187 protein-coding genes, 2 tRNA genes, 1 pseudogene and 1 riboswitch are annotated in these 168,525 nt (G+C 64.2%); of the genes and pseudogenes, 115 read left to right on the top strand and 75 right to left on the bottom strand.

Annotation, left to right across the window (positions count from 1 at the left end; all coding sequences use genetic code 11):
- The 4 genes from RMN73_RS05530 to RMN73_RS05515 form a co-directional block, all read left to right on the top strand.
- Nucleotides 1-1,984 (top strand): helicase-related protein (locus tag RMN73_RS05530; protein WP_309602308.1); only part of this gene is annotated, 1,984 nt, incomplete at its 5' end.
- Between the two features lies 1 nt (nucleotide 1,985).
- Nucleotides 1,986-2,252 (top strand): S4 domain-containing protein, encoded by a 267-nt coding sequence (locus tag RMN73_RS05525; RefSeq protein ID WP_309602307.1) that lies wholly within the window; start codon nucleotides 1,986-1,988, stop codon nucleotides 2,250-2,252.
- A gap of 33 nt (nucleotides 2,253-2,285) precedes the next feature.
- On the top strand, nucleotides 2,286-2,624 hold the full coding sequence (gene fdxA, locus RMN73_RS05520) for a ferredoxin FdxA (RefSeq protein ID WP_309602306.1): 339 nt from the start codon (nucleotides 2,286-2,288) through the stop codon (nucleotides 2,622-2,624).
- A gap of 88 nt (nucleotides 2,625-2,712) precedes the next feature.
- Complete coding sequence (locus RMN73_RS05515) at nucleotides 2,713-3,552, top strand: MipA/OmpV family protein (RefSeq protein ID WP_309602305.1); 840 nt, start codon at nucleotides 2,713-2,715, stop codon at nucleotides 3,550-3,552.
- Here the strand turns inward: RMN73_RS05515 and RMN73_RS05510 are convergent.
- Nucleotides 3,549-3,719, bottom strand: a complete 171-nt coding sequence (locus tag RMN73_RS05510) for a hypothetical protein (RefSeq protein WP_309602304.1) — start codon at nucleotides 3,717-3,719, stop codon at nucleotides 3,549-3,551. The two genes, RMN73_RS05515 and RMN73_RS05510, sit on opposite strands and share 4 nt — an antisense overlap.
- Before the next feature lie 131 nt (nucleotides 3,720-3,850).
- On the opposite strand from RMN73_RS05510, the gene RMN73_RS05505 reads away from it, so the two are divergent.
- Both RMN73_RS05505 and RMN73_RS05500 read left to right on the top strand, forming a co-directional pair.
- Entirely contained in the window at nucleotides 3,851-4,321 is a 471-nt protein-coding gene (locus RMN73_RS05505; RefSeq protein WP_309602303.1) for an EF-hand domain-containing protein, read from the top strand.
- A 32-nt stretch (nucleotides 4,322-4,353) separates the two neighbouring features.
- Entirely contained in the window at nucleotides 4,354-4,851 is a 498-nt protein-coding gene (locus RMN73_RS05500) for an EF-hand domain-containing protein (RefSeq protein ID WP_309602302.1), read from the top strand.
- A gap of 72 nt (nucleotides 4,852-4,923) precedes the next feature.
- Here RMN73_RS05500 and RMN73_RS05495 read toward each other — a convergent pair whose 3' ends face one another.
- The gene (locus RMN73_RS05495) at nucleotides 4,924-5,874 is read right to left on the bottom strand and encodes a hypothetical protein (RefSeq protein ID WP_309602301.1); all 951 of its coding nucleotides are present in this window, start codon (nucleotides 5,872-5,874) and stop codon (nucleotides 4,924-4,926) included.
- A gap of 105 nt (nucleotides 5,875-5,979) precedes the next feature.
- A riboswitch (TPP riboswitch) is annotated at nucleotides 5,980-6,107 on the top strand.
- A 39-nt stretch (nucleotides 6,108-6,146) separates the two neighbouring features.
- On the opposite strand from RMN73_RS05495, the gene thiC reads away from it, so the two are divergent.
- The 4 genes from thiC (at nucleotide 6,147) to RMN73_RS05475 (ending at nucleotide 9,213) form a co-directional block, all read left to right on the top strand.
- A complete protein-coding gene (thiC, locus tag RMN73_RS05490; RefSeq protein ID WP_309602300.1) occupies nucleotides 6,147-8,012 on the top strand; it encodes a phosphomethylpyrimidine synthase ThiC in 1,866 nt (621 codons plus the stop codon).
- The gene (locus tag RMN73_RS05485; RefSeq protein WP_309602299.1) at nucleotides 8,012-8,188 is read left to right on the top strand and encodes a hypothetical protein; all 177 of its coding nucleotides are present in this window, start codon (nucleotides 8,012-8,014) and stop codon (nucleotides 8,186-8,188) included. The genes thiC and RMN73_RS05485 overlap by 1 nt, the downstream gene beginning before the upstream one ends.
- 63 nt (nucleotides 8,189-8,251) lie before the next feature.
- On the top strand, nucleotides 8,252-8,551 hold the full coding sequence (locus tag RMN73_RS05480) for an antibiotic biosynthesis monooxygenase (RefSeq protein ID WP_309602298.1): 300 nt from the start codon (nucleotides 8,252-8,254) through the stop codon (nucleotides 8,549-8,551).
- Nucleotides 8,552-8,664: 113 nt separating this feature from the next.
- Nucleotides 8,665-9,213 carry a carboxymuconolactone decarboxylase family protein gene (locus tag RMN73_RS05475; RefSeq protein WP_309602297.1) on the top strand — a complete coding sequence of 183 codons (549 nt, stop codon included), beginning with the start codon at nucleotides 8,665-8,667 and terminating at the stop codon, nucleotides 9,211-9,213.
- A gap of 149 nt (nucleotides 9,214-9,362) precedes the next feature.
- On the opposite strand, the gene RMN73_RS05470 is transcribed toward RMN73_RS05475, so the two are convergent.
- The 12 genes from RMN73_RS05470 to RMN73_RS05415 all read right to left on the bottom strand — a co-directional run bounded on the left by RMN73_RS05470 (nucleotide 9,363) and on the right by RMN73_RS05415 (nucleotide 15,829).
- Nucleotides 9,363-10,019: a DUF2726 domain-containing protein gene (locus RMN73_RS05470; protein ID WP_309602296.1), complete on the bottom strand. Its 657-nt coding sequence runs from the start codon at nucleotides 10,017-10,019 to the stop codon at nucleotides 9,363-9,365.
- Between the two features lie 9 nt (nucleotides 10,020-10,028).
- Nucleotides 10,029-10,505: a YaiI/YqxD family protein gene (locus RMN73_RS05465; RefSeq protein ID WP_309602321.1), complete on the bottom strand. Its 477-nt coding sequence runs from the start codon at nucleotides 10,503-10,505 to the stop codon at nucleotides 10,029-10,031.
- Between the two features lie 25 nt (nucleotides 10,506-10,530).
- Nucleotides 10,531-10,863 carry a zf-TFIIB domain-containing protein gene (locus RMN73_RS05460; RefSeq protein ID WP_309602295.1) on the bottom strand — a complete coding sequence of 111 codons (333 nt, stop codon included), beginning with the start codon at nucleotides 10,861-10,863 and terminating at the stop codon, nucleotides 10,531-10,533.
- Nucleotides 10,864-10,959: 96 nt separating this feature from the next.
- Nucleotides 10,960-11,085: a hypothetical protein gene (locus tag RMN73_RS05455; RefSeq protein WP_309602294.1), complete on the bottom strand. Its 126-nt coding sequence runs from the start codon at nucleotides 11,083-11,085 to the stop codon at nucleotides 10,960-10,962.
- Nucleotides 11,086-11,234: 149 nt separating this feature from the next.
- Nucleotides 11,235-12,113: a hypothetical protein gene (locus RMN73_RS05450; protein ID WP_309602293.1), complete on the bottom strand. Its 879-nt coding sequence runs from the start codon at nucleotides 12,111-12,113 to the stop codon at nucleotides 11,235-11,237.
- Between the two features lie 105 nt (nucleotides 12,114-12,218).
- Nucleotides 12,219-12,722, bottom strand: a complete 504-nt coding sequence (locus RMN73_RS05445) for a hypothetical protein (protein WP_309602292.1) — start codon at nucleotides 12,720-12,722, stop codon at nucleotides 12,219-12,221.
- 71 nt (nucleotides 12,723-12,793) lie between these two features.
- Nucleotides 12,794-13,312 (bottom strand): peroxiredoxin, encoded by a 519-nt coding sequence (locus tag RMN73_RS05440; protein ID WP_309602291.1) that lies wholly within the window; start codon nucleotides 13,310-13,312, stop codon nucleotides 12,794-12,796.
- 33 nt (nucleotides 13,313-13,345) lie between these two features.
- The gene (locus tag RMN73_RS05435; RefSeq protein WP_309602290.1) at nucleotides 13,346-14,071 is read right to left on the bottom strand and encodes a transglutaminase-like cysteine peptidase; all 726 of its coding nucleotides are present in this window, start codon (nucleotides 14,069-14,071) and stop codon (nucleotides 13,346-13,348) included.
- 134 nt (nucleotides 14,072-14,205) lie between these two features.
- Nucleotides 14,206-14,358 (bottom strand): hypothetical protein, encoded by a 153-nt coding sequence (locus RMN73_RS05430; RefSeq protein WP_309602289.1) that lies wholly within the window; start codon nucleotides 14,356-14,358, stop codon nucleotides 14,206-14,208.
- 74 nt (nucleotides 14,359-14,432) lie between these two features.
- Nucleotides 14,433-14,618, bottom strand: a complete 186-nt coding sequence (locus RMN73_RS05425; RefSeq protein ID WP_309602288.1) for a PspC domain-containing protein — start codon at nucleotides 14,616-14,618, stop codon at nucleotides 14,433-14,435.
- A gap of 292 nt (nucleotides 14,619-14,910) precedes the next feature.
- Nucleotides 14,911-15,486 (bottom strand): 1-acyl-sn-glycerol-3-phosphate acyltransferase, encoded by a 576-nt coding sequence (locus RMN73_RS05420; RefSeq protein ID WP_309602287.1) that lies wholly within the window; start codon nucleotides 15,484-15,486, stop codon nucleotides 14,911-14,913.
- 94 nt (nucleotides 15,487-15,580) lie between these two features.
- The gene (locus tag RMN73_RS05415) at nucleotides 15,581-15,829 is read right to left on the bottom strand and encodes a hypothetical protein (RefSeq protein WP_309602286.1); all 249 of its coding nucleotides are present in this window, start codon (nucleotides 15,827-15,829) and stop codon (nucleotides 15,581-15,583) included.
- A 107-nt stretch (nucleotides 15,830-15,936) separates the two neighbouring features.
- Between RMN73_RS05415 and RMN73_RS05410 the strand changes: the two genes are divergently transcribed.
- Genes RMN73_RS05410 through RMN73_RS05400 form a run of 3 tightly spaced genes read left to right on the top strand, consistent with a single transcriptional unit; the run spans nucleotide 15,937 to nucleotide 19,929 of the window.
- The gene (locus RMN73_RS05410) at nucleotides 15,937-17,754 is read left to right on the top strand and encodes an ABC transporter ATP-binding protein/permease (protein WP_309602285.1); all 1,818 of its coding nucleotides are present in this window, start codon (nucleotides 15,937-15,939) and stop codon (nucleotides 17,752-17,754) included.
- On the top strand, nucleotides 17,751-19,532 hold the full coding sequence (gene recQ, locus RMN73_RS05405) for a DNA helicase RecQ (protein ID WP_309602284.1): 1,782 nt from the start codon (nucleotides 17,751-17,753) through the stop codon (nucleotides 19,530-19,532). Before RMN73_RS05410 ends, recQ begins: the two co-directional genes overlap by 4 nt.
- Nucleotides 19,516-19,929 carry a TIGR01244 family sulfur transferase gene (locus tag RMN73_RS05400; protein ID WP_309602283.1) on the top strand — a complete coding sequence of 138 codons (414 nt, stop codon included), beginning with the start codon at nucleotides 19,516-19,518 and terminating at the stop codon, nucleotides 19,927-19,929. The genes recQ and RMN73_RS05400 overlap by 17 nt, the downstream gene beginning before the upstream one ends.
- Here the strand turns inward: RMN73_RS05400 and RMN73_RS05395 are convergent.
- The 5 genes from RMN73_RS05395 to RMN73_RS05375 form a co-directional block, all read right to left on the bottom strand.
- Nucleotides 19,926-20,129: a DUF2007 domain-containing protein gene (locus RMN73_RS05395; RefSeq protein WP_309602282.1), complete on the bottom strand. Its 204-nt coding sequence runs from the start codon at nucleotides 20,127-20,129 to the stop codon at nucleotides 19,926-19,928. The two genes, RMN73_RS05400 and RMN73_RS05395, sit on opposite strands and share 4 nt — an antisense overlap.
- Nucleotides 20,126-21,544, bottom strand: a complete 1,419-nt coding sequence (gene tldD / locus RMN73_RS05390; protein ID WP_309602281.1) for a metalloprotease TldD — start codon at nucleotides 21,542-21,544, stop codon at nucleotides 20,126-20,128. The genes RMN73_RS05395 and tldD overlap by 4 nt, the downstream gene beginning before the upstream one ends.
- Nucleotides 21,541-21,732, bottom strand: a complete 192-nt coding sequence (locus RMN73_RS05385) for a zinc-finger domain-containing protein (RefSeq protein ID WP_309602280.1) — start codon at nucleotides 21,730-21,732, stop codon at nucleotides 21,541-21,543. The genes tldD and RMN73_RS05385 overlap by 4 nt, the downstream gene beginning before the upstream one ends.
- A gap of 65 nt (nucleotides 21,733-21,797) precedes the next feature.
- Nucleotides 21,798-22,328 (bottom strand): DUF4402 domain-containing protein, encoded by a 531-nt coding sequence (locus RMN73_RS05380; RefSeq protein WP_309602279.1) that lies wholly within the window; start codon nucleotides 22,326-22,328, stop codon nucleotides 21,798-21,800.
- Nucleotides 22,329-22,480: 152 nt separating this feature from the next.
- On the bottom strand, nucleotides 22,481-23,002 hold the full coding sequence (locus RMN73_RS05375) for a DUF4402 domain-containing protein (RefSeq protein ID WP_309602278.1): 522 nt from the start codon (nucleotides 23,000-23,002) through the stop codon (nucleotides 22,481-22,483).
- Between the two features lie 97 nt (nucleotides 23,003-23,099).
- Here RMN73_RS05375 and RMN73_RS05370 point away from each other — a divergent pair, with 97 nt between their 5' ends.
- From RMN73_RS05370 to RMN73_RS05360, 3 genes are all read left to right on the top strand, one after another.
- Nucleotides 23,100-24,029, top strand: coding sequence for an ABC transporter ATP-binding protein (locus tag RMN73_RS05370; protein ID WP_309602277.1), 930 nt, complete (start codon nucleotides 23,100-23,102; stop codon nucleotides 24,027-24,029).
- Nucleotides 24,029-25,609, top strand: a complete 1,581-nt coding sequence (nadB, locus tag RMN73_RS05365) for an L-aspartate oxidase (RefSeq protein ID WP_309602320.1) — start codon at nucleotides 24,029-24,031, stop codon at nucleotides 25,607-25,609. Before RMN73_RS05370 ends, nadB begins: the two co-directional genes overlap by 1 nt.
- A gap of 164 nt (nucleotides 25,610-25,773) precedes the next feature.
- Nucleotides 25,774-26,277, top strand: coding sequence for a DUF3833 domain-containing protein (locus RMN73_RS05360; protein ID WP_309602276.1), 504 nt, complete (start codon nucleotides 25,774-25,776; stop codon nucleotides 26,275-26,277).
- A gap of 21 nt (nucleotides 26,278-26,298) precedes the next feature.
- Here RMN73_RS05360 and RMN73_RS05355 read toward each other — a convergent pair whose 3' ends face one another.
- Nucleotides 26,299-26,478: a hypothetical protein gene (locus RMN73_RS05355; RefSeq protein WP_309602275.1), complete on the bottom strand. Its 180-nt coding sequence runs from the start codon at nucleotides 26,476-26,478 to the stop codon at nucleotides 26,299-26,301.
- 59 nt (nucleotides 26,479-26,537) lie between these two features.
- Between RMN73_RS05355 and RMN73_RS05350 the strand changes: the two genes are divergently transcribed.
- The gene (locus RMN73_RS05350) at nucleotides 26,538-27,242 is read left to right on the top strand and encodes a Crp/Fnr family transcriptional regulator (protein ID WP_309602274.1); all 705 of its coding nucleotides are present in this window, start codon (nucleotides 26,538-26,540) and stop codon (nucleotides 27,240-27,242) included.
- Here the strand turns inward: RMN73_RS05350 and RMN73_RS05345 are convergent.
- A complete protein-coding gene (locus RMN73_RS05345) occupies nucleotides 27,239-27,673 on the bottom strand; it encodes a hypothetical protein (RefSeq protein ID WP_309602273.1) in 435 nt (144 codons plus the stop codon). The genes RMN73_RS05350 and RMN73_RS05345 overlap by 4 nt on opposite strands.
- 109 nt (nucleotides 27,674-27,782) lie before the next feature.
- On the opposite strand from RMN73_RS05345, the gene polA reads away from it, so the two are divergent.
- Complete coding sequence (gene polA / locus RMN73_RS05340) at nucleotides 27,783-30,587, top strand: DNA polymerase I (RefSeq protein WP_309602272.1); 2,805 nt, start codon at nucleotides 27,783-27,785, stop codon at nucleotides 30,585-30,587.
- Entirely contained in the window at nucleotides 30,584-32,137 is a 1,554-nt protein-coding gene (locus tag RMN73_RS05335; RefSeq protein ID WP_309602271.1) for a lipopolysaccharide biosynthesis protein, read from the top strand. The genes polA and RMN73_RS05335 overlap by 4 nt, the downstream gene beginning before the upstream one ends.
- On the opposite strand, the gene purH is transcribed toward RMN73_RS05335, so the two are convergent.
- The 4 genes from purH to RMN73_RS05315 are packed head-to-tail and all read right to left on the bottom strand — an operon-like array spanning nucleotide 32,138 to nucleotide 37,348.
- Entirely contained in the window at nucleotides 32,138-33,724 is a 1,587-nt protein-coding gene (gene purH, locus RMN73_RS05330) for a bifunctional phosphoribosylaminoimidazolecarboxamide formyltransferase/IMP cyclohydrolase (RefSeq protein ID WP_309602270.1), read from the bottom strand.
- A 9-nt stretch (nucleotides 33,725-33,733) separates the two neighbouring features.
- Complete coding sequence (locus RMN73_RS05325) at nucleotides 33,734-35,380, bottom strand: heparinase II/III family protein (protein ID WP_309602269.1); 1,647 nt, start codon at nucleotides 35,378-35,380, stop codon at nucleotides 33,734-33,736.
- On the bottom strand, nucleotides 35,377-36,039 hold the full coding sequence (gene rpe / locus RMN73_RS05320; protein WP_309602268.1) for a ribulose-phosphate 3-epimerase: 663 nt from the start codon (nucleotides 36,037-36,039) through the stop codon (nucleotides 35,377-35,379). Before rpe ends, RMN73_RS05325 begins: the two co-directional genes overlap by 4 nt.
- 16 nt (nucleotides 36,040-36,055) lie before the next feature.
- Complete coding sequence (locus RMN73_RS05315) at nucleotides 36,056-37,348, bottom strand: RsmB/NOP family class I SAM-dependent RNA methyltransferase (RefSeq protein ID WP_309602267.1); 1,293 nt, start codon at nucleotides 37,346-37,348, stop codon at nucleotides 36,056-36,058.
- Between the two features lie 29 nt (nucleotides 37,349-37,377).
- Here RMN73_RS05315 and RMN73_RS05310 point away from each other — a divergent pair, with 29 nt between their 5' ends.
- Complete coding sequence (locus RMN73_RS05310) at nucleotides 37,378-37,527, top strand: DUF1674 domain-containing protein (protein WP_309602266.1); 150 nt, start codon at nucleotides 37,378-37,380, stop codon at nucleotides 37,525-37,527.
- Here RMN73_RS05310 and RMN73_RS05305 read toward each other — a convergent pair.
- Nucleotides 37,524-38,513: an NAD(P)H-dependent glycerol-3-phosphate dehydrogenase gene (locus tag RMN73_RS05305; protein ID WP_309602265.1), complete on the bottom strand. Its 990-nt coding sequence runs from the start codon at nucleotides 38,511-38,513 to the stop codon at nucleotides 37,524-37,526. The two genes, RMN73_RS05310 and RMN73_RS05305, sit on opposite strands and share 4 nt — an antisense overlap.
- Nucleotides 38,510-39,541, bottom strand: a complete 1,032-nt coding sequence (gene tsaD, locus RMN73_RS05300; protein WP_309602264.1) for a tRNA (adenosine(37)-N6)-threonylcarbamoyltransferase complex transferase subunit TsaD — start codon at nucleotides 39,539-39,541, stop codon at nucleotides 38,510-38,512. The genes RMN73_RS05305 and tsaD overlap by 4 nt, the downstream gene beginning before the upstream one ends.
- Before the next feature lie 48 nt (nucleotides 39,542-39,589).
- On the opposite strand from tsaD, the gene hemC reads away from it, so the two are divergent.
- The 5 genes from hemC (at nucleotide 39,590) to RMN73_RS05275 (ending at nucleotide 43,635) form a co-directional block, all read left to right on the top strand.
- Nucleotides 39,590-40,495: a hydroxymethylbilane synthase gene (hemC, locus tag RMN73_RS05295; RefSeq protein ID WP_309602263.1), complete on the top strand. Its 906-nt coding sequence runs from the start codon at nucleotides 39,590-39,592 to the stop codon at nucleotides 40,493-40,495.
- Nucleotides 40,492-41,142, top strand: coding sequence for a uroporphyrinogen-III synthase (locus RMN73_RS05290; protein WP_309602262.1), 651 nt, complete (start codon nucleotides 40,492-40,494; stop codon nucleotides 41,140-41,142). The genes hemC and RMN73_RS05290 overlap by 4 nt, the downstream gene beginning before the upstream one ends.
- Nucleotides 41,142-41,930, top strand: a complete 789-nt coding sequence (locus RMN73_RS05285) for a hypothetical protein (RefSeq protein ID WP_309602261.1) — start codon at nucleotides 41,142-41,144, stop codon at nucleotides 41,928-41,930. Before RMN73_RS05290 ends, RMN73_RS05285 begins: the two co-directional genes overlap by 1 nt.
- Before the next feature lie 123 nt (nucleotides 41,931-42,053).
- Nucleotides 42,054-43,154, top strand: coding sequence for a serine hydrolase (locus tag RMN73_RS05280; protein ID WP_309602260.1), 1,101 nt, complete (start codon nucleotides 42,054-42,056; stop codon nucleotides 43,152-43,154).
- A 70-nt stretch (nucleotides 43,155-43,224) separates the two neighbouring features.
- Complete coding sequence (locus tag RMN73_RS05275; RefSeq protein ID WP_309602259.1) at nucleotides 43,225-43,635, top strand: DUF6491 family protein; 411 nt, start codon at nucleotides 43,225-43,227, stop codon at nucleotides 43,633-43,635.
- An 8-nt stretch (nucleotides 43,636-43,643) separates the two neighbouring features.
- Here RMN73_RS05275 and RMN73_RS05270 read toward each other — a convergent pair.
- Nucleotides 43,644-43,718: transfer RNA gene (locus tag RMN73_RS05270), tRNA-Gly, on the bottom strand.
- Nucleotides 43,719-43,875: 157 nt separating this feature from the next.
- Here RMN73_RS05270 and RMN73_RS05265 point away from each other — a divergent pair.
- Nucleotides 43,876-44,781, top strand: a complete 906-nt coding sequence (locus tag RMN73_RS05265) for a tetratricopeptide repeat protein (protein ID WP_309602258.1) — start codon at nucleotides 43,876-43,878, stop codon at nucleotides 44,779-44,781.
- A complete protein-coding gene (locus RMN73_RS05260; RefSeq protein WP_309602257.1) occupies nucleotides 44,778-45,401 on the top strand; it encodes an LON peptidase substrate-binding domain-containing protein in 624 nt (207 codons plus the stop codon). The genes RMN73_RS05265 and RMN73_RS05260 overlap by 4 nt, the downstream gene beginning before the upstream one ends.
- Here RMN73_RS05260 and RMN73_RS05255 read toward each other — a convergent pair whose 3' ends face one another.
- Nucleotides 45,402-46,622: an FAD-dependent monooxygenase gene (locus RMN73_RS05255; protein WP_309602256.1), complete on the bottom strand. Its 1,221-nt coding sequence runs from the start codon at nucleotides 46,620-46,622 to the stop codon at nucleotides 45,402-45,404. It abuts the gene before it with no gap.
- A gap of 125 nt (nucleotides 46,623-46,747) precedes the next feature.
- Between RMN73_RS05255 and RMN73_RS05250 the strand changes: the two genes are divergently transcribed.
- From RMN73_RS05250 to ribA, 4 genes are all read left to right on the top strand, one after another.
- Complete coding sequence (locus RMN73_RS05250) at nucleotides 46,748-49,081, top strand: DNA translocase FtsK 4TM domain-containing protein (RefSeq protein WP_405051533.1); 2,334 nt, start codon at nucleotides 46,748-46,750, stop codon at nucleotides 49,079-49,081.
- A gap of 116 nt (nucleotides 49,082-49,197) precedes the next feature.
- On the top strand, nucleotides 49,198-49,821 hold the full coding sequence (locus tag RMN73_RS05245; protein ID WP_309602255.1) for an outer membrane lipoprotein carrier protein LolA: 624 nt from the start codon (nucleotides 49,198-49,200) through the stop codon (nucleotides 49,819-49,821).
- A gap of 237 nt (nucleotides 49,822-50,058) precedes the next feature.
- Entirely contained in the window at nucleotides 50,059-50,841 is a 783-nt protein-coding gene (xth, locus tag RMN73_RS05240) for an exodeoxyribonuclease III (RefSeq protein ID WP_309602318.1), read from the top strand.
- Nucleotides 50,838-51,863, top strand: coding sequence for a GTP cyclohydrolase II (gene ribA / locus RMN73_RS05235; RefSeq protein ID WP_309602254.1), 1,026 nt, complete (start codon nucleotides 50,838-50,840; stop codon nucleotides 51,861-51,863). Before xth ends, ribA begins: the two co-directional genes overlap by 4 nt.
- On the opposite strand, the gene RMN73_RS05230 is transcribed toward ribA, so the two are convergent.
- Nucleotides 51,860-52,513, bottom strand: a complete 654-nt coding sequence (locus RMN73_RS05230) for a YggS family pyridoxal phosphate-dependent enzyme (RefSeq protein ID WP_309602253.1) — start codon at nucleotides 52,511-52,513, stop codon at nucleotides 51,860-51,862. The genes ribA and RMN73_RS05230 overlap by 4 nt on opposite strands.
- An 11-nt stretch (nucleotides 52,514-52,524) precedes the next feature.
- A complete protein-coding gene (locus RMN73_RS05225) occupies nucleotides 52,525-53,184 on the bottom strand; it encodes a hypothetical protein (RefSeq protein WP_309602252.1) in 660 nt (219 codons plus the stop codon).
- 259 nt (nucleotides 53,185-53,443) lie between these two features.
- Between RMN73_RS05225 and RMN73_RS05220 the strand changes: the two genes are divergently transcribed.
- From RMN73_RS05220 to holA, 4 genes are all read left to right on the top strand, one after another.
- Entirely contained in the window at nucleotides 53,444-53,875 is a 432-nt protein-coding gene (locus RMN73_RS05220; protein WP_309602251.1) for a DUF3576 domain-containing protein, read from the top strand.
- 87 nt (nucleotides 53,876-53,962) lie between these two features.
- Nucleotides 53,963-56,488, top strand: coding sequence for a leucine--tRNA ligase (leuS, locus tag RMN73_RS05215; protein WP_309602317.1), 2,526 nt, complete (start codon nucleotides 53,963-53,965; stop codon nucleotides 56,486-56,488).
- Nucleotides 56,485-56,985, top strand: a complete 501-nt coding sequence (lptE, locus tag RMN73_RS05210) for an LPS assembly lipoprotein LptE (RefSeq protein ID WP_309602250.1) — start codon at nucleotides 56,485-56,487, stop codon at nucleotides 56,983-56,985. The genes leuS and lptE overlap by 4 nt, the downstream gene beginning before the upstream one ends.
- 10 nt (nucleotides 56,986-56,995) lie before the next feature.
- Nucleotides 56,996-58,015: a DNA polymerase III subunit delta gene (gene holA, locus RMN73_RS05205; RefSeq protein ID WP_309602249.1), complete on the top strand. Its 1,020-nt coding sequence runs from the start codon at nucleotides 56,996-56,998 to the stop codon at nucleotides 58,013-58,015.
- Here the strand turns inward: holA and RMN73_RS05200 are convergent.
- From RMN73_RS05200 to hemE, 10 genes are all read right to left on the bottom strand, one after another.
- On the bottom strand, nucleotides 58,012-58,902 hold the full coding sequence (locus tag RMN73_RS05200; RefSeq protein ID WP_309602248.1) for a ParB/RepB/Spo0J family partition protein: 891 nt from the start codon (nucleotides 58,900-58,902) through the stop codon (nucleotides 58,012-58,014). The two genes, holA and RMN73_RS05200, sit on opposite strands and share 4 nt — an antisense overlap.
- Nucleotides 58,899-59,687, bottom strand: coding sequence for a ParA family protein (locus tag RMN73_RS05195; protein ID WP_309602247.1), 789 nt, complete (start codon nucleotides 59,685-59,687; stop codon nucleotides 58,899-58,901). Before RMN73_RS05195 ends, RMN73_RS05200 begins: the two co-directional genes overlap by 4 nt.
- Nucleotides 59,687-60,313, bottom strand: a complete 627-nt coding sequence (gene rsmG, locus RMN73_RS05190) for a 16S rRNA (guanine(527)-N(7))-methyltransferase RsmG (RefSeq protein WP_309602246.1) — start codon at nucleotides 60,311-60,313, stop codon at nucleotides 59,687-59,689. Before rsmG ends, RMN73_RS05195 begins: the two co-directional genes overlap by 1 nt.
- Nucleotides 60,310-61,986: a tRNA uridine-5-carboxymethylaminomethyl(34) synthesis enzyme MnmG gene (gene mnmG / locus RMN73_RS05185; RefSeq protein WP_309602245.1), complete on the bottom strand. Its 1,677-nt coding sequence runs from the start codon at nucleotides 61,984-61,986 to the stop codon at nucleotides 60,310-60,312. Before mnmG ends, rsmG begins: the two co-directional genes overlap by 4 nt.
- Before the next feature lie 54 nt (nucleotides 61,987-62,040).
- On the bottom strand, nucleotides 62,041-63,336 hold the full coding sequence (gene mnmE / locus RMN73_RS05180) for a tRNA uridine-5-carboxymethylaminomethyl(34) synthesis GTPase MnmE (protein ID WP_309602244.1): 1,296 nt from the start codon (nucleotides 63,334-63,336) through the stop codon (nucleotides 62,041-62,043).
- 3 nt (nucleotides 63,337-63,339) lie between these two features.
- Entirely contained in the window at nucleotides 63,340-64,062 is a 723-nt protein-coding gene (locus RMN73_RS05175) for a TerC family protein (protein WP_309602316.1), read from the bottom strand.
- A gap of 44 nt (nucleotides 64,063-64,106) precedes the next feature.
- Complete coding sequence (rho, locus tag RMN73_RS05170) at nucleotides 64,107-65,363, bottom strand: transcription termination factor Rho (RefSeq protein WP_309602243.1); 1,257 nt, start codon at nucleotides 65,361-65,363, stop codon at nucleotides 64,107-64,109.
- Between the two features lie 208 nt (nucleotides 65,364-65,571).
- A complete protein-coding gene (locus RMN73_RS05165) occupies nucleotides 65,572-65,967 on the bottom strand; it encodes a hypothetical protein (protein ID WP_309602242.1) in 396 nt (131 codons plus the stop codon).
- Nucleotides 65,968-66,420, bottom strand: a complete 453-nt coding sequence (locus RMN73_RS05160; RefSeq protein ID WP_309602241.1) for a CopD family protein — start codon at nucleotides 66,418-66,420, stop codon at nucleotides 65,968-65,970.
- Nucleotides 66,417-67,454, bottom strand: a complete 1,038-nt coding sequence (hemE, locus tag RMN73_RS05155; RefSeq protein WP_309602240.1) for a uroporphyrinogen decarboxylase — start codon at nucleotides 67,452-67,454, stop codon at nucleotides 66,417-66,419. The genes RMN73_RS05160 and hemE overlap by 4 nt, the downstream gene beginning before the upstream one ends.
- 325 nt (nucleotides 67,455-67,779) lie before the next feature.
- Between hemE and RMN73_RS05150 the strand changes: the two genes are divergently transcribed.
- The 10 genes from RMN73_RS05150 to RMN73_RS05105 all read left to right on the top strand — a co-directional run bounded on the left by RMN73_RS05150 (nucleotide 67,780) and on the right by RMN73_RS05105 (nucleotide 73,776).
- On the top strand, nucleotides 67,780-68,364 hold the full coding sequence (locus RMN73_RS05150) for a Maf family protein (RefSeq protein WP_309602239.1): 585 nt from the start codon (nucleotides 67,780-67,782) through the stop codon (nucleotides 68,362-68,364).
- Nucleotides 68,361-69,167 carry a shikimate dehydrogenase gene (locus RMN73_RS05145; protein ID WP_309602238.1) on the top strand — a complete coding sequence of 269 codons (807 nt, stop codon included), beginning with the start codon at nucleotides 68,361-68,363 and terminating at the stop codon, nucleotides 69,165-69,167. Before RMN73_RS05150 ends, RMN73_RS05145 begins: the two co-directional genes overlap by 4 nt.
- Complete coding sequence (coaE, locus tag RMN73_RS05140) at nucleotides 69,164-69,757, top strand: dephospho-CoA kinase (protein ID WP_309602237.1); 594 nt, start codon at nucleotides 69,164-69,166, stop codon at nucleotides 69,755-69,757. The genes RMN73_RS05145 and coaE overlap by 4 nt, the downstream gene beginning before the upstream one ends.
- A gap of 6 nt (nucleotides 69,758-69,763) precedes the next feature.
- A complete protein-coding gene (dnaQ, locus tag RMN73_RS05135) occupies nucleotides 69,764-70,459 on the top strand; it encodes a DNA polymerase III subunit epsilon (protein ID WP_309602236.1) in 696 nt (231 codons plus the stop codon).
- 38 nt (nucleotides 70,460-70,497) lie between these two features.
- Nucleotides 70,498-71,064 (top strand): ribosome hibernation-promoting factor, HPF/YfiA family, encoded by a 567-nt coding sequence (hpf, locus tag RMN73_RS05130; RefSeq protein ID WP_309602235.1) that lies wholly within the window; start codon nucleotides 70,498-70,500, stop codon nucleotides 71,062-71,064.
- A gap of 70 nt (nucleotides 71,065-71,134) precedes the next feature.
- Complete coding sequence (locus RMN73_RS05125; protein WP_309602234.1) at nucleotides 71,135-71,599, top strand: PTS sugar transporter subunit IIA; 465 nt, start codon at nucleotides 71,135-71,137, stop codon at nucleotides 71,597-71,599.
- Nucleotides 71,589-72,056 carry a PaaI family thioesterase gene (locus tag RMN73_RS05120; protein ID WP_309602233.1) on the top strand — a complete coding sequence of 156 codons (468 nt, stop codon included), beginning with the start codon at nucleotides 71,589-71,591 and terminating at the stop codon, nucleotides 72,054-72,056. The genes RMN73_RS05125 and RMN73_RS05120 overlap by 11 nt, the downstream gene beginning before the upstream one ends.
- On the top strand, nucleotides 72,053-72,394 hold the full coding sequence (locus tag RMN73_RS05115) for a DUF1491 family protein (protein WP_309602232.1): 342 nt from the start codon (nucleotides 72,053-72,055) through the stop codon (nucleotides 72,392-72,394). Before RMN73_RS05120 ends, RMN73_RS05115 begins: the two co-directional genes overlap by 4 nt.
- Nucleotides 72,395-72,616: 222 nt before the next feature.
- Complete coding sequence (locus RMN73_RS05110) at nucleotides 72,617-73,234, top strand: cell wall hydrolase (RefSeq protein ID WP_309602315.1); 618 nt, start codon at nucleotides 72,617-72,619, stop codon at nucleotides 73,232-73,234.
- Nucleotides 73,235-73,287: 53 nt separating this feature from the next.
- A complete protein-coding gene (locus RMN73_RS05105) occupies nucleotides 73,288-73,776 on the top strand; it encodes an MmcB family DNA repair protein (protein ID WP_309602231.1) in 489 nt (162 codons plus the stop codon).
- Nucleotides 73,777-73,787: 11 nt separating this feature from the next.
- On the opposite strand, the gene RMN73_RS05100 is transcribed toward RMN73_RS05105, so the two are convergent.
- Entirely contained in the window at nucleotides 73,788-74,387 is a 600-nt protein-coding gene (locus RMN73_RS05100) for an ankyrin repeat domain-containing protein (RefSeq protein WP_309602230.1), read from the bottom strand.
- A 59-nt stretch (nucleotides 74,388-74,446) separates the two neighbouring features.
- On the opposite strand from RMN73_RS05100, the gene RMN73_RS05095 reads away from it, so the two are divergent.
- Together RMN73_RS05095 and RMN73_RS05090 are read left to right on the top strand one after the other, a co-directional pair.
- On the top strand, nucleotides 74,447-74,884 hold the full coding sequence (locus RMN73_RS05095) for a YcgN family cysteine cluster protein (RefSeq protein WP_309602229.1): 438 nt from the start codon (nucleotides 74,447-74,449) through the stop codon (nucleotides 74,882-74,884).
- The gene (locus RMN73_RS05090) at nucleotides 74,841-75,581 is read left to right on the top strand and encodes a YgjP-like metallopeptidase domain-containing protein (RefSeq protein ID WP_309602228.1); all 741 of its coding nucleotides are present in this window, start codon (nucleotides 74,841-74,843) and stop codon (nucleotides 75,579-75,581) included. Before RMN73_RS05095 ends, RMN73_RS05090 begins: the two co-directional genes overlap by 44 nt.
- Here the strand turns inward: RMN73_RS05090 and RMN73_RS05085 are convergent.
- Both RMN73_RS05085 and msrB read right to left on the bottom strand, forming a co-directional pair.
- Nucleotides 75,528-77,609 (bottom strand): PBP1A family penicillin-binding protein, encoded by a 2,082-nt coding sequence (locus RMN73_RS05085; protein ID WP_309602227.1) that lies wholly within the window; start codon nucleotides 77,607-77,609, stop codon nucleotides 75,528-75,530. The genes RMN73_RS05090 and RMN73_RS05085 overlap by 54 nt on opposite strands.
- A 42-nt stretch (nucleotides 77,610-77,651) precedes the next feature.
- The gene (gene msrB / locus RMN73_RS05080) at nucleotides 77,652-78,098 is read right to left on the bottom strand and encodes a peptide-methionine (R)-S-oxide reductase MsrB (RefSeq protein WP_309602226.1); all 447 of its coding nucleotides are present in this window, start codon (nucleotides 78,096-78,098) and stop codon (nucleotides 77,652-77,654) included.
- A 41-nt stretch (nucleotides 78,099-78,139) separates the two neighbouring features.
- On the opposite strand from msrB, the gene RMN73_RS05075 reads away from it, so the two are divergent.
- The 5 genes from RMN73_RS05075 to RMN73_RS05055 all read left to right on the top strand — a co-directional run bounded on the left by RMN73_RS05075 (nucleotide 78,140) and on the right by RMN73_RS05055 (nucleotide 83,955).
- Nucleotides 78,140-78,700 (top strand): DUF4402 domain-containing protein, encoded by a 561-nt coding sequence (locus tag RMN73_RS05075; RefSeq protein ID WP_309602225.1) that lies wholly within the window; start codon nucleotides 78,140-78,142, stop codon nucleotides 78,698-78,700.
- A 164-nt stretch (nucleotides 78,701-78,864) separates the two neighbouring features.
- On the top strand, nucleotides 78,865-79,431 hold the full coding sequence (locus RMN73_RS05070) for a DUF4402 domain-containing protein (protein ID WP_309602224.1): 567 nt from the start codon (nucleotides 78,865-78,867) through the stop codon (nucleotides 79,429-79,431).
- Between the two features lie 222 nt (nucleotides 79,432-79,653).
- Nucleotides 79,654-80,163, top strand: coding sequence for a DUF4402 domain-containing protein (locus RMN73_RS05065; RefSeq protein WP_309602223.1), 510 nt, complete (start codon nucleotides 79,654-79,656; stop codon nucleotides 80,161-80,163).
- A gap of 232 nt (nucleotides 80,164-80,395) precedes the next feature.
- Nucleotides 80,396-81,202: a molecular chaperone gene (locus tag RMN73_RS05060; protein ID WP_309602222.1), complete on the top strand. Its 807-nt coding sequence runs from the start codon at nucleotides 80,396-80,398 to the stop codon at nucleotides 81,200-81,202.
- Nucleotides 81,203-81,228: 26 nt separating this feature from the next.
- Nucleotides 81,229-83,955 carry a hypothetical protein gene (locus RMN73_RS05055; protein ID WP_309602221.1) on the top strand — a complete coding sequence of 909 codons (2,727 nt, stop codon included), beginning with the start codon at nucleotides 81,229-81,231 and terminating at the stop codon, nucleotides 83,953-83,955.
- A gap of 79 nt (nucleotides 83,956-84,034) precedes the next feature.
- Here the strand turns inward: RMN73_RS05055 and RMN73_RS05050 are convergent.
- Nucleotides 84,035-84,121: transfer RNA gene (locus tag RMN73_RS05050), tRNA-Leu, on the bottom strand.
- A gap of 168 nt (nucleotides 84,122-84,289) precedes the next feature.
- Here RMN73_RS05050 and RMN73_RS05045 point away from each other — a divergent pair.
- Nucleotides 84,290-84,502, top strand: coding sequence for a hypothetical protein (locus RMN73_RS05045; protein ID WP_309602220.1), 213 nt, complete (start codon nucleotides 84,290-84,292; stop codon nucleotides 84,500-84,502).
- Nucleotides 84,503-84,512: 10 nt separating this feature from the next.
- Here RMN73_RS05045 and RMN73_RS05040 read toward each other — a convergent pair whose 3' ends face one another.
- A complete protein-coding gene (locus RMN73_RS05040) occupies nucleotides 84,513-85,346 on the bottom strand; it encodes a zinc-ribbon domain-containing protein (RefSeq protein ID WP_309602219.1) in 834 nt (277 codons plus the stop codon).
- Between the two features lie 131 nt (nucleotides 85,347-85,477).
- Here RMN73_RS05040 and ftsE point away from each other — a divergent pair, with 131 nt between their 5' ends.
- Genes ftsE through RMN73_RS05020 form a run of 4 tightly spaced genes read left to right on the top strand, consistent with a single transcriptional unit; the run spans nucleotide 85,478 to nucleotide 88,276 of the window.
- Entirely contained in the window at nucleotides 85,478-86,191 is a 714-nt protein-coding gene (gene ftsE, locus RMN73_RS05035; protein ID WP_309602314.1) for a cell division ATP-binding protein FtsE, read from the top strand.
- Complete coding sequence (locus RMN73_RS05030) at nucleotides 86,191-87,063, top strand: hypothetical protein (RefSeq protein WP_309602218.1); 873 nt, start codon at nucleotides 86,191-86,193, stop codon at nucleotides 87,061-87,063. Before ftsE ends, RMN73_RS05030 begins: the two co-directional genes overlap by 1 nt.
- Nucleotides 87,060-87,596, top strand: coding sequence for a YdcF family protein (locus RMN73_RS05025; RefSeq protein WP_309602217.1), 537 nt, complete (start codon nucleotides 87,060-87,062; stop codon nucleotides 87,594-87,596). Before RMN73_RS05030 ends, RMN73_RS05025 begins: the two co-directional genes overlap by 4 nt.
- Nucleotides 87,596-88,276 carry a lysophospholipid acyltransferase family protein gene (locus tag RMN73_RS05020; protein WP_309602216.1) on the top strand — a complete coding sequence of 227 codons (681 nt, stop codon included), beginning with the start codon at nucleotides 87,596-87,598 and terminating at the stop codon, nucleotides 88,274-88,276. The genes RMN73_RS05025 and RMN73_RS05020 overlap by 1 nt, the downstream gene beginning before the upstream one ends.
- Here RMN73_RS05020 and pheT read toward each other — a convergent pair.
- From pheT to RMN73_RS05005, 3 genes are read right to left on the bottom strand one after another with little or no spacing between them, the layout of a single operon-like run.
- Nucleotides 88,273-90,642: a phenylalanine--tRNA ligase subunit beta gene (pheT, locus tag RMN73_RS05015; protein WP_309602215.1), complete on the bottom strand. Its 2,370-nt coding sequence runs from the start codon at nucleotides 90,640-90,642 to the stop codon at nucleotides 88,273-88,275. The genes RMN73_RS05020 and pheT overlap by 4 nt on opposite strands.
- The gene (gene pheS / locus RMN73_RS05010) at nucleotides 90,639-91,712 is read right to left on the bottom strand and encodes a phenylalanine--tRNA ligase subunit alpha (RefSeq protein ID WP_309602214.1); all 1,074 of its coding nucleotides are present in this window, start codon (nucleotides 91,710-91,712) and stop codon (nucleotides 90,639-90,641) included. The genes pheT and pheS overlap by 4 nt, the downstream gene beginning before the upstream one ends.
- A 41-nt stretch (nucleotides 91,713-91,753) precedes the next feature.
- On the bottom strand, nucleotides 91,754-93,160 hold the full coding sequence (locus RMN73_RS05005; protein ID WP_309602213.1) for a short-chain fatty acyl-CoA regulator family protein: 1,407 nt from the start codon (nucleotides 93,158-93,160) through the stop codon (nucleotides 91,754-91,756).
- 135 nt (nucleotides 93,161-93,295) lie between these two features.
- Between RMN73_RS05005 and aceA the strand changes: the two genes are divergently transcribed.
- From aceA to RMN73_RS04985, 4 genes are read left to right on the top strand one after another with little or no spacing between them, the layout of a single operon-like run.
- The gene (gene aceA / locus RMN73_RS05000) at nucleotides 93,296-94,576 is read left to right on the top strand and encodes an isocitrate lyase (protein ID WP_309602212.1); all 1,281 of its coding nucleotides are present in this window, start codon (nucleotides 93,296-93,298) and stop codon (nucleotides 94,574-94,576) included.
- Nucleotides 94,577-94,588: 12 nt separating this feature from the next.
- Nucleotides 94,589-94,783 carry a hypothetical protein gene (locus tag RMN73_RS04995; RefSeq protein WP_309602211.1) on the top strand — a complete coding sequence of 65 codons (195 nt, stop codon included), beginning with the start codon at nucleotides 94,589-94,591 and terminating at the stop codon, nucleotides 94,781-94,783.
- Complete coding sequence (gene aceB, locus RMN73_RS04990; RefSeq protein ID WP_309602210.1) at nucleotides 94,780-96,351, top strand: malate synthase A; 1,572 nt, start codon at nucleotides 94,780-94,782, stop codon at nucleotides 96,349-96,351. Before RMN73_RS04995 ends, aceB begins: the two co-directional genes overlap by 4 nt.
- Nucleotides 96,352-96,368: 17 nt before the next feature.
- Complete coding sequence (locus RMN73_RS04985; RefSeq protein ID WP_309602209.1) at nucleotides 96,369-97,295, top strand: DUF5996 family protein; 927 nt, start codon at nucleotides 96,369-96,371, stop codon at nucleotides 97,293-97,295.
- 59 nt (nucleotides 97,296-97,354) lie between these two features.
- Here RMN73_RS04985 and rplT read toward each other — a convergent pair whose 3' ends face one another.
- The 4 genes from rplT to RMN73_RS04965 form a co-directional block, all read right to left on the bottom strand.
- On the bottom strand, nucleotides 97,355-97,729 hold the full coding sequence (gene rplT / locus RMN73_RS04980; RefSeq protein WP_309602208.1) for a 50S ribosomal protein L20: 375 nt from the start codon (nucleotides 97,727-97,729) through the stop codon (nucleotides 97,355-97,357).
- Nucleotides 97,730-97,742: 13 nt separating this feature from the next.
- Complete coding sequence (gene rpmI, locus RMN73_RS04975; protein WP_309602207.1) at nucleotides 97,743-97,946, bottom strand: 50S ribosomal protein L35; 204 nt, start codon at nucleotides 97,944-97,946, stop codon at nucleotides 97,743-97,745.
- A 162-nt stretch (nucleotides 97,947-98,108) separates the two neighbouring features.
- On the bottom strand, nucleotides 98,109-98,762 hold the full coding sequence (locus RMN73_RS04970; protein ID WP_309602206.1) for an SDR family oxidoreductase: 654 nt from the start codon (nucleotides 98,760-98,762) through the stop codon (nucleotides 98,109-98,111).
- A 27-nt stretch (nucleotides 98,763-98,789) separates the two neighbouring features.
- Nucleotides 98,790-99,725: a ribose-phosphate pyrophosphokinase gene (locus RMN73_RS04965; protein ID WP_309602205.1), complete on the bottom strand. Its 936-nt coding sequence runs from the start codon at nucleotides 99,723-99,725 to the stop codon at nucleotides 98,790-98,792.
- Between the two features lie 91 nt (nucleotides 99,726-99,816).
- On the opposite strand from RMN73_RS04965, the gene RMN73_RS04960 reads away from it, so the two are divergent.
- Nucleotides 99,817-101,460 (top strand): NAD+ synthase, encoded by a 1,644-nt coding sequence (locus tag RMN73_RS04960; RefSeq protein ID WP_309602204.1) that lies wholly within the window; start codon nucleotides 99,817-99,819, stop codon nucleotides 101,458-101,460.
- A 6-nt stretch (nucleotides 101,461-101,466) separates the two neighbouring features.
- Here the strand turns inward: RMN73_RS04960 and RMN73_RS04955 are convergent, their stop codons facing one another.
- Nucleotides 101,467-102,288 (bottom strand): hypothetical protein, encoded by an 822-nt coding sequence (locus tag RMN73_RS04955; RefSeq protein ID WP_309602203.1) that lies wholly within the window; start codon nucleotides 102,286-102,288, stop codon nucleotides 101,467-101,469.
- Between the two features lie 74 nt (nucleotides 102,289-102,362).
- On the opposite strand from RMN73_RS04955, the gene RMN73_RS04950 reads away from it, so the two are divergent.
- From RMN73_RS04950 to ribH, 7 genes are all read left to right on the top strand, one after another.
- Complete coding sequence (locus RMN73_RS04950) at nucleotides 102,363-103,682, top strand: glutamate--tRNA ligase (RefSeq protein ID WP_309602202.1); 1,320 nt, start codon at nucleotides 102,363-102,365, stop codon at nucleotides 103,680-103,682.
- 75 nt (nucleotides 103,683-103,757) lie between these two features.
- On the top strand, nucleotides 103,758-104,417 hold the full coding sequence (locus tag RMN73_RS04945) for an energy transducer TonB (protein WP_309602201.1): 660 nt from the start codon (nucleotides 103,758-103,760) through the stop codon (nucleotides 104,415-104,417).
- 65 nt (nucleotides 104,418-104,482) lie between these two features.
- Nucleotides 104,483-104,809 carry a hypothetical protein gene (locus tag RMN73_RS04940; protein WP_309602200.1) on the top strand — a complete coding sequence of 109 codons (327 nt, stop codon included), beginning with the start codon at nucleotides 104,483-104,485 and terminating at the stop codon, nucleotides 104,807-104,809.
- Nucleotides 104,802-105,767: a bifunctional diaminohydroxyphosphoribosylaminopyrimidine deaminase/5-amino-6-(5-phosphoribosylamino)uracil reductase RibD gene (gene ribD, locus RMN73_RS04935; RefSeq protein ID WP_309602199.1), complete on the top strand. Its 966-nt coding sequence runs from the start codon at nucleotides 104,802-104,804 to the stop codon at nucleotides 105,765-105,767. Before RMN73_RS04940 ends, ribD begins: the two co-directional genes overlap by 8 nt.
- A 9-nt stretch (nucleotides 105,768-105,776) precedes the next feature.
- Nucleotides 105,777-106,379, top strand: a complete 603-nt coding sequence (locus RMN73_RS04930) for a riboflavin synthase (protein ID WP_309602198.1) — start codon at nucleotides 105,777-105,779, stop codon at nucleotides 106,377-106,379.
- Between the two features lie 58 nt (nucleotides 106,380-106,437).
- Nucleotides 106,438-107,727 (top strand): 3,4-dihydroxy-2-butanone-4-phosphate synthase, encoded by a 1,290-nt coding sequence (ribB, locus tag RMN73_RS04925; RefSeq protein ID WP_309602197.1) that lies wholly within the window; start codon nucleotides 106,438-106,440, stop codon nucleotides 107,725-107,727.
- Nucleotides 107,727-108,146, top strand: a complete 420-nt coding sequence (ribH, locus tag RMN73_RS04920) for a 6,7-dimethyl-8-ribityllumazine synthase (protein ID WP_309602313.1) — start codon at nucleotides 107,727-107,729, stop codon at nucleotides 108,144-108,146. The genes ribB and ribH overlap by 1 nt, the downstream gene beginning before the upstream one ends.
- On the opposite strand, the gene RMN73_RS04915 is transcribed toward ribH, so the two are convergent.
- On the bottom strand, nucleotides 108,143-108,778 hold the full coding sequence (locus RMN73_RS04915) for a heme-binding protein (protein WP_309602196.1): 636 nt from the start codon (nucleotides 108,776-108,778) through the stop codon (nucleotides 108,143-108,145). The genes ribH and RMN73_RS04915 overlap by 4 nt on opposite strands.
- A gap of 37 nt (nucleotides 108,779-108,815) precedes the next feature.
- Nucleotides 108,816-109,907 (bottom strand): alkene reductase, encoded by a 1,092-nt coding sequence (locus RMN73_RS04910; protein WP_309602312.1) that lies wholly within the window; start codon nucleotides 109,905-109,907, stop codon nucleotides 108,816-108,818.
- A 28-nt stretch (nucleotides 109,908-109,935) separates the two neighbouring features.
- Here RMN73_RS04910 and RMN73_RS04905 point away from each other — a divergent pair, with 28 nt between their 5' ends.
- The 7 genes from RMN73_RS04905 to RMN73_RS04875 all read left to right on the top strand — a co-directional run bounded on the left by RMN73_RS04905 (nucleotide 109,936) and on the right by RMN73_RS04875 (nucleotide 114,821).
- A complete protein-coding gene (locus tag RMN73_RS04905; protein ID WP_309602195.1) occupies nucleotides 109,936-110,862 on the top strand; it encodes a DMT family transporter in 927 nt (308 codons plus the stop codon).
- Nucleotides 110,859-111,515: a COQ9 family protein gene (locus tag RMN73_RS04900; protein WP_309602194.1), complete on the top strand. Its 657-nt coding sequence runs from the start codon at nucleotides 110,859-110,861 to the stop codon at nucleotides 111,513-111,515. The genes RMN73_RS04905 and RMN73_RS04900 overlap by 4 nt, the downstream gene beginning before the upstream one ends.
- 24 nt (nucleotides 111,516-111,539) lie before the next feature.
- On the top strand, nucleotides 111,540-111,806 hold the full coding sequence (locus tag RMN73_RS04895) for a FeoA family protein (RefSeq protein WP_309602193.1): 267 nt from the start codon (nucleotides 111,540-111,542) through the stop codon (nucleotides 111,804-111,806).
- Nucleotides 111,807-111,819: 13 nt separating this feature from the next.
- Nucleotides 111,820-113,670, top strand: coding sequence for a ferrous iron transporter B (locus tag RMN73_RS04890; protein WP_309602192.1), 1,851 nt, complete (start codon nucleotides 111,820-111,822; stop codon nucleotides 113,668-113,670).
- Nucleotides 113,671-113,697: 27 nt separating this feature from the next.
- Nucleotides 113,698-114,216: a single-stranded DNA-binding protein gene (gene ssb, locus RMN73_RS04885; protein ID WP_309602191.1), complete on the top strand. Its 519-nt coding sequence runs from the start codon at nucleotides 113,698-113,700 to the stop codon at nucleotides 114,214-114,216.
- Between the two features lie 72 nt (nucleotides 114,217-114,288).
- Nucleotides 114,289-114,558 (top strand): type II toxin-antitoxin system prevent-host-death family antitoxin, encoded by a 270-nt coding sequence (locus RMN73_RS04880; protein WP_309602190.1) that lies wholly within the window; start codon nucleotides 114,289-114,291, stop codon nucleotides 114,556-114,558.
- Nucleotides 114,555-114,821, top strand: coding sequence for a Txe/YoeB family addiction module toxin (locus tag RMN73_RS04875; RefSeq protein ID WP_309602189.1), 267 nt, complete (start codon nucleotides 114,555-114,557; stop codon nucleotides 114,819-114,821). The genes RMN73_RS04880 and RMN73_RS04875 overlap by 4 nt, the downstream gene beginning before the upstream one ends.
- Before the next feature lies 1 nt (nucleotide 114,822).
- On the opposite strand, the gene RMN73_RS04870 is transcribed toward RMN73_RS04875, so the two are convergent.
- Both RMN73_RS04870 and RMN73_RS04865 read right to left on the bottom strand, forming a co-directional pair.
- Nucleotides 114,823-115,347 carry a DUF177 domain-containing protein gene (locus tag RMN73_RS04870; RefSeq protein WP_309602188.1) on the bottom strand — a complete coding sequence of 175 codons (525 nt, stop codon included), beginning with the start codon at nucleotides 115,345-115,347 and terminating at the stop codon, nucleotides 114,823-114,825.
- Complete coding sequence (locus tag RMN73_RS04865) at nucleotides 115,344-115,853, bottom strand: ubiquinol-cytochrome C chaperone family protein (protein WP_309602187.1); 510 nt, start codon at nucleotides 115,851-115,853, stop codon at nucleotides 115,344-115,346. The genes RMN73_RS04870 and RMN73_RS04865 overlap by 4 nt, the downstream gene beginning before the upstream one ends.
- Nucleotides 115,854-115,982: 129 nt before the next feature.
- On the opposite strand from RMN73_RS04865, the gene RMN73_RS04860 reads away from it, so the two are divergent.
- The 7 genes from RMN73_RS04860 to dnaN all read left to right on the top strand — a co-directional run bounded on the left by RMN73_RS04860 (nucleotide 115,983) and on the right by dnaN (nucleotide 122,739).
- The gene (locus RMN73_RS04860) at nucleotides 115,983-116,447 is read left to right on the top strand and encodes an outer membrane protein assembly factor BamE (protein WP_309602186.1); all 465 of its coding nucleotides are present in this window, start codon (nucleotides 115,983-115,985) and stop codon (nucleotides 116,445-116,447) included.
- Between the two features lie 51 nt (nucleotides 116,448-116,498).
- Nucleotides 116,499-117,260 carry a tryptophan 2,3-dioxygenase family protein gene (locus tag RMN73_RS04855; protein WP_309602185.1) on the top strand — a complete coding sequence of 254 codons (762 nt, stop codon included), beginning with the start codon at nucleotides 116,499-116,501 and terminating at the stop codon, nucleotides 117,258-117,260.
- Nucleotides 117,257-118,402 (top strand): class V aminotransferase, encoded by a 1,146-nt coding sequence (locus RMN73_RS04850; protein WP_309602184.1) that lies wholly within the window; start codon nucleotides 117,257-117,259, stop codon nucleotides 118,400-118,402. Before RMN73_RS04855 ends, RMN73_RS04850 begins: the two co-directional genes overlap by 4 nt.
- A 56-nt stretch (nucleotides 118,403-118,458) precedes the next feature.
- A complete protein-coding gene (locus tag RMN73_RS04845) occupies nucleotides 118,459-119,733 on the top strand; it encodes a spinster family MFS transporter (protein ID WP_405051531.1) in 1,275 nt (424 codons plus the stop codon).
- Nucleotides 119,734-119,805: 72 nt separating this feature from the next.
- Complete coding sequence (locus RMN73_RS04840; RefSeq protein WP_309602182.1) at nucleotides 119,806-120,834, top strand: hypothetical protein; 1,029 nt, start codon at nucleotides 119,806-119,808, stop codon at nucleotides 120,832-120,834.
- A gap of 91 nt (nucleotides 120,835-120,925) precedes the next feature.
- The gene (locus RMN73_RS04835) at nucleotides 120,926-121,471 is read left to right on the top strand and encodes a fasciclin domain-containing protein (RefSeq protein WP_309602181.1); all 546 of its coding nucleotides are present in this window, start codon (nucleotides 120,926-120,928) and stop codon (nucleotides 121,469-121,471) included.
- Nucleotides 121,472-121,635: 164 nt separating this feature from the next.
- Entirely contained in the window at nucleotides 121,636-122,739 is a 1,104-nt protein-coding gene (gene dnaN, locus RMN73_RS04830; protein ID WP_309602180.1) for a DNA polymerase III subunit beta, read from the top strand.
- Between the two features lie 3 nt (nucleotides 122,740-122,742).
- Here the strand turns inward: dnaN and RMN73_RS04825 are convergent, their stop codons facing one another.
- Nucleotides 122,743-123,168, bottom strand: a complete 426-nt coding sequence (locus tag RMN73_RS04825) for a hypothetical protein (RefSeq protein ID WP_309602179.1) — start codon at nucleotides 123,166-123,168, stop codon at nucleotides 122,743-122,745.
- A gap of 75 nt (nucleotides 123,169-123,243) precedes the next feature.
- On the opposite strand from RMN73_RS04825, the gene recF reads away from it, so the two are divergent.
- The 4 genes from recF to RMN73_RS04805 all read left to right on the top strand — a co-directional run bounded on the left by recF (nucleotide 123,244) and on the right by RMN73_RS04805 (nucleotide 129,480).
- Nucleotides 123,244-124,308: a DNA replication/repair protein RecF gene (gene recF, locus RMN73_RS04820; RefSeq protein WP_309602178.1), complete on the top strand. Its 1,065-nt coding sequence runs from the start codon at nucleotides 123,244-123,246 to the stop codon at nucleotides 124,306-124,308.
- A 221-nt stretch (nucleotides 124,309-124,529) separates the two neighbouring features.
- Nucleotides 124,530-126,035 (top strand): DEAD/DEAH box helicase, encoded by a 1,506-nt coding sequence (locus RMN73_RS04815; protein WP_309602177.1) that lies wholly within the window; start codon nucleotides 124,530-124,532, stop codon nucleotides 126,033-126,035.
- A gap of 144 nt (nucleotides 126,036-126,179) precedes the next feature.
- Nucleotides 126,180-128,681 carry a DNA topoisomerase (ATP-hydrolyzing) subunit B gene (gene gyrB, locus RMN73_RS04810; RefSeq protein WP_309602176.1) on the top strand — a complete coding sequence of 834 codons (2,502 nt, stop codon included), beginning with the start codon at nucleotides 126,180-126,182 and terminating at the stop codon, nucleotides 128,679-128,681.
- Nucleotides 128,682-128,715: 34 nt separating this feature from the next.
- A complete protein-coding gene (locus tag RMN73_RS04805) occupies nucleotides 128,716-129,480 on the top strand; it encodes an endonuclease/exonuclease/phosphatase family protein (protein WP_309602175.1) in 765 nt (254 codons plus the stop codon).
- Here RMN73_RS04805 and rpoN read toward each other — a convergent pair.
- From rpoN to RMN73_RS04780, 5 genes are read right to left on the bottom strand one after another with little or no spacing between them, the layout of a single operon-like run.
- Nucleotides 129,477-130,916 carry an RNA polymerase factor sigma-54 gene (rpoN, locus tag RMN73_RS04800; protein ID WP_309602174.1) on the bottom strand — a complete coding sequence of 480 codons (1,440 nt, stop codon included), beginning with the start codon at nucleotides 130,914-130,916 and terminating at the stop codon, nucleotides 129,477-129,479. The two genes, RMN73_RS04805 and rpoN, sit on opposite strands and share 4 nt — an antisense overlap.
- Before the next feature lie 5 nt (nucleotides 130,917-130,921).
- Complete coding sequence (lptB, locus tag RMN73_RS04795; RefSeq protein WP_405051530.1) at nucleotides 130,922-131,689, bottom strand: LPS export ABC transporter ATP-binding protein; 768 nt, start codon at nucleotides 131,687-131,689, stop codon at nucleotides 130,922-130,924.
- Nucleotides 131,690-131,705: 16 nt separating this feature from the next.
- Nucleotides 131,706-132,239, bottom strand: coding sequence for an LptA/OstA family protein (locus RMN73_RS04790; protein ID WP_309602173.1), 534 nt, complete (start codon nucleotides 132,237-132,239; stop codon nucleotides 131,706-131,708).
- On the bottom strand, nucleotides 132,236-132,874 hold the full coding sequence (gene lptC / locus RMN73_RS04785) for an LPS export ABC transporter periplasmic protein LptC (RefSeq protein ID WP_309602172.1): 639 nt from the start codon (nucleotides 132,872-132,874) through the stop codon (nucleotides 132,236-132,238). Before lptC ends, RMN73_RS04790 begins: the two co-directional genes overlap by 4 nt.
- On the bottom strand, nucleotides 132,867-133,487 hold the full coding sequence (locus tag RMN73_RS04780) for a ribonuclease D (protein WP_309602171.1): 621 nt from the start codon (nucleotides 133,485-133,487) through the stop codon (nucleotides 132,867-132,869). The genes lptC and RMN73_RS04780 overlap by 8 nt, the downstream gene beginning before the upstream one ends.
- A gap of 255 nt (nucleotides 133,488-133,742) precedes the next feature.
- Here RMN73_RS04780 and RMN73_RS04775 point away from each other — a divergent pair, with 255 nt between their 5' ends.
- Entirely contained in the window at nucleotides 133,743-134,585 is an 843-nt protein-coding gene (locus tag RMN73_RS04775) for a cold-shock protein (protein ID WP_309602170.1), read from the top strand.
- A 64-nt stretch (nucleotides 134,586-134,649) separates the two neighbouring features.
- Here RMN73_RS04775 and RMN73_RS04770 read toward each other — a convergent pair whose 3' ends face one another.
- Nucleotides 134,650-136,263 carry a cisplatin damage response ATP-dependent DNA ligase gene (locus RMN73_RS04770; RefSeq protein WP_309602169.1) on the bottom strand — a complete coding sequence of 538 codons (1,614 nt, stop codon included), beginning with the start codon at nucleotides 136,261-136,263 and terminating at the stop codon, nucleotides 134,650-134,652.
- Nucleotides 136,264-136,297: 34 nt separating this feature from the next.
- On the bottom strand, nucleotides 136,298-136,609 hold the full coding sequence (locus RMN73_RS04765; RefSeq protein WP_309602168.1) for a hypothetical protein: 312 nt from the start codon (nucleotides 136,607-136,609) through the stop codon (nucleotides 136,298-136,300).
- Nucleotides 136,610-136,680: 71 nt separating this feature from the next.
- On the opposite strand from RMN73_RS04765, the gene RMN73_RS04760 reads away from it, so the two are divergent.
- Together RMN73_RS04760 and rpmG are read left to right on the top strand one after the other, a co-directional pair.
- Entirely contained in the window at nucleotides 136,681-137,484 is an 804-nt protein-coding gene (locus RMN73_RS04760; RefSeq protein WP_309602167.1) for a hypothetical protein, read from the top strand.
- An 85-nt stretch (nucleotides 137,485-137,569) separates the two neighbouring features.
- Complete coding sequence (gene rpmG / locus RMN73_RS04755; RefSeq protein WP_309602166.1) at nucleotides 137,570-137,737, top strand: 50S ribosomal protein L33; 168 nt, start codon at nucleotides 137,570-137,572, stop codon at nucleotides 137,735-137,737.
- A gap of 113 nt (nucleotides 137,738-137,850) precedes the next feature.
- On the opposite strand, the pseudogene RMN73_RS04750 reads toward rpmG, so the two are convergent.
- Nucleotides 137,851-138,198: pseudogene (locus RMN73_RS04750) on the bottom strand (response regulator); the annotation flags it as partial.
- 42 nt (nucleotides 138,199-138,240) lie between these two features.
- Here RMN73_RS04750 and RMN73_RS04745 point away from each other — a divergent pair.
- From RMN73_RS04745 to RMN73_RS04720, 6 genes are read left to right on the top strand one after another with little or no spacing between them, the layout of a single operon-like run.
- Nucleotides 138,241-138,519 carry a DUF3572 domain-containing protein gene (locus RMN73_RS04745; RefSeq protein ID WP_309602165.1) on the top strand — a complete coding sequence of 93 codons (279 nt, stop codon included), beginning with the start codon at nucleotides 138,241-138,243 and terminating at the stop codon, nucleotides 138,517-138,519.
- The gene (locus RMN73_RS04740) at nucleotides 138,516-139,145 is read left to right on the top strand and encodes an HAD family hydrolase (protein ID WP_309602164.1); all 630 of its coding nucleotides are present in this window, start codon (nucleotides 138,516-138,518) and stop codon (nucleotides 139,143-139,145) included. Before RMN73_RS04745 ends, RMN73_RS04740 begins: the two co-directional genes overlap by 4 nt.
- Nucleotides 139,142-139,879 (top strand): SDR family NAD(P)-dependent oxidoreductase, encoded by a 738-nt coding sequence (locus RMN73_RS04735; RefSeq protein ID WP_309602163.1) that lies wholly within the window; start codon nucleotides 139,142-139,144, stop codon nucleotides 139,877-139,879. Before RMN73_RS04740 ends, RMN73_RS04735 begins: the two co-directional genes overlap by 4 nt.
- A 32-nt stretch (nucleotides 139,880-139,911) precedes the next feature.
- Nucleotides 139,912-140,373: a RidA family protein gene (locus tag RMN73_RS04730; protein ID WP_309602162.1), complete on the top strand. Its 462-nt coding sequence runs from the start codon at nucleotides 139,912-139,914 to the stop codon at nucleotides 140,371-140,373.
- A complete protein-coding gene (locus tag RMN73_RS04725; RefSeq protein WP_309602161.1) occupies nucleotides 140,348-141,058 on the top strand; it encodes a glycerophosphodiester phosphodiesterase family protein in 711 nt (236 codons plus the stop codon). Before RMN73_RS04730 ends, RMN73_RS04725 begins: the two co-directional genes overlap by 26 nt.
- On the top strand, nucleotides 141,045-142,166 hold the full coding sequence (locus RMN73_RS04720; RefSeq protein WP_309602160.1) for a GNAT family N-acetyltransferase: 1,122 nt from the start codon (nucleotides 141,045-141,047) through the stop codon (nucleotides 142,164-142,166). Before RMN73_RS04725 ends, RMN73_RS04720 begins: the two co-directional genes overlap by 14 nt.
- Here RMN73_RS04720 and RMN73_RS04715 read toward each other — a convergent pair whose 3' ends face one another.
- Entirely contained in the window at nucleotides 142,167-143,075 is a 909-nt protein-coding gene (locus RMN73_RS04715; protein WP_309602159.1) for an isoaspartyl peptidase/L-asparaginase, read from the bottom strand.
- A gap of 91 nt (nucleotides 143,076-143,166) precedes the next feature.
- Between RMN73_RS04715 and RMN73_RS04710 the strand changes: the two genes are divergently transcribed.
- From RMN73_RS04710 to RMN73_RS04695, 4 genes are read left to right on the top strand one after another with little or no spacing between them, the layout of a single operon-like run.
- Entirely contained in the window at nucleotides 143,167-144,066 is a 900-nt protein-coding gene (locus RMN73_RS04710) for an SPFH domain-containing protein (RefSeq protein WP_309602158.1), read from the top strand.
- Nucleotides 144,067-144,073: 7 nt separating this feature from the next.
- Nucleotides 144,074-144,274 (top strand): toxin-antitoxin system HicB family antitoxin, encoded by a 201-nt coding sequence (locus RMN73_RS04705; RefSeq protein ID WP_405051529.1) that lies wholly within the window; start codon nucleotides 144,074-144,076, stop codon nucleotides 144,272-144,274.
- Nucleotides 144,271-144,510 carry a hypothetical protein gene (locus RMN73_RS04700; RefSeq protein WP_309602157.1) on the top strand — a complete coding sequence of 80 codons (240 nt, stop codon included), beginning with the start codon at nucleotides 144,271-144,273 and terminating at the stop codon, nucleotides 144,508-144,510. Before RMN73_RS04705 ends, RMN73_RS04700 begins: the two co-directional genes overlap by 4 nt.
- Complete coding sequence (locus RMN73_RS04695; protein ID WP_309602156.1) at nucleotides 144,510-145,451, top strand: alpha/beta hydrolase; 942 nt, start codon at nucleotides 144,510-144,512, stop codon at nucleotides 145,449-145,451. The genes RMN73_RS04700 and RMN73_RS04695 overlap by 1 nt, the downstream gene beginning before the upstream one ends.
- Here the strand turns inward: RMN73_RS04695 and RMN73_RS04690 are convergent.
- From RMN73_RS04690 to RMN73_RS04680, 3 genes are all read right to left on the bottom strand, one after another.
- Nucleotides 145,448-146,332 (bottom strand): S1/P1 nuclease, encoded by an 885-nt coding sequence (locus RMN73_RS04690; RefSeq protein ID WP_309602155.1) that lies wholly within the window; start codon nucleotides 146,330-146,332, stop codon nucleotides 145,448-145,450. The genes RMN73_RS04695 and RMN73_RS04690 overlap by 4 nt on opposite strands.
- 101 nt (nucleotides 146,333-146,433) lie before the next feature.
- A complete protein-coding gene (locus tag RMN73_RS04685) occupies nucleotides 146,434-147,000 on the bottom strand; it encodes a hypothetical protein (protein WP_309602154.1) in 567 nt (188 codons plus the stop codon).
- Nucleotides 147,001-147,024: 24 nt separating this feature from the next.
- A complete protein-coding gene (locus tag RMN73_RS04680; RefSeq protein ID WP_309602309.1) occupies nucleotides 147,025-149,154 on the bottom strand; it encodes a toll/interleukin-1 receptor domain-containing protein in 2,130 nt (709 codons plus the stop codon).
- A 117-nt stretch (nucleotides 149,155-149,271) separates the two neighbouring features.
- Between RMN73_RS04680 and ispG the strand changes: the two genes are divergently transcribed.
- From ispG to RMN73_RS04660, 4 genes are read left to right on the top strand one after another with little or no spacing between them, the layout of a single operon-like run.
- Nucleotides 149,272-150,411 carry a flavodoxin-dependent (E)-4-hydroxy-3-methylbut-2-enyl-diphosphate synthase gene (gene ispG / locus RMN73_RS04675; protein WP_309602153.1) on the top strand — a complete coding sequence of 380 codons (1,140 nt, stop codon included), beginning with the start codon at nucleotides 149,272-149,274 and terminating at the stop codon, nucleotides 150,409-150,411.
- Nucleotides 150,412-151,170, top strand: coding sequence for a hypothetical protein (locus RMN73_RS04670; protein ID WP_309602152.1), 759 nt, complete (start codon nucleotides 150,412-150,414; stop codon nucleotides 151,168-151,170).
- Between the two features lie 30 nt (nucleotides 151,171-151,200).
- Entirely contained in the window at nucleotides 151,201-151,767 is a 567-nt protein-coding gene (locus RMN73_RS04665; protein WP_309602151.1) for a TIGR02281 family clan AA aspartic protease, read from the top strand.
- A 38-nt stretch (nucleotides 151,768-151,805) separates the two neighbouring features.
- The gene (locus RMN73_RS04660; RefSeq protein ID WP_309602150.1) at nucleotides 151,806-152,708 is read left to right on the top strand and encodes a DMT family transporter; all 903 of its coding nucleotides are present in this window, start codon (nucleotides 151,806-151,808) and stop codon (nucleotides 152,706-152,708) included.
- Here the strand turns inward: RMN73_RS04660 and RMN73_RS04655 are convergent.
- Complete coding sequence (locus RMN73_RS04655) at nucleotides 152,705-153,349, bottom strand: DUF1345 domain-containing protein (protein ID WP_309602149.1); 645 nt, start codon at nucleotides 153,347-153,349, stop codon at nucleotides 152,705-152,707. The genes RMN73_RS04660 and RMN73_RS04655 overlap by 4 nt on opposite strands.
- A 44-nt stretch (nucleotides 153,350-153,393) precedes the next feature.
- Between RMN73_RS04655 and RMN73_RS04650 the strand changes: the two genes are divergently transcribed.
- Together RMN73_RS04650 and RMN73_RS04645 are read left to right on the top strand one after the other, a co-directional pair.
- The gene (locus RMN73_RS04650) at nucleotides 153,394-153,708 is read left to right on the top strand and encodes a multidrug efflux SMR transporter (RefSeq protein WP_309602148.1); all 315 of its coding nucleotides are present in this window, start codon (nucleotides 153,394-153,396) and stop codon (nucleotides 153,706-153,708) included.
- Nucleotides 153,709-153,772: 64 nt separating this feature from the next.
- Nucleotides 153,773-156,148: a TonB-dependent receptor plug domain-containing protein gene (locus tag RMN73_RS04645; RefSeq protein ID WP_309602147.1), complete on the top strand. Its 2,376-nt coding sequence runs from the start codon at nucleotides 153,773-153,775 to the stop codon at nucleotides 156,146-156,148.
- Here RMN73_RS04645 and ppa read toward each other — a convergent pair.
- Nucleotides 156,103-156,633 (bottom strand): inorganic diphosphatase, encoded by a 531-nt coding sequence (ppa, locus tag RMN73_RS04640; RefSeq protein ID WP_309602146.1) that lies wholly within the window; start codon nucleotides 156,631-156,633, stop codon nucleotides 156,103-156,105. The two genes, RMN73_RS04645 and ppa, sit on opposite strands and share 46 nt — an antisense overlap.
- A 63-nt stretch (nucleotides 156,634-156,696) precedes the next feature.
- Here ppa and hisS point away from each other — a divergent pair, with 63 nt between their 5' ends.
- The 8 genes from hisS (at nucleotide 156,697) to RMN73_RS04600 (ending at nucleotide 166,851) form a co-directional block, all read left to right on the top strand.
- On the top strand, nucleotides 156,697-158,004 hold the full coding sequence (gene hisS, locus RMN73_RS04635) for a histidine--tRNA ligase (protein ID WP_309602145.1): 1,308 nt from the start codon (nucleotides 156,697-156,699) through the stop codon (nucleotides 158,002-158,004).
- The gene (gene prfA / locus RMN73_RS04630) at nucleotides 158,001-159,080 is read left to right on the top strand and encodes a peptide chain release factor 1 (RefSeq protein WP_309602144.1); all 1,080 of its coding nucleotides are present in this window, start codon (nucleotides 158,001-158,003) and stop codon (nucleotides 159,078-159,080) included. Before hisS ends, prfA begins: the two co-directional genes overlap by 4 nt.
- 9 nt (nucleotides 159,081-159,089) lie before the next feature.
- Nucleotides 159,090-159,908, top strand: a complete 819-nt coding sequence (gene prmC, locus RMN73_RS04625) for a peptide chain release factor N(5)-glutamine methyltransferase (protein ID WP_309602143.1) — start codon at nucleotides 159,090-159,092, stop codon at nucleotides 159,906-159,908.
- A 170-nt stretch (nucleotides 159,909-160,078) separates the two neighbouring features.
- Entirely contained in the window at nucleotides 160,079-160,903 is an 825-nt protein-coding gene (locus tag RMN73_RS04620) for a DUF4167 domain-containing protein (protein ID WP_309602142.1), read from the top strand.
- A 164-nt stretch (nucleotides 160,904-161,067) separates the two neighbouring features.
- Complete coding sequence (locus tag RMN73_RS04615) at nucleotides 161,068-162,105, top strand: substrate-binding domain-containing protein (protein WP_309602141.1); 1,038 nt, start codon at nucleotides 161,068-161,070, stop codon at nucleotides 162,103-162,105.
- 86 nt (nucleotides 162,106-162,191) lie between these two features.
- Nucleotides 162,192-163,778 (top strand): porin, encoded by a 1,587-nt coding sequence (locus RMN73_RS04610; protein ID WP_309602140.1) that lies wholly within the window; start codon nucleotides 162,192-162,194, stop codon nucleotides 163,776-163,778.
- A 120-nt stretch (nucleotides 163,779-163,898) separates the two neighbouring features.
- Nucleotides 163,899-165,305, top strand: coding sequence for a DUF4139 domain-containing protein (locus RMN73_RS04605; protein ID WP_309602139.1), 1,407 nt, complete (start codon nucleotides 163,899-163,901; stop codon nucleotides 165,303-165,305).
- A 10-nt stretch (nucleotides 165,306-165,315) separates the two neighbouring features.
- Nucleotides 165,316-166,851: a hypothetical protein gene (locus tag RMN73_RS04600; RefSeq protein ID WP_309602138.1), complete on the top strand. Its 1,536-nt coding sequence runs from the start codon at nucleotides 165,316-165,318 to the stop codon at nucleotides 166,849-166,851.
- On the opposite strand, the gene RMN73_RS04595 is transcribed toward RMN73_RS04600, so the two are convergent.
- A complete protein-coding gene (locus RMN73_RS04595; protein WP_309602137.1) occupies nucleotides 166,848-167,225 on the bottom strand; it encodes an acyl-CoA thioesterase in 378 nt (125 codons plus the stop codon). The two genes, RMN73_RS04600 and RMN73_RS04595, sit on opposite strands and share 4 nt — an antisense overlap.
- Nucleotides 167,222-167,506, bottom strand: coding sequence for a hypothetical protein (locus RMN73_RS04590; protein ID WP_309602136.1), 285 nt, complete (start codon nucleotides 167,504-167,506; stop codon nucleotides 167,222-167,224). Before RMN73_RS04590 ends, RMN73_RS04595 begins: the two co-directional genes overlap by 4 nt.
- 64 nt (nucleotides 167,507-167,570) lie before the next feature.
- Here RMN73_RS04590 and RMN73_RS04585 point away from each other — a divergent pair, with 64 nt between their 5' ends.
- Nucleotides 167,571-168,002, top strand: coding sequence for a CBS domain-containing protein (locus tag RMN73_RS04585; RefSeq protein ID WP_309602135.1), 432 nt, complete (start codon nucleotides 167,571-167,573; stop codon nucleotides 168,000-168,002).
- Nucleotides 168,003-168,525 lie beyond the last annotated feature (523 nt).

Raw genomic sequence — 168,525 nt, 5'->3', positions numbered from 1 at the left:
GTTCAGCGCCGAGCAGGTTTATGCGATCGCCGAGATGCTGCGCCGCTTTAAGGGCGGGGCGGCAGTGGTGATGGGGGCATTGTCGCCCGCCACGCGCAATGCCCAGGTGGCGATGTTCCAGCGCGGCGAGGTCGATTACCTTGTCGCCACCGACGCCATCGGCATGGGCCTCAACATGGACGTCACCCATGTTGCCTTCGCCGGCCTCGACAAATTCGACGGCCACCGCGACCGGCGGCTGACAATCCCCGAAATGGCGCAGATCGCCGGTCGCGCCGGTCGGCACCAGAAGGACGGGACGTTCGGCACCCTTGGGCTTGGCGGTGACAATGGCCCGGCGTTCAGCGAGGCCGAGATCGCCGCGATCGAGGATCATCGCTTCCGCTCGCTGGACCATTTGTACTGGCGCAGTTCCGAGCTCGATTTCACCGATACCGGAGCGTTGATCGCCAGCCTGGAGGCCAAGAGCGACGACCCCTTATTGCGCTCGGCCCCGCTGGCGATCGACCTTGCCGTACTCAAGATGCTGGCCGAGGATCCGGCGATTGCGGCGCGGCGGGGGATAGCCGCGCGGCGACTGTGGGCGACCTGCGGCCTGCCAGATTTCCGCAAGGTCGGCCCAATGCACCACGCGCGAATGGTACGGCGCTTGTACAGCTACATCGGCGAAGGCGGGCATATCCCGCACGAATGGTTCGCCGCCGAGGTCGCGCGGCTCGACAATGTGAATGGCGATATCGAGGCGCTGGCCGACCGGCTCGCCGGGGTGCGCAGCTGGGCCTACATCGCGCAAAGATCGGACTGGCTGAAGGACCCGCCCAAATGGGCCGAGCGGACCCGGCAGGTCGAGGGGCGATTGTCCGATTCGCTCCACGCCGCCTTGACCCAGCGCTTCGTTGATCGCCGCACCGCCGTGCTGATCCGCGATATTGGTGCACGAGGGGCCGATGCCTTGCCAATCACCGTCGCCGCCGATGGCGAAGTCAGTGTCGGCCCTGAGCCGATCGGGCATCTCGCGGGGTTCGACTTCACCGTCGATCCGTCCGCGCGCCACGCCGACAAACGGATGCTGCTGGCGGCGGCCGAACGGCGGCTGGGCGATGAGCTCGACCGGCGCGCAAAGGCGTTGCTCGACGCGCCCGACGCTGCGTTTCATCTAATGGTCGAGGACAATGGCGGGCTGGCGATCGGGTGGGAGACTTATGTGCTCGCCCGCCTCGCCACCGGCCGCTCGTTGATCGAACCCGCCGTGCGCACCGTCCGCGCGCTCGACCGCCTGTCGGCCCCGCGCCGCGCCGAGCTTCGAGTGCGGCTAGAACGCTGGATCGAGGCCGAGCTCGACCGCCATGTCGGCGCGCTGAAACAGCTCGCCCGCGCCGCGTCGGACAAACAGGTTACCCCCGGGGTGCGTGCACTGGCGGCGATGATGACCGACGCCGGCGGACTGCTCCCGCGCCGCGCCATCGCCGGGCAGATTGCAGCGCTCGACAAGGCCGACCGCCAGTCGCTCCACCGCCACCACCTCAGGCTCGGTGCGCTCGATTTGTTCGTCCCCGCCTTGCTCAAGCCCAATGCGGTTCGCTGGCGCGCGGCGTTGCTCGCGATTCGTGGTGGTCAACCGATGCCGCGCCTGCCCAACCCCGGCGCGGCGACACTCGACGGAATCGCCGATCCGCGCGGGGCGGGCCTTGCTTATCGCCGCTTCGGCACGACCTGGCTGCGCGTCGACCTGGCCGACCGAATCGCTGCCCACGCTTATGCCGCGCGCCAGTCGGGTGCAGCTGACCTGATCGATCCAGCGCTGGTTACCAGCCTTGGCCTGGATCCGCCCACGGTGACCAAATTGATGGCCGAAATCGGTTTCATTCCGGCCGGCAGCGCCTGGAAGTGGCGCGGCACCCGACCCGCCCGCCGCTACCTTCCCGCCGAACCCCTGCGCCCCGGCAACGCCTTCGCCGCGCTGGCCGATCTCAAGCAGCGCTAGCTTGCGGATCGATCGCTTCCTGCACTGCATCCGGCTGGTCAAAAGCCGCACCTTGGCGCAGAGCCTGGTCGAGGCGGGGCACATCCGCATCGACGGCAAGCGCGCCCTCAAGCCGAGCGAGCCGGTCAAGCTCGGCAGCATCATCGCGCTACCCCTTCGCGGCGATGTCAGGATCATCGAGGTGATCGCCCATCCCGACCGCCGCGGCCCACCGTCGGAAGCGCGCTGCGCCTATCGGGAGATTGACGTTACCGGCGCGCCGACTTAGCCACTGGGCAAATCTTAGGGAGCTTGTTCGACCATGACTTATGTCGTCACCGACGCCTGTATCAAATGCAAATATATGGATTGCGTCGAGGTGTGCCCGGTCGACTGCTTCTACGAGGGCGAGAATATGCTCGTCATCAACCCTAACGAATGCATCGATTGCGGGGTATGCGAGCCCGAATGCCCGGCCGAGGCGATCCTCCCCGATACCGAGAACGGTCAGGAAAAATGGCTCGAGCTCAACACGTCGATGTCCGCCAACTGGCCCAACATCACGCGCAAGAAGGACAGTCCCGCCGACGCCGACGAGCATAAGGGCGAGGAGGGCAAGTTTGACAAATATTTCTCTCCCGATCCGGGCGAAGGCGACTGATCGCCAGCGTCGGCGCGCCGATCGATCGGCGGCTTGGCCTAAAAGCTGATTTGGGTTAAGCCCTCTATTGTTCAACAGGGGAAAACTTATGCTTCGCACCGCCACGGCGCTTATCGCGCTTATCGCCGCCATGCCAGCGCTCGCCCAGACTGCGGCCGATCCCACTTTGCCCAATCCCAACGATCAGTCGGACACCTTCACCATCGCCGCCGGCGGTGCCCTGGTTCCCGATTACGAAGGGTCGAACGATTATGAGTTCACCCCGTTCGGGGCGATCCGCGGGCGCGTCAGCGGGATGAGCTTCTTCAGCCGCGGCACCTATCTCTACCTCGACGTCGTCCGCCGCCCGACCAGCGGGATCGATTTCGATGCCGGGCCGATCGTCGGTGTACGGCGCGAGCGCATCAACCATACCAAGGATGATTTCGTCGACGCCTTGCCCAATCGCAAGACCGCGTTCGAGGTCGGCGGCTTCGCCGGGGTGACCTTCCACGGGCTGACCAACCCGTATGACGCGCTGAGCATCCGCCTCGATGTCGTCCACGACATTGGCAATGCGCATGAATCGACGATCGTCACTCCCAACATCGACTTTGGCACGCCCTTGTCGAAGCGGACCTATATCGGGGCGTCGCTGTCGGCCGATTTCGTCAGCAACCGCTATGCCGATTATTATTACGGAATTTCCCCGGCCGAGGGATTTATCGCGGGCCTTCCGGCCGACAATCCACATGGCGGAATGAAGAATTGGAAGCTCAGCACGCTGATCAACCAGTCGATCACCGGTGACCTGACCCACGGCCTGTCGATCTTCGGCGCGGGTAGTTACAGCCGGATCGTCGGCAGCATCGCCGACTCGCCGATCGTCGACGACCGCGGCTCGCGGTCGCAATGGCAGGCCGCGCTGGGGCTGGCCTACACCTTCTAAGGTCGACCATGACCGGACAGCGAACAGGACGACACCGCCGAGGTGCCGCCCTTGTTGAAGCCGTGACTGACACCGGCGGTGAACACCATATTGTCGCCGATTATCGCGCCGAGCATCAACGCGCCGGCATAAGCCCCGTCATAGGTCGCCCGCGTCAGGCGCCGCACGATTTGATACCTTCCCGAGTCGGCCATTCATGCCTGCGCAACATCGCCGCAGTCATGGAGCGATGCTATTCCCCACGGCGGCAAGCAGTGGCAAACTTGCGGAAATGTTGATTTACTTTAGGGAGCGCTGCGTGATCATTCGAACCGTCATTTCCGCTGCGATGCTTGCTGTTTCGCTCGGCAGCGCGGCGACCGCGCAAGGCAATGACAACGTCCCGCGTGCGACCTACATCACGACCATGGACCAGGAGTTCGGCAAGATGGATGCCGACAAGAATGGCAAGGTCACCCGCGCCGAGATCGAGGTTTTCGACCGTGCGCTGGCGCTTGCCAATGCGCGAGCCCGGGCGCAGGCGACCTTTACCCAGCTCGACGTCGACAAGAATGGCCAGATCAGCCCGACCGAATTCATGAAATTGGTCACCGGCACCGCGCCCGCCGATGGCCGGCCATTGATCGCCAAACTCGACGGCAACAAGGATGGCACGATCAGCCTGATCGAACATCGCGGCGGCAAGCTTGGCTATTTCGACCAGATCGACACCGACAAAGACGGCGTCGTCACCGTGGCTGAAATGAAAGCCGCCGGCGTCGTCCGATAATCAATCAATCAATCTTTTTTCGGAGAAATAATGTGTCCACTCGTTTCGCAATGATCCTGATGCTCAGTTCGGCCCCGCTGGCCCCGCTCGCCGCACAGGCCGCCCCCGCCGCCAATGCGCCACAACCGATCCCGCGCACGGCGTTTATGCAACGCGTCGATTCGGTGTTCGTCGCGGCCGACGCCAACAAGGACGGGTTTGCCGACCGCGTCGAGCTGGAAGCGGTCCAGGTAAGGGAATTCAACGCCCAGAAGTCGATCGTGCTCAAGCAACGCGAGGCCTTGTTCAAGCGGCTCGACAAGGACAATAATGGCGCATTGACCCTGGCCGAATTCAACGCCCCGGTCAGCGGCGCGCCGGTCAAGACCGATACCGCCGCCGTTCTCGGCCGGTTCGATACCAACAAGGATGGCAAGGTCAGCCTGGCCGAGAATCGCGCCCCCGCCATGTCGCAATTTGATCGCGCCGACGGCAATAAAGATGGCGTGCTGAGCGTCGCCGAACAGAAAGCGGCCGGCGCCCGACGCTAGAGGCTGTTTCAGTCAAACATTCGCCGATTTGAAAAACGGGCCGGGAGAGCGATCGTCCGGCCCTTTTTTGCGCTATTTCTTGTCTTTGTCGTCGCCCGCGCCGCGGCGGATCGCTTCGGCGATATTCTCGCGTTGTTGGGCGGCGGTGCGGTTATTCTCGCGCTGGGTGTAGAAACCCGTCAGCGCGCCCTTGTCGAACCGCGAGAAACCGCGCGGGGTAAGTGCGCCACCACCGCGGGGCTCGAACAGCGACAGGATCGATCCCGGATCGCGGGTCCCGGCGTCGACCTTGACGTCGAGCAGCAAATGCATCGTCGCCAGGTCGGCCAGTTGGCGAAGCGACTTGCCGATGGTCTGCTGCCGGTCGATCACCACGAACCCGGTCAGCATGTCCTCGCGGATGGTGGAATAGAGCCGGCTGGCCGAAGCCTGGCGGACGATCTTGGCGTCGGTGGGGACGCTTCCGCCCGCGCTCCCGGCAGTCATCGACCCCATGCTAGCCAGTTCCTGCCCGTCGCGGTCGCGGGTGTCGGTCACATGCCAGCTCGACACCGCGCGCGGGGCGGCGGTGAATTGGGCCAGTTCGCGCGGGGTCATGGTGAAGAATCCAGGCTCGGCCTCGGCCAGTGCCTTGATCAGTTCCAATGGCTGGTCGATGAAGATCACCACCGCATTCACGGTGCATTTGCGGCCGGCCTCGTTGCGGGCGACCTTGCCGCCAACCGCGACGATATTGGCGCGGATCATCCGGGTCATCACGGCAGTCCAGTCGCGCGGCATGCCAGCGACCAATGGGCAGACATCTTCCTCGAACCGCGCCAATTGCTCGGCCCCGCCCGACGGTTTGATCAGCTGGCGAAGCGCCTGCGCGAGCTCCTTCTTGCGGCCCTGGACGATGATCGCATCGTCGTTGTTCTGCGCCCCGGAAGGGGCAGCGGTCGATGCGCGTACCCCGATCTGGGCACCAACCGGGGTGGCGAGGGTCACCGCGGCGATCAAGGCGGACAGGCAAACTCGGGTCATGGCAAAACTCCCCTGTGGAAGGCCATTGATACGCCGCCAGCGGGTCCGCGTCGCCCGGATTTCGACCAATCGACAGAAGCCGTGCAATGGCCTAGACGAACGCCATCCCCGGGGGAGCGCTCGGGTTCCCATCAAACTAATATTTTGATGGGTTCCTTGGACGGCGCTTGAGAGGCTTGCACGAGCAAGCGACCCGTCGAACCTGATCCGGCTGACACCGGCGTAGGAAGGGAAGCGCGCGCCGCGTCCCTTCCGTATTGGAGAAGAGACTCATGGCCGATATCGATCCCCGCATTACCGCAGCACCGACGGTGACCACCGGCCCGATCCGGGGATCACGCAAGATCCATGTTGGTCCGTTGAAGGTGGCGATGCGCGCCATCGATCTCGAAGCGTCGGCGGGTGAGCCTCCACTCAACGTCTACGATCCGTCGGGCCCCTACACCGACCCGGCGATCACGATCGACATCAACGCCGGCCTCGCCGAGCTGCGCCGCGACTGGATCCGCGGGCGCGGCGATGTCGAGGAAATTGCCGCGAGAGAGTCCCGCCCCGAAGACAATGGCCAGCTCGGCCCGGACCGGTCGGGCGGGGTCGCCCCCTTCCCCAACGTCCGAAGACGCGTGCTTCGCGCCAAGGCCGGCGCCAACGTCAGCCAGATGCATTACGCCCGCCGCGGCATCATCACCCCCGAAATGGAATATGTCGCGACGCGCGAGAATATCGGGCGCGAGATGCTGCGCGACTATGTCCGCGATGGCGAGAGCTTCGGCGCCGCCATCCCCGATTTTGTCACGCCCGAATTCGTCCGCTCCGAAATCGCCCGCGGCCGCGCGATCATCCCCAACAACATCAACCATCCCGAATCCGAACCAATGGCGATCGGCCGCAACTTCCTGGTCAAGATCAACGCCAACATCGGCAACTCCGCCGTCGCGTCCGACGTCGCGGCCGAGGTCGACAAGATGGTCTGGTCGATCCGCTGGGGCGCGGACACCGTCATGGACTTGTCCACCGGCCGCAATATCCACGACACGCGCGAGTGGATCATCCGCAATTCGCCCGTGCCGATCGGCACCGTCCCCATTTATCAGGCGCTCGAGAAGGTCGGCGGCGTGGCCGAGGACCTCACCTGGGAAGTCTATCGCGACACCTTGATCGAACAGGCCGAGCAGGGCGTCGATTACTTCACCATCCACGCCGGGGTGCGCCTGCCCTACGTCCCGATGACCGCTAAGCGGGTCACCGGGATCGTGTCGCGCGGCGGATCGATCATGGCCAAATGGTGCCTCGCGCATCACCAGGAGAGCTTCCTCTACGAGCGGTTCGACGAAATCACCGAGATTATGAAGGCCTATGACATTGCCTACAGCCTCGGCGACGGCCTGCGCCCCGGCAGCATCGCCGACGCCAATGACGAGGCGCAATTCGCCGAGCTTTACACATTGGGCGAGCTGACCAAGCGCGCCTGGGCGAGCGATGTGCAGGTCATGATCGAAGGGCCGGGCCATGTCCCGATGCACAAGATAAAGGAGAATATGGAGAAGCAGCTCGCGGTGTGCGGCGAAGCGCCGTTCTACACCTTGGGGCCGCTGACGACCGACATCGCGCCCGGATATGACCATATCACCAGCGGCATCGGCGCGGCGATGATCGGTTGGTATGGCACCGCGATGCTTTGCTACGTCACGCCGAAGGAGCATCTCGGCCTGCCCGACCGCGACGACGTCAAGGTCGGGGTGGTGACGTACAAGCTCGCCGCCCACGCCGCCGATCTCGCCAAGGGCCACCCCGCCGCGAAACTGCGCGACGATGCGCTCAGCCGCGCCCGCTTCGACTTCCGCTGGCGCGACCAGTTCAACCTGTCGCTCGACCCCGACACCGCCGAACAATATCACGACCAGACACTGCCGGCGGAGGGCGCCAAGTCGGCCCACTTCTGCAGCATGTGCGGCCCGAAGTTCTGCAGCATGAAGATCAGCCAAGAGGTCAGGGATTTCGCGGCGAAGCAGAATGCCCCGATCGAGCAATCGATCGCGGTCGAGGAAGCCGAAGCCGGCATGGCCCAGATGTCCCAGCGCTACCGCGACGGCGGCAACGAGCTGTACATCGGCGCCGGCGGGCGCGAGCACGACTGATGGCCGACCTCTATCTCAAATCGCTCGAATCCGAACGCCGGACCTTGTGGGCGACCTGCCGCCTCAAGGGCCTGCCCAGCGTCTCGGCCGAGCGTCAGCGGATCGCCGAACTCGACCGCCAGATCGCCGCACATCTGGCCAAGAAGCCGGCGCCAAAGACGAGTACAACCGAATAACCCCCGCCGCATCGCGCCCATGACTAAAGTGTTCAACCGCGTACAGCCAAAGGACCAGCCGCCATGCCCGTCACCGTCATCGCCGAATTCCACGCTGCCCCGGGTAAGCTCGACGAGCTGACCGCCACGCTCAAGGCGGTGCTGCCCGACACCCGCGCCTATGACGGCTGCCTCGGCCTCGACTCGTGGCTCGATCCTGCCCGCGACACGATCATCCTGACCGAACAATGGGTCAGCCACGATCATTACGATCGCTACCTCGCCTGGCGCAGCGAGACCGGGGTGCTCGCTGCGGCGGCGGGGCTGCTCGAGGGCGGCGCGGCGGGCTTCGTCCCCCGCAAATGCGTCGCGGCGGGGGTTTAGCAAGCGGCGCTCCCCGCCCCCTCTGCCACCCCTCGCGGTTCGCCCCACCCCACATTTGCCCCGCGCCCGCGCGCCGCTTACGCTCCGTCGCTAGACCAGCCAGGAGGTGCCCCATGCGAGTCGCTTATGATCAGCCGCCGGGTGAGGCGATGCCCAATCTCGCCAGCCGTTACGCGCCCGACCTGCTTGCCGCCGCCGGGGCGTTTTCGGTCGCCACCTACCGCCACTCGATCCTGCCGCGGCGCTTGTTCGAGGCGGCTCGGATCGCGATTGCCGCGATCAATGGCTGCACCGTGTGCCGCGACTGGCGCACCGGGCGCGATTCCTATCTGCTCGGAATAAGCGCGGGCGAGGGGACGGCGGGCACCGACCCCGACGAGGATTTCTATCGCGCGGTGTTGGCCGACGATTTTTCAGTCCTCGATCCGCGCGAGGCGATCGCGGTGCGCTTTGTCCAGCGGATGAGCAACGACCCGCAAGGCCTCGCCGCCGATGAGCCATTATGGACCGAGCTCAAGGCCGCGCTCAGCGACGCCGAGATCGTCGACCTGACCTATTGCGCCGCCGGCTGGATCGGCTTCGGCCGCGCCACGCATGTGTTGGGGGTGGATGCGGCGTGCGCGCTGCCGGGGTTGGCTGAGGGGGCGAGTGTTACGGGATAGGGTGGGGGTGGCGGGGTGGGACCCCGGTAAGCCAGCAGTCGTCCGCCCACACACCCGCTCCCGCCGCGCCCATCCCGCCGCCTATCCTGAAAAGGGGCCGAGCGCAGCAGAGACCTGTCTGGGCCTACAAACAATTCGCCGGAATTCGGCTAGGTGCGATCCGTCCCAACCGGCACCAATTTATCTACCAGCGCTCTCAAGTCCTTGAGCGTCGTGTGCCCTGCGACGACCTCATGATAGCCAATGCCGGCCTTGCGTAATGCTTCCTTCTTGACCGCGTCCCGAGCTGCCGCGTCGGTCAAATAATGACCACCACCCTGATATTCGATCGCGTGCCGTGCGTTGCAATCGCCGTCGACTAACAGCAGGTCGACCCGCTTTGAATTGACACACGCGTAGGCGACCTTGTCCTTGGTCCGCAGGATCTCGCCCAGGCTGACTTGCGCCATGACCTGCCAATCCGGATGGCGCGCGATTACCAGCCGGTCGAGCTCCTTGAATAGCCTCACCTCGCTATTGTTGAGCAGCGGTTGGACCCCAAAGTCTGCACCGATCACAATTCGCAGTTGATCGGCGGAATCGAGTGTCTTGGCCGTAACCGGATTGACCTTCTGCGACCACGGCCCGGTCGCGGCGTCCCCGCCACGGCCCTTCGTGCGCCATCGATCCTTGTTTCTCGCCCGCCACGTGTCGCGGCGCTGGCGCGCGAGGAACCGTTCAATCGCAATCCCAGCTATCCCGCCGACAAGCAGCAGGAGAAACAAGGAAACGGGCTTGTCGAGCAAGGCGAGAATCTCGGGCGGCATTAAGGTAATTTAGCGCGTTGGGTGAGCCGAGTCGTTAACAGGCCCCCGTGCCAGCCTTACCAGCGCCTCGTCGAGCGCCTGGAGGAAGCGGCTTTTGTCGGCTTTAGTGAATGCCGCCGGGCCGCCGATCTGGTCGCCGCCGGCGCGCAAATCGGCCATGATCGCGCGGTTCGCGATCGCGCTGCCGATGCTGGCGGTGGTGAACATCTTGCCATTGCCGCCGATCACCGTCGCCCCGGCCTTGAGGCAGCGGTCGGCGAGCAGGATGTCGGCGGTGATCACCACGTCGCGCGAGGTGGCGGCCTCGGCGATCCAGTCGTCGGCGGCGTCGAACGCATCGCTTACCACTATCCGCTCGATCAAGGGATGATCGGGGATCCGCATCCGGGCGTTGGACACAATCCTAACCGGCACCGCGTGGCGAAACGCGACGCGGTACACCTCGTCCTTGACCGGGCAGGCATCCGCATCGACCAGGATGCGGATGGGGCTGAGCGGTGCTTCGCTCACCCTAGTCGAACAATTCCTCGAGGAAGCCCTTGCGGCGCTTGTACGGCTTTTGGCCATAGCCCTGCCCGCCATAAGGCTGCTGCGGCTGGCCCCACGGTTGCTGCTGCTGGTGCGGCGGCGGCGCATGCTGCTGCGGAGCTGACGGGGGCACGGCTGCCTGGGGCGCCGGGGCGCTGTCGGCGGCGTTGCGTTCGATGATCTTGTCGAGCTCGCCGCGATCGAGCCAAACCCCGCGGCAGGTTGGGCAATAGTCGATCTCGATCCCCGAGCGCTCGCTCATCACGAGCGTGGCGCCGTCGTTGGGGCAGGCCATCGGGCCGGAGGCATGGGACATAATGAGCGTCTCCTGTGGTGCGGGTCATCCAACATGGGATCGGCGGCGGCCGACGCAAGGGCCGCCGCGATCATTCGACCGCTCAACCAGCGCGGCTCAGTTCTTCAAATTCTCCAGCCCGCTCGATCCGGTCTTGGTCGACGGATTGGCGGCAATGGTCTTCTTTTTCTCGGCTTTCGGCTTGCGCGCTTCCTTGCTCGATTTCATCTGTCCCTTGGCCATATGCTCGCTCCTCATCTGCCGGGCGAAATGCCCTTGGTGCCAAGCCTATCGCGTTTCCGGCGCGCGGCCAAGACGACACCGCCGCCCCTCTTGCGAAGGACGGCGGTGCGGACTGGTACTGGCCTGCATCAGGCAGGCTCGCGGGAAGCTTATGCCGGCTGGAAGCGGCGGTTGAAGCCCATGCCCAGCGCGGGCGCCGTGCGAGTCGGCTGGTCGTCGCGGACGATCCGCTTGGGCAAGCCGGCCATCGGCGAGACCGGAACCGCGGTCCCGGCGGCCACCGCACGTTCGCGCTGGTCGAAGAAAGCGGCGCGCGACAAGCGCTTCTTGAGCGAGTTTGACGGATTGTCCGGCGTCGGCCCGCGCTTGGCGGCCTCGATCCGGCTCAGTCCGGTCGGTGCTGCCACTGGCGCCGCGACCGACGGCTTGTCACCCCAGGCAAAGGCCGAGATCGGCGCAGTGGCGATTGGCGCTTCAGCAACAAATTCCGGCTCGACCATCTTCTCTTCGACAACGACATCGTCATCGCGGCGGCGGCGACGCATCGCAAATCCTGCTCCGGCAAGCGCGAGAATGCCAAGCCCGGCAGCACCGGCAATCGGCAACATGTCGTTGCTGGTCATCGAGTCGACCGGCGCAATCGGTGCGGCGAGGACTGGCTCGGGCAACGGCGCAACCATCGCCGGATCGGCGGGGGCCTCAACCGGAGCCGGCGTTGCAGCGACCGGGGCTGCGATCGGCGTGACCGGCGCAGGGCGAGCGATGGTGCGAACCGGCGCAGTGCTGCGGGTTGCAGCGGTGGCTGGCCGGGTTGCCTTGGCGGTCCGCGTCGTGGCGGGGGCCACTGGCGCGGGGGCCAGCGTGTCGGCGGTTGCTTCCGGCGCGGGGGCTGGTTCGCTGGGCAGCGGGGCGTCAGCGACGATCGGCGCAGTTTCAGCAGCGACCGGTGTGGCGTCTTGCGCCAGCGCGGGGGTGGTAAAGAAGGCAGTGGCTGCGGCAATCGCGGCGAGGCCCGAACGATTTTTCAAGTGCATGTTCATCATGACCAACCAACCGGCCAGCCTCGATTGTGGTGCCTTCGTTTCCGATGAATCGAGGCGGATCCTGCGTTGAAGCGCTCAAATCAGGGGCTGTTAACGATGCTCCGAGTGACTTTTGGGGAAGAGTTGTTTGGCATTGGCCATCGTTGCCGCCATCATCGCCGGATAGGTTACGGTGATGTCGAAGCGGCGGCCATCGAGCGTCGAATCCACCGCTTCCTTCATCGTCACCAGATACATGTTCTTGAGCCCGGGAAGTTGCTTGAAGCGACCTTCGACGTCGCCATACTTGCCTTCGTTCGAGCCCTCGATCTCGACATTGACGCGGGTCCTGGCCTCGCCTTCGGGTTCGATCGTGGCGATGACTTTCATCACATTGCTGCCATTGGCCTTGATTTTCCACACGATCCTGGCCGGATCGGAGGAATCGATGATCGCGTCGGTATCGGCGCTGCTGCCGAAGACGTACATCGGCATTTCAACCGTGCGCAGCAGGTCGCGGACCTGGTCGAGCGGGCGGTCATAGACTTCGCCCTTCCCGCAAGCGGCAAGCAGCAATGTGGCAAGGCAAATCGAGCCGACCCGATCGAAACGCATGACAATCACTCCCCGCAGATCCCGGGGAAGGTAGCGTCGAACTGGTTAAAAAACCGCGACCGCGACCGCGATCAGCGCTTCAGCGCCCGCACGGCGGCGAGCGACTTGGTGACATGGTCCTTCCAGTCCATTTCGCTGTGGACCATTACGATCCGCCCGTCCTTGGCAATGACATAGCTGGTGCGGTTGGACAGGCCGACGACCGGGATCGCGACGTCATAGGCCTTGATCACCTTCTTATCGGCGGTCGCCACCGGAAAGGCGTTGCGGCAGGCTTCGACCGAGAATTTCTTGAGCGTCTCGAGATTGTCGGCACTCATCCCGATCACCCGTGCACCGGCCTTGGTGAAATCGGGGATTGCCACGCTGAACGCATGCGCCTCGAGCGTGCAGCCCGAAGTGAACGCCTTGGGATAAAAATACAGCACCACCGGGCCGTGGCGAAGCTGTTCGCTGAGGTCGAGTTTGAACGGTTTGCCGCCAATTGCGCCAATGGTCACGAAATTGGGCGCGCGTGCGCCGGGCTTGAGGGCGGCGGAAACAGGAGCGGCGACAAGCGCCAGGGTGAGTGCAGTCAGCAGCTTGCGCATGGTCGAACTTCCTTCGCGGTGAAGGATGGCAGACTAGCGTGCGCTGGCGTGAAGCGCCATGCCCCCGACGCGGCGGCCGTGAACCCAGCTTTTGCCTTGGCCGATGGTCAGCACCGGGGTGAACAAGCGGTTGCCCTGCGCCGACATTGGAACACCAAGGCGATCGTCAAGCATGGTGAAGCCGGCCGGGGTGCGGGCCAGCAACACGATATGCGCGCCGACCGGTTTCTGCCGACCGATGCTGATGTACAGATCGCGCGGATCGAATCCGGCGGCCTTGAGCACCTGCATCTCGACGATCGCAATATCTTCACTGTCGCCTGTGCCGCGGGCCAAGGTTTCGCCGGCATTGGACCAGAAGTCGGCAACCCGCATATTGTCGAGATCGTGCGACCATTTGACCCGGCGGAGCACTTCGCTCTGAACTGCGGCAAGTTGCGCGGCAGGATCAAGGCCGCGCACCATGTCGGCAATCGCCAGCACGCTGGCATCGTGCTTATCGGCGAGCGACACGCGGCGGAAGCGTGCGTCGTAGAAAGTAACCCCGGCGCCAACCGCTGCAGTGCCGAATACGTCGGGGCTGACAGGTGGGTTGGAAATGTAAGGCCGCGCTGCATAGTCGCGCAGGCGATTGAAGCGGTCGGGTGTAGAGGCCGCGCCGATCACGGTCTGGGCATGGATTGGGCTGACGAGGGCACAACAGGCCGAAAACGCGCAGCTAATCGCGAGCAAGACGCGGCGTGGCCTGGAAAATGTCATCTTGGCTCCCTGAGTTTCCCCTCAAGACGCCAAGGCTGGCCGCGCGTTCCCGTTAACGGAATAGGTTAACGTCGGTGTGCATTTTTTAAGCGATGGGTTGTTGCAAACCCGCAACTATCGACGCTGTTGGCCAATTAGCGCGTGGTCGAGCCGATGATCCAGACCAGCGACATCAAACCGACCACCAGCAACAAGGAGATACCGAGCACATAGCGGACGACATGCGGCTGCGATCCGCCACTGGCCTCGGTCTCGGTGACATGAACCTCGTCGCCCTGCCGCTCCATAACCATCTCCCTCAATCAGCCGATCGTTGGTCGATCATAACCGGCTTCCGGTCAGTCGGGTAGGGGCGATCCGGCTAGCGATCGGCGGCGAGCCAGCCGGTAAGGATATACAGCAGGATGACGACTGGGCCGGTGATGAGCGTCCCCACAATCAGCGCGAGGCGGAAAATCAGCACATCGATGCCCGTCCAGTCGGCGAGACCCGAGGCGACGCCCATGACCTTGCCCTGCTGGGGATTGAGAATGAAACGTCCGTTCATTGGAAAGTCCTTGGGTTGGAAAGGCGGTGGTTAGACGAGCGGCAACGGGCCGACGGCGGCGCTGACGAACAGCATGGCGCAGACGAAAGCGCCCGCGAACGAGACGGCGGCCTGGCGAACCGGAACGAGTGACATCAACATTTGACTTCTCCCTTTTTGACACCCGCGATGGGTGATGCATCAATCAATGCAGGGAGCGTGCCAATTGAAGAATGTGCAATGAAAACAGTGGAACACGGGACAATCTGGTAGATTGCGCCAGCGATATCACACCACAAATTGGTATAATTTGCTAAGCCGGGTCGTCGGGGAAGGCCGATCGCTCGGGATAACGCGGGCTGAGTGTACGGAAGAAAGCGAAGGCCGGGGCCATGTCGCGATCATAGTTCCCGGTCGGATGAATCACGGGACCAAAGATACCGCGCTTGTTCGGATAATCGGGGCCAGCGCAGATGATCGGCACCTTTGCCTTCAGAGCGATCTGGTAGAAGCCGGTTTTCCACTTGGTGGTGCGCGAACGGGTTCCTTCGGCGGCGACGATGAGCAGGAAGTCGTCACTTGCGGCGATCTGGTCGACAATCTGGCTGACGGTATCCTGCGGAATGCCGCGATTGACCGGAACCCCGCCGAGGGCGCGCATGAATCGTCCGACGGCCCCTTTGAACAGACTGCTCTTGCCGATAAACCGGGCTTGGCGCCCGACCGCATTGACGGTGCCCAGGAACACCGGAAAGTCCCAATTGCTGGTGTGTGGCGCACCCATGATGATCAGTTTGCGATCCGGCGGAATGGTGCCGATCGCTTTCCAGCCGGTGCGGACATACCATTGCAGGAGCAGCCAGAGCACGACCCGCGCGGGCCGGCTCATTACCGGCAAGTCGCCTGGTCTAATCAAATCCCGCATCGCGATGCCGAATGCGCCGCATGGAACATCGTGTCCAGTGCTGGAGAAGGGTGCGGCCTTAAGCGGCCGTAGCGTCAACCGGATTGCGCGGCGCTGTTTTCGCCGATGCCGGATGCGCACTCGACTTTTGGCATTGCGCCATCAGCATTGGGAAATCGAGATCGGCATTGGCGTCGAGTGCGCCATTGCGCGCCGCAGCGCATTGCGCCGCACTTTCGTAACGCGGAGCGAGGGTGGCAACCGTCTGGCATGACGCGCCGCCATCGGCACAGCCGAGGATTGCAATGACATAACCGATCGGACCCATTTCACTCTCCGTGATGATAAATGCGTAACCCGCGAAATTAACGCCCGGTTCCAATCGGTTCGTCGATTTCATTGCGGAGCCTCACGCGGCCCCCTACCTGTTGCATGATGGACACTTCCTTTGCCGCCACCGAAGAACTGCCCAAGGACAAGGGCAGCTTCGCGATCCTGTGGCGCTTCCTGCCGATGCTGTGGCCCAATGGCGAACCCGAGCTGAAGCTGCGGGTGGTGGTCGCGGTGGTGCTGGTGCTGGCGGGCAAGGCGATCTCGCTGATCATGCCGTTCGCGTACAAAGCCGTGGTCGACGCCATGTCGGGCGACACGGCGGTGTTCGCCGCAGTGGCGATGCTGGTGGTGGCTTATGCCTCCGCCCGGTTCGGGGCCGTGTTGGCCGACAATCTGCGCAATGCCATTTTCGAGAAAGTCGGGCAGGACGCGGCGCGGCGGCTGGCAGCGCGGGTGTTCCGCCACATCCATTCGCTCAGCCTTCGCTTCCACCTTGAGCGGCGCACCGGCAGCTTGAGCAAGATCGTCGAGCGCGGGACCAAAAGCATCGACATGATGCTGTATTTCCTGCTGTTCAACATTGCCCCGACGATCATCGAATTGATCGCGATCTGCGTCATTTTCTACATCAAGTTCGGGCCCGGGCTGGTGATCGCGACGCTGGCGATGGTCGCGATCTACATCGCCTTTACGCGCTGGGTGACCGACTGGCGCAATGCATTGCGGCGCGAGATGAACGAAGTCGACAATCAGGCGATCGGACGCGCGGTCGATAGCCTGCTCAATTACGAAACGGTCAAATATTTCGGCGCCGAAGAGCGCGAGGCGGGACGATACGACCAGGCAATCGGTGCTTTCACTCGCGCAGCCGTGCGCAACGAAACCAGCCTGGCGTGGCTCAATATCGGGCAGAGCCTGATCACCAATGTGATGATGGCGGGCGCGATGGGGTTCACCGTCTGGGGCTGGAGTGCCGGAAAATTCACCCCGGGTGACGTTGTGCTGGTCAACAGCCTGCTGATGCAGCTGTTCCGGCCACTCGACATGCTCGGCTGGGTCTATCGGTCGATCAAGCAGGGGCTGATCGACATGGAGCAGATGTTCATCCTGCTCGATACGCCGGCCGAGATCGTTGATGCACCGGGGGCGGGCGCGCTGCTGGTCAGCGACGGGCGGGTGCGGTTCGAGGATGTGGCGTTTGGCTATGAACCTGAACGGATCATCCTGAAAGGCGTTACGATCGACGTTCCGGCCGGGACCAGCTGCGCGGTGGTCGGGCCATCGGGGGCGGGCAAGTCGACGCTCGCGCGATTGCTCTACCGCTTTTACGATCCAACCGATGGCCGCATCATGATCGACGGGCAGGATATTGCAACGATCACGCAGGACAGCTTGCGCGGGGCGATCGGGATCGTGCCGCAGGACACCGTGCTGTTCAACGACACGATCGGGTACAACATTGCTTATGGCCGCGATGGATCGGGGCAGGATGAGGTCGAGGCCGCCGCCAAGGGCGCAGCGATCGACGGGTTCATCGCCGCATTACCCAATGGATATGAATCGATGGTCGGCGAGCGGGGGCTCAAATTGTCGGGCGGCGAGAAGCAGCGCGTGGCGATCGCGCGCACCCTGCTCAAGGATCCGCCAATCCTGATCCTCGACGAGGCAACCAGCGCGCTCGACAGCCGGACCGAGGAAGCGATCCAGGCGACGCTCGACGGCGCGACCAAGGGACGGACGACGATTGTCATCGCGCACCGATTGTCGACCATCGTCGGCGCCAACCAGATCGTGGTGCTCGACGAGGGCCAAGTGGCGGAACGCGGGACGCATGGCGAATTACTGGCGAAGGGCGGGCTCTATGCCGAACTGTGGATGCGGCAGGCGGCGGAGCGGGAAATGGAGGACATCGCCGAATGAGCCTTGAGGCGTTGCTCCACGAGCGGTTCGGTTTCTCGGCGTTTCGCGGCGTCCAGCGCGACGTGGTCGAGCGGGCGGTAGACGGACAACACACGCTGGCGGTGATGCCGACCGGCGCGGGCAAGTCGTTGACCTATCAGCTTGGCGCGCTGGCGCGGGCCGGAACCGGGATCGTCATCTCGCCATTGATCGCGTTGATGCATGACCAAGTGCGAAGCGCCGAGGCGTTCGGGATAAGGGCGGCGGCGCTGACCAGCCTGAGCGAGGATCCGCGCAAGATCCGCGATTCATTGCAGGATGGGCAGCTCGACTTGCTCTATGTCGCACCCGAGCGGGCGACGACCGGCGACTTCCAGCGCTTGCTCGAAGAGACCGAGATTGCCTTGTTCGCGATCGACGAGGCGCATTGCGTCAGCGAATGGGGGCATGACTTCCGCCCCGATTACCGCTTGCTGCTGCCGATGCTCGACCAGCATCGCGATGTGCCAAGACTGGCGCTGACCGCGACCGCCGACCGGCGGACGCGCGAGGATATATTGGTCCAGCTCGGCATTCCCGACGACGGCCTGATCGTCGCCGGGTTCGACCGGCCCAACATCCGCTATCATGTCCGTCCGCGCGACGGGATCGGCAGCCAGCTCAAGAATCTGCTCGCCGAGCATCCGGGGTCGGGCATCGTCTATGCCACCAGCCGCAACGCTACCGAGAAACTGGCCGAGCAATTGAGCAGCGGGAAGCGGCGCGCGCTTGCCTATCACGCCGGGCTCGACGGCGCCGTGCGCCAGCGCAACCAGGCGGCGTTCGTCGAATCCGAAGAGATGGTGATGGCGGCGACGGTGGCGTTCGGGATGGGGATCGACAAGCCCGACGTCAGGTTTGTCGCGCATGCCGGAATCCCCAAATCGATCGAGGCTTATTATCAGGAAACCGGCCGCGCCGGGCGCGACGGCGACCCGGCTGAGGCGTGGCTATATTGGAGGGCGGAGGATTTCGCCCGCGCACGGCGGCGAATCGAAACCGAGATCGAAGCCAAACGCCGGCCGGCCGAGCGCGACCGGTTGAATATGCTGGCCGCGTTCGTCGAGGCCGCAACCTGCCGCCGCGCGATCTTGCTGCGGCATTTTGGCGAGACCCCGCCCGCGACCTGCGGCAATTGCGACAATTGCATCGACCCGCCGGCGACGATCGACGTCACCGACGTGGCGCGCAAATTATTGAGCGCGGCGTTCCGCACCGAAATGCGGTTCGGGATCGCGCATCTGGCGGCGGTGCTGGGCGGCGATGGCAATGAGAAAGTGCGGCAATTCGGGCATCACAGTCTGTCGGTGTTCGGGATCATGACCGCCGACGAGCTGGCGCTGGTACGGCCGGTGGCGCGGAGCCTGCAGGCGCGCGATGCGCTTCGTGCCGACGATTATGGCGGATTGAGCTTTGGGCCAGCGGCGAAGGCAATCCTGAAAGGCGGCGAGTCGCTGATCATCGCGGTGCCGCCCAAGCGGGTGCGGCGGGTCAAGCGCGGCACCGAGCATCTGCCGCATGATCCATTATTCGAAGCATTGCGCGCGTGGCGGCGCGACCGGGCGAAGGAAATGGGGGTCCCGCCGTACGTCATTTTCCACGATTCGACGTTGCGCGCGGTGGCGGGTGCAAAACCGCCATCTTTGAAGGCGCTATCGGTGATCGACGGGATCGGCGATACCAAGCTGGAGAGACATGGCGAGTCGCTGCTCGGAGCACTTGCCCACTTTATGGAGACGGGCGATGCAACGGCAGCTTGATGACAAGACCTTCGTTTGCGGCCAGATCACCCCCGAAGAGATCAATGCGATCAAGGATCTGGGGGTGACGATGATCGTCAACAATCGCCCCGACAATGAAGATGAAGGCCAGCCAAGCAGCGCCGAAATCGAAGCCGCGACGACCGCAGCAGGGCTCGAGTATCGCCACATCCCGATCGTCCGTGGGATGGGTCCGGCCGATGTCGAGGCGATGCGCGAGGCGATTGGCGCAATCGGCGATGGCAAGATGGTGGCCTTTTGCCGCTCGGGCAATCGATCGGCGCTGGCGTGGGCGGTGGCACAAAGCGAGAATGGCGTTGCGCGCGACGAACTGGATCGCTGTGCCGACGGGGCGGGGTTCAGCTTGGCGCCGGTGGCGCATTTGTTGCGGGATTAACCCGAATGATCCTCGTCCAATATCGTTCTCGCTTCGCTTAAATCTTCCTCGATGACCAGCAAGCGGACGGGTGTCATCGCCCCGCCGAAGAAGTTGCTCATCTGTGTATCGAGGAGGAATGACTGAATGCCGTGGCTGTCGAGCAATAAGCGGGCGAGGTCGGCTTCCACCGGAGAATAATAACGCGCGACCTCGATCATGCAGTCGCGGTGCCGCCCACCGTCAGCCCATCGATCAGCAACGTCGGCTGTCCGACCCCCGCCGGGACCGACTGGCCGCCCTTGCCGCAAATGCCGATGCCCTCATCGAGCGCGAGGTCGTTGCCGATTCCGGTGACCCGGGTGAGCACGCTCGGGCCGTCGCCGATTAGGGTTGCGCCCTTGACCGGCTCGGCGATCTTGCCGTTCCGGATGCGATACGCCTCGGTGCAGGAGAAAACGAATTTGCCGTTGGTGATATCGACTTGCCCGCCGCCGAAGCTCTTGGCGTAAATGCCGTCCTTGACGCGGGTGACCAGTTCCTCCGGATCGTCCGCGCCGCCGAGCATGAAGGTGTTGGTCATGCGCGGCATTGGCGCATGGGCAAAGCTTTCGCGGCGGCCATTGCCGGTCGGTTGCATCCCCATCAACCGGGCGTTCAATCGGTCCTGCAAATAGCCCTTGAGAATGCCATCCTCGATCAGCATTGTGCGGCCGGTCGGGGTGCCTTCATCGTCGATCGTCAGCGACCCGCGCCGGCCCAGGATCGCGCCTTCGTCGATCACGGTGACGCCCGGTGCGGCAACCCGCTCCCCAAGCCGACCCGAGAACGCCGACGTGCCCTTGCGATTGAAATCGCCTTCGAGCCCATGACCGATCGCTTCGTGAAGCAGGATCCCGGGCCAACCGGGGCCGCACACGACCTGCATCTCGCCGGCCGGCGCAGGGACCGATTCTAGGTTCACCAGCGCCTGTGCGAGCGCCATGTCGATCCCTCTGTTCCACGTCGCGGGGTCGAACAATTGGCCGTACAGGTAGCGCCCGCCAATGCCGAACGAGCCGGTTTCGCGGCGGTCCCCATGCTTGGCGACGATCGAGATGTTGAGGCGCACCAGCGGGCGAACGTCGCTGGCGACGAAGCCGTCGGCGCGGACGATGTCGATCACGCTCCAGCTGGCCGCGAGCGACACGCTGACCTGGTCGACCCTGGGATCGCGCGCGCGCGCCGCAGCGTCAATCTCGGCGCAGAGGCGGACCTTGTCGGCGAACGGGATGGCGGACAGCGGATCGTCGGCGCCGTACATTGCCTGATTGGTACGCGGCGGCGGCGCGGATGGCGAGGTCGTAGCCGGATCGAGCAGACGCAGGGTGGCGGCGGCACGGTCGATCGCCGCCGCGCTAATCTCATTGGCGTGGGCGAAGGCGGTGGTTTCCCCGGTCACGCCGCGAAGTCCGAAACCCGACGCATTATTATAATCGGCGGTCTTCAACCGGCCATCGTCAAACCCGAACGCTTCGCTCAGGCTGTACTGGAGATAGAGTTCGCCATCGTCATGACGCGCGAGATGTTTCGCGGCGAGCGCCTGCGCGGCTTCCGGATCGAGCGTCCGGTACAGGAACGCGCGGGGATCGCTCACTTAACGGTATCGGCCGGGCCGCCTTCGAGCAGGAAGCGGCGGTCGCAATAGCCGCAATCGACATAGCCAAGGTCGGAATCGATATGGAGATAGACGCGCGGGTGGCCGAGCGCGGCGGGTACCTGGCCCGAGCCGTCGCAAGCGACGCGCTGATGGGGGGTGCGAATGACTTCGGGGGGCGGTTGCATGGCCTTAACCTAGCAACCGCCCCCCGCCACTTCAATAAGAGTGGGGTCTTATTAAACGAAACGCCTTATTGATAATCGGCGGTGAGGTTGAAATCCGCCTTGTAGAAGCCGTTCGGCTGATTGGCCGCAATGTCGAACGTTCCGCCGACTCCGACCTGGAAGAAACCGGTCGAGTCAATCGCCAGGCTGGTGGCATTGGCATTGGCGAGCACGAAATCGCTGATCACGACCGTGTCGGCCGGATTGGTGGTGCTGACGAGCACGCTGCCGGTCGGCGGCGACAAGGTCAGCGTGACCAGCTGGCCAGCGGTACCGGCACCGGCAAACAATGCGCGCTGGCCGTTGTTCGACGCGACCTGGGTCACGCCGCCGCTCGACGTGCGGTTGCCGGTATCGGCGTCAATCGTAACCTGGCCGAAGACAGTGCTGGCAAGGACGGTGCCGAAGTCGAGATCATCGACCTTGGTCAGCGTCAGTGGCTGAAGCACCAGCCCACGCGCTTCGGCAGTGGCCGATGCAGTGACGGACTGAGCGAAAGCGGGCGTTGCAAAGGCAGTAGTGGCGGCGAGGGCCGCGAGGCAAAATTTAAAGCGCATGTTCTGGTTCCCTACACGATGAAAGTGCAGGGCGGCTTATGACGAGCGCGGCTGAACACGCCTTCAAGGAATAGGGTTGGCGGAAAGTTTACCCTGTTTGTGGATCATCGAGCGGGCAAGCGACGGCCTCGACGCCTTCGCCGGGTCGCGGTTTAGAAATAATTTGCCGTCACCGTGAACGTTCCCAGGTAACTGCCATCGACCGCAGTCGAGGGCACTGACAGGGTCGCGCCGATGCCGATCGCGTAAGGGGTCGTGCCGACGATCCGCAGCACCCCGGCGCTGTCGATGGTGAAATTGCTGGCGATGAGCGTTTCGGTGCCGCCAACGCGGGTCAGCGTCACCGAACCGGCGGGATATTGGAGGAACACCAATGACAGGCGAGTCGCGGTGCCGGTAAACACGGCGCGGCTGGTCGGCGCGGCACCGGCGGCGGTGGCCCCGGCATAAACGGTTGCGCCGCCGTTGGGGTCGAGCCTGATCGTCCCGGTGCCCGTTGCAGGCGGGAATGAAGAGCCAAAATCCATGTCAGTGGTCTTGGCCAGCTGCAACGGCTTGAAGAGATTGAGATTGGCCGAGCCCGGCGCGGTCGCGGCAATTGCCGGCGTGGCGATGGCGAGCAATAGAGCAGCCGCAAGCACGCCAAATGCGGTACAAGGAAGTCGCTGGAACATCCCAATGGCACTAAGCGCGAAATGCTGATGCAAGGTTAACGGTGCGCTTACCACGCCGCGCCTTTGCGTGCGCCCGATGCGCGGCTATGTCGCCCCCATGTCCAACACCCAAGCCGCGATCCGCATTGATTCCCTGTCCAAAACCTATGCCGGGGGCAAGCTCGCGCTCGACGACGTATCGTTCGATGTCCCGCGCGGGCAGATCTTTGGGCTGCTCGGGCCCAATGGCGCGGGCAAGTCGACGTTGATCAACATCCTTGCCGGGATGGTGGTCAAGACCGGCGGCAGCGCGAACGTGTGGGGGTTCGACATCGATGAGCATCCGCGCAACGCCAAGCGCGCGATCGGGATCGTCCCGCAGGAGATTTTGTTCGACCCGTTCTTCACCCCGCGCGAGGCGCTGGAGATTCAGGCCGGAATGTATGGCATCAAGAAAGCCGACCGGATCACCGATCAGCTGCTCGCCGCAGTGCGCCTGACCGACAAGGCCGATGCGTATGCACGCACCCTTTCGGGGGGGATGAAACGGCGGCTGCTGGTGGCCAAGGCGATGGTCCATTCGCCCCCCGTGCTGGTGCTCGACGAGCCGACCGCGGGGGTCGACATCGAGCTTCGCCAGCAATTGTGGGATTATGTTCGCCAGCTCAACCAGCAGGGCGTGACGGTCGTGCTGACGACGCATTACCTCGAGGAAGCCGAGCAATTGTGCGACCGGATTGCGATCATCAATCATGGCAAATTGATCGCCAATGAGCCGACCAAGCAGTTGATCGCCAAGGCACAGGACAAAGCGGTGGTAGTCGAGGTTGATCGCGACATCGAGCATGTGCCGATCGCGCCATTCTTCGACCGTACCGAACTGACCGGGCCACGAACGATCGAGATCACGTATCGCAAGGACCAGGTCAATGCAGGCCAAGTGCTCGCGGCATTGCAAGCCGACGGGCTGGGGATCGTCGATGTCTCGACCCGCGATCCCGACTTGGAAGATGTGTTCCTCAGCCTGACCCGGGAGGCGAATGCGTGATCGAGACTGACGTCCTCATCATCGGCTCCGGCGCGGCGGGGCTGACCGCGGCGCTGACGCTGGCGCGTACGCGCAAGGTGGCGGTGCTGGCCAAGGGCAGATTGGGCGGCGGGGCGACCGAATGGGCGCAGGGCGGGATCGCCGCAGTGCTCGAGGAAGGCGACAGTTTCGACGCGCATGTCGAGGACACGATGATCGCCGGGGCGGGGCTCAACAATCGCGCGGTGGTCGAGCATGTCGTCGGCGGTGCGCCGGCCGCGATCGCACGGCTGGCCGAGCTTGGGGTTCCGTTCAACCTCGACGACGATGGTGACGGCTGGCATTTGACTCGCGAGGGCGGGCTTAGCCACCGGCGGATCGTGCATGTCGCCGACGCCACCGGCTGGGCGATCCAGCAGGCGCTCGAAGCCGCCGCCATCGCCAACCCCAACATCACCATCCTGCCCGATCATGTCGCGATCGATTTCGCCACCGGACGCCATGCTGACGAGTTTAGCACCTCGGGCGCGGTGCATGGGCTATACGCATTCAACCGGGTCAGCGGCGAAGTCGAAACCTTGACCGCGCGGGCGACGATCCTGGCCACCGGCGGGGCGGGCCGCGCCTATCTTTATTCAACCGCACCGCGCGGCGCGACGGGGGATGGGATCGCGATGGCGTGGCGCGCGGGCTGCCGCATCAGCAACATGGAATTCATGCAATTCCACCCGACCTGCCTGTATAATCTGGAGGTCAAGAATTTCCTCATCACCGAGGCGGTACGCGGCGAAGGAGGATTGCTCAAGCATCCCGAAACCGGCCACCGCTTCATGCCAGATTACGACGAGCGCGCCGAGCTTGCCCCGCGCGATATCGTGGCGCGGGCGATCGACCATGAGATCAAGCGCGACGGGCTCGACTTCGTCCACCTCGACATCAGCCACCAGCCGGCCGAGTTCGTGAAGGGGCATTTCCCCAATATTTACGAAAAATTGCTCGGCCTCGGCATCGACATCACCACCCAGCCGATCCCGGTTGTCCCGGCGCAGCATTATACCTGCGGCGGGGTGCTGGTCGATTTGGACGGGCGGACCGATGCACCCGGACTATATGCGGCTGGCGAAGTGACACAGTCGGGGTTGCACGGGGCCAACCGGCTGGCGTCCAACTCCTTGCTCGAATGCTTCGTGTTCGGCGAGGCGGCGGCGCGGCATATCCTCAGGTCTTGGGACGAATTGCCCGCGCCGCCGGCGATCCGCGCGTGGGACGCGAGCCGGGTGACCGACAGCGACGAGGAAGTGGTGATCCAGCAATGCTGGGGCGAAATCCGCCGCTTCATGTGGAATTTCGTCGGCATCGTCCGCAGCACCAAGCGATTGGAGCGCGCCAAGCACCGCATCGATTTGCTGCGCGAGGAAGTGAAGGATTATTACCGCAACTTCCGCGTGACGCCCGATCTGATCGAGCTGCGCAATTTGGTGGAGGTGGCCGATTTGATCATCCGCTCCGCGCTTGTCCGGCACGAGAGCCGCGGGCTGCATTATACGCTCGATTATCCCGACTTGGCGGCCGAGGCAGTGGACACGGTGCTGGTGCCGTAAAGCGTCAAAGGTCGCAAAAGACTTAACTTGACGACCATTTGGCCTGTTTTCGACGGCAGCCTTGTCTCGCGGTTCTTACGCCGGGAGTGATTGCCTCGCTTGCGAGTTCGCCAAAGCGGGCTGCGGGCTTAACAGTCGCGTTGCGGGCCGCTATCGCTGACAGAATGAAATCCACCGCTAATCGATCTTTCCTGATCGTTCTGGTCGGCGCTGCCCTCGCCGCTGGTCCGGCGAGCGCGGAAACTTCGGGCAATGCGCTGCGGTTTTTCGAGGGGCGGACTGAGAGCGTCGGGCTGGTCAAGGTGATCATGAAAGCGCCGTACAAGATGCGCAGCATCGGTCGTGGCAAAATCACGCCGTCCGGGATCCTCGAACTATTCCAGCGGGTCGAAGAGCAGGGCCAGCCGACCCACGATCGGCATTGGCGAATCCGCCAGGTCGGCCCCGGCCGCTTTGTCGGCACTATGTCCGAGGCGAAGGGGCCAGTGACGGTGGACGAGATTGCCGGGCGCTTCCGATTCCGCTTCAAGATGAAGGACAATTTGTCGGTCGAGCAATGGCTGGCGCCGCAGCCCGACTGGAAATCGGCGCGCAACTTGGTCACGGTGCGCAAGTTTGGAATTACCGTTGCCAGCTCCGACGGGACGATTACCAAGACCGACGACTGACCGACCGAAGCTATCTCTCAGCTACCGCAACTTGCTCACTTTCAGCCCGTCGGCCTTCGCCCGGGCCTGGATCGATTCCTCGCTTCGCGTCATCGCTTTCGAGATCGCCTTAAGACTCATCGCCTTGCCCGCGAGCAAATGGAGTTTCTGGATTTCGTCGTGGGTCCACGGCTGGCGGTGGCGCTGGAATTTTTCGGCCATGATCGTCTCCTGCTTGAACCGACATTGGTGTGGCGCGGCGGGGCTGCTAGAACAAGGGCATGCTGACACCAACCACCGACCGGCTGGACTGCGCCACCTGCGCGGTGCGCGAGCGTGCGGCGTGCGCGGCCTTGTCGGGCGCGGAACGCAGGGAGCTGGCGCGGATCGGGCGGCGGCGAACCTTGCGCAAGGGCGAGGCTATTTTCGCGGCCGGCGAGGACAATGGCAGCTGCGCGACATTGATCAGCGGGGCGTTAAAGATCGCTTCGTATGGCGCAGACGGGACCGAGCGGATCCTAAGCCTGGTCCACCCCGCCGGGTTCGTCGGGGAGATGTTCACCGCGATCGCGCATCATGATGTGGTGGCGCTGGCGGACAGCGAATTATGCCTGTTCAACCGCGACCAATATGAAGCCGCAGTCGACCGCTTCCCGGCGCTGGCCAAGGCATTGCTGCGCCGGTCGGGCGAGGATTTGTTCGAGGCGCGTTCGCTGGTCGAGTTGCAGGCGCGGCGCAGTTCCAAGGCGCGGGTGGCTGGGTTCCTGCTGGCGATGGCCGATGCGGCGAGCCATTCGCCCTGCCACCCAGCCGAGGCATTCGACCTGCCGTTGAGTCGGGGGGAGATGGCCGGCTTGCTCGGGCTGACGATCGAGACGGTAAGCCGCCAGCTGACCGCGCTGGAGCGGGACGGGGCGATCGTCCGCGACGGCGCGCGCGGCATCCGGATAAAGGACGCCGCGCGGCTTCGGGCGTTGGCGGACTAGACCGTCGCGGCGATCACGACCACGGCGATGCCCCACAAGAGTACCATTACCGGGAGCAGCAGGACCTGGGTCGCGGCGGCCCCTGCCCGGTTATGGCCGGTGTAGGTGTGGATGCCATGATCCCAGAAGGCGCGCAGCGTTAGCGGCGGAGTCGCGGTCTCGGGTTGCATCCGGGCCCACAGCGTCGGAACCCCGAACAGCATCGCGATGTAGACGGTGAAAATGACCATCGGCAGCAGCATATCACGGCTCTGGAAACCGACCGCCATGATCGCCAGAAAGGCGAGGTAAGATCCGATCGTCGCGACATAAAGCGCGGTCGGAAGTTCGAACCCGCGATCGGTGCAGGCGCGCGGCGTGGCTGGTGCGACCGGAGCGGCGACCAGATTTGCAGTCCGGGCCAGCATTTGTTTGTCGAGACGAGCGGTCATGGCGAAACTCCTTGTTGCTGGAGCTGTGGCTAGGCGCATCTGCCGCGATCCGCTTTGACATCGGTCAAACGCTGGAAATGACCGGCTGGCCTGCTAGAGCGGTCGGCTGATGACCGATCCTTCGCCACCCCAGCCCCACCTCTATCTGGTCGACGGGTCGAGCTATATCTTTCGGGCGTACCACCGGCTGCCGCCGCTGACCAATCGCCATGGCCAGCCGGCGGGGGCGGTTTATGGCTACACCGCGATGCTGTGGAAGCTGGCCGACGGGCTCAACAAGGCCGACGGGCCGACCCACATGGCGGTGATATTGGATGCGTCGAGCATCACCCACCGCAACCAGCTCTATGATCAGTATAAGGCCAACCGGCCGCCGCCGCCCGAAGATTTGGTCCCGCAATTCCCGATGATCCGCACAGCGACGCGCGCTTTCTCGATCCCGTGCATCGAGGAAGAGGGGCTCGAGGCCGACGACATCATCGCCTGCTACGTCACCGCCGCGCTGAAGCAGGGGTGGAAGGTGACGATCGTCAGCAGCGACAAGGATCTGATGCAGCTGATCGACGGGGACGGGCAGATCGACATGCTCGACACGATGAACGACCGGCGGATCGGGCGCGACCAGGTCATCGAGAAATTCGGCGTGCCGCCCGAACTGGTCGGCGATGTGCTGGCGCTGATGGGCGATGCGGTCGACAATATTCCGGGCATTCGCGGAATCGGGCCCAAGACCGCGACCAAATTGATCCAGGATCACGGGACGCTCGAAGGCGCGCTGGCCGCGGCGCCGACGATGAAGCCGTCAAAGATGCAGGCGAGCCTGATTGAGCAGGCCGACATGGCAAGGTTGAGCCGCGAGCTGGTGCGATTGGTGTGCGAGCATCCGTTGCCCGAGCCGCTCGAGGATCTGGTGCTGACCGGCATCCCGCCCGAGCCATTGCGCGAATTCCTCGAGGATCAGGGATTCAAGACGTTGCTCGCGCGGATGGTTGGCGGACAAAGTGGCGGGGCGAATGCCGGGAATGTGGCTGCCGTCATGACGTCACCGCCACCAGCGCCTGCCGGGGCGGAGAAGATTGTCGTCGACCGGACCAAGTATGAGACGGTGACGAGCGTCGACGCGCTCGACGCGTGGATCGTCGAGGCGCGGCATCAGGGGTTTGTCGCGATCGATACCGAGACCGACTGCATCGATTGCGTGGTGGCGCGGCTGGTCGGGATCAGCCTGGCGACCGCGCCAAACAAGGCGTGTTACATTCCGATCGGGCATGGGCTTGGCGGCGGGGACATGTTTTCCGAGGCGCCGACGCAGCTGGCGATGGCCGTGGTGCTGGCGAAGCTCAAACTGCTGCTGGAAGACCCGGCCGTCCTCAAGATCGCGCACAACCTCAAGTTCGATTGGGTGATGTTTGCCAAGCACGGCATCCAAATCGCGCCCTACGACGATACTCTGGTGATGAGTTTTGACCTTGATGCGGGCCGATCGGGGCATGGGCTCGACGAACTGGCCAAGACGCATTTCGGGCATGAATGTATTTCGTTCAAATCGGTGTGCGGCACCGGGCAAAAACAGATCAGTTTCGACAAGGTGCCGCTGGACGCCGCGACCGAATATGCCGCCGAGGATGCCGACATCTGTCTGCGCCTATGGCAGCGATTGAAGCCGCGGATGACGGCCGAGGGGGTTACCGGCGTCTACCAGATGGTCGACCGGCCATTGGTTCGGTCGGTGGCGCGGATGGAAATGCGCGGGATCAAGGTCGATCGCGCGTATCTGGCGAAGCTGTCGGGGACGTTCGCGGTCGAAATCGCCAAGCTGGAAGAGCAGGTTTACGAGGCGGCGCAAGGGACGTTCACGATCGGATCGCCGCAGCAATTGGGCGCGGTATTGTTCGACCGGCTGGGGCTGAAGGGCGGGCGCAAGGGCAAAAGCGGCCAATATTCGACCGACGTGACCGAGCTCGAGCGGCTCGCCGCCGAGGGCGTGCCGGTAGCGCAACTGGTGCTCGACTGGCGGCAATTGTCGAAGCTGAAATCGACCTACACCGACGCGTTGCAGGCGCAGATCAACCCCGACACCCACCGCGTCCACACCAGTTACAGCCTGTCGGGCGCGCAGACCGGTCGGCTAAGCTCGACCGAGCCGAACCTGCAAAACATCCCGATCCGCACCGAACTTGGGCGACAGATTCGCGATGCCTTCGTCGCCGAACCGGGGCATGTGCTGATGAGCGCGGATTACAGCCAGATCGAATTGCGGCTGGCGGCGCACATGGCCGACGTGCCGCAATTGAAGGCGGCATTCGCGGCCGGCGAGGATATTCACAACATGACCGCGCTCGAGCTGTTCGGGACGGTCGACCGCGACACGCGCGGGCGGGCGAAGACGGTCAATTTTGCCATCCTCTACGGCATTTCGGCATGGGGGCTGGCCGGGCGGCTGGGGGTCGAGCGCGACGAAGGCAAGGCGATCATCGCGCGTTACTTCGAGCGCTTTCCGGGTATCCAGAGCTACATCAACGATACGCTCAGCTTCGTTCGCGAGCATGGCTTCACCCAGACCCTGTTCGGGCGGCGGACGCACTTCCACAACATCCGCGCCAGCAACCCGACGTTCCGTGCCGGGGCCGAGCGCGCGGCGGTCAATGCGCCGATCCAGGGGACCAGCGCCGACCTCATCAAGCGAGCGATGAACCGGATGGATGCGGCGCTTGCCGAGGCGGGCCTGAGCGACGTGCGGATGCTGCTGCAAGTGCATGACGAACTGGTGTTCGAAGTGCCACTGGGCAAGGAAGAAGCCGCCGCCGCGGTGGTCCGCGCCGTGATGTCGGGCGCGGCCGAGCCAGCGCTCACGCTCAACGTCCCGCTCGACGTCGACGTCGGCTGGGGCGAACATTGGGGCGCGGCGCATTGAGCGAGACGGGGGGAACACAGGCAGCGATAGCGCCAGTAGCACCATCGGCTGACCTGGCGACGCTGGCGCGCGGCGGGCGGCTGAACTTCCTCGGCTTCGTCATGCGGCTGATCGCGCGCTTGCCATTCCTGTTCATCGCCGGGCAGATTTACGGTGCGTCGGCGCTCGGGCGGTTCGCTTATGCGGTGATCATCGTCGAATTGGCGGCGCAATTGGCCAGCCTGGGCTTGAAGCGCGGGCTTGCCCAGCAACTCGCCAAGAATGACCGGCCGCACGCCAACATCGTCGCCGACGCATTGATGACGGCGCTGGTCGGATCGACCATCGGGATGCTGATCCTGGGCAGCTTCCCCCAGGCAATGTTCCCCAACAGCGAAATTCACGGGCTGGAATGGTTGCTGCCGGTGACGGTGCTGGCGATTTCGTGGACCGACATTTCGCTCGCGGCGCTGGCCTATCACAACAATGTCGGGGCGACAGTGCGCGCGCGATCGGTGGTCGAGCCGTGGACGATCAGCATCATCGCCTTCGTCTGGTCATATTGGTCGCTGCGCGACGGCCTGATCATCGCTTATGTCATCTCGATGATCGCGGCGCTGATCGCGTCACTGGTGCCGCTGATCCGCCAGTTCGGGATTCCCCACGGCTGGCGGCCCGACTTGCCGGGCAGTTGGCGGACCGCGCGGCGCAACATGCCGCTCGCCGCCGCCGACGCGGTCGAATGGGGCTCGCGCCGGATCGACATTGCGGTGCTCGGCCTGTTCCTCAGCCCGCAATTCGTCGGGGTCTATTACGTTGCGCAGCAGGTCGCGTCGCTGCCGGCCAAGCTGAAGACCAGCTTCGAACCGGTGCTGGGGCCGGTAATCGCGCGCAACCTCGCCGCCGGCGACAAAGCGGCGGTCGGCCGGCAAGTGCGCCAGGTCGGCTTCTGGATCCTCGCTGCGCAGGCCGGGATTGCCCTGGCGTTGGCCCTTCCGGGGCATGCAGTGATGGCGCTGGTCGGCGCGGACTTCACCATCGGTACCGGGACGTTGGCCTTCCTGCTCGCCGCCGAGGTGGTGGCCGCAACCGCCGTGGTGAGCGAAGCGGCGCTGATCTATGTCGCGCGCCACCGCAACATGATCATCAGCCTGATGATGCTGGCACTGGAAGCAGCGCTGAGCGCAATGTTCATCATCGCGATGCGCGAGGTCGACTGGCCCGTGGCGTGGCAGGCGACCGGCCCGGCGGCGGCACTGTGCGTCGCGCTGGCATTCGCATCGATCGCCAAGTCGCGATTGCTGGGCCGCACCATCGGGCAGCGGGTGTCGGGCTGGCGCTGGGCGCTGATCCTGGCGATTGCGGCGGGGCTTGCTGTGGGCATTCCGGTGCGGCTGTATTTGACGCCGCTGGCGCAATTGCTGATCGGGATACCCTTGATCCTGGGGGTGTTCGGTTATGTCATCTGGACGCGTGGGTTCGGGCCCGAGGATCGCGAATTGTTCAAGATGCGCAAAGCCGACATCGACGATCTGGCAGCGTCGGCCGAGGCGGACAAGGATATCGCCTGATCAGTGCCTGAAGTGGCGCATGCCGGTGAAGACCATCGCCAATCCCGCTTCATCCGCAGCGGCAATAACCTCTTCGTCGCGCATCGAACCGCCGGGCTGGATGACGGCGGTGGCACCGGCTTCGGCGGCGGTGAGCAGGCCATCGGCGAACGGGAAGAAGGCGTCCGACGCGACCGCTGAACCGACTGTGCGCGGTTCGGACCAGCCGTATAATTCGGCCGCCTCACGCGCCTTGATCGCGGCGATGCGGGCCGAATCGCGACGGTTCATCTGGCCCGCGCCAATACCCGCCGTGACCCCGTCCCTGGCGTAGACGATGGCGTTGGACTTGACGTGCTTGGCGATGGTCCAGGCGAACAGGCAGTCGGCCATTTCGCTTGGCGTCAGCGCGCGCTTGGTGACCAGCTTGAGCTGGTCTTGGGTGACATGGCCATTATCGCGATCCTGCAGCAGCAGCCCGCCGGCGATGACCGCGACGCTCTGCCCGCCACGGTGCGGATCGGGCAAGCTGCCGGTGAGCAGGAGGCGCAAATTCTTTTTGCGCGCGAATGCCGCCTTGGCGTCATCATCGGCATCGGGGGCGACGACGACCTCGGTGAAAATCGCGCAGATTGCCTCAGCCGTCGCGCCGTCGAGCGGGCGGTTGACCGCGACAATCCCGCCGAACGCCGAGACGCTGTCGCACTGCAGGGCATTGGTCCACGCGTCGAGCAACGTCTCGCCGGTCGCGACCCCGCACGGGTTGGCGTGCTTGACGATCACCACAGTCGGCGGGCCATCGCGGAATTCGGCGACCAGTTCGATCGCGGCATTGGCGTCGTTGAGATTGTTGTAGCTGAGTTCCTTGCCCTGCACCTGCTGCGCCTGCGCGACGCCCGGGGTGGCGGGGCCCATCGGAAAATAGAGCGCGGCCTTTTGATGCGGATTTTCACCGTAGCGCAGGTCCATCGCCTTGGTGCCAACAATGAAGCGCGACGCCGGATAGGCCTGCCCCTGATCGGCGAAGGCGAACCAGCTGGCGATCATTGAATCATAAGCGGCGGTGCGGGCGTAGGCCTTGGCGGCAAGCGATTTGCGGAAGGCCAAAGTAGTGCCGCCAGCGTCGATCTGGGCAAGCAATTCGGGATAATCAGCCGGGTCAGTGACGATTGCGACAAAGGCGTGATTCTTGGCCGCCGAGCGGACCATCGACGGGCCGCCAATGTCGATATTCTCGATGATCGTGTCGCGGTCCGCGCCGCTCATCACGGTCTGCTCGAACGGGTAAAGATTGACCACTACGAGGTCGATCGCGCCGATATTATGTGAGTCCATCGCGGCCATATGCTCGGGATTATCGCGCACCGCGAGCAGACCGCCGTGGACCATCGGGTGCAAGGTCTTGACCCGGCCGTCCATCATTTCGGGGAAGCCGGTCAAATCGGCGACGTCGCGCACGTCATGGCCGAGCTCACGCAGCGCTTTGGCAGTGCCGCCGGTCGAGACCAGTTCGACCCCTGCGTTGGAGAGGCCAGCAGCGAGCGCGTCGAGGCCGGTCTTGTCAGACAGCGAGATGAGCGCGCGGCGGACGGGGACGAGGTCGGTCATTATGGTCCTTTAACTCGAGCGGCGGAATTGCCAGGCGATGGTCCCGCCCAATGCTGAAACCTCGCCGACCACGACCAGTTGCTGGGTCGTCAGCGGGACTCCGCGATGGTCAACATAGAGGCTTTCCTCAATCGCCAGCATCGCGCCGCGGCAGCGGAAGTTCCACGGCGGCGAACCGGCCGCGCGGAGGATCGCGCCCATGCCGTCGGCGGTCGGCGTGGCCTCGACCCCCGGCGCCAAGTGGAAGCGGATTGCATAAGGCACGTCAGCCTTGATCTTCTTGCGGCCCTTGGGGGTCAATTTGTCCTGGCCGCGAACTTCCTTGCCGTCATTGCCGAGGATCATCGAGCGTTCATGGAGCAGGCCGAAGCCGCGAACATAGCCGTCGTGCGACGCGTCGAGGCGGCTTGAATCATTGTCCTCAGCGCGGTTGATCACGACATCATCCACGCCCTTGCCCAAAGCGCCATCGTCGAGGATCGCGGTCGAATTGCTGTCATTCAAATTGAGTGTCGAATGCGCGCCGGTGGTCCGCAAGGCGAGGATCAGCTCGGCGGGAAGCTCGCTCGGGACCGGGCCGGGGCCGCCGCAATTGACCACCAGGCGCTGCGCCCCGTCGCTCAGTTCGAACGCCAGGGTCGAGGCGGTGCCGAGCGGCGCCATCCGCCCGGGCGGCGGCGGGGCGGCGTCGATGACGATGATCGTGCCGAGCGCGGACAGGCGCTGATAGCCCCAACCGCGCGCCGCCCGCAGCGGGCGGGCGCGGAGGCCGCAGCCTTCGACCAGAGCTGCGATGCGCGCGGGATCGCCGGCGTTGCCGCCCTGCCAGCTCGACAGCGCGCCATCGCCCATCGTCACCCCGTGGAGCGCGGCAAGCGCGGCGGCGGCGGCCGATTCGAGCGTGTCGGGAAGCGTCTGCTTGGCAGCGAAATAGGCCGCGCGGAGCAGGCCGAGGCGATCAACCAGCAGGATCTGGTCGTGGGGTGAGCGGCTCATCAGCCCGCCATCCTCGAACTGCGCGGCGGCGAGCGCGCGCATCAGTCCGGCCTCGGCGCGGGCCACGCGCGGTGCACCGCCCTGGATCAGCAAGGCGGCGGCAAGCGCCCCCGACCAGGCAGTAATGCGATCGAGTCCGGGCGCGGCGCGGTCGGCATTGGCGTCGAGGTGACGAGCGCCGCGCGCGAGGGTGTTGAGCAACGCCGAGCGATAGCCGGTGTCGCGGCTCGACAGCATGTAGGGCGCATAAGCGGTCCAGAACAGGATGCGCTCGCCCCACAAGGCCGGTGCCCAGGCTTCGTCGACGCGGGTGCCATGCGCGACCAGCCAACGGCCGGCCATCGCCTCGGCCAGCTTGGCCCCGCGGTCGCGCCCGGCGGCAGCAGCGAGATCGCGCAACCACGCAAAGCCCTGAAAAGCGGTGGCGAGCGGGCCGGTTGCACCGAGTGTGGCAAAGTCGAGATCGGCGAGCGAGATCATCTCGTCGCCGAGGATGAAACGGCCAGCGAGCAAGGCATCGCCCCGCGCGCGATCGCCGAGTACATGATCGCGCGGGACGGCGGTGAGGCGAAGTGGCTTTTTGCTTGAACCGGTCAGTCGCGACCAGATCGATCCGCGCGCGAGTTTGCCGACGATATCGCTCGGCTTGGCCGGACTCATCCCGCTCCTCGAAGCGCGGCGATGTTGGCGGCGTATTGGGCCGGGCCGTCGCGGAACACGGCGGTTCCGGCGACCAGCGCGGTGGCCCCGGCGGAGATCGCCAATGGCGCGGTTTCGCGGTCGATCCCGCCGTCCACCTCGATCACCACATCGAGCCCGCGCTTGGCGACCATCTGGGCAATCGATTCGATCTTTTTCAACTGGCTGGTGATGAACTTCTGCCCGCCGAAGCCGGGATTGACGCTCATCACGAGGACGAGGTCGACCTCCTCGATCAGATAATCGAGCATCTTCGCCGGGGTGCCGGGGTTGAGCGAGACGCCGGCTTTCTTGCCAAGCGACCGAATGTGCTGGAGCGAGCGGTGGATGTGCGGCCCGGCCTCAGGATGGACGGTGATCGTGTCGGCCCCGGCTTCGGCAAAGGCATCGAGGAAATGATCGACCGGCGAAATCATCAAATGAACGTCGAAATGCTTGGTCGTGTGCGGTCGGATCGCCTTAACGACGGCCGGGCCGATGGTAAGATTGGGAACATAATGGCCGTCCATCACGTCGATGTGGATCCAGTCGGCCCCGGCGGAATCGATGGCGCGTACTTCCTCCCCCAATTTGGCGAAATCGGCGGACAGGATCGACGGCGAGATGAACGGCATGGTCATGGCCGGTGATTTGCCTTCATTTGGCAGCGGCGACAAGGCGTTTGGCAGGTGCAAGAAGTCTGGCAACGAAGAAGCCGTCGAGCCCGCCGACATCGGTCAGCATGCCGGGGAGGATGCGGACCCGGCCGTCTGGCGATGACGTCACGGCGTCGGGGAGTTCGCCGGGTTGCGGCGGTGAGATTGCGAAGCCGGAGTTGGCCGCAAGGAACGCAGCGACGATCGCTTCGCCTTCCTGCAGCTCGAGGCTGCACACCGCATAGACGATGGTGCCGCCGGGGCGGACGAAGGTCGCCGCTTTGGCGAGCAGGTTGGTCTGGAGTTCGGTCAGCTCGGCGATCACCGACGGGCGCGCGCGGTAGAGAACTTCGGGATGGCGGCGGAAGGTGCCGGTCGACGAGCAAGGCGCGTCGAGCAGGACTGCGTCGAACGGTTCGGGAGGGGTGAAGTTGAGCGCGTCGGCGACGATTGTTTTCGCGGTCAGGCCGGTGCGCGCGAGATTGTCGGCCAGTCGTGCGAGACGACTTTTCGACTTGTCGAGCGCGGTGACATCATGACCGGCAGCGGCGAGCTGCATAGTCTTGCCGCCGGGCGCGGCGCACAGGTCGAGGACGCGGGTCGCGGTGGCGGGGATGAGCCGCGCGGGAAGCGAGGCGGCAAGATCCTGCACCCACCAGCTGCCATCGCCGAAGCCGGGGAGCGACTCGATTCGGCCCGCTGTGTCGAGGCGGCGGTGGCGCGGGGCGAGGCTGATGCCGAGTTCGTAGGCCGCGCAGACCTCGTTGCTGGCGAAGCTGAGATCGAGCGGCGGACGCTGGGCGATGGCAGCGCGCGCGGCGTGAACCACGGCGTCGCCCCAGGCGGCGGCCCAGCGCTGCTCGACCTCTGGCGGCAGGCGTGGCGGTTCAACCTCGCCGAGGCCGCGCCGGAGCAAGGTACCGAGGACTCCGTGGACCAGCCGACGCGGGCCGCCGTCGACGAGCGGCAGCGCGGTGGCGACGATCGCGTGGTCCGGCGTGTCGAGCCCGATCTTCTGGGCAAGCGAGAGGCGAAGCACCATCCGCGCCTTTGAATCGTCGGGCAGGCGCTGGCGCGTGGCACTATCGATCAACTCGTCGAGATCGGGCAGACGGCGAAGCGTTTCACCGGCGATTGCGCTGGCGTGGGCGGCGTCCGCTGACGGCAATCCGCGGGCGGCCGAAGCGGCGCTGTCAAGCGTCTGGCCCTTGCGCAGGACGGCATCGAGCATGACCAACGCGGCGCGGCGCGCGGCAAGGCCGTCGGGAAGATTGATCGGGTTGGGGCTTGGCATTGGCCCCCTTACGCATCATCTTGGACTTTGTGAAACGCCCGACCAAACTCGATCCGCCCGACTATCTCGCCCCATCGCCGCCAGTACCGGCGCCGAAGGAGGGGCTCGATGATCGCGGACCGCTCGACCCGACCCGCTATGGCGATTGGGAGAAAAAGGGAATCGCGTACGATTTCTAGTGGGCTTCGGCCCTTGGTGGCCGCGCCAGCAATGCTTCGAGTACCGCTTCGACACTCGCCTGACCTTTGAGCAACGCGTCGACCGCAGTGACGATCGGCATTTCGACCCCGGCGGCATCGGCGACGCGCTTGAGCACCGGGGCGGTGAATGCACCTTCGGCCACCGTCCGGCGATCCTCCATCAACGCGGCGGCGTCCTTGCCCACGCCGATCGCCTTGCCAAGCGAGAAATTGCGGCTTGCGGTCGAGGAGCAAGTGAGCACGAGGTCACCAAGGCCCGACAGGCCGGCGAGCGTCTCCCGCTTGGCCCCCATCGCCAGGCCGAAACGGGTCATTTCGGCGAACCCGCGCGCGATCAAAGCGGCGCGAGCATTCTGGCCGAGATTGCGGCCCTCGACCACGCCGCAAGCGATTGCGAGCACATTCTTGACCGCGCCCCCAACTTCGGCGCCGGCAACATCGTCGGTCAGATAGGTGCGAAACGTCGGCAACGCGATCCGGTCGCGCAATTTTTCGGCCAGCGAAAGATCATCGCAGGCGAGCGTGACCGCGGTCGGCAATCCGGCGGCGACTTCATGCGCAAAGGTCGGGCCCGACAGCACCGCGACCGGCGAGGTCGGGCAGACATCGCGCGCGACCAAATGGAGCATCTTGCCGCTGCTGTCCTCAATCCCCTTCGAGCACAGGATCAGCGGCATGTTGGGGCATGGGCTGCGCATCAGTACAGCGCGCATATGCTGCGCGGGGGTGACCACCAGCCAGGCATCGACGTTGGACAGATCGGAGAAATTGCTGGTCGCACGGATGTTCTTCGAGAGCTTGATGCCCTTCAGATAAACCGGATTCTCGTGGATCTTGTTGATCGCCGCCACGACGTCATCCTCGATCGCCCACAGCAAGGTTTCGCGACCACCCGCCGCAGCGACCTGCGCCAGCGCGGTGCCCCACGCGCCGCCGCCAATCACGGCTATTTTCTCAATACTCATGCCTTCGCTCCCGCGCCGCGAACTTTTTCTGCCATCTGGTCGAGCGGCCAACGCGCCCGCGCCGGAGCGTCGAGCCCGTCGATCATGCCCAACGCCAAGCGTTCAGCACCGGCCCAGCCGATCATCGCCGCATTGTCGGTGCACAGCCATGCCGGAGGAACGCTGAAGGCTCGGCCTTCCGCACTGGCCAAGTCGCCAAGTGCCGAGCGCAATGCGCCGTTGGCGGCGACCCCACCCGCGACGACCAAGGTCGGTGCGTCGGTCGCGGCCATCGCCACGCGGGTGCGGTCGACCATGCAGTCCATCACCGCTTGCTGGAAGCTGGCAGCGACATCGGCGGGGCGATGCTTGCCCCCCGCGACCTCGCGCTGGACCGCGCCTTTGAGTCCGGCGAAGGAGAAATGAGGCTCGCCGCTGCCGACCAAGGGACGCGGGAGCTTGACCGCTGTGGGGTCGCCGTCGCGGGCCAGCGCCTCGATCGCCGGTCCGCCTGGATACCCAAGGCCAAGCAGTTTTGCCGCCTTGTCGAACGCTTCGCCAGCGGCATCGTCGATGGTCGTCGCCAACCGCCGATAGTCACCGACCCCGCGCACTTCGAGCAATTGGCAATGGCCGCCGCTGGCGAGGAGCAACAAATAGGGGAAAGCCAGATCGCGATCGACGAGACGCGGCGACAGCGCATGGCCTTCGAGATGATTGACCGCGAGCAACGGCTTGCGCAGCGCGATCGACAGGCCCTTGCCGGCGAGCAAGGCGACCATCACCCCGCCGATCAGGCCGGGACCGGCGGTGGCGGCGATGGCGTCAACTTCACCGATGCCGACGTCAGCCTCGGCCAGCACCTGGCGGATCAGGCCGGGGAGGATGTCGACATGCGCGCGCGCGGCAATTTCTGGCACCACGCCGCCGAACGGGCGATGCGCGTCATCCTGCCCGACGACCGCCTGCGCAAGGATCTGCCGGTCACCGCTGACCAGCGCCACCGCGCTATCGTCGCACGACGATTCGAGTCCGAGGATGAGCGGCATGACCCTACCCCTTTGCCTTAACCGCTTGCCCTCGGCTAGTGCGGCGCGATGCAACGATTGATCACCCTTGGAACGCGCGGGTCACCACTGGCGCTGGCGCAGGCGCGCAGTGTCGCGGCAGCGCTTGAGACAGCGCATGGCTGGGCGACGGGGACGGTGGTCATCCGCGCCATCCGCACTAGCGGTGATAAGATCCAGGACCGGCCACTGGCCGACGTTGGCGGCAAAGCATTGTGGACCAAGGAGCTCGACCTGGCCTTGCTCAGCGGCGAAAGCGATTTGTCGGTCCATTCGATGAAGGATGTCGAAAGCGACCGGCCGGCAGCGTTGGTCATTGCGGCGATGATGGAGCGGGCCGATGTTCGTGATCGCCTGATCGGCGCGCGCTCGATCGAGGCGTTGCCCGAGGGCGCGACCGTCGGCACGTCGTCGCCGCGCCGCGCCGCGCAATTGCTCGCGCTACGCCCCGACCTCCATATCGAGCCGATCCGCGGCAATGTGCAGACCCGGCTCGACAAGATTTCGCGCGGCGAGGCCGATGCGACCATGCTCGCCGCCGCCGGGCTCGACCGGCTGGGGATCGAGGAAGGCGCGCCAGTGCCGATCGAAGCGATGTTGCCCGCGCCGGGTCAGGCGGCGATCGGGATCGAATGCCGCGCTGACGATACCGAAGTGCGCGCCTTTCTATCCGCGATCGATCATCGTGCGACTCACCGCGCGGTGTCGATCGAGCGGGCGTTTACCCGGGCGTTGGGCGGGACCTGTCATTCGCCGGTCGCCGCGCTGGCCGAGAATGGCGCCGACGGGGTGCGGCTGCGGGTCGAGATTTTGAGCGGCGACGGGAGCGAGCGGATCACCGAGGATCGGATTGTCGAGAGCGAGGATGACGCCGCCGCACTGGGCCGCGACTTGCTGGGCCGGGCGAGCGCTGCAACGCGGGCCTTGTTCGAATGAGCAAGGTCGTGGTGCTGCGGCCCGAGCCCGGCGCAAGCGCGACACTGGCGCGGGCCAAGGCAGTGGGGATCGACGCGGTTGCGATCCCGTTATTCGAGATTGCGCCGATGGCATGGGACATCCCCGAGGGGAGCGAATTCGATATGCTGCTGCTGACCAGCGCCAATGCAGTGCGGCACGGTGGCGCGGGGCTGACCAAGCTGCGCCACCTCCCGGCCTATTGCGTGGGCGAGACGACCGCCGAAGCAGCGCGCGATGCCGGGCTGACCGTGGCCGGGGTCGGGTTGGCCGGGGCCAATGCGCTGGCCACGCTGGTCCCCCAAAATGGTCGGCCGTTGCACCTCGCCGGGGTGGCGCATCGGGCTATAAGCGGGGTGCCCGCGGTGGCGGTCTATGACAGCCGCGCGATCGACCCGCCGCCGCCGCTCGCGGCGCTGCAGGGCGGGGTGGCAATGGTCCATAGCGCGCGCGCCGGGGCGCGGCTGGCCGAATTGGTGTCGGCACGAAGCAGCATCATGATCGCCGCGATCAGCCCGGCGGCAGCGGCCGCGTGTGGCGCGGGATGGGGCGGGATCGAAGCGGTCAAATCGCCGGAAGATGGCGCGTTGCTGGCCCTTGCCGGGGCGCTGTGGCAGAGTCGCGGCTGATGAATGCTCCGACCCCTGCACGAACGAATTGGGTGGCGACCTTGGCGTGGGTGATCCTGCTGCTGATGGTCGGCGCCGGGCTGAGCGTGTGGGGATTGTCGCGCTGGCAGGCCGGGGCGCGGTTCCTTGGCGTTGCGCCGACACCGCCCGCAGCATTGGCCTTGCAGCCAGTGGCGCGGGTTGCGGCACCAGTGGCGATCATCGCACCCGATCCAGCGGCCGCCGACCGATTCACGGCGCTGGAGACGCGGCTTCGCAATGTCGAAAATTCTACCCAGCGAACGGCCGGATCGGTCGGGCGTGCCGATGCCCTGCTGGTCGCCTTCGCCAGCCGTCGCGCGGTCGATCGCGGGGTCCAATTGGGCTATCTCGAGACATTGCTGGCCGAGCGCTTCGGCGGGCAAAGCCCGGTCGCGGTGGCGACGATCATTACTTCGTCGCGAAGCCCGGTGACGCTCGACGAACTAACCAATGATTATATCGCGCTCGAAGGCGAACTTCGCCGCGGCGCGCCCGACGAAGGACTGTGGCAGGGGTTCAAGCGCGAGCTCGGGTCGATTGTCGCGGTGCGGCGCGCCAATGCCCCGTCGCCCAAGCCCGAGGCGCGGTATGACCGGGCGCTGTCACGGCTCGAGCAGGGGCAGGTCGATGTCGCGCTGACGGAGACGATGCGGCTGCCCGGCGCAGCGCGCGCGGCACCGTGGATCGCCAAGGCAAGACGCTATGTTGCGGCCCATCGCGCGCTCGACGAAGTTGAAAGCTCGGCATTGCTGACCGGCGAGCGTTAAGCGACTGCTTCGATTCGTCGCTTTTGCGACTCGGCTCATCGCGTGAAGCTTTCGTTCAGCAAGCGAAGCGCATCATCATCATCGGATCAGGGTTTGAGGGGAAATGGGGTCATGACGTCAGTAATGCGTCGAGCATTGGTCGCGGTTGGAGCGATGGCTTGCGGCGCAGCGGCCGTGGCGCAACCCCGCGACCCGCTCGCCCCGCTTCCAGTGCAGCCACAAGATCAGCCGCAACCGCGCGCTGCGCCGCCACTGCCCCGACAATATCCGCCGAGCCTTGCGAACCGTCCCGCGCCCTACGGGCTGCGCGACACGGTCGACCGGCTGGGCCGAAGTTTCGACGGCCGGGCGGGGATTGCGATCATCAACTTGAGCGAAGGGTGGCAGATCGATTATAACGCCGGAACCCTGTTCCCGCAGCAAAGCTGTTCCAAATTGTGGGTTGCGATCACCACGCTCGATGCGGTCGACCGCGGGCTATTGAGCCTGAATGACCGGGTGACGCTGGACCGCGACGATCTGACCTTGTTCCACCAGCCGCTGGCCGCCAAGATTCGCGGCGGCGGACACACCACCACGCTTGGCGCCTTGATGTTCACCGCGATCACCGAGAGCGACAATACGGCCAACGACAAATTGATGCGCTCGGTCGGCGGGCCCGATGCGGTGCGATCGACGATCGAGCGCAAGGGGCTGGGCGCAATCCGCTTCTTCAATGGCGAGCGGTCGCTTCAGTCGAAGATCGCCGGGCTGACGTGGAGCCAGAGCTATTCAATCGGCGATGCCTTCTACAAGGCGCGCTCGGCCTTGCCGATGCCGATCCGCCGTGCGTCATTCGATCGCTATCTGTCCGATCCCTATGACGGCGCGGCGCCGCATGCCGTCGCAAGCGCGCTGGCCCGACTGAAGCGCGGTGAATTATTATCGCCCGCCTCGACCGCGCGAATGCTTAGCACGATGGGCCAGACCAAGACCGGCAAGGCACGGGTGCGCGCCGCGCTGGCGCCCGGCTGGAAGTGGAACCATAAGACCGGTACCGGGCAGGTGCTCAATGGCCGGATCGGCGGGATCAACGACATCGGCCTGCTCACCGCACCCGACGGAACGGTCTATGCAATGGCGCTGATGACCATTCCCAACCGATCGGGCGGCCAGGCGCAGGGGATGATGCAAGCGGTGACCAAGGCGGTGATCGCAGCGCATCAGCAGCAGCGTGGGGGATGAGGCCGGGCTTGCCGCAACTTGGGCTTGCGCCCATGCGTTGGGCAAGCTGGACGATCTAAGGACCAAGCCGATGAAGATGATCCTGCCATTGCTTGCGCTGCCGCTGATTGCCGGGTGCAATGCCTATGCCCAGACGCCGGGCGCGACAGGCGCGCAATCGACGGCGGCGGCGCGGCCGGGCGGGCAATGCTTTTACGCCAATAATGTCACCGGTTTTCGCCAGGGGCCGGGCGACACGATCATCGTCAACACCAATTCGCGCGATTATTATGAGCTCAAGACGCTGAGCTATTGCGCCGGGCGGCTCGATTTCGAGCATCAGATCACGCTTCGGGCGCGCGCCGGCGGGTTCATCTGCTCGGGCTATGATGCGGAAATCTACATTCCCGACGCGCTCGGCCCAACCTATTGCCCGGTCCGCGCCAACCGCAAGCTGACGCCCGACGAAGTTGCCACATTAAGGGCAACGCGCAAAAAATGATGAAGTGCTGGAGCGGGCGAAGGGATTCGAACCCTCGACCCCAACCTTGGCAAGGTTGTGCTCTACCCCTGAGCTACGCCCGCTCTGACGCTTGACCAGGCACATGTGCCGGTCGGGTGGAGCGGGCGCTTAGCATCCGCCCTGTAGGTCGGCAACCCGGTTTCGCCTTTCTTGGCCCGAACTCGACAAGCCACTGGCGAATGACCATATCGGCGATCAACGCCTGAGGAGATTTTAAGAGTGGCCAGTCTTGCCATGAGTGACGCCGAGCGCGAGGCGATCGCCGGGTTCGAGCGCGACATCATCACGCCGTCGATGACCGGGCTGGTGGTGCTTCAGTTCACTGCCACCTGGTGCGGGCCGTGCAAGCAATTGTCGCCGATCCTAGACAAGGTCGCCGCCGATTATGCCGCCAAGGGCGTGATCTTGAAGCGGATCGACGTCGACGAGGACAAGATCATCGCCGCGCAATTCAGAATCCAGTCGGTGCCGACGGTCTATGCCCTGTTCCAGGGCCAGCCGGTTGCCGATCTCACCCAGTTCCGAACCGAAGCGGCCATTGCCAAGGCGCTCGATCAATTGCTCGCCCAATTGCCGGTGAAGAGCGAGGCGCAAGACCTGAAAGCCGAGATCGAACCGTTGATCGCGATGGGCGAACAGGTGCTTGCCGAGGGCGATGCGACCCGCGCCGCTGGAATCTTCGCGCAAATCCATGACATGGATCCGGCCAATCCCGAGGTCATCGGCGGGCTAGTTCGCGCGGTGATCGCCGAGGGCAAGCCGGACGAGGCGCGGATCCTGCTCGACGCGATCGATCAGCAATCGACGGCGCATCCGGCGATCACCCGCGCCCGCGCGGCACTTGAAGTGGCAAGCGCGCCGGTGGCCGACATCGCCGCCGAGCAGGCGCGGATCGCGGCCGACCCCGACGATCATGACGCGCGGCTGGCGATTGCCAATGCGATGATGGCGTCGGGCAACCGCGATGGTGCGGCGGAGGAATTGCTGAATATCATCGGCCGCGATCCGGCATGGAACGAGGGCGCGGCCAAGGCGCGGTTGCTGCAGATGCTCGAGGCGGCGGGTTATGCCGACCCGTGGGGCCGCAGCATCCGGCGGCGGCTCAGTGCGTTGCTGTTTACATGAGCAAGCCGACCCGCATGCCGCTGTTTCCGCTGTCCGGGGCGATCCTGTTCCCGCGTTCGCATTTGCCGCTGCACATTTTCGAAGATCGCTATCGCACGATGGTCGAGGATGTGATGGCCGGGCCGGGCCGGATCGCAATGATCCAGCCAGCCGACGACAAGGCACCGCGCCTGTACCAGGTCGGCTGCGTCGGCGAATTGGTCGGGGTCGAGGAATTGGACGATGGCCGCTACAATATTATGCTGCTCGGCTCGCAGCGCTTCCGCCTGATCGCGGAGGCCGATAGCGGCACCCCCTATCGCCAGGCCGACATCGACACGTCCGCGTTCGACGATGACGACCCCGAGCCATTGTCGAGCATTCAGCGCGCCGAGGTCGAACGCGAGGCGCGGCGGTTCGGCGATTCGCTCAGCTTGGCGGTCGATTGGGACGCGGTCGGTCGGCTCGACGATGAAATGCTGGTCAACGCCATCGCCCAGGTCGCGCCGTTCGATGCCGGGGCCAAGCAGGCGTTGCTCGAAGAGGTCACACTCGCCGGACGCGCCGATCTGGTCGTGCAACTGATGCAGTTCCAGCGGTTGGCCCCGGGCGGCGCGGACATGACCCAGACGGTTCAGTAGCTAGATCGGCAATCCCCGCAGCAACAGGGGCAAGTCCCCAGTCGTCCCGCGCGCTTCGGCGGCCAGTCGGTCTCGCAACGGCGCGATCCGGTTGGTCACCGCCATCCCGAGGCGCCGCACCGCCGAGGGCAAGCGCCCCGGAATTCCGAACAAGCGCGAAAGCCCGTCTGTTGCCATCGCAACCATCATCATATCCAGCCCGCGCCAGCGTTCGTAACGGTCGAGCAATTGTCGGTCGCCAAGGTCGAGCCCCAATCGCGCGCCTTCTACAAGAACTTGCGCCAGCGCCGCAGCATCACGGAAGCCGAGGTTGAGGCCTTGGCCAGCGATCGGGTGAATGGCGTGCGCGCTGTCCCCGACCAAGGCCAACCGTCGATCGGTAATCCGCGCTGCATGGTGGAAACCGAGCGGGTAGGACGATCGCGGCGTGAGCATGCGCAGCGGGCCAAGAAAACCGCCCATCGCCGCTTTGGCTTCGGCGGCAAAATCCGCGTCGCTGAGCGACAGGAAACCAACCGCGTCGGCCTTGGACACCGACCACACGATGGCCGAACGGTGGCTGCCGTCGACATCGGCCATCGGCAGCAAGGCAAACGGCCCGCCGGGGTAAAAAATCTCCCACGCCACGCCGTCGTGCGGCAGCTCGTGGGCGAGGGTCGAGACGATTGCGGCATGATCATATTGCCACTTGGCAAGGCGGATCCCGGCGGCGTCGCGGGTCGCCGAATTGCGGCCCTCGGCGGAGACCAGCAACGGCGCGGTTATGGTTTCGCCACTGTCGCGCGTGACCGTGACGCCATGCTCGCCGCGATCGATCGACGTGACTTTGGACTGCCAGTGAAGGGTGACCAGTTTCGCCGCCTCGGCGCGGGCGCGAAGCGCTTGGCGCAAATTACGATTCTCGTGCATCCAGCCGAGCGGCTCGTCATCGCCTTCGGGCGGTTCGAACGACAGCGCGCCCGGCGCCAGCCCGTCGGCTACGCGGATCGAGCGGATCGGGCAGCCCGGCTCGAGCAGGAACGGCGCCAGGCCGATCGCATCGAACATCCGCCGCGACGAGGAAGAGACCGCGCTGGTCCGGCCATCGAAGCTGGCGTCTTTCCAGCTTTCAGGGTCGACCGGGTCGATGATGGTCGAGGAAAGTCCGCTCGAATCGAGCGCGGCGGCCAGCGCCAGGCCAACCAGGCCGCCACCAAGGATGATCACGTCGCTTCGGGTCATGGGCCACGCATTACTGGCAAGCGGGCCACACTGAAAGCCCCGTCGAGCGGCGCGCCGCCTGTTCTGCTTGACCCCCGACTCCCCGGCAAGGCATTGTGGCACCGACCAACACCCGGGGGACTGACATGGCGACCGCCGCCGAGCGGGCCCGCAAGCGCGACTTGGGGCCAGACTGGAGAGAAAAGCTCCGCGATTCGGTGCGCATGATGGCCATGCGGACGATCGGCGCGCTGCTGCTCGGCACCAGCATCGCCGAGGCAATTGCGCTCGCCACTCACGACAGCGTCGACCCGAGCTTTTCGACCGCCGCGGGGGGGCCGCCGGTCAATTGGCTGGGCAGCGTCGGGGCCTATTCGAGCGACCTGTTGCTGATGCTGTTCGGGATGGGCTGCGTGTTGTTGCTGCCGGTGATCGGGTTGGCCGGACTGCGGCTGATGCGCGGCGAGAGCGCAGGGCGGCTGGGCCGCGCCTTGTTGCTGTCGGTGCTGGGGATCGTGCTGGTCGGAATCGCACTGGGCCTGCTGCGCGGGTCGGCGGTGTCAGGGCTTCCGGCGGGCTGGGGCGGCGCGCTCGGGCTGGCGGGAGCGCGCGGGGTCGACAAGGCAATCGCGCTGATCGGCAATCCGGCGATCGAGGGCCCGCTGCATTTGACCATCCTCGCCTTGCTCGCGCTTGGCGGGCTGGCGTTGAGCTGGATCGCGCTGGGCCTTCGTGACGAGGAACGCGGCTGGTTCAGCGGATTGTTCGCGCGCGGTGAAAATCGCCCGGTCAAGCCGCCGCGCAAGACCGTCGAACGAGGCGACGCGCGCGATTCCGCCGCACTCCCGCCGCGATCGCGCCCAACCGTCGCGGTGACCGAGCCGTCGCGCGCGATCGCACCGGCGGTCAAGCCTAGCCCGCGCAAGGGCAAGGGTGGGCTCGGCCAGGCAAGCCTCGCGCTGGGCGATAATTATGCGCTTCCGTCGGTCGATTTGCTCAGCCCGCCACCGGCATCGGGCAAGAATGTGATCGATCGCGCCGGGCTGGAGCGCAATGCCCGCTTGCTCGAAAGCGTGCTCGAGGATTTCCACGTTCGCGGCGACATTGTCGAGGTTCGCCCCGGCCCTGTGGTGACGATGTACGAACTGGAACCCGCCAGCGGCATCAAGGCGAGCCGCGTGATCCAGCTGGCCGACGATATCGCGCGCAACATGTCAGCGCTGTCGGCGCGGGTTGCGACCATCCCCGGGCGCAGCGTGATCGGCATCGAGCTGCCCAACGTGAAGCGCGAATCGGTGGTGCTTCGCGAACTAATCGGGAGCCAGGCGTTCGAGGATCAGGCGATGAGCTTGCCGCTGATTCTGGGCAAGAATATCGCCGGCGACCCGGTCATCGCCGACCTCGCGCCAATGCCGCATCTGCTGGTTGCAGGGACCACCGGGTCGGGCAAGTCGGTCGGCCTTAACTGCATGATCCTGTCCTTGCTGTACCGCATGGGGCCCGACGAATGCCGGATGATCCTGATCGATCCCAAGATGCTCGAACTATCGGTCTACGAGGATATTCCGCACTTGCTCGCGCCGGTGGTGACCGAGCCCGGCAAGGCGATCCGCGCGCTCAAATGGACTGTCGAGCAGATGGAGGAGCGCTATCGGATGATGGCCAGCCTCGGCGTCCGCCAGCTGTCGAGCTTCAACCAGAAGGTGCGCGACGCCAAAGCCAAGGGCGCGCAGCTCGGGCGGCGGGTGCAGACCGGCTATAACGCCGACAGCGGCCAGCCGATCTACGAGACCGAAGAGCTGGAATATGACGTGCTGCCGCAGATTGTGGTGGTGGTCGACGAGCTCGCCGATCTGATGATGACCGCCGGCAAGGAGGTCGAATTCCTGATCCAGCGGCTGGCCCAAAAGGCGCGCGCGGCGGGGATCCACCTGATCATGGCCACCCAGCGCCCCTCGGTCGACGTCATCACCGGGGTGATCAAGGCCAATCTGCCGACCCGGATCAGCTTCCAGGTGACGAGCAAGATCGACAGCCGGACGATTCTTGGTGAGCAAGGCGCGGAGCAACTGCTCGGCAAGGGCGACATGCTGTACATGCCCGGCGGCAAGCAGATTTTGCGCATCCACGGCCCGTTCGTCAGCGACGACGAAGTCCGGCTGGTGGCCGAACATTGGCGCAAGCAGGGCGTCCCCGATTACATCCAGGCAGTGACCGAGGAACCCGAAGACGGCGGCTACATTTTCGACGGCCAGCCGGTCGGCGAGGAAGATGCCGAGACCCAGCTGTATCGCAAGGCGGTGCAGACCGTCGCCGAGAGCCAGAAAGCCTCGACCAGCTACATCCAGCGCCAATTGCGGATCGGCTATAACAGCGCGGCGCGGCTGATCGAGCGGATGGAGAAGGACGGACTGGTCGGCACCCCCGACCACGTCGGCCGCCGCGAAGTCCTGATCGACACCGAGGGGCATCCGATCTGAGGCGGGCGAATCGGGGTCGGCGGGCGATCTAAGCCTTAACCCCACGGAACAGTTGGGTTCACGCCGCATTCAAGGCTGCAACGCCAGTTAGGCGGCAACTTTCAGGAGAATATGTGATGACGTTTCCGACCCAGATCGCCCGTGCGCTTGCGCCGGTGGCCGCCGTGGCGATGCTCGCCGGGCCCGCCGCAGCGGCGACCAATGCCGATCTGGTCAAGGTCGAAGCGCATCTCGCCGCGACCCAGACCATGACCTCGAACTTCGTTCAAACCGATTCGAAGAACCGCTCGATCCGCGGCACGCTGCAGATCAAGCGGCCGGGGCGGATCCGCTTCGAATATGGCGGCGGCGCGAACATGCTGCTGGTCGGCAATGGCAAGACCCTGACCTTCATCGATTATGATGTCGGGCAAAAGTCGAGCTGGCCGGTCGACAAGTCGCCATTGTCGGTCTTGCTGTCGGGCAAGCCGGATTTGCAGCGCATTGCCACCGTCGTCGGGACAAAGGATCCGCGCGTGCTCCTGATCCGCGCGCGCGATGCCCGCCGCCCCGAATTCGGGACCATCCTGCTCGGCTTCGTGCGCAGTCCGGCGTCACCCGGCGGATTGCTGCTCGAAGGCTGGACCGCGATCGATGCGCAGAACAAACGCACCACGGTCAAGCTCGACAACCAACGCTACAATGTCGCGGTCGGCGAAGGCGCTTTCGCGTTTGTCGAACCCAAGAAGCGCGGTCGTTAAACCGCCGAAACGGGTAGCAAAGGAAAACCGTTCATCGCCGGGTCAGGCGCGGTCCACTAAGCCGGAGGCTGATCGCGGACATCCGCTTGGGGTTTCCCCCTGTTACCCAAAGCGTCCGTGATCACCTTGCGTGACGAACGCCAGGTTGGCCCTCGCTCCAATGCCCCCGGAGCGAGGGCCTTTCATTTTTTGGGCACACAGGCTCGAAGTTGGTCTAAGCCCCGCACCGTGACCCGCATCAAAATTGCCAGCTGGAACATCAACTCGGTCCGCGCGCGGCTGCCGATTGTCGAGCGATTCCTCAAGATCGAACAGCCCGATATCCTGTGCTTGCAGGAAACCAAGGCGATGGATTCGGTGTTCCCGGCCGAGCTGTTCCGCCGGCTCGGCTACGTCCACCACAAGCTCAACGGGCAAAAGATGCACCACGGGGTGGCGATCATCTCCAAGGTGCCGCTGCATGATGAGGGACGCCACGACTGGCAGGACAATGGCGAAGCGCGGCATGTCGGCGCGCGGCTCGATTGCGGGATCCGGCTCGAGAATGTCTATGTCCCCGCTGGCGGCGACGTACCCGACCGGACGGTCAACCCAAAGTTCGGGCAGAAGCTCGACTTCATCCAACGCATGACGCGCTGGTCGGAAAAACTGGCTGAACCAACCTTGATCGTCGGCGATTTTAACGTCGCGCCGCTGGAATGCGACGTGTGGAGCCACAAGGCACTGATCGACGTGGTCAGCCATACCCCGATCGAGATCGAGGCGCTGGGCCAATTGCAGGCAGCGCATGATTGGGTCGACCTTGGCCGGCAATTCGTGCCCGCGCCCGAGCGCTGCTTCACCTGGTGGAGCTACCGATCGCCCGATTTCACCAAGAATGATCGCGGCCGCCGACTCGACCATATGTGGGCCAGCCCGACACTTGCGGGTCAGGCGGTGGCGCATGTCGTGCATGAGCCGGTGCGGTCGTGGGAGCGGCCGTCGGACCATGTTCCGCTGGTGGTCGAGCTCGAGGTTTGAACCACCCCACGCTTGAGCAGGCGATCGCCGCTCTGGCCGGTGGACGACCGGTGCAGATCGGGGCGCTGACCTTGCTGTCGATCGAAACCGCCAAGGATGCGGCGCTTGATCGGAGTGAGCCGACGGCACTGATCGTCAGCGCGGGACGCGGCGCCGCGCTCGGGCTGGGTAACCGCCGCGACATGGTGCCGGGACAGCCGGTGCGGATCGAGCGGAGCGACTGGCTGGAACGCGATCTGGTTCGCACACTGGCCGACCCGGGCCGCGATTTCGATCGCATCATCCCGGGCCCTTTGACCGTGACGTCGTCCAATGATCCGCGGGCCGCCGCCGCCGGATTGCGGCTGGCGCGGCTGGCAGGGCTGGTCCCGGCGCTGTGGGAAGTCGCGCCAGACGACTCTGCACTGGCGATCGATCCCGACCTGATCAGCGCCCCCGCGACTGTCCACCTCGCCGCCCGCGCGAAACTCCCGATCGACGGCATCAGCGACACCCAGATCGTCGCCTTCCGCGAGGATGGCACCGGCGCCGAGCATGTCGCATTGCTGATCGGCGCGCCGGGGGGCAAACCGCCGCTTGTCCGCCTGCACAGCGAATGCCTGACCGGCGACGTGTTCGGCAGCCTGAAATGCGACTGCGGCCCGCAATTGCGCGAGGCATTGCGGCTGATCGAGCAAAGCGGCGGCGGAATCTTGCTCTACCTCCGCCAGGAAGGCCGCGGGATCGGGCTGGCCAACAAGATTCGCGCTTATGCGCTGCAGGATCGCGGGCTCGACACAGTCGATGCCAACCGCCGGCTGGGGTTTGCGGACGACGAGCGCGATTATGGCAGCGCGGCGGCGATGCTGCGCGCATTGGGCGCAAGCGAGGTGCGGCTGCTAACCAATAATCCGGCCAAGGTCGCGGGGCTTGAGGCAGCGGGGATCAAGGTTGCCGAGCGAGTGGCGCACCATTTGCCGACCAACCCGCATAATGCCAACTATATCGCGACCAAGCGCGACCGCAGCGGGCATCTGGCCTAGCTGAACAGTGCCGATCCCACCCGAACGTGGGTCGCGCCAAGCTTCACGGCGATCTCGTAATCCGCGCTCATCCCCATCGACAGGCCCCCAGAACTGCCGACGACGTCATGCCGCCGCGCCAACTCACTGAGAAAGGCGAAGAATGGCGCTGGCTCCAGCTCGGCCGGGGGAATGCACATCAGCCCGGCGAATGGCAGCGGCGAGGCGCGCACTGCGGTGATGAAGTCGCCGAGGTCGGCCGGGGCGACTCCGCCCTTCTGCTCCTCCTGCCCGACATTGACCTGAACGAAGCAAGCAGGAAAACGACCGGCCTTGGTTGCTGCCACCGACAACGCATCGAGCAATGACCGCCGATCGAGCGAGTGGATCATATCGAACAGCGCCACCGCGTCCGTCGCCTTGTTCGATTGTAGTTGGCCGATCATGTGCAGCCGCACGTCGGGATAGGCAGCGCGCAGAGCGGGCCACTTCTCGGCCGCCTCCTGCACTCGGTTTTCACCGAAATCGCGCTGCCCGGCGGCAATCAGCGACTCGATCTGCACAACACTGCGGGTCTTGGACACCGCGATCAGGGTGATTTCGGCCAGCGGGCGGCGCGCAAGCTTGGCCGACGCGGCGATATGATCGCGCACGGTGGCGAGGTCGTTCACCCGGTCAGCAGTTAGAATTTGAAGGCAGTGCCGACGTAAACCGCTTGGCTATCGCGACGGTCGTCCTTGAGCGCTGATTCGCGCTCGCGATCGACCTTGTAGCGAACGCCCCCGGTCAGCGCGACCGAGCGGCTCAGCGCATAGGCGCCGCCCACATCGAGCGCGAACGCCTTGTCACGGCCAAGCGCAGGAGCCTGGCTGCCATCGCTGCGCTCGGCGAGCGCGGCGACCCGGCCAGTGATCCGCTTGTTGAGCGAATAATTGAGCCCGACCACGGCTGATTCCTTGCCACCAGCGGCAAGGCCGATGGTGCGGACCCGGGCGACATCGCCCGTGACCGCGAACCGGCGCCAACCGACCGACATGCCGAGGTTGTAACTTGCCGGCGTGACCAGGCCGACGGTCGAGGCCAACGCATCGCCTTGGCGCGCATTAGGCTCGGCGCGGGCGCGGATCGCGACGCGGACTTGCGACGGACGTCCCTTGGGCGCGGCGGGGGTGAATTTGAAGTCGGCCAAGGCATTGCCGCGATTGGCAAACGCCGCCGCCAGCTTGGGATCGGCGGTGGCCGGCGTGAAACTTCCGACCCGATCGAATGACAACGAAATCGCCGGCGGGCGCTTGGCCTCGGGCCGGGTCGCGGCGACGGCGGGCAAGACGAGCAGAGCCACAGCGCTCAACGCGCCTGCCCACATCCCAATCTGCTTAACCCGATGCGCCACGTGAAAACGACTCCTTACCAGTGGGATATAGCTCTTTGCGGGCGATAGTTCCAATGGAGGGGCACACTTAACTTCCGTCTGTTGCGCTAAGGTTACAATGCTGTCGCGCAGATGAACGCCCGGTCAGGCTGTGCTTGGCGCTTGCGGAGGGGGCCGGAGCATCTATAACGCCGAGCTAACGACCCACCCCCAAACGCTAGGAAGCGCCATGTCCCGCTTGCCCGTCACCGCCGTTCTCATTGCATCGCTCGCGCTTGGCGCGTCGGCGTGTGCGCGCAACAAGGAACTTCCCAGCCGGATGGCACCGTCGCGGATGACGTCGATCGGGGTCAATGCCTATCTGTGGAAGGCAGCGATCGACACCGTATCGTTCGCGCCCCTGCTTCAGGCCGATTCGAACGGCGGGGTGATCGTCACCGACTGGTACGCCAGCCCGACTAACCCCGGGGAGCGGATCAAGCTGACCATTTCGATCCTCGACCAGGATTTGCGCGCCGATGCGCTTCGAGTCGCCGCCAGCCGCCAGATCAACCAGAATGGCACTTGGGTCGACGCCCCGGTCGCTGCAGCCACGGTGCAGAAACTGGAAGACATCATCTTGACCCGCGCCCGCGACCTGCGCCGCGCCAGCGTCGGCTAAGCAGTAGGATTTTCTAGTCCACCCCCCCTGTGCAGGCGCGTGGCGGTTGCTTAGGGACGGGGCATGGTGGACCACAACGATAAAGCATTGACCGACCGCTTCGACGCCGGGGCAGCCGACGTGCGCTGGCAGTCGGCATGGGATGCGGCGCAAAGTTTCGTCGCTGACAGCGCCAGCCCCAAGCCCAAAAGCTATGTGCTCGAAATGTTTCCCTACCCCTCGGGGCGGATTCACATGGGCCATGTCCGCAATTACACGATGGGCGACGTGCTCGCCCGGTTCCGCCGCATGCAGGGCTTCGAAGTGCTTCACCCGATGGGCTGGGACGCATTCGGCATGCCGGCCGAAAATGCGGCGATGGAGAAAAAGGTTCATCCCGGCGCGTGGACCCGCGAGAATATTGCGGCGATGCGCGGGCAATTGAAACGGATCGGCTTTGCGCTCGACTGGAGCCGTGAATTAGCCACCTGCGAGCCCGATTATTACGGCCATGAGCAGGCGCTGTTCCTCGATTTGATGTCGGCGGGGCTGGTTTACCGCAAGGAAAGCGAGGTCAATTGGGACCCGGTCGACATGACGGTGCTCGCCAATGAGCAGGTAATCGACGGCAAGGGCTGGCGATCGGGCGCGCCGGTGGTCCGCAAGAAACTCAGCCAGTGGTTCCTCAAAATCACCGACTTCGCCGAAGAATTGCTGCACGGGCTGAGCCACCTCGACGATTGGCCCGACAAGGTTCGGCTGATGCAGGAAAATTGGATCGGCAAGAGTCAGGGGCTGCAATTCTGCTTCCGTCTGGCGGGCGACGTGCCGGGCACCAATGCCTGCGATGTCGAGGTCTTCACCACCCGTCCTGACACGATCTTCGGCGCCAGCTTTGTTGCACTTTCGCCGGGACATCCAATCGCCGAAGCGCTGGCGGCGCAGGACCCAAAGGTTGCCGAGTTCCTGGTCAAGGCGCGCGCTGGGGGCACGACGGCGGCCGAGATCGAGACCGCCGAAAAGCTTGGCTATGACACCAAACTCGAAGTCATCCATCCGCTCGATCCGACGCGCAAATTGCCGGTTTGGATCGCCAATTTCGTGTTGATGGATTATGGTACCGGGGCGCTATTCGGGGTTCCCGCGCACGACGTCCGCGATTATGAATTCGCAACCAAATATAAATTGCCGATCCGCCGCGTGGTCGCCGCCGACGCCAGCGGGGCGGACTCGCCGTTGGTCGAGGCCGAGACTGGCGCGGGGGTCGCGGTCAATTCCGGCTTCCTCGATGGCCTGACCAGCGCCGACGCCTCCGCCGAGATCATCAAGCGCGCCGAAACCGCTGGCTGGGGCAAGGGCAAGACCCAATATCGCCTGCGCGACTGGGGCGTCAGCCGCCAGCGTTACTGGGGTACGCCGATCCCGATCATCCATTGCGACACCTGCGGCCCGGTCGGGGTGCCGCGCGATCAACTGCCGATCGTGCTGCCCGAGGATGTCAGCTTCGAATTGCCCGGCAACCCGCTCGATCGTCACGATTCATGGCGGCTGGTCGCTTGCCCAACGTGTGGCGGCAAAGCGCGGCGCGAGACCGACACGCTCGACACGTTTGTCGATTCCAGCTGGTATTTCATCCGCTTCGCCAGCCAGCCCAAGGACCGGCCGTTCGACCGCGCGGAGGCCGAGGCGTGGCTTCCGGTCGGCCAATATATCGGCGGGGTCGAGCATGCGATCCTCCACTTGCTCTACGCCCGCTTCTGGACCCGCGCGCTCGAACGGATCGGGATGCTGTCGGTCAAGGAACCGTTCGCCGGGCTGTTCACGCAAGGAATGGTCACCCACGAAACGTATCAGAGCGCCGACGGCCGCTGGCTCACGCCAAGCGAGATCAAGATTGGCGATGGAGGCGCGATTGTCGAGAGCGCGAGCGGTGGCGGGGTGACCCGCGGCCGGATCGAGAAAATGTCCAAGTCGAAGAAGAACACGATCGATCCCGAGCCGATCCTCGACCGCTATGGCGCCGACGCGGTGCGCTGGTTCATGCTCAGCGATTCGCCCCCCGAGCGCGATCTCGAATGGTCCGAAAGCGGGATCGAGGGCGCGGCGCGCTTCGTCCAGCGGGTGTGGCGCCTCGCCATTGCCCCGGCGGGCAATCAGGGCGAAGACGGCGCCCTCCAGCGCAAACTCCACCGCGCGATTTTCGCTGTTGGCGAAGCGATCGACGGGCTGCAGTTCAACAAATCGGTCGCCGCGCTCTACGAGCTGACCAGCGCGATCGAGAAGGCCAGGCCCTCCGCCACCCGCGACGAGGCGATCCGTACGTTGTTGCTGCTCGTCGCGCCGGGCGCGCCGCATCTCGCCGAGGAAGCCTGGGCCAAACGCGGCGAAAGCGGGATGATCGCCGACGCCGCCTGGCCAAGTCACGACCCCGCCTTGCTGGTCGACGAAACGGTGACGCTGGCGATCCAGGTCAACGGCAAATTGCGCGACACCGTGTCGGTCGCGCGCGGCATGGCCAAGGACGCGGTCGAGGCGCTCGCGCTTGCCTCGCCCAAGGTGCAGGCGCAACTGGCGGGTGCAAGCCCACGCAAGGTGATTGTAGTTCCCGACCGGCTGGTCAATATCGTCGCATGATCCGCACCCTGTTCCTCGCCTTTGGTCTCGCCACGCTCACCGCCTGCGGGCTCCAACCGATGTACGCCGGTGGGGCGAGCGGGACGGTCGCCACCTCGCTGCGCTCGATCCAGGTGCAGAATATCCCCGGCAAGGGCGGCTGGCTGGTGCGCAATGCCCTGGTCAGCAAGCTTGGCGGCGAGTCGAACGCTACGGCCGCTTATCGCCTCGATGTCGAGCTCGACGACAATATCACCGGCTTCGGCATTCGCGGTGACCGCGCCACCACCCGCGAACGGCGCACGTTGCGTGCCCGCTATCGGCTGATCGACCTGTCGACCGGCGCGGTCGTACTCGATGCCACGGCGGGTTCAGACGCGGGGATCGACGTTGTCTCTTCGCAATATGCCACCATCGCTGCCGAGCAGACCGCGCTTGAGCGACTGACCGGGGTGGTCGCCGACCAGATTGTCTCGCGACTGGCCTTGTTCATCGCCCGCACCGCCCCCGCACGATGACAGCGCCGCGATGAAGATCGCTCCGGCGCAGGCGGCGCGGGCGGTGGACAAGCCCGATCCGGCGGTTCGTTTCTACTTGTTCTACGGCCCCGACGACGCCGGATCGCGGCATCTAGCGATTCGCTTGATCGGCGCGCTGGGGGCGGAGAAATTCGCCATTTCCGCTGCTGCGATCAAGGCCGATCCGGCGGTGCTGGCCGACGAAGCCAGCGCGATGGCCTTGTTTGGCGGGCCGCGCGCGATCTGGATCGAACCGGCTGGTGAGGAAATTGCCGACGGGGTCGCCAGCGTGCTCGACGGCGCGTCGGTCGAAAGCCCGGTGATCGCCATTGCGGGGGCGCTGCGCAAGACATCGGGGCTGCTCAAACTGGCCGAGGGGCACCGCAGCGCGGTGGCGATGATCTCTTACGTTCCCGAGGGCCGCGATGCCGACCAGATGGTAATAAGCGCGGGCCGCAGCGAGGGTTTGCGCATCGAGCGCGATGTCGCCTCGCGCCTCGCGGCAGCGTGCGGCAATAATCTCGCGATCGTCGCGCAGGAATTGGCCAAGTTTGCGATCTTCCTCGACGCCGCGCCCGATCGTCCGCGCGATTTGTCGAACGAGGTGATCGACCTGCTCGGCGCCGATTCGGCTGACGGCAATCTGATGCGGCTGGGCGATCTCGCCTTGGCCGGTGATACGGGCGAGCTGATCGAGGAGTTCGACCGCGCCGCCTTGGTGCCCGGTGAGACCATCCCGGTCGTCCGCGCGCTCCAGCGCCGCTTGGTCCAGATTGCCCCGTTGCGCGCCAAGGTCGAGCAGGGCGAGCGCGTTGATGGCGTCATGGCGTCAATGGGCAAGTCATTGTTCTGGAAGGACAAACCGCTAATGCAGCGGCTGCTTACCAATTGGAATGCCGAGCGGATCGCGCAGGCGATGGAGCGTGCTGCGGCGGTCGAGCGTGCCGCCATGCTGACCGACGAGCCGCCGATCGCTGCGCTGGGCGAGGAATTGCTGACGATCGCGCGCGCCGCTGGCAGACGGCGCTAGATTGGCTCGCCGGACAGACGCTGGCAGATCATGTCGAGCTGGTCGAGGCTCGAATAAGCCAGGCTGACCGTCCCGCCCGCGCCGACGTGGCTGACCTTCACCTTCAATCCGAGCAGATCGCCCAATTGCCGCTCGAGCGCCGCCAAATCGGCATCGACCGGGCGATTGTTGCGCGCCGATGCCCGCCCGATGTCGCTCCCCGCGCCGGGACGGACCTGCTTGGCCAATTGCTCGGCCTGCCGGACGCTGAGTCCGCCGGCGACGATTTTCTTCGCTAATAATTCGGGTTCTTCGGCATTGGCGACCGCGCGCGCATGCCCCATAGTGAGATCGCCCCGCATTAGCATTTGCTGGACCATCGGCGGTAAGCTCAACAATCTCAATAAGTTAGCGACATGGCTGCGCGACTTGCCGACCAGTTTCGCGGCCGCATCCTGCCCGTGACCATGATTGGCGATCAACGCGCGATAGCCCTCAGCCTCCTCGATCGCGTTGAGATCCTGGCGCTGGATATTCTCGATCAGCGCAATCTCGGCGTTCGACGATTCATCGTCCGCCCGGATCAGCGCCGGAATCGTGTGGACCTGCGCCTTTTGCGCTGCCCGCCAGCGCCGCTCGCCGGCAATAATCTCGAACCCGTCACCGACGCTCCGCACCAAAATCGGCTGCAACACGCCGTGGCGCGCAATCGATTCCGCCAATTCGGCCAGGCTATCCTCGTCGAAATGCTTGCGCGGCTGGTCGGGGTTGGGGCGGATCCGCGCCACCGCGATCGACTGCACCCCCGACGCCTGCCCCTCGGCCGCTGCTGCATCGACCAGCCGCGTCGCATCGCCCAGCAAGGCGCTTAGTCCGCGCCCCAGACCATGCTTCTTTGGATCGCTCATGCCGCCACCGCTTCGGTCTGGATTCGCAATCGCGCCATCACTTCGCGCGCGAGCCGGATATAGGCTTCCGATCCCGGGCATTTGAGGTCGTAAATCAATGCCGGCAAGCCGTGGCTTGGGGCTTCGGACAGGCGCACGTTGCGCGGGATCACCGTCTCGAACACCGCCACGCCGAGGCACGCGCGGACATCATCGGCGACCTGCGCCGACAGATTGTTGCGCCGATCGAACATCGTCAGCGCGACCCCCAATATCGCCAGCGACGGATTGAACGACACCCGCACCCGCTCGACCGTCTGGAGCAATTGCGACAGCCCCTCGAGCGCAAAGAATTCGCACTGCAGCGGCACCAGCAACTGCTGCGCTGCGACCATGGCGTTCAAGGTCAGCAGCCCGAGCGACGGCGGGCAATCGATCAGGCACACGTCCCACCGCCCAGCGGGCGCGGCGTCGAGCGCATTGGTCAGTCTATGCGTGCGCTGGTCCATGTCGACTAGCTCGATCTCCGCCCCCGACAGATCAACCGTCGCAGGAACCAGGTCGAGCCGCGGCACCCGCGTCGTCACGGCTGCATCAACCACCGAGGAGCGCCCGATCAGCACGTCATAGCTCGACGTCTTGCGCGCCTCATGTCCGACGCCGAGCCCGGTCGAGGCATTGCCCTGCGGATCGAGATCGACCAGCAGCACATTCCAGCCGATCGCTGCGAGCGCGGTGGCCAGGTTGATCGCGGTGGTGGTCTTGCCCACTCCGCCCTTTTGATTGGCGACGACGATTCTGATCATTACTTTCCCCTCGCCCTGCTCACTCGTCGCACCCCCGAAGCGATGAGTATCCGCGCGTCTGGATCAGTCCGGCTCGGTTCGAGCCTGAACGCACCCTGCCATGACTTGCGGGCTTCATCCAGTTCCCATTTCGCGCTTCGCCCTTTGGGCAAGACCCAGATTGTCCCACCATGTGACAAATGCGCCGTCATCGCGAACAGCCGATCGACCGAGGCGACCGCGCGCGCCGTAATAACGCCGTAGCGGGCGCGCGGCACCGCTTCACCCTTCGCCTGAAGCACTGTGACATTGTCGAGTCCCAGCTCGGCCGATGCCCGTTTCAGAAAGTCCGCCCGCAACCGCCGCGGCTCGACTAGCGTCACCGGCGCGCCGGTGATTATCGCGATAATCAGTCCCGGCAACCCCGCCCCCGATCCGACGTCAATCCACGATGCGTCTTCGGGTGCGTAACCGATCAATTGCGCCGCATCGGCGAAATGCCGCGCCCACAAATCGGCTTCGGTCGATTTGGAAATCAGATTCTGCACCTGATTCTCGGCGATCAGGAAATCAGCGAACCGCTCGAGCATCGCCAATGTTTCACGTGAAACATCTCTACCCAGTAGTTCGGCGACGACATCACTCATGCCGCGCGGCGCACCGAAGCAAAGTGCAACACAGCGAGCGCAGCCGGCGTAATCCCCGCGATTCGCGACGCCTGGTCGATCGTCTCGGGGCGCGCCGCGCTCAATCGCTCGACGGACTCGTTCGACAGGCCCGCTACGGTCGCAAAGTCGAGCGCCGCCGGAATCCGAATCGTCCGGTCGCGATGCAACGCTGCCCATTCGCGATCCTGTCGCTCGACATAAGGCGCGTACATTTCATCCGCTTGGCCTTCCGCAGTAGCCGCCCAGTCTGGTCCTGCCCGGTCAACAAGATGCGCCTCGATCTGGCGCTGACGCTCGGTCGAGATGCCCATCGCCAACGCCTCACCACCAAGCCGCGTGGTTGCATTGTCGGCGCGAAGAGACAGCCGATATTCGGCCCGCGCGGTCATCATTCGATAGGGTTCGGTGACGCCCTGCAAGGTCAGATCGTCGATCATCACCCCGATGTACGACGATCGCCGGTCGAAGCGATGTGGCGCAATCCCAAGCGCGGATGCTGCAGCATTGAGGCCCGCCGCGAGCCCTTGCGACGCCGCCTCCTCATAACCGGTGGTGCCGTTAATCTGCCCGGAAAGGAACAAGCCAGGTACGGATGAATGTTCCAGCGTCGTTCCCAATTTGCGCGCATCGGCATATTCATAGTCGACCGCATAGCCCGGCCTTATGATCCGCGCCCGCTCAAGCCCGTCAATACTGTTGACGAAGCGCTGCTGAACATCCGCAGGAAGCGAAGTGCTGATCCCGTTTGGATAGACCAATGCGCTAGTCAGCCCCTCGGGCTCGAGGAAAATCTGGTGACCGTCACGGTCGCCGAACCGACGGATCTTGTCCTCGATCGACGGACAGTAACGCGGCCCCCGCCCCTCGATCGCCCCGGCGAACAATGGCGACCGGTCAAAGTTCGCTGCGATCAGCTCGTGGGTTGCGGCGTTGGTGCGGGTGATCGCGCAAGCCAGCTGCGGCGGCCCGTCGTGCAACGGCAATGCCGACATCGACCATGCTTCGACGTCACTCGGCTGCGGTGCAAGCCTGGCCCAGTCGATCGTCCGCCCATCTAGGCGCGGCGGTGTCCCGGTCTTGAGTCGACCCTGTGCAACGCCCCATTCGCGTAGCTGATGCGCAAGCGGGACTGCCGCTCGTTCATCGCGGCGCCCGCCAGCGACCTGCTGCATCCCGCAAAACAGTTTCGCGTCGAGGAAGGTGCCGGTCGCGATCACAATCGCACTGGCCTTAATCTCTTGACCGCCCGAAAGCCGCAGTCCGGACACACGACCACCGCCGATCAGCACTTCCTCCGCTTCGCCGACGATAATCGTTAACCCGGTCGCCCGCATCGCCGCCTGCATCGCGGCCTGGTACAGCGCCCGGTCGGCTTGGACACGCGGTCCATGCACCGCGCTTCCCTTGCTGCGGTTGAGCATCCGCCGATGGATCGCGGCCTGGTCCGCCGCGCGCGCCATCAGGCCGTCGAACACGTCGAGTTCGCGCACAAGATGGCCCTTGCCGACGCCGCCGATCGACGGGTTGCAGCTCATCTGGCCAATGTCCTCTGCGCGGAAGGTGATCAGCCCGACGCGCGCGCCACGACGTGCCGCCGCGGCGGCGGCTTCGCACCCCGCGTGACCCGCGCCAATGACCAATATGTCGAACATGACAGTCGCCTTAGACGATATCCGACGGGAATTGCAGATGTTTCACGTGGAACATCACTTGCCGAGGCAGAATCGCCCGAACAGCGCGTCGAGCATATCCTCCACCCCCGATCGTCCCGTCATCCGATCAAAGGCTTCGCGCGCCCGGCGAAGCGCGTCTGCAACAATTTCGATCTGGCCGCTCGCCGCATCGCCCAGCGCCGATTCAGCCACGGCCAGACAGTCGGCCTGGCGCCGATTGAGCGATAGGTCACCTTCGGCAGGAATGATCGCTCGGGCTTCAATCATCAGCCGGTCAACCAAGTGCGAAAGTCCCGTTCCCAATGTCGAGGAAACTGCGATCGACCCTATCGGTGCCGCGCCGCGCTCGGGCAAATCGGCGCGGGCGTGGACCGGGATCATTCGGCCGTGATCGGGCGCATCTGCAGGCTCGCCTAGCCACAACAGGATATCCGCGCGTTCTGCCTCTGCCGCCGCCCGCCTGACCCCGATCTGCTCGACTTCATCGTCACTGGGTCGAAGCCCAGCCGTATCGACCAGCACGAACGGGATCCCGCCAATCGCCAGCGGCACTTCAATGACGTCACGCGTGGTCCCCGCAACTGACGTCACAATTGCCCGATCAACACCTGTCAAGGCATTGATAATGCTTGATTTTCCGACATTCGGTGGTCCGGCCGCGACGACTCGCACACCGTCCTTCAGCGCCTCGGTTCGCGGTCGGGCAAGCCACGCGGCAAGCTCGTCGGCCAGCGCCAGCGCTTCCCCCGCCAGCCTGCGCTCATCCGCCGCTGTCTCCTCCTCGTCGCCGACATAATCGATCGCCGCCTCGGCCCGCGCCGACAGTATCACCACCGCCTCGCGCCACGCCTCGACCTGCCGCCGGAGCCCGCCGTCGGCATTGCGCATTGCCGCGCGCCGTTGCGATTCGGTCTCGGCTTCGAGCAGGTCGGCGAGCCCTTCCGCTTCGGTCAGGTCGATCCGCCCGTTGGCAAATGCGCGGCGCGTGAATTCGCCCGGCTCCGCAGCGCGCATCCTGGGCAATCTGCCAAGCGCGGCGAGCATCGCGTCGACCACTGCCTGACCCCCATGGCATTGATATTCAACGACATTCTCACCCGTCGCCGACGCTGGCCCGTCGAACCGCAACACCAGGCATTGGTCGATCAGCTCATCCCCATCATATGATGCTCGCAGTACGACTCGCCGCGCCACCGGCAGTGGCCCGCACAACACCTCGGCCGCCGCAAAAGCATCCGGCCCGCTGCTCCTGATCACCGCCACCGCGCACGGCGGCCGACCGCTCGACAATGCGAAGATCGTGTCGGTCAGGCCCTCCGTCCGGCTCACCGCCTACGCGACGAAGCCGAGCGCCGGGGCGACATCTTGCCACCCCTCCCACATCATCTTGCCAGCGACGTAGAGGATCACCACGAGGCCGACATAAGCGATCCAGCGGTAGCGCTCGATATATTTGGCGATCACATTGGCGGCGAGGCCCATTAGGGCGACCGCGACGATCAGGCCGACGATCATGATGCCGGGATGATCGCGCGCCGCACCCGCCACCGCGAGCACGTTGTCGAGGCTCATGCTGACGTCGGCTACGGCGACCGCCCAAGCGGCCCCGGCAAAGCTCTTGGCGGAGGGAATGCCACTATGCTCGTCGCCCTCGATCTCGGGCGATCCGGCGCTTTCGCCGTCATGCTTGAGTTCGCGCCACATCTTCCACGCCACCCACAGCAGCAACACGCCGCCAGCTAGGATCAGGCCAACGACCTGAAGCAATTGAGTTACGATCAACGCAAAAAAGACCCGCAGCACGAGCGCGGCGATGACCCCGATCAGGATGACCTTCTTGCGCTGCTCGGCCGGGAGGCCCGCGGCGAGCGCCCCAACCACGATAGCATTATCGCCCGCCAGCACCAGGTCGATCATCAACACCTGCATGAAGGCGGCAAAGGCGGCCGGCTCGGTGATGTTAGCGAAATCATGGACGATCGCCGCCCACATTTGTGCCGGGCCACCAAGGCCGGCGCTGGTCGCTGCCGAAGCAGCCATCATCAGGTCAATCATCATAATCCCAGATCAGGTTCGACGGTCGAAACGATCGATTCTGTTTATTGGTTCATGCTGGCGAAAAAGTCCTCGTTGGACTTGGCGTCCTTCATCTTGTCGAGCAGGAACTGCATCGCGTCGATCGTGCCCATCTGCATCAGAATGCGGCGCAGCACCCACATCTTGCTGAGGGTCGCAGGATCGACCAGCAATTCTTCCTTGCGGGTGCCCGACTTGCCGACGTCAAGCGATGGGAAGATGCGCTTGTCGCTGACCTTTCGGTCGAGCACGATTTCCGAGTTGCCAGTGCCCTTGAACTCTTCGAAGATGACTTCGTCCATCTTCGATCCGGTATCGATCAGCGCGGTAGCGATGATCGACAGCGATCCGCCTTCCTCGATATTGCGCGCGGCCCCGAAGAAGCGCTTGGGACGCTGCAATGCATTGGCATCGACGCCGCCGGTCAGCACCTTGCCCGAGCTCGGGACAACGGTGTTGTAAGCGCGGCCAAGACGGGTGATCGAATCGAGCAGGATGACGACATCCTTCTTATGCTCGACCAGCCTTTTGGCCTTCTCGATCACCATTTCAGCGACCTGGACGTGGCGCGATGCCGGCTCGTCGAAGGTCGAGCTGATGACCTCGCCGTTGACCGAGCGTTGCATGTCGGTGACTTCCTCGGGCCGCTCGTCGATCAGCAGCACGATCAGGAACACTTCGGGATGATTGTCGGTGATCGCTTTGGCGATATTCTGCAGCAGCACGGTCTTGCCGGTGCGCGGCGGCGCGACGATCAATGCGCGCTGGCCCTTGCCCTGCGGCGAGACGATGTCGATCACCCGAGCGCTCTTGTCCTTCTGGGTCGGATCGGCGCTGTCGAGGGTGAGCTTCTTGTCGGGATAAAGCGGGGTCAGATTGTCGAAATTGACCCGATGGCGAACAGCATCGGGATCGTCGAAGTTGATCTGGGTGACGCGGGTCAGCGCGAAATAACGCTCACCATCCTTGGGGCCGCGGATTTCGCCTTCGACCGTATCGCCAGTGCGGAGCCCAAACTTGCGGACAAGGTTGGGGACCACGTAAATATCATCCGGGCCGGCCAGATAATTGGCCTCTGGGCTGCGCAGGAAGCCGAAGCCGTCATTCAACACCTCGATCGTGCCCATGCCCATGATCTCGGCCCCGGCCTCGGCGCGCACCTTGAGAATCGAGAACATCAAATCCTGCTTGCGCAGGGTCGACGCGCCCTCAATGCCCATTTCCTCGGCCATCGCGACCAGTTCGGCGGGGGTGTTTTTCTTGAGATCCTTGAGATGCATGATGGTGCTTTTCGGTTGGGCTACGCGACGATGGTTACGCGACAGTTGGAAGTGGTACGCCAGCGGCAGGACGCCGCGAAGGAGTTGGCACACCGGCAAAGGGGAGGAACCGGCCAGCGCGCGCTATGCGGCGGCACTAGGTGTGGCCCCTGATTTAGTCAATATGGGGAAGGACGCGGTTCGTCTTCAAGATAGAGCACTTCGGCGATCAGGCGAGGTAAAGGCCTAGCATAAGCGCCATTGCGATAGACGCAACGCCCAGCACGGGCAGGAATGGCGCCGCCCACGCGACAGCCGGAGCAGCAAAGCGTTGATGGAGACCGGGAAGCAGGACGAACAGCAAAGCAGTGCCCGCCAGGAAAGTGCCAAACAAGCGCGCAAGGGCCGAATGATCGAGGACCGGCGCAGCAATTACTAAAGCTATTCCGACCACCATCCGCAGCAGGGACTCGATCCAGTTGGCGCGGGTCGTCTGAGCGAAGGCAGCAAGGAAGCGATGGGCGCGTTCACGGTTGATCAGGATCAACAGTCCAAGCCCGAGTAGATAGAAACAGGCCAGCCACAGGATCGCCAATGCGCCCGTAATGAGCGGCGCTTGCCCCATCTAGAACGGGCGGACGATAACCAGCACCACAATCAATGCTGCGGCGACCCCCGGAATCTCGTTCATGATCCGCAACGTCCGATTCTCGAGCGGGCGCATGCCCTTGGCGAGCTTCTTGCCATAAGCCGAAATCCACCCCTGATAGCCGGTCAGCGCGGCCACGATCGCGAACTTGGCAATGAACCATGGTGCGCGGAACACATCGAGATGGGCCGCCAGCAGCAGCCCAAGCGCCCATACAATCAACATCGCCGGCATCAGGATGATTGTCCGCGTCCGGTCCTCGCGCTCGATCCAGGCGCGATCCTCGGCCGATCCCGGCGTGGTGGCATGATGATAGACGTAGAATCGAGGCAACAGGAACAGCCCGGCCATCCAGAAGATGACGAAGGTGACATGCGCGGCCTTGACCCACAAATAGGCCGCCCCGAGGAAACCGGCGGCGTCACTCATCTGTCGCGGCTCCTGACCAGCTCGACCAGTTGTTCGACTTGCTCGATCGGGGTGTCCTGCGAAATACCATGGCCAAGATTGAAGATGTGCGGCCGGTCGCTGAGCGCGTCAAGCAGGCGATGGGCGGCCTCGCGCATCGGCTCGCCCCCGGCGATCAGCACCAGCGGGTCGAGATTGCCCTGCACGGGAAGCCCGGCGGGAAGCTCGCGATGGGCCCAGACCGGATCGACCGTCTCGTCGATCCCGACCGCATCGACCCCGGTTTCGCGCACATAAGCGCCAATCTTGCCGCCCGCGCCCTTGGGGAAGCCAATGATCGGGACGGTTGGATGGCGCTTCTTCAATTCGCTGACGATCCACGCGTTGCGGGCAATCACGAACCGTTCGAACTGGGCCGGCGCAAGGCTTCCCGCCCAGCTATCGAACAATTGCACCGCTTCTACCCCGGCCTCGATCTGACCCGACAAATAATCGACCGTCATGCTGGCGATCATGTCGAGGATCATGTCCATCTTGGCGGGATCAGCATAGGCCAGACGCCGCGCTTCGGCCTGCTCGCGGCTGCCTTGCCCCGCGATCATGTAGGTTGCGACGGTCCACGGGCTGCCGGCGAATCCCAGGAACGTCGTTTCAGGCGACAATTGCGCCTTCACCAGCCGCACCGTCTCGTAAATGGGATCGAGCCGATCGAGCTGCGGTTTCAAATCTTCGATCCGCGCCTCGGTCATCTTGGGCGCAAGGCGCGGACCTTCGCCAGTCTCGAACCACAAATCCTGCCCCATCGCATAAGGGATGATCAAAATGTCCGAGAACAGGATCGCGCCGTCGAGCGGGAATCGCCGCAACGGCTGGATCGTCACTTCGGCAGCCGACGGCGGATCATAGACCAAGTCGAGGAAACCGCCCTTTTCGGCCCGCAAGGCGCGATACTCGGGCAAATATCGCCCGGCCTGGCGCATCAGCCACATCGGAGCGGGATCGCGTCGTTCTCCGCGGAGCACGGCGAGCAATGGCTTGTCGACAAAATCTGTCATGGGTTCGAGCGAGGGCGTCACCCTCTTTCTCCTTATATATTATATAATAGAATCTAAGATTGGAGTTGTTAGTAGGTCGCTTGGCAACGGGGCTTAAGCGACCGTCCAGCATTTGCCAACAGATGGGCAATGCCTGCGAATCGCGCAGTTCCGCCGAGTCGCAATCAACCATTCCCATGATTCACAGATGTGTCGCTCCAGCGAGGCACTTGTGGGCCGATTGTGAGTCCTTTTCGGGCAAAACGGGATAGCGACGGGGGTTGGACCATCCCCACTTCAGCCGCTACGCGACTAACCGATTTATCCACAGGGTTACCCAATTATCATGACGTTGATCCTTGCATCGGGAAGTTCGATTCGGCTGGCGATGCTCGGTGCCGCCGGGGTCGCAGTGACGGTCGATCCTGCGGACATCGACGAAACGGCGGTCAAGGCGGTGCATGGCGGTGACGATCCCGCGCTTGCGCTCGCGCTGGCGGAAGCGAAAGCGATCGAAACCAGTCGCCGCTCCTTGCAAAACTGGGTGATCGGCGGCGATTCGCTGGTGAGTGTCGATGGCCGGCGGTTCGACAAGCCGACCGGCCGCGATGACGCTGTCGCCCATCTGCGTTTCTTTTCGGGCAAGAAAATGCGGCTGACCAGCGCGGCCGCGTTGGCGAAAGATGGCAGGGTTGATTGGTCGCAAGCGGCGCAAGCAACGCTGCACATCCGCTTGTTGTCGGACGATTTCATCCACACCTACCTCGAGGCAGAGTGGCCGGCGGTGTCATATTGCGTCGGGGTGTTTCGGTTGGAAGGCCGTGGCGTGACCTTGTTCAGCCGGGTCGAGGGCGATTATTTCACAATCCTGGGCATGCCATTGCTGCCCTTGCTCGGCGCGTTGCGCGACCGGGGACTGGTGGCGGCATGACGTCAGCTGTCCCTTATGCCGAGGTGATCGGCGACCCGATCGTGCAGTCGAAATCGCCAGCGATTCATCGTTTCTGGCTCGATGTATTGGAAATCAAAGCCGACTATCGCGCCACCCGCGTCACCCGTGCCGACTTCAAAGCCTATCTTGCCAACCGCCGAGCAGATCCGGCCTGGCGTGGCTGCAATGTCACCATGCCATTGAAGCTCGACGCGTTATTCGCTGCCGACGATCCGACCGATCGCGCCACGGCCACCGGGGCGGCCAATTTGCTAACCCTGCGAGATGGCAAATTGGTGGCGGCGAACACCGACGTCGGTGCGGTGCGGAACCTGCTTGCGCCGCTCGCCCTCGACAGTGTCATCGTCCTTGGCAATGGCGGGGCCGCGCGCGCAATATTGCTCGCGCTCAAGTTGCTCGGGTCGGTCGGGGTGCGGCTGCAGGCGCGCGACATGGCCGAAGCGACGTCTTTATGCGTCGAGTTTGGCCTTGGCGAAGGACCGCGACCGTTCAATTCACCGATTGACAGCAGGGGGCTGATCAATGCCACACCGCTTGGCATGGCAGGGATCGCACCGATCCATATCGACCTATCGACCATGCCCGCCGATGGCTGGGTACTCGATTTGGTCAGCGCGCCCTTGCCAACGCCATTGCTGAGTGCCGCTGCGGCGCGCGGCCTCACGACGATCGACGGCCTCTGCGTACTGGTCGAACAAGCCGCTGGCAGCTTTGAATTGCTGTTCGGGCAGAAACCGCCGCGTGACCGCGATGCGTTATTGTTTGCGATGCTGCGCGCATGATCAAGATCGCACTCACTGGCTCGATCGGCATGGGCAAGTCGACCGTTGCCGCAATGGCTGCCGAGGCGGCTATTCCTGTCTTCGACGCCGACGCCGAAGTGCGCGCGATGCAAGGCTTTGGCGGCAGCCTGGTCGAAGCGATCGAGGCCCGTTTCCCTGGCACCACGATTGGCGGCGCGGTTGATCGCGACCTGCTGTCGGCGCGCGTGCTCGGTGATCGGGATCAGCTCGCCGCGCTGGAGATGATCGTCCACCCCGCCGTCGTCGATCGGCGCGCGCGTTTCATCGAGGATCATCGCGCCGCCCCGGCCTTGCTGTTCGACATTCCCTTATTGTTCGAAACCAATGGCCAGGCTGCATTCGACAAAGTGATTGTCGTCTCTGCCCCGCCCGCCGTGCAGCGCGCCCGCGTTCTTACGCGTGCCGGGATGACGCCGGCCAAGTTCGACCAGATCCTCCGTCGCCAGACCGCTGATGCGATCAAGCGCGAACGCGCCGACTTCGTCATCGACACCGGCGGCAGCCTCAAGCAAACCCGCACCCAGCTGGACAAGATCCTCGCTTGCCTCGGCCTCGCCACTGGCCGATAAAGCGGCATGCGCGAAATCATATTCGACACCGAGACCACCGGCCTGAGCCCGGCGGGTGGCGACCGACTGGTCGAGATCGGTTGCGTCGAAATGATCAATCGGGTCGAGACCGGACGCTTCTATCATGCTTATTTCAATCCTCAGCGCCCGATGCCGAGCGAAGCCGAAGCGATCCACGGGCTGGGTGACAATTTCCTCTCCGACAAGCCCGCGTTCGCGGAGACGGTCGAAGCATTGCTCGAGTTCATCGGCGATGCGCCGCTGATCGCGCATAATGCCACGTTCGATTTCGGCTTTCTCAATCATGAGCTGAAGCAGTGCAGCCGCGATCCGGTTTGTCTCAGCCGGATGATCTGCACCCTCGTGCTCGCGCGTTCGCGCCATCCCGGTGCCAAGCATAGCCTCGACGCTTTGTGCACCCGCTTCGGGGTCGACCGCAGTCACCGGGTCAAGCATGGTGCCTTGCTCGACGCGCAATTGCTTGCCCAAGTCTATGTCGAACTGACCGGCGGTCGGCAGATCGGGTTGACGTTGGCGGATGATCCTGGCCAATCCGATCACGCGGCCACGTCAACCGCGCCCGACCGCCTTTTTCGCCCGGCGCGCCCGCATTTCGCATCCGCTACGGAACGCGAAGCGCACCGGCGCTTTGTTGCCGGGCTGGTCAATCCCTTGTGGGAGCGCGTGTCGGCTCCAATCTAGGCGATGTGCCGTCAGCGTGTGAAGTGAAAGGAACATCCGTGAACGTTCGGGTCGCTGGCCATCAGGTCAAAACCGGGGAAGCGCTTCAGGCGCATGCCAATGATCGCATGTCGGCGATCACCAGTCGCTATTTCGATCGCGCCGCAGCTGCCAGCGTGACGTTCGGGCGCGGGCCGCATGAAGCCTTTACCTGCGATATTGTCGCGCCGGTAACGCATGGCGTGGTGCTCAAGGCATCGGGCCGGGCGAATGATGCGCATGTCGCCTTTGAAGGCGCGGCCGACAAGATCGAACGCCAGTTGGCGCGCTACGTAAGTCGGCTTCGCAATCGCAAGGGCAATGGCGCCGAGGCGGCGTTGGTCGAGGATGCTGGCTACACCATTTTCGAATCGCCCGCCGCCGCCGCCGAGCCGCCCGCGAGCCCGCCGATCATCGCCGAAACCAAGGTCGACATTCCCGAGGCGACGGTGTCCGACGCCGTGATGATGCTCGATCTTCGCAACACCAATGCGTTGATGTTTCGCAACCTCGCCAGCGGCGCCTTCAACATGGTCTATCGACGAGATGACGGCACCATCGGCTGGGTCGAACCGCAAGCGCAATGACAATCGCCTGACTGACCTGTAACGGGATGGCGGCGCGTATCCCGCCCATCCCATGAGCGAAAGCTGTCCAATGCGGCTAACTGAATTTCTGGATTTCGAATCGATCCGCGTTGGCCTTGGGGTCAGCAGCAAGCGGCAATTGCTGACCATGCTTGGCCAGACCGCCGGGGCGCATCTCGGCCTCGACCCGGCGGCGATCGTCGATTCGGTGCTCGAACGCGAACGGCTCGGGTCGACCGGGTTCGGCAACGGGGTCGCGATTCCGCACGGTAAGATCGATGGTCTGACATCGATTTACGCGATGCTCGTCCGGCTGGCCGATCCGCTCGATTACAAGGCGATCGATGGCGCGCCGGTCGATCTCGTCTTCTTGCTGCTCTCACCGCCCGATGCCGGGGCGTTGCATCTTAAGGCGCTGGCTGCGGTCAGCCGCACGATCCGCGGCGGTCCAACGCTCGAGAAAATGCGCGGCGCGCGCAGCCGCGATGCGCTGGCGGCAGTGTTGATGGCGTCCGAAGAGCGCGATGCCGCCTGAGGCAGGTTCCGGCTCGGGCGCGCAGGCGCATTGGCGAAGCCTCGAGACATTGTATGATTCGGCGCCGATCAATCGCTTGTTCGAATCGCGCCTCGAACTAGCCAAGGCCGGCGAATCGCGAATTCACTTCACGGTCGACAAAAGCGCCTTCCATGCCGCCGGTGCCGCGCATGGAACATTATATTTCAAGATGCTCGACGATGCGGCCTTTTATGCCTCCAACAGCCTGGTCAGCGATCGCTTCCTGCTGACCACCGCCTTCAACCTTCATTTCACCAGGCCGATGCGCGAGGGGGCGATGGTCGCCGAGGGCAAGTGGATCAGTGGCAAGCGCCGGGTGTTCGTCGCCGAGGCGCGGATCATCGATTCAGACGGCGAGGAATGTGCTCGCGGGACCGGCACCTTCCTGCGCTCGCACATCGCGCTGTCCGGCCTCGACGGTTACAGCGCGCGTTGAGCGACCGTCTTCCCGCCAAACTGGAGGCGACCGCGTTCATCCGCCAGGCGCAAAGCAATGGCGGATTCGCGACCGTGCTCAGGCGTGGTGACCCGGATAGTGGCGCAATCCTTCTGCTGGTGCTGGAGCGTGGCATCCCGCTGGCGATGATCGAGCGGCAGATGGCGGCGGACTTTAACTATCGTTGGACCATCGCGGCGCGCGGTGAAGCGCTGGATCGCGATAAGTTCCACGAATCGATCGACAATCGTGCTCGGTTCGACCCGGATTTCTGGTTAATTGAACTGAACATCCCGGATGCGGAACGATTCATCGCTGAAACGACCGCCTCGTCTTGATTGCTTAACTCGGCTGGTCGAAAGCCGGTTTCAAGACCAGAGCGGGGGGCAGTTTCGTACGGCAAATCGGCCGGCAGCTGCCACGCAGACGGGGAACCATCCAAGGCGCAAAGCGAGGCTCATCGAGAGCCCAGGCACCACGGACGGCTCGCCGCACTTGATAAAGATTAGATGATTTTTCGACTTCAATCTGCAGCCCTGGTGCTTGCTGGCTTGACCACAATGTCGGTCGCCCCTGCCCAAGCTTATGCGACTCCCGAACCGTTGATTTCGGTTGCGTCAAACGTCCTTCCCACCCCCACCGTCATTCAGCCGATCCCGGCCAGCATCCAGCTTCCGGCAACGACGGTCGAGCTCGATCCGCTTGCCCCGACGATGGAATCAGACGAGCTGACCGATCAGCCAATCGTGGAAACGCCGCGTCCGACCGGCGATTTGTCGAGCAAGGTTGCCGCTCTTCGCGGGACCAATCCGGGCAGCCGCGAACTCGAATGCCTCGCTGTCGGCATCTATTACGAATCGAAAAGCGAGCCGCTCGCTGGTCAGCTGGCCGTGGGTCAGGTGATCGCCAATCGCGCAAAGTCGGGCCGGTTTGCCTCGACCTATTGCGGCGTATTGTTCCAGCGCAGCCAGTTCAGCTTTGTTCGCGGCGGCAGCTATCCGGCCCCGGCGCGTTCAAGCCGTCAGTGGGAAAATGCGGTCGCCGTGGCCAAGATCGTCGATGGCAAGCTGCATTCATCGTCGGTGCCGAATGCGCTTTTCTTCCACGCCAAGCGAGTCTCCCCGGGCTGGCGGCTGGCGCGGGTCGGAAGTGTCGGCAACCACATCTTCTACCGCTAGTCGGCGGCGCCGCGGCGCTTCCCATCGTTCTTGAATCGTTCTAGTCGCCGGCGATGAGCAGCGCGGCCCCGATTCCCGACTGTTTCGCCGACCAGCCGCCGATCGCGGCGGAGGTTGCGCGCGGCGTCACTCGATTATTCTGCCGCCAGGATTGGTTCGCGATGTGCGAAGTGCCGCTGCCCAATGGCCGCCGCGCCGATCTGGTGGCAATCGATCCCAAGGGCCATCTGACGATCGTCGAGATCAAGGTCAGCCGCTCCGATTTGCTCGGTGACGGAAAGTGGCGCGATTATCTCGAATATTGCGACCGTTTCTACTGGGCCGTGCCGCAGTCGCTGTGCGCCCTGCTCGATGACGCGCACTTCCTGCCACAAGAGGCCGGCCTGCTGGTGGCCGATCGTTACGATGCAGCGATCCGGCGGGAGGCATTGCTTCGCCCGCTGTCGCCGGCGCGGCGCAAGGCCGAATGGCTCAACTTCGCCCGCCGCGCCGCGCGCCGGCTGTCGGCCCAGATCGATCCGACGTTGGGGTTGGGCTTCTAGATCTGGCCAGCCTAGCGCGCTGGCGCGAGCGGTGCGATCTTGGTTTTTTGCGATTTGACCGTTTCGATCAGCTTGAGCAATTCGCGCGACCGAGTGTCGCGCTTGGCATAATCGCGCGCGCTATAGCCCGCCGCATGGTCGGTCTTGTCGGGATTGGCGCCAAGCTTGAGCAGGGTGCTGACGATCGCCGGCTGGCGCTGCTGGACGGCGACGATCAGCGCAGTCTCGCCGAGCCGATTGGTCTTGTCGACCAGTGCGCCGGCCAACAGCAAGCGGGCAACGGCTTCGCCATAACCGGTTCGCGCCGCCAGGATCAGTGGTGTATCGCCATTCTTGTCGGCAACATCGGGGTCGGCCGCGTTTGACAACAGAAAGCCGATCCAGTTTGAATTGCGGGTCCGAATGACGATGTGCAGCGCTGCTGATCCGTCGAGGCCCCGATAATTGACCACGGTGGCGTTGGCATCAGCCAGATTATAGGCCTTGGTCCCATTGCCCTCGCGAAGCGCGGTCAGGAAAGATTCGCCGGGCGACGCATTCAATTGCGCTGCTGCCGGCGACACCGCCAGCGATGCGGCGATCATCATCGTGCCAATGGTCCGTCTGTTCATGTTCATGTCCGCGATTGCCCTTGATCCACGCTCTATGCCCGCGCATGGCTACACCGCCGATGAACGGACGAAAACCTTTTTGGGAACAACCCCTGGCCAGCCTCGACCGGGGGGAGTGGGAAGCGCTGTGCGATGGCTGCGGCCGCTGCTGCCTCCACAAGCTCGAAGATGGCGATACTGGTGACTATTATCTGACCAACGTCGCCTGCAAATTGCTCGACAGCCACAACGGCCAATGCACCGATTACAAGCGCCGCAAGAAACTGGTCGATGATTGCGTCCAGCTCGAGCGCGGGCGGATCGACAATCTCGGCTGGCTACCCTCGACCTGCGCCTATCGCCTTCGCGCGGCCGACGAGCCATTGAAGGATTGGCATTACCTCATCTCGGGCAGCCGGGAGACGGTGCACGATGCCGGCCAGTCGACCCGCGGCTGGACGGTCAGCGAAGTCAATGCCGGTGAACTGGAATGGCACCTTGTCGACCGCCCGCTCTGACGCGGCGCTCGACCATCCCGGCTTGCCGTGGCCGATCGCGATCCGTGCGCATCCCCGCGCCCGCCGCCTCCGCCTGAGGCTCGATCCCGACAAGCGCCAGTTATTGCTTACCTGCCCGCCGCGATCGAGCCGCAAGGCGGCGCTCGACTGGGCGCTCGGCCAACGCGTCTGGGTCGAGGCCGAGCTGGCCAAGTTGCCGTCGGGAAACCCGTTCGAACCGGGCGAACGCATCCCGCTCGAAGGGGTCGAAACATTGCTCGTCTGGGATGCGGCATTGCCCCGCGCCGTGCGGCTGGAAGACAGCTCGCTCAGCAGCGGCGGCCCACGGGAAGGCTTTGCCCGGCGCATCGAAACTTACCTTCGCCGCCGCGCTCGTGATTTGCTGTCCGCCGATACGGCCGAGACGGCGGAGCGGGCCGGGGTAACCATCCGCTCGGTCAGCATCGGCGATGCCTCGTCGCGCTGGGGCAGCTGCTCTTCGTCGGGGGCAATCCGCTACAATTGGAGGCTGGTGCTGGCCCCGACCCATGTCCGCCGCTGGGTCGTCGCGCATGAAGTGGCGCACCGCGTACACATGAACCACGGCGCCGAGTTTAAGGCGCTCGAGGCGCGCCTGTTCGACGGTGATGTCGCGGCGGCGCGATCAGCCCTGCGGCTGGTCGGGCCGCGGCTGAAGCGGGTCGGGCGCGGGTTCTGATCGCGGCGGCGGTGGGGGCCTTTGCTCGCGCGGCGGTGCCGGGCTGTTGAAAATCCGGTCGAGTTCGCTCTGATCGGGCCCACCCGGCTGGGTCGGTACCGGGATGCCCTGCGAATCGCCCGCCGGGGTGCCGATCGGATTGCCATTTTCGTCGACCAGCGCCGGGCCGAAACCCTCTTCGGGCGGAATGCCCCAGACTTCCTCGTCGGGCTCCAGCTGCCAGTCGGGCAACGGCACGTCTATCTCGAATTTCTGGATCGGGCGGTTGGCCACCGCGACCGTCATGAAGCTGGCGAAGGCGCGCGCCGGGGCGGTTCCGCCCTGCAATCCGGCGATCGGCTTGGCGTTGTCGCGCCCCATCCACACGCCGGTCGTCAGCCCGCTCGAGAAGCCGATGAACCAGCCGTCCTTGTTCGACGTGGTAGTGCCGGTCTTGCCCGCCACTGGCCGTCCGATTTGGGCTGCCCGCCCGGTGCCGCTAAGCACCGCCGACTGCAGTAAATCGGTCATCCCGGCTGCGACCCACGGTGCGACCAGCACGCGTTCCTCGGTCGGTTCATGCTGGTACAGCAATCGCCCGTCGGCGGAGACCACCTTGACGATCGCATAGGGCATCACCGACACCCCGCGATTGCTGACCGATGCGAACGCGCGGGTCATGTCGATCAGCCGCACTTCGCTCGACCCAAGGACCATCGACGGATAGGTCGAGATGGTGCTGCCGACACCGAAGCGGTGGGCCATATCGGCGATCGTGCCAAATCCCAGTTCCGCCCCGATCTTGGCACTGATGGTGTTGATTGATCGCGAAAAGGCCTCGCGCAGGGTAACCGGCCCGGCAAAGGTGCGGGTCGAGTTGCGCGGTTTCCAGCCGTCGACTTCGAACGGTTCGTCGACCAGCACGTCGGTCGGCTTCTTCCCGGCCTCGAGCGCGGCCAGATAAACGAACAGCTTGAACGACGATCCCGGCTGGCGTTGGGCCTGGGTCGCGCGATTGTAGATCGAGCTGACATAGTCGCGCCCGCCGATCATCGCCCGAACCGCTCCATCGCGGTCGATCGACACCAACGCCCCTTGCGCGCCGGACGGGACATTGGCGTTGATCGCCCGGTCACCGGCTACCTGCATCCGCGGGTCGAGCGTCGTGTAAACGTCAATCGGCTCCTTGGTCTCGTCGATCAACGTGTCGAGCTGGGGCAAGGCCCAGTCGGTGAAGTAACGCGCGCTATTCTGCTTGGCGGCGGGCTGGACCTTGATTTGCGCTTCACCGGCGCTGGCCGCCGCTGCCGCCGTCAGGAAACCGTTGTCGATCATCGACTGGATCACCACCCCGGCGCGGCCGCGTGCGGCGTCGACATCGGCGGTGGGGGAGTAGTTTGACGGCGCCTTGACCAGCCCGGCGATGATCGCGGCCTCGCTCAGCGACAATTGGTCGGCACCATGACCGAAAAAGGTCCGGCTGGCGGCATCGATGCCATAAGCGCCCCCGCCGAAATAAACCCGGTTGAGATACAGCTCGAGGATCTGGTCCTTGCTGAACTTGCGCTCGAGCGCCAGCGCCAGCACGCCTTCGCTGACCTTGCGGCCAAACGTGCGGCTATTGGTCAGGAAGATGTTGCGCGCCAATTGCTGGGTGATGGTTGATCCGCCCTGCTTCCAGCGTCCGGCCTCGAACCGCACCTTGACCGATCGCGCCATGCCGATCGGGTCGACGCCCAGATGCCCGCGAAATCGCTTGTCCTCGACCGAGATCATCGCCGCGCGCATCGTCGCCGGGATCTGCTCATAGGGCAGCCATTGGCCGAAGCTTGGCCCCATCGTCACCAGGATGCTGCCATCGGCGGCGCGAACGCGGACCATCTGGCCAAGGTCGTCGCGCTTCGCCAATTCGTTATAATCGGGCAGCGAGAACACCTTCACGGCCACCGCAAAAATGAGCACGAGTAAGCCGACCCCGGCCGCCGCCAACCCATATTTGAACACGGCAGCCAGCTTCGAGCCGGCGGAAGTCGAGGAAGATCGGGCCATTCAGCGACGATCGATAGGAAGAAGCCGGGGGCGCGGCAAGAGTCAGTCGGCCTGCGCCGCTTGATCGTCATCCGCCGCGTCACCCTCGGCTTCGTCCGCCTTGAAGCCGAGCGACGCCGAATTGATGCAGTAACGCAGGCCTTCGGGGCCGGGCCCGTCGGGGAAGACGTGGCCCAGATGGCCTTCGCACTTCGCGCATTTCACTTCGGTGCGGACCATGCCGAGGGTTGAATCGCTCTCTTCGGCAACCGCATCGCCGCCCATTGGCGCGGTGAAGCTCGGCCAGCCGCTGCCGCTGTCATACTTGTCGTCGCTGCGGAACAAGGGCGCGCCGCATCCGGCGCATACATAATCGCCATCGGCCTTGTTGCCGAGCAATTCGCCGGTCCATGCCGGTTCGGTGCCCGACTGGCGAAGCACGCGATATTGTTCGGGGGTCAATTTTGCGCGCCAATCGGTGTCGGCGGCGGTGCTGTGGTCGTGGGCCATCCAGGTCTCCTGCGCGTGATTTGGTGAAGCGGGTCTTAACCATGTTTTCATTCCTCGCCCAATATCAAGGCATCATGTCGGCCCTGCGGTTCCATTTGCTGTCACCAATCGCCTTGCTCGTCGGCACGGTGGCATTGCCCGGCGAAGCGTCGGCGCAGTGTCGCTTGTGTGAGGCACCGACCACGACGCTCGATCCGGAAAGCGATTCCACCCCAATCAAGCTCGACATTCAGGCGCGGCTTGATTTCGACCAGTTGATCCTGCGCGATAATTCGGCCGGCATGGCGCGGCTGTCGCCCGACGGGTCGCGATCGTCGAGCGGTTCGATCGAATCGGTCAGCGGCCGCGCTTTGGTCGGCAGCGTGATCGTTCGCGGCGAGCCCGGACGATTGGTCAAGATCGGCTTTCCCGGCGCGATCGAACTGACCAGCGCTACCGGCAGCGCGATCCGCCTGACCAACCTCACCAGCGACCTGCCAGCTGCAGCGCGCCTCGATTCGAACGGCCAGCTGCAATTTCGGTTCGGCGGGGAGATCAATGTCTCGGGCAATGTCGAAGGCGCCTATCGCGGCGATATTCCGATCACCGTCGACTATCTCTGACGGCCTCAGGGCCAATTTCTCCACATCGGATTAATCCTCAACACGCTGTTAACCATGAAGCTGAGCAAAGCCGAAAGCGATCAAGGTTAATGAAGCGGTACGGAAGAGCGAACCTCAGTGTTCACGACGCCGGGTTCATTCGGGACAAAGTGGGGATTTTCAACATGATCAAGTTTCTGACCAAGACGGCGCTTGTCGCCACGATTGCCGGCCTCGCGCTGGCCTCGACTCCGGCGTTGGCTGCTCCGGGCAATCCGGCAACTGCCGATGGCACCGCCAAGGTCCGCATCCTGCAACCGCTGTCGATCGACGCGACCGGCGGCCTGCTCGATTTCGGCGTGCTGGTGAAAAGCAGCACCGTGGCCCCGGCCAGCATCTACGTATTCGACGTTTCGACCGCTGGCGTGTTCGGCGGTTGCGACGCGGCATGGGCCTGCTCGGCGGCCAAGCAAGCGGCGACCTTCGTCGTCACCGGTGCGGCTGACGAAAGCGTCCAGGTGTCGATCCCGACCGCGGCGATCGATCTCGACGGCGGCGTCAATCCGTACCTTTCACTGGCGCTGAAGCTCAGCAATGACGGCGACAGCGATGGCGATGCCAACTATGTCCTCAACACCGGCGTTTCGCTCGACCAGGCGACGTTCACCGTTGGTGGGACGCTGTCGGTTCGTGGCGATGTGCCGCCGGGAACCTACACCCAGACGTTTACCGTCTCGGCTGAATATCTCTAAACCAACCGGTTCATCGGACCAGTATCGGGGGCGGGGAGGAAACTTCCCGTCCCCTTTTCATTACGCTGGTTAACGCCGCGCTAACCATGTTGTTGAGCGCTTTTGAAAGGATGACAGGGTTAACGACACACTTACCTTATGACCGAAATGGTCCTTTTGTTGAGTGGGGATAATATGCTGAATCGTTCCAGGATCCTGACCGTCGCTTGTGGCCTCAGCGCCATGGCATTTCTTCCAACGGCGGCTCATGCCGCTTCCGCCAATGCCACCGTCAATGCCAAGGTGCTCAAGCCGCTGGTAATGACCGGTGGCCAGACGATTGACCTCGGCTCGATCGTCACGCCATCGACGGCCACATTTAGCGGTACGTTCACGGTCGACGCAGCGGCCGCACAGACGACTACTTTCTGTGCTGCAGGTTTCACCTGCACCGGCACGGTCAAGTCGGCCTTGTTCAACCTCCAGGGCACGAACAATGCCAACATCACGCTCAACGTGCCGACCAATGTGACGCTGACGCTGCAGGGCGCGACCGGCACGCCGCCGACGCTGGCTTTGACCACCAGGAACAGCGTCGCCGCCAACAGCGGCACCGGCAATTACACCATCACCTTGCCCAACTCGGGTTCGCCAGGCCGCGACTTTTATGTCGGCGGGTCGCTGACGATCACCGAGGCAACCGCCGGTGGCACCTATCAGGGCACCTTCACGGTGACCGCCGACTATCAATAAAGCCCGATCGACCAGAAGACTGGAGGGGCGGGGCCGCGAGGCTTCCGCCCCTTTTTCATTGCGGTGACGCGCTTTCGTTGCGGCGACGCGTCCCGCCGTTGCTGGCCATTCCCCGATAATGCCGCCTTTCAGCGATATTGCGGGAGATGGTTAGGAAGATGCTAACCATTATGGACCAATGTTCCTCCACATGACGGCTGCCCTCTGGCGGCCACGATGGGGAGTTACTTCGATGCGTCATTTCCTTTGCGTTATTGCGATTGCCGCGACCGGGCTTGCGGCGGTTCCGGCCACGGCCGGGATCGGCGACCTGCTGGTCGCGCCGACCCGCGTCATCTTGAATGGTGGCCGCGGGACCGAGATCATCCTCAAGAATGTCGGTGAAGGTACCGCCACCTATCGTATCTCGGCCGAGCTGCGCCGGATGAGCGTGGACGGCAAGTTGGTCGAGGTGACCGATGCCAACGCGCTTGAGAAAGCCGCCCAGGAAATGGTCGTGTTTGCCCCGCGAAAGGTCACGCTTCCGCCCAACCAGCCGCAGGCGATCCGCATCTCGGCGCGCGCCCCGGCGGGCCTCGCCGATGGCGAATATCGGGTGCATTTGCTGTTCCGCGCAATCCCCGACCCTAAGCCGGTGTCCGACCCCAAGGCCGCCTCGGGCCTCGCGTTCCAGCTGATCCCGATTTACGGCGTCACCATTCCGGTCATTGTCCGCCTCGGCAATCTCACCGCCAAGGCCGGGATTGCCGACGTCCACCCGGTCGGCAAGCCGGGTGAGGACGGCGTTTCGATCCAGCTCTCGCGTCAGGGCGAACGCTCGGTCTATGGCGAAATCCGGGTGCTCAAGGCCGGGGTCAAGGATCCGATTGCCGCGACCAAGGGCGTCGCCGTCTATACTGAAATCAACGGCCGCACGATCATCGTCCCGCGCGCCAAGGATTATGCCGGGGCGCTGACCGGCCCGGTCACGGTCCAGTTTTACGAAAATAGCGACAATGGCCCGATCCTGTCGGCCGAAACCACGGCGGTCCTGCGCTAGGGGCTGTCGGGGACCGGGGCCAAAACATGGGCAGTGCAGCCCGCTGGTGGCGTCACGCTGCGGCGGCGCTGGCGCTGCTCGGCGCCGGCGCGACCGCGTCGATGACCGCAGCGCCCGCGGGCAATGGCTGGCGCGCCGATCCCGACGAGCAATTCATGCTCGACGTGCGGCTTCGCCAGCTGCGGCTCGGCGAGGGGGTGCGCGCTTACGCCACCCCGACCGGTACCTGCCTGGTGCTCGGCGATTTCCTCCAGGCGCTGGACGTGCCGATGAAGATCGATCTCACCGCCCGCCGCGCCACCGGCTGGGCGTTCAAGCAGGATCAGACGATCGACATCAACACTGGCGATGATAGTGTTACGGTCAAAAGCAAACGCGAATCATTAGCAGACGGCGATATTCGCGAGGTGCCGGAGGGTTGGTGCGCCAGTGCCACCGCGCTCGCGCGTTGGCTCGGCGTCACCCTTGATCCGGAGACCGCCCATTCGCTGTTGCTGGTCGGGAGTGAATTCAAGCTTCCGGTCGAATTGGCCGCGGAGCGTCGCCTGCGCGCCTCTTCGCTCAAATATAACGTCCCGGTCGATCTCAAGGGCCTGCCGCGCGTCAAATTGCCCTATCGCCTGTGGCGCGCACCGGCGCTCGAATTCGTCGTCAACGCCGGCGCCACCTACGATGCCCGCACCGGGGTCAAGGTCGACCGCTCGATCGCCGTCGCTGCGGCGGGCGAAATCGCGGCGATGTCGTATCAAGTGCGCGTCTCGAGCGGTCGCACCCGCCTGGTCGATTCGGTCTACGCCAAGCTTTATCGGTTCGATCCCGATGGCAAGATTCTCGGCCCGCTGCGCGCAACGCAGGTGGCGATCGGCGATATCGAGGGACTGCGCAGCACCTTCGGCGGCACAACGAGCGCAAGCGGGCGCGGCGCGATGATCTCCAACCAGCCGATCAACACCCCGACCTCGTTCGATCGCACCGCCTTTACCGGGGATCTGCCCGACGGCTGGGACGCCGAACTTTATCGCAACGGCGGGTTGATAGCCTTCTCCGATGGCAGCAGCGGCGACGGGCGCTACCATTTCAACGACGTCGACCTGCACTATGGCGATAATCGGTTCGAGATTGTGCTCTATGGTCCGCAAGGCCAGGTCCAGCGCCGCGAGCAAACCCTCAATGTCGGGCAGCAGAACGTCCCGCCCGGCAAACTTTGGTATTGGGCCGGGATTCGGCAGCCCGACAAGCCGGTGCTGGAATTTGCCCAACCGCCGCCGCCAAATCTGTCGAACAGTCTTGACCAGACCACCTTCAAGCGCAGCAACGCACCCGAAATGGTGGTCGAGGCGCGCTATGGCGTCACCAAGCGCCTGTCGGTCGCGGCGCTGGTTCGCTCGGCCGAGATCCAGCACGAACGGCTGACCTTCGTCGAAGGGTCGGTGCGCTACAGTATCGGCCCGGCGCTGACCGAATTCGCCGCTGCGGTCGATACCCACGGGCGGTTCGCGGCGCGGGCGCAAATCATTGCCAAGCTTGGCCCGGTCAATGTTACCGCTGGCACGTTTCGCGCCAACGGCTTCGCCGCGACCAACGAACGTGGCCAGGCACTTAAGTCCGAACATCGCCTCAGCGTTGCTGCTCCGATCGTCGTCGGTCATGCCGTGTTCCCGGTCAGTGCCGATCTCGCCAAGCGCACAAATGTCGATGGATCGCGTGAGCTCGATGCGGCGGCGAGGCTCGGGGCTTCGTTCGGCCGCTTCAATCTCAACAGCGAAACCATTTTCCGGCGCAAGCTCGATGCCTCGGGCAGCGTCTCGAGCGAGCGCGTCGATACCATCTTGCTGGCCTCGGCGCGGGTCGGGCGGGTGCGCGTGCGCGGGTCGGCCAATTGGCAAATGCGCCCCGAACGCCAGTTCGATCGTGCCGAGGTTTCGGCCTATTGGTCGGCGGGGGAGAAAACCGACTGGGAGGCCGGCGTCGCCTACGAAGCCGACGCCAAGCGTTATCGCGGCCGCCTGAGCTATATCCGCCGCTTCAACGCGGTCGGGGTTGCGCTCACCGGGGAAGCCGCCAGCGACGGGTCGGTTGCGGCCGGGATCAATCTCAATTTCGCGCTCGATCCATTCAACGGCCGCGGTTTGCGGCCAACCCGCGACAAGCTTGCCTCGACCGGCACCGTCCAGGCGCGGGTGTTCGAGGATCTCAACGAAAATGGCCGCCTCGACCACGGCGAGCCGCTCGCCAGGGATGCGATCATCACGGCCGGGCTGAAACTCGCCGAGCAACCGACCGACAAGGATGGCATGACGCGTCTCGGCGGGCTGTCGCCCTATCTTCCGGTCGGTATCGGCATCGACCAGTCGAGCCTTGCCAACCCCGCGCTCGCCCCGTCGAAGCCGGTGCAGGTGGTGATCCCAAGGCCGGGCATCGCGGCGCAGGTCGATATTGCGCTGGTCGGCGGCGGATCGGCAGAGGGCTTTGCGGTCAAGGAAGATGGCAGCGGCTATGAGGGGCTAGAGATCCAGCTGGTCGGGGCCGATGGCGAGGTGCTCGGCACCGCGATCAGCGACATTGACGGCTATTTCCTGTTCGAACGCGTCCGCTACGGCAGCTATCGCCTGCGCCTGACCGCGGCCACCGCCAAGGCGATCAGCGCCAATCCAATGCTCGACGTCAGCGTAACGATCACCAATTTGAAACCGCTCGCCCGGCTAGGCCCGGTCAAGATTATCCGCGCGACAACGCTCGCGCTGGCGCAATAAGCCGCGCGACCAAGTCGTCTCGCACGACTTCATGGTTAATGAAGTGCTGCCAGTGCCGCCCGAGTCGGGGGGGCGAATATGGTGCGGTCGAGAAGACTCGAACTTCCACGGCCTTTCGGCCACAACGACCTCAACGTTGCGCGTCTACCAGTTCCGCCACGACCGCATCGTGAAAAGCGACGGGAAACTCTCCCCGTCGCCCTGGCAAGGCGCGGCCTCTAGCAAAGCGTCCCACCCCGCGCAACGGGCAAAGCCGACAAGCTGGTAAGTCCCACGCCGGGACAGTGGGTAACGCGCTGTTTACCATGTCGGTCGGGCGCGCTAGCCAGCGATCATGCTAGCCTCGTTCCTCGCCGTTGCAATCACCGCCCAGCCAGTTTCGCTGGTTCCGGTGCGCGCGCAGGCAAGTGCCAGCATCACCATCATCTCCGGCGCAGAAATTCACTTCGATCGCTACGAAGATCGCCGCGAGCGTCGCTTCGAGCATGGGACCATTCGCGGCGAAGACGGCATCCGCCGCCCCGCTTTATTGGTAGAATTTCAATAATTTCAGACGGTTAGGCTGGTCCGCCGAGTCGCACGCGGATATGCTTGCCACCGTCGGGAACATCGACTTCGGCGCTGTTGAAGCTCGCACTCTTGTTCGGCTCGAGGCTCGCTGCCGGGGGCGAGATCGTCCAGCTATAAACCACATGCTTGCGCGCATCGAGCAATTCGGCCTGGATCGGCGGTACCGGCTGGCGCTCGTCAGTCGGATTGACCACCCGCCCGCTCAAGGTGAACAGGATATTCCCGCTACCCAGTTTCTGGCTGTTCTGGTTGGTCAGCACGACGTCGAGCTGTGATGCGCCGGCCGATGCAATCCCGACCCGCGCCTTCATTTCAGCAGGGGCCAGGAACCAGAAGGCGATCGCCGCGAGCGCCACCAGCAGGGCCAGCAGCAACAGCAACGGCCATTTGCGTTTCGGTCGCTCGTCGATCGGCTCATGGTCGTAAAAGGGTTCGAATTCATCTTCCGCCGGAGCCGCCGCAACCGGCTGGCTGGCGGGTTCGTCCCACGCCGCCGCTGGTTCGACTGGCGCCCATTGGCGATCGTCGCCGGGTGGCGGCGCGACCGGTGGCGGTGGTGCATCGACTCCATGGTCGATGGCGACGGGCTCGGCGGTTGGTTCGGCGACTAGCGTTTCAACCGGCGGCTCCTCGACCAGCTGTTGGCTCGACACCGCGACAGCCTGCTCTTCCTGCTGCTCGGCCGCAACCGCGCCCGACGTCTCGGGATCCTGGTGCCAGCTATGCTTGCACGATGCGCAGCGCACCTGGCGCCCGGCGGGCGGAATCGCACCATCCTTGACGACATATTTGGTGCTGCAGGCGGGGCAGGTCAGGATCATGGAGCTAGGCGGCCTTCCCGCAAATATAGGTATGTCGATAAACAGCATGTCGTCGCCATTGGCAAGGCGGGCGTCCGTGTGTCAGTTAAGGGGAATTATGCGGGCCGACGGGGGCCTGCGGGGGAATGAAGCTGTCGACGATCGTCGAATTCGACCGGGTTGGATTGCGCTACGGCACCGGTGCCGAGGTGTTGCGTGATCTTGATTTCCGGCTGGCGCGCGGCGGATTTTACTTTCTCACCGGGCCGTCGGGCGCGGGCAAGACCAGCCTGCTCAAATTGCTCTACCTCGCGCAGCGACCGACCCGCGGGCGGATCCGCTTGTTCGATGAGGAACTTGGCGACCTGCCGCGGGAGGCGATGCCCGGCTTCCGTCGCCGGATCGGCGTGATCTATCAGGATTTCCGGCTGATCCGCCATTTGACCGCGTTCGACAATGTCGCGCTGCCGTTGCGTATCGCCGGCGCTGAGGGGGTCGATGTCGAAGGCCCGGTGCGCGAAATGCTCGCCTGGGTCGGGCTTGCCGATCGCGCCAGCGCCACCCCGCCGACCCTATCGGGCGGCGAGCAGCAACGACTGGCCATCGCGCGCGCGGTCATTGCGCGGCCCGAATTGCTGGTTGCCGATGAGCCCACCGGCAACGTCGATGCGGAAATGGCGGCGCGGATCCTCCATCTGCTGACCGCGCTGAATCGGCTGGGCACGACGATCATCATCGCCACCCATGACCTGTCGCTGATCGCCGCAACCCCGGGGGCCGACATGCTCCGGCTCGACAATGGCGCGATGGTCGACCCGACCGGATCGCTTCGTCATCCGCCGCGCAGCGCGCAAGGGCCCGCCTGATGGTCGGGATGATCGCCGCCACCCCCGCCGAGCGCCGCTTGATCCCCGGCGGCCGCCTCCAGGGGCCGACGCCCTATTTCATTGCCATCATGATGTTCGTCATGGTGGTGATTGGTGCGGCGGGGCTGGCCCTGCTCGGCTCGGCGCGGGTCGTCTCCGCCGGGGTCCAGAACCGTTACTCGGTCGAGATTGCCGACGGCGCTTCCAGGGTCGCCGCTGCGACCCAGCTCCTCGCCACCACGCCCGGCGTGACGTCGGTTCGCCCGGTGGCGGAGAAGGACATGCGCGACATCCTCCAGCGCTGGCTCGGGCCCGACGGTGCGACCGCCGATTTGCCGCTCCCCGCGATGATCGACGTCGACCTTGCGCCCGCCGCAAGTCCGGCCGCCATCGCCACTCGGATTGAGCAAGCCGTCCCCGGCGCTCGCTTTGTCGCGCATCAGGAATCGCTTGGGCCCGTCCTCCGTGCGGTCCGCGCTTTGAGCTGGCTGTCGCTGATCCTCGTGCTGCTGATCGCGCTGGCCACCGCCGCTGCGGTGGTGCTCGCGGCGCGCGGCACACTCGACACCCACCGTTCGACGATTGATGTGCTCCATGGCATTGGCGCGACCGACGATCAGGTCGCGCGCCTGTTCCAGCGAAAGATCGCGCTCGATGCGCTGACCGGCGGCACTGCCGGCGCGGCGTTTGCCGGGGTCGTCCTGCTGCTGATTGCCGACGGTGGCTCGCACTGGCTGGCCGATCTTACCGGCGGGCCGTTGCTTGGGCTCCGCGACATCTTGCTGCTCGCCTCGCTGCCGATCCTTGCCACCATCCTCGCCACCATCGTCGCCCGACTGGCGATCATGAAGGCATTGAGGACCAGCCTGTGATCCTGCGTTTCACTGCCTTGATGCTGATCCTCTACGCACTCGGCTTCCTGCTGTTCGGCGTGTCGCTCGCCGCGCCCGCGCCGGCCGACACCGCCAAGGTCGACGCGCTGATCGCCATCACCGGCGGCACCGGGCGGATCGAACATGCGGTCGATGTGCTCAAGGTCGGCGGCGGCAAGCGCCTGCTGATTGCCGGGGCCGATCCGTCGGTGACCAAAGCCGATATCGTCCGCCGCCTGAACGGTTCAAGCAAATTGGTCGACTGCTGCGTCGATCTCGGCTCGGAATCGGTCGATACCCGTTCGAATGCGGAGGAAGCCCGCCGCTGGCTGACCAAGCGCGGGTTTAAATCGGCGCGGCTGATCACCAGCGATTGGCACATGCGCCGCGCGGCCTACGAATTCGATCGCCAATTCGACGAGACCACGACGATCATCCCGGATGCGGTCAGGAGCGATCCCAATTTCATGACCCTGTTCACCGAATATAATAAGTACATATTGCGCCGGATGGCGGTGTGGCTCGACATCTGATGGCAGCTTTGCGCACCTTGCTGTTCAACATCTTGTTCGTGCTCGAAACGGCCTATTACGTGCTCAGCGTGATCATTGTCTCGCCGTTCGGTGACGGCCCGGTGCGGCGGCAGGTTCATGCCTGGTCTGCCGGCCATTACTGGCTCGTCCGGAATATCCTCGCAATTCGCTTCGAATGGGATGGGGAAATCCCTGCCGGTCCCTACCTCATCGCGGTTAAGCATCAGGCGATGGTCGAAGCGGTCGATACGTTGCGCTTCGCCCGCACGCCGGTGGTGGTGATGAAGCGCGAGCTGACCATCATTCCCTTCTTCGGCTGGGTGACGCTTCGCTACGGCGTGATCCCGGTCGATCGCGAGGCGGGGGCAAGCGCGCTTCGCAACATGATGGTCGCGGCCAAGGCGGCGATTGCGGGGGGCCGACCGGTCCTGATTTTCCCCGAGGGAACGCGGGTCGAGCCGGGCGAAGCGCCGCCGCTCCAGCCGGGATTTGCGGGCCTGTACCGCGCGCTCGGGCTGCCGGTGGTCCCGATCGCCCAGGACAGCGGCACGCTATGGCCCCGCAAGGGCCCCAAGCGCTCGGGCACTATCCACTTCAAGGTGGGGGAGATTATCCCGCCGGGGTTGAAGCGCGATGAAGTAGAAGCCCGCGTCCACGCCGCGATCAACGCCCTGAATTAGGTCCGCAGGGTCGCGCCCAATTTCGCGGCGGCGGCGATGATCTTGGCCGAAACCTCGCTTATTTCGGCCTCGGTCAGGCTCTTTTCGGTTGGCTGAAACGTCACCTCCACAGCCAGGCTCAACCCCGCATCGCCTTCATAGCGATCGAACACCTGCGCGCCGATGATCAGCACCTTGTTCGCACCTTTGACCGCGCGCACCAGCGCGTCGGCGGCAAGATCGCCCGGCACCATGAATGCAAAGTCGCGGGTCAGCGATTGCAGCGCCGGCGGCGCGAACGCCGCACGCGCCCGCTCGACACTTCGCGGCGCCGGGATCATGTCAACATAAAGCTCTGCTGCGACCAGATTGGCGGGCGCGTCGAGCGCTTTGGCGATTCGCGGGTGCAATTCGCCGAATGCCGCCAGCACTTTGTTTCCAAGGCCCAGTCTGGCCGATCGCCCCGGGTGCCAGGTCGGCCCGGCATCCATCGTCAGTTGTAAATTGCCAACCGGCGCGCCGCCTGCCTCGAGCAACGCCAGCACGTCTGCCTTGGCGTCGAACACATCGAAAAAGTGGGATTTTCCGCTGTGCCATCCGCGCGGCGTTCGCTCTCCGGCAAGCACCAACCCGACCGTTGGCTTCTCGCCGTCCGCCAAATATCGCCGACCCACTTCGAACAAGCATATACTGCTCGCATTGCGAACCGCATTGCGCCGCGCCGCCGCCACCAGCCCGGGGATCAGCGACGGGCGCATATGTTTCATCTCTTCGCTGATCGGGTTGGCCAGCACATGCGCCGCGCCGCCGAATAACGCCGCCTCGGCCTCGCCGATGAAGCTCCAGTTGATCGCCTCATCCAGCCCGCGCGCTGCCGCCGCGCGCCGCATCTTGCGCTCGACCATCTGCCCGCGCGTTGCGGTTGCCCTCGCCACCCCATCGGCGCGGGTCAGCGGGGTCGACACGATTTGGTCGTACCCGATGATCCGCACCACTTCCTCGACCAGATCGGCGCTGCCATCGACGTCACGCCGCCAGCTCGGCACCACCGCCTCGCCGCTGTCGATCCGGAACCCCAATCGTTCGAGGATCGCGACCTGCTCGGCCTCGGGCACATCGATCCCGCCAAGCGTCTTGGCCCGCTTGGGCACAAACGCCACCCGCCGCTCGGCCACCGGCGGCTCACCAGCGCGCACCACCGGGCTGGCCTTGCCGCCGCAATGATCGATCACCAGCCGGGTAGCGATCGCCAGCCCCTCGTCGAGGAATGCCGGATCCACCCCGCGCTCAAACCGCGTCCGCGCGTCGCTGGTCAGCAGCAATTTCTGCCCGGTCCGCGCGATATGCTCGGGGTCGAAATAAGCGCATTCGATCAGGATATCCGTGGTCCCCGCCGACACCCCGCTATCCTCGCCGCCCATGATCCCGCCGATATCGTGGACCTGCACGTCGTCGGCGATCACGGTCATCGTCTCGTCGAGCGCATAGCTCTTGCCGTTGAGCGCCACGACGTTCTCGCCTGCTCGCGCCTTGCGCGCGACCAACGCGCCACTCAGCTTGGCACGATCATAGACGTGCAGCGGCCGGCCGATATCGACCGTCAGGAAATTGGTGATGTCGACCAGCACCGAAATCGGCTTCTGTCCGATCGCCTTCAGCTTGGCCTTGAGCCATGGCGGCGATTCGCCATTGACCAGCCCGCTCACCGCCTGGGCATAAAATGCCGGGCAGCCCTCGATATCGTCGGTGCGGACATCGGGCGGCGATCCTTCGCCCGCGACTGGCGCCGTTGTCGGCTGGCGATAGATATCGGCCAGTCGCCGCAGAGTCCCCAGACCTGCTGCCGCCAAATCGCGCGCGATCCCGCGCACCCCCATGCAATCCTGCCGGTTGGGCGTGATCGCGACGTCGAACACGGCGTCGTCGAGCCCGGCGAAATCGGCGAAGCTCGCCCCGACCGGCGCATCGGCATCAAGCTCGATGATCCCCTCATGCTCGTCGCTCAGCTGCAATTCGCGCGCCGAACACATCATGCCGTTCGATTCGACCCCGCGGATCGACGCCAGCTTCAGCGTGAAGTCGCTCCCCGGGACATAAGTGCCAGGCCCGCCGAATACTCCGATCATCCCCGCGCGCGCATTGGGCGCGCCGCACACGACCTGCAGTGGCGCACCATGCCCAGTATCAACGGTCAGCACTTGCAACTTGTCCGCCTGCGGGTGGCGTTCGGCAGTAAGCACTTTCGCGATGACGAACGGCTTCAATGCCTCGGCCGGATTGTCGACACTTTCGACTTCCAGCCCAATCCGCGTCAACGTCTCCGCCACCGTCGCAGCGTCCGCTGCGGTATCCAAATGCTCCTTGAGCCAGCTCAACGTGAACTTCATGCCCCGACCCCCCCGCTCAGCGTGGGTACGTCGAGGAAGCGGAAGCCGTAATGCTTCGTCCAGCGCAAATCGCCGTCGAAAAAGGCGCGCAAATCGTCCATCCCATATTTGAGCATCGCCAGCCGATCGACCCCGGTGCCGAAGGCAAAGCCCTGCCACTCGTCCGGGTCGAGCCCGCAGGCGGCGATCACGCGCGGATGAACCATGCCGCTTCCCAGCACTTCCATCCAGCCTTCCGACCCGCCGACCACGCGGCGGCCCTTCTCGATCGACCAGCCGACATCGACTTCGGCCGACGGCTCGGTGAACGGGAAATAGCTAGGGCGAAGCCGAAGCACGATGTCGTCGCGCTCGAAGAAGGCTTTCAGGAACGTCTCGAGCGTCCACTTGAGATGCCCCAAGTGGATGCCGCGATCGATCACCAGTCCCTCGATCTGGTGGAACATCGGGGTGTGGGTCGCGTCGCTGTCGCTGCGATAGACCCGCCCCGGGGCGATGATCCGGATCGGCGGCGACTGCACCATCATCGTGCGGATCTGCACCGGCGAGGTATGCGTCCGAAGCACGCGCTGCTCGGCTCCCTCACCCACATAAAACGTATCGTGCATCGCCCGCGCCGGGTGCGTTTCGGGAATGTTGAGCGCGGTGAAATTGTGCCAGTCGTCTTCGATCTCGGGGCCTTCGGCGACGGCAAAACCAAGGTCGGCGAAAATTTCCGCGAGCTCGTCCATCACTTGGCTCACTGGGTGGACCGATCCCGTGGGGGTGTTGCGCGCCGGCAGTGATAGATCGACCCGCTCGGTCGCCAGCCGCCGGTCGAGATCGTCATTGTCGAGCTCTTCCTTTTTCGCCGTCAGCGCCGCACTCACCGCCTCGCGCAAGGCGTGAATCTTCGGCCCGCGCTCCTGCCGTTCCTCGGGGCTCAGCGCACCCATCGTCTTGAGCAACGCGGTTACTTCGCCCGCCTTGCCGAGCGCCGCGACACGCAATGCCTCAAGCGTGGATGCATCGCCCGCCTCGGAAATGCGTCGGGTCCAGTCGTTACGAAGCGTATCGGGGTCAGTTGTCATGGCTGCCGCCTTTGCCAAGCTCTCCGGTCAAAAGCAAAGCCTCAGCCCGTGACGAACGGATATGGCGAGATCGTCTTGCGCGACGTGTCGATCGCCAGCATCCGCCCTGCCGGCGGCGTCGCCCGGTCGGAACAATCGATCCTGGGGCAGATTGCGCAGGCTGGGCCGACTGGCGTCACCGCCGGATTGCCGAAATCGACCCCGTCGGCGCAATGCAATTTGTGGGCATGTTTCAGGTCGCAACCCAGCCCGACCGCCTGCAGCCCGGTGGTCAGCCCGGTCTTGATCGGCCGCTCGATCGTCCGCGATACGGTGAAGTAACGCTGGCCGTCGGGGGTTTCGATCACCTGGGTTACCGCCTGCCCCGCGACCTGGAAGGCGGCGTGGAGGTTCCATCGCGGGCACGTCCCGCCGAACCGCGAGAAAGGGAAATTCTCGCCCGCATAGCGCTTCGAGATATTTCCCGCCGGGTCGACCCTGAGCATGAAGAATGGCACCCCGCGCGCGCCAGCCCGGCCAAGCGTCGTCAGGCGGTGCGCGACTTGCTCGACATTGGCGCCATAATCGCCGCACAATCGGTCAATCGAGTAACGATATTCCTCGGCACTTTTCAGAAAGCGACCATAAGGCATCATGATCGCCCCGGCGGCATAATTGGCGAGGCTCATGTGGAGCAACTCGCCAATCCCCTGGTCGGGCGGGGCGGCGTCGACCACCATCTTGTCGATGACGTCGGAAAATTCGGTCAGCGCGAGTTGATAAGCCAGCGCGAACGTCCGGTTCTCTGCCCGAAGCAACGACGAAATGAGGAACAGGCGTCGCTCCGAATCATAGGCCTGGCTGGCATTGCCAAGTTCGGTCTGCGACACCACTCGGGCATTGATTCCCCACGCCTCTTTCAGCCGCCGCCGCATCGGTTCGGCCATCGACAAAGGATCGCTCAGCGCCCCGCCCAATGTCTCGGCCGCCGCCTCGAGCGCCGGGTAATGATTGCGGTGCTGCTGGATGTAATCGCGAACCCAATTTTCGGGCGTCACCAGCGCGCGCGCATCCCCGCCCGATGCCAAATCGGGGTTGCGGTCGACTTCCTTCAGCGCGGCATATAGCCGGGCGACGGCATCGGCGACCGACGGCATGTTGTGCGCCAGTTCGGCCAGTTCGTAGCGCGGGACGCCAAGATCACCGAGCAGGCTGTCGGAAAAAATTTCGGCCAGTTCGTCAGGCCCGGTGCGCGTTCCCCCGCCAGCCGCAAAGCTGCGCACGTCAATCTCATAAGCTTCGGCCAGTTTGAGCAGCAGTGCCGCCGTCACCGGGCGCTGGTTGCGCTCGAGGTGATTGAGGTAGGACGGGCTCACCCCAAGGCTCGCCGCCATATCGGTCTGGGTCATCTCACGGTCGCGGCGAAGGCGGCGCAGGCGCTGGCCGAGGACGAGCTTGTCGTTGTTCATTCAACGAAACTGTCAAAACGCTCCAAATATCACAAGTCAATTTGTGACAATTGCACTCTTTTTGCCTGTGCGTTTCGGGCATTTCCGGTGTTTGTTGCACTGCGACACACAGAGCATTTCGTTGAGGAATATTGAATGACAAGTTTTGACCAATTGGTCCCTGCCCCAACCGGCCGCTTCGACGGCATCACTCGCGGCTATGGGCCCGACCAAGTGGAGGCATTGCGCGGATCGGTCGTGGTCGAGCAGACGCTCGCCCGTCGCGGCGCGAATCGCTTGTGGGAAATGCTCAAGCGCGACGCGCCCACCCGCGCGCTCGGTGCGGTCACCGGCAACCAGGCGATGCAGCAAGTCCGCGCCGGGCTTGACGCCATCTATCTGTCGGGCTGGCAGGTTGCGGCCGATTCCAACACCGCCGGCGCGATGTATCCCGATCAGTCGCTTTATCCTGCCAATGCCGGGCCGGAGCTGGCACGCCGTATCAACCGCACGCTCCAGCGCGCCGATCAGATCGAAGTCAGCGAAGGTGGCGCGAAACGCGACTGGTTCGTCCCGATCGTCGCCGATGCCGAGGCCGGTTTCGGCGGCCCCTTGAACTGCTTCGAGATTATGAAGGCCTATATTGAGGCTGGCGCAGCGGCGGTCCATTTCGAAGACCAGCTCGCGGCCGAGAAGAAATGCGGTCACTTAGGCGGCAAAGTGCTGATCCCGACCCAGGCGCACATTCGCAACCTCGACGCCGCGCGTCTCGCCGCAGACGTGATGGGCGTGCCCACCCTGGTTGTCGCCCGCACCGACGCCGAAAGCGCCAAGCTGATCACCAGCGACATCGACGAGCGCGACCGCCCGTTCCTGACCGGCGAGCGCACCCCGGAAGGCTTCTTTCGCTTGAAGGACGGCACCGGGCTCGATCATTGCATCGCGCGTGGCCTCGCCTTTGCCGAGCATGCCGATTTGCTGTGGTGGGAAACCAGCAACCCCGATCTCGACGACGCCCGCGCTTTTGCCGAGGCAGTGCACGCCAGATATCCGGGCAAATTGCTGGCTTACAATTGCTCGCCCAGCTTCAACTGGGAGGCTAAGCTCGATCAGGCGACGATCGCCAAGTTTCAGCGCGAATTGGGCGCGATGGGCTACAAGTTTCAGTTCGTTACCCTGGCCGGCTTCCACAGCCTCAACCATTCGATGTTCGAACTCGCCAGCGGCTACCGCGACGAGGGCATGGCGGCTTACTCGCGGCTCCAGCAGGCCGAATTTGCCAGCGAAGCATCGGGCTACACCGCCACTCGCCATCAGCGCGAGGTCGGCACCGGTTATTTCGACAAGGTCGCCCTGACCCTGTCGGCCGGCACCTCATCGACGACGGCACTCGGGGAATCGACCGAAGCCGACCAATTTGAAACCGTTGCAGCGTAAGGAGCATAGAAAATGGCACAGAGATATTGGGTCATCGGTGGCGAATATCGCGACTGCCAGTTCGATGAAGTCGTTCCTGGCACCGAGGAGATTTCGGGCCCCTTCCCGAGCCCGACGCGCGCCCGCACGGAGTGGCAGCGACTGACCTTCCGCGACCGGCTCGCCGCGACCACGCGCTACGTCATCACGCATGAGGCGCGTGCGTGAGTGAAGCCCTGCTCGACCGCCCGTCGGTCGAGGTTTCACCAAGCGATCATCCGCGCGCCGGGGAGATACTGACCCCGGCCGCACTGATGCTGCTCGCTGCCATCCATCGCCGCTTCGACCAGCGCCGCCGCGACCTGCTCGCAGCGCGCCTTGTCATTCAGGCGCGTTACGATTCCGGCGCGCTGCCTGATTTCCGCGCCGACACCGCCGCCATCCGCGCCGCCGACTGGACCGTCGCGCCGGCGCCCGCCGATCTCGCCGATCGCCGGGTCGAAATTACCGGGCCGACGTCCCGCAAGATGGTCATCAACGCGCTCAACTCGGGCGCGAAGACGTTCATGGCCGATTTCGAGGATTCGACCGCACCGAGCTGGCACAATCTGATCGACGGCCAAGCCAATCTGATCGACCGCTGGCGCGGCACGCTCAGCTTCACCGATCCGGACAGCGGCAAATTCTACGCACTCGGCACCACCCCCGCCGTGCTGATCGTCCGCCCGCGCGGGCTCCACCTCGACGAACGCCACCTGACCGTCGACGGCCAGCCGCTCGCCGGCGCCTTTGTCGATTTCGCGCTCTACCTCTTGCACAATGCCGCCGCCGCGCGCGCGGCGGGGTCGGGCGCTTATTATTACCTCCCCAAGCTCGAATCGGCCGAGGAAGCCGCGCTGTGGAGTGACGTCATCGCCTTCGCCGAGGAGCAGATCGGCCTGCGCCACGGCTCGACCCGCGTCACCGTCCTGATCGAGACGATCGATGCCGCCTTCCAGATGGACGAAATCCTCCACGCGCTGAAGGATCATATCGTCGGGCTCAATTGCGGCCGCTGGGATTATATCTTCTCGACCATCAAGCGGATCGGCGGCCACGCCGATCGCCTGACTCCCGATCGCTCGGCGATGACGATGGATAAGGCCTTTCTCGCGGCCTATTCGCTGCGCCTGATCGACACCTGCCACCGCCGCGGCGCGCATGCGATGGGCGGAATGGCGGCGCAGATCCCGGTCAAGGACGACCCCGCCGTCAACGATGTCGCGCTCGCCAAGGTCCGCGCCGACAAGGAACGCGAGGTCCGCAATGGCCACGACGGCACCTGGGTTGCGCATCCGGCTTTGGTCGGGGTGGCGATGGAGGCGTTCGCGGCGATGCCCGGCCCGAACCAGCTCGACCGTCGCGTCGATCCCGTGCCGACCCGCGAGGCAATGCTCGAGATCCACCCCGGCGTCCGCACCGAAGAGGGCGCGCGCGCCAATATCCGGGTAGCGGTGCAGTACATCGCAGCGTGGCTCGGCGGGCGCGGCGCTGTGCCGCTGTATAATCTGATGGAAGATGCCGCGACCGCCGAAATCTGCCGCTCGCAACTGTGGCAATGGCTCAAGTTCGAAGCGCCGTTCGACGACGGCACTCGCTTCAGCCGCGACCTGTTCGAACATTGGCTGGCGGAGGAAATCGCCGCGCTCGGCAAAGTCCCGCACCTCAAGCAGGCCTGCCGCTTGTTCCACAACCTCGTCACCGACGACGCGTTCGACGAATTCCTGACGCTGCAGGCCTACCCCCTGCTCGACTGACGGCGTAACATGGCCCGATGAGTGCCATTTGGCCCGCCTTCGATGTCGTGCGCGATTCGCCGACCATCGCCACGCTCCACCTTGCCAGCCAATTGCTCGGCAAGCTCCGCGTCGCGCATGCGCCGTGGGTCAATCACGGCTGGCACGTCACGCTTCACCCGGTGGCGTCCGGCCTGATCACCGACCCGACCGCCGCCAATGACGGCCGCAGCTTCACCCTTGCGCTCGATCTGTGCGAGCATGCGATCATCTTGCGGGTCAGCGACGGTGCCAGCGACCGCGTGGCGCTGAACGACGGCCTCATCGTCGCCGCCCTTCACCGCGATTTCGTGGCGATGCTCGACCGCCACGGCCTGCCGTCGAGCTTCCACTCTTTTCCCAACGAAATCCCCGAGGCATTGCCATTCGCCAACGATCATGCGCTGCGTGCCTATGATCCGGCCAGCGCCGAGCGACTGCGCGACATGCTCGCGCTGATCGTCCCGGTCTTCGCCAAGTTTCGGGCCGGCTTCCTCGGCAAGGCGAGCCCGGTACATTTCTTCTGGGGCAGTTTCGACCTCGCCGTTACCCGATTCTCGGGCCGAACCGCCCCGCCTCATCCCGGCGGTGTCCCCGGCCTCCCCGACCGCGTCACCCGCGAGGCCTATAGCCACGAAGTGTCGAGCGCAGGATTCTGGCCCGGCAATGCGGCCATGCCCGCCGAGCCGATCTTCTACAGTTACGCCTACCCCGAACCGCCCGCCTTCCGCGCCGCAGCGGTCGCGCCCGACGCTGCGAGCTTCAGCGCCGACTTGGGCGAGTTCATCCTGCCCTACGCCGTCGCCGCCGCCGCGCCCGATCCCGAAGCGGCATTGATGGCGTTTCTCCAGTCGACCTATGCCGCCGCCGCCGATTTCGCCCATTGGGACCGCCCAGCCCTCGAGCGAAACCCCGTCGCGCCATAAGGAAAGGGCGCCGCAGCCAAAGCCGCGACGCCCTTCCATTGTTTGTCGCCAGTGGCGCTTTACGCGGCCACGGCTTCCTTCGGCAGTGCAGCCTTGGCCTGCGCGATGATCGCCGAGAACGCCTCGGCTTCATGCATCGCGATATCGGCCAGGACCTTGCGGTCGAGATCGATGTTGGCCAGCTTCAGCGCGTGGATGAACTGGCCATAGGTCAGCCCTTCGGCGCGCACCGCGGCGTTGATGCGCTGGATCCACAAGGCGCGGAATGACCGCTTCTTCACCTTGCGATCGCGATACGCGTATTGCCCGGCCTTTTCGACGGCCTGGCGGGCGATGCGGATGGTGTTCTTGCGACGGCCATAATAGCCCTTCGCATTGTCCAAGATCCGCTTGTGCTTGGCGCGCGTGGTGACGCCGCGTTTGACTCTTGCCATGGTCCGCTAGCTCCTAGTTGAGGCCGTAGGGCGCCCAAAGCTTCACCCGGGGCGTGTCCGCCGACGAGAGAACTTCGGTGCCGCGGTTCTGGCGGATATATTTCGAATTGTGGCTGATCAGCCGATGGCGCTTGCCGACAACGCCGTGCTTGAGCTTGCCGGTGGCCGTGAGCGAGAAGCGCTTCTTCACGCCGCTCTTGGTCTTGAGCTTGGGCATTTTCGTCTCCTTGTGGCCCCGCGCGGCCAAGTCTTCTCGCGAAAACTCTCCCGGGGGGCGACGTTCTGAGAACCGCCACGGCAGCCCTAACTGGCCGGGCGATTCGTTCTTCCACCAATTGCGGAAGCGCGCGCCTTAGCCAGCGCACACCGCAAAGGCAAGCTACCAGGGGATTGCGCGGCCGTCATAGCCAAAGAAACCGCCGGTCTGTTCGATCGCGAGCCCGCCGATCACGCCCACCATGCCGCGCACACTGGTCGGCGCATCGATCGACGCGCTTGGTCCGCCCATATCGGTCTGGACCCAGCCCGGGTGCATCACGGCCATGGTGACACCCTGCTCGTGCACTTCGTTGGCGAGCACGTGCCACGCCATATTAAGCGCGGCCTTCGACGCGCGATAAGGGATCCACGCGGTCGAGGAATCGGCGATGCTGCCCATCTGGCTGGTGATGGCGATCGCCTTGCCCTTCGCTTCGGCCAGTCGCGGCATCAATGCTTGCGCGATGAGCACCGGCGCGATGCTGTTGATGCGGAAGGTGTCGAGCCAACCGGCGGCATCGTCTACGGTGCGCGCCTCGGCCGGCAGCGCGATGCCCGCATTGGCGATCAGCAGGTCGAGCGGGCGGTCGAGCGCCAATCCGGCGACCGCAGCGAAGTCGGTCATGTCGAGCGTGACGATCTGCGCGCCGGTCTCCGCCAGCTCGCCGCCCTCGCTGCGGGCGGTGGCGATAACGTCCCAACCCGCGGCGCGATATTGCTTGACGAATTCAAGGCCCAGGCCGCGCGCGGCGCCGGTGATCAGGGCGGTTGGCATTGTATCTCTCCCGATTAAGTCGCCCGCTCAGTCGAACAGGCTCGATACGCTGGTTTCGTCGGCGATGCGGCTGATCGCCTGCGCGAACAAGGGTGCGATGCTCAGGCGGCGAATCTTGCCGCCCTTGGCATCGGGCTGGTCGGAGAAGATCGAATCGGTCACCACCACTTCGGTCAACTCGCTTCCCTCGACCCGCGCGGCCGCGCCGCCCGACAGCACGCCGTGGCTCGAATAGGCCACCACCTCCGTGGCCCCCTGCTGCTTCAGCGCGGCGGCGGCGTTGCACAATGTCCCCGCCGAATCGACGATGTCGTCGATCAGCACGCAAGTCCGCCCATCGACGTCACCGATGATGTTCATCACCTCGGATTCGCCGGCTTGCTCGCGGCGCTTGTCGACGATCGCCAGCGGCGCATTGTCGAGCCGTTTGGCCAGGCTGCGCGCGCGGACCACGCCGCCGACGTCGGGCGACACCACCACCAGTTCGCGCCCTGCCAGCCGCTCCTTGATGTCCGCTGCCATCACCGGCGCGGCCCACAGATTGTCGGTCGGGATGTCGAAGAAGCCCTGAATCTGTCCGGCGTGCAAATCCATCGTCAGCACCCGGTCGGCGCCGGCGGTGGTGATGATATTGGCCACCAATTTGGCCGATATCGGGGTGCGCGGGCCGGGTTTGCGGTCCTGCCGCGCATAGCCGAAATAGGGAATGACGGCGGTGATCCGTTTGGCCGATGCCCGCCGCAGCGCATCCATGCAGATCAGCAATTCCATCAGATTGTCGTTGGTCGGGAAGCTGGTCGACTGGATCACGAACACGTCCTCGCCGCGGACGTTTTCGTTAATCTCGACGAACACTTCCTCGTCGGCGAAGCGGCGCACGCTGGCCTCGGTCAACGACATGTCGAGATAGTCCGCGATCGCCTTGGCGAGCGGCAGATTGGAGTTGCCGGCTAGCAGTTTCATCGCATTCCCCCCGAGAAGATGATCCCCTTAGCGAGCGCATGCCGCCCGCGACAAGCTTGTTCGCCTCGCGCGGGGCGTTAAAGCGGCATGCGTGACCAACACGCTCGCCATCGCGCTCGCCCAGATCAACCAACGCGTCGGCGATCTCGCCGCTAATGCCGCCGCGATTCTTGCGTGGCGCGCGAAGGCGAAGGGCGCGGATCTGGTGATGTTCCCGGAACTTCAGCTGACCGGCTATCCGCCCGAGGATCTGGTGCTCAAGCCCGAATTCGTCCGCCGCACGATGGAGGCCGCCGAGCGCCTGATCGACGCCACCGCCGATGATGGTCCCGCGATCCTGTTCGGCTCGCTGCATCAGCAGGACGGTGCGGTCTACAATGCGATGCTGCTCGCCGAGGGCGGCAAATTGATCGCGCGGCGGCTGAAGCATGAACTCCCCAATAACGGCACCTTCGACGAGAAGCGCGTGTTCGCCGCCGGCCCGTTGCCCGACCCGATCGAATGGCGCGGGGTCAGGCTCGGCATTCCGATCTGCGAGGATATCTGGCTCGAGCCCGTATGCGCCCATCTCGCCAAGGCGGGCGCGGAGATTTTGCTGGTCCCGAACGGCAGCCCGTTCGAGATCGACAAGGACCGGCGGCGTCTGTCGCTGGTCCAGGCGCGAGTCACCGAGACCGGGCTGCCCTTAGTCTACCTCAATCGCGTCGGCGGGCAGGATGAACTGGCGTTCGACGGGTCGAGCTTTGTCGTCAATGACGACGGCCAGATCGCGCTCCAGATGCCCGATTGGGACGAGGCGTTGTGGCTCACCGAATGGAGTCGCACCGCCAACGGCTGGACCTGCGCGAGCGCTAAGAAGTCGCAGCTCTCGGCTTACCCCGAGGACATCTACCGGGCGATGATGATCGGGCTTCGCGATTATGTCGGCCGCAATAACTTCCCCGGCGTCTTGCTCGGCCTCAGCGGCGGAATCGACAGCGCGCTGTCCGCCGCCATCGCGGTCGACGCCCTTGGCGCGGACAAGGTGTGGTGCGTCATGCTCCCGTCCAAATATACCAGCGACGACAGCCTCGAAGATGCCGCCTCCTGCGCCGCAATGCTGCGCTGCCGTCATGACGTCATCCCGATCGTCCCCGGGGTGCAGGCGTTCGACAAGATGCTCGACGGAGCACAGGGGCTGGCGGCGGAGAATATCCAGTCGCGGCTGCGCATGGTCACACTGATGGCGCTGTCCAATACCCACGGCCACATGCTGCTCACCACTGGCAACAAGAGCGAGATGTCGGTCGGCTATGCGACGCTCTATGGCGACATGGCAGGCGGCTTTTCCGTGCTCAAGGACGCCTATAAATCGACCTGCTTCGCTTTGTCGCGCTGGCGCAACGAAAACCGGCCGGAGGGTGGCCTCGGCCCCGACGGGCCGGTGATGCCACAGCGGGTGATCGACAAGCCGCCGACCGCCGAGCTTCGCCCCAACCAGAAGGATGAGGACAGCCTGCCACCTTACGCCTTGCTCGACCGCATCCTGGAGGCATTGGTCGAGCATGAAAAATCGGTCGTCGAAACAGCGACCATCACCGGCGCTGACGAGACACTGGTCGCCGACATCGAAGGCAAACTCCTCCGCGCCGAATATAAACGCCGCCAGGCCCCCCCCGGGGTGAAAATCGGCACCCGCAACTTCGGCCGCGACCGCCGCTACCCGATCACCAACGCCTTCCACACGGGACGCTGATTCCGGTTAGCGATTCGCTTCGAGGCGCAGCATTGCTTGCTTGACTTCGTCGCTGGCGCACGTCGCCGTCTCGACCGCCGTAAGGGCCGGCGACGATGCCTTGCACCGCTCCGCTGCGACCATCACGGGGACCATATTGGCAGGTTCCAGCGCCGGATTATGCTCCGAATTGAGTTTGCGAAGCTCGCCGATCAATTGCGTTGCGCCTTTCAGTTGATCAAGATTGGTCGGGCGTTTGTCGGCCACGTCAATCTGGTCGAGCAAGGCATTGGACTGATCGAACTGTCCGAGCTCGCGAAGTGCATTGGCGGCGCGGACGTTGGTCCAGAAAATGTCCTCGGCTTTGTCTTTCGACCAGGAGAGCGCGCGGGCCGCATCGACGAACGCCCGCTGATAGCGAACTTTGCGGTCGGGCGAGCCATCGCTTTCCCAGGAGGCAACCAGCAGCATCCACGCCTGGTCGAGCGGATCCCGGTTCAACTTGTTCATTAGCCACCAGGCGCGATAATGGGGCGTCTCCGACTTCCGCAGCGACTGATATTCGGTACCCAGCACAAGCGGCGTCAACGCCGCACTGTCGGCGGCGTCAAATTTTTCACTGAAATAAACAAAGCCGTTTTTTGGGCACTCGGTCAGCGGGACGATCGGTGTAGTGCCATAACGGCGTCCGTCCGGGCGCGATCCCCAGCTGGTCATGCTGGCGATCACGTTGGCGCTGAATTTTTCGCCACCAACCGGGCAAACGAATTTCTCGGACACCATCGTCGTTGCCCTAGTCGGGCTCACCGCGCCCAATGCCAGCATTGTCCAAACGCACAGTCGCTTCATCATCCCATCCCTCTCGGTCAATCGGCGCGTGATGAGTGTTGGTCTGCCGAGTGAAAATGTCTAGCGGTGATCGCATGACTGTCATAACCCGTTTCGCCCCGTCGCCGACCGGCCGGCTTCACGTCGGCAATATCCGTACCGCGCTTCATAATTATTTGCTCGCCGCGCAGGTGCGTGAGGGCAAATTCCTGCTTCGTATCGACGACACCGACCTCGAGCGCAGCCGCGAGGAGCATGTCGCGAGCATCATCGCCGATCTCGACTGGTTGGGACTGACCCCTGTCGCTACCGTCCGTCAGTCCGAGCGGTTTGCGATCTACGAACGCGAATTTGAAAAGCTCCGCGCCGATGGCCGCGTTTACGCCTGCTACGAAACCCCCGAAGAACTCGACATCCAGCGCAAGATATTGCTCGGGCGCAAGCTGCCCCCGACCTACCAGCGCAAGCCCGCCGACGCGCCGGTTCCCGTCGGCGTCGCCCCCCACTGGCGGTTCAAGCTCGATCATGCCGCGCCGATCGAATGGGACGATCTCGTCCGCGGTCACCAGAAGTTCGACCCCGCCTTGATCAGCGACCCGGTCATCCGCCGCGCCGACAACAGCTGGCTGTACCTGCTGCCAAGCGTGATCGACGACATCGACCTCGCCATCACCAACGTGCTGCGCGGCGAGGATCATGTCACCAACAGCGCGGTCCAGCTGCAGATGTTCGCCGCGCTCGGCGCCCCTCCGCCCAAGCTTGCGCACACCGCGTTGCTGGTCGCCGCAGAAGGCAAATTGTCCAAGCGGCTCGGATCGTCGGGGGTCGAAGATTTAAAGCATGCGGGGATCGAGCCAATGGCGCTCAACAGCCTGCTCGCGCGCCTCGGCACCTCGCAGCCGGTCGAGGCCAAGGCCACGCTGACCGAATTGGCGGCGGGCTTCGACCTCGCTACCTTCGGCCGCGCCCCGGCCCATTTCGACCTCGCCGAGGTCGAGCAACTCAATATGAAATTGCTCCACCATCTCGATTTCGCCGCCATCGCCGACCGCCTGCCGCCGGGCATGAGCGAGGCCGACTGGCTGCTGTTGCGCGGCAATGTCGATCATCTCGCGGAGCTCGGCGACTGGCTGCCGGTGCTTGACGGCAACCTGCCCAAGCCAGCGATTCCCGCCGAAGATCGCGACTTCCTGGCCCAGGCTGCGACCATCGCCGCGACCCTCGACTGGTCGACAGAGCCTTGGGCCGAGCTTGCCGCCGCGCTCAAGGCCGCGACTGGCCGTAAGGGCAAGCCACTGTTTTTGCCGTTGCGCTTGGCGCTCACCGGTCGCGAGTCGGGCCCCGAAATGGCGCCTTTGCTCAAGCGCATCGGCCGAACCCGCGCCACCGCGCGCCTGACCGCCGCCGCCGCATAAATTCATTTGCTGCGCCGCAGCGACGAATTCACCTTGCCGCATTTATGTAATGATGTATCATCGCTTATATTATCGATGGAGGTGACCATGCTCGCTTATGCGCCCCAACCCGATCGTCAGCGGCTTAGCCCGATGGCGCTCACCTTGATCATTGCGGGTCACATTGCCGCGATCGGCGCGGTGATGTCGGCCAAGATGGTGATCGAACGCCACGTCAATCCGCCGCTGATCATCGACTTTATTCCCAACCCGGTGGTGCCCAAGCCGGACGACCCGCCGCCGCAGTCGAATCCCAAGCCGACGCCGTCGACGTTCGACAATCCGATCACGATTATCCCGCCTCTGCCCGGCCCCCGGCCGACGGTGGACCCGATGCCGCAGCCCTTGCCCCAGCCGGGCAATACAGGCGGAACCGGCACGGCACCAATCCCGCTTGATCGGCCGATCATTCGCACCGGCCCCCACCTAGCCACCGCAGCGGATTCGCTTCGCCCACCCTATCCCGATTCGAAGCGCGAGACCGGCGACGAGGCCAGCCTGCGCCTCAAGCTGACGATCGATGCGGCCGGCCGGGTGGTCGCGGTCGATCCGGTCGGGCGGGTCGACAAGATTTTCTTCGACGCCGCGCGACGGCACATCTTGCGCGCCTGGCGCTATCAACCCGCGATGGAGGGAACGAAGGCGGTGCCGTCGACCACCACCATCGCCTTGCGGTTCGAACTCGGCAACGCTTAGCCCCGGACGCATTGCCGGGTCGGGCGGGGCTGGCGAGAACCGCCGCCCCGCCCTATCTTCATTGCATGGCGATCCTTCCCCCCGTCTCGAGCCCGCGCGCCGCGCTGCGCGATTTCTTCGCCGTCTTCCGCCACGGCGACAATCGCGACCGCGTGCTCGGCCTGACGCTGGCGGTGCTGATCACCGTCATCATCATCATCATTTTCTTCGTCGATTCGACCGTCAACACCGCCCCGCCGCAACAGATTACCTACGTCCAGGATTATAAGCCCGGACGGACCGATGCGGAGATCATCGCCGACCAGAAAAAGGACCAGGCCGAGCGTGAAGCTTTTGCCAAGGCCAAGCAGGAGCAATTCAAGAAATTGGAGAAAAGGCTCGGCATTGAGTGATCCCAGCCTGATCGGGCAGGCGATTGCGCTCGGTGCCGCCGCTCGCGGTTCGACCGCCCCCAATCCCAATGTCGGCTGCGTCATCGCGGAGGATGGCGTGGTCATCGCACGCGGCGCCACTCAGCCCGGCGGCCGCCCCCATGCCGAGGCGCTTGCGCTGGCCAAGGCGGGCGACGCGGCCAAGGGTGCCACACTGTACACCAGCCTCGAACCTTGTGCCCACACCAGCGACCGCGGCCCGACATGCGCCACGTTGATCGCGGCCGCCGGGGTCGCGCGCGTCATCATCGCGCTCGAAGACCCGGATTCGCGCACCGCCGGCCAGGGTGCGGCCATGCTCCGCGCTGCCGGGATTAACGTAACTATCGGTGAAGGCGCGCAGGCCGCCCGCCACAGCCTCGCCGGCTATCTAACCCGCCTCTCGCTTGGCCGCCCGCGAATCACGCTCAAGCTCGCCCTTAGCATCGACGGCAAGCTCGCGCTTCCCTCAGGCGAGTCGAAATGGATCACCGGCGAGGATGCCCGCGCGCACGTCCATCTCGAGCGCGCGGCGAGCGACATGATCCTGGTCGGTCGCGGCACCTGGCTTGCCGATTCGCCCAGCCTCGACGTCCGTCTGCCGGGGCTTGAAGATCACAGCCCGCGCCGTGCCTTGCTCACCCGCGGCGATGCGGTCGACGGCTGGGAAACACTGTCTTCTCCGCACGATGTGCATCGACTTCATGACGTCAACGATTTGTTGGTCGAGGGCGGCTCGGCCACCGCCACCGCCTTTCTCGCCGCCGATCTGGTCGACCGGATCCTGATCTACCGCGCCCCGATCCTGATCGGCGAGGGCAAGCAAAGCCTCGGCTACATCGGCCTCGACGCCATCGCCGACGCCCATAACCGCTGGCGCAGCGAGGATGGACGCTCGCTCGGCGTCGACCGGCTCGAAATTTACGAACGCGTGCGCTAGAGCAGGGGTATGTTCACCGGCATCATCACCGACATCGGCACCGTCCGGGCCGCCGAGCAGCGCGGCGATCTGCGCCTGACCATCGCCACATCCTACGATCCCGCGACCATCGACCTCGGCGCCTCGATTGCCTGCTCGGGCGTGTGCCTGACCGTGGTCGACAAGGGTTCCGACTGGTTTGCGGTCGATGTCAGCCACGAAAGCGTCTCGCGCACCGCTTTGGCGCTTTGGACCGAAGGCGCGCGCCTCAACCTCGAGCGCGCGCTGCGGATGGGGGACGAACTCGGCGGCCACCTCGTCACCGGCCATGTCGACGGCATCGGCGAGGTGATGTCCGCCACCCCTGACGGCGGCTCGCTGCGCATCTCCATCCGCGCCCCCCGCGACCTTGGCCGCTTCATCGCCGCCAAGGGCTCGATCACGCTCGATGGCGTCTCGCTTACCGTCAACGACGTCATTGACAGCGCAACCGACACTGATTTCACCATCAACCTCATCCCCCACACCGCCGATCACACTACTCTGGGTGAAGTGGCAGTCGGTCAATCGGTCAATCTAGAGATTGACGTTCTTGCGCGCTACCTCAAGCGGCTGGAAGAATCACGCAATTGACGCAGTTAATGTGACGCACCCCCTTTAAATATCACATTTAGGTGTGATATTGTGGCTTATGTCCACCGATCTGATCGCCCGGCTCAACGCCGTCGTCGCCACTGGCGAGATCAGCCGCGCTGGCCTGGCCCGCGCCGCCGGTCTTCACCCCAACAGCTTGCGCAAATTGGGCTCTACCGAGTGGAACCCCACCGCCGACACCCTCGGCAAGCTCGAAAAACTGCTCCTTGCGGGCAATACCGAGGTTTTGGTCGGCCCCGAGGCGATCATCAATGAGGCGCGCAACGGGCGGATGTTCATCCTGGTCGATGATGACGACCGTGAGAATGAGGGCGATCTCGTCATCCCCGCGCAAATGGCGACTCCCGATGCGATCAATTTCATGGCGCGTCACGGGCGCGGACTGATCTGCCTCGCCATGACCAAGGATCGCATCGACCAGCTCGGCCTTGCGCCAATGTCACCGGTCAACGGCACCCAGCTCGCCACCGCCTTCACCGTCTCGATCGAGGCGCGCGAGGGCGTCACCACCGGAATCTCCGCCGCCGACCGGGCGCGCTGGATCGCGGTGGCGATCGATGCCACTAACGGCCCCGGCGCGCTGGTGTCCCCCGGCCACGTCTTTCCGCTCGTCGCGCGCCCCGGCGGGGTGCTGGTCCGCGCCGGGCATACCGAGGCTGCGGTCGATGTTTTGCGCCTCGCCGGGCTCAATCCTTCGGGCGTGATCTGCGAGATCATGGGTGATGACGGGACCATGGCGCGGCTCGACCAGTTGATGGAGTTCGCCCGCGTCCACGGCCTCAAGATCGGCACCATTCGCGATCTCATCGCCTATCGCCTGCGCCGCGATCACATGGTCGAACGGGTCGCTGAAAGCGCCTTTACCAGCAGTACGGGCGCGCAATGGCAGGCGCAGGTGTTCCGCGATTCGGCCAGCGGCGATGAGGAACTCGCATTGGTCCACGGCGCGATCCGCCCCGAGTCTGCGACCCTTGTCCGGATGCATTCGATCGACCTGTTCGCCGATCTGCTGGGCGAACGCACCCCGCGCGCCGGCCTGCTCGACGGGTCGATGGCGATGATCGAGGCGGCGGGCTCGGGCGTGATCGTCGCGCTCCATGCCGCCGCCCCAGGCTCCCTCTCCCGCGCGACCGACATACGCTCGGGCAAGCCGTCGACGTCGGGCCCCGAATTGCGCGGCTATGGCGTCGGCGCTCAGATCCTCGCCGCGCTTGGGGTCCATGACATGGTGCTGCTGACCAACACCCGCCATGCCCCCGTCGGCCTCTCCGCCTACGGCCTCGCGATCGTCGAGGAACGCCCAATCCCCGCGCCGGAGTCCGAATGATGGCCCACGTCCTGATCGCCGAAGCCCGCTTCTACGCCCATTTGAATAACCTCCTCCTCGCCGGTGCCCGCGCCGCGATCGAGGGCGGCGGTCACACCCACGAGACGATTAGCGTCCCTGGGGCGCTCGAGCTTCCCGGGGCTATCTCCATCGCCGATGAAAGCCGCCGCTTCGACGCGTTTGTCGCGCTCGGGGTGGTGATCCGCGGCGAAACCTACCATTTCGAAATCGTCGCCGGCGAAAGCGCGCGCGGGATCATGGCGCTGACGATGGACGGGATCGCGGTCGGCAACGGCATCCTCACCGTCGAGAATGAAGCCCAGGCGCTGGCCCGCGCGGATCCCGCCCATATGAACAAGGGCGGCGAGGCAGCGCGGGCCGCGCTGGCGCTGATGGAATTGAAAGCGCGCTTCGGCTAGCCCAGCACCAACCACACCTCGTTGCGCCGCAGCGGCCCGGGGATCATCGGCGAATTGTAAAATGCATATTCGGGCTCGGCGGCGCTCTTCTCGCCGTTGCGCGCCAGCCAACCGCGCAGCCGGTCCTCGGCCTCGGCCAGCATGCGGTCGTCGGCTCGGCCGGAAAAACTCACCACCGCCACCTTGCGCGGCGGCAAATCGACCAGCTCGATCGCATCCGGCGGGGTCGGCAAATCGTCCGCTGTCCGGCCGGCAGGCATCACGAAGCGGGTCCGCCACGCGCCTTCCAGTTCGTCGTCGAACATCGGCGGCTCGCTTGCCATCGGGTCGCCCGAATCCTGCACCACCGGCACGGTCATGGCGATCGTCTCGCCCGGCCGCGACTTGGCGAAGATGTAATCGGCGATTATGCCGAAGCCCGCGCTAAGCGCCGCCTGGCGCGGACCCTGGACGACCGTCTCGGCGACCGTGATCGCGCCATATTCGCGGATCTGGAAGTCGCCGTCGGTGCGAATCGCGCGAAAGTCGGGCTCTTCGGTCTGGCGTTCCTGCATGACGTACAGTGCGCCGCCGATCAGCGCCGCACCAGCCACCGCCGCACCGGCCAATCCGCGCTTAATCACCTTGTCCATCGCTTACTCCTCCACAACCAGTGGAAGACAAACCCGCCTAGCCAGCCACCTGTTCCGCGAGCTCCGGATAATCAGTGTAACCCTCCCGCCCTTGCGAATAGAATGTCTTCACGTCCCAGACATTGAGCGCGGCTCCGCTGCGCAGCCGCTCGGGCAAATCGGGATTGGCAATGAACGGCCGCCCGAAGCTGATCGCATCGGCGATCCCCACGTCGAGCGTGTCCTGCGCATTGTTGTCGTCATAATCGCTGTTGAGCACCAACATGCCCGAATAGACCGTGCGTATCGACGGGCTCACCGGCGGCTCGTCAGTGGCGCGGAACGTCGATTGCGGGCCCGGCTCGCGAAGCTCGATCCACGGCATCTTTAACTGCTCCAGCCGCGCAGCTGCGGCGGTGAACAGGGCATGATTGTCGCTATCGTTGCAGCCTTGGGATTCGCCCACCGGCGACAATCGAATGCCGGTGCGGTCGATCCCGACCTCCGCCACCACTGCTTCAACGACCTCGCTCATGAAGCGCAGCCGGTTGTCGATCGGCCCGCCATACTCATCGTCGCGCCGGTTGGTCCCGTTGCGCAGGAATTGATCGATCAGATAGCCATTGGCGCCGTGGATCTGAACCCCGTCGAACCCTGCCGCAATCGCGTTGCGCGCGGCGGCCGCATAATCGCCGATGATCCGCTTGATGTCGTCCATGCTCGCCGCGCGCGGGGTCGGATATGGCTCCTTGCCGCCGTAGCTGTGGCCCAACGCATCGTTGCGCACCGCCGACGCGCTCACCGCCTCCATTCCCGATACACCGGTCGGGGCAATCCGCCCCATGTGCCACAATTGCGCGACGATCTTGCCGCCCGCCTCATGCACCGCGCCGACCACCGGTTTCCATCCCTCGACCTGCGCGTCGCTCCACAGCCCCGGCGCATAGGGCCAGCCAAGCCCTTCGCGGCTAATCCCGGTAGCCTCGCTGATGATCAGCCCTGCGCCGGCGCGCTGCGCATAATAATCGCGCTGCAAGTCGGTCGGAACGGCGTCCTTCGTCGCCCGCCCGCGGGTTAGCGGGGCCATCAGGATGCGGTTGGACAGCTGGAGCGCGGGACTTAAATCTATCGGGTCGAACAGGCTGGGCATGAAGCGGCTTTCTGCTATCGGCGCGTCCATGACGGGCGAGCCGCGATCCACGCAGATAGTTTCAAATCGAAACGATACAAGCGCGCACCGCTGGGCGTTCCTTGCGCTGCTGCTTGGCAATGTTGCGCTCGCCGCCGGCCCGTTTCTCGTCCGCCACAGCGGGGTGGGCCCGGTTGCGGCGGGCTTCTGGCGGATGGCGCTGGCCTTGCCGTTCCTGTGGCTGGTTGCGCTGATACTTCGCCAGCCGCTGCGTGTGCCGCGCATTGCACTGGTCGGCGCGATCGCGCTCGCGGCGTTTTTCTTCGCCGCTGATCTGGCCGCCTGGCATGTCGGAATCCTCCTCACCAAACTCGGCAACGCCACCTTGTTTGGCAATTTGTCGAGCTTCCTGTTCGCTGCCTGGGGGCTGTGGCTGGCGCGCAACTGGCCGACCTCGGTGCAGGCGCTGGCGCTGGCGCTCGCTGCTCTGGGCTGCGGATTGCTGATGGTCGGGAGCGCCGAATTGTCGGCCGCGCATTTGCGGGGCGATCTGCTGTGTGCACTCGCCGGCCTGCTTTACACTTTCTACCTGATCTTCGTCGAACGCACCCGGACCGAGCTCGCGCCAGTTCCGTTGCTGGTCCTCGCCAGCCTGTTCGGCGCGGCGATGCTGCTGCCGACGGCACTGATCGGCGGCGAACAGATCATCCCGACCGACTGGACCGCGTTGTTCGCTTTGGCGTTGTGCAGCCAGGTCATCGGCCAGGGCCTGTTGGTTTACGCCCTCGGCCACGTCCCGCCGTTGATCGTCGGGATCGCGATGCTGACCCAGCCAGCGCTGTCGGCCCTGCTCGGCTATCTCTATTATGATGAGGCGCTGACCGGGCTCGACTGGCTCGGTGCCATGCTAATCATTATTGCCTTGATCCTGGTGCGCTTGCGGAAGCCGCAGCGACACGCCATTTTGCCTTCATGACCGACACCCCGACTCCACTCGAAGCGATCCGCGCCCGCCTGGCGCTGGCAGTTGGCGAAAATGCCGTGTTCGACGGCTGGACGGCCACGGCGGTCGACACCGCCGCCGCTCAGCTCGGGATTGAACCGGCGCAGGCGAGGCTCGCTTTCCCCAAGGCCAAGGTCGACATGATCGACGCTTATATTTCGGCCGTCGACGACGCCATGGTGGCGGCTTTCCCGCCTGACAAGATCGCCGCAATGAAGGTCCGTGACCGCATCCGCGCTCAATTGTGGTTCCGGCTCGAAACCATGGAACCGGCGCGCGAGGCAATTCGCTCGGCGCTGTCGCTGCTCGCCATGCCGCAATATGCGTTGCGCGGCTCGCGGCTCGGCTGGCGCACCGCCGACATCATCTGGCGCAACGCCGGCGATACTGCGAGCGACTTCAACCATTATACCAAGCGTCTGACGCTGAGCGCGGTCTATGGCTCGACTCTGCTGACCTGGATCGACGACCAGACCGACGGTTCGACCGATACCGCCGCCTTCCTCGACCGTCGCCTCGCCAATGTGATGAGCTTCGAAAAATGGAAGAGCCAGTGGAAGGGCAGCGACCTTCGCCGCCCCAGCCTGTCGCGCTTCCTCGGTCGGCTGCGTTACCCGCCCGCGTGACGCACTGGCTTTCTCAAGCCGTTAATGATAATCACTCGCAATATGACGGTGACTCTCGATCAGCTGAAGGTTGGAATTCGCGCCCGCATTGCGGCGATCGACTGGTCGCATCTGGGGGATAGCGACGCCTCGCGCTTGCGCCATTTCGGCTTTGACGAGGGCGTGTCGGTCGAATCGCTTCACACCGGCCCGTTCGGTCGCGATCCGCTGGCGGTACGGGTCGGGCGCATGACCGTTGCGATCCGCCGCGCCCATGCCCGAGCGGTTCAGGTCATCCCCGACGCCGCATGACGTTACCGACAGCATGAACTTGGCCCCGCTGATCGCGGTCGTCGGCAACCCCAATGCCGGCAAGAGCGCCTTGTTCAACGCGCTCACCGGCGCGCGGCAGAAGGTAGGCAATTATCCCGGCGTCACGGTCGAACGGCACGTCGGCAAACTGACCTTGCCCAGCGGCACCGCTGTGGAGTTGATCGATCTTCCCGGCGCTTACGGGCTCGACCCGACCAGCCCCGACGAAGCCGTCACTCGCGACGTCCTGCTTGGCAAGCAGGCCGGCGAGCGCTTGCCCGACGCCTTGTTGGTGGTGGTCGACGCCTCCAACCTCGACAATCACCTGCGCTTCACGCTCCAGCTGATCGAACTCGGCCTGCCGATCGTCGTCGCGCTCAACATGATCGATCTCGCCAAGCGCGATGGGCTCGAACTCGATGTTGCCAAGCTGCAGGCCGAGCTCGGCGTCCCGGTGATCGAGACCGTCGCGGTGCGCAAACGCGGCATCGCGCCGCTGCTTGGTCAGCTCGATCATATGCTGCTCGCACCGCACTTGATCCGCCCGGGCAGCGGCCCCAGCCATGACGGCTTCACCCTCCAGCGCCGCGCCCGCGAGATCGCGCTCGGTGCAATCCTTCGCGAGACCCCGACCCGCCGCCTGACCCACCGCCTCGACGGCCTATTGCTCCACCCGATCGCCGGCCCGTTGATCCTCGCCGCGATCCTGTTCGTGATGTTCCAGGCGGTGTTCGCGTGGAGCGCCCCGCCGGCCGATGCCCTCGCCGAACTCGTCGCCAGCGTCGGCGCCGCAATTGGAACCGCGCTTTCCCCCGGAATCTTCCGCTCGTTGATCGTCGACGGCCTGTTCGGCGGGGTCGGCGCGGTGATCGTTTTCCTGCCGCCGATCCTGATGCTGTTCCTGTTCATCCTGGTGCTCGAATCGACCGGCTACATGGTCCGCGCCGCCTTCCTGATGGACCGGCTGATGAGCCACGCCGGCCTCAGCGGCCGCGCCTTCATCCCCTTGCTGTCGAGCTTCGCCTGCGCGGTGCCCGGGATCATGGCAACCCGCACCATCGACGACCCCAAAGACCGCCTGACCACCATCCTCGTCGCCCCCTTGATGACCTGTTCCGCGCGATTGCCGGTCTACACATTGATCATCGGCGCGTTCATCCCGGCGCGGAATGTCCTCCCCGGCGTCGGCCTCCAGGGCCTCGTCATGTTCGCGCTCTACATCGTCGGCGTGGTCGGCGCCTTGCTCGCCGCGCTTGTTCTGCGCCGGACGGTGGTCAAGGGCGGCGGCGGTGCGTTCATGATGGAATTGCCCAAATATCAGATGCCGCGGATCGCCGACATCGCCCTCGGCCTGCTCCAGCGCGCGATGATCTTCCTCAAGCGCGCCGGCGGGATCATTCTCACCACCACCATCATCCTGTGGGCCTTTGCCAGTTTCCCGCAGGCCGGCCCGGGCCAGAGACAGTCCGACGTCTCGATCGCCGGGCACATCGCCGATGGCATCCACGTCGTCGTCGCGCCGATTGGCTTCAACAAGGATATCAGTCTCGCCTTGCTCCCCGCGATGGCCGCGCGCGAAGTTGCCGTCGCCGCCATCGGCACGGTTTATTCGATCGACGCAGGGGATGAGGCCAATGTCCAGACGCTGCAGCAGAAGATGGCCGGCCGCTGGAGCCTCGCCACCGCGCTCGCCTTCCTCGCCTGGTTCGTGTTCGCCCCGCAATGTATCTCGACCATTGCCGTCACCCGGCGCGAGACCAATGGCTGGAAGTGGCCGATATTCATGGTGACATATTTGTTCGTGCTGGCTTACATCGCGGCAGGAGCGACCTATTGGATCGCGGTCGCCGCCGGGCTCGGCTAAGCGGCATCAAGCTATTGGGAGAATGACATGGCGGGCAGTGTGAACAAGGTGATCCTGGTCGGGAATCTGGGCAAGGATCCCGAGTCGCGGAGCTTCGCCAATGGCGGCAAGGTCGTCAGTTTCTCGGTCGCTACGTCGGAAAATTGGAAGGACAAGGGCTCGGGCGAGCGCAAGGAAAAGACCGAGTGGCACAATGTCTCGATTTTCTCCGAAGGTCTCGCCGGGGTTGCCGAGCGCTATTTGAAGAAGGGCTCGAAAGTCTATCTCGAAGGCCAGCTCGAAACCCGCAAGTGGCAGGATCAGTCGGGCAACGACCGCTACTCGACCGATGTCGTGCTGCGCCAATATAACAGCGCGATGGTGCTGCTCGATGGCCGCAGCGAAGGCGGCGGTGGCGGTGGTGGCTATGGCGGCGGCTCAAGCAGCAGCTACGGCGGCGGCTCGGATGATTTCGGTGGCGGCGGTGGCGGCGGTTCATCCCGCCCCCAGCAACGCCCCCAACCTGCCGCGTTCGAAACCGACCTCGACGACGACGTTCCGTTCTAAAGTTTCCTGATCAGCGCACTTGCAAATATGTACAATTATCTGTACGGTATTCGTGCTGATTAGGAGTGAGACATGCAGGTCATCAGTTACACAGACGCCCGTTCGCGGCTCAAAGAGCTGATGGACCGCGTCGTCGACGACATGACTCAAGTCGTGATCACCCGACAGAAAGCCGATTCGGTGGTCATGGTGTCGCTCGACGATTGGAATGCCATTTCGGAAACGCTCCACCTGCTGTCTTCGCCGCGCAATGCTGATCGGCTCCACTCGGCTATCCGCCAGCTCGATTCCGGCAAGGGGGCCGAGCGCAGTATCGAAGGTGACGGCCACGCCGCACCATGAAACTGATCTTCTCGGATGGGGGCTGGGAAGATTATCTGCACTGGCAGGTCGTCGATCCCAAAACGCTTGGTCGACTTAACGAACTGATGGAAGAATGCCGCCGCCATCCGCACAGGGGCCGGGGCAAGCCCGAGCCGCTCAAGGGCGATCTCAAAGGCTGGTGGTCACGCCGCGTCACTGACAAGGACCGATTGGTTTATCGGGTCGAGGGCAAGGGACCGGACCAGGCGCTGCTAATCGCCCAATGTCGCTTCCACTACTAACCTAATTTCCCTCCCCCAATTTCCCCTTCAACGCCGCCAGCGCCGCGAATGGGCCGACTTGCTCTTCACTCAGTACCCCCGCCTGCTGCAGTGCCTCTGCCGCATTGGCGCTGCGTGGATAAGGCTCGACGCTGACCGCCAGCGTATCGGCGATCGCCGCGCCAAGCTCGATCCCCTGGCCGTCGTGAAACACCGTGTCGAGGTCGTCGCCGCTCAGCTCGACTTCCTCGTCGGGAACCCGCGTCGGCTCGGGCTGGAACCTGATTTCGAACGCTTCGTCGATATATGCCGGGACCGGCTCGCCGCTGGCGACGCAGGCCTGCTCGATCGCCGCCTTGATCCGCCCCCGCGCCACGATCACCGCTCCACGATGCTCAAGTACAGCATGCGCTTCCAGCCGCCCGATCGCGATCAAATCGATCTGCTTGGCGATTCGCGCGCAGTCCGCCTCGCTCGCCAACAGGTCGATCCGTTCGCCATCGCGCACGCGGTCGATCGGCAGGCGGCAGCTGAATTCCTCGCTCATCCGATCTTCCCTTCGACTAAGGCCTCATCGGCGCTACTCTCAAGTCGAGCCCAAAACGCGCGAATCATCGCCTCGCCCGTCGCCACCTCGGCCTCGCCCGGCGGCTCGTCGCGATACAGGCTCGCCACCGTCGCGTCGCGCCAGTGGCCATCATGCTCGATCGCCCCTTTCCAGCGGTCGACCCGGCTGGCGAGCGATCCGACCATCATCCGCACCTGCTTGCCCAGCGACGGATCGCCGAACCCCTCCTCGCGCATCTGCACGTCCATGTCGGCGATGAAGCATTCGGCCAGCCGCGGTGCCCGTTCCAGCGCCAGCGCACCGCCCTGCCCAAGCCTGATGTCGGTCAGTGCCAACAAGGTCGACAATAATGCGAATCGCCCGTCGATCGTGTCGGGCACGCCGGCGGCGCGATAATAATCGGCGCGGCGCATCTCGGCCACGATCGCGGCATAGAGCGCGGTGCCGTTCACCCCATCGGTGCGGCGGGAAAAAGGCCAGGCCATTCAGTTTCCTTTAAGGCGACAAATCATGAGGGTCAGTCTCTCACTTGCCCGCACGGGTCGCTTTCGCATATTGAGGCGGCTCGGCGGCAAGACAAGCTGCGATCTGCACATTTACGGGAGTTTCGTTTCATGGCGTCGATTTGGGTCAAGCTGGCGGCAGCGTCGATGAGCGCAGCCTTGCTGACCGGCTGCGCCGGCATCCGGGATCACCGCGGCTACGTGCTCGACAAGGAATTGGCTACCAACATCCAGGTCGGCGTGGATAATAAGGATTCGGTGACCAAGGCGCTGGGTCGGCCCAGCTTCACCGGTCAGTTCGACCAGAATGACTGGTATTATCTGGCGCGCGATACTAATACGCTTCCGTTCCGCGGCCCGCGGGTCAAGGAACAGACGTTGCTTCATGTGCGGTTCGACGCGGCAGGCAACGTCGCCTCGGTCGGTCAGACCGGCAAGGACCAGATCGTTTCGATCAATCCGGTCAATGACAAGACCCCGACATTGGGCCGCAAGCGCAGCTTCTTCGACGAATTGTTTGGCAACATCGGCGTCCTCAACTCGGGCGCACTGGGCCAGACCAGCCCCGACAATTGATCGCGGCGCCCCGGCCCTGTCGCTGCGCGTGACTTTGGATTAAGCCGGGGCATGACCGCAATCCCTGCCAGCGTCACTTACGCCGATTACCTCCGCCTCCCCGCTCTGCTCGGGGCGCAAGCGCCGCTGAGCGACCTGCATGACGAAATGCTGTTCATCGTCATCCACCAGACCAAGGAATTGTGGCTCAAGCAGATGCTCCACGAGGTCGCGCTGGCGACCCGGCTGGTGGGGCAGGACCGCTATGCCGAAGCCTATAAGGCGCTGTCGCGGGTCAGCCGGATCCAGGCGGTGATGACCATGTCATGGGATGTGCTGTCGACCCTGACCCCGGTCGATTATTCCGAATTCCGCCATGTGCTCGGCACCTCGTCGGGCTTCCAGTCGGCGCAGTTTCGCGAGCTTGAGTTTCGGCTCGGGATGAAGGACGCCAAGTTCCTCGACTATCATGAAGGCGGGGATGAAGGCGGCGTTCGCCTGCGCGCCGCGCTGGCGGAACCCAGCTTGTGGGACGAGGCCAATGCCGCGCTTGCCCGCGCCGGCTTCGCCATTGGCACGGCGGATGACATTCACGCCTCGTGGCTCGCGGTCTATCGCGAGTCGGGCAAATATTTCGAGCTTTACCAACTGGCCGAGAAACTGGTCGATATCGACGACGGCCTGGCCGGCTGGCGGCACAAGCATGTGCTGACGGTCACCCGCATCATCGGCGGCAAGAAGGGCACTGGCGGATCGGCCGGCGCGGCCTATCTCGAATCGACGCTGACCAAACGCGCCTTCCCCGAATTATGGTCGCTTCGGACAGATTTATGAGCTTCAAGCAGTTGTTCTCGCGCAGTCTCGGCGCCGCGCCCGGCCGCCTGCACATGGCGGCGCACAGCCATCATCTGTGGCCCGATGCCAGTTTTGACGGTCAGGTCGAATGTTGGGACGATGCGTCGCGGCTGGCCGATCGCAAATGGGACCGGATCATGGGCGAATTATGGCCCGCTGCTCAGGCCGAGGTCGCGGCCGAGCTTGGCAGTGGCGATCCCTCCGCAATCATCTTCGCCGCCAACACCCATGATTTCATCATCCGGCTTGCGGCGGCCTGCCCGCGCGCCGATCCGCGCCGCCTGCGCGTGCTGACCAGTGACGGGGAATTCCACAGCGCCCGCCGCCAGTTCGCGCGCTGGGCCGAAGATGGCTGGCTCGAGCTCGAAACGCGGCCCGCAGGCGAGATTTTGGAGGCGGCGCGGGGCGGCAATTTCGACCTCGTCATGGTCAGCCAAGTTTTGTTTGCAACCGGCGAAATCATCAGCGATATCAACGCTATAGCCGCGCTCGGCAAGCCCTCCGGTCCGTGGGTTGTGATCGACGGCTACCATAGCTTCATGGCCCTCGACACCCCGTTCCAGGTAACCGCTGCAGCATCCGCCTTCTACCTCGCCGGCGCTTATAAATACGCCATGGCCGGCGAAGGCCTCGGGCTGATGCATTGCCCCCCCGGTTTCGGCCCGCGCCCACCGATCACTGGCTGGTATGCCGAGTTCGGCGATCTTGAGGCCCCACCCGGCGGGGTCGGTTACACGCGTGACGCGATGCGGTTCATGGGCGCTACGTTCGATGCCTCGTCGCTCTATCGCTTCCTCGCGATCCGTCGGATGCTGGCCAGCGAAGGTCTGACCACCACCACGATCAGCGCCCATGTCGCCGCGCTCCAGTCGTACCTGCTCGACGCGATCGACGGTACGGCCCTGGCCAGTGCGGATTTGCTCAACCCGCTCGAGGGCGGACCGCACGCCCGCTTCCTCGCCTTCCGCTCGCCTCGCGCGGCGGATTGGCAGGCGCAACTCATGGCGGCGAATTGCATCACCGATGTTCGCGGCGAGGTGCTGCGGGTCGGGCTTGGCCTCTATCATGACGCGGCCGATATCGACGCGTTCGCCCAGATCGCTGCCGGGCTGACGGCGTAGCGCTGGCAATCGCCGGCACCGCGTGCCATTCCGCAGCGGTCGGGGTTGGAGGAGAGATGCGCGTGCGTGAACAAGGTCGTGGCGCGAGCAACCCCAATATCGTCCTCGCCTTCCTGTTACTGGCGTATATCTTCAATTTCCTTGATCGGCAGATTCTCGGCATCCTCGCCGGGCCGATCATGACGGATTTGAAGCTCGACGATGCTGAATTCGGCGCGATCGCCGGAATCGCCTTCGCCATCCTCTATTCTGTCCTTGCGATCCCGTTGGCGATGCTGGCCGATCGCACTAGTCGCAGCAGAGTGATCGCTGCCTCGCTGGCGGTTTGGAGCGGTTTTACCGCTTTGTGCGGGACCGCCACGGGATTTGGCCAATTATTCTTTTTCCGCCTTGGAGTGGGCGTCGGCGAAGCAGGGGGCGTCGCTCCATCCTATGCGCTCATCGCAGATTATTTCCCACCGGCCCGGCGCGCCCGCGCGCTGGCCATCTTCTCGCTCGGGGTTCCTCTCGGGCTTGGCTTCGGCACCCTGATCGGCGCTTATCTCGCGGCCTGGATCGACTGGCGCGCCGCATTCGTGATGATGGGCTTTGCGGGAATCCTGTTGGCACCGATCATGTTGTTCGTTGTTCGCGATCCGCCGCGCACCAAGGGCGTCGCCGCCGATCGCGCGAAACTGTCGAGTACTTTCGCCATCCTTGCGCGAAAGCCGAGCTTCTGGCTGATGGGCTTCGCAGCGTCGTGCAGCTCGCTTGCCGGTTATGGCCTCGCCTTGTGGACGCCATCTGTGCTCGAACGCAGCTTCGGGTTCGGTCTGATTGAGCGCGGGCAGTATCTCGCCGCGATCTTTTTCATCGGCGGGACCGCCGGGGTGTTTGCCGGCGGTTGGTTTGCCGACCGCCTTGGCCAGGGCGACCGCCGGTGGTACGCGCGCTTGCCGACAATCGCATGGCTGATTACTGCGCCGACGTTAGCTGCTGGCCTGTTGATTCCCAATCCGTGGATCGCATGGCCGCTGCTTCTGATCCCCAACGCGCTCAACATCTTGTGGCTCGGGCCGGTTACGACTGCAGTCCAGCATCTCGTGCCGCAGGCTAATCGCGCGACCGCCTCGGCCAGCTTCCTGTTGATCAACAACCTCATTGGCCTGGGCGTCGGACCGACCCTCATTGGCGCGCTGTCAGTGATGTTCGAGAGTCGTTTCGGGGACGAAGCGCTGCGCTATGCGGCGGTCAGCGTTGTCGGTTTTTATCTTGTCGCCGCTTTGCTGATGATGTTGGCGATCAACCGACTCCAGGCCGACTGGGTCGATGAGCCGGAAGTGGCCGCCTGACCTTGCGTCCCGATGAACGAGTGGGGAACGGCCATGCTCGCCAAGTGTTGGTTGTTTGAAGGAGTTTTTCTCATGAGCAAGATTTTACTTGCAGCCAGCGCAGCGGCGCTGGCGATCGCGGCCCCGGTTTTCGCCGACAAGGGCGGACAAGGCGGCGGACAAGACAACCGTGGCGGCGACAAGCGTGGCCAGTCAATGAAGGCGGATCGTGGCTCCGGTGGCGGTAGTGGTGGTGGTGGCAAGGCGGTGCGCCAGGCCGAACACGCCAACCAGGGCAGCCAGAGCATGAAAATGCGCGGCAATGGCGACGGCAAAGCCGAGCGCCGCGCTGACAATGGTCCGAAGTGGCATGGCAATGACCATCAGCAGGCCCGCGGGCCGAACGGCGACAAGCGTGTGCAAATCGTCGATAATGGTAATCGGTTCCGCATCGACAATGATCGCAACGACGGCAATGCGCGCTTCGTCACCCGCAACTTCGATCGCGGCTTCGGTGGCCTTTCGAGCAATTGCCCGCCGGGCCTCGACAAGAAGGACAATGGTTGCCTGCCCCCGGGTCAGGCCAGGAAATATCTTGGCGCGCGGCTCCAAAGCGGCTTTGCCAACAGCCTCCTGCCTGATCAGTATCGCAGCTGGTATCGCGACGACGGCAACCACTTCTTCCGCTCGGGCGACGGCTATATCTACCGCGTGAATCGCAACACCAACCTGGTCGACGGGCTGATTCCATTGTTCGGTGGCGATAATTATTACGCGCGCGGCGATGCCTGGCCGAGCAGCTATGATTTCTACAACGTGCCCTATCAGTATCGCAATTATTACGCTGACGCTGGTGATTATAATTACCGTTATGGCGATGGCGCGATCTATCGCGTTAATTCAGGGTCGGGGGTGGTCGATTCGATCGTCGCCTTGCTGGCCGGCGATCTCGGCGTTGGTCGGCAATTGCCGACTGGTTACGACACCTACAACGTGCCGTTACAATATAGTGACCGTTATGCGGATTCGGCCGACAATTGGTATCGCTACAATGATGGCTACATCTATCAGGTCGACCCCAAGACCCGCCTGATTTCGGCGGTGATTGACGCGATCGTCTGATTATATGGCCACTTGCGGGCGGGACCCGTTTCGGCGGGTCCTGTCGGCACGATTTTCGATCATCACAAGTGAGGGAAACATGCGTTCAATCATGACTATTGCAGCCGCTTGGTCGGCGCTTTCGCTCGCCGCCTGCGGGCCAAGCGCCGACAATAGCACCGCCCCCAAATCCGAAGCAGCGCGCGACGCTGCGGGGGACAAGACGATCGCCAGCGGGCTTGGCAGCGACGACAGCAAATTCGCCGATGCCACCAAGGCCGCCGGGCTGGATGCTACCTTGGCCGGACCCGGGCCATACACCGTCCTCATTCCGACCAACGCTGCGTTCGACAAGCTTCCGGCGGGTGCGCTCGACACCTTGCTGAAGCCCGAGGCGCGGGCGCAATTGACCAAGGTGTTGACCGGCCACATCCTGCCCGGCGCGATCCTTGCTGCCGACATCGGCAAAGCGATTGAAAACGGCAAGGGCAAAGCGACCCTGGCGACTTTTGGTGGCGGCACCCTGACCGCGACGAAGGAGGGCGACAATATCGTCCTGACCGACAAAGCTGGCGGCAAGGCAATTGTCAGTGCCAGTGACGACCAGCGCTCCAATGGCGTTGTCCATCACCTCGACGGCGTGTTGATGCCGGGCTAGCCGCTCCGTGTCCGCAGGCGATCAGGCCGACAGCGCCTAAGCCTGATCTCGGGGCAGTTTTTTCCTTTGGTCCCCTCTGGCGGAGTGCGTTCGGCCCGCTATAACGATCCGGCAAGGTATCGGCGGTCGGGTTCGGCCGCCCGGGGCAAGGAACGGGAAGCGGCATGAAGGCGACGATCGAACGGGCAACCCTCCTCAAGGCGCTGGGCCATGTCCAGTCGGTGGTTGAGCGCCGCAACACCATCCCGATCCTGTCCAACGTGCTGATCGAGGCGCAGGAAGAAGGGTCGATCCGCCTGATGGCGACCGACCTCGATCTGCAGGTCGACGAAAGCGTCGCGGCGCAAGTGTCGCTGGCCGGCGCGACCACCGTCTCGGCGCACACCTTTTTCGACATCGTTCGCAAATTGCCCGAGGGTAGCCAGGTCGAATTGAGCGCTTCGGACGGCAAGATGCAGGTCGTTGCCGGGCGCGCGCGGTTCAACCTGTCGACGTTGCCGCGCGACGATTTCCCGGTCATTGCCGAGGGCGAATTGCCGACCCGGTTCGAACTTCCCGCCGCGACCCTGCGCCAGATCATCGACAAGACCCGCTTCGCGATCTCGAGCGAAGAAACGCGTTATTATCTGATGGGCATCTTCCTCCATGTCGTCGACGACAAGCTGAAAGCCGCTGCGACCGATGGCCATCGCCTCGCGCGGATCACCATGCCGCGCCCTGATGGTGCGGAGAACATGCCCGACATCATCATCCCCAAGAAATGCGTCGGCGAATTGCGCAAATTGCTCGACGAGGTCGAAGGCACAGCCGAAGTCTCGCTGTCCCCGACCAAGATCCGCTTCGGGCTGGGCAGCGCGGTGCTGACTTCGAAGCTGATCGACGGAACTTTCCCCGATTACAACCGCGTCATTCCGACCGGCAATGACAAATTATTGAAGCTCGACCCGAAGAGCTTCGCCGCCGGGGTCGATCGGGTTGCGACCATCGCCTCGGAAAAGACCCGTGCGGTCAAGATGAGCGTCGATCGCGATAAGGTTACCTTGAGCGTCACCAGCCCCGAAAGCGGCACCGCGACTGAGGAAATCGCCGCCGATTATGGCTCGGACACTATCGAGATCGGGTTCAACGCCCGCTATCTGCTCGACATCCTCCACGAGATCGAGGGCGACAGCGTCGAAGTCCACCTCGCCGACGCCGCAGCCCCGACCCTGCTGCGCGAGAATGACCAGAGCAACGCGCTCTATGTCCTCATGCCGATGCGCGTGTGACGACTAGGGCTTGCGCGCAAGTCGCCGCTGATTGGCCGTCGCGGCGCGGTGGATCGGGGTCATCGCGCGGACGCTGCTCGCCAGTGCGGCGCTGCTCAAGCGCTGGCTGCGGGCCATCATCGCCTGGGTTTTTTGCGGGCTGGGCAGCTTGCCCAGCATCATCGCCGAGACATCGCTGACCTGCGCCCTCCAGTCGCGCTGCATTGCCAGCCAGTCGCGCGACAAGGATAGGCCCGCCGCACCGAACGCGGTCGCTTTCTCGCTCACCATCCGGTTCAGCTCGACATAATCCGCGCTCAGGGGATCGCTCATCGCATCCTCGATCGTCCGTCCGCGGTGCTCGACCACCGCGTGCGATGCGACCATGGTCTCGCTCAGCATCGTCCCCGCGCGCCACATTTTCTGCCACTCGGTCCACATATTGGTCATCGTCGAAATCCTTCACTTTTCCAAGCGACCGATGGCGCTGCTTGTTCCGCCGCGCATCCGCGTTAGGACGAACGCGTGATCACCCGCCTTGCCTTGACTGATTTTCGAAATCACGCCGCGGCTTTGGTCGAGCCCGGACCGGGGTTCGTGCTGCTTAGCGGCCCCAATGGCGCGGGCAAGACCAATTTGCTCGAGGCAGTGTCGCTATTCACCCCCGGGCGCGGGCTGCGGCAGGTGGCGATCTCGGACATGGCGCGAAGCGATGGGGCAGGAGCATTCGCGATTGCCGCGCGGCTGGGCGAGGGGGTTGATCTTGGCACTGGCACCATCCCCGACGCGCCCGACCGCCGGCAGGTGCGGATCAACGGCGTCGCGGCGTCGGTCAATTCGCTGTCCGAATGGCTGTCCGTCCTTTGGCTCACCCCGGCAATGGACCGCTTGTTTGTCGATAGCGCGGGAGCGCGGCGGCGATTTCTCGACCGGCTGACGCTGGCGCTCGAACCCGGCCACGCGACCCACGCCGCGCGTTACGAAGCGGCGATGCGCGCGCGCAACAAGTTGTTGGCCGAGCCTGACTCCGCCGATCCGTCGTGGCTAGCGGCGCTCGAGGCGGGGATGGCCGAGCATGGCGCGGCGCTGGGTGAGGCGCGAATGCGAACCGTCGCGGCGCTGTCCGACGCGATGTTCAGTGATGCGCGCGACGATTTCCCGCGCGCGGCGCTGGCGCTCGACGGATGGGACGGCGGCGATCTTGCGGCCGGGCTAAAGGCGTCGCGTGGCCGAGACGCAGCTGCCGGTCGAGCGCTGATCGGGCCGCATCGCCAAGACATGGCGGTGACGCACGTTGTCAAGCGCCAGCCTGCTGCGCGCGGATCGACCGGGGAGCAGAAGGCGCTGCTGCTCGGGCTGGTCCTCGCCCACGCTGATCTCGTCGCCAGCCGGCGCGGCCAGCCGCCGATCCTGCTGCTCGATGAAGTCGCCGCGCACCTCGATCCGGCGCGGCGCGAGGCGTTGTTCGACCGGCTGACAGGGCGCGGGCAAGTGTGGATGACCGCGACTGAAGAAGCGTTATTCGACCCGATTGCGACCGGCGACGCGACCCGCCTTCATGTCGAGTCCGGCGCGGTCAGCGCGGCCTAAAGCGCGCGTGACTGGACAAATTCGAATTCTTCTCTATATTGCACTGCAACACGAGACGCCCTTGCAAGCGGCGTGATCGGAGCCTTCGCCCTGGTGCGATGTCCGGCCCGCGTCTCGATCCAGCTTAAACGCTCTCCTTTTCACGCGGGGTGCCCAACCAACCCCTGGTCGGACGTCGCCCTTTGGCGCGTCCGGTCAACACACTTATTATTGGAAATAACTTGACCAAATTTACCGACCTCGGCCTCTCGCCGTCGCTTTTGAGCGCGCTTGCGGCCAAGAATTACTTCATTCCCACGCCGATCCAGGCGCAGGCCATCCCGACCGTGCTTAGCGGCCGCGACCTGCTCGGGATTGCGCAGACCGGCACCGGCAAGACTGCGGCGTTCATGCTGCCCTCGCTCGACCGGCTGATGGCCGCTGATCGTCCGCGTCCGGTCAATGGCCGCGCGCGGATGCTGGTGCTTGCACCGACCCGTGAGCTCGCCAGCCAGATTGCCGACCATGCGCGTATCTACGCCAAAGGCCAGCATATCAGCGTCGGCGTGATCTTCGGCGGCACCCCGGTGCCCCGCTCGATCCGTGAAGTATCACGCGGGCTCGACGTGCTTGTCGCCACCCCGGGCCGCCTGCTCGACCTGGTCGATCAGCGCGTGCTCGATCTGTCGGCGCTCGAAATCCTCGTCCTTGACGAGGCCGACCAGATGCTCGACCTCGGCTTCATCCACGCGTTGAAGCGGATCGTGAAATTGATCCCGGCCAAGCGCCAGACCCTGTTCTTTTCGGCCACCATGCCCAAGGCGATCCGCCAGCTGGCTGATGCCTATCTTACCAATCCGGCCGAAGTCGCGGTGACTCCGGTCGCCACTACGGTTGAGCGGATCACGCAGGCGGTGACCCACGTCAACCAGGCCGAGAAGCAAGCGCTACTGACCCTCGTCCTGCAAAAGCCCGACGTCGAGCGCGCCTTGGTCTTTTCGCGCACCAAGCATGGCGCCGACAAGATCGTCCGCTTCCTCGAGGCGGCGGGGATCAAGTCGAACGCGATTCACGGCAACAAGAGCCAGGGCCAGCGCGAGCGTGCGCTCGGCCTGTTCCGCTCGGGCGAGGTCAAGGTATTGATCGCGACCGACATTGCGGCGCGCGGGATCGATATTCCGGGCGTTAGCCATGTCGTCAATTTCGACCTGCCTGATGTTCCCGAGCAATATGTCCATCGCATCGGCCGCACGGCGCGGGCGGGTGCATCGGGCCAGGCGATTGCCTTCTGCAGCCGCGACGAGCGCGATAATCTGAAGGATATCGAGAAGCTCACGCGCCTCAAGCTTCCCGAGGCAGCGTTGCCGGAAGGCTTCATGGCCGCCGTCGCCGCGATCAAGCGCCTCAAGCCGGCCCCGAAGCAGACCGACAGCCGCGAGCGTCAGCCGCACGGTGGTCGTCGTTTCACCCCGACTGCAGCGCTCAAGCCTGGCTACGGTCGTGGCGGCCCGCGCCGCGACGGCTCAGACAATCGCCGCGACGACCAGAACAGTAGCGGTCCCCGCGCCAATCCGTTGCGTGACAATGTTGCCCAGCCGCAGCGTCATCCGCAGCGCGCCGACGGCCATGCCGCGCATCGTCCGGCCAATGGACCCGGCGCCGGTCAGCCCAAGCGCCCGTTCGGCAGCCGCGGCGGTCGCGGGCGCGGTCGCCCCGGGGGCAACACCGGCCAGCGCGCTCACGGCTAGTCCGTTCTACGCTGAAAACCGAAAGCCGCTCCATTGCGAAAGGGCGCGGCTTTTCGCTGTTTCTCACCCGTTCGACTCACGCGCGTACACGCGTGCACGCGTACGCGCGCGTGACTTCTCGGGCGCAGGCCCTATAAGAGAGATATGGCAGAAGATCCCAACACGAATGACTATGGCGCGGACCAGATCAAGGTCCTCAAGGGCCTGGACGCGGTGCGCAAGCGGCCCGGCATGTATATCGGCGACACCGACGATGGCTCGGGCCTCCACCACATGGTGTTTGAGGTCAGCGACAATGCGATCGACGAGGCGCTGGCGGGGCATTGCGACCGAATCCTGATCCAGCTCAACCCCGACGGATCGGTCACGGTCGAGGATAATGGCCGCGGCATCCCCACCGGGATCCATGCCGAGGAAGGCGTGTCGGCAGCCGAGGTCATCATGACCCAGCTCCACGCCGGCGGGAAGTTCGAGAATACGTCCGACGACAATGCCTACAAGGTTTCTGGCGGGCTGCATGGCGTCGGCGTCAGCGTCGTCAACGCGCTCAGCGAATGGCTCGAGCTCACGATCTGGCGCGATGGCGAGGAGCATAATATGCGCTTCGCTTATGGCGACGCAGTCTCGCCGCTCAAGATGGTCGGCCCGGCACCAGCCGGCAAAAAAGGCACTAAAGTCACCTTCCTTCCGTCGCCCGCCACCTTCAAGATCATCGAATTCGACTTCGACAAGCTCGAGCATCGCTTCCGCGAGCTGGCCTTCCTTAATTCGGGTGTGCGGCTGATCCTCGCCGATGCGCGCCATGCCGAGCGCAAGGAAATCGAGCTTTACTATGAGGGCGGGATCGCCGCGTTCGTCAAATATCTCGACCGCGCCAAGACTGCGCTGTTCCCCGATCCGATCGCCATTTCGGCGGTTCGCGACGGCATCGGCATCGATGTCGCGCTCGAGTGGAACGACTCATATTATGAGAATGTTCTGCCGTTCACCAACAACATCCCGCAGCGCGACGGCGGCACGCACATGGCCGCCTTCCGCGCCGCATTGACCCGCACGCTCAACAATTATGCCGACAAATCGGGCATGCTGAAGAAGGAAAAGGTCACGCTCACCGGCGACGACATGCGCGAAGGGCTGACCGCGATCGTCTCGGTCAAATTGCCCGACCCCAAGTTCAGTTCGCAGACCAAGGACAAATTGGTCAGCTCCGAAGTGCGCCAGCCGCTGGAAGCATTGATGAGCGACAAGATGGCCGAATGGCTCGAGGAACATCCCGCCGACGCGCGCTCGATCATCCAGAAGACGATTGACGCCGCCGCCGCGCGTGAGGCCGCCAAGAAAGCGCGCGACCTGACCCGCCGCAAGGGCGTGATGGACATCTCCTACCTCGCGGGCAAATTGTCCGATTGCCAGGAACGCGATCCGGCCAAGTGCGAATTATTCCTGGTCGAGGGCGATTCCGCCGGCGGCTCGGCCAAGCAGGGCCGCGACCGCAAGATCCAGGCGATCCTGCCGTTGAAGGGCAAGATCCTCAACGTCGAGCGTGCGCGGTTCGACCGGATGCTCGGGTCGAAGGAAATCGGGACCATGATCCAGGCGCTCGGCACCTCGATCGGGCGCGAGGAATTCAACCTCGAGAAATTGCGCTATCACAAGATCGTGATCATGACCGACGCCGACGTCGACGGCGCGCATATCCGCACCTTGCTGCTGACCTTCTTCTACCGCCAGATGCCCGAATTGATTGACGCCGGGCACCTCTACATCGCCCAGCCGCCGCTCTACAAAGTCGCGCGTGGCCGCTCGGAAGTCTATCTGAAGGACGATAGCGCGCTTGACCAATATCTGGTCGATGCCGGGCTCGACGGGCTGATGCTCGACGGCGCCGAGCAACGCACTGGCGAGGCGCTTCGCGAACTGGTCGAACATGCGCGGCGCGTCCGCACCCTGATGCATTATGCGCCCAAGAATTACGATCCGGCGATGATCGAGGCGCTGGCGCTGTCAGGTGCGCTCGATCCCGAGATCAACAAGGCCGGCAAGACCAAGGCCATCGCCACCGTCGCCAAATGGCTCGGCGCTGGCGACCTCGAAGCCGTCTGGTCGGGCGAGGTCGCCGAGGCAGGCGGCTATCTGCTCCAGCGGCGCTGGCGCGGGGTGACCGATGCCCATCTGATCGAGCCGGGCTTCCTCGCCTCGGCCGAAGCGCGCAAGCTGCACGCGCTCGCCGCCGAGCAAAGCGAGGCTTACGCCCATCCGTCGGTGCTCAAGACGCTGCGCAAGGGCAATGCCCCGGTGGCCGAAGCCGCCCCGCTTCCCGATGACGATGACGATGCGATCGAGGCCGAAGCCGCGACCAAGGGCAAGACCATCGCGGTCACCCGTCCGTCCGAACTGCTTGACGCGGTGCTGGCCGCGGGCCGCAAGGGCCTCAGCATCCAGCGCTACAAGGGGCTTGGCGAAATGAACGCCGAGCAATTGTGGGAAACCACGCTCGATCCGTCGAACCGCTCCTTGCTTCGGGTCGAGGTCCAGCAGGCCGATGTCGCCGACGAAATCTTCACCCGTCTGATGGGCGACGTCGTCGAACCCCGCCGCGAATTCATCCAGGAAAACGCGCTGTCGGTCGCCAATCTCGACGTTTGAGGAACCCCACAGAGCCGGAATGGTTGGCGGAGCAATGACCTCCACCATCACTGTCGCTTCCTACAACATGCGCAAGGCCATCGGCACCGACCGGCGGCGTAATCCCGATCGTGTGCTCGCGGTGCTCAAGGAGATCGACGCCGATGTTGTTGCCTTGCAGGAGGCGGACAAGCGCGTTGGCGGGCGCGGGTCGGCGATGCCGCATGAGCTGATCGACGGCCACGGCATGTACATCCCGGTCGCGTTCGGGGTGCGGCACAATCGCCTGCTCGAAAAAATCCCCGGCGGGCTCCACGCCGAAAAACTGATGAAGCTCGATACGCGCAACCTCGGCTGGCATGGCAATGCATTGCTGATCAAGCCGCACGTCGGGGTGATCGACGTCCATGCGATCGAGCTTCCGACGCTCGAGCCACGCGGCGCGATCCTCGCCGAATTATTGTTCGGCGATCGCCCGATCCGGATCATCGGCATGCATCTCGACCTTAGCGGGCTGTGGCGGCGACGGCAGATGAAAGCGATCCTCGATCTGATCGCCAAGCGTCCGCAGGCAATGCCGACGGTGTTGATGGGCGACACCAACGAATGGCGCGACGGGGCGGGCAGCCTCAAGGATCTGAACGGCAGCTATTGCTTCGCAGCGACCGGGCCGAGCTTCCATTCGCGCAGACCGGTCGCGTCGCTCGACCGGATCATCGTCGATCGGCAATTGGCGATCGAGGCGGCGGGGGTCCATACCAGCGCGGCGTCGCGCAAGGCATCGGATCATTTGCCGATCTGGGCGCGGCTGGCGTTCTAGCTGGTCATCTTGCGCTGGCGGCGGCGCTGGATCGACGAGCCGATGCCTGACGCCTCGCGATATTTGGCGACCGTTCTCCGGGCGAGGTCGAAACCCTTGCCCTTCAACAGTTCGACCAACGTGTCGTCGCTCAAAATCTCCTGCTCGGCGCCGATCAGCCGCCTGATCTCGTCCTTCACGGCCGCCGCCGACGCGCCTTCGCCGCTGTCCGATGCGACCCCCGAGCCGAAGAAATATTTCAATTCGAACAGCCCCAGATCGCACAGCATCGTCTTGTTGCTGGTCACCCGGCTGATGGTCGATTCGTGCATGTCGATTGCCTCGGCGACATCGCGCAACGTCAGCGGGCGCATCGCGGAAATGCCCGCCTCGAAGAAACCCTGCTGCCGCCGGACGATCTCGGTCGCGACCTTGACGATCGTGCGCGCGCGTTGGTCGAGCGCCTTGACCAGCCAGTTGGCGCTGGCCAGGCACTCGCTCAGCCACGCTTTCGACGCCTTGTCGTTCGGCCCGGTCTTAAGCTCGGCATGATACCGCCGATTGACCAGCACCCGCGGCAAGGTCGCCGGGTTGAGCTCGATCGCCCAGCCGCCACCGGCCCGTCGGACGAAGATATCAGGCTCCCCCGCCGACTGGCTGTCGCTCGGCGCAAACCGGCACCCGGGCTTGGGGTCGTACGCCCGAAGCTCGGCGATCATATCCTTCAGATCCTCGGCATCGACGCCGCAAATTCGCATCAAATCCTTGGTCTGCCCGCGCGCCAGCAATTCCAGATTGGCGATCAGCCGCGCCATTGCCGGATCGTATCGGTCGGCGGCCCTGGCCTGAAGCGCGATGCATTCCTCGAGGGTGCGCGCCGCAATCCCCGGCGGGTCGAGCGACTGGACTAAAGCCAGCGCCGCCTCGACCTCCTCCAGGCTCGCCCCCGTCGCTTCGGCGATTACCGGCAGTGGCGTGGCGAGATAACCGGTCTCCTCAAGCTCGTTGACGATCGCCTCGGCCAGCGCGCCGCCGCCGTGAATCTGCCCGATCAGATGCTCGCTCAGCCCGCTGACCGACGCCGCTACCCGGTCGAAATCGAAGCCCTCGTCGCTGCCCCCGCCCGATCCGACATCGGCGAAGCTGTCATTGTCGAGCGCGGCGGCGTTCCAGTCCATGTCGAGCCCGGATGTGTCGCCGCTGGCCAGCATCTCGTCCGAACCCTTGGGGTCGACCGCCTCGTCGCCGGTTTCGCGGTCGGTGGTGACGACCAGCCCGCCTTCTTGCCCGCCCTCGCCGGGGCGCACCTCGAGCAACGGATTCTTCGCCACTTCCTCGGCGATCACCGCTCCCAGCTCCATGTTCGACAGTGCCAGTAATTTGATTGCGGCCTGCAATTGCTGGCTCATCACCAGCGACTGGGTCGGGCGAATGGAGAGGCCGGGGCCTAATCCCATCTGGATTAAAGAGCGAAGCTCTCGCCGAGGTAGAGCCGGCGCACTTCCTGGTCGGCGACCAGCGCTTCGGGGGTGCCCTGGAACAGCACTTGCCCGTCATAAATGATGCAGGCGCGATCGACGATATCGAGCGTCTCGCGGACATTATGGTCGGTGATCAGCACCCCGATGTCGCGCCGCTTCAAATCCTTCACCAGCTCGCGAATGTCGGAGATCGAAATCGGGTCGATCCCCGCGAATGGCTCGTCGAGCAGCATGATCGACGGCTCGGTCGCCAGTGCGCGGGCGATCTCGCACCGCCGCCGCTCGCCCCCCGACAACGCCATGGCAGGTGCCGCGCGAAGCTTCACCAGCCCAAATTCGTCGAGCAATTGTTCGAGCCGCGCATAACGCGCATCGGCGTCGGGCTCGGCGATTTCGAGCACCGAGAGAATATTCTGCTCGACCGTCAGCCCGCGGAAGATCGAGGTTTCCTGCGGCAGATAGCCGAGCCCGAGGATCGCGCGGCGATACATTGGCAGCCCGGTAATCTCCGCCCCGTCGAGGTAGATGCGGCCCGAATCGGGTTTCACCAGCCCCATCACCGAATAGAAGCTGGTGGTCTTGCCCGCGCCGTTGGGGCCGAGCAGCCCGACCACTTCGCCGCGCGACACGGTCAGCGATACATCGTGGAGCACCGCGCGACCGTCATAGGCCTTGGCGATCGAGCGCACGTCGAGCCCGCGCACCTCGCCAGCGTGGGTCCGCGCCTCGAAGGGCAAAGCGTCGTTCACGGGCGGCAGGGCAGGGTCACTGACCCTTTTTGGGGACGAGGAAATGCCCGGTCACCCGGCCGCCGCTTTGGCCGATACCGGCCTGCCCGCCATCGACCACCGCGCGGCCCGAATTGAGGTCGATCGTCATCCGCTGGCCGTTGATCTGCGATCCGCCGCGATTGAGCTGGACCGCGCCGATCAGGGTGATCAATTTGCGATCGAGGTCGTAAACGCCGAAATTACCGCGTGCATTTTCCGACGGGCTGCGAACCACCACCCCGCCACTCGCGTCGAGTCGCCGAATTTGCACGCCGCCGCTGCTCGAATACGCAACCGTCAACCGGGCCGTGTCGAGCGTCAGTTCGGCCTGGCGGACCTTGACGTTGCCGCTGAAGATCGCGCGGTCGGCGCGGTCCTGCGCCTCGATCCGGTCGGCCGTGACATCGATCGGCGCGTCGGCATTATGACCCTTGAGCGCCGAGGTCGCGCCCTGCGCCACCGCCAGCGAGGCGGCGGACAGGCCGATCAGCCCGGACAGGATCAGCGACACCTTGTTCATCTTGCTCATCTGATTGCCCCCTGCACGATTTTCAAGCGCACCCCGCCATCGAGCACCACCGTCCGGGTGCCGAGATCGGCCTGCATCTGCCCCGCTTCGAAGGTGCCGAGTTTCATTGCACCCGTCACTCGGCCCCGACTTTGCAGCGTGTGCTGCTTCATGTCGACCCGCACATTGCTGGTTTCCAGCCGATAGCCATCGGCCCCGACCACCCGCACCGGCCCGTCAACCTGGACCATCTGATTGTCGAGGTCATATTGGCCGCGGCTGGCGTTGATCACCAATGGTCCCTGCGCAAGGCCGAGATTGGCCATCATCCCTTCGATCATCACGATCGGGACGTCGGACCGTTGTTGGATCGCGCGGTTGGCGGAGATGGTGAATTTGTTGCCCTTGGCATCCTCGCCCGAGTAACGCGCGCTCTCGATCCGCATTCGCTCGGTCGCTTTGTCGACGCCCTTCTTGTCGAGGATGAAGCTGACGTCGCCGCGCTTGTCGAACGGCGAGAGAACCAGCAAGGCGAGCAATAGCACGCCAAGCAAGGGCAGCCCCAATTTGGCGAGCTTGATCAGCCGGTCGTGGCGACTGCCGGGTTCAGCCCAATGGCGTTTGACCGCCGATTTACGCAGTGCGGCTTCAGACATGCGCGAAAATGTCCTGCTCAGCCCAGCCGGCCAGATCGAGCAAGGCGCGCGCGGGCAGGAAATCGAAGCAGGCCTGCGCCAGCTCGGTGCGTTTCTCCCGCGCCAGCCGCCGGTCGAGCTCATCCTTTAAGCGATGCAGATAACGCACGTCGCTCGCGGCATAATCGCGCTGCGCATCGCTCAGCTCGGGCCCGCCCCAGTCGCTGGTCTGCTGCTGCTTGCTGATATCGGTGCCAAGCAATTCCTTGACCAGCTCCTTGAGGCCATGGCGATCGGTGTAGGTGCGGATCAGCCGTGATGCGGTGCGTGTGCAATAAGCAGGGGACGCCATCACGCCGAGGTAGGCGCGCATGATCGCCAGGTCGAAGCGCGCGAAATGATACAATTTGATCCGTGCCGGGTCGGCCAGCAGCGCCTTGAGGTTGGGCGCGGCATAGTCGCTCTGCGGCCCGAATCGAACCAGATGCTCGTCGCCATTGCCGTCCGAAATCTGCACCAGACACAATCGATCGCGGCCCGGGATCAGCCCCATCGCCTCGGTATCGATCGCAATCGGGCCATCGGCGAACGTCACGTCGCCGGGCAGATCTTCTTCGTGGAAATGAACCGCCATGCCTTGCTACCTACGCCTTTCAAACTGCCTTGCCGCAGGTCGCATTGCGGCCCGCTGAACCCTCTTCACTACCCCTCTAGTCCGATGTCGGGGGGTCGGGCCAGCCCCGCACCATCGAATCACTAGGAGGCAACCCATTTTTCCTGTAAGGCCCGACGCTGGCGCGCGGGAGGTTTCGCGCGTGTGACCGGTTGCGCCTTTGGCCTGAGCGCGGCGGTTGGAATGGTTTAGCGGGCACGAGAGAGTTTGACGGGCATGGGTTTCGATAGAGGGCGTAAAGGCGAGCGCGGCGGTCGCGGCCGGGACAAGCGCGATGGTTTTGGTGGCGAAGACAGTGGCAGCGGCGGTCAGGATCGTGGCGGCTTCGGCGGCGGCGGTGATCGCTTCGGCGGTGGTGGCGGCGGCTTCGGCGGCGGCGGTGCCCCACGCAGCGGTTACGGCGGTGGTGGCGGCGGCTTCGGCGGCGGCGATCGCTTCGGCGGCGGCGGCAACAGCGGCGGCGGTTTCCGCGGCGCCCCCGGCGGCGGTGCTGGTGCAGGCGGCGGCGGTGGATTCCGCGGCGGTATGCCCCCCCAGGTCGTTGGCGAAGGCAAAGGCGTCGTCAAATTTTTCAACGCCCAGAAGGGCTTCGGCTTCATCGTCCGCGATGATGGCGGCGAAGATGTGTTCGTTCACATTTCCGCCGTCGAACAGGCCGGCTTGACCGACCTCGCCGATGGCCAGCCGCTCGAATTCACCCTGGTGGATCGGGGCGGCCGCGTGTCGGCGACCGACATCAAGATTGACGGTGAGCCAATGGCTGTTTCGCGCGCTCCGCGTGACGATAGCGGCGGCGATGCTGGCGGTGGTGATCGCGGCGGCCCGCAACGTCAGCTAACGGGCGAGAAAGCCTCGGGCACGGTTAAGTTCTTCAACGCGATGAAGGGCTTCGGCTTCATCAGTCGCGACGATGGACAGCCCGATGCATTCGTCCACATTTCGGCCGTCGAACGCGCCGGCATGCCGACGATCAACGAAGGCGACCGGCTGGAGTTCGAGATCGAAGTCGATCGCCGCGGTAAATATGCGGCGGTCAATCTCTCGCCACTGCAGGAATAATCGCTCATCAGAGCGGGGACTACAAGCGCCCGTCCGGTCACTGACTGGGCGGGCGTTTTGCCGTTCAGGTCGCCAGGGCCAACAGGGAGGCCACCGTGTCCGCCTCGTTCGCCGGCTTGTCGGTGCGGATGCGGCTGATGCGGGGGAAGCGCATCGCCAGGCCCGACTTGTGGCGCTTGCTGGCGTGGATCGAATCGAACGCCACCTCGAGCACCAGGGTCTTCTCGACCTCGCGCACCGGCCCGAAGCGGTTGAGCGTATTCTGGCGGACAAACTTGTCGAGCATCTTCAATTCGGCGTCGGTGAACCCGAAATAGGCCTTGCCGACGGGCAGCAATTCACCATCCGGAGTCCATGCGCCAAATGTGAAGTCGCTGTAGAAGGACGAGCGTTTGCCCGACCCGCGCTGGGCATACATCATTACGCAATCGGCGGTTAGCGGATCGCGCTTCCATTTGTACCACAGCCCGGTCTTGCGCCCCGCGACATAAGGCGAATCGCGCCGCTTGAGCATCATCCCCTCGACGCCCTCGTCGCGCACTCCGGCGCGAACCTCCTCGAGTTCCTCGAAGCTGTCCGCCCCGATGATTCGCGACAGGTCGAACCGCTCGGGATCAAGCGTCGCGACCACTGCCTCCAGCCGAACCCGCCGCTCGCTCCACGGCAGGCTCCGCAAATCCTCCTCGCCGTCGAACAGCACGTCGTACAGCCGGACAAATGCCGGATATTCCGCCTGCACCTTGGCACTGACATTCTTGCGTCCGAGCCGCTGCTGCAGCGCATTGAAGCTCGCCGCCCCGCCGCCATGCGCGTCGGCCCCCTGCACTTCGCCTCGAACCAGCAATTCCCCATCGAGCACCGCGCGCGTGGTGAACGCCGCCGCGACATCCGGGAAACTACCCGAAATATCGTCCCCGGTCCGGCTATATAGCCGCGTATCGCCGCCCGCATGGACCAACTGGATGCGGATCCCGTCCCACTTCCACTCCGCCGCCCACAGCTCTGGATATGCGCCGTCGAGGCTGACCCGCGTTTCTTCCAGCGGATGCGCCAGCATGAATGGCCGAAATACCGGAATATCCTTCGCCGTCGGTTGCTCGGCGCGCCCCTCACCCCAGTCGAACAATTCGGCATAAGGCGGCTTCAACCCGTGCCACACCTCCTCGACCGCCTCGACGTCCAGCCCGAACGCATCGGCCAAAGCCTGCTTCGCCAGCCGCGCCGAAATCCCGACGCGCAGCGCCCCGGTTGCCAGCTTGAGCACCGCATAGCGCCCTGCGACATCGAGATGGTCGAGCATGTTGGCAAGCACCGCCGGCGCATCGCTCTTCGACACCGCGCGCAACCGCTCGACCGCTTCGGACAGGCGGATCGTGCCGTCATCCAGATCGCTAGGCTCTTCCTCCGGCACCGGCCACAGCAACGACACCGTCTCGGCCATGTCGCCGACATAGTCGCGGCTCATCCGCAGCAGCACCGGGTCGATCCTTTCCTCCGCCAACGCGCGCACCACCGCTGGTTTGACCGCCGGAATATCGAGCGTGCTGGTCAGCGCGGCGAGCGCGAGCCCGCGATCGGGGTCGGGCGTGGTCTTGAGGTAATCGCCAATCAGCCGCAGCTTGCTCAGCCGCGACCGGGTGTAGACGAGATCGTCGAGGAGCTGAGAAAAGGCGCGCATTGCCGATGACAATGCACGGAAGCGCGAAAAGTCCCTAGTGCAGACGCACCGCCAGCGCCGCGAGGATGGTTTCGCGGTCGCGCTGGCTGTTGCTGCCGAGAGCTTCGCCCATATGCTCGAGGCACGCGCGGGTCGCCTGGCGGTGGCCGGGCATCAGCGCATGATGCGCCGCATAATCGGCCAGCCCTTCCAAAGCGGCCAGGCCATGCTCGGCCGCCATGCTGCGGATCGCGTCCATCTTCTTGCTGATCGTCTGGGGCGCCAGCCGCGGCATCCGCGCCTCGAGCTCGGCAATCCGCTCACACAGGATGGAGCGGGCATTATTGAGCGAATCGGAAGCGGCCATGGCATTTCTCTTCTGTTGACGCCGCCACTGTCACGCATAATGGTTAACACGGGGTCAAAGGGGGGCAATCGATGGTGATCCGCCGAATCCGCGATCATGTCGCCGATCAGAATTGGTTCGCGGTCGCGATCGACTTGGCGATCGTTGTCCTCGGCGTGCTGATCGCTACTCAGGTCAGCAATTGGAATGAAGCGCGCATCGAAGCCGAGCAAGGCCGCTCCTATCGCGCCCGATTGGTCGATGAGCTCGATTACAACACGCGCCAGCATCGTGCTCAGCAGGCTTATTACATCCAGGTCCGCGGCCATGGCGTCGCTGCGCTCTCCGCCTTGCGCTCGGGACAAGTCACGGACTCTGCACGGTTTGTGATCGACGCCTATCAACTGACGCAAATCGACCCGGCACCAGCCAAAAGCTACATTTACAACGAGATGATTTCGGCCGGACTGGTCAGCCGGATAGGCAATGAGCGGGTGCAGGAAGCCGCCAGCGACTATTACGTCCAGGTCTCGGCCAACGACCGCCAAAACCAGATGACCTTCCCCTACCGCGAGATCATTCGCGCGATCGTGCCTCGGGAAATCCAGGGCGAGATCCAGCAAAAATGCGGCGATGTGCTGATCTATTACCGCAAGCGGATCGTCGGCCAGCGGCTTCGGGAGCCCTGCACAGCCCGGTTCGATCCCTTGCTCGCTAGTCAGGCTGCAGCGGCAATTCGGCGCGAACCGAATATCGAGCGCGACCTCGTCCGCTACATTGGCTCGACCGAGGAACGGCTAGATTCTTTCCGCTTTTCGCTGATGATGGCAGCAGACCTGCACGCGGCGCTCGGTTTGGGTGAGCGCCAGCGCGAGGGGACCCCTGCCGTTCCTTGACAAATCGCGCCCTCGCCGTCATTGGGCGCAGGTCGGGCGGCGGATTACGCCGCCTTCATGCATTCCAGCTTTCAGGATAAGTCAGATGGCCAAGTCGGCAACCGTCAAGATCAAGCTCGTCAGCTCAGCCGACACCGGCTTCTTCTATGTCACCAAGAAAAACCCGCGCAACACGACCGAGAAGATGTCGTTCCGCAAGTATGACCCGGTCGTCCGCAAGCACGTCGATTTCAAGGAAGCGAAGATCAAGTAAGCCCCTGCGGCTTACGATTGAGCGTCGCCCTCGGGCGATGGTGGGGCGGTTCCGGTTTCGGGGCCGCCCGCTTCGTTTGTGGCCTCTTCCAGCTCGCGAATCGGCCCCGCTTCGAGCAAAGTTTCGACCGCTTCGGCAAAGCGCATCACCGAAATCGGCTTCGACACATAAGCCTGCGCGCCCGCCGCGCGAATCCGCTCATCGTCGCCAACCCCGGCATAGGCCGTCACCGCCATGATCGGCACCTGGCGCAAATTCTCGTCCGCGCGGATCAGCTCCATCAGCTCGAGTCCGGTGACGTGCGGCAATTGGATGTCGGTGATGACCAGGTCGGGCAGGAAGGTGCGCGCCGCGTCGAGCGCGAACCGGCTGTCGGTCACGCCCTGCGTTTCATGGCCATGCGCCGACAGCAAGTCGCAGAACAGCTTGATGTTGAGCGCATTGTCTTCGACAACGAGGATCTTGGCCAAATTCCCCCCTCCTTTCGCAAGTACAGATAGGCGATGACGCTCACACCTCCAACAAATCTAGCAACCGACTCAGAAACGGTCGCACTCAGCGCGCTTGCCGCGACGCTGACCGACGAACGGCGGGCGGAACGGTTCCTGTCGATCACCGGACTGTCCCCCGACGGGATTCGCGATTCGCTTGGCGATCGCCACACGCTCGCCGCCTGCCTCGCCTTCCTCGAAAGCCATGAGCCCGATTTGATCGCGGTGGCGCAGGCGATTGGCGTCAAGCCGCAAACCATCATCGCCGCCCGCGCGGAGCTTGAGGCATGATCGTCGATGTCAAAGGCGGTCGCCCGCTCCTGATCACCGATTGCGACGAGGTCTTGCTCCACATGGTGTCGCATTTCGACGCCTGGCTCGACGAAGCGCATAATATCGACTTCGCCTTCGAGCGCGGCGATTTCGGCCAGTCGATGACCGACAAGGCGAGCGGCGAGATTGTTTCGACCGAACGCGTCTGGCCGTTGCTCGACGAATTTTTCCGCAATGAAATGCACCGCCAGACGATCGTCCCAGGCGCGGTCGAGGCGCTGGGGCGGATTGGCGAAGTGGCCAATATCGTCATTCTCACCAATTTGGGTGATGAGGCCCATCCGTGGCGGGTCGACCAGCTTGCGCAGCATGGCATCGCGCATGAAGTCGTCACCAATTCGGGCGGCAAGGGCGTGCCCGTGCGTGCGATCATCACCCGTTACGCCGCCACCCGCACCGCGTTCGTCGACGATCTGCCGGTTCACCATGCTTCGGTCGCCAAACATGCGCCCGAGGTATTCCGGCTGCATATGGTCGCCGAGCCGCGCCTTGCCCCCGCCGTTCCGACGGCGGAGAAAGCGCATGTGCGGATCGACGACTGGCCAACCGCGACAGAATGGCTTTTGGAGAAACTGACCGCATGACCAGGACCGCCTTCATCACCGGCACGACCGCTGGAATCGGCGAGGCCGCAGCTCGGAAATTCGTGAACGACGGCTGGCAGGTTATCGGCACCGGCCGCCGCGCCGACCGGCTCGACAGATTGGCCAGCGAACTCGGCAGCAACTTCCGCGCGGTGGAGATGGACATGCGCGACACCTCCAGCTTCGACCAGCTCGCCAAAAGTAGCGGCCCGGTCGACCTTCTGGTCAACAACGCCGGCCTCGCCCCGCCGATGAGCGGACTTCAAGCTGCCGAGCAGGATCCGCTCGACACGGTGATCGAGACCAACATCACTGGCCTCGTCGCCCTGACCCGCGCCTTCCTGCCCGGCCTGATCGAGGCCAAAGGCGCGATCATCAACCTGTCGTCGGTCGCCGCGACTTACCCGTATAAAGGCGGGGCGGTGTACGCGGGTTCGAAGGCGTTCGTCCGCCAGTTCAGCCTTGGCCTGCGCTGCGACCTCGCCGGCACCGGGGTGCGAGTCACTTCGATCGAACCCGGCATGGTCGAAACCGAATTCACGTTGGTGCGCACTGGCGGCGACCAGGCCGCGTCCGACGCGCTCTATAATGGCGCCGACCCGATGACCGCGCAGGACATCGCCGACACCATTTTCTACGTCGCCACGCTGCCCGCCCACCTCAACATCAACGCGCTCGAGCTAATGCCGGTCAGCCAGAGCTGGGCTGGATTCGCGGTCGAGCGCAAGGCTTGACCCGCCGCGCCAACGCGTGTTGAGGCAAGCCCATGACCATCGATTCCAAACTCGCCGAACTCGGCATCACGCTCCCCGCCGCTGCCGCGCCCGTCGCCAGCTATGTCCCTTATGTAGAGGCCAATGGCCTGCTCTACATTTCGGGCCAGATCAGCTTCGCCGAGGACGGCAGCCTGATCAAAGGCCGGCTGGGCGAAGACATGGACCTTGAGGCGGGACGGGCCGCCGCGAGGCGTTGCGGGATCATGCTGCTCGCCCAGTTGCGCAATGCCTTGGGCTCGCTCGACCGGGTCGAGCGGATCGTCAAACTCGGCGTGTTCGTAAGCTCGACCGGCGATTTCACCGATCAGCCCAAGGTCGCCAATGGCGCGTCGGAATTGATGCAGGATGTGTTCGGCGACGCCGGGCGTCACGCCCGCTCGGCGGTCGGGGTGCCGGTGTTGCCGCTCGGGGTCGCTGTCGAGGTCGATGCGGTCGTCCAGATCAGGGCCTGATCCGCTAGACCCGGGCCGCAACGGGTTCGCGCATCGCGGGCTTCATCGCGCGCCGGCGATTGTCGAAAATACTCTGGTCTCGTTCGCCGCCTCGCTCGAGCTTGGTGCCGGGATCGAATGCGACCTGCGCCTCACTGCCGACGACCACATACTCGTCTTCCATGATGCCGACGCCGCGCGGCTGTGCGGCAGTCCCGACATCATCGGCCAGTCGACCCGCGCCGATCTCTCGCACCTCACCGTCGGCGGCCAACCGCTCCCCACCCTCGCGCAATTGCTCACGCTGGTCGCTGGCCGCGCGCCAATGCTGCTCGAAGTAAAAATCCACGGCGATATGTGGCGCTTCGGTCGCGCGCTGGTCGCGGCGCTCGACGGCTATTTCGGCCCCTATGGCGTGATGAGTTTCGACCCGCGTTTGCTGCGTTGGTTCAAGACCAATGCCCCGCATATGCGTCGCGGGCTCGTGATCCGGGATAGTCTTTCGTCGTTGAAGCGTTGGGGGGCAATGAAACTTGCCGATCCTGCTTTCCTCGCGGTTGATGTCGCGGCGATCGAGCGCCCGTGGGTGGCTGCTGCTCGCGCGAAAATGCCGGTCTACACCTGGACCGTCCGCACAGGCGATGACCGCCGCCGCGCCTTGCTCTGCGCCGATGCCTTAATCTGGGAAGCCGATGGCCGACCGTGAGCCCGACCTCACCGCGCGAATCGTGCGATCGGTCGGCAGCATCGATGCGGCCGAATGGGATAGGTTCGCGGGCAGCGACGATCCGTTCCTCGGCCATGCCTTCCTCAATTTGCTCGAAACTTCGGGCAGCGTCGGCACCGGCACCGGCTGGAGCCCGCTGCCCGTCATCATCGAGCGCGATGGCCAGCCGGTCGGAGCCGCGCCCGCTTATTTGAAGACCCACAGCCAGGGTGAATATGTGTTCGATCACGGCTGGGCCGAGGCATGGGAGCGCGCCGGCGGGCAATATTACCCCAAATTGCAGGTCACGATTCCCTTTACCCCGTGCCCCGGCCGCCGTTTGCTCGGCCCGCCGGATGCCTTGGCTAGTGCATTGGAATCGCTGGTCATTCAGAACGAACTCTCCTCCGCCCACATCACCTTCACCACGATTCAGGAAACCGTTGCTCTATCCGCCCGAGGCTGGCTCGAACGCCACGGCCTGCAATACCATTGGCTCAATCGCGATTATTCCAGCTTCGACGATTTCCTCGCCGCACTGTCCAGCCGCAAGCGCAAGGTGATTCGCAAGGAACGCGCGGCCGCGGTCGACGGACTCGACATCCTGACCCTGCGTGGCGGGGAGATCATGCCCGACCATTGGGCGGCGATGCATCGTTTCTATGAAGACACGGGGCAGCGCAAATGGGGACAGCCCTACCTCACCCGAGCGTTCTTCGATCAGGTGGGCGCGGTGATGGGCGAGGCGAGCCTGATGTTCCTTGCCCTTCGCGACGGGCACCCGATCGCCGGTGCGCTCAACTTCATCGGCAGCGATACGCTTTACGGCCGTTACTGGGGCGCGGTGGAGGAAGTGCCGTTCCTCCACTTCGAACTCAGTTACTATCGCGCCATCGACTGGGCGATTGAGCACAAGCTTGCCACCGTCCAGGCCGGCGCGCAGGGCGAGCATAAGCTGGCCCGCGGCTACGAGCCGGTGATCACCCGCTCGGCGCATTTCCTTCCCAATCCCGGTTTCCGCTCCGCTGTCGCCGACTTCGTCACCCGCGAGCGCGAAGCCATCGCCAACGAGCTTGTCTGGGCTCGGGAAGCACTGCCGTTCAAATGATCATTCGCCGAAAACATGCACTTCGCGCCCGTCCGTATCGGCCCGAGCGCGGTACATTCCCGGGGTGGTGAACCCCCACGCTGCCTCGCCCGACGGTGCCACCGCGATCAGCCCGCCATTGCCGCCCAATGCGACGACATCGGCCAATACCGCATCGAGTGCCGCTTGCAGGCTCTCCCCGCCGATCATCATCCGCATCGCCAGTTGGTGCGCCCCGACGGCGCGGATGAACGCCTCGCCAAGCCCGGTGGCGCTGACCGCGGCGGCGCGATCATCGGCATAGGTCCCGGCTCCGATCAGCGGCGAATCGCCGATCCGGCCCCATCGCTTGGCCGTCAGCCCGCCGGTCGAGGTCGCTGCGGCCACATGCCCTGCGCTGTCGACCGCCACCGCGCCGATGGTGCCATATTTGATGTCGGTGTCGAACTTCCCGCCGGCGGCCATCACCTTGTCGAGCTGCGCCTGGCGTTCTGCAGTTATGAAGAAGCCATTCTCGACCTGCTCGAGCCCTTGCTCACGCGCGAAGGCATCGGCCCCGGCGTAGGTCAGCAGCACATGCGGGCTATGCTCCAACGCCGCCCGCGCCGCGCTGATCGGGGCGCGGGTGGTGGTCATCCCGGCTACCGCGCCCGCGCGCCGGTCGCGCCCGTCCATGATCGCCGCGTCGAGTTCGCATCGCCCGTCGGTGGTCAGAACACTGCCGCGCCCCGCGTTGAACGCCGGATCATCCTCCAGCACTCGCGCTGCCACCTCGACCGCATCGAGCGCGCTTCCGCCACTGCTAAGCACCGCTGCGCCAGCATCGAGCGCCGCCTCAAGTCCCGACCGCGCCCGCTCTTCCGCATCGGGGGAAAGCGTCGCCGGCCGCATCGCGCCGCACCCGCCGTGAATCATCAAGGTCCATGTCATCGCCACGCTTTAGCGCGGGCCGCCGTTCGATTCTAGTTGACTCGCGTAACGGATGATATAATGATGATATCAATTAAACAGGGGAATCAACATGTCCGAACCGATCATCGCTTTAACCTCCAGCCGCGAACATCGCGCGCCGACAGCCAGTGGCTATGCCATGCTGATGGTGTTGCTCGTAGCGATCATGATCCAGGTTTACGGAATCGTCCAGTTGGCCAATGATCGTCCGTCGGCGCTGGCCATCGCCACCGTTATCATCGGCCCGCTTACCATCCTGCTGATCGCGCCGGGCTTCTACATGCTCCAGCCCAACCAGGCGGCGGCGATCACCTTGTTCGGATCGTACAAAGGCAGCGACCGGACCACCGGGCTGCGCTGGGTGTTGCCGTGGCTGATCCGCAAGAAGGTCTCAGTCCGCGCCAACAATTTCATTTCCGACCGGATCAAGGTCAACGATCTGCGCGGCAACCCGATCGAAATGGCGGCGCAGATCGTGTGGCGCGTGGTCGATACCGCGCAGGCGTTGTTCGACGTCGACGATTATGCCCAGTTCGTCCGGGTCCAGGTCGAGGCCGCGATCCGCACCATCGGCTCGCGTTACCCCTATGACGATTTCGAGCATATGGAGGTGACGTTGCGCGGCAATCATGACGTGGTCGGCGCCGAACTGCGCACCGAACTTCAGGCGCGGCTCGCGGTCGCCGGGATCACGGTCGACGAATGCGGCTTCACCCACCTTGCCTACGCGCAGGAAATCGCCGGTGCGATGCTTCGCCGTCAGCAGGCGCAGGCCGTGGTCGCAGCGCGCAAGACGATGGTCGAAGGCGCGGTCGGGATGGTCGAAATGGCGCTTGCCATGCTCAGCGAGAAGAATGTCGTCGAGTTGGATGACGAGCGCCGCGCGGCGATGGTGTCCAACCTGATGGTCGTGCTGGTCGGCGACCGCGATACCCAGCCGGTCGTCAACGCCGGCACCTTGTACCAGTAAGCGAATCGTGAGCGGCGCGCGCAAGGCTTACCCGTTGAGGGTCGATCCCGCCCTGTGGGCGGCGATCGAGCGCTGCGCCGCTTCCGATCTTCGCTCGGTCAATGCCCAGGTCGAATGCCTGCTGCGTGAGGCAATGAAGCATCGCGGAGTCAAACTCGAAGCCCCCAAGCCCGCCCGTCGCGGCCGGCCGCCGAAGGAGAGTGAATGATGGCCGAATGGTTTGCGCCGAGGCGCTACGGATGGGGAAGCGGTCCGCCCATAACGTGGCAGGGTTGGGCTGTGACGTTGATCTATCTGGGAATCATTTTGGGCGCATCACAATTGCTCGACCGCAGCATTTGGGCCGTCGCGTCAATCGTGCTGCCTGCATCAGCCATTTTCATGACGATTTTAGCAAGGACTACGCGTGGCGGTTTGCGTTGGAACTGGAAAGGAAAGGAATAATGATGATGGCTTCCATCCTCGCCGCCGCGCTTGCCGCTGCCGCGCCCGCCGCACAACGCCCGCTGACCGCGCCCGGTCCGCTCGCGCCATTGTCGGCGACCTTGCTCGATGCGGGCAAGAACAGACCGGTGATCGTGATCATTCCCGGATCGGGCCCGACCGATCGCGATGGCAACAATCCGCTCGGGGTGAGCGCGTCGAGCTATCGCTTGCTTGCCGAAGCCCTCGCCAAGCGCGGCATTTCGACCGTCCGCATCGACAAGCGCGGGATGTTCGGCAGCAAGGCCGCAATTGCCAATGGAAATGACGTGACGATCGCCGCTTATGCCGCCGACGCCCACGCCTGGGCCAAGGCTGCCCGCGCGGCGACTGGGGCGAAATGCGTGTGGGTGTTGGGGCATAGCGAAGGCTCGCTGGTGGCGCTCGCCTCCGGTCAGGACCAGGCCGATCTGTGCGGCGTGATCAGCGTCTCGGGCATGGGCCGCAAGTCGGGCGATGTGATTCGCGAGCAATTGCGCGCCAACCCCGCCAATGCTCCGATCCTTGCCCCCGCGCTGGCCGCGCTCGACAGCCTCGAAAAGGGTCAGCGGGTCGACGCCAAAACCCTTCCGGCACTGCTCCAGCAATTGTTCGCCGATTCGGTCCAGCCCTATTTGATGAATTTGATGGCGCAGGATCCGGCGCGGCTGGCGGGGAGCCTCAAGCTGCCGCTGCTGATCGTTCAGGGTGACCGCGATCTGCAGGTCAAGCTGGCCGACGCCAACGCGCTTGCCGCCGCCCAGCCCAAGGCCAAGCTGGCGATCCTGCCGGGCGTCAATCATGTGCTCAAGATCGTCTCGAACGATAGTCCCGCTGCCAATTTCGCAACCTATAGCGACCCCTCGCTGCCGATTGCGCCCGGCGTGGTCGATGCCATCGCCGGGTTCGTCGGCAAGCGCTAGCGTCGTTGGCCCGGGGCCTTGGCCTCGGGACCGAGTGCATCGTCGAGCAAGCGGGCGAGGCGCAATCCCCCGGCGAGTATCTCGCGCCGAACTTCGGGGATCAACGATTGCACATCGGCTTCGGTCAGCGTCGGTCGAGCCACGCTTTTCTCGCCGCACGGGTCGCCAAGCAACGAGGTGTAGGCCTGGGACCGCGACGCTTCCCAGCTCTCGCGGCTCCAGTCGGTGACGGTCCCGGCGGCGATCCGAGCCCGATCTTCGGTGGTCAGATTGGCAACCAGTCCATTCGCGCCGCTCGGCGGGGTCGAGATTGCGCGCTCTGCCAGATAACCGTCCCAGATCGAATGCAAATTGGTTCGCCCGCTGACCAGTCCGTAATTGGCCTTTACTTCATTGCCGCCCTTGTCGCCGCGATCGCCGGCATGCATCGGCTGGGCCAAATCGCCCATGAAATGCACGAGGAACGCCAGCGCCATCAACCGCTCACGCTGCGGTACTTTCACATCCGACAGCAACCGCGCCTGCCGCTCGACTTGCGCCGAGACGCAATTGCCGTCCTTGCACGCGCTCTTCAGGTCGAACGGCTTGCAGATATCGACATTCTGATAATGCCAGGAATAGGCATAAGCGAAGCGATCGCCGAGCGGCTTGATGCAGTCGGCCCACACGCTCGTTTGCTCGATCGTCGCGACCGGGCAATCGGGGGTCTCGAGCAATCGTCCCTGCCGAAGCAGTCCGAATATCTTGGCGCGCGTATCGGGCCGGACATGGTCGAGCGCGATCCGCGCCACCGTCTCATGGCCATATTCCCAATAAGCGGCGGCGGGGCTGGTCCACGCCATCAGCGCGACGACGAATAGCATCAGGGATCGAATCGGCATTCGCTCCCCTTAGCGCGCCCGGCTCGTTATTCTAGCTAGGGCGCCCCCAATGCCAGCTAGCCGACCAACAAGTCCCGTTGCCGGCCAACCCGCCGCCACCCTCAACTTGTCAGTAACAGCTGCGCCCCGACGTAGGCGAGGGCGCCAACTCCAAGGCCAACCACAAACGCCCCGAACGCGCTCACGTCATAGCTTTTCCCGGGCAAGCCACCGTTCTGGTTGCCGCCACCCGGATCGACCGGGACATAATTGGTGCTGGTCGGATCGGATTTCGGAACAAGGTTGAGCGTGAACCAGAATTCCTGCTGCGACATATCCATGTTGATGACGTCGATCCATTCGCCATTGGGATCCATTGCGTCGATCCAGAATGTGTCTGGCAAATCGTGGCAGGCCGACGTCGGGCAACTGGCCGCGCCAGTCCCGAGTTTGACCCACAGTGCGTCACTTTGATTTGGGGTGAAACGCAACTGCGATTGGTTAAACTTGTCGATATCGAACCGGACTCGATAATGATCGGTCTTTTTGATATTATCGGTGGTCTTGTTGAAGATCAGCAGCTGGCTCGACGGAATGATATGACCATTCCGGCTCAACACCGGCTTGGCGCTTGGTGGCCCTCCGGTAAGCGCTTCGACGATCTCATATGTCCTTCCCTTGCTTGCCATCATACCCTCCCTGTTGTGCGTTGCTTAGTTTGACGCTTTGAATCCCAATGCCACCAATTTGGCGACAATCGGTCGTGCCTCGTCCGTCCTGTCAAGTCGCCGCAGCAGCTCGGCGCGTTCGTTCATTTCCCACGGGCGTTCGACTTGGCTGGTGGGCAGTGGCGCGAGTCCGTCGGTCCAGGCCGCCTTGGCCCCGTCAGGATCGCCCAGTCGGCGGCGGACATCGCCCAGCAGCCGCTGTTCAGCGGCAATGCTGTAGCGATCCTTGATCGGGTCAGCGCTGCGTTCGCTGCGGGCCGACGCCACCGCCTGAACGGCCAATTTCAGCGCATCGACGGGCGCATCGTTGGCCAGCGCCAACCGGGACCGGACCGACAGGCAGGCGGTCTGCAACGATCGCCATGTTGGGCTTGAATCGCGAGCGAGGACACGCCGCGCATCGCTGCATCCGGCGCTTTCCGCAACCGCTGCATCGGCCGGTCGATTGGCTTCGATCAAGGTTTTGGCAAGGTCCAGCCTCGCTTGTGCCGCAAGCCCGCGCCAAAAGGCATTGTCCGGCTCGATCGGGATCAGGCGGTCGGCCTCGGCCACGGCGAGGCGCAATTGCTCGGCCCCGCCCTTATAGTCGCCTTTGGCGGCGAGCAGGTTTCCGAGGGCCTGATAAGCTGGAATTAAATGTTCACGGAAGACGACGTCGGTTCTTCCTCGCGCGATGAGTTGGTTCAGAAACGACAATTGTTGCTGCCGTGCAGTAATCGCCAATTCGAAGCGACCCTCGGACCTGAGCGTATCGGCGAGCCAGGCCAGAAGCGTTGAATATTCCTTCTGATAGTCAGCGTTTCCAGGATCATTCGCGGCCAGGGATTGCATTGGCTTGATTGCGCGTCGGAAGATTTGACCGGCTTCGACGAAACGGCGCTGGTTATACAAATTGATGCCGAGATTCTCGTCGGCGTAGAGCACTTCCATTTGCCATTTTGGATTGCCCGGATCGGCAGCGACCATCCGGTCTGCAAGGCGCTTATACTCGCGATATTCGAGTTCTGCCTGTGCCGCCTGGCCGCGCAATCGCGCAATTTCGCCAATCCAGAAAACATTCTGCGCGTGATCGAATAATCGCTGGGGATCATTGGGCGCTCGCTCGACCAGTTCCGCCGTACTGCGCCGCGCCTCACGATAGCGCGCCAGTGCCGCGTCGGGGTTGGCGCGCGCTTTGGAAATCTGACCCAGCAGGTTTAGCGCCCTGCTACGCTGGGCCAGCGCCGCGTCGCCCAATTCGGCCTTGTCCTGCTTTTCGAAATATTGAAGTGCCCGCGTTCCCACCGCATCGAGTGCCCTGAGCTTGCCGATCGGCTCTAGCTCATCGCGCAAATCGCCCAGCATGAAGCCAACCAGCCCCTCGGCCTCGCGCCGTTGATCCCGCGCTTCGTCGCGCTTGTCGAACGCAAACACCGCCAGCCCGCTCGCCACCGTCATCCCCGCCAGCGAGGCCGCCGCGACATAGGTAAGGCGCTTCTGCCGCCGTTGCTGCTCGCGCTTGACCAGATCGTCGAGCCCCAGCCCGAGCATCCCCGCGACCAGTTTGAGCTTGCCTGTCTCGCGCCCGTCGCGGTCGACGCGCAAATCGGCGGCGATCGGCTCGGCGCGCTTGCCGGTGGACTGTCCCTTGCGGTCGATCTTCTCGCGCAGCGCCGGCGGGAAGCACTCCTCCCCCTCGCGCCCGGCAATCTCGCTCGCCCACGGCTCGCCGCCGACGATCGCCGCCAGGATCCGCCGTTCGCCATGCAATTTCTTGAACGCCAGTATTTCTTCATTGACCCAGCGCGATTGCGCCGCGGCGGGCGAGCACAGCACCATCAGGTATCGCGACTGTTTGATCGCAGCGCGGATTTTGCCGCCCAGATCGCTCGACGCGGCCAATTCGTGCCGGTCGCGGAAGATCGGGGTCAATCTCTTCGGCACCGCGCCATGAGCGGTCACGCGCCCGACCAACGCCTTGGGCACGACAAACCGCTCGATCGCCTGGTGCAGCCAGTCGGCGTCGGCGCTGTCGGCATGGCTGTAACTGAGAAAGGCCCAGTACCGATGCGTGTCGTCGGCCAGGCCCCGGTCGGCCGCGCCTCCCGTTTCCTTGCCACGCGACATCAGGGCCATCTTATTCACTCGGTGCCCCCACCATAAGCTCATCTGGCGCATTAACAGATAATATGCCGTCTAGCGATTCGTCGCGACTGTCTTGGCGGTTGCGCCTCGCTGGCCTATATGGCGGCCATGTCCATTCGGCCCTGGCGCGACATCGCGCGTCGTCAATCGCGTCAGATCATGGTCGGCAACGTCGCCGTCGGCGGCGATGCGCCGGTCACCGTGCAGACGATGACCAACACCCCAACCTCGGATGCCAAGGCGACGATCGACCAGATCCGCCGCTGTGAGGAAGCCGGGGTCGATATCATCCGGGTCTCCTGCCCTGACGTCGAAAGCACTGCCGCGCTCAAGCAGATTGTCCGCGCCAGCAACGTGCCGATCGTCGCCGACATCCATTTTCACTATAAGCGCGCGCTTGAGGCGGCCGATGCCGGCGCCGCCTGCCTGCGCATCAATCCGGGCAACATCGGTTCGGCCGAGCGGGTGCGCGAAGTGGTCAGCGCCGCCAAGGCTAATGGCTGCGCGATCCGCATCGGGGTCAATGCCGGCAGCCTGGAAAAGGATCTGCTCGAAAAATATGGCGAGCCCTGCCCCGAGGCGTTGGTCGAAAGCGCGCTCGACCATATCCGCATCCTCGAGGATCATGATTTCCGCAATTACAAGGTCGCGGTGAAGGCGTCCGACCTGTTCCTCGCCGTCGCCGCCTATCACCAGCTCGCCGAAACCGTTGATTGCCCGCTCCACCTCGGCATTACCGAGGCCGGCGGGCTGATTGGCGGCACCGTCAAATCCTCGATCGGCATGGGGTCGCTGCTATGGGCCGGGATCGGCGACACGATCCGCGTCTCGCTCTCCGCCGAGCCGGAGGAGGAAGTCCGCGTCGGCTACGAAATCCTGAAAGCGCTCGGGATCCGCAATCGCGGCGTCCGCGTCGTCTCCTGCCCGTCCTGCGCGCGCCAAGGGTTCGACGTCATCCGCACCGTCCAGGCGCTGGAGGAACGGCTCCAGCACATCCGCACCCCGATGTCGCTGTCGGTGCTCGGCTGCGTCGTCAACGGCCCCGGCGAAGCGCGCGAAACCGACATCGGGCTGACCGGCGGCGGCAATGGCAAACATATGGTGTTCCTGTCGGGGGTCACCGATCACCATGTCCAGGATGCCGGGATGATCGACCACATCGTCAAGCTGGTCGAGGCCAAGGCGGCCGAGATCGAGGCCGGGATCAGCCAGTCCGCCGACACCGCCCCGCACCCTGTCGCCGCCTGAGTGAGCCTGGGCCGGGACAACGTCCGTGAATCACTGACTCGCGCCGGGTTGGCGCTGGCCAGGCTCTACCCGATGGGCATCAGCCTGCTGTGGAAGGCGCCGCTGGTGCTGTCGCTGGTGGTCGTTCCCGAATTTATCCAGCATGTCGCCGAAATCCAGCTCGGCATGTTCGATGGCGGGGCGGCGACCCGGGCCGCGGCCGATCACCCGATCCGCTGGCTATTCGGATACATCAAAGTTGCGGGCGTCTTGCTCGTCTTCCTCGCCGCCGCCCGCTTCTGGTGGACCCGCCGGTCGGGTGGCGCGTGGTATGATCTGCGAACGGTCGCGTGGAAGCGGTTCGGACTGGGGTTCGTGACGTTTATGGGCATCCCTTTGCTGCCGTTGTTGGCGACAGGACGCGTGTCCGAAACGGCCATTCAGGTCGCTGGCTTCGTGCTCACCATTCCCTTGCTCCCGATGCTGTTCGTCATGATCGCCGGCCTGTTTGGTGATCGTGAAACCCCGATTCGCGATTTCTGGCGGCGCTCCTGGGGATGGATCCTGCTGACGGTGGTGCTGCTCGTCATCGGTTTCGCGCCGGTGCAGTGGCTCCATGGTATGAACCATCATTGGGCAATGGGTGCGGCCTTGCCGATCGTCTGGGCGCTGATGATTTTCGACTCGATTGTCGTCGGCCTGCTGTCCGGCATTACCGGCACCGCGCTTTACCTTGGCTATGCCGCCTTCCGTGACGGCAGGGATGGCAACCGGGTTTAGCACTTCGTTGACCTTCGCTGCGCTACACCAATGCCCATGGGCCGCGTCTATCTGATCATCCTCCTGCTCGGCGCGATCATCGCCGCAATGCTGCCGTCGGGCAGGTCGTCGACTCCGTCCAGCCCATCTGAGTCTTCGGGCTTCGGCACCTTTTCGTCGCAGTCGAAGCGCGCCACGATCCATGTCCGGCCAGCCTCTACCGCTGCCAACTCGTCCAACGCTGCGGCCTCGCTCGGCGGCTGGACGACGTTAGAACGCGGCGCCAACGGCCATTTCTTCGCCGATGCGCAGGTCAATGGGGCGACGGTTCATTTCCTGGTAGATACCGGCGCCAGCGGCGTCGCCTTGACCGCCGACGATGCCCGCCGCGCTGGCCTGCAATTCTCGACACAGGAATTCACGCCGGTCGGCAGCGGCGCGTCGGGCGAAGTGCGCGGCAAACTGGTGTCGCTCGAACGAGTCAGCCTCGGCGGTCGATCGGTCGACAATGTCTCCGGCGTGATCCTCGAAGGGGGCGAGATGTCATTGCTCGGCCAGTCCTTCCTCAGCAAAATGGGGACGATCGAGATCAGCGGCGACCGGATGACCATTCGCTAGCTGGCGCTCGTCACCTCACCCCGTCTATGGCCTGCGCCATGTCCAATCCCCGCCCCACCGCGCTGATCGCTTTCCTCGTCGGATCGGTCGGGATCGCGACCTTCTCGGGCATGGATGCGGTGATGAAGGGACTGGTGATCGCGCTCGGCATTTACCCGACCATGCTGTGGCGGATGCTGTCGGGCGTGGCGATGTCGGGGCTGTTATTCGCCGCCCGCCCGGTCCGCCCGGCGCGATCGACGATGCGAATCCACCTAGTGCGCGGGATCCTCACCGTCGTCATGGCGATGCTGTTCTTCTGGGGGCTGGCCAAGGTGCCACTGGCGCAGGCGATCGCGCTCGCGTTCATCGCACCGCTCATTTCCTTGTTCCTCGCCGCTGCTTTCCTGGGGGAGACGATCGGTCGCAAGACAATCCTCGCCTCGCTGATTGCCTTTGCCGGGGTGCTGCTGATCTTCACCGGTCAGGCGCGCGCCGATCTTGGTCATGAGGCAATGCTCGGCAGCATCGCGATCCTCGTCTCGGCAATCTGCTATGCGGTCAACATCATCCTAATGCGCAGCCAGGCATTGGTCGCGGGGCCGATCGAAATTGCCTTTTTCCAGAACCTCATCGTCGCGGTCGCCTTGCTGTTGGCATGGCCATTGTTCGGCGGGGCATCGTTTCCGCCGGCCGACCAGGCCCCGTTCGTGTTACTCGCCGCCTTCCTCTCGACCGTGTCTTTGCTGTTATTGTCATGGGCCTATGCACGGGCGGAGGCGAGTTATCTTGCGGCAACCGAATATACCTCGTTCCTGTGGGCGATGCTGTTCGGCTGGCTGGTGTTTCGCGAGACCGTGTCGCCGTTCACGCTGGCCGGCGCGGCGCTGATCGTCGCCGGCTGCTTCCTCGCCGCGCGCCGGCCGCAGGATGTCACGCCGAGCCTCGAGGTGGCTGCCTAGCTCGACCCGAGCACGTTGATGGTCAGTGCAAGCACGCCGAGGTTGAAGAAAAAGCCAGCGACGCAATGCGCGGTGACGACCTTGCGGATGTGGCGGCTGGTGACCTCGACATCGGCGGTCTGCACCGCGACCCCCAGCGTGAAGGCAAAATAGACGAAGTCGCTCATCAGCGGTTCCTTCGTCGCTGGAAAGGTCAGCCCGGCCATGTCCTTCCCGCCCGCTGCGGCGGTGTAGAACAGATGCGTATAGTGGAGCGCGTAGACCGCGTTGGTGAACAGCCACACCAGGACCAGGCTGGCTGCGACCAACCCCTTGTCCCACGGGCCCAGTTGGTCCTTCTGGCCAAGTTCGGCGAGCACCGCGGCGAGAATCACGACCGCGATGAGGAAGCTCAGTCCGAGCAGCACGATGCGGTTGGCGTCATTCTCTTCCGCGACCGCGCGCATCTTTTTCGAATCATAGCCAAAGGTGGGGATGCAACTGGCGAGAAAGCTGAGCGCGGCGATGTCAAACCCGGCGAGTATGCCTTTCGACCAGCCGAGCGGCCCGATCGCGACCGCAATTCCGACAGTAAGCAAGGCGAAGAACATCAGGAATCGCCACGGTGCGATGCTCTTGCCGATATGAGACAGGCTTGCCATGCCCGCTCAACCGCTTGAAGCGGCGATAGTTGCGGGGACGAAACATGGCGTGGTTATTATTGATTGTCGGCGGGATGTTCGAAGTCGGCTTCACCACCGCGCTGCGGTTCGTCGATAATTTCCGCAACCTGCCGTGGACCCTGGCCTTCTTCGGCTCGGTGACGATCAGCATGGGACTGCTCGAATATGCCGCGCGGTCGATCCCGATGGGCACCGCTTATGCCGTGTGGGGCGGGATCGGCGCGGTCGGGACGGTGCTCGTCGGCATGATCTTTTTCGACGAGCCATCGACCCTCATCCGCGTGCTGCTGATCCTGACGATCGTCGCTGCAATCGCCGGGCTGAAGCTGTTCGCCTGACCGTTGGTCGAAAATCCGACGAGTCTCATTGGTCATTCAGGCTCACTCTGGCAAAAGACCGGGTATGACACGTAACATATTGATATTACTCACTTCTGTTTCGTCGGTTCCGGCCTTTGCCCAGACCGCCGCGACCCCCGCGCCAGATGATGCTCCCAGTGCGACTGCACCCGAGGAAAGCGACAGCGAGGATGCGATCATCATCGTCGGCCAGCGTCAGCGCGCCACCGTAATCGGCGACATCCCGCCCGAAAATCAGCTCACCACCCGTGACATCCGCGCCACTGGCGCGACCAGCATCACCGAATTGCTGGCGGCGATCGCCCCGCAAATCGGCAGTGCCCGTGGTCGCGGCGCCAGCCAGCCGGTGCTGCTGCTCAACGGCCAGCGCATCTCCAGCTTTCGCGAGCTGCGCGACATTCCCCCCGAGGCGATCGAGCGGGTCGACATATTGCCCGAGGAAGTTGCGTTGAAATATGGCTATCGCGCCGACCAGAAAGTGGTCAATTTCGTCCTTCGCCGCCGCTTCAATTCGACCGCGATCCGGGCCGATGCCGGCGCTGCGACCGACGGCGGTTACGGTTCGGGCCTCGCCGATGCCACGCGGTTCACGATTGCCGGTAACACCCGCACCACGATCAACCTCCACGCTGAAGCCAATGGCGCGGTCGACGAGGATGAGCGCGACATCTCACCGACCGCTGGCCCGATCGACCAACGTGGCTTCCGCAGCCTGGTCGGCGAGCGCCGCCTGGTACGCGGCAATCTAACCGCCACGCGCACCGTCTTCGGTGATGTCGGCCTGACGCTCAATGGCGAAGCGGAGCATAGTGACGGCACGTCGGGGCTCGGCTTCAATGCCATCCCGTTGCTGCGCGAGACCAGCACCGACAGCGCGCATCTCGGCTTCTCGCTCAATGCCGCCAAGGGCAAGTGGCGCTTGTCGTCGACCGGCAATGCCGACGCATCGCACAGCGAAACCGACAGCGACCGTTCGGTGGTGCAGACCGACAAGGCACGATCGACCCGCACTGCGCTCGCTGCCGACGCCACCGCCAGCGGACCATTGCTCAAACTGCCCGCCGGCGATGCCAGCGCCACGTTCAAGCTCGCGGCCGATACGCTGACACTCGCTTCGGGCCGCAGCCTGACTCGCAATCGTGGCGACGGGTCGGCCAACATCGACTTGCCGATCCTCAAGAACAGTCCGATCGGCAAACTCACCGTCAATGCCAATGCCGAGCTTGAACATTTGTCCGACTTCGGGTCGCTGGCCACTTATGGCGCCGGCCTCAACTGGACCCCGCGCGACCGGCTTAACCTGATCGCCAGTTGGACCCGCGAGGAAGGCGCACCGACGATCGCGCAACTGGGCGATCCGAGGATCGACACTGCCAACGCGCGTGTGTTCGATTTCACCACTGGCCAGACGGTCAACGTGACGGTTACGAGCGGTGGCAATCCAGCGCTCGACGCGGATCGCCGGTCGGTGGTCAAACTGGGTGCCAATTATCAACCGTTCGCAAAGAGCGATCTGCGTTTTCGCGCCGATTATGTTCGCTCGATCATCGATCGTCCGATTTCCGGCCTGCCCGGCCCCAGTGCTGCCCTCGAAGCAGCATTCCCCGACCGCTTCGTTCGCAGTGGCGGCAATTTGATCAGTGTCGACCTGCGGCCGGTCAACTTCGATCAGTCGCGGCGCGAGACCTTCCGTTGGGGGTTTGATTTCACCAAGCCGCTAAAGTCTGCGCGCCCGTCCGCTGCCCAGATCGAGCAATTCCGGTCTCGCTTTGCGCCGCCTGGTGGAACTCCGCCCCAGGGCCAGCCGAGTACTGACCGCCCGCGCGCCGAGGGCGGTGGCGGAAACCGCGGGTTCGGCGGCGGCAGGGGCGGCGGCGGTTTTGGCGGCCCCAATCGCGGCCGGCTCCAACTATCGCTGATGCACACGGTGACGTTGGTCGATGAAGCCACGATTCGCGCTGGCCTTCCCAAACTCGATTATCTGCATGGCGATGCCAGTGGCCAGGCTGGCGGAACCCCGCGCCACAGGGTCGAGCTTCAGACCGGCTGGTCGAACAATGGCCTTGGTGCCCGGCTGTCGGGCAATTGGCGCAGCGACACGCGGGTCGAAGGTGGCCCCAATGGCGACCTTAAATTCTCGCCGCTGACGACGGTCGACCTGCGCCTGTTCGCCAATCTCGGCGAGCGATTCGACCTGGTCGCCAAGCATCCGTGGCTGTTCGGCAGTTCGGTCAGGCTGGAAGTCGACAATCTGTTCAACGCCCGGCCCAAGGTCCGCGATGGCGTAGGTGGCATACCATCCAGCTATCAGTCAGACTTGCTCGACCCGACCGGACGAATTGTGATGATCAGCTTGAGAAAGCTGTTCCTGCCTCAGCGTTTCCGGGCGCGATCGAGCGAATCCGCCACCACGCGATAAGCGTCGTCGCGGCCGCCCCACTTGCCGACCCGAACCCATTTCTCGGGTTCCAGGTCTTTGTAATGGGTGAAGAAATGCACGATCTGCTCGAGCACGATCGGCGGCAGATCGGTATATTCGGCGACGTCCTTATAATAAGGCGAGATGCGGGTCGTCGGGACCGCGAGCAATTTCTCGTCGGTGCCGGCCTCGTCTTCCAGATAGAGGACACCGATCGGGCGGGCGGCGATGACGCAGCCCGGCTGGATCGCCCAGCGGGTCATCACCAGGCAATCGAGCGGATCGCCGTCGCCGCATAAGGTCTGCGGGATAAAGCCGTAATTGGCCGGATAGCGCATCGGCGTGTGGAGGATCCGGTCGACGAAGATCGCTCCCGACGCCTTGTCGAATTCATATTTGACCGGCTCGCCGCCGATCGGGACTTCGATCAGGACGTTGACGATGCCGGGCGGATCTTCGCCTGCGGGGATTTGCTCGATGTTCATGGTCGCAAGCCTCTAGGCGTTCAGCGCATTTGTGAAAACGTCAAAATATGCCAAGGGCCAAACATGAGTTCGACACCGCAGCCCATCCGGGGCACCCAGAGCCTGCTTGGAGAAGATGCCGACCGCTTTCACGCGGTAATTGCGGCGTTCGATCGGGTGCGTCGGCTATACGGGTTCAAGCGGGTCGAAGTGCCGGTGATCGAGCCGACCGCGGTGTTCGCGCGGACGATGGGCGAGACGACCGACGTGGTGTCGAAGGAAATGTATTCGTTCGACGACCGCTCTGGCGATTCGATCACGCTACGGCCCGAATTCACCGCCGGGATCGCGCGGGCGTATCTGAGCGAGGGCTGGCAGCAATATGCGCCTTTGAAGGTCGCAACACACGGCCCCGCCTTCCGCTACGAGCGCCCGCAAAAGGGCCGCTTCCGCCAATTCCACCAGCTCGATGCCGAGATCATTGGCGCAGGCGAGCCGCAGGCGGATGTCGAACTGCTGGCGTTCGGGGCGCAATTACTCGCTGAGTTGGGGATAGAGGGCGTGACGCTCAAGCTCAACACGCTTGGCGATGTCGAGAGCCGTGATCGGTGGCGGGCGCAATTGGTTGAGCATTTTGCCTCGCACCGCGCCGACCTAAGCGAGGACAGCCAGGCACGGCTGGAAAAGAATCCGCTGCGCATCCTCGACAGCAAGGACGCGAGGGACAAGCCGTTCGCGGCGAGCGCGCCGCCGATGGTGCTGACGGCCGAGGCTGAGGATTTCTTCGCCGCGGTTCGAGCCGGGCTCGATGCAGCGGGAGTGGCGTATGAGCTCGACAGTCACCTCGTGCGCGGCCTCGATTATTACCGCCACACCGCGTTTGAATTCGTCACCGACCAATTGGGCGCGCAAGGGACGGTGATGGCGGGCGGTCGCTATGATGGGCTGATCGAACAGCTCGGCGGCCCGCATACGCCGGCGGTCGGCTGGGCAGCGGGGATCGAACGGCTGGCGATGATGATTGGTGAGCTTCCAGGGGTTGAAATCATCGACGCATCAGTCATTCCGCTCTGCCCTCCCGCGGAAGCCAAGGCGTTTGAAACCCTCACAGCACTTCGCAACCACAACATTTCTGCCGACATGGCTTTTCGAGGAAACGTCAAGAAGCGCCTTCAGCGCGCCGTTTCGGCCGGAGCCAGCTTCGCGATTTTGATTGGCGACGAAGAACTCGCACTTGATGAAGTCAGCGTGAAACATCTTCACAGTGGTAAGCAAGTGAGTGTCTCAGTCAGCGAGCTTACTAATTATTTGTGGAAGGCACTCTATCCGTTATCGGGCATGAAGATTGAGGGGGTGAATTTCGTCGGCAATGAAGCGCCCGACGCCGCATGACCGGCATCTCGCTCGAAAAGATAGTGTCGATCGAGGCGCGCCGGCATGACATCGGGACGGCGATGGCGGCGGGGAATCTGGCGCCCGAGGAGTTCGTCCGGCTGTCGAAGGAATATGCTCAGGTCGAGCCGGTTGCCGAGGCCGCACGCGAGGTCCGGCGGTTGCGCGCCGAGCGCGAAAGCCTGACGGTGATGACCAAGGATGCCGATGAGGAATTGCGCGCCATCGCGTCGGAGGAATTGCTCGATATCGAAGCCCGCCTGCCCGAGGCTGAGCGCGCGCTGGCGCTGCGCCTGCTGCCCAAGGATTCGGCCGATGAGCGCGCCGCGATGCTCGAGGTCCGCGCCGGGACCGGCGGCGACGAAGCGGCCTTGTTCGCGGGCGATTTGATGCGGATGTATCAGCGCTTCGCCGAGGAGCAGGGCTGGAAGTTCGAGATGATCAGCGCCTCAGCATCCGATGTCGGCGGTTACAAGGAAGCGGTCGCCTCGATCAACGGCGCGGGCGTGTTCGCGCGGCTGAAGTTCGAGAGCGGGGTCCACCGCGTCCAGCGCGTCCCGACCACCGAAAGCGGCGGGCGGATCCACACCTCCGCCGCGACCGTCGCGGTGCTTCCCGAGGCCGAAGAAGTCGACGTCCAGATCAACGAGGCCGATTTGCGGATCGACGTCTATCGCTCCTCGGGGCCGGGCGGGCAGTCGGTCAACACTACCGATAGCGCGGTCCGGATCACCCATTTGCCGAGCGGGCTGGTGGTCATCCAGCAGGATGAGAAATCGCAGCACAAGAATAAGGCCAAGGCGCTTCGGGTGCTGCGGACGCGATTGTACGAGCTGGAGCGCGAGCGGCTAGCGAGTGCGCGGGCGGGGGCGCGAAAGTCGATGGTCGGGTCAGGCGACCGGTCAGAGCGGATTCGCACCTACAATTTCCCGCAAGGCCGCGTGACCGATCACCGGATCAATCTGACGCTGCACAAATTGCCCGAGATCCTTGAGGGGCCGGGCCTGCGCGAGCTGACCGAGGCATTGATCGCCGAGGATGAGGCCGAGCGGCTGGCGAGCCTCGACGACCTGTGAGGCGCAGGCGTGAACCCGCTTAACCGCGCCTTGGCCGACGCCACCGAGCGGCTCAAACCGACCAGCGATACCGCGCGGCTCGACGCCGAATTGCTGATGGCGCATGCGCTCGACATTGAGCGCGAGATCCTGTTGCTTGCACCGCCGAGCGGCCCCGCACCGGCGCATTTTCGTGATCTGGTGGAGCGGCGCGCCGAGGGCGAACCCATCGCCTACATCACCGGGCGGCGGGCGTTCTGGAACATCGAGCTGTCGGTCGGGCCGGGCGCGCTCATTCCGCGGCCTGACAGCGAAACCTTGATCGCGGCGGCGATCGGGCATTTTACGGGAGGCGACGGGCCGAGGCGGATCCTCGACCTTGGCACTGGGCCGGGCACCTTGTTGCTTGCGGCGCTGGACCAGTGGCCGTCGGCGACGGGACTGGGTGTCGATGCGTCGGAGGAAGCGCTGGATTATGCGCGGGCCAATGCCAGGCGGCTCGGGCTCGCTCCGCGCGCTGAGCTTCGGATCGGCGACTGGGCGGACGGGATCGACGAAACCTTCGACCTGGTGCTGATCAATCCGCCTTATGTCGCGGAAGCCGCCGAACTTGGCCCGGGGGTGGCTGAATATGAGCCGGCAGAAGCATTGTTCGCCGGACCGGACGGGCTCGACGATTATCGCCGCCTTGCGCCGGCGATCGGGCGGCTGATTGCGCCAGATGGTCTAGCAGCGATAGAAATTGGCCACGATCAAGCAGTTAGCGCCACCAGATTATTTGAGGATGCCGGCCACATTGTCCGCTTGTCGCACGATCTGGCGGGCAGGGCGCGCGCACTGTTGATTTGAATCATTAGTCGAAAGTGCTTGGTATATTCGATTTATGGTCCTACATCTTGTCGCAGCAACGGGGCCGCGTCCGAACGATCGCAGCGCTCCCCGCCGCTACCCCCGACGAAATCGGCCGTGTGACACGACTCTCATCATACGCAAGATCAGCAGGGGCCCGGGCTTAGTCCATGTATGGATCGCCTTGGGGGGACGGAACGGAAAGGCCTTCGAGTAAAAGGTTTTCAGGCGCGACAAGCGCCAGTGCGACGAGGAAATTTAGCTTGATCAATAATCGTCAGACCGGCCGCCGTCGCGGTCGTGGTGGACAGCAACCCCGAGGCATGTCGGGCAGCAACAATAGCGGTAATCGGCAAGACAATCGCCAGCGCGGCAATGCCGCCCAGCTGCTCGAGAAATACAAGAGCATGGCGCGCGATTCGCAGCTTGCCGGGGATCGCGTCCAGACCGAATATTATCTGCAATTCGCTGATCATTACTTCCGCGTGCTCGGCGATAGCCGTCCCCGCGCCGATGAGCAGCAGCGGCGCCAGCGGGGCGACGATGATGGCTATAATGATGAAGACGAGCAGATGGACGCCGAGAATGACGGCGACAATGAGAATGATGGCGATTCGGACGATGAGCAGCCGCGCCACCAGCAGCAGCGTCCGCGCTCGGATGACCAGGGGCAGCAACGGCCTCGCTCGGACGATCAGCAGCCGCAGCGCAGCCGCGCGCGTCCGGTCAGTGATCGTGCGCCAAGCGACCGGGCCGAACCGCGCCGCGAACGGCCCATCGCGCGTCCGCGCGACGATGATGACGGACGCGACCGTTCGCAATCACGCGACAATGGCAGCGAGCGGATCGATTTCGCCGTGCTTCCGCCAGCGATCGGTAATGACGACAGTGTCGATTTTGCGCCTTCGGCAGACGAAGTGGCGCCGCGTCCCAAGCGTCGGGTCCGTCGGCCGCGCGCCGATGAAGCCGGAAGCGACGACGCCGCCGCTAGTTAAGGCACTGAACTAGAAGAAAAGGCGGTTGGCTTTCGGGTTGACCGCCTTTTTTGTTGCCCGAAAACGCCGTCACTAAACTGCAATATTTGAGTCATTTATCGGTCGCCCGCCTCCTCTATTTCACGCGCAGCAGCGGAACTGTCCGCCATACGGGAAATGGAAAAATGAACCTCAAATCTGCGATGCTTGGTGTCGCCACGATCGCTTTAATCGCCGTCCCGGCAGCCGCCGATGCGCGTACCCAGATGCGCGCTGTTGGATCGTCGACAGTTTATCCGTTTGCCAAGATGGTGGCGGAGCGTGTCGCCCGCGCCAACCCCAAGCTGGGCACGCCGATCGTCGAATCGACCGGCACTGGCGGCGGCATGAAATTATTCTGTGCCGGCGTCGGTGAGCGCTTTCCCGATATCGCCAATGCCTCGCGCCGGATGAAAGCGTCGGAGGCCAAGCAATGCGCCGCTAACGGTGTCACCCAGATCACTGAAATTCAGGTCGGCCTCGATGGTCTCGCAGTCGCCACCGGAAAGTCGAGCCCGTTTACCTCGCTGACCCAGCGCGACATCTATCTCGCGCTTGCAAAGACCCCGTTCGGCAAACCAAACAAGGCCAAGACGTGGAAAGACGTCAACGCCAAATTGCCGGCCGTTCCGATCCGCGTCTACGGCCCGCCGTCGACCAGCGGCACCCGCGACTCGGTCGAAACGTTGCTGATGACCCCGCCGTGCGAAGCCAATGGCGCGATCGCTGCGCTCAAGAAGAGCGACGAGCCTAAGTTCAAGGCAATTTGTACCGGGATCCGGACCGACGGCGCCTACATTGAAGCTGGCGAGAACGATAATCTGATCGTCCAGAAGCTCGCCCAGAACCCCAACACGATTGGCCTGTTCGGTTACAGCTTCCTCGAAGAGAATTTGAGCAAGGTGAAGGGCATCGCGCTGAACGGGATCGAGCCGTCGTACCAGTCGATCAGCACCTTCCAATATCCGGGTGCTCGGCCATTGTTCATCTACGTCAAGAACGCCCACGCCCGGGCGATCCCGGCAATTCGCGCGTTCGTTGCCGAATTCACCAAGGAAAGCGCGATGGGCCCGAACGGCTATCTGAAGTCGGGTGGACTGGTATCTGCGCCGAACAATGTGCGGGCGCGCAGCCAGCAAGCAGCACGCAATCTGGCGCCGCTCAACCTCGCCAGCCTCAAATAATACCAACCATCGTCGAGCACATCGGGCGTCCGCCGGGAAGGTGGACGCCCAGGGTCTCGCCTTGAGACCGGGGGAAAGGGAATAACATGATTCGCAAGTCCATCTACGCGGCGTTGCTGTGCAGCAGCGCTTTTGCCATCTCCGGCACCGCCTTCGCGCAAGATCCGGCACCGCAGGCCGAGCCGACCGAACCCGATGCATCGGACACCACAGCCGACGCGGCGATCGCCGAAGCACAGCCGGTCGATGAGCTGCAGTCCAAGATCGAATTGCTTCAGGCCCAGGTCGAAGCACTCCAGGACGCATTGGAAGGCGTCAAAAGTGCGCAAGTGAAGGCCACCCCGTCGTGGAAGGGCGCGCCCTTGTTTGAGGACAAGGAAGCTGGCTGGTCGTTCAAGCCACGCGGCCGGCTCCAATTTGATGTCGGCTTCGTCGGCAATCCGGACGATGACATTCGCAACCGCAATCTCGGGTTCAACACTCGTGCCCGCCGCATCCGGCTTGGCGTCGAGGGCACCATTCCGGGCGGTTTCGGCTACAAGGGTGAAGTCGATTATGCCAATGGCAGCGTCGGTTTTGGCGATGTCATCATCACCTATGCACCCGCGGGCAAGCCGTTCAACTTCACCATCGGCAACCATGAAACCCTGAACGGGCTCGAGCAGATTTCCAGCTCGCGCTTCCTGTCGTTCGTCGAGCGCGCGGCGTTTGACGATGCGTTCATCAACACGCGTCGCATCGGTTTGTCGGCTGGCTTCGTCAACAAGGCCAACACGTTCCGCTTCAACGCCGGCATATTCTCTGCGCATACCATCGACAGCAGCCTCGACAATGACGGCTGGATCGGTGCGGCGCGGGCGACTTACTCGCCGCTGATGGGTTCGAACCAATTGCACTTCGGTGCCAATTTCCAGCACCGCAATTTTCAGTCGAATAATGGAGCGACGGTCAATTCGCAGGCAGGCGGTGAGCCATCGGCCAACCAGCGTGTTCGCTATCGCGCACGGCCATTCTCGCAGCTGACCGACCAGCGCTTCGTCAACACCGACTTTTTCGCCGCCAAGAGCGACAATATCTTCGGTCTTGAATTCGCCGGTATCTTCAAGTCGCTGCACATCGCCGCCGAAGGCCAGTATACCGTCGCCAACGCTTATGATCGCGGCGATACGCTGGTTGCCGGGACCGATCCGCTCGACCTGTTCAGCACCACGTCGGTGTTCGTTCCGAACGGCAATCCCAGCTTCTGGGGAGGCTATGCGGAAGTCGGCTATTATTTCACCGGCGAAACCCGCGGCTACAAGAATGGCCTGTGGGATCGGACCAAGGTGCTCAAGCCGTTCAGCAAGGGTGGCTGGGGTGCGCTTCAGCTCAATGGCCGGGTCGATTATCTCGATCTTGACAGTGATCGCCTGAAGAACGGCTGCACCAACAATTTCGTCACCGGCGTGTGCACCGGCGCGCCAGCCCTCAGCAGGGGCGGCAAGCAGCTTGGCTTCCTTGCCAGCCTGGTCTGGATCCCCGAGGATTACATGCGTTTCTACCTGCAATATTCGCATGCCCAGATCACCGGCGGGCCTTTCGCGGCGACGGTCCAATCAACCTCGACCAAGCCGATCGACGAGCGTGAATATGGATCCAACACGGTCGCAGCCCGGGCACAGATCGACTTCTAGCCTTTAAGTGTAGCGTAAGCGTAGGAAGGCTCCGCACCTCACGGCGCGGGGCCTTTCCGCTGTCTGCTTGACATTGAGTTACAATGTATCATCGTTGCACAACTTGAGTGGGAGGTTGGTATGCATCGACTATTGGCATTGGGATTGATCGTGGCCGCGCCACTGGCCGCGCAAATCCAGCCGGTGCTGCCGAGCCCGACCAAGACCGCGCAGGGCGATGTCGCGGTGACGATCTACAATGATGGCCGCGCGCTGATCCAGGACCGCCGCCAGCTCAACCTGCCGGGCGGTCGATCGAAACAGGACTTCCCCGACGTGTCGGCGCAGATCAGGCCTGAAACGGTGACCCTGACCGGGGCCGGGATCGGGATCGTCGAGCAGAATTTCGACTTCGACCTGCTGACCCCCTCGGCATTGATGCAAAAAGCGGTCGGCGAAACGGTGACCATCGTGCGGGTCAATCCGGCGACCGGAGTCGAGTTCCGCGAGCGGGCGCGGATCCTCGCCGCCAACGGCGGGGTAGTGATGCAGATCGGCGAGCGGATCGAGGTGCTGCGCGACGATGGTTTGCCGACGCGGGTGATCTTCGACCGGGTGCCCGCGCAATTGCGCGCCCGCCCGACACTGTCGGTGACGCTGGAGGCGGCGCGCGGCGGATCGCAGGCGGTAACGCTCAACTATCTCAGCAACGGGCTTGGCTGGTCGGCGGATTATGTCGCCTTATTCGACGAAGCCAATGGCCAGATGGACGTCCAGGGCTGGATCACGCTCAACAACCAGAGCGGCACGCCCTACATCAACGCGCGGACATTGCTGGTTGCGGGCGCGGTCGCCAATGCCGCACAGCCGCGATACAGTCGTTATGTGCCGCCACCGCCGCCGGGCGGGATGGTCCAGGCGGGGACCGAGACGGCCGGGCGCGAGCGGCTTGGCGGCTTCTATCTCTATCCGCTGCCCGAGCGGACGACGATTGCCGACAAGCAGACCAAGCAGGTCAGCTTCCTGGACGTCCACGGCGCCCCGGCCAACCGTGGCTACGAGTTTCGCAACGGCTGGCTGGGGTCGTCCGAACAGCCGCTGAGTGCCTCGAGCGTACTTCGCTTTTCGAGTTCGCGCAGCGGCGGGTTGGGCGATGCACTCCCTGCAGGGACAGTGCGGGTCTACCAGCGCGACGCACGCGGCAATCCACAATTCGTTGGCGAACGTGCGATTGGCCATACGCCGATGGGGTCGAGCCTGAGCCTGGCCACCGGCGAGGCGTTTGACGTTAAGGTGCGCTCAACGGTCGAAGAGCGGACCCGGGTCAACGACAGCCGGTGGAAGACGCGGATGCGCTACACGCTGACCAACGCCGGACCCAAGCCGGTGACCGTCGATCTGGTTCAGGACGGGCTGTGGGGCGACACGCGGATTGCCGAGGAGAGCATGAAGAGCGAGCGGCGCGATGCCGATCAGGCGGTGTGGCGTGTTGTCGTCCCCGCCAATGGCGAAGCGGCGGTTACCGCGACTTTCGATACGCGTTTCTAGGGCCGCAAGCGTGCGGCGCTTCGTCCTTGGCCTGATGCTGGCTGCGCTGCCCTCGCTGGCGCCAATGCCGGTTGGCGCACAGGCGATCGTCATTTCGCCCAGGCCAGACAAGGTCGCGGTGACCGTATACCGCGACCCCAATGGCAGCAGCGCGATGGAGCTGGGCTGGCTGGGCGGCTTCGCCTTGGTCACCGAAACCCGCCGCGTGACGCTTCCTGCGGGCGAGGTTGATCTTCGCTTCGAGGGGGTCGCGGGCGGGCTGATCCCGCAGAGTGCGGTCGTCAGCGGGCTTGGCGACGGGGTAACTGAAAAGAATCGCGACGCCAAATTGCTGTCGCCGGGAACGTTGATCGACGCCTATCTTGGCCAGCGGGTGCATCTGCGGCGGACCAGTAAGGCGACCGGGAAGGTGACGGAGCAGGAAGCGATCGTCCGCGCCTCGGGCAGCGGTATCGTGGTCCAGACCGAATCAGGGATTGAGGCCTTGCGCTGCACCGGCCTCAACGAGACCTTGCTCGCCCCGCGCGTTCCCGCCGATCTGTCGGCCAGGCCGACGCTCTCGGTCCGCGCGCGATCAGCCCAGCCGGTCGAGGCGGACGTAACGCTGACCTACCTGACGAGCAATTTCGACTGGCGCGCCCATTATGTCGCGACCCTCGCACCTGATGGGAAGACGCTGGCCTTGTTCGCGTGGCTGACTCTGGCCAATGGCGATGACACCGGGTTCGTCAATGCCGACACGATGGCGGTCGCCGGGCGGCTGAACCGGGAGCAGGTCGAGCGGATGCAGCCTGAGGTGCGGTCGATTGCGATTAGCTGCTGGCCGTCGCGGCGGACACACCAGACCGGTATTCCGCCCCCTCCCGCTCCGGAATTTAAACGCGATCGCGACGAAGCGATTGTTATCACTGGATCGCGGATGACAATGGCCGAATCGCCAAGTCCAGTGACGGCGGTGAGCGCGGCGCAGGAAAACCTTGGCGACCTCAAGCTCTATCGGATCCCGATCCCGGTCACTGTTGCGGCCCATTCCCAGAAGCAAGTGGCGCTGCTCAAGCAACCCAGCGCCAAGATCGTCAGCAAGTATCGTTGGGATACGCGCTTCGCGAATCAGACCGACGGGCCGCGACCTGCACAACGCCTGCTCAAGCTCGATAATCGCAAGGCGGCGGGGCTTGGCCTGCCGCTTCCGGCGGGGAGCTTCACGCTCTACACGATGCGCGATGGGCAGCCGTTTTTGCTTGGCGAAGGGGCGATGACCGACCGGGCGATCGGTGAAATGGTCGATGTCGTGCTGGCCGATACGCCGGGGGTCGAGATTGAACAGCGGCAGTTGGAAGCCGTCGGCAACGTCCGCGAAACCATCCTCATTGCAACCAATGACCAGTCGATTGCCGCGCCGCTCGAAGTGCGGTTCGGCGATGATGCGAAGCCGCTCAAGACCAAAAGCGGATCGGTCAAGCGGCGCGATGGCACATGGGTGTGGGAGGTTGTTGTCCCGGCCAACTCAAGCCGCGAGCTGACCGTCCGGCACGCGAACGATTAGACCGAATCCACCGCCCTCGGCCGATGCTGATCATCAAGCGCGACGAAAGTGAACACGCCCTCGGTGACCTTCACATCGGTGGTGCCACGGTCGCGGGTGGCGATGACTTCGATCCGGATCGCCATCGACGTGCGGCCGACCCGCTCGACCGTCGCGTAAACGCTGATCAGGTCGCGCAGATTGATCGGGGCGAGGAATTCCATCTTCTCGATCGCCACCGTCGCGACCGATCCATTGGCGCGGCGCGAGGCGACGATCCCGGCGGCGATGTCCATCTGGCTCAGCACCCAGCCGCCGAAAATGTGGCCATTGGCGTTGATGTCGCTCGGGCCGGGGACGACCCGCAGGATCGGGACGCACGGTTCGTCGGTCATTGGTCATTCTCCGGGTCGAAGCGCGCGGCGGCATCGTCATGGCCGCTGTTCGCGCTGTAAAAGATCAGCAGCATCAGCGCCCCGCCAATGAATACCGCCAGCCCCATGCCGAGCGCAGTCGCGATCAGCATGTGGATGTGAAACGCGGATTGTCCGCGTGCGACCAGCAAGGTGGCGATCGCCGCCACCAGCGCCGCGAACCAGCCGAGCAGCTTCATCGAGCGCTTTAGCTTGTTGGTATAGCTCGCGGGCGGGCGGGGCAGCGGGTCGGGTCGGGGCATGGCTTCCCTTTGGCGAGCGTTCGTGGGACTATCAACCCTCGCACCAGCCAAGAAGGAATTGGCCATGAGCATCGCATCGATCCTGTCCACCAAAGGCAGCGAGGTCGCCTCGATCGCGGCCGATTCGCCGCTCGGCGATGCGGTTATCGAGCTCGGCACGCGGCGAATCGGTGCCTTGCTGGTGATGGACGGCAGCGAGATAAAAGGCATCTTGTCCGAGCGCGACCTGATTTATTCGCTCAAGCAATATGGTGCCGAGGTGCTCGACTGGCCGGTCAGCCGGGCGATGAGCGCACCGCCGATCGTGATCGATCCCGACACCGATGTGCTGGCTGCTCTGGCGCTGATGACCCAGCGGCGAATCCGCCATTTGCCGGTCGTTTCCTCTAGTGGGGAGCTCAAGGGGATCGTGTCGATCGGCGACCTGGTCAAGTTCCGCATCGAGCGGATCGAAGCCGAGGCCGAAGCCATGCGCACCTACATTCAGACAGCGTAAAGCTTTGCCCCGCTAGGGCGCTCAAGTCGGCGCGGGGCAGCATGTTTTTCGCGCCGATCCGAGTGTCCGGTCTTTCAATAAGATTACAACTTTTTGAAATTAGGCGTTGACGGGTGAAATGCTCACCCATATATGCCCGGTCACAGCAACGGCGGCGTCCAACTGGACTGCTTCTGTTTCGTGCCTCCTTTGGTCGTCTGACGACACCCGAACCTTACAGCTCGGGGAAAGAGGCTCGTCGGCTCTTTGACATTGTTGGTTTAGATGAAGGGACATGTGGGCGGCGGCCTGGTCTTCGATAGCCTCTGGGTATCGAGTGATCAGTCAAATTTATGCCGTTCCTTAATGTGACCTCTCCTGCGGCTTGCCGTGGGTGAGCGAACAAATGTCCTAATACGCAAACACACCAGTTTGTATATTTGTGCAGGAACGGCTCCCAGAGATCCGGCTTGCGTGGCCTATTCCGCCGCGCTTGTCGTATATCAACTTGAGAGTTTGATTCTGGCTCAGAACGAACGCTGGC

The sequence above is a fragment of the Sphingomonas sp. genome (assembly GCF_031372575.1).
Lineage (GTDB): Bacteria > Pseudomonadota > Alphaproteobacteria > Sphingomonadales > Sphingomonadaceae > Sphingomicrobium.
Note: the sequence above shows the minus strand (reverse complement) of the source record. Positions and strands in the feature narration are given on the sequence as shown.

Coding starts and splice junctions, on each gene's coding strand:
- RMN73_RS04680 (WP_309602309.1), bottom strand. CDS start 149,154: ATGGCCCTGATGTCGCGTGGCAAGGAAACGGGAGGCGCGGCCGACCGG.
- RMN73_RS04900 (WP_309602194.1), top strand. CDS start 110,859: ATGACCGACACCCCGACTCCACTCGAAGCGATCCGCGCCCGCCTGGCG.
- RMN73_RS04620 (WP_309602142.1), top strand. CDS start 160,079: ATGTATGGATCGCCTTGGGGGGACGGAACGGAAAGGCCTTCGAGTAAA.
- RMN73_RS04780 (WP_309602171.1), bottom strand. CDS start 133,487: ATGGCGGTTCATTTCCACGAAGAAGATCTGCCCGGCGACGTGACGTTC.
- RMN73_RS04685 (WP_309602154.1), bottom strand. CDS start 147,000: ATGGCAAGCAAGGGAAGGACATATGAGATCGTCGAAGCGCTTACCGGA.
- RMN73_RS05385 (WP_309602280.1), bottom strand. CDS start 21,732: ATGCAACCGCCCCCCGAAGTCATTCGCACCCCCCATCAGCGCGTCGCT.
- RMN73_RS05195 (WP_309602247.1), bottom strand. CDS start 59,687: ATGATCAGAATCGTCGTCGCCAATCAAAAGGGCGGAGTGGGCAAGACC.
- RMN73_RS05045 (WP_309602220.1), top strand. CDS start 84,290: ATGCTAGCCTCGTTCCTCGCCGTTGCAATCACCGCCCAGCCAGTTTCG.
- RMN73_RS05460 (WP_309602295.1), bottom strand. CDS start 10,863: ATGTCCCATGCCTCCGGCCCGATGGCCTGCCCCAACGACGGCGCCACG.
- RMN73_RS05200 (WP_309602248.1), bottom strand. CDS start 58,902: ATGAGCGATCCAAAGAAGCATGGTCTGGGGCGCGGACTAAGCGCCTTG.
- RMN73_RS04595 (WP_309602137.1), bottom strand. CDS start 167,225: ATGACCGACGAACCGTGCGTCCCGATCCTGCGGGTCGTCCCCGGCCCG.
- RMN73_RS05220 (WP_309602251.1), top strand. CDS start 53,444: ATGTCCCGCTTGCCCGTCACCGCCGTTCTCATTGCATCGCTCGCGCTT.
- RMN73_RS04760 (WP_309602167.1), top strand. CDS start 136,681: ATGGTGATCCGCCGAATCCGCGATCATGTCGCCGATCAGAATTGGTTC.
- RMN73_RS05105 (WP_309602231.1), top strand. CDS start 73,288: ATGAGCAGCGCGGCCCCGATTCCCGACTGTTTCGCCGACCAGCCGCCG.
- RMN73_RS04890 (WP_309602192.1), top strand. CDS start 111,820: ATGAACTTGGCCCCGCTGATCGCGGTCGTCGGCAACCCCAATGCCGGC.
- hemC (WP_309602263.1), top strand. CDS start 39,590: ATGCAACGATTGATCACCCTTGGAACGCGCGGGTCACCACTGGCGCTG.
- RMN73_RS04870 (WP_309602188.1), bottom strand. CDS start 115,347: ATGAGCGAGGAATTCAGCTGCCGCCTGCCGATCGACCGCGTGCGCGAT.
- lptE (WP_309602250.1), top strand. CDS start 56,485: ATGATCCGCACCCTGTTCCTCGCCTTTGGTCTCGCCACGCTCACCGCC.
- RMN73_RS04910 (WP_309602312.1), bottom strand. CDS start 109,907: ATGCCCAGCCTGTTCGACCCGATAGATTTAAGTCCCGCGCTCCAGCTG.
- RMN73_RS04590 (WP_309602136.1), bottom strand. CDS start 167,506: ATGCCCCGACCCGACCCGCTGCCCCGCCCGCCCGCGAGCTATACCAAC.
- RMN73_RS04945 (WP_309602201.1), top strand. CDS start 103,758: ATGGAGGTGACCATGCTCGCTTATGCGCCCCAACCCGATCGTCAGCGG.
- RMN73_RS05325 (WP_309602269.1), bottom strand. CDS start 35,380: ATGAGTCCGGCCAAGCCGAGCGATATCGTCGGCAAACTCGCGCGCGGA.
- RMN73_RS05415 (WP_309602286.1), bottom strand. CDS start 15,829: ATGGGTCCGATCGGTTATGTCATTGCAATCCTCGGCTGTGCCGATGGC.
- purH (WP_309602270.1), bottom strand. CDS start 33,724: ATGACCGACCTCGTCCCCGTCCGCCGCGCGCTCATCTCGCTGTCTGAC.
- RMN73_RS05085 (WP_309602227.1), bottom strand. CDS start 77,609: ATGGCCCGATCTTCCTCGACTTCCGCCGGCTCGAAGCTGGCTGCCGTG.
- RMN73_RS04645 (WP_309602147.1), top strand. CDS start 153,773: ATGACACGTAACATATTGATATTACTCACTTCTGTTTCGTCGGTTCCG.
- RMN73_RS04720 (WP_309602160.1), top strand. CDS start 141,045: ATGGCCGACCGTGAGCCCGACCTCACCGCGCGAATCGTGCGATCGGTC.
- RMN73_RS04710 (WP_309602158.1), top strand. CDS start 143,167: ATGTCCGAACCGATCATCGCTTTAACCTCCAGCCGCGAACATCGCGCG.
- RMN73_RS05055 (WP_309602221.1), top strand. CDS start 81,229: ATGGGCAGTGCAGCCCGCTGGTGGCGTCACGCTGCGGCGGCGCTGGCG.
- RMN73_RS05255 (WP_309602256.1), bottom strand. CDS start 46,622: ATGACCCGAAGCGACGTGATCATCCTTGGTGGCGGCCTGGTTGGCCTG.
- RMN73_RS04895 (WP_309602193.1), top strand. CDS start 111,540: ATGATAATCACTCGCAATATGACGGTGACTCTCGATCAGCTGAAGGTT.
- RMN73_RS05360 (WP_309602276.1), top strand. CDS start 25,774: ATGAAATCCACCGCTAATCGATCTTTCCTGATCGTTCTGGTCGGCGCT.
- dnaQ (WP_309602236.1), top strand. CDS start 69,764: ATGCGCGAAATCATATTCGACACCGAGACCACCGGCCTGAGCCCGGCG.
- RMN73_RS04805 (WP_309602175.1), top strand. CDS start 128,716: ATGACCTCCACCATCACTGTCGCTTCCTACAACATGCGCAAGGCCATC.
- rpmG (WP_309602166.1), top strand. CDS start 137,570: ATGGCCAAGTCGGCAACCGTCAAGATCAAGCTCGTCAGCTCAGCCGAC.
- RMN73_RS04700 (WP_309602157.1), top strand. CDS start 144,271: ATGATGGCCGAATGGTTTGCGCCGAGGCGCTACGGATGGGGAAGCGGT.
- RMN73_RS05395 (WP_309602282.1), bottom strand. CDS start 20,129: ATGATCGAGGTCGCGCGTTATTATTCTCCGGTGGAAGCCGACCTCGCC.
- RMN73_RS05145 (WP_309602238.1), top strand. CDS start 68,361: ATGACGTCAGCTGTCCCTTATGCCGAGGTGATCGGCGACCCGATCGTG.
- rpmI (WP_309602207.1), bottom strand. CDS start 97,946: ATGCCCAAGCTCAAGACCAAGAGCGGCGTGAAGAAGCGCTTCTCGCTC.
- RMN73_RS04865 (WP_309602187.1), bottom strand. CDS start 115,853: ATGGCCTGGCCTTTTTCCCGCCGCACCGATGGGGTGAACGGCACCGCG.
- RMN73_RS04730 (WP_309602162.1), top strand. CDS start 139,912: ATGACCATCGATTCCAAACTCGCCGAACTCGGCATCACGCTCCCCGCC.
- RMN73_RS05515 (WP_309602305.1), top strand. CDS start 2,713: ATGCTTCGCACCGCCACGGCGCTTATCGCGCTTATCGCCGCCATGCCA.
- RMN73_RS04605 (WP_309602139.1), top strand. CDS start 163,899: ATGCATCGACTATTGGCATTGGGATTGATCGTGGCCGCGCCACTGGCC.
- RMN73_RS05475 (WP_309602297.1), top strand. CDS start 8,665: ATGCGAGTCGCTTATGATCAGCCGCCGGGTGAGGCGATGCCCAATCTC.
- RMN73_RS04715 (WP_309602159.1), bottom strand. CDS start 143,075: ATGACATGGACCTTGATGATTCACGGCGGGTGCGGCGCGATGCGGCCG.
- rpoN (WP_309602174.1), bottom strand. CDS start 130,916: ATGGGATTAGGCCCCGGCCTCTCCATTCGCCCGACCCAGTCGCTGGTG.
- RMN73_RS05420 (WP_309602287.1), bottom strand. CDS start 15,486: ATGAGCCGGCCCGCGCGGGTCGTGCTCTGGCTGCTCCTGCAATGGTAT.
- RMN73_RS04965 (WP_309602205.1), bottom strand. CDS start 99,725: ATGAAACTGCTAGCCGGCAACTCCAATCTGCCGCTCGCCAAGGCGATC.
- lptC (WP_309602172.1), bottom strand. CDS start 132,874: ATGTCTGAAGCCGCACTGCGTAAATCGGCGGTCAAACGCCATTGGGCT.
- RMN73_RS05430 (WP_309602289.1), bottom strand. CDS start 14,358: ATGGAGCGGCAGGGCGACGAGGTTCATGTCACCGAGACCGAGGCCAGT.
- rsmG (WP_309602246.1), bottom strand. CDS start 60,313: ATGAGTGATGTCGTCGCCGAACTACTGGGTAGAGATGTTTCACGTGAA.
- tsaD (WP_309602264.1), bottom strand. CDS start 39,541: ATGCCGCTCATCCTCGGACTCGAATCGTCGTGCGACGATAGCGCGGTG.
- RMN73_RS05005 (WP_309602213.1), bottom strand. CDS start 93,160: ATGAACAACGACAAGCTCGTCCTCGGCCAGCGCCTGCGCCGCCTTCGC.
- RMN73_RS05020 (WP_309602216.1), top strand. CDS start 87,596: ATGGCAGCTTTGCGCACCTTGCTGTTCAACATCTTGTTCGTGCTCGAA.
- mnmG (WP_309602245.1), bottom strand. CDS start 61,986: ATGTTCGACATATTGGTCATTGGCGCGGGTCACGCGGGGTGCGAAGCC.
- RMN73_RS04725 (WP_309602161.1), top strand. CDS start 140,348: ATGCGGTCGTCCAGATCAGGGCCTGATCCGCTAGACCCGGGCCGCAAC.
- RMN73_RS04840 (WP_309602182.1), top strand. CDS start 119,806: ATGAGCAAGATTTTACTTGCAGCCAGCGCAGCGGCGCTGGCGATCGCG.
- RMN73_RS05120 (WP_309602233.1), top strand. CDS start 71,589: ATGCCGCCTGAGGCAGGTTCCGGCTCGGGCGCGCAGGCGCATTGGCGA.
- RMN73_RS05285 (WP_309602261.1), top strand. CDS start 41,142: ATGAATGCTCCGACCCCTGCACGAACGAATTGGGTGGCGACCTTGGCG.
- RMN73_RS04615 (WP_309602141.1), top strand. CDS start 161,068: ATGAACCTCAAATCTGCGATGCTTGGTGTCGCCACGATCGCTTTAATC.
- RMN73_RS04650 (WP_309602148.1), top strand. CDS start 153,394: ATGGCGTGGTTATTATTGATTGTCGGCGGGATGTTCGAAGTCGGCTTC.
- RMN73_RS05250 (WP_405051533.1), top strand. CDS start 46,748: ATGGCGACCGCCGCCGAGCGGGCCCGCAAGCGCGACTTGGGGCCAGAC.
- RMN73_RS05065 (WP_309602223.1), top strand. CDS start 79,654: ATGGCATTTCTTCCAACGGCGGCTCATGCCGCTTCCGCCAATGCCACC.
- RMN73_RS04745 (WP_309602165.1), top strand. CDS start 138,241: ATGACGCTCACACCTCCAACAAATCTAGCAACCGACTCAGAAACGGTC.
- RMN73_RS05125 (WP_309602234.1), top strand. CDS start 71,135: ATGCGGCTAACTGAATTTCTGGATTTCGAATCGATCCGCGTTGGCCTT.
- RMN73_RS05030 (WP_309602218.1), top strand. CDS start 86,191: ATGGTCGGGATGATCGCCGCCACCCCCGCCGAGCGCCGCTTGATCCCC.
- recQ (WP_309602284.1), top strand. CDS start 17,751: ATGAGCCTTGAGGCGTTGCTCCACGAGCGGTTCGGTTTCTCGGCGTTT.
- RMN73_RS04940 (WP_309602200.1), top strand. CDS start 104,483: ATGGCGATCCTTCCCCCCGTCTCGAGCCCGCGCGCCGCGCTGCGCGAT.
- RMN73_RS05090 (WP_309602228.1), top strand. CDS start 74,841: ATGCCGGTGAACTGGAATGGCACCTTGTCGACCGCCCGCTCTGACGCG.
- rpe (WP_309602268.1), bottom strand. CDS start 36,039: ATGACCATGCCGTTCATCTCGCCGTCGATCCTGTCCGCCGATTTCGCC.
- RMN73_RS05410 (WP_309602285.1), top strand. CDS start 15,937: ATGGACACTTCCTTTGCCGCCACCGAAGAACTGCCCAAGGACAAGGGC.
- RMN73_RS04850 (WP_309602184.1), top strand. CDS start 117,257: ATGAGCTTCAAGCAGTTGTTCTCGCGCAGTCTCGGCGCCGCGCCCGGC.
- RMN73_RS04835 (WP_309602181.1), top strand. CDS start 120,926: ATGACTATTGCAGCCGCTTGGTCGGCGCTTTCGCTCGCCGCCTGCGGG.
- RMN73_RS04665 (WP_309602151.1), top strand. CDS start 151,201: ATGCCCATGGGCCGCGTCTATCTGATCATCCTCCTGCTCGGCGCGATC.
- RMN73_RS05245 (WP_309602255.1), top strand. CDS start 49,198: ATGACGTTTCCGACCCAGATCGCCCGTGCGCTTGCGCCGGTGGCCGCC.
- ribH (WP_309602313.1), top strand. CDS start 107,727: ATGGCCCACGTCCTGATCGCCGAAGCCCGCTTCTACGCCCATTTGAAT.
- RMN73_RS05355 (WP_309602275.1), bottom strand. CDS start 26,478: ATGGCCGAAAAATTCCAGCGCCACCGCCAGCCGTGGACCCACGACGAA.
- RMN73_RS05375 (WP_309602278.1), bottom strand. CDS start 23,002: ATGTTCCAGCGACTTCCTTGTACCGCATTTGGCGTGCTTGCGGCTGCT.
- RMN73_RS05040 (WP_309602219.1), bottom strand. CDS start 85,346: ATGATCCTGACCTGCCCCGCCTGCAGCACCAAATATGTCGTCAAGGAT.
- RMN73_RS04690 (WP_309602155.1), bottom strand. CDS start 146,332: ATGCCGATTCGATCCCTGATGCTATTCGTCGTCGCGCTGATGGCGTGG.
- RMN73_RS04655 (WP_309602149.1), bottom strand. CDS start 153,349: ATGGCAAGCCTGTCTCATATCGGCAAGAGCATCGCACCGTGGCGATTC.
- RMN73_RS05165 (WP_309602242.1), bottom strand. CDS start 65,967: ATGGGGCAAGCGCCGCTCATTACGGGCGCATTGGCGATCCTGTGGCTG.
- RMN73_RS04970 (WP_309602206.1), bottom strand. CDS start 98,762: ATGCCAACCGCCCTGATCACCGGCGCCGCGCGCGGCCTGGGCCTTGAA.
- RMN73_RS04585 (WP_309602135.1), top strand. CDS start 167,571: ATGAGCATCGCATCGATCCTGTCCACCAAAGGCAGCGAGGTCGCCTCG.
- RMN73_RS05275 (WP_309602259.1), top strand. CDS start 43,225: ATGAAGATGATCCTGCCATTGCTTGCGCTGCCGCTGATTGCCGGGTGC.
- RMN73_RS04765 (WP_309602168.1), bottom strand. CDS start 136,609: ATGGCCGCTTCCGATTCGCTCAATAATGCCCGCTCCATCCTGTGTGAG.
- polA (WP_309602272.1), top strand. CDS start 27,783: ATGACCGATCCTTCGCCACCCCAGCCCCACCTCTATCTGGTCGACGGG.
- ribB (WP_309602197.1), top strand. CDS start 106,438: ATGTCCACCGATCTGATCGCCCGGCTCAACGCCGTCGTCGCCACTGGC.
- RMN73_RS05380 (WP_309602279.1), bottom strand. CDS start 22,328: ATGCGCTTTAAATTTTGCCTCGCGGCCCTCGCCGCCACTACTGCCTTT.
- RMN73_RS05110 (WP_309602315.1), top strand. CDS start 72,617: ATGTCGGTCGCCCCTGCCCAAGCTTATGCGACTCCCGAACCGTTGATT.
- RMN73_RS04660 (WP_309602150.1), top strand. CDS start 151,806: ATGTCCAATCCCCGCCCCACCGCGCTGATCGCTTTCCTCGTCGGATCG.
- ppa (WP_309602146.1), bottom strand. CDS start 156,633: ATGAACATCGAGCAAATCCCCGCAGGCGAAGATCCGCCCGGCATCGTC.
- RMN73_RS04825 (WP_309602179.1), bottom strand. CDS start 123,168: ATGACCAATATGTGGACCGAGTGGCAGAAAATGTGGCGCGCGGGGACG.
- RMN73_RS05440 (WP_309602291.1), bottom strand. CDS start 13,312: ATGCGCAAGCTGCTGACTGCACTCACCCTGGCGCTTGTCGCCGCTCCT.
- RMN73_RS04855 (WP_309602185.1), top strand. CDS start 116,499: ATGACCGCAATCCCTGCCAGCGTCACTTACGCCGATTACCTCCGCCTC.
- pheT (WP_309602215.1), bottom strand. CDS start 90,642: ATGAAGTTCACGTTGAGCTGGCTCAAGGAGCATTTGGATACCGCAGCG.
- RMN73_RS04915 (WP_309602196.1), bottom strand. CDS start 108,778: ATGGACAAGGTGATTAAGCGCGGATTGGCCGGTGCGGCGGTGGCTGGT.
- RMN73_RS04875 (WP_309602189.1), top strand. CDS start 114,555: ATGAAACTGATCTTCTCGGATGGGGGCTGGGAAGATTATCTGCACTGG.
- RMN73_RS04695 (WP_309602156.1), top strand. CDS start 144,510: ATGATGATGGCTTCCATCCTCGCCGCCGCGCTTGCCGCTGCCGCGCCC.
- RMN73_RS05370 (WP_309602277.1), top strand. CDS start 23,100: ATGTCCAACACCCAAGCCGCGATCCGCATTGATTCCCTGTCCAAAACC.
- RMN73_RS05280 (WP_309602260.1), top strand. CDS start 42,054: ATGCGTCGAGCATTGGTCGCGGTTGGAGCGATGGCTTGCGGCGCAGCG.
- RMN73_RS05350 (WP_309602274.1), top strand. CDS start 26,538: ATGCTGACACCAACCACCGACCGGCTGGACTGCGCCACCTGCGCGGTG.
- RMN73_RS05075 (WP_309602225.1), top strand. CDS start 78,140: ATGTTTTCATTCCTCGCCCAATATCAAGGCATCATGTCGGCCCTGCGG.
- RMN73_RS04735 (WP_309602163.1), top strand. CDS start 139,142: ATGACCAGGACCGCCTTCATCACCGGCACGACCGCTGGAATCGGCGAG.
- RMN73_RS04860 (WP_309602186.1), top strand. CDS start 115,983: ATGGCGTCGATTTGGGTCAAGCTGGCGGCAGCGTCGATGAGCGCAGCC.
- rho (WP_309602243.1), bottom strand. CDS start 65,363: ATGCATCTCAAGGATCTCAAGAAAAACACCCCCGCCGAACTGGTCGCG.
- RMN73_RS04985 (WP_309602209.1), top strand. CDS start 96,369: ATGAGTGCCATTTGGCCCGCCTTCGATGTCGTGCGCGATTCGCCGACC.
- gyrB (WP_309602176.1), top strand. CDS start 126,180: ATGGCAGAAGATCCCAACACGAATGACTATGGCGCGGACCAGATCAAG.
- fdxA (WP_309602306.1), top strand. CDS start 2,286: ATGACTTATGTCGTCACCGACGCCTGTATCAAATGCAAATATATGGAT.
- RMN73_RS05455 (WP_309602294.1), bottom strand. CDS start 11,085: ATGGCCAAGGGACAGATGAAATCGAGCAAGGAAGCGCGCAAGCCGAAA.
- RMN73_RS04790 (WP_309602173.1), bottom strand. CDS start 132,239: ATGAGCAAGATGAACAAGGTGTCGCTGATCCTGTCCGGGCTGATCGGC.
- RMN73_RS05175 (WP_309602316.1), bottom strand. CDS start 64,062: ATGATTGACCTGATGATGGCTGCTTCGGCAGCGACCAGCGCCGGCCTT.
- RMN73_RS04845 (WP_405051531.1), top strand. CDS start 118,459: ATGCGCGTGCGTGAACAAGGTCGTGGCGCGAGCAACCCCAATATCGTC.
- RMN73_RS05345 (WP_309602273.1), bottom strand. CDS start 27,673: ATGACCGCTCGTCTCGACAAACAAATGCTGGCCCGGACTGCAAATCTG.
- RMN73_RS05445 (WP_309602292.1), bottom strand. CDS start 12,722: ATGCGTTTCGATCGGGTCGGCTCGATTTGCCTTGCCACATTGCTGCTT.
- RMN73_RS05160 (WP_309602241.1), bottom strand. CDS start 66,420: ATGAGTGACGCCGCCGGTTTCCTCGGGGCGGCCTATTTGTGGGTCAAG.
- RMN73_RS04610 (WP_309602140.1), top strand. CDS start 162,192: ATGATTCGCAAGTCCATCTACGCGGCGTTGCTGTGCAGCAGCGCTTTT.
- prfA (WP_309602144.1), top strand. CDS start 158,001: ATGACCGGCATCTCGCTCGAAAAGATAGTGTCGATCGAGGCGCGCCGG.
- RMN73_RS05290 (WP_309602262.1), top strand. CDS start 40,492: ATGAGCAAGGTCGTGGTGCTGCGGCCCGAGCCCGGCGCAAGCGCGACA.
- ispG (WP_309602153.1), top strand. CDS start 149,272: ATGTCCATTCGGCCCTGGCGCGACATCGCGCGTCGTCAATCGCGTCAG.
- holA (WP_309602249.1), top strand. CDS start 56,996: ATGAAGATCGCTCCGGCGCAGGCGGCGCGGGCGGTGGACAAGCCCGAT.
- coaE (WP_309602237.1), top strand. CDS start 69,164: ATGATCAAGATCGCACTCACTGGCTCGATCGGCATGGGCAAGTCGACC.
- RMN73_RS05425 (WP_309602288.1), bottom strand. CDS start 14,618: ATGAACGGACGTTTCATTCTCAATCCCCAGCAGGGCAAGGTCATGGGC.
- RMN73_RS05060 (WP_309602222.1), top strand. CDS start 80,396: ATGCGTCATTTCCTTTGCGTTATTGCGATTGCCGCGACCGGGCTTGCG.
- RMN73_RS04905 (WP_309602195.1), top strand. CDS start 109,936: ATGACGGGCGAGCCGCGATCCACGCAGATAGTTTCAAATCGAAACGAT.
- RMN73_RS05150 (WP_309602239.1), top strand. CDS start 67,780: ATGACGTTGATCCTTGCATCGGGAAGTTCGATTCGGCTGGCGATGCTC.
- ssb (WP_309602191.1), top strand. CDS start 113,698: ATGGCGGGCAGTGTGAACAAGGTGATCCTGGTCGGGAATCTGGGCAAG.
- RMN73_RS04950 (WP_309602202.1), top strand. CDS start 102,363: ATGACTGTCATAACCCGTTTCGCCCCGTCGCCGACCGGCCGGCTTCAC.
- dnaN (WP_309602180.1), top strand. CDS start 121,636: ATGAAGGCGACGATCGAACGGGCAACCCTCCTCAAGGCGCTGGGCCAT.
- RMN73_RS04740 (WP_309602164.1), top strand. CDS start 138,516: ATGATCGTCGATGTCAAAGGCGGTCGCCCGCTCCTGATCACCGATTGC.
- RMN73_RS05435 (WP_309602290.1), bottom strand. CDS start 14,071: ATGACATTTTCCAGGCCACGCCGCGTCTTGCTCGCGATTAGCTGCGCG.
- RMN73_RS05480 (WP_309602298.1), top strand. CDS start 8,252: ATGCCCGTCACCGTCATCGCCGAATTCCACGCTGCCCCGGGTAAGCTC.
- pheS (WP_309602214.1), bottom strand. CDS start 91,712: ATGACAACTGACCCCGATACGCTTCGTAACGACTGGACCCGACGCATT.
- msrB (WP_309602226.1), bottom strand. CDS start 78,098: ATGGCCCACGACCACAGCACCGCCGCCGACACCGATTGGCGCGCAAAA.
- rplT (WP_309602208.1), bottom strand. CDS start 97,729: ATGGCAAGAGTCAAACGCGGCGTCACCACGCGCGCCAAGCACAAGCGG.
- RMN73_RS04770 (WP_309602169.1), bottom strand. CDS start 136,263: ATGCGCGCCTTTTCTCAGCTCCTCGACGATCTCGTCTACACCCGGTCG.
- RMN73_RS04880 (WP_309602190.1), top strand. CDS start 114,289: ATGCAGGTCATCAGTTACACAGACGCCCGTTCGCGGCTCAAAGAGCTG.
- RMN73_RS05400 (WP_309602283.1), top strand. CDS start 19,516: ATGCAACGGCAGCTTGATGACAAGACCTTCGTTTGCGGCCAGATCACC.
- RMN73_RS05470 (WP_309602296.1), bottom strand. CDS start 10,019: ATGCCGCCCGAGATTCTCGCCTTGCTCGACAAGCCCGTTTCCTTGTTT.
- hisS (WP_309602145.1), top strand. CDS start 156,697: ATGAGTTCGACACCGCAGCCCATCCGGGGCACCCAGAGCCTGCTTGGA.
- RMN73_RS04930 (WP_309602198.1), top strand. CDS start 105,777: ATGTTCACCGGCATCATCACCGACATCGGCACCGTCCGGGCCGCCGAG.
- RMN73_RS05070 (WP_309602224.1), top strand. CDS start 78,865: ATGATCAAGTTTCTGACCAAGACGGCGCTTGTCGCCACGATTGCCGGC.
- RMN73_RS05305 (WP_309602265.1), bottom strand. CDS start 38,513: ATGAGTATTGAGAAAATAGCCGTGATTGGCGGCGGCGCGTGGGGCACC.
- RMN73_RS05315 (WP_309602267.1), bottom strand. CDS start 37,348: ATGCCAAGCCCCAACCCGATCAATCTTCCCGACGGCCTTGCCGCGCGC.
- thiC (WP_309602300.1), top strand. CDS start 6,147: ATGGCCGATATCGATCCCCGCATTACCGCAGCACCGACGGTGACCACC.
- RMN73_RS05095 (WP_309602229.1), top strand. CDS start 74,447: ATGAACGGACGAAAACCTTTTTGGGAACAACCCCTGGCCAGCCTCGAC.
- RMN73_RS05485 (WP_309602299.1), top strand. CDS start 8,012: ATGGCCGACCTCTATCTCAAATCGCTCGAATCCGAACGCCGGACCTTG.
- RMN73_RS05100 (WP_309602230.1), bottom strand. CDS start 74,387: ATGAACAGACGGACCATTGGCACGATGATGATCGCCGCATCGCTGGCG.
- RMN73_RS05495 (WP_309602301.1), bottom strand. CDS start 5,874: ATGACCCGAGTTTGCCTGTCCGCCTTGATCGCCGCGGTGACCCTCGCC.
- hemE (WP_309602240.1), bottom strand. CDS start 67,454: ATGACAGATTTTGTCGACAAGCCATTGCTCGCCGTGCTCCGCGGAGAA.
- RMN73_RS04775 (WP_309602170.1), top strand. CDS start 133,743: ATGGGTTTCGATAGAGGGCGTAAAGGCGAGCGCGGCGGTCGCGGCCGG.
- RMN73_RS04995 (WP_309602211.1), top strand. CDS start 94,589: ATGGCACAGAGATATTGGGTCATCGGTGGCGAATATCGCGACTGCCAG.
- RMN73_RS04955 (WP_309602203.1), bottom strand. CDS start 102,288: ATGAAGCGACTGTGCGTTTGGACAATGCTGGCATTGGGCGCGGTGAGC.
- RMN73_RS05260 (WP_309602257.1), top strand. CDS start 44,778: ATGAGCAAGCCGACCCGCATGCCGCTGTTTCCGCTGTCCGGGGCGATC.
- aceA (WP_309602212.1), top strand. CDS start 93,296: ATGACAAGTTTTGACCAATTGGTCCCTGCCCCAACCGGCCGCTTCGAC.